Origin of the sequence: Mesorhizobium sp. B2-5-7, assembly GCF_006440875.1 — a bacterium.
GTDB classification, from domain to species: Bacteria; Pseudomonadota; Alphaproteobacteria; order Rhizobiales; family Rhizobiaceae; genus Mesorhizobium; species Mesorhizobium australicum.
On the sequence record NZ_VFUO01000001.1, the window covers coordinates 170,340 to 396,260 of the forward strand.

217 protein-coding genes, 2 tRNA genes, 1 other RNA gene, 3 pseudogenes and 2 riboswitches (2 of these 225 running past the window's edge) are annotated in these 225,921 nt (G+C 63.7%); of the genes and pseudogenes, 124 read left to right on the forward strand and 99 right to left on the reverse strand.

Features of this window, described 5'->3' with window-relative positions:
* The 4 genes from FJ543_RS31360 to FJ543_RS00785 all read right to left on the reverse strand — a co-directional run.
* Positions 1–78, reverse strand: the 5' portion of a protein-coding gene (locus FJ543_RS31360) for a hypothetical protein (RefSeq protein ID WP_181173890.1). The gene continues 69 nt to the left of window position 1, outside the view; 78 of the gene's 147 nt are visible here — the first part of the coding sequence; it begins with the start codon at positions 76–78; the stop codon falls past the left edge of the window.
* Between the two features lie 81 nt (positions 79–159).
* Positions 160–339, reverse strand: a complete 180-nt coding sequence (locus FJ543_RS00775) for a hypothetical protein (protein ID WP_140873366.1) — start codon at positions 337–339, stop codon at positions 160–162.
* Entirely contained in the window at positions 336–539 is a 204-nt protein-coding gene (locus tag FJ543_RS00780) for a hypothetical protein (RefSeq protein WP_140873368.1), read from the reverse strand. Before FJ543_RS00780 ends, FJ543_RS00775 begins: the two co-directional genes overlap by 4 nt.
* Before the next feature lie 122 nt (positions 540–661).
* Positions 662–1,408, reverse strand: a complete 747-nt coding sequence (locus FJ543_RS00785; RefSeq protein ID WP_181173891.1) for a helix-turn-helix transcriptional regulator — start codon at positions 1,406–1,408, stop codon at positions 662–664.
* 292 nt (positions 1,409–1,700) lie between these two features.
* Between FJ543_RS00785 and FJ543_RS00790 the strand changes: the two genes are divergently transcribed.
* Complete coding sequence (locus FJ543_RS00790) at positions 1,701–2,441, forward strand: hypothetical protein (RefSeq protein ID WP_140873372.1); 741 nt, start codon at positions 1,701–1,703, stop codon at positions 2,439–2,441.
* Between the two features lie 92 nt (positions 2,442–2,533).
* On the opposite strand, the gene FJ543_RS00795 is transcribed toward FJ543_RS00790, so the two are convergent.
* Entirely contained in the window at positions 2,534–4,003 is a 1,470-nt protein-coding gene (locus tag FJ543_RS00795) for an esterase-like activity of phytase family protein (protein WP_140873374.1), read from the reverse strand.
* Between the two features lie 333 nt (positions 4,004–4,336).
* Here FJ543_RS00795 and FJ543_RS31365 point away from each other — a divergent pair.
* The 3 genes and pseudogenes from FJ543_RS31365 to FJ543_RS00805 form a co-directional block, all read left to right on the forward strand.
* A pseudogene (locus tag FJ543_RS31365) lies at positions 4,337–4,508 on the forward strand (glycine cleavage T C-terminal barrel domain-containing protein); the annotation flags it as partial.
* A gap of 13 nt (positions 4,509–4,521) precedes the next feature.
* Positions 4,522–6,075 carry a trimethylamine methyltransferase family protein gene (locus tag FJ543_RS00800; protein WP_140873376.1) on the forward strand — a complete coding sequence of 518 codons (1,554 nt, stop codon included), beginning with the start codon at positions 4,522–4,524 and terminating at the stop codon, positions 6,073–6,075.
* A 123-nt stretch (positions 6,076–6,198) separates the two neighbouring features.
* Positions 6,199–6,513, forward strand: coding sequence for a hypothetical protein (locus FJ543_RS00805; protein WP_015317239.1), 315 nt, complete (start codon positions 6,199–6,201; stop codon positions 6,511–6,513).
* Positions 6,514–6,544: 31 nt separating this feature from the next.
* On the opposite strand, the gene FJ543_RS00810 is transcribed toward FJ543_RS00805, so the two are convergent.
* Positions 6,545–9,316: a UvrD-helicase domain-containing protein gene (locus FJ543_RS00810; RefSeq protein ID WP_140873378.1), complete on the reverse strand. Its 2,772-nt coding sequence runs from the start codon at positions 9,314–9,316 to the stop codon at positions 6,545–6,547.
* 257 nt (positions 9,317–9,573) lie between these two features.
* On the opposite strand from FJ543_RS00810, the gene FJ543_RS00815 reads away from it, so the two are divergent.
* A complete protein-coding gene (locus FJ543_RS00815) occupies positions 9,574–11,889 on the forward strand; it encodes a glucose/quinate/shikimate family membrane-bound PQQ-dependent dehydrogenase (protein ID WP_140822228.1) in 2,316 nt (771 codons plus the stop codon).
* Between the two features lie 34 nt (positions 11,890–11,923).
* Here the strand turns inward: FJ543_RS00815 and FJ543_RS00820 are convergent, their stop codons facing one another.
* A complete protein-coding gene (locus tag FJ543_RS00820) occupies positions 11,924–12,358 on the reverse strand; it encodes a hypothetical protein (RefSeq protein WP_015317242.1) in 435 nt (144 codons plus the stop codon).
* A 9-nt stretch (positions 12,359–12,367) separates the two neighbouring features.
* The gene (locus tag FJ543_RS31370) at positions 12,368–12,523 is read right to left on the reverse strand and encodes a hypothetical protein (RefSeq protein WP_181173892.1); all 156 of its coding nucleotides are present in this window, start codon (positions 12,521–12,523) and stop codon (positions 12,368–12,370) included.
* Between the two features lie 238 nt (positions 12,524–12,761).
* Here FJ543_RS31370 and FJ543_RS00825 point away from each other — a divergent pair, with 238 nt between their 5' ends.
* The gene (locus FJ543_RS00825) at positions 12,762–13,649 is read left to right on the forward strand and encodes a dienelactone hydrolase family protein (protein ID WP_140873380.1); all 888 of its coding nucleotides are present in this window, start codon (positions 12,762–12,764) and stop codon (positions 13,647–13,649) included.
* Positions 13,650–13,658: 9 nt separating this feature from the next.
* On the opposite strand, the gene FJ543_RS00830 is transcribed toward FJ543_RS00825, so the two are convergent.
* The 3 genes from FJ543_RS00830 to FJ543_RS00840 all read right to left on the reverse strand — a co-directional run bounded on the left by FJ543_RS00830 (position 13,659) and on the right by FJ543_RS00840 (position 16,316).
* Positions 13,659–14,105, reverse strand: a complete 447-nt coding sequence (locus FJ543_RS00830; RefSeq protein ID WP_015317245.1) for a response regulator — start codon at positions 14,103–14,105, stop codon at positions 13,659–13,661.
* The gene (locus tag FJ543_RS00835) at positions 14,102–15,208 is read right to left on the reverse strand and encodes a histidine kinase dimerization/phosphoacceptor domain -containing protein (protein ID WP_167331122.1); all 1,107 of its coding nucleotides are present in this window, start codon (positions 15,206–15,208) and stop codon (positions 14,102–14,104) included. The genes FJ543_RS00830 and FJ543_RS00835 overlap by 4 nt, the downstream gene beginning before the upstream one ends.
* 184 nt (positions 15,209–15,392) lie before the next feature.
* Positions 15,393–16,316, reverse strand: coding sequence for an EamA family transporter (locus FJ543_RS00840; protein ID WP_140873382.1), 924 nt, complete (start codon positions 16,314–16,316; stop codon positions 15,393–15,395).
* Positions 16,317–16,405: 89 nt separating this feature from the next.
* On the opposite strand from FJ543_RS00840, the gene FJ543_RS00845 reads away from it, so the two are divergent.
* Entirely contained in the window at positions 16,406–16,885 is a 480-nt protein-coding gene (locus FJ543_RS00845) for an Lrp/AsnC family transcriptional regulator (RefSeq protein WP_140615683.1), read from the forward strand.
* Here FJ543_RS00845 and FJ543_RS00850 read toward each other — a convergent pair.
* Both FJ543_RS00850 and FJ543_RS00855 read right to left on the reverse strand, forming a co-directional pair.
* Entirely contained in the window at positions 16,882–17,079 is a 198-nt protein-coding gene (locus FJ543_RS00850) for a hypothetical protein (RefSeq protein ID WP_015317249.1), read from the reverse strand. The genes FJ543_RS00845 and FJ543_RS00850 overlap by 4 nt on opposite strands.
* Positions 17,080–17,316: 237 nt before the next feature.
* A complete protein-coding gene (locus tag FJ543_RS00855) occupies positions 17,317–17,796 on the reverse strand; it encodes a thioesterase family protein (RefSeq protein ID WP_140873384.1) in 480 nt (159 codons plus the stop codon).
* A 163-nt stretch (positions 17,797–17,959) separates the two neighbouring features.
* Between FJ543_RS00855 and FJ543_RS00860 the strand changes: the two genes are divergently transcribed.
* Together FJ543_RS00860 and FJ543_RS00865 are read left to right on the forward strand one after the other, a co-directional pair.
* Complete coding sequence (locus tag FJ543_RS00860; protein ID WP_140873386.1) at positions 17,960–19,375, forward strand: FAD-linked oxidase C-terminal domain-containing protein; 1,416 nt, start codon at positions 17,960–17,962, stop codon at positions 19,373–19,375.
* A 47-nt stretch (positions 19,376–19,422) separates the two neighbouring features.
* Positions 19,423–19,692 (forward strand): annotated as a pseudogene (locus FJ543_RS00865) (hypothetical protein); the annotation flags it as partial.
* Between the two features lie 19 nt (positions 19,693–19,711).
* Here the strand turns inward: FJ543_RS00865 and FJ543_RS00870 are convergent.
* A complete protein-coding gene (locus FJ543_RS00870; protein ID WP_140873388.1) occupies positions 19,712–20,698 on the reverse strand; it encodes a Dyp-type peroxidase in 987 nt (328 codons plus the stop codon).
* A 132-nt stretch (positions 20,699–20,830) separates the two neighbouring features.
* Between FJ543_RS00870 and FJ543_RS00875 the strand changes: the two genes are divergently transcribed.
* Positions 20,831–24,823 carry an AsmA family protein gene (locus tag FJ543_RS00875; protein ID WP_140873390.1) on the forward strand — a complete coding sequence of 1,331 codons (3,993 nt, stop codon included), beginning with the start codon at positions 20,831–20,833 and terminating at the stop codon, positions 24,821–24,823.
* 9 nt (positions 24,824–24,832) lie between these two features.
* Here the strand turns inward: FJ543_RS00875 and FJ543_RS00880 are convergent, their stop codons facing one another.
* From FJ543_RS00880 to FJ543_RS00890, 3 genes are all read right to left on the reverse strand, one after another.
* Complete coding sequence (locus FJ543_RS00880; RefSeq protein ID WP_140873392.1) at positions 24,833–25,750, reverse strand: sigma-70 family RNA polymerase sigma factor; 918 nt, start codon at positions 25,748–25,750, stop codon at positions 24,833–24,835.
* Positions 25,751–25,783: 33 nt separating this feature from the next.
* Entirely contained in the window at positions 25,784–26,089 is a 306-nt protein-coding gene (locus FJ543_RS00885; protein WP_140660943.1) for a hypothetical protein, read from the reverse strand.
* Between the two features lie 117 nt (positions 26,090–26,206).
* A complete protein-coding gene (locus FJ543_RS00890) occupies positions 26,207–26,635 on the reverse strand; it encodes a helix-turn-helix domain-containing protein (protein ID WP_181166287.1) in 429 nt (142 codons plus the stop codon).
* A gap of 166 nt (positions 26,636–26,801) precedes the next feature.
* Between FJ543_RS00890 and FJ543_RS00895 the strand changes: the two genes are divergently transcribed.
* Positions 26,802–28,598: a chloride channel protein gene (locus FJ543_RS00895; protein WP_140873394.1), complete on the forward strand. Its 1,797-nt coding sequence runs from the start codon at positions 26,802–26,804 to the stop codon at positions 28,596–28,598.
* Positions 28,599–28,600: 2 nt separating this feature from the next.
* Here FJ543_RS00895 and FJ543_RS00900 read toward each other — a convergent pair whose 3' ends face one another.
* From FJ543_RS00900 to FJ543_RS00915, 4 genes are all read right to left on the reverse strand, one after another.
* On the reverse strand, positions 28,601–28,825 hold the full coding sequence (locus FJ543_RS00900; RefSeq protein WP_015317259.1) for a ribbon-helix-helix domain-containing protein: 225 nt from the start codon (positions 28,823–28,825) through the stop codon (positions 28,601–28,603).
* A complete protein-coding gene (locus FJ543_RS00905; RefSeq protein ID WP_140873396.1) occupies positions 28,822–29,019 on the reverse strand; it encodes a DUF4169 family protein in 198 nt (65 codons plus the stop codon). Before FJ543_RS00905 ends, FJ543_RS00900 begins: the two co-directional genes overlap by 4 nt.
* An 11-nt stretch (positions 29,020–29,030) precedes the next feature.
* Positions 29,031–29,567 carry an SspB family protein gene (locus FJ543_RS00910; protein ID WP_023782673.1) on the reverse strand — a complete coding sequence of 179 codons (537 nt, stop codon included), beginning with the start codon at positions 29,565–29,567 and terminating at the stop codon, positions 29,031–29,033.
* A gap of 146 nt (positions 29,568–29,713) precedes the next feature.
* The gene (locus tag FJ543_RS00915) at positions 29,714–30,403 is read right to left on the reverse strand and encodes a TetR/AcrR family transcriptional regulator (protein WP_140726194.1); all 690 of its coding nucleotides are present in this window, start codon (positions 30,401–30,403) and stop codon (positions 29,714–29,716) included.
* Between the two features lie 184 nt (positions 30,404–30,587).
* On the opposite strand from FJ543_RS00915, the gene FJ543_RS00920 reads away from it, so the two are divergent.
* The gene (locus FJ543_RS00920) at positions 30,588–31,793 is read left to right on the forward strand and encodes a multidrug effflux MFS transporter (protein WP_140660946.1); all 1,206 of its coding nucleotides are present in this window, start codon (positions 30,588–30,590) and stop codon (positions 31,791–31,793) included.
* Between the two features lie 105 nt (positions 31,794–31,898).
* Here FJ543_RS00920 and FJ543_RS00925 read toward each other — a convergent pair whose 3' ends face one another.
* The 3 genes from FJ543_RS00925 to ssrA all read right to left on the reverse strand — a co-directional run bounded on the left by FJ543_RS00925 (position 31,899) and on the right by ssrA (position 33,459).
* Complete coding sequence (locus FJ543_RS00925) at positions 31,899–32,336, reverse strand: VOC family protein (RefSeq protein ID WP_140726196.1); 438 nt, start codon at positions 32,334–32,336, stop codon at positions 31,899–31,901.
* Between the two features lie 89 nt (positions 32,337–32,425).
* Positions 32,426–32,992: an AAA family ATPase gene (locus FJ543_RS00930; protein ID WP_140726199.1), complete on the reverse strand. Its 567-nt coding sequence runs from the start codon at positions 32,990–32,992 to the stop codon at positions 32,426–32,428.
* Positions 32,993–33,098: 106 nt separating this feature from the next.
* Positions 33,099–33,459: a transfer-messenger RNA gene (ssrA, locus tag FJ543_RS00935) on the reverse strand.
* Positions 33,460–33,627: 168 nt separating this feature from the next.
* Here ssrA and FJ543_RS00940 point away from each other — a divergent pair.
* Together FJ543_RS00940 and FJ543_RS00945 are read left to right on the forward strand one after the other, a co-directional pair.
* Positions 33,628–33,939 (forward strand): DUF2853 family protein, encoded by a 312-nt coding sequence (locus FJ543_RS00940; protein WP_015317265.1) that lies wholly within the window; start codon positions 33,628–33,630, stop codon positions 33,937–33,939.
* 173 nt (positions 33,940–34,112) lie between these two features.
* A complete protein-coding gene (locus FJ543_RS00945; protein ID WP_015317266.1) occupies positions 34,113–34,907 on the forward strand; it encodes a thymidylate synthase in 795 nt (264 codons plus the stop codon).
* An 11-nt stretch (positions 34,908–34,918) separates the two neighbouring features.
* Here FJ543_RS00945 and FJ543_RS00950 read toward each other — a convergent pair whose 3' ends face one another.
* Entirely contained in the window at positions 34,919–35,128 is a 210-nt protein-coding gene (locus tag FJ543_RS00950) for a molybdopterin-binding protein (RefSeq protein WP_015317267.1), read from the reverse strand.
* Between the two features lie 153 nt (positions 35,129–35,281).
* On the opposite strand from FJ543_RS00950, the gene modA reads away from it, so the two are divergent.
* The 4 genes from modA to FJ543_RS00970 all read left to right on the forward strand — a co-directional run bounded on the left by modA (position 35,282) and on the right by FJ543_RS00970 (position 38,347).
* Positions 35,282–36,076, forward strand: a complete 795-nt coding sequence (gene modA, locus FJ543_RS00955; protein ID WP_015317268.1) for a molybdate ABC transporter substrate-binding protein — start codon at positions 35,282–35,284, stop codon at positions 36,074–36,076.
* A 41-nt stretch (positions 36,077–36,117) separates the two neighbouring features.
* On the forward strand, positions 36,118–36,822 hold the full coding sequence (gene modB / locus FJ543_RS00960) for a molybdate ABC transporter permease subunit (protein ID WP_023782669.1): 705 nt from the start codon (positions 36,118–36,120) through the stop codon (positions 36,820–36,822).
* Complete coding sequence (gene modC / locus FJ543_RS00965) at positions 36,819–37,931, forward strand: molybdenum ABC transporter ATP-binding protein (protein WP_140615711.1); 1,113 nt, start codon at positions 36,819–36,821, stop codon at positions 37,929–37,931. Before modB ends, modC begins: the two co-directional genes overlap by 4 nt.
* Positions 37,932–38,005: 74 nt before the next feature.
* On the forward strand, positions 38,006–38,347 hold the full coding sequence (locus FJ543_RS00970; RefSeq protein ID WP_015317271.1) for a winged helix-turn-helix domain-containing protein: 342 nt from the start codon (positions 38,006–38,008) through the stop codon (positions 38,345–38,347).
* A gap of 129 nt (positions 38,348–38,476) precedes the next feature.
* On the opposite strand, the gene cobF is transcribed toward FJ543_RS00970, so the two are convergent.
* Positions 38,477–39,238: a precorrin-6A synthase (deacetylating) gene (gene cobF / locus FJ543_RS00975; RefSeq protein ID WP_140873398.1), complete on the reverse strand. Its 762-nt coding sequence runs from the start codon at positions 39,236–39,238 to the stop codon at positions 38,477–38,479.
* 147 nt (positions 39,239–39,385) lie between these two features.
* Here cobF and FJ543_RS00980 point away from each other — a divergent pair, with 147 nt between their 5' ends.
* The 6 genes from FJ543_RS00980 to FJ543_RS01005 all read left to right on the forward strand — a co-directional run bounded on the left by FJ543_RS00980 (position 39,386) and on the right by FJ543_RS01005 (position 44,998).
* Positions 39,386–40,399, forward strand: a complete 1,014-nt coding sequence (locus tag FJ543_RS00980; protein WP_140873400.1) for a DUF4424 domain-containing protein — start codon at positions 39,386–39,388, stop codon at positions 40,397–40,399.
* Positions 40,399–40,917: a dihydrofolate reductase gene (locus tag FJ543_RS00985; protein ID WP_140873402.1), complete on the forward strand. Its 519-nt coding sequence runs from the start codon at positions 40,399–40,401 to the stop codon at positions 40,915–40,917. Before FJ543_RS00980 ends, FJ543_RS00985 begins: the two co-directional genes overlap by 1 nt.
* Before the next feature lie 155 nt (positions 40,918–41,072).
* Positions 41,073–42,188 carry an FtsH protease activity modulator HflK gene (gene hflK / locus FJ543_RS00990; RefSeq protein WP_140660953.1) on the forward strand — a complete coding sequence of 372 codons (1,116 nt, stop codon included), beginning with the start codon at positions 41,073–41,075 and terminating at the stop codon, positions 42,186–42,188.
* Entirely contained in the window at positions 42,188–43,141 is a 954-nt protein-coding gene (locus FJ543_RS00995; protein ID WP_140615721.1) for a protease modulator HflC, read from the forward strand. Before hflK ends, FJ543_RS00995 begins: the two co-directional genes overlap by 1 nt.
* Positions 43,142–43,147: 6 nt before the next feature.
* The gene (locus FJ543_RS01000) at positions 43,148–43,336 is read left to right on the forward strand and encodes a DUF2065 domain-containing protein (RefSeq protein ID WP_015317277.1); all 189 of its coding nucleotides are present in this window, start codon (positions 43,148–43,150) and stop codon (positions 43,334–43,336) included.
* A gap of 144 nt (positions 43,337–43,480) precedes the next feature.
* A complete protein-coding gene (locus FJ543_RS01005; RefSeq protein WP_140724138.1) occupies positions 43,481–44,998 on the forward strand; it encodes a DegQ family serine endoprotease in 1,518 nt (505 codons plus the stop codon).
* Between the two features lie 30 nt (positions 44,999–45,028).
* Here the strand turns inward: FJ543_RS01005 and FJ543_RS01010 are convergent, their stop codons facing one another.
* A complete protein-coding gene (locus FJ543_RS01010) occupies positions 45,029–45,601 on the reverse strand; it encodes a GNAT family N-acetyltransferase (protein ID WP_140660955.1) in 573 nt (190 codons plus the stop codon).
* A complete protein-coding gene (gene serB, locus FJ543_RS01015) occupies positions 45,598–46,485 on the reverse strand; it encodes a phosphoserine phosphatase SerB (protein WP_015317280.1) in 888 nt (295 codons plus the stop codon). The genes FJ543_RS01010 and serB overlap by 4 nt, the downstream gene beginning before the upstream one ends.
* On the opposite strand from serB, the gene miaA reads away from it, so the two are divergent.
* Entirely contained in the window at positions 46,475–47,440 is a 966-nt protein-coding gene (miaA, locus tag FJ543_RS01020) for a tRNA (adenosine(37)-N6)-dimethylallyltransferase MiaA (protein ID WP_140873403.1), read from the forward strand. The two genes, serB and miaA, sit on opposite strands and share 11 nt — an antisense overlap.
* A gap of 105 nt (positions 47,441–47,545) precedes the next feature.
* Entirely contained in the window at positions 47,546–48,340 is a 795-nt protein-coding gene (locus tag FJ543_RS01025) for a GGDEF domain-containing protein (RefSeq protein WP_140660958.1), read from the forward strand.
* Positions 48,341–48,593: 253 nt separating this feature from the next.
* Here FJ543_RS01025 and FJ543_RS01030 read toward each other — a convergent pair whose 3' ends face one another.
* A complete protein-coding gene (locus FJ543_RS01030; protein WP_140873404.1) occupies positions 48,594–50,426 on the reverse strand; it encodes an ATP-binding protein in 1,833 nt (610 codons plus the stop codon).
* Positions 50,427–50,580: 154 nt separating this feature from the next.
* On the opposite strand from FJ543_RS01030, the gene FJ543_RS01035 reads away from it, so the two are divergent.
* From FJ543_RS01035 to FJ543_RS01045, 3 genes are read left to right on the forward strand one after another with little or no spacing between them, the layout of a single operon-like run.
* On the forward strand, positions 50,581–51,144 hold the full coding sequence (locus FJ543_RS01035) for an XRE family transcriptional regulator (protein WP_140615732.1): 564 nt from the start codon (positions 50,581–50,583) through the stop codon (positions 51,142–51,144).
* A gap of 4 nt (positions 51,145–51,148) precedes the next feature.
* Positions 51,149–51,457 carry a hypothetical protein gene (locus FJ543_RS01040; RefSeq protein ID WP_140615734.1) on the forward strand — a complete coding sequence of 103 codons (309 nt, stop codon included), beginning with the start codon at positions 51,149–51,151 and terminating at the stop codon, positions 51,455–51,457.
* Between the two features lie 42 nt (positions 51,458–51,499).
* Positions 51,500–52,030: a GNAT family N-acetyltransferase gene (locus FJ543_RS01045; protein ID WP_140873405.1), complete on the forward strand. Its 531-nt coding sequence runs from the start codon at positions 51,500–51,502 to the stop codon at positions 52,028–52,030.
* Positions 52,031–52,040: 10 nt separating this feature from the next.
* Here the strand turns inward: FJ543_RS01045 and FJ543_RS01050 are convergent, their stop codons facing one another.
* Positions 52,041–52,925: a LysR family transcriptional regulator gene (locus tag FJ543_RS01050; protein ID WP_140873406.1), complete on the reverse strand. Its 885-nt coding sequence runs from the start codon at positions 52,923–52,925 to the stop codon at positions 52,041–52,043.
* Between the two features lie 118 nt (positions 52,926–53,043).
* Between FJ543_RS01050 and FJ543_RS01055 the strand changes: the two genes are divergently transcribed.
* From FJ543_RS01055 to FJ543_RS01065, 3 genes are read left to right on the forward strand one after another with little or no spacing between them, the layout of a single operon-like run.
* Positions 53,044–54,195, forward strand: a complete 1,152-nt coding sequence (locus FJ543_RS01055) for a gamma-butyrobetaine dioxygenase (protein ID WP_140873407.1) — start codon at positions 53,044–53,046, stop codon at positions 54,193–54,195.
* A complete protein-coding gene (locus FJ543_RS01060) occupies positions 54,192–54,776 on the forward strand; it encodes an HD domain-containing protein (RefSeq protein ID WP_140660964.1) in 585 nt (194 codons plus the stop codon). Before FJ543_RS01055 ends, FJ543_RS01060 begins: the two co-directional genes overlap by 4 nt.
* Positions 54,777–54,804: 28 nt before the next feature.
* On the forward strand, positions 54,805–54,999 hold the full coding sequence (locus FJ543_RS01065) for a hypothetical protein (RefSeq protein ID WP_140660965.1): 195 nt from the start codon (positions 54,805–54,807) through the stop codon (positions 54,997–54,999).
* Here FJ543_RS01065 and FJ543_RS01070 read toward each other — a convergent pair.
* Complete coding sequence (locus tag FJ543_RS01070) at positions 54,987–56,795, reverse strand: NAD(P)/FAD-dependent oxidoreductase (protein ID WP_140873408.1); 1,809 nt, start codon at positions 56,793–56,795, stop codon at positions 54,987–54,989. The two genes, FJ543_RS01065 and FJ543_RS01070, sit on opposite strands and share 13 nt — an antisense overlap.
* Before the next feature lie 445 nt (positions 56,796–57,240).
* Here FJ543_RS01070 and FJ543_RS01080 point away from each other — a divergent pair, with 445 nt between their 5' ends.
* From FJ543_RS01080 to FJ543_RS01120, 9 genes are all read left to right on the forward strand, one after another.
* Positions 57,241–59,037 (forward strand): acetolactate synthase 3 large subunit, encoded by a 1,797-nt coding sequence (locus FJ543_RS01080; protein WP_140822173.1) that lies wholly within the window; start codon positions 57,241–57,243, stop codon positions 59,035–59,037.
* A 77-nt stretch (positions 59,038–59,114) separates the two neighbouring features.
* Positions 59,115–59,690, forward strand: coding sequence for an acetolactate synthase small subunit (gene ilvN, locus FJ543_RS01085; RefSeq protein ID WP_013894763.1), 576 nt, complete (start codon positions 59,115–59,117; stop codon positions 59,688–59,690).
* A gap of 374 nt (positions 59,691–60,064) precedes the next feature.
* Entirely contained in the window at positions 60,065–60,661 is a 597-nt protein-coding gene (locus FJ543_RS01090; RefSeq protein ID WP_015317294.1) for a LysE family transporter, read from the forward strand.
* A 235-nt stretch (positions 60,662–60,896) separates the two neighbouring features.
* Positions 60,897–62,174, forward strand: coding sequence for an efflux RND transporter periplasmic adaptor subunit (locus FJ543_RS01095; RefSeq protein WP_140822166.1), 1,278 nt, complete (start codon positions 60,897–60,899; stop codon positions 62,172–62,174).
* Complete coding sequence (locus FJ543_RS01100) at positions 62,171–65,332, forward strand: efflux RND transporter permease subunit (protein ID WP_140660968.1); 3,162 nt, start codon at positions 62,171–62,173, stop codon at positions 65,330–65,332. Before FJ543_RS01095 ends, FJ543_RS01100 begins: the two co-directional genes overlap by 4 nt.
* A gap of 78 nt (positions 65,333–65,410) precedes the next feature.
* On the forward strand, positions 65,411–66,016 hold the full coding sequence (nthA, locus tag FJ543_RS01105) for a nitrile hydratase subunit alpha (protein ID WP_015317297.1): 606 nt from the start codon (positions 65,411–65,413) through the stop codon (positions 66,014–66,016).
* A complete protein-coding gene (gene nthB, locus FJ543_RS01110; RefSeq protein ID WP_140873409.1) occupies positions 66,013–66,672 on the forward strand; it encodes a nitrile hydratase subunit beta in 660 nt (219 codons plus the stop codon). Before nthA ends, nthB begins: the two co-directional genes overlap by 4 nt.
* On the forward strand, positions 66,659–67,024 hold the full coding sequence (locus FJ543_RS01115) for a nitrile hydratase accessory protein (RefSeq protein WP_181173893.1): 366 nt from the start codon (positions 66,659–66,661) through the stop codon (positions 67,022–67,024). Before nthB ends, FJ543_RS01115 begins: the two co-directional genes overlap by 14 nt.
* 126 nt (positions 67,025–67,150) lie before the next feature.
* On the forward strand, positions 67,151–68,278 hold the full coding sequence (locus tag FJ543_RS01120) for an ATP-dependent RecD-like DNA helicase (RefSeq protein WP_140714693.1): 1,128 nt from the start codon (positions 67,151–67,153) through the stop codon (positions 68,276–68,278).
* A 24-nt stretch (positions 68,279–68,302) separates the two neighbouring features.
* Here the strand turns inward: FJ543_RS01120 and FJ543_RS01125 are convergent, their stop codons facing one another.
* On the reverse strand, positions 68,303–68,731 hold the full coding sequence (locus FJ543_RS01125; protein WP_015317301.1) for an STAS/SEC14 domain-containing protein: 429 nt from the start codon (positions 68,729–68,731) through the stop codon (positions 68,303–68,305).
* Between the two features lie 160 nt (positions 68,732–68,891).
* Between FJ543_RS01125 and FJ543_RS01130 the strand changes: the two genes are divergently transcribed.
* The 4 genes from FJ543_RS01130 to FJ543_RS01145 all read left to right on the forward strand — a co-directional run bounded on the left by FJ543_RS01130 (position 68,892) and on the right by FJ543_RS01145 (position 74,832).
* Positions 68,892–69,632: a pyridoxine 5'-phosphate synthase gene (locus tag FJ543_RS01130; protein ID WP_140874422.1), complete on the forward strand. Its 741-nt coding sequence runs from the start codon at positions 68,892–68,894 to the stop codon at positions 69,630–69,632.
* A 96-nt stretch (positions 69,633–69,728) separates the two neighbouring features.
* The gene (locus tag FJ543_RS01135) at positions 69,729–71,642 is read left to right on the forward strand and encodes a potassium transporter Kup (RefSeq protein ID WP_140873410.1); all 1,914 of its coding nucleotides are present in this window, start codon (positions 69,729–69,731) and stop codon (positions 71,640–71,642) included.
* 192 nt (positions 71,643–71,834) lie between these two features.
* Positions 71,835–73,754 (forward strand): potassium transporter Kup, encoded by a 1,920-nt coding sequence (locus tag FJ543_RS01140; protein ID WP_140714697.1) that lies wholly within the window; start codon positions 71,835–71,837, stop codon positions 73,752–73,754.
* A 37-nt stretch (positions 73,755–73,791) separates the two neighbouring features.
* Positions 73,792–74,832: an aldehyde reductase gene (locus FJ543_RS01145; RefSeq protein ID WP_140873411.1), complete on the forward strand. Its 1,041-nt coding sequence runs from the start codon at positions 73,792–73,794 to the stop codon at positions 74,830–74,832.
* Between the two features lie 34 nt (positions 74,833–74,866).
* On the opposite strand, the gene FJ543_RS01150 is transcribed toward FJ543_RS01145, so the two are convergent.
* Positions 74,867–75,757 carry an SDR family oxidoreductase gene (locus FJ543_RS01150; RefSeq protein ID WP_140873412.1) on the reverse strand — a complete coding sequence of 297 codons (891 nt, stop codon included), beginning with the start codon at positions 75,755–75,757 and terminating at the stop codon, positions 74,867–74,869.
* Between the two features lie 135 nt (positions 75,758–75,892).
* Here FJ543_RS01150 and FJ543_RS01155 point away from each other — a divergent pair, with 135 nt between their 5' ends.
* Both FJ543_RS01155 and FJ543_RS01160 read left to right on the forward strand, forming a co-directional pair.
* Positions 75,893–76,303, forward strand: a complete 411-nt coding sequence (locus FJ543_RS01155) for a helix-turn-helix domain-containing protein (protein ID WP_015317307.1) — start codon at positions 75,893–75,895, stop codon at positions 76,301–76,303.
* A gap of 53 nt (positions 76,304–76,356) precedes the next feature.
* Entirely contained in the window at positions 76,357–77,622 is a 1,266-nt protein-coding gene (locus FJ543_RS01160; protein WP_140873413.1) for an NAD(P)/FAD-dependent oxidoreductase, read from the forward strand.
* Here FJ543_RS01160 and FJ543_RS01165 read toward each other — a convergent pair.
* On the reverse strand, positions 77,570–78,307 hold the full coding sequence (locus FJ543_RS01165) for a glutathione S-transferase family protein (protein ID WP_140788748.1): 738 nt from the start codon (positions 78,305–78,307) through the stop codon (positions 77,570–77,572). The genes FJ543_RS01160 and FJ543_RS01165 overlap by 53 nt on opposite strands.
* Positions 78,308–78,407: 100 nt before the next feature.
* On the opposite strand from FJ543_RS01165, the gene FJ543_RS01170 reads away from it, so the two are divergent.
* The 3 genes from FJ543_RS01170 to ilvC all read left to right on the forward strand — a co-directional run bounded on the left by FJ543_RS01170 (position 78,408) and on the right by ilvC (position 80,714).
* Positions 78,408–78,866: a MarR family winged helix-turn-helix transcriptional regulator gene (locus FJ543_RS01170; RefSeq protein WP_140788746.1), complete on the forward strand. Its 459-nt coding sequence runs from the start codon at positions 78,408–78,410 to the stop codon at positions 78,864–78,866.
* A 148-nt stretch (positions 78,867–79,014) separates the two neighbouring features.
* Complete coding sequence (locus FJ543_RS01175) at positions 79,015–79,668, forward strand: TetR/AcrR family transcriptional regulator (RefSeq protein ID WP_015317311.1); 654 nt, start codon at positions 79,015–79,017, stop codon at positions 79,666–79,668.
* A 26-nt stretch (positions 79,669–79,694) separates the two neighbouring features.
* Positions 79,695–80,714, forward strand: a complete 1,020-nt coding sequence (ilvC, locus tag FJ543_RS01180; protein WP_013531065.1) for a ketol-acid reductoisomerase — start codon at positions 79,695–79,697, stop codon at positions 80,712–80,714.
* An 80-nt stretch (positions 80,715–80,794) separates the two neighbouring features.
* Here the strand turns inward: ilvC and FJ543_RS01185 are convergent, their stop codons facing one another.
* The gene (locus tag FJ543_RS01185) at positions 80,795–81,373 is read right to left on the reverse strand and encodes a BA14K family protein (protein WP_140873414.1); all 579 of its coding nucleotides are present in this window, start codon (positions 81,371–81,373) and stop codon (positions 80,795–80,797) included.
* A 189-nt stretch (positions 81,374–81,562) separates the two neighbouring features.
* Between FJ543_RS01185 and FJ543_RS01190 the strand changes: the two genes are divergently transcribed.
* The 4 genes from FJ543_RS01190 (at position 81,563) to FJ543_RS01205 (ending at position 84,155) form a co-directional block, all read left to right on the forward strand.
* On the forward strand, positions 81,563–82,675 hold the full coding sequence (locus FJ543_RS01190; protein ID WP_015317313.1) for an endonuclease/exonuclease/phosphatase family protein: 1,113 nt from the start codon (positions 81,563–81,565) through the stop codon (positions 82,673–82,675).
* 6 nt (positions 82,676–82,681) lie between these two features.
* The gene (locus FJ543_RS01195; protein ID WP_140873415.1) at positions 82,682–83,398 is read left to right on the forward strand and encodes a hypothetical protein; all 717 of its coding nucleotides are present in this window, start codon (positions 82,682–82,684) and stop codon (positions 83,396–83,398) included.
* Positions 83,399–83,478: 80 nt separating this feature from the next.
* Positions 83,479–83,733 carry a plasmid stabilization protein gene (locus tag FJ543_RS01200; RefSeq protein ID WP_140615778.1) on the forward strand — a complete coding sequence of 85 codons (255 nt, stop codon included), beginning with the start codon at positions 83,479–83,481 and terminating at the stop codon, positions 83,731–83,733.
* Positions 83,730–84,155 (forward strand): type II toxin-antitoxin system VapC family toxin, encoded by a 426-nt coding sequence (locus FJ543_RS01205; RefSeq protein WP_140873416.1) that lies wholly within the window; start codon positions 83,730–83,732, stop codon positions 84,153–84,155. Before FJ543_RS01200 ends, FJ543_RS01205 begins: the two co-directional genes overlap by 4 nt.
* A 60-nt stretch (positions 84,156–84,215) precedes the next feature.
* Here FJ543_RS01205 and FJ543_RS01210 read toward each other — a convergent pair whose 3' ends face one another.
* The 4 genes from FJ543_RS01210 to FJ543_RS01225 all read right to left on the reverse strand — a co-directional run bounded on the left by FJ543_RS01210 (position 84,216) and on the right by FJ543_RS01225 (position 87,799).
* Positions 84,216–84,455, reverse strand: a complete 240-nt coding sequence (locus FJ543_RS01210) for a hypothetical protein (protein ID WP_140714717.1) — start codon at positions 84,453–84,455, stop codon at positions 84,216–84,218.
* A 131-nt stretch (positions 84,456–84,586) separates the two neighbouring features.
* Positions 84,587–85,804: an ABC transporter permease gene (locus tag FJ543_RS01215; protein WP_140873417.1), complete on the reverse strand. Its 1,218-nt coding sequence runs from the start codon at positions 85,802–85,804 to the stop codon at positions 84,587–84,589.
* Positions 85,801–86,508 (reverse strand): ABC transporter ATP-binding protein, encoded by a 708-nt coding sequence (locus FJ543_RS01220; RefSeq protein WP_140714721.1) that lies wholly within the window; start codon positions 86,506–86,508, stop codon positions 85,801–85,803. Before FJ543_RS01220 ends, FJ543_RS01215 begins: the two co-directional genes overlap by 4 nt.
* Before the next feature lie 4 nt (positions 86,509–86,512).
* A complete protein-coding gene (locus tag FJ543_RS01225) occupies positions 86,513–87,799 on the reverse strand; it encodes an efflux RND transporter periplasmic adaptor subunit (RefSeq protein ID WP_140873418.1) in 1,287 nt (428 codons plus the stop codon).
* A gap of 101 nt (positions 87,800–87,900) precedes the next feature.
* On the opposite strand from FJ543_RS01225, the gene FJ543_RS01230 reads away from it, so the two are divergent.
* Both FJ543_RS01230 and FJ543_RS01235 read left to right on the forward strand, forming a co-directional pair.
* The gene (locus FJ543_RS01230; protein ID WP_140873420.1) at positions 87,901–88,809 is read left to right on the forward strand and encodes a PhzF family phenazine biosynthesis protein; all 909 of its coding nucleotides are present in this window, start codon (positions 87,901–87,903) and stop codon (positions 88,807–88,809) included.
* Between the two features lie 106 nt (positions 88,810–88,915).
* A tRNA-Lys gene (locus FJ543_RS01235) sits at positions 88,916–88,991 on the forward strand.
* A 73-nt stretch (positions 88,992–89,064) separates the two neighbouring features.
* Here FJ543_RS01235 and FJ543_RS01240 read toward each other — a convergent pair.
* From FJ543_RS01240 to cbiE, 8 genes are all read right to left on the reverse strand, one after another.
* Entirely contained in the window at positions 89,065–89,463 is a 399-nt protein-coding gene (locus tag FJ543_RS01240; protein WP_140724070.1) for a hypothetical protein, read from the reverse strand.
* Positions 89,464–89,553: 90 nt separating this feature from the next.
* Positions 89,554–90,564: a nicotinate-nucleotide--dimethylbenzimidazole phosphoribosyltransferase gene (gene cobT, locus FJ543_RS01245; RefSeq protein ID WP_140873422.1), complete on the reverse strand. Its 1,011-nt coding sequence runs from the start codon at positions 90,562–90,564 to the stop codon at positions 89,554–89,556.
* Between the two features lie 38 nt (positions 90,565–90,602).
* Entirely contained in the window at positions 90,603–91,379 is a 777-nt protein-coding gene (gene cobS, locus FJ543_RS01250) for an adenosylcobinamide-GDP ribazoletransferase (RefSeq protein WP_140873424.1), read from the reverse strand.
* A 4-nt stretch (positions 91,380–91,383) separates the two neighbouring features.
* Positions 91,384–92,697, reverse strand: coding sequence for a cobyrinate a,c-diamide synthase (locus FJ543_RS01255; protein WP_140873426.1), 1,314 nt, complete (start codon positions 92,695–92,697; stop codon positions 91,384–91,386).
* A complete protein-coding gene (cobA, locus tag FJ543_RS01260) occupies positions 92,694–93,512 on the reverse strand; it encodes a uroporphyrinogen-III C-methyltransferase (RefSeq protein ID WP_140873428.1) in 819 nt (272 codons plus the stop codon). Before cobA ends, FJ543_RS01255 begins: the two co-directional genes overlap by 4 nt.
* Positions 93,509–94,273 (reverse strand): precorrin-4 C(11)-methyltransferase, encoded by a 765-nt coding sequence (cobM, locus tag FJ543_RS01265; protein WP_140873430.1) that lies wholly within the window; start codon positions 94,271–94,273, stop codon positions 93,509–93,511. The genes cobA and cobM overlap by 4 nt, the downstream gene beginning before the upstream one ends.
* Entirely contained in the window at positions 94,270–94,656 is a 387-nt protein-coding gene (locus tag FJ543_RS01270) for a cobalamin biosynthesis protein (RefSeq protein WP_140873432.1), read from the reverse strand. The genes cobM and FJ543_RS01270 overlap by 4 nt, the downstream gene beginning before the upstream one ends.
* Positions 94,653–95,894 (reverse strand): precorrin-6y C5,15-methyltransferase (decarboxylating) subunit CbiE, encoded by a 1,242-nt coding sequence (gene cbiE, locus FJ543_RS01275; RefSeq protein WP_140873433.1) that lies wholly within the window; start codon positions 95,892–95,894, stop codon positions 94,653–94,655. The genes FJ543_RS01270 and cbiE overlap by 4 nt, the downstream gene beginning before the upstream one ends.
* A 1-nt stretch (position 95,895) precedes the next feature.
* Here cbiE and FJ543_RS01280 point away from each other — a divergent pair, with 1 nt between their 5' ends.
* Positions 95,896–96,663: a cobalt-precorrin-6A reductase gene (locus FJ543_RS01280; RefSeq protein ID WP_140873435.1), complete on the forward strand. Its 768-nt coding sequence runs from the start codon at positions 95,896–95,898 to the stop codon at positions 96,661–96,663.
* On the opposite strand, the gene FJ543_RS01285 is transcribed toward FJ543_RS01280, so the two are convergent.
* The 8 genes from FJ543_RS01285 to FJ543_RS01320 form a co-directional block, all read right to left on the reverse strand.
* Complete coding sequence (locus FJ543_RS01285) at positions 96,627–97,391, reverse strand: precorrin-3B C(17)-methyltransferase (RefSeq protein WP_140873437.1); 765 nt, start codon at positions 97,389–97,391, stop codon at positions 96,627–96,629. The two genes, FJ543_RS01280 and FJ543_RS01285, sit on opposite strands and share 37 nt — an antisense overlap.
* Positions 97,388–98,146, reverse strand: a complete 759-nt coding sequence (locus FJ543_RS01290) for a precorrin-2 C(20)-methyltransferase (protein WP_015317331.1) — start codon at positions 98,144–98,146, stop codon at positions 97,388–97,390. The genes FJ543_RS01285 and FJ543_RS01290 overlap by 4 nt, the downstream gene beginning before the upstream one ends.
* Complete coding sequence (locus FJ543_RS01295) at positions 98,143–98,775, reverse strand: precorrin-8X methylmutase (RefSeq protein ID WP_140873439.1); 633 nt, start codon at positions 98,773–98,775, stop codon at positions 98,143–98,145. Before FJ543_RS01295 ends, FJ543_RS01290 begins: the two co-directional genes overlap by 4 nt.
* A 2-nt stretch (positions 98,776–98,777) precedes the next feature.
* Positions 98,778–100,115, reverse strand: coding sequence for a precorrin-3B synthase (cobG, locus tag FJ543_RS01300; RefSeq protein ID WP_140873441.1), 1,338 nt, complete (start codon positions 100,113–100,115; stop codon positions 98,778–98,780).
* On the reverse strand, positions 100,112–103,636 hold the full coding sequence (locus FJ543_RS01305) for a cobaltochelatase subunit CobN (protein WP_140873442.1): 3,525 nt from the start codon (positions 103,634–103,636) through the stop codon (positions 100,112–100,114). The genes cobG and FJ543_RS01305 overlap by 4 nt, the downstream gene beginning before the upstream one ends.
* 19 nt (positions 103,637–103,655) lie before the next feature.
* Positions 103,656–104,693 (reverse strand): cobalamin biosynthesis protein CobW, encoded by a 1,038-nt coding sequence (cobW, locus tag FJ543_RS01310; protein WP_015317335.1) that lies wholly within the window; start codon positions 104,691–104,693, stop codon positions 103,656–103,658.
* Between the two features lie 2 nt (positions 104,694–104,695).
* Positions 104,696–105,124, reverse strand: a complete 429-nt coding sequence (locus FJ543_RS01315) for a DUF1636 family protein (RefSeq protein WP_083883227.1) — start codon at positions 105,122–105,124, stop codon at positions 104,696–104,698.
* A gap of 37 nt (positions 105,125–105,161) precedes the next feature.
* Positions 105,162–105,369: riboswitch (cobalamin riboswitch) on the reverse strand.
* 29 nt (positions 105,370–105,398) lie between these two features.
* Positions 105,399–106,598 (reverse strand): winged helix-turn-helix domain-containing protein, encoded by a 1,200-nt coding sequence (locus FJ543_RS01320; protein ID WP_015317337.1) that lies wholly within the window; start codon positions 106,596–106,598, stop codon positions 105,399–105,401.
* A 334-nt stretch (positions 106,599–106,932) separates the two neighbouring features.
* On the opposite strand from FJ543_RS01320, the gene FJ543_RS01325 reads away from it, so the two are divergent.
* The 17 genes and pseudogenes from FJ543_RS01325 (at position 106,933) to FJ543_RS01405 (ending at position 125,149) form a co-directional block, all read left to right on the forward strand.
* Positions 106,933–107,298, forward strand: coding sequence for an NADH-quinone oxidoreductase subunit A (locus tag FJ543_RS01325; RefSeq protein WP_010910112.1), 366 nt, complete (start codon positions 106,933–106,935; stop codon positions 107,296–107,298).
* The gene (locus FJ543_RS01330; RefSeq protein ID WP_015317338.1) at positions 107,289–107,870 is read left to right on the forward strand and encodes an NADH-quinone oxidoreductase subunit B; all 582 of its coding nucleotides are present in this window, start codon (positions 107,289–107,291) and stop codon (positions 107,868–107,870) included. The genes FJ543_RS01325 and FJ543_RS01330 overlap by 10 nt, the downstream gene beginning before the upstream one ends.
* A 4-nt stretch (positions 107,871–107,874) precedes the next feature.
* Positions 107,875–108,477, forward strand: a complete 603-nt coding sequence (locus FJ543_RS01335) for an NADH-quinone oxidoreductase subunit C (RefSeq protein ID WP_015317339.1) — start codon at positions 107,875–107,877, stop codon at positions 108,475–108,477.
* Complete coding sequence (locus FJ543_RS01340) at positions 108,477–109,667, forward strand: NADH-quinone oxidoreductase subunit D (RefSeq protein WP_015317340.1); 1,191 nt, start codon at positions 108,477–108,479, stop codon at positions 109,665–109,667. Before FJ543_RS01335 ends, FJ543_RS01340 begins: the two co-directional genes overlap by 1 nt.
* Positions 109,668–110,669: pseudogene (gene nuoE / locus FJ543_RS01345) on the forward strand (NADH-quinone oxidoreductase subunit NuoE); the annotation flags it as partial.
* A 22-nt stretch (positions 110,670–110,691) separates the two neighbouring features.
* Complete coding sequence (gene nuoF, locus FJ543_RS01350; protein ID WP_015317342.1) at positions 110,692–111,996, forward strand: NADH-quinone oxidoreductase subunit NuoF; 1,305 nt, start codon at positions 110,692–110,694, stop codon at positions 111,994–111,996.
* 65 nt (positions 111,997–112,061) lie between these two features.
* On the forward strand, positions 112,062–112,757 hold the full coding sequence (locus FJ543_RS01355) for a hypothetical protein (RefSeq protein ID WP_015317343.1): 696 nt from the start codon (positions 112,062–112,064) through the stop codon (positions 112,755–112,757).
* Positions 112,758–112,830: 73 nt separating this feature from the next.
* Entirely contained in the window at positions 112,831–114,912 is a 2,082-nt protein-coding gene (gene nuoG / locus FJ543_RS01360) for an NADH-quinone oxidoreductase subunit NuoG (RefSeq protein WP_015317344.1), read from the forward strand.
* 2 nt (positions 114,913–114,914) lie between these two features.
* Positions 114,915–115,958, forward strand: coding sequence for an NADH-quinone oxidoreductase subunit NuoH (gene nuoH, locus FJ543_RS01365; RefSeq protein ID WP_015317345.1), 1,044 nt, complete (start codon positions 114,915–114,917; stop codon positions 115,956–115,958).
* On the forward strand, positions 115,958–116,449 hold the full coding sequence (gene nuoI / locus FJ543_RS01370) for an NADH-quinone oxidoreductase subunit NuoI (protein WP_015317346.1): 492 nt from the start codon (positions 115,958–115,960) through the stop codon (positions 116,447–116,449). Before nuoH ends, nuoI begins: the two co-directional genes overlap by 1 nt.
* A gap of 236 nt (positions 116,450–116,685) precedes the next feature.
* Positions 116,686–117,306 (forward strand): NADH-quinone oxidoreductase subunit J, encoded by a 621-nt coding sequence (locus FJ543_RS01375; RefSeq protein ID WP_015317347.1) that lies wholly within the window; start codon positions 116,686–116,688, stop codon positions 117,304–117,306.
* Position 117,307: 1 nt separating this feature from the next.
* Complete coding sequence (gene nuoK / locus FJ543_RS01380; protein WP_023798863.1) at positions 117,308–117,616, forward strand: NADH-quinone oxidoreductase subunit NuoK; 309 nt, start codon at positions 117,308–117,310, stop codon at positions 117,614–117,616.
* 10 nt (positions 117,617–117,626) lie between these two features.
* Positions 117,627–119,600 (forward strand): NADH-quinone oxidoreductase subunit L, encoded by a 1,974-nt coding sequence (nuoL, locus tag FJ543_RS01385; protein ID WP_140873444.1) that lies wholly within the window; start codon positions 117,627–117,629, stop codon positions 119,598–119,600.
* A complete protein-coding gene (locus FJ543_RS01390; protein ID WP_015317350.1) occupies positions 119,600–121,105 on the forward strand; it encodes an NADH-quinone oxidoreductase subunit M in 1,506 nt (501 codons plus the stop codon). Before nuoL ends, FJ543_RS01390 begins: the two co-directional genes overlap by 1 nt.
* Positions 121,106–121,124: 19 nt before the next feature.
* On the forward strand, positions 121,125–122,561 hold the full coding sequence (nuoN, locus tag FJ543_RS01395; RefSeq protein WP_140873446.1) for an NADH-quinone oxidoreductase subunit NuoN: 1,437 nt from the start codon (positions 121,125–121,127) through the stop codon (positions 122,559–122,561).
* A 4-nt stretch (positions 122,562–122,565) separates the two neighbouring features.
* Complete coding sequence (locus FJ543_RS01400) at positions 122,566–123,387, forward strand: biotin--[acetyl-CoA-carboxylase] ligase (RefSeq protein WP_140615830.1); 822 nt, start codon at positions 122,566–122,568, stop codon at positions 123,385–123,387.
* 91 nt (positions 123,388–123,478) lie between these two features.
* Positions 123,479–125,149 carry a ribonuclease J gene (locus FJ543_RS01405; RefSeq protein WP_140873447.1) on the forward strand — a complete coding sequence of 557 codons (1,671 nt, stop codon included), beginning with the start codon at positions 123,479–123,481 and terminating at the stop codon, positions 125,147–125,149.
* Here the strand turns inward: FJ543_RS01405 and FJ543_RS01410 are convergent.
* Positions 125,139–126,029, reverse strand: coding sequence for an MBL fold metallo-hydrolase (locus FJ543_RS01410; RefSeq protein WP_140873449.1), 891 nt, complete (start codon positions 126,027–126,029; stop codon positions 125,139–125,141). The two genes, FJ543_RS01405 and FJ543_RS01410, sit on opposite strands and share 11 nt — an antisense overlap.
* A 126-nt stretch (positions 126,030–126,155) precedes the next feature.
* Between FJ543_RS01410 and mce the strand changes: the two genes are divergently transcribed.
* The 6 genes from mce (at position 126,156) to FJ543_RS01440 (ending at position 132,463) form a co-directional block, all read left to right on the forward strand.
* A complete protein-coding gene (gene mce / locus FJ543_RS01415; protein ID WP_140873451.1) occupies positions 126,156–126,560 on the forward strand; it encodes a methylmalonyl-CoA epimerase in 405 nt (134 codons plus the stop codon).
* Positions 126,557–126,841 (forward strand): DUF1467 family protein, encoded by a 285-nt coding sequence (locus tag FJ543_RS01420; protein ID WP_023769792.1) that lies wholly within the window; start codon positions 126,557–126,559, stop codon positions 126,839–126,841. Before mce ends, FJ543_RS01420 begins: the two co-directional genes overlap by 4 nt.
* Positions 126,842–127,493: 652 nt before the next feature.
* A complete protein-coding gene (proS, locus tag FJ543_RS01425) occupies positions 127,494–128,822 on the forward strand; it encodes a proline--tRNA ligase (RefSeq protein ID WP_140873453.1) in 1,329 nt (442 codons plus the stop codon).
* Positions 128,819–130,105 (forward strand): lipoprotein-releasing ABC transporter permease subunit, encoded by a 1,287-nt coding sequence (locus FJ543_RS01430; protein WP_140724011.1) that lies wholly within the window; start codon positions 128,819–128,821, stop codon positions 130,103–130,105. The genes proS and FJ543_RS01430 overlap by 4 nt, the downstream gene beginning before the upstream one ends.
* Positions 130,057–130,785: an ABC transporter ATP-binding protein gene (locus tag FJ543_RS01435; RefSeq protein ID WP_174361970.1), complete on the forward strand. Its 729-nt coding sequence runs from the start codon at positions 130,057–130,059 to the stop codon at positions 130,783–130,785. Before FJ543_RS01430 ends, FJ543_RS01435 begins: the two co-directional genes overlap by 49 nt.
* A 427-nt stretch (positions 130,786–131,212) precedes the next feature.
* Positions 131,213–132,463, forward strand: a complete 1,251-nt coding sequence (locus FJ543_RS01440; RefSeq protein ID WP_140873454.1) for a site-2 protease family protein — start codon at positions 131,213–131,215, stop codon at positions 132,461–132,463.
* Positions 132,464–132,483: 20 nt separating this feature from the next.
* Here the strand turns inward: FJ543_RS01440 and lipB are convergent, their stop codons facing one another.
* The 7 genes from lipB to FJ543_RS01475 all read right to left on the reverse strand — a co-directional run bounded on the left by lipB (position 132,484) and on the right by FJ543_RS01475 (position 138,720).
* The gene (gene lipB, locus FJ543_RS01445) at positions 132,484–133,227 is read right to left on the reverse strand and encodes a lipoyl(octanoyl) transferase LipB (protein ID WP_140873456.1); all 744 of its coding nucleotides are present in this window, start codon (positions 133,225–133,227) and stop codon (positions 132,484–132,486) included.
* Positions 133,228–133,370: 143 nt separating this feature from the next.
* A tRNA-Leu gene (locus FJ543_RS01450) sits at positions 133,371–133,455 on the reverse strand.
* A gap of 188 nt (positions 133,456–133,643) precedes the next feature.
* Positions 133,644–134,543 carry a succinate--CoA ligase subunit alpha gene (sucD, locus tag FJ543_RS01455; RefSeq protein WP_015317363.1) on the reverse strand — a complete coding sequence of 300 codons (900 nt, stop codon included), beginning with the start codon at positions 134,541–134,543 and terminating at the stop codon, positions 133,644–133,646.
* Positions 134,544–134,557: 14 nt separating this feature from the next.
* The gene (locus FJ543_RS01460) at positions 134,558–135,742 is read right to left on the reverse strand and encodes a malate--CoA ligase subunit beta (protein ID WP_015317364.1); all 1,185 of its coding nucleotides are present in this window, start codon (positions 135,740–135,742) and stop codon (positions 134,558–134,560) included.
* A 21-nt stretch (positions 135,743–135,763) separates the two neighbouring features.
* Positions 135,764–136,726, reverse strand: coding sequence for a CoA ester lyase (locus tag FJ543_RS01465; protein WP_140873459.1), 963 nt, complete (start codon positions 136,724–136,726; stop codon positions 135,764–135,766).
* 11 nt (positions 136,727–136,737) lie between these two features.
* Positions 136,738–137,928, reverse strand: a complete 1,191-nt coding sequence (locus FJ543_RS01470; protein WP_140873461.1) for an aminotransferase class V-fold PLP-dependent enzyme — start codon at positions 137,926–137,928, stop codon at positions 136,738–136,740.
* 123 nt (positions 137,929–138,051) lie between these two features.
* Positions 138,052–138,720: a response regulator transcription factor gene (locus tag FJ543_RS01475; protein ID WP_140661014.1), complete on the reverse strand. Its 669-nt coding sequence runs from the start codon at positions 138,718–138,720 to the stop codon at positions 138,052–138,054.
* 387 nt (positions 138,721–139,107) lie between these two features.
* Here FJ543_RS01475 and mgtE point away from each other — a divergent pair, with 387 nt between their 5' ends.
* Both mgtE and FJ543_RS01485 read left to right on the forward strand, forming a co-directional pair.
* A complete protein-coding gene (mgtE, locus tag FJ543_RS01480; protein ID WP_015317368.1) occupies positions 139,108–140,526 on the forward strand; it encodes a magnesium transporter in 1,419 nt (472 codons plus the stop codon).
* Positions 140,527–140,665: 139 nt separating this feature from the next.
* Positions 140,666–141,052 carry a MerR family DNA-binding transcriptional regulator gene (locus tag FJ543_RS01485; RefSeq protein WP_006203215.1) on the forward strand — a complete coding sequence of 129 codons (387 nt, stop codon included), beginning with the start codon at positions 140,666–140,668 and terminating at the stop codon, positions 141,050–141,052.
* Between the two features lie 6 nt (positions 141,053–141,058).
* Here the strand turns inward: FJ543_RS01485 and FJ543_RS01490 are convergent, their stop codons facing one another.
* Both FJ543_RS01490 and FJ543_RS01495 read right to left on the reverse strand, forming a co-directional pair.
* Complete coding sequence (locus FJ543_RS01490; RefSeq protein WP_140723996.1) at positions 141,059–141,565, reverse strand: isoprenylcysteine carboxylmethyltransferase family protein; 507 nt, start codon at positions 141,563–141,565, stop codon at positions 141,059–141,061.
* Positions 141,562–142,560 carry a DUF1624 domain-containing protein gene (locus tag FJ543_RS01495; RefSeq protein ID WP_140873463.1) on the reverse strand — a complete coding sequence of 333 codons (999 nt, stop codon included), beginning with the start codon at positions 142,558–142,560 and terminating at the stop codon, positions 141,562–141,564. Before FJ543_RS01495 ends, FJ543_RS01490 begins: the two co-directional genes overlap by 4 nt.
* Before the next feature lie 236 nt (positions 142,561–142,796).
* Between FJ543_RS01495 and FJ543_RS01500 the strand changes: the two genes are divergently transcribed.
* Positions 142,797–143,996: an MFS transporter gene (locus FJ543_RS01500; protein ID WP_140873465.1), complete on the forward strand. Its 1,200-nt coding sequence runs from the start codon at positions 142,797–142,799 to the stop codon at positions 143,994–143,996.
* Positions 143,997–143,999: 3 nt separating this feature from the next.
* Here the strand turns inward: FJ543_RS01500 and FJ543_RS01505 are convergent, their stop codons facing one another.
* A complete protein-coding gene (locus tag FJ543_RS01505) occupies positions 144,000–145,175 on the reverse strand; it encodes an aromatic ring-hydroxylating dioxygenase subunit alpha (protein ID WP_140873467.1) in 1,176 nt (391 codons plus the stop codon).
* Positions 145,176–145,318: 143 nt separating this feature from the next.
* Positions 145,319–145,518: riboswitch (cobalamin riboswitch) on the forward strand.
* 35 nt (positions 145,519–145,553) lie between these two features.
* On the opposite strand from FJ543_RS01505, the gene FJ543_RS01510 reads away from it, so the two are divergent.
* Genes FJ543_RS01510 through cobO form a run of 4 tightly spaced genes read left to right on the forward strand, consistent with a single transcriptional unit; the run spans position 145,554 to position 147,676 of the window.
* Complete coding sequence (locus FJ543_RS01510; RefSeq protein ID WP_015317373.1) at positions 145,554–145,733, forward strand: CbtB domain-containing protein; 180 nt, start codon at positions 145,554–145,556, stop codon at positions 145,731–145,733.
* A 15-nt stretch (positions 145,734–145,748) separates the two neighbouring features.
* A complete protein-coding gene (locus FJ543_RS01515; protein WP_140873469.1) occupies positions 145,749–146,552 on the forward strand; it encodes a CbtA family protein in 804 nt (267 codons plus the stop codon).
* Entirely contained in the window at positions 146,545–147,060 is a 516-nt protein-coding gene (gene cobU / locus FJ543_RS01520; protein ID WP_140873471.1) for a bifunctional adenosylcobinamide kinase/adenosylcobinamide-phosphate guanylyltransferase, read from the forward strand. Before FJ543_RS01515 ends, cobU begins: the two co-directional genes overlap by 8 nt.
* A gap of 1 nt (position 147,061) precedes the next feature.
* Entirely contained in the window at positions 147,062–147,676 is a 615-nt protein-coding gene (gene cobO / locus FJ543_RS01525; RefSeq protein WP_140873473.1) for a cob(I)yrinic acid a,c-diamide adenosyltransferase, read from the forward strand.
* Here cobO and cbiB read toward each other — a convergent pair.
* Positions 147,673–148,647 carry an adenosylcobinamide-phosphate synthase CbiB gene (gene cbiB / locus FJ543_RS01530; RefSeq protein ID WP_140873475.1) on the reverse strand — a complete coding sequence of 325 codons (975 nt, stop codon included), beginning with the start codon at positions 148,645–148,647 and terminating at the stop codon, positions 147,673–147,675. The two genes, cobO and cbiB, sit on opposite strands and share 4 nt — an antisense overlap.
* Here cbiB and cobD point away from each other — a divergent pair.
* Positions 148,646–149,692 (forward strand): threonine-phosphate decarboxylase CobD, encoded by a 1,047-nt coding sequence (gene cobD / locus FJ543_RS01535; RefSeq protein WP_140873477.1) that lies wholly within the window; start codon positions 148,646–148,648, stop codon positions 149,690–149,692. The genes cbiB and cobD overlap by 2 nt on opposite strands.
* A complete protein-coding gene (locus tag FJ543_RS01540; protein ID WP_140822082.1) occupies positions 149,689–150,198 on the forward strand; it encodes a tyrosine phosphatase family protein in 510 nt (169 codons plus the stop codon). Before cobD ends, FJ543_RS01540 begins: the two co-directional genes overlap by 4 nt.
* Here the strand turns inward: FJ543_RS01540 and FJ543_RS01545 are convergent, their stop codons facing one another.
* Together FJ543_RS01545 and FJ543_RS01550 are read right to left on the reverse strand one after the other, a co-directional pair.
* The gene (locus FJ543_RS01545; RefSeq protein WP_140615863.1) at positions 150,199–151,002 is read right to left on the reverse strand and encodes a creatininase family protein; all 804 of its coding nucleotides are present in this window, start codon (positions 151,000–151,002) and stop codon (positions 150,199–150,201) included. It abuts the gene before it with no gap.
* 56 nt (positions 151,003–151,058) lie between these two features.
* Complete coding sequence (locus FJ543_RS01550; RefSeq protein ID WP_140615865.1) at positions 151,059–151,442, reverse strand: RidA family protein; 384 nt, start codon at positions 151,440–151,442, stop codon at positions 151,059–151,061.
* 267 nt (positions 151,443–151,709) lie between these two features.
* On the opposite strand from FJ543_RS01550, the gene FJ543_RS01555 reads away from it, so the two are divergent.
* The 7 genes from FJ543_RS01555 to FJ543_RS01590 all read left to right on the forward strand — a co-directional run bounded on the left by FJ543_RS01555 (position 151,710) and on the right by FJ543_RS01590 (position 158,467).
* The gene (locus tag FJ543_RS01555; protein WP_015317382.1) at positions 151,710–152,714 is read left to right on the forward strand and encodes an ABC transporter substrate-binding protein; all 1,005 of its coding nucleotides are present in this window, start codon (positions 151,710–151,712) and stop codon (positions 152,712–152,714) included.
* A gap of 11 nt (positions 152,715–152,725) precedes the next feature.
* Positions 152,726–153,550: an ABC transporter ATP-binding protein gene (locus FJ543_RS01560; RefSeq protein WP_140873492.1), complete on the forward strand. Its 825-nt coding sequence runs from the start codon at positions 152,726–152,728 to the stop codon at positions 153,548–153,550.
* The gene (locus FJ543_RS01565; RefSeq protein ID WP_015317384.1) at positions 153,537–154,385 is read left to right on the forward strand and encodes an ABC transporter permease; all 849 of its coding nucleotides are present in this window, start codon (positions 153,537–153,539) and stop codon (positions 154,383–154,385) included. Before FJ543_RS01560 ends, FJ543_RS01565 begins: the two co-directional genes overlap by 14 nt.
* Positions 154,386–154,388: 3 nt before the next feature.
* A complete protein-coding gene (locus FJ543_RS01570; protein ID WP_140873494.1) occupies positions 154,389–155,690 on the forward strand; it encodes a cytosine deaminase in 1,302 nt (433 codons plus the stop codon).
* Positions 155,690–157,093, forward strand: a complete 1,404-nt coding sequence (locus tag FJ543_RS01575) for an FAD-binding oxidoreductase (protein WP_140874424.1) — start codon at positions 155,690–155,692, stop codon at positions 157,091–157,093. Before FJ543_RS01570 ends, FJ543_RS01575 begins: the two co-directional genes overlap by 1 nt.
* A 205-nt stretch (positions 157,094–157,298) precedes the next feature.
* Entirely contained in the window at positions 157,299–157,880 is a 582-nt protein-coding gene (locus FJ543_RS01585) for an NAD(P)H-dependent oxidoreductase (protein ID WP_181173894.1), read from the forward strand.
* Positions 157,880–158,467 (forward strand): NAD(P)H-dependent oxidoreductase, encoded by a 588-nt coding sequence (locus FJ543_RS01590; RefSeq protein ID WP_140714794.1) that lies wholly within the window; start codon positions 157,880–157,882, stop codon positions 158,465–158,467. Before FJ543_RS01585 ends, FJ543_RS01590 begins: the two co-directional genes overlap by 1 nt.
* Before the next feature lie 48 nt (positions 158,468–158,515).
* Here the strand turns inward: FJ543_RS01590 and FJ543_RS01595 are convergent, their stop codons facing one another.
* From FJ543_RS01595 to FJ543_RS01615, 5 genes are all read right to left on the reverse strand, one after another.
* Positions 158,516–160,981 (reverse strand): FAD-dependent oxidoreductase, encoded by a 2,466-nt coding sequence (locus tag FJ543_RS01595; RefSeq protein WP_140873498.1) that lies wholly within the window; start codon positions 160,979–160,981, stop codon positions 158,516–158,518.
* On the reverse strand, positions 160,978–162,159 hold the full coding sequence (locus FJ543_RS01600; RefSeq protein ID WP_140873500.1) for a pyridoxal phosphate-dependent aminotransferase: 1,182 nt from the start codon (positions 162,157–162,159) through the stop codon (positions 160,978–160,980). The genes FJ543_RS01595 and FJ543_RS01600 overlap by 4 nt, the downstream gene beginning before the upstream one ends.
* Positions 162,152–163,057: a homocysteine S-methyltransferase family protein gene (locus FJ543_RS01605; protein ID WP_015317391.1), complete on the reverse strand. Its 906-nt coding sequence runs from the start codon at positions 163,055–163,057 to the stop codon at positions 162,152–162,154. Before FJ543_RS01605 ends, FJ543_RS01600 begins: the two co-directional genes overlap by 8 nt.
* Entirely contained in the window at positions 163,054–165,507 is a 2,454-nt protein-coding gene (locus FJ543_RS01610; protein ID WP_140873501.1) for an FAD-dependent oxidoreductase, read from the reverse strand. The genes FJ543_RS01605 and FJ543_RS01610 overlap by 4 nt, the downstream gene beginning before the upstream one ends.
* Before the next feature lie 70 nt (positions 165,508–165,577).
* On the reverse strand, positions 165,578–166,120 hold the full coding sequence (locus FJ543_RS01615; protein ID WP_023769828.1) for an XRE family transcriptional regulator: 543 nt from the start codon (positions 166,118–166,120) through the stop codon (positions 165,578–165,580).
* A 225-nt stretch (positions 166,121–166,345) separates the two neighbouring features.
* On the opposite strand from FJ543_RS01615, the gene FJ543_RS01620 reads away from it, so the two are divergent.
* Positions 166,346–167,050, forward strand: coding sequence for a nitroreductase (locus FJ543_RS01620; protein WP_181173895.1), 705 nt, complete (start codon positions 166,346–166,348; stop codon positions 167,048–167,050).
* Between the two features lie 20 nt (positions 167,051–167,070).
* On the opposite strand, the gene FJ543_RS01625 is transcribed toward FJ543_RS01620, so the two are convergent.
* The 5 genes from FJ543_RS01625 to FJ543_RS01645 all read right to left on the reverse strand — a co-directional run bounded on the left by FJ543_RS01625 (position 167,071) and on the right by FJ543_RS01645 (position 173,823).
* Positions 167,071–168,513, reverse strand: a complete 1,443-nt coding sequence (locus FJ543_RS01625; protein ID WP_140615885.1) for an MFS transporter — start codon at positions 168,511–168,513, stop codon at positions 167,071–167,073.
* A 159-nt stretch (positions 168,514–168,672) separates the two neighbouring features.
* Positions 168,673–169,260 (reverse strand): sarcosine oxidase subunit gamma, encoded by a 588-nt coding sequence (locus FJ543_RS01630; protein ID WP_140873505.1) that lies wholly within the window; start codon positions 169,258–169,260, stop codon positions 168,673–168,675.
* A complete protein-coding gene (locus FJ543_RS01635; protein WP_140873507.1) occupies positions 169,253–172,246 on the reverse strand; it encodes a sarcosine oxidase subunit alpha in 2,994 nt (997 codons plus the stop codon). Before FJ543_RS01635 ends, FJ543_RS01630 begins: the two co-directional genes overlap by 8 nt.
* Positions 172,243–172,539, reverse strand: a complete 297-nt coding sequence (locus tag FJ543_RS01640) for a sarcosine oxidase subunit delta (protein WP_015317398.1) — start codon at positions 172,537–172,539, stop codon at positions 172,243–172,245. Before FJ543_RS01640 ends, FJ543_RS01635 begins: the two co-directional genes overlap by 4 nt.
* A 24-nt stretch (positions 172,540–172,563) precedes the next feature.
* On the reverse strand, positions 172,564–173,823 hold the full coding sequence (locus FJ543_RS01645; protein WP_140793634.1) for a sarcosine oxidase subunit beta: 1,260 nt from the start codon (positions 173,821–173,823) through the stop codon (positions 172,564–172,566).
* A 198-nt stretch (positions 173,824–174,021) separates the two neighbouring features.
* On the opposite strand from FJ543_RS01645, the gene FJ543_RS01650 reads away from it, so the two are divergent.
* The 14 genes from FJ543_RS01650 to FJ543_RS01715 all read left to right on the forward strand — a co-directional run bounded on the left by FJ543_RS01650 (position 174,022) and on the right by FJ543_RS01715 (position 191,390).
* Complete coding sequence (locus FJ543_RS01650) at positions 174,022–176,511, forward strand: mechanosensitive ion channel family protein (protein ID WP_140873509.1); 2,490 nt, start codon at positions 174,022–174,024, stop codon at positions 176,509–176,511.
* A 146-nt stretch (positions 176,512–176,657) separates the two neighbouring features.
* Positions 176,658–176,921, forward strand: a complete 264-nt coding sequence (locus FJ543_RS01655; RefSeq protein ID WP_015317401.1) for a hypothetical protein — start codon at positions 176,658–176,660, stop codon at positions 176,919–176,921.
* A 224-nt stretch (positions 176,922–177,145) separates the two neighbouring features.
* Positions 177,146–178,579, forward strand: coding sequence for a UbiA family prenyltransferase (locus tag FJ543_RS01660; RefSeq protein ID WP_140873511.1), 1,434 nt, complete (start codon positions 177,146–177,148; stop codon positions 178,577–178,579).
* 2 nt (positions 178,580–178,581) lie between these two features.
* Positions 178,582–179,931 carry an FAD-binding oxidoreductase gene (locus FJ543_RS01665; protein ID WP_140873513.1) on the forward strand — a complete coding sequence of 450 codons (1,350 nt, stop codon included), beginning with the start codon at positions 178,582–178,584 and terminating at the stop codon, positions 179,929–179,931.
* A 122-nt stretch (positions 179,932–180,053) separates the two neighbouring features.
* The gene (locus FJ543_RS01670; RefSeq protein ID WP_015317404.1) at positions 180,054–180,488 is read left to right on the forward strand and encodes an EamA family transporter; all 435 of its coding nucleotides are present in this window, start codon (positions 180,054–180,056) and stop codon (positions 180,486–180,488) included.
* On the forward strand, positions 180,485–181,492 hold the full coding sequence (locus FJ543_RS01675) for an NAD(P)-dependent oxidoreductase (RefSeq protein ID WP_140873515.1): 1,008 nt from the start codon (positions 180,485–180,487) through the stop codon (positions 181,490–181,492). The genes FJ543_RS01670 and FJ543_RS01675 overlap by 4 nt, the downstream gene beginning before the upstream one ends.
* A 69-nt stretch (positions 181,493–181,561) precedes the next feature.
* A complete protein-coding gene (locus tag FJ543_RS01680; RefSeq protein ID WP_181173926.1) occupies positions 181,562–183,025 on the forward strand; it encodes an aspartate aminotransferase family protein in 1,464 nt (487 codons plus the stop codon).
* A 22-nt stretch (positions 183,026–183,047) separates the two neighbouring features.
* Positions 183,048–184,277, forward strand: coding sequence for a hypothetical protein (locus FJ543_RS01685; protein WP_140873519.1), 1,230 nt, complete (start codon positions 183,048–183,050; stop codon positions 184,275–184,277).
* Complete coding sequence (locus FJ543_RS01690; protein WP_140615907.1) at positions 184,274–185,032, forward strand: FkbM family methyltransferase; 759 nt, start codon at positions 184,274–184,276, stop codon at positions 185,030–185,032. The genes FJ543_RS01685 and FJ543_RS01690 overlap by 4 nt, the downstream gene beginning before the upstream one ends.
* A 152-nt stretch (positions 185,033–185,184) precedes the next feature.
* Positions 185,185–187,746, forward strand: coding sequence for an FAD-dependent oxidoreductase (locus FJ543_RS01695; RefSeq protein WP_140873521.1), 2,562 nt, complete (start codon positions 185,185–185,187; stop codon positions 187,744–187,746).
* A gap of 94 nt (positions 187,747–187,840) precedes the next feature.
* The gene (locus tag FJ543_RS01700) at positions 187,841–188,689 is read left to right on the forward strand and encodes a DUF1194 domain-containing protein (RefSeq protein ID WP_140615911.1); all 849 of its coding nucleotides are present in this window, start codon (positions 187,841–187,843) and stop codon (positions 188,687–188,689) included.
* Positions 188,690–188,803: 114 nt separating this feature from the next.
* A complete protein-coding gene (locus FJ543_RS01705; RefSeq protein ID WP_140873523.1) occupies positions 188,804–189,754 on the forward strand; it encodes an ABC transporter substrate-binding protein in 951 nt (316 codons plus the stop codon).
* Between the two features lie 68 nt (positions 189,755–189,822).
* Positions 189,823–190,596, forward strand: a complete 774-nt coding sequence (locus FJ543_RS01710) for an ABC transporter permease (protein WP_015317412.1) — start codon at positions 189,823–189,825, stop codon at positions 190,594–190,596.
* Positions 190,593–191,390 (forward strand): ABC transporter ATP-binding protein, encoded by a 798-nt coding sequence (locus FJ543_RS01715; protein ID WP_140873525.1) that lies wholly within the window; start codon positions 190,593–190,595, stop codon positions 191,388–191,390. Before FJ543_RS01710 ends, FJ543_RS01715 begins: the two co-directional genes overlap by 4 nt.
* 6 nt (positions 191,391–191,396) lie before the next feature.
* On the opposite strand, the gene FJ543_RS01720 is transcribed toward FJ543_RS01715, so the two are convergent.
* The 3 genes from FJ543_RS01720 to FJ543_RS01735 all read right to left on the reverse strand — a co-directional run bounded on the left by FJ543_RS01720 (position 191,397) and on the right by FJ543_RS01735 (position 193,510).
* Positions 191,397–192,335 (reverse strand): GlxA family transcriptional regulator, encoded by a 939-nt coding sequence (locus FJ543_RS01720; protein WP_263485819.1) that lies wholly within the window; start codon positions 192,333–192,335, stop codon positions 191,397–191,399.
* A 403-nt stretch (positions 192,336–192,738) separates the two neighbouring features.
* Positions 192,739–192,873: a hypothetical protein gene (locus tag FJ543_RS32175; protein ID WP_013894968.1), complete on the reverse strand. Its 135-nt coding sequence runs from the start codon at positions 192,871–192,873 to the stop codon at positions 192,739–192,741.
* A 451-nt stretch (positions 192,874–193,324) separates the two neighbouring features.
* Positions 193,325–193,510: a hypothetical protein gene (locus FJ543_RS01735; protein ID WP_140723913.1), complete on the reverse strand. Its 186-nt coding sequence runs from the start codon at positions 193,508–193,510 to the stop codon at positions 193,325–193,327.
* A 218-nt stretch (positions 193,511–193,728) separates the two neighbouring features.
* On the opposite strand from FJ543_RS01735, the gene FJ543_RS01740 reads away from it, so the two are divergent.
* The gene (locus tag FJ543_RS01740) at positions 193,729–194,628 is read left to right on the forward strand and encodes a LysR substrate-binding domain-containing protein (protein ID WP_015317416.1); all 900 of its coding nucleotides are present in this window, start codon (positions 193,729–193,731) and stop codon (positions 194,626–194,628) included.
* Between the two features lie 21 nt (positions 194,629–194,649).
* On the opposite strand, the gene FJ543_RS01745 is transcribed toward FJ543_RS01740, so the two are convergent.
* The 9 genes from FJ543_RS01745 to FJ543_RS01785 form a co-directional block, all read right to left on the reverse strand.
* Complete coding sequence (locus FJ543_RS01745) at positions 194,650–195,660, reverse strand: alpha/beta hydrolase (RefSeq protein WP_140874426.1); 1,011 nt, start codon at positions 195,658–195,660, stop codon at positions 194,650–194,652.
* A gap of 229 nt (positions 195,661–195,889) precedes the next feature.
* Positions 195,890–196,075 carry a hypothetical protein gene (locus tag FJ543_RS01750; RefSeq protein WP_140873527.1) on the reverse strand — a complete coding sequence of 62 codons (186 nt, stop codon included), beginning with the start codon at positions 196,073–196,075 and terminating at the stop codon, positions 195,890–195,892.
* A 177-nt stretch (positions 196,076–196,252) separates the two neighbouring features.
* The gene (locus tag FJ543_RS01755; protein ID WP_140873529.1) at positions 196,253–198,382 is read right to left on the reverse strand and encodes an ASKHA domain-containing protein; all 2,130 of its coding nucleotides are present in this window, start codon (positions 198,380–198,382) and stop codon (positions 196,253–196,255) included.
* Positions 198,333–199,307, reverse strand: coding sequence for a methyltetrahydrofolate cobalamin methyltransferase (locus FJ543_RS01760; protein ID WP_140873531.1), 975 nt, complete (start codon positions 199,305–199,307; stop codon positions 198,333–198,335). Before FJ543_RS01760 ends, FJ543_RS01755 begins: the two co-directional genes overlap by 50 nt.
* Before the next feature lie 81 nt (positions 199,308–199,388).
* Complete coding sequence (locus tag FJ543_RS01765; protein ID WP_015317421.1) at positions 199,389–200,480, reverse strand: methylenetetrahydrofolate reductase; 1,092 nt, start codon at positions 200,478–200,480, stop codon at positions 199,389–199,391.
* On the reverse strand, positions 200,477–201,091 hold the full coding sequence (locus FJ543_RS01770; RefSeq protein ID WP_015317422.1) for a methylenetetrahydrofolate reductase C-terminal domain-containing protein: 615 nt from the start codon (positions 201,089–201,091) through the stop codon (positions 200,477–200,479). The genes FJ543_RS01765 and FJ543_RS01770 overlap by 4 nt, the downstream gene beginning before the upstream one ends.
* Positions 201,084–201,386, reverse strand: a complete 303-nt coding sequence (locus tag FJ543_RS01775; RefSeq protein WP_015317423.1) for a virulence factor — start codon at positions 201,384–201,386, stop codon at positions 201,084–201,086. Before FJ543_RS01775 ends, FJ543_RS01770 begins: the two co-directional genes overlap by 8 nt.
* Before the next feature lie 202 nt (positions 201,387–201,588).
* Positions 201,589–202,371 carry a formyl transferase gene (locus tag FJ543_RS01780; protein WP_140873533.1) on the reverse strand — a complete coding sequence of 261 codons (783 nt, stop codon included), beginning with the start codon at positions 202,369–202,371 and terminating at the stop codon, positions 201,589–201,591.
* A 122-nt stretch (positions 202,372–202,493) separates the two neighbouring features.
* Entirely contained in the window at positions 202,494–203,069 is a 576-nt protein-coding gene (locus FJ543_RS01785; protein WP_015317425.1) for a DUF4893 domain-containing protein, read from the reverse strand.
* Positions 203,070–203,189: 120 nt separating this feature from the next.
* Here FJ543_RS01785 and FJ543_RS01790 point away from each other — a divergent pair, with 120 nt between their 5' ends.
* Positions 203,190–204,110: an NAD(P)-dependent oxidoreductase gene (locus FJ543_RS01790; RefSeq protein ID WP_140873535.1), complete on the forward strand. Its 921-nt coding sequence runs from the start codon at positions 203,190–203,192 to the stop codon at positions 204,108–204,110.
* 5 nt (positions 204,111–204,115) lie between these two features.
* Here the strand turns inward: FJ543_RS01790 and FJ543_RS01795 are convergent, their stop codons facing one another.
* A complete protein-coding gene (locus FJ543_RS01795; protein ID WP_140873537.1) occupies positions 204,116–204,745 on the reverse strand; it encodes a DUF1638 domain-containing protein in 630 nt (209 codons plus the stop codon).
* Between the two features lie 55 nt (positions 204,746–204,800).
* Between FJ543_RS01795 and FJ543_RS01800 the strand changes: the two genes are divergently transcribed.
* Positions 204,801–204,938, forward strand: a complete 138-nt coding sequence (locus FJ543_RS01800) for an entericidin A/B family lipoprotein (RefSeq protein ID WP_015317428.1) — start codon at positions 204,801–204,803, stop codon at positions 204,936–204,938.
* A 79-nt stretch (positions 204,939–205,017) separates the two neighbouring features.
* Here the strand turns inward: FJ543_RS01800 and FJ543_RS01805 are convergent, their stop codons facing one another.
* Complete coding sequence (locus FJ543_RS01805) at positions 205,018–205,716, reverse strand: B12-binding domain-containing protein (protein WP_015317429.1); 699 nt, start codon at positions 205,714–205,716, stop codon at positions 205,018–205,020.
* Positions 205,717–206,004: 288 nt separating this feature from the next.
* Here FJ543_RS01805 and FJ543_RS01810 point away from each other — a divergent pair, with 288 nt between their 5' ends.
* From FJ543_RS01810 to FJ543_RS31375, 7 genes are all read left to right on the forward strand, one after another.
* Positions 206,005–207,579: a trimethylamine methyltransferase family protein gene (locus FJ543_RS01810; protein WP_140873539.1), complete on the forward strand. Its 1,575-nt coding sequence runs from the start codon at positions 206,005–206,007 to the stop codon at positions 207,577–207,579.
* A 97-nt stretch (positions 207,580–207,676) separates the two neighbouring features.
* On the forward strand, positions 207,677–208,357 hold the full coding sequence (locus FJ543_RS01815) for a 4Fe-4S dicluster domain-containing protein (RefSeq protein ID WP_181173896.1): 681 nt from the start codon (positions 207,677–207,679) through the stop codon (positions 208,355–208,357).
* Positions 208,358–208,463: 106 nt separating this feature from the next.
* Positions 208,464–209,201 carry a dienelactone hydrolase family protein gene (locus FJ543_RS01820; protein ID WP_140873541.1) on the forward strand — a complete coding sequence of 246 codons (738 nt, stop codon included), beginning with the start codon at positions 208,464–208,466 and terminating at the stop codon, positions 209,199–209,201.
* 100 nt (positions 209,202–209,301) lie between these two features.
* A complete protein-coding gene (locus FJ543_RS01825; protein WP_140874430.1) occupies positions 209,302–210,480 on the forward strand; it encodes an NAD(P)/FAD-dependent oxidoreductase in 1,179 nt (392 codons plus the stop codon).
* A gap of 120 nt (positions 210,481–210,600) precedes the next feature.
* Positions 210,601–211,161, forward strand: coding sequence for an RNA polymerase sigma factor (locus FJ543_RS01830; RefSeq protein ID WP_140873543.1), 561 nt, complete (start codon positions 210,601–210,603; stop codon positions 211,159–211,161).
* 2 nt (positions 211,162–211,163) lie between these two features.
* Positions 211,164–213,350 carry a VWA domain-containing protein gene (locus FJ543_RS01835; protein ID WP_140873545.1) on the forward strand — a complete coding sequence of 729 codons (2,187 nt, stop codon included), beginning with the start codon at positions 211,164–211,166 and terminating at the stop codon, positions 213,348–213,350.
* 362 nt (positions 213,351–213,712) lie between these two features.
* On the forward strand, positions 213,713–213,895 hold the full coding sequence (locus FJ543_RS31375) for a hypothetical protein (RefSeq protein WP_224623363.1): 183 nt from the start codon (positions 213,713–213,715) through the stop codon (positions 213,893–213,895).
* Between the two features lie 14 nt (positions 213,896–213,909).
* On the opposite strand, the gene bmt is transcribed toward FJ543_RS31375, so the two are convergent.
* Together bmt and FJ543_RS01850 are read right to left on the reverse strand one after the other, a co-directional pair.
* The gene (gene bmt, locus FJ543_RS01845) at positions 213,910–214,932 is read right to left on the reverse strand and encodes a betaine--homocysteine S-methyltransferase (RefSeq protein WP_015317437.1); all 1,023 of its coding nucleotides are present in this window, start codon (positions 214,930–214,932) and stop codon (positions 213,910–213,912) included.
* Positions 214,933–215,071: 139 nt separating this feature from the next.
* Positions 215,072–215,929: a helix-turn-helix transcriptional regulator gene (locus FJ543_RS01850; RefSeq protein ID WP_140661059.1), complete on the reverse strand. Its 858-nt coding sequence runs from the start codon at positions 215,927–215,929 to the stop codon at positions 215,072–215,074.
* Between the two features lie 229 nt (positions 215,930–216,158).
* Between FJ543_RS01850 and FJ543_RS01855 the strand changes: the two genes are divergently transcribed.
* On the forward strand, positions 216,159–217,169 hold the full coding sequence (locus FJ543_RS01855; RefSeq protein ID WP_181166283.1) for a fatty acid desaturase: 1,011 nt from the start codon (positions 216,159–216,161) through the stop codon (positions 217,167–217,169).
* Positions 217,170–217,263: 94 nt separating this feature from the next.
* Positions 217,264–218,091, forward strand: coding sequence for a PhnD/SsuA/transferrin family substrate-binding protein (locus FJ543_RS01860; RefSeq protein ID WP_140873547.1), 828 nt, complete (start codon positions 217,264–217,266; stop codon positions 218,089–218,091).
* On the opposite strand, the gene FJ543_RS01865 is transcribed toward FJ543_RS01860, so the two are convergent.
* The 4 genes from FJ543_RS01865 to FJ543_RS01880 all read right to left on the reverse strand — a co-directional run bounded on the left by FJ543_RS01865 (position 218,056) and on the right by FJ543_RS01880 (position 224,216).
* Positions 218,056–219,411, reverse strand: a complete 1,356-nt coding sequence (locus FJ543_RS01865; protein ID WP_140873549.1) for a Xaa-Pro peptidase family protein — start codon at positions 219,409–219,411, stop codon at positions 218,056–218,058. The two genes, FJ543_RS01860 and FJ543_RS01865, sit on opposite strands and share 36 nt — an antisense overlap.
* Positions 219,412–219,418: 7 nt before the next feature.
* Positions 219,419–221,989, reverse strand: a complete 2,571-nt coding sequence (locus FJ543_RS01870) for an FAD-dependent oxidoreductase (protein ID WP_140873551.1) — start codon at positions 221,987–221,989, stop codon at positions 219,419–219,421.
* Positions 221,986–222,471 carry a DUF559 domain-containing protein gene (locus FJ543_RS01875; RefSeq protein WP_015317443.1) on the reverse strand — a complete coding sequence of 162 codons (486 nt, stop codon included), beginning with the start codon at positions 222,469–222,471 and terminating at the stop codon, positions 221,986–221,988. The genes FJ543_RS01870 and FJ543_RS01875 overlap by 4 nt, the downstream gene beginning before the upstream one ends.
* Before the next feature lie 167 nt (positions 222,472–222,638).
* Positions 222,639–224,216, reverse strand: coding sequence for a trimethylamine methyltransferase family protein (locus tag FJ543_RS01880; protein ID WP_140873553.1), 1,578 nt, complete (start codon positions 224,214–224,216; stop codon positions 222,639–222,641).
* Between the two features lie 258 nt (positions 224,217–224,474).
* On the opposite strand from FJ543_RS01880, the gene FJ543_RS01885 reads away from it, so the two are divergent.
* Positions 224,475–225,921, forward strand: partial view of a phospholipase D-like domain-containing protein gene (locus tag FJ543_RS01885; RefSeq protein WP_140873555.1) — the 5' portion only. The gene runs 461 nt beyond the window's last position; the window shows 1,447 of its 1,908 coding nt (coding positions 1–1,447); its start codon is at positions 224,475–224,477; the stop codon falls past the right edge of the window.

The window sequence follows — 225,921 nt, forward strand, 5'->3', positions numbered from 1 at the left end:
GCCGATCGATGCCGATGTGCCGAAGGACGCGGAATTCTTGAAGTAGGCCTTTGTGGACTGCGCGGCGAAGCGGCTCACGTTCAACAAGCACCGGCCGACGGTCAGTACACTACCCGGCCGGAGGAATAAGCTTCCTGGCTCCAAAGTCGACTGCATTCGTCAATGGGACGGCACCGTGGCGATCACCTTCGAGTTTGCAGCAGCATCGGCAGCTCCGCTGTGCTCAAATGTCAGTCCGCTCGGGCCGATCTGCAGCCGGTATCCCGACATCGCGGCAATAACCACGAGCGTGATCACTGCGAGAACCATTACAAGCTTATTTGGATCCAGCTTGCTCATCTTGTGTCACCATCGAGGGATTCGAACCACCAGGGAGTGCGCTGAACAAACGTTTCGTCTTCGGCCATATAGTTCTGGTCGAACGCTCGAATGGCCGCGCTGAGAGCCTGTGAACGGCTCACTTTGAATCTTCGGGCGCTTTTCTCGATGAGCTCGATCTCATGTGCCGAGAGCCGAAAGGATACGATTTTCTTCGTCATGCCAGAGACCATAAACCGTGTTTCTTAATCATTTCCTAACTTCGTATTACGCATAACGCTTCAGAGAGTCCGTGGATGTCCCCATTTGATGTCTCCTTTATCCAGCTCAACCCACGTTGGAACTAAAAGGGTATCTCGTCGTCCAAAGGCTTCTTGTCGTTTTCGGCCGATGCCTCGGAGGGAGGCTTTGTCGGGACGAAAATGTCATTGGCCTTAGTCGTGATCCGGTCGCTCTGGTCGGAATGGGCGATAATCACGCGACACATAGTGACTAGCTCGTAAGGGGACCGGTTGGAGATGAACATCTCGCTTAGGTCACTATCCCACATCGGAACTTGAGTTCGGGCGGTGTAGGTGCCGGCATAAAAAGCGATTCCCCACCCTTCAAGTTGCCTGAGCTGCTCGCCCACCTCCACTGCCGCCTTCAACCTTTGGGATAGAGGAAATAACAGTCGCTGATGCGGCCGCTCCCAAGGCTGAGGCATAAGTGACTCAAGCTTCACTATGACCGCTGACAGCGCCTCGATGTTCTCGGGTGTCGGCTCAGCCTCGCATGAGATTGTCCCTTCATAGCTGTCACGCACAATATTCAGCAACATCATGCCGGACCTGATCCGGTTGAGCACTATAAGGCTCTTTGCGCTGAGATCGTCGATGTCCTCTTGGCGGACGCCGCTGACGATAATGTTGGCGACAAGCACACCCAGTGCAGCGGCTAGGCTCGACAACGTCTCCATCTGCAGCCGAGTCCCTTGCTCGGCACGCTGGACGGTGCGCCTGTCGACTCGGCTCATGGCGGCCAGCTTGTCTTGAGTCATGCCGGCTGCTTCCCGCAGTTCCCTGATTTTAGCGCCGTTCGACAGGGTCATTTGCTTTTCCATCCGCGTCACTATCTCATTCATCCAGCGACAATGCGACGTCATAGCAGTGACAGCTACGCCATTTCAGAAAGTCGCTTTGCGACAATGGCGCAGCGGAACAGGATCGTGGTGCGACTTATGGGTGACTCAATCATAGCCGCTTTGCCCGCGAAGCGATTTCCGGCCGCGTTCTGCTGAATGTGCAATGGGTGCCTGCGGTTGGCTGGCTACCGCAACTCAAGCTATGAGTGGGTAAAGCAGGACAGGCTACGCTGGCGGCATGGGACGGGAGGGAGCAGCTATGCCTATACGCGAGGTTTGGCGCGACTGGTTCGGCGAATTTCTGAGAAGCGTCAATTCGTTGGAGCTCGACAAAGTTGACTTGTATGACACTGAGCGCGCTGAGAAAAAGTCTGCAGCACTAGCGCTCTTGGCTCGGCTGCTTTCCGAAACGCAGTCTGCATTGGTTCTGGTCGATGCCGGCAGAGATCTTGCATTTCGATCGACCTGCCGCTCGGCGATCGAATGCTCATTGCATCTGTTTCTGGCTGAGACGGAGGACGGATATATCGACCTCTTGCGATCCGACGACGAGGTCAGTCGGCGATCACGTGCCAAAAAATTCATGGCGAATGGCGCCGGAAAGCTTGCAAAAGAAGCGGAAAAGCATTTGCAAGAGTTCTTGAGGAGAAGTGCCGGGGCAAAAGGGAAGTTCCAAATTTCCGACATACAGACGCCTTTTCCCAGGCAGACCCATGTCTACCGGGAAATATCCGCTGACTCGGCGCATGTGACCTGGACCTCGCTCGTTCGGCATCTCCAGGAAATTCGGCCTGGTTGGATCGAGCTGAAGATCGAACCGTCGGTCACCGAAAGCGAACTTGAGGAGGCGGCCTCGATCCTAGCGTTCTCTTTGCTATCGGGAATGAGATCTCTTCTGAATCTTGTTCCAGTACTGGAGGATAAATGCAACCTAGAGGCAATTTTCGAGGCATACAAGACAATATATCTGAGTGGAAAACCGAAAGTCGTGCAAAAGTAGTAGGCCCATTCTACCGTTTCCGGGAGCGGGGCTTTTAATTGATGGTGCCATCCAGGCGGACGCGCCAGGCGCGCCCGCTTGTGCAGTGATCGCTACTTCTTGCCGAGACCTGGCAGCGTGACCTGATAGACCAGGAACATGGTGTCGACATCGGCGCCGTCGTCGGCCTTGTAAGGCGCGCCGACCTGGAAGCCGTCCTGGGCGAGGAAGTCATTGTCGTTGCCGACGAACAGGAAATAGTCGTCGGGCAGCTTGGGATCGAGGACGCTGGCCAACGACATCGCTTCCCACTTCTCCGAAAGCTCGTTGTGGTCCTTCGCGCCGCCATTGTGCAGGCCGAAGTGGCCAAGCGCGGTGGCGTCGTTGATGTCTATGAACGGCGTCAGCTTGGCCGGCGTCACCGAGGGATCAAGCACGCCCTTGGGCGCGACCGGCTTGTCGGCCGCATCGAAGGCGCCGCCCGCGATGTCGGTCGCGCCGGAGACGTCGACGATGTTGATCTGGCGGTAGAGCGAAGCGTCACCCTTCTTCAGGCCCTGGCCGTTGCCGCTGTCGCGCGCCAGCATCAGGAAGGACGTGGCCGAAAGCGCCACGATCTCGCTCTGCGCGGCGATTTTGGTCTTGCCCTTGGCATCCTTGAACACCGGCAGCGGCACGACATATTCATGCGCGAGCTTCAGATGGGCGAGGTCGGAGGCATCATAGACCAGCGCCCGCGTGTTCTGCCGTGTCGAGGGTGAATCGCCGCCATCCTGCCGGGGCGCCGACTGCAGCACGGCGATCAGGAACTTGCCGTCCGGCGTCATCGCCATGCCTTCGAGGCCCTGGTTGTTCTGGCGCCCGGTTTCGGGATCCTTCGGATCAGGGTCGGCGGCGCCCGGGCCGGGATTGTCGGAGGAGAAGTTCGGCGCTCCCTTGCGCATCGGCACGAGAGCCGCAGGCGGCTGGGTCGCCGACATCAGGCGGCCTTGCGCGGAGAACCTGTAGATGTTGGGGCCGTACTCGTCGGAGATGAACATCGAGCCGTCCGGCAGCCGCACGATGGCTTCATTGTCGAGCGCGAGCTTGCCATTGGTGGCGACGGGCAGCATGGGCATGTCGCCGGCCGCGGCGCGTACGTCCGACAGCGGATCGAGGCCGGTGGCATCGGCGCCCGTGTCGTCTGTGAGAAGCATGGTGTCGGCAAGCGTCGCCTTGACGCCCGTCTGCTCCTGGCCGGCGGCGGGAGCAGCGCCCGGCGCGACAGGCGTGAACTCGATGGCGATGGTGTTGAGGCGCGGCCGGTAGTCGGTGGTGCCGGCGACATTGTAGCCACGGTCGGGCAGTAGCCAGAGCGATCCCTTGTAGGTGCCGGCATCATGCGTCCAGCCCGAAATGTCGATCGCCATGCCCGAGCCCGAGCCGAAGGTCTCGCCGAACTTGTCGCGCTGGTCGGCCGGGATGCGGCCGACGCCGACGAGGCCCTTGTTGATGTAGGCCACGCCATCGGCAAGCGCCGGGGTGAGGGCGGTGAACAAGGCCAGCGCGACGCCGAGCGAGGCGGTTCGGTACAGGTGTTTCATGGACAATCCTCTTTATGACGAAGCACGCCGGAGCGGCCGAAGGAAAAATGAAAAAGAGGTGCCGCATCGATGATGCCGCGCGTGCCTCCCCGAAAGCGATCTAAGGCGTCAACATGATGCTTGCGTGACAGTGCGCCATACGGGTTCGCCGGTCTCTCCATGTGCAGATAAAAACCAGGAGAGCGGGAATTAGTGACCGCCCATAGAGCGTGTTTGGCGTAATAGACACTTATGTCTAGTACGGATATGATGCCGGCTTCGAACTGACCGCGAGCGGAAGCCTTGAAGCCGCACTATCGCGCAGTGGTTATCGGGGGTGGCTTTGTCGGCGCCTCGGGCGGATTTGGCTACCACGATCGGCAAGAGCGTCGCGCTGGCGTTGGTGGACGACGATTTCGCCGGGGAGGAGATGGCGCTTTGCGTGCACATTGTCGGCGTCGAACGGACGGCGCGGGTCATCGCGGCTTCGCCCTACGGTCCCCAGGGCAGGGCGATGCGGCAATGAGGAGGAGTTTCTGATGGTCGATGACGCTGCACGGGATACGAGGCGCGAACGCCGGCGCGGACGCATGGGCGAGGCAGGCAGCGAATCAAGCCGTAAGCCCAATTACCGGTCGCTGAAGAACCCATTCCTGCCGCAGCCGATCTTTTCCGACGACCAGGTGGCGTCGATCCACGGCACGGCGCTGCGCGTGCTGGAAGAACTGGGCATCAAGGTGCTGCTGCCCGAGGCGCGCGAGGTGCTCGCCCGCGCCGGCGCCCTGGTCGACCCCGACACCGACATGGTGCGTATAGGCCGCGACATGGTGGCGGCAGCCTTAGCCTCGGCGCCGCGATCGATCCACGCTTATGCCGGAGCGCGCAATCGCGACCTGTCGCTTGAACTGGGCTCGATGACGTTCCTGGCGGGCTCCGGCGCGCCCAACGTCACTGATCTCGAGCGCGGCCGGCGGCCCGGAACGCTGGTCGCCTTCGAGGAGTTGATCAAGCTGGTGCAGCATTTCGACGTCTTGCACATGCTGGGGCCATGCATCGAACCGCAGGACATCGACAATCGTTTCCGCCACTATGCCGTCAACCGGGCGCAGCTGACCCTGTCGGACAAATTTCCGTTCGTGTTCGCGCGTGGCACGCCGCAGGTCGATGACAGTTTCGAGATGATCAGGCTGGCGCGCGGGCTGTCCGAGGACGAGTTCCGCTCGGGCGCGCATTGCTACACCGTCATCAACACCAACTCGCCGCGCCAGCTCGACATTCCGATGGCGCAAGGCATCATCGATTTCGCCAAGGCGGGCCAGGTCCTGATCATCACGCCGTTCTGCCTGGCCGGTGCGATGGCGCCGATCACCGTGGCCGGCGCGCTGACCTTGCAGCATGCCGAAGCGCTGGCCGGGCTGACGCTGGCGCAGATCGTGCGGCCGGGCGCGCCGGTGGTCTACGGTTCCTTCTCCTCCAATGTCGACATGAAATCGGGCGCACCGGCCTTCGGCACGCCGGAGCACGTCAAAGCCACGCTGGGCGCAGGCCAATTGGCGCGCTTCACCGGTCTGCCCTGGCGCTCGGGGGGCGGCAGCGCGGCCAACATTTCGGACGCGCAGGCCGCGCACGAGACGCAGTTCGCGCTATGGGGCTCGGTGCTGTCGGGCGCCACCGTCTGCATCCACGCGGCCGGCTGGCTGGAAGGGGGCTTGAGCGTTTCCCTGGAAAAGCTGGTCACCGACATCGAGGCGCTGCAGACGGTCGCGGAACTTTGTGCGGCGACCCCCGGCGACGACGACGCAATAGGCTTCGAGGCGATCGCCGAAGTGCAGCCGGGCGGCCACTTCTTCTCGGCCGGCCACACCATGGCGCGCTACCGCACCGCCTTCTACGAGCCGCTGGTGGCCGACTGGTCGAATTTTGGCAACTGGACGCAAAGCGGCTCGAAGACCGCCACCGAACGCGCCACCGGCATCTGGAAGCGCACCCTTGCCGATTTTGAGCCGCCGGCCGCGGCGGCCGCCACGTCAGGCGTGCTCGACGCGTTCATCGCGCGGCGCACGGAAGAGGGCGGCGCTGCGCCAGTGTCGTGAGATAGTTCGCGGATCCATCATCCCGAATTGTGGCCGTGATCCCGGAACCCGCGGCGCGTCCCGCGCATTCATGGATGCGGGCCAATGCCTGGCTCCATCCGTGAGCCGTTGAGGGAGGACGACATGGGTTTCGACCAGTACCACGAACCGCCGGAAGAATTGTCGCAGGAAGTGCGGACCTTTGCCCGCATGATCACCTCGCTGATCGAGGAGGCGGAAGCGATCAGCTGGTACGAACAGCGCATGTCGGTCGAGAAGAACCCGCAGGCCAAGGCGATCATGAAGAACGCGCAGAGCGAGGAGTTCAAGCATTTCGGCATGGACCTCGAATTCCTGCTGCGCCAGAAGACGGACTGGCGCGTGGAACTGAAGGAAATCCTGTTTACGACGGGCGATATCGTGAAGGCCGGGGAGCGGGGCGAGAAGAAGGTGGATTGAGGCGGGACGTCAGCCTTCGAGGCTGGCAGCCTCACACTGGCAGCACAAACCCGTCCAGCACGCGCTTCTGGCCGGCCTTGTCGAAGTCGATGGTCAGCTTGTTGCCCTCGATGGCTGAAATGTTGCCGTTGCCGAATTTCTGGTGGAAGACGCGGTCGCCGACGCTGAAGGCGGACGGCGTGTCGGACACGGATTTGGCGACCAGTTCACCGTCTATGGTGCGGCCTTTGACGCTGGTGCGGCCGGCGCCGTAGCCGGAGTCTGTTTCACCATAGCCGATGCGTTCGACCTGATGGCCCGAACGCGTGCCCCAGTTGCGGTCGGTCGCCTCGGTGCGGTTGGCCTGCGCACGCTGCCAACCCGGCGTCGAATAGGTGTTAGAGAAGGCGCCGGATTTTTCCCCGCCGCCCGAAGTGCCGCCGATATTGTCGAAGCGCGAAGCGCCATAGGGGTTCTGTCTTCCTGCCCCCTGGCCGCCGCCGCGGCCGGATGCGAACGAGCCGCCGCCATAGGGATTGCCGTAGCCGCCATAGGAGTTGCCGGCTTCGGCGACCTCGACATGGGCTTCCGGCAGTTCCTCGAGAAAGCGCGACGGGATGGTCGATTGCCAGAGCCCGTGGATGAGGCGGTTGGAGACGAACCAGATATGCAGGTTCTTCTTGGCCCGCGTCAGCCCGACATAGGCGAGCCGCCGCTCTTCCTCGAGCCCGGAGCGGCCGCCTTCGTCGAGTGCGCGCTGATGGGGAAAGAGGCCTTCTTCCCAGCCGGGCAGGAAGACGGTCTCGAATTCGAGGCCCTTGGCCGAATGCAGCGTCATGATGGAGACGGCATCGAGCCCGGCATTCTGCTCGGCATCCATGACCAGCGCGACATGTTCGAGGAAGGAGCGCAGCGATTCGTACTCCTCCATCGAACGGATCAGTTCCTTCAGGTTCTCAAGCCGCCCGGGGGCTTCCGCCGAGCGGTCGTTCTTCCACATGTCGGTGTAGCCGCTCTCCTCGAGAATGGTCTCGGCAAGTTCGGTGTGCGGCGTGGTTTCCAGCGCCTTTTGCCAGCGTTCGAAATTGGCAGCGACCTCGCGCAGCGCGGCGCGCGGTTTCGGCTTCAGCTCGTCGCTTTCCGCCAGTGTACCCGCCGCCTCCAGCATCGGGATGCGCAAGGCGCGCGCCGTGTCGTGGATCTGGCGGATGGTCGCTTCGCCCAAGCCGCGCTTGGGCACATTGACGATGCGCTCGAAGGCGAGGTCGTCGGTGCTGTTGGCGACGACGCGGAAGAAGGCCAGCGCGTCGCGGATTTCCATGCGCTCGTAAAAACGCGGACCGCCGATGACGCGGTAGTTAAGGCCGAGCGTGATGAAGCGGTCCTCGAAGGCGCGCATCTGGAAGGACGCGCGGACCAGGATCGCCATGTCGTTCAAATTGTGCTTCTGGCGCTGGTAGGCCTCGATGGTCTCGCCGATGGCGCGGGCTTCCTCCTCCGAATCCCAGGCGGCGTGGACGTTGACCTTGCCGTCCTCCGGATCGTTGCGGTCGGTGAACAGCGTTTTGCCGAAACGGCCCTCATTGTAGGCGATGAGATGGGAGGCGGCGCCCAGTATGTGCGCGGTCGAGCGGTAGTTGCGCTCCAGCCGGATGATGGTGGCGCCCGGAAAATCCTTGTCGAAGCGCAGGATGTTGTCGACCTCGGCACCGCGCCAGCCATAGATCGACTGGTCGTCATCGCCGACGCAGCAGATATTGACTTTGTTTTCGCTCACGGGCTGTTCCGCGCCTGCCGGCGCGGGCCCTCCGCGGGGGCCTCGCAACGGCTCGGACGCCCGGTCGGGCTTGCGGCCTTCGGCCGAAACTGTTGATTCGTCCTCTGGAGTTGCGGGTCTATAGCTAGCCGCTTCCGTTCTATCTGAAACACCGGAAAAACTTGGAACGCGCCCACCCGGAGAACCACTTCGCGCTGGTTGTGGTCCGCTCGGCCTCTGCGCCAGAAGCCGCAGCCACATGTATTGGGCGGTGTTGGTGTCCTGGTACTCGTCGACGAGGATGTATTTGAACCGCCGGTGATAGTCCTTCAGCACATCGGGATTGGCGCGGAGGATGCGGATCGGGTGGCAGAGCAGATCGCCGAAATCGCAGGCGTTCAGCGTCTGCAGCCGCTCCTGATAGGCCTTGTAGAGCTCGCGGCCCTTGCCGTTGGCGAAGCTGCGCGCATCGCCCTCGGCGATATCGGCCGGACCCTGGCCCTTGTTCTTCCAGCCGTCGATCATCTGGGCGAACTGTTTCGCGGGCCAGCGCTTGTCGTCCAGGCCCTCGGCCTGGATCAGCTGCTTGATCAAGCGCACGACGTCGTCGGTGTCGAGGATGGTGAAATCGGACCTCAGGCCGGCAAGCTCGGCGTGGCGGCGCAGCAGCTTCACCCCGATCGAGTGGAAAGTGCCGAGCCACGGCATGCCCTCGACATTGCCTTCGCCGATCAGGATGCCGATGCGCTGCTTCATCTCGCGCGCGGCCTTGTTGGTGAAAGTGACGGCCAGGATCTGCGAGGGGAAGGCCCTGCCGGTGGCAAGGATGTGGGCGATGCGGGTGGTCAGCACGCGGGTCTTGCCGGTGCCGGCGCCGGCCAGCACCAGAACAGGGCCTTCGGTGGTCTCCACCGCCAGCCGCTGCTCGGGATTCAAGCCCCTGAGATAGTCGGGCGCATTGTTTTGGCCGCCGCGGGCAGCCATGGCGCGCGCGGCAATGCCCGACGGGGCCGTGGGCCGCGCATCGGGTTCGTCGAAAAAGGGCATGTCTTCGGAAAAGCCGGACATCTCCCCCGAATGTAGTGATTCGGGAGGGAAAGACCAGAACTGTCTACGTTTTGTTCCGGCAAAGTGCCCGATACGGCGGCTTCACCGATATGGGAACCGCCGTTGTGGAACAATCCCCGGCGGAACGAGGTTGCTGCCCGCGGGTCCGCGACCTACGCTTGACAGGCGCCGCCGTCGGGAGAAAGTTGCACGGGCAACACGCAATGCCGGGTTGCCCTAGCCCGCCCCATGCGCGCAACAGTCGAAGGAGTATCATCTTGGCTGTCACCATCACCTCCCTCATTCTCTTCCTCATAGGCCTGGCGCTTGGCGCCGGCGGCATCTGGTTGGCTTCGCTGGGAGGCAGTTGGTACTACATCATCGTCGGTCTCGCCTTCCTGGTCGCCGCCTGGCTGCTCTACCGGCGCCGTTCCACGGCGCTCTGGCTCTACGCGGCGATCGTGCTCGGCACGCTGGCCTGGGCGGTCTGGGAAACCGGCTTCGACTGGTGGGAACTCGGTCCCCGCGGCGGCATCATCGTGCTGGTGGCGTTGTGGCTGCTGACGCCGTGGGCGCGGCGCGGCCTTGCCGGTCCGGACGGGCGAGCCCCTTTGATCCTTGCCGTGCTGGCATCGCTGGCGGTGGCCGGCTATTCGATGACCACGGACCCGAAGGACATCGGCGGCGCGCTGGACACCGACAAGGTGATCCCCAACGCCAATCTCGGCGGCGATGTGCCGGCGGGCGAATGGCACTATTACGGGCGCACGCAGTTCGGCCAGCGCTATTCGCCGCTCGACCAGATCACGCCGGAAAACGTCGCCAACCTGAAGCCGGCCTGGACCTATCGCACCGGCGACGTCAAGGGCCCCGACGATGTCGGCGAGACCACCTATCAGGTGACACCGCTCAAGGTGGGCGACACGCTCTATATCTGCACGCCGCACAACTTCGCCATCGCCGTCAATGCGGCGACCGGCAAGGAGAAGTGGCGCTACGATCCCAAGATCAAGCTCGACAAGGACCGCCAGCACCAGACCTGCCGGGGCGTTTCCTATTATGCCGATGCGGCGGGCGCCGCCGGCCAGCCCTGCGCGGCGCGCGTCTACCTGCCGACCTCGGATGCGCGGCTGATCGCGCTCGACGCCGCCAACGGGCAGGTTTGCCCGGCCTTCGCCGAGGGCGGCACGCTCAATCTGTTGACGGGCATGCCGTATCCGAAGTCGGGCTATTACTACTCGACCTCGGCGCCGCTGATTGCCGGCGGCAAGATCATCGTCGGCGGGGCGGTCAATGACAATTATTCGACGCAGGAGCCGTCCGGCGTCATCCGCGCCTATGATGCGAGCAGCGGCAAATTGCTGTGGAACTGGGATTCCGGCAATCCGGACCAGACGACGCCGCTGCCGGCCGGCCAGACCTACACCGCCAACTCGCCCAACATGTGGTCGACGCCGAGCGCCGACGAGAAGCTCGGCCTGCTCTACGTGCCGCTCGGCAACCAGACGCCGGACCAGCTCGGCATGGGCCGCAGTGCCAATGTGGAGAAATTCTCCTCCTCGATCACCGCGCTGGACCTCAACACCGGGCAGTTGAAATGGGTGCGCCAGACCGTGCACCATGACCTCTGGGACATGGACGTGCCGGCGCAGCCGAGCCTGATCGACATCACCAAGGCCGACGGCTCCGTGGTGCCCGCGCTGGTCGGGCCGACCAAGCAAGGGGACCTCTATGTGCTCGACCGGCGCACCGGCGAGCCGGTGATTGCGGTCAAGGAAGTGCCGGCGCCCGGCGGCGCCATCGAGGGCGACCACACATCGCCGACGCAGCCCGCGTCCGATCTTTCCTTCAACCCGCCGCCGCTGACCGAGCACGATATGTGGGGCATCACCATGTTCGACCAGCTGGCGTGCCGCATCGCGCTTCACAAATTGCGCTATGAAGGCCGCTACACGCCGCCTTCGCTGCAGGGATCGCTGGTTTATCCCGGCAATTTCGGCACGTTCAACTGGGGTGGCGTGGCGGTCGATCCGGTGCGGCAAGTGATGTTCGGGATGCCAACCTATCTTGCCTTCACGTCGCGGCTGGTGCCGCGCGCCGACGTGCCGCCCCCAGGCGACACCAAGGGCAGCGAGCAGGGGCTGAACCGCAATGACGGAGCGCCCTATGCGGTGGTGATGGGACCGTTCCTGTCGCCACTCGGCATTCCGTGCCAGGCGCCGCCCTGGGGCTATGTCGCGGGCGTCGATCTTCGCACCGGCACGATTGCCTACAAGCACCGCAACGGCACCGTCTACGACATGACGCCGCTGCCGTTGCCGTTCAAAGTCGGGGTGCCCGGCATTGGCGGGCCGATGATCACCGCCGGCGGTGTCGCCTTCCTGGGTGCCGCGGTCGACGACTATCTGCGCGCCTACGAGCTGACGTCAGGCAAGCAGCTCTGGCAGGCGCGGCTGCCGGCCGGAGGGCAATCGACGCCGATGACCTACACCGTCGCGGACGGACGCCAGTTCGTGGTCATCGTCGCCGGCGGCCACGGCTCGGTGGGCACCAAGCCGGGCGATTATGTGATGGCCTACGCGCTGCCGAAGTAGGCAGGCGGGGTTACCGGGTCGGGCGAGCCGACGATCAGCCGAGCCCCAGATGGCTCTTTAGGCTCGGCACCGAGCCAAGCACTTGGTTGGTCAGATCGGGGCCTGCGGCCGCCTCGGCCTGCTGGACAAGCGTCTCGCCAGCCTTCTGGATCTGCGCCAAGTCGAGGCCGGAGGCCTTGAGCGCCGCGAGGCCGTTGACCAGCGCGCCGGCCTTTTCGCCGAGAACGCCGCCAAGCGCGCCCTGCAGCGACGACAGGAAGCCGCCACCGCCGCCGGCCGGGGCGGCCATGACGTCATATTTCTGCGCCAGCGCATCGGCGCCCGGAATCTTGGCGAAGAAGGAGGAGGCGCTGGTGCCTTCGGCCTCGTGCTCGAGCACCGAGAAAATGGTGCCGACGACCTTTTCGGTCGTGGCCTGGTCGAGACCGGCCTTCTGCGAGACGGTGTTCACGATGTCCTGAACGTCCATGACTTCACCTCAACTTTGGGTTTTCGTGTTCGCGCGCTGGCGCTTGCGGCTGCGGACCCTGACCATGGACTTGCGGCTTGCCGCGACAACGGCCGCGCGCATCGCCAGAACGGCCGCCACTGCTGCCACGAAGGCGGTTGCCAGGATCGGCGAGGGCATGGTCATCGGCATTGTTCCTTTCAGATCGGGCCTATAGGACCGAGGGCGGCCGGCCAGCCAGTTTCCCCACTATTGTGGCAGCGCCATCAAGATTTGTCACCGATGACAAAAACGTGATGATCCTCGGCCGACCGACGGCCGCGAGGCAGCGAGATGTCACGCTCCGGTGACTGGACGATGAGAGGCTCGCCCCTATCTTGCGACCGGCAAGGACACCGCAGTCGCGGCGAGATCGGGGAAGCCCATGGCCGACGTCACCACCAAACCCGTCATCACCCAGGCGATGATCGATGCCTATGACGAATACACGCATCTGACGCTGGATCGCCGCCGCTTCATGGAGCAGCTGACAAGGCTTGCCGGATCGGGCGCGGCGGCGGCCGCGATCGCGCCGATGCTGGCGGCGAACTCGGCCCAGGCGGCGATCGTCGCCGACAACGATGCCCGCGTAAAGGGCGAGGACATCACCTATCCCGGCAGCGGCGGCGAGATGAAGGGCTATCTGGTCAAACCCGCAAACCAGGCCGGCAAGCTCGGCACGGTCGTCGTCATCCATGAAAACAGGGGGCTCAACCCGCATATCCGCGACGTCGCCCGGCGCGTGGCGCTGGAAGGGTTCGTGGCGCTCGCGCCGGATTTCCTGTCGCGGCTGGGCGGCACGCCCACTGACGAGGACAAGGCGCGCGACATGTTCGGGAAACTCGACCCGGCGCAGACCGTGGCCAATGGCGTGGCGACGGTCGCCTTCCTCAAGGGCGACAGGGACGGCAACGGCAAGGTCGGCGCCATCGGCTTCTGCTGGGGCGGCGGCGCGGCCAACATGCTGGCCGTCAATGCGCCCGACCTTGCCGCGAGCGTCGCCTATTACGGCATGCAGCCGAAGGCCGCCGACGTGTCGAAGATCAAGGCCGCGTTGCTGCTGCACTATGCCGGCCTCGACGAGCGCACCAATGCCGGCATCGATGCGTTCAAGAAGGAACTCGATGCCGCGCATGTCGAATACACGGTCTATGTCTATGAAGGCGCCAACCATGCCTTCAACAACGACACCTCGGCGGCGCGCTACGACAAGAAGGCGGCCGACCTCGCCTGGGGCAGGACGATCGCCTTCCTCAGGCAGAAGCTGGCATGACCATCGCCTTCAGGCCGCCGGCGCCCAGATCGTCTTGAAGGCCGGCGACAGGGTGAAGCCCGCCGGGCGCTCCGATTTCGGCGGCGGGCGCCGCACGCCTTCCTGCAAATAGCGCAGGGCAGAGGTCAGCCCGTTCATCGTGTAGGGCTTGGCGATGACGCCGATCGCACCGGCGAAGTGGTCGGGGATGCGCTTCGGGTTGGCGGTCATGAAAATGACCATCGAGTTCTTCCTGTCGCCAATATATTCGGCGACGTCGATGCCGGTCGGGCCGTCGGTGAGATGGATGTCGACAAAGGCGATATCGGCCTGCGTGGTATCGACCATATCCTTTGCTTCGGCGAGCGATGTTGCCCAACCGACGACGCTGTGCCCGGCGTCCTCGACCAGGCTCTCCAACTCCATGGCCAGCAGCGCCTCGTCCTCGACGATCAGGACCTTGAGCGGTTCAATCATGACAGGTTCCCTTTGTGCTGTGGTCCATTGGGCATCGAGATGACAACGCGAGTGCCGGGACCGGCATCGCGCCACTCGATGTCGGCACGCAATTGGCGGGCAAGCGACTTGATCAGCCGCATGCCGAAGGAGGCGTCGCCATTGGCACCCGCCATGCCGACGCCGTCATCCGAGACCTCGATGTTCAAATGGCCGTCCGGCTGGCTCATCTTGATGCCGATGCTGCCCGATCTCGTGCCGTCGGGCCTTTCCTTGAAGGCATGCTTGAGCGCGTTGGTGACGAGTTCGTTGACCATCAGCGCCACCGGCGTCGCCTTCTCGGCCGGGACGACGACGGGCTCGAGATCGAGTGTCGGGTTGATTTCCGAACGTCCCGAAGCCGTCAGCAGGTCGGAGATGAGATCCTTGGCGAAGTCGGAAACATCGAACTTGCTGACATCCTTGGACTGGTAGAGCCGGCGGTGCACGGTGCTGAGCGCCTCTATGCGCTCCAACATCGTGCCAAGCGAGCGCTTGAGGTTCGCGTCGGAGACGGTGCGGCTCTGCATGAGGATAAGCGAGGAGATCATCTGCAGATTGTTCTTCACCCGATGATCGACCTCATGCAGCAGCGTGGTCTGCGCCTCAAGCGCCGCTTCGAGCTCAGCCGTGCGTTCCTTGACGGCCTTTTCGAAACGCTCCTTGTCCGCGGTGATGCGATTTTCCCAGAGCTTCCGGTCGGAAACATCGAGTTGCGAGGCGAAGAAGAACTGCATTTCGCCTTTGTCGTTGGAGACGGGGCTTATGTAGAGCGCGTTCCAGAAGGTCGACCCGTCCTTGCGGTAATTCAGGATATCGACGCTGATGTCGGTTTCATCGGCGATCGCGGCGCGTATCTGAGCGATCGCTTCCTTGTCGCTCTCCGGCCCTTGCAGGAAGCGGCAGTTCCTGCCGAGAACCTCGTCGCGCTCATAACCCGTCAGGCGCAGGAAGGCGTCGTTTGCAAAGACGATCGGATTGTCCTGCCGGCGCGGATCGGTAATGATCATCGACATGCGCGTGGCGCGGATGGCCGCCGCGAAGGGGTCGCCCTTGCCGTGCTCGACATGAAGGTCGTCGGTCATGTGCCATGCGTCCGCCGGCTCCCTGGTCCGTTTCCGTTCCATAGCGTCGCTCCAAGCCATTTTTCGCGGGAGACAACGGCTCAAAGTAGAATTTGGTTTCAATCTCGGCTGGCCTGTCGCAGTTCGTCGCAGGCGGGACCGATGGAGGCTTTCCGCAACCGACCGCGAGGAAGGGGTTTCCCGGCTAGCCAGCCGAGGCCGGCCTGTGAAGCGCAACGCCGGCCACGACCAGCGCGATGCCGAGGCAATCGGACGGACCGGGTACCTGGCGCAGCACGACGACGCCGATCAGCGTTGCGGTGACCGGCAGCAGCGACAGCATCAGCGCGAAACTCGCGCGCGGGAACCGCGCCATGGCGAGCTGGTCGCATACGTATGGAATGACCGACGAGCAGATGCCGACGCCGATGGCGGCGACGAGCAGCGGCGGCGACAAAAAGGCGGGCAGGGCGTCGGCGAAGCCAACGGGCAGCACGACGACGAAAGCGACCGCCATGGCCGCACCCAGGCCGGCGATGCCGTCGCCGGCGCCCGCGCGGGCGACACGGTGGCCAAGCACGATGTAGCCGACAAAGAGCGCGCCGTTGAGGAAAGCCCAGACCAGCCCGACCGGGTCGGTTGACCATTTGACGTGGATCAGCAGCAAGGTGCCGGTGACGGCGACGGCAAGAGCGGCCAGATTGCGGGCGCTTCTGAGGCCGGCGAGCGCGACGCCGATGGTGCCGGCGAATTCGATCGCCGCCACCAGCGAGATCGGCAGGCGGTCGAGCGCCAGGTAGAACGAACAGTTCATCACCGCCAGGCAAGCACCGAAGGCAACGAGCAGGAGCCGCGTCGGAGGATCGGCGCTGGCGAAGGTTCGCCATGGGCGGGTCAATGGCGCGAAGACCAGCGCCGCGGTGGCTATGCGCAGCCAGGCCATGCCGAGCACGCCGACTTGCGCAAAAAGCAGCACGGCGAAGGCCGGGCCGAGATAATGAAAGACAGCGCTGACAGCGAACCAGATATGAGGCGGCAATCTTGTCGCAAGCCCGGCGAGCGCAGGGCCGGCAAAGGCCGGGGTGGCAGCGGCAGGGCTGGAATGCGGGGCTTGCCTGTGGTCATCCATGGGATCAGTATCGTAGCCGATCCTCCCTATTCATATGGATGATGACCAGATTGACCAATCATTCCTTTCCCGGAAGCAAGGACTTTTCCATGAAACGCCTTCGAAACGAAAATGCCGACATCGACGCGGCCGACATGAAGATCCTGCGCCTGCTGGAAGAGGACGCGCGCATCAGCACCGCGGAGCTGGCCCGTTCCGTCGGCCTGTCTGCGCCGAGCGTGGCGGAGCGCATCAAGCGGCTGCAGGAGAACGGCGTGATTGAGGCCTATTGCGTCAGGATCAACCCGGCGGCGCTTGGCCTGAAACTGTCGGCGTGGCTGCGCATCCGGCCGGTGCCTGGGCAATTGTCAGTCGTGGCCGAGATCATCCGTGAGTTGCCGGAGATCGCACAATGCGACCGGGTGACCGGAGAGGACTGTTTCATCGCGCTGGCGCATGTCGGCTCGGTCGCCGAACTCGAACGGGTGATCGACCGCATCATCCCCTATGCGATGACCAACACGGCGATCATCCAGTCGTCGCCGGTGATCGCGCGCTCGCCGCTGGCGGCGATCAGGCAACGGCGCTAAGCGTGGCCGCGCTTCAGGCGGGCGCGCTTCAGGATGCTGCGCCAGCGGATCATGTCGAACGGGATCGGTTCGTTGTTGTTGGCGATGTGAAAGATCTCGTTGTCGACATTCTTGAGCGAACGCCAGAAATCGTAGTCCGATATGCGCGGATCGGCCGCCAGCCTGTCCACCTCGACCTTGATGTCGGTTTTCATGCACGTTCCTCGAACCGGCTTCGCCGCGCCGCCCGCTAAAACAACCCTGTGCGGACGTTTTCGACCGCTCCGCTGAGTCGTTCAACGGCTCAGATGGCTTGTTCCCGTTAAATCCTCAGTAAGGTTAATGCTGGTGCGAGGTGGCTTCAAGCACGCGTGCCAGCCGATTTAAGGAACCCGGCGATTTTGGATCGCGGGTGTGGCTTTGAGGCCAGACCCGGTCGCCTGGGCTTCGCCCTATTTGCGCTTGATGCCGATCGAACGGCCGGCGCGCTCGGGCATCGGGAGCACGGAGTGGGCGGCGCGCATGGCTTCGATCCTGGCCAGTACATCGGCCGGGAAAGGCGCCACCTTCGGCCCCGACATGTCGACATGCAGCGACAGGGTCTCGGACGTGGCGGCGAGCCAGCCGTCGACATGGCGGATTTCCTGATAGGCCCGCAGCCGCTTCTCGTCATGGTCGATGAGCTGGAAGGAGACCGCGACCTTGTGGTCGAGATGCAGTTCCCTGATGTAGCAGACATGGGCTTCGGCGGTGTAGATGGTGAGCCGCCGCTCTTTCACATAGTCCAGACCCATGCCCATCGCCTCGAAGGCCTCGTCCGAGCAGCGGTCGAACAGCACGTTGTAATAGGCCATGTTGAGATGGCCGTTATAGTCGATCCAGTCCTTCTCGATGCCCATGGGCCTGGAGACGAAGGGGGCGGGAATGGACATCGAGACTTCCTTGTTCTGGTGCTGGACAGATCGTAGCCGGTGAGTGTCATTACATTCTGACGCAATTTCGGATGGAAAACCGCTTCACACTTTTCCTGGAATTGCTTTAGGCATCCATACTCGCATAACAAGCGTGGACGCTGGTCCATTCGCGGAGGAATTCATGGCTCTGAGCGACCTCAATCCGGTCGAACGCAACGAGGAAGGCATCGCGGCGGTGCTCGGCATCCTCAAGCAGCGGCTGGGCGAGCGCTTCCAGACCGGACAGGCCATCCGCTCGCAGCACGCGCATACGACCACCTATATTCCGACGCAGGCGCCCGACGGCGTCGCTTTCCCGGAGACGACGGCCGAGGTGCAGGAAATCGTGCGTGCCTGTGCAGCGCATCGCGTGCCGGTGATCGCGTTCGGCGTCGGCTCGTCGCTCGAAGGCCACACCAATGCGCCGGGTGGAGGCATTTCGGTCGATACGTCGCGGATGAACCGCATTCTTTCGGTCAATCCGCAGGATCTCGACTGCACGGTGGAGCCCGGCGTCACGCGCGAGGATTTGAACCGGCACCTGCGCGACACCGGCCTGTTCTTTCCGATCGATCCGGGCGCCAATGCCTCGCTCGGCGGCATGGCGGCGACGCGGGCGTCGGGCACCAACGCGGTCCGCTACGGGACGATGCGCGAGAACGTGCTGTCGCTGACCGCCGTCATGGCCGACGGCGAGACGGTGACGACCGGCAAGCGGGCGAAGAAGAGTTCGGCCGGCTACGACCTGACCCGGCTGCTGGTCGGCTCCGAGGGCACGCTTGGCATCATCACAGCACTGACCTTGAAGCTGCAAGGCATTCCGCAGGCGATCTCGGGCGGCGTCTGTCCCTTCCCGAGCGTCGAAGCTGCCTGCAACGCCGTCATCGCGACGATCCAGATGGGCATTCCGGTGGCGCGCATCGAACTGGTCAACGCGCTGCAGATGCGGGCGATGAAGAACTATTCCAAGCTCGATTATCCCGAGAGCCCGTGCCTGTTCGTCGAGTTTCATGGCAGCGACGCCGGCGTTGCCGAACAGGCCGAGACCTTTGGGGCGATCGCGGAAGAAAATGGCGGCGGGCCGTTCCTGTGGACCAGCGTTGCCGAGGAACGCACCAAATTGTGGAAGGCCAGGCACGACGCCTACTGGGCGTCGCTGACCTTGCGGCCGGGCGCCAAGGGGCTGTCGACCGATGTCTGCGTACCGATCTCGCGCTTTGCCGAATGCGTCATGGAAACCGAGGCCGACATTGCCGAGATGGGACTTATCGCGCCCATCGTCGGCCATGCCGGAGACGGCAATTTCCACGTGCTGGTGCTGATGGATGTCAACGATCCCAAGGAAATCGCGCTGTCGGAAAAATTCGTGGCACGGCTCAACATGCGGGCGATCGCCATGGAGGGTACCTGCACCGGCGAGCACGGCATCGGGCAAGGCAAGATCGGGTTCCTGCGCCACGAACTCGGCCATGGCGTCGACATCATGCGCACGATCAAGCAGGCGCTCGATCCGCAAAATATCATGAATCCGGGCAAGATCCTGCCTGACGCGGGCTAAGCGCATCGCGAACAGCGCGTCTTGACCGCGCCGCCATTCGGGTCGAGGCGGTGCTGGCCATGGCGATGCGGCGGCTGAACGGCGAGGCCGAACGGCGCCGCCAACTGGCGGCTCGCACTTCGCTGGTCGACAATGCGCGCAAGGCGCTGGCCTTGAAGCAGAAAGCTCCGGACGGTCCCACGCACAATTCGCGCACCGCCCACGAGGGCATGCGGGCCGTGGCCAACCAGAAGGTTCCAAATCTTGTTCGGCCGGCCGAACTCGGCCGCCAGCGCAAGGCGGCCAATGTGGCGCAGGCGAAACGCGACGCACGCTAAGGGGCCGTCAACCGCCGCTCTACCCTGCAGCGGAAAGCTGCTCCCGGGCGTCCTGCGCAAGCGTCTGCAGCATGGGGCGGGTCGGGGCGAAGAAGGTCGTGCCGGTGTGCGGCGTGGAGACATCGAGCAGCCGGTCGTAGGCGCCGGGCGGGTCGCCGACATACATGCGCTGCAGCATTTTCTCGGTGACCCAGAGATATCTGCTGTAGCCGATGAAGTAGGTGCCGAATTCGTTCTGCCCGGGCCTGCCGAACGGCATGTTGTCGCGCAATATGTCGTGTTCGTTGCCGTCGGCATCGACCACGGTGGCCAGCGCCTTGTGCGATTTGCGCAGCGCGTCGTCATCATCGATTTCGATGTTGTCGATCTTGGTGCGGCCGATGATCGCCTCCTGCTCGGGCGTGGGAATGCGCGCCCAGGCCTGCATGTTGTGCAGGTATTTCTGGACCACGACATAGCTGCCACCGGCGAAATCGGCATCCTCGTCACCGACCAGCGCCGAGGCGGGCAAATCGAGGCCGGCCGGGTTGGCGGTGCCGTCGACGAAGCCGAGCAGGTCGCGGGCGTCGAAATAGCGAAAGCCGATCACTTCGTCGACGACGCTGAGGCCGGGACCAAGCCTGTCGAGCAGGATACGCTCGAATTCGAAGCACATGTCGGGCCGCTCGGCGCGGATGTGGAAGAGCAGGTCGCCCGGTGTCGTTGGCGCCGAATGGACCGCGCCCTTGATCGGCGCGAACGGCTTCAGTTCCAGCGGCCGCCGGCCGGGGCTGAGCCGGTCCCAGAGATCTCGGCCGATGCCGGCGATGCAGGACAGGCGCCCGCCGAGATCGCGGAATCCGACAGTCTTGACCAGATCGTCGAGTTCGCCGAGCACGGAACAAACCCTGGCCAGAGCCGGCTGATCGCCGGCGACGATGCCGACAAGGAAAATCGCCGACTGCGATAGCGGGGCATCGACACTCTGCGCATCGATCGGCACGCGATCCCAGTTCTTGCCCGACATCCGAGAATCTCCGCTTTTCCCGGATTTGTTTCAGATCGTCCGACATGACGCAACACGGGATGAATTGCCTCTTTATCGACACGCGGATGCGGGTAGAGTGCGGCGGAATTGCAATCAACCTGTTCGGAGCTGATGCTCGCACGCCTGTTCGTGATCTTCGGTGGCCTGTTCGTGCTGGTGCTGCTTGCGGCGCTGGTGGTGCCGCATTTTATCGACTGGACTGGCTACCGCGCCGAGTTCGAGCGCGAGGCAAGCGCCATCCTCGGCCGCAAGGTAACCGTGCAGGGCGACGCCACGGCAAGGCTGCTGCCGTTTCCCTCGGTGACCTTTTCCAAAGTCGCCGTCGCCGGTGGCCCCGACGGTCAGCCGGCCATGACCGTCGAGACGTTTTCGATGGACGCGGAACTGGCACCCTTTCTGCGCGGCGAGGTGCTGATCTTCGACATGCGGCTGGTGCGGCCGAAGGCGACCATCGACATCGCCGCCGACGGAACCATCGATTGGGCCATGCGCCCGTCCTCGCCCTTCGACCCCGGCCAGGTCTCGATCGAGAAACTGACGGTGACGGAAGGGCAGATTGAACTGCGCCATGCCGCCGGCGGCCGCAGCCACATCTTTTCGGAGATCAACTCGACCATTTCGGCCAAGTCGCTGGCCGGTCCGTGGCGCATGGACGGCACGTTGCGGCTGGACGGGTTGCGGACCACGGTCACAGCGTCGACCGGCAAGGCCGAACCCTCCGGGCAGATGCGGTTACGGGTGAAGGCGGATCCCGACGCGTATCCGCTGGTCATCGAGACCGACGGCAATGCCGGCATCGTCAACGGTGCCGCCGTCTATTCCGGCCAGTTCAAGATTTCGGGCGCGGACAAGGACAGCGCGGGCAAGAATTCAGCCGAGTTGCGCGGCACGGACGGCGAGACGGTGAAAGTCAGCACCGGCAAGTCCGATCCGGGCTTCCGGCTGAACGGCAAGTTCTCGCTCGACCACCAGAAGCTTGGCGTCGACGAATTCCGTTTCGAGACCGGTCCGCTCGACAATCCCTACACCGCCGATGGCAAGGCCTCGGTCGATCTTGGCCAGAAACCGAGCTTCGCCATCGAGGCCAATGGCGCGCAGGTTCAGTTCGACGAGGCGGTGGGTGCCCAGGCGGGTACGGGCCTGACGCTGGATCAGCGCATCGCCGGGCTGGAGCAGGCGCTGCTCGATCTGCCGAAGCCGACCATTCCCGGCACGGTCGAGGTCAAGTTGCCGGCGGTGGTGGCCGGCGACACGACGGTGCGCGATGTTCATCTTTCGGCCGAGCCGGTCGGTGACGGGTGGTCGGTGAAATCGCTGGCCGCGACCTTGCCCGGCCGCACCAAGCTGGAAGCCGATGGCAAGGTCATGCTCAACGTGCAGGGCCATTTCGGCTTCACCGGCTCGTTGCTGCTGGCCGTGGCGCAACCCTCGGGTTTTGCCGCCTGGCTGTCGAAGGATGTCGACGAGGCGATCCGCCGTCTGCCTGCCGCCGGTTTCAAGGCCAAGGTCGATCTCTCGCAAAATCATCAATCCTTCAGTGATCTCGAACTGATCCTCGGCAAGGCGAAGTTTTCCGGCCGCATTGATTCCAGCCAGCCCGAAGACGCAAAGCCATCGGTGCTGATGCGGCTCGAGGGCGGCGATCTCGATGTCGATGGGCTGGCGGCCTTCGCCTCGATCTTCGTCAGCGACAAGGGAGCCAACCGTTTTGCCGACAGCGACCTCGATTTCCAGATCAAGGCCGGCCCTGTCAGCGCCGGCGGCTTGACCGCCGACACGGTCGATACCGCGCTCAGGCTGCGCGACGGGCTGCTCGAAATCGACCGGCTGTCTGTCGGTGGACTGGCCGGTTCCTCGATCAGCGCCACCGGCCGCATCAAGGATTTTCCGGCGAGCCCGACCGGCAAGCTGGACGCCTCGGTGGTCGCGGTCGACCTCAAACCGCTGATCGATGTCGCCGCACGGCACTATCCGGACAATGCCGTGCTGAAGGGGCTCGCAGACCGCGCCGCAGCCTATCCCGACTTGTTCCAGGACGCGCGCGTCGACCTCGTGGCCAGTGCCGCCGACAATGGCGACGGCACCACGGGCCTGGCGGTGAGCGGGCAAGGCAAGGCCGGTGGCTCGTCCTTTTCGGCGTCGCTGTCGGGGAAGGGCGCGGTGGACAGGCTTGCCGACGCGCCGGTGACACTGACTTTCAATGCCAGGAACCCGGACGCAACCGCCTTGCTCGCGCTCTACGGCCTGCCGGCGCTGCCGCTCGGCATGTTGGGTGAAGCAAGCACCGACATCCAGGCCAAGGGCACGCTTTCTGGCGGTCTGGCGACGAGCTTCAGCCTTGCCGGCAATGACTTCAAGGCCGGCTTCGAGGGGGTGGTCGCCGACACGCCGCAAGGCCCGACGGCCAAGGGCAAGATCAACCTCGACGCCTCCGACATCGAGCCGTGGCTGATGACGACGGGCATCGGCCTGCCCGGCACGGGCGCCGGCATGTCGACATCGCTGGCCGCGCAGGCCGATTACGGCAATGGCCTGCTGGTGCTCTCCGGGCTCAGCGGCGCCATCAACGAGGCGGCTGTGTCCGGCGACATCAACCTCGATGTCAAGCAGGGGGTCGACGGCAAGGACGGCGTGCCGCATCTGGCTGGGGCGCTGGCGCTCGACGAACTCGACCTCGATCCGATGGCGGTGGCGCTGTTTGGCGATTCCGCTTTTCTCGTGGACAAGAACGGGTCCGACAAGAGTGACAATGCCGACAAGAATGACAGGGCCGACAAGAATGACAAATCCGGCGCGTGGCCGTCGGCGCCGTTCAGCCAGAAGTCCAGCCTGCCGTTCACGGCCGATCTCGACCTGACCACGGCGTCGCTCACCGTCGGCCCGCTCGCCACCGCCTATGACGCGGCCCTCTCGCTCAAGCTCGACCCGGAAGGCATTCGGGTCACCGATCTCAAGGCCAAATTCCTCGGCGGGGCGCTCTCCGGCCTGTTCGAGCTGAAGAACAATGACGGTACCGGGCTTTTCACCGGACAGATGAAACTGGCGGGTGCCGATCTGGCTGATGTCTTGCCGGATGCGGGCATCGGCGGCAGCGGCGATTTCTCGACAACGCTGTCGACCAGCGGCAAATCCGTCGACGCGATGATTGCCGCTCTATCGGGATCCGGCACGGCGACGCTGAAGGGCTTGCGGATCGCCGGCGTCAATCCTGACGCGTTCGGCGCTTTCCTGGCCAAGGCGGATGCAATCGGACGCGATATCGACGCCGCCAAGACGGCTGGTTTCGCGCCTGACATAGCCGCCGACGGCAGCTTCGCCGCCGGGAATGCCGAGGTCGCCTTCACGATTGCCGGCGGCACGCTCAGGGCGCCGCCGATCAGCCTTGAAAACCCGGCGGCGACGTTGTCGGCCGACATCATGGCGGATCTCAACGCCAGCACGGTTTCCGCCAAGGGCGCGGTCACCTATCGGCCTGGCGACGAAGCGCTGGTCGGCTCCGAGCCGGCCGTGAATTTCACCGCCGAGGGGCCGTTCGGTGCCGTGAAACGGCAGTTCGACAGCGAGCCCCTGGCGCAATTCCTGACCCAGCGTGCGCTGGAAAAAGAACAGCAGCGCGTCGAGGCGATGCAGGCCGCGTTGCTGGAGAAACAGCGGCTGCGACGCGAAGTGCGCTATTACGCGGCGCTTCAGGATGCCCGCGACAAGGCCGCGGAGGAGCTGCGCCAACAAGAGGAAGCGGCGCGCCTGAAGGCAGAGGCCGACGCCAGGGCGAAAGCGGAGGCCGACGCTCAGGCCCAGGCCGACGCGGATGCCAAGGCGAAGGCCGACGCGGAAGCAAAAGCCAAGGCGGATGCCGAGGCCAAGGCGGCGGCGGAACAGCAGGCAGCGGACGAGGCGGCCAAGGCGCAGGCCGAGCAGGAGCGCCAGAAGGCGGAGGAGGCGATGCGCATTGCCTCCCAGGAAAAGGCCAGGCTCGAAGCCGAGCGCAAGGCGGCGCAACAGGCACCCAAGGCCGAGCAGGTGCCCGCCAACGACAATCCGCCTCCAGCCAAGCCGAAAGCCAATCCGTTCACGGTCGACAATCTGTTGAAGTCACTGCAGTAGGCAGCAGGGCTAGGCTTTCCGGTTGCTCACCCGCCAGGCAATCGTCTCAAGGACGAACGTTTCGGCGCCGTCAGCGACGTATCTGGCGTGGCGGAAATCGCGGATGGCGGCAAGCTTGCCGCCCTGCCAACCCAGCAGGATGAAGTATGCCGGCGCTGCCGTCGGGTCGTTGGGATCGCGCACGAGGATTGCCGGACGGTCCTCGACGAAACCAGGCTGGAAATGCCAGTCCCGCACCCGGGAGTAATTGCCGAAATAGGTGGCCACCTCCTTGCGGCCGTTGAGCCTTGCCCTGGCCACCAGTTCCAGCCGCACTTCGTCGGCCAGCATGTCTCGCACGGCGTCGAAGTCGCGGGCGTTGAAGCGATCGACATAGGCGTTGAGCAACAGGCGCTCCGATGCACTCAGCCTGGGAACAGGACGATCGTCCTGTTCGTCGGCGAGCTCACGCAGCCGGCCACGGCCACGATGCAGCGCTGCCTTGATCGCGGGGATGCTGGTGTCGAGCATGGTGCTGATTTCCCGCAGCGAATAACCCAGCACATCCATCATGATGACGCTGCTTCGCTGCGCGACGGGAAGGCGCATGAAACTGTGCAATCCGGCTGCCGCGGCCTGCCGGTCGGCGATGGAATTTGCCGGGTCGGCGATCATGTCCGGCTCCTCCTCGGAGAAGGTCTTCTCACGGGCGCGGCGGCGCAAAAAGTCGAGCGCCGCATTGTGCGCGATGCGAAGCAGCCAGCCTTCGGGATTGGCGACCGAGGCGGTGCCGGCCAAGGCCTCGAATGCCTTGGCCAGCGCCTCCTGCACGACGTCCTCGCCATCGACGACCGAGCCGGTCATCCGGGCGCAGTAGCGATGCAGTTTGGGGCGCAATTCGCCGAACAAGCGGTCGAAAGGCTCTGGGATCTCGCCTGGACTGTTCATGCGCCGGCCGTTCTCGACATGGTTCTATTCAGGCTACTCGTCCAGCATCCGATAATGGCCCACCACTGTCATCACGTCACGATGCGGAGGGTCGACGCAGCGATCCCTGATGCCACTCTGAAAAGCCTGGAAGGCGGCAAGCCCTGTGATGAGGTCGGCATGCCCGTCGGTTTCGGTCTCGACGAGATGGACGAAAGTGCCATTGCCGGAGCGCCAGGTCATGTAGCGAACGCCTTCCGGCGATTTGCCGCGCAGTTCCTCGAACACTGCCTTGACGAGGCGCTCGTTCTCGTCGGCCCGGTCCGGCTTCGTCTTGTAGCGTATCAAATGGCGTTTCATCGCATTGGCTCCCTTGGCTGTCGCCTGTCCAAGACGCCGCGGCCAGGCCAAAGGATTCGGATTCCGGAAAAATAGTCCGGTGAAAAAAATAGTTCGGTATCGGCCCGATGCTGGACGTCAGTCCTGGCTCCGGTCGAGCAGGCGCCGCAGCATGGGTTCGATGCGCGAGAGCTCGTCGAGATGCGCGGCCGACAGTTCGGCCAGGCAATCGTCGGCGCGTTCGGTCAGCCGCAGCAGCACGCGGCGGTGGTCGTCCTTGTCCTGGTCGCGTGCGACCAGTCCTGCCTCGCCGAGACGGTTGACCAGTTCGACGGCGCTGTGGTGACGGATGCGCAGGCGTTCCGCCAGGTCGCCGACCGTCACCGGCCCGCCGCCGGGATATCCCTTGATCGCCAGCAGCGCCTGGTGCTGGCGCGGGGTCAGGCCGGCGTCCTCGGCCTGCACCTGGCTGAATTCGAGGAAGCGGCGGATGAGGTAGCGGAACTCGGATAGCCGCTGGTAGTCGGATTGCCTGATGGCGGGGCGTGGTGTCTTGGGCTGCGTCATGTCGGAGATGTCTTCGTTTTCCGGTGAAAGCTCAAACGAAATTTCGAGCGAAAGCCGCTTGAACAGATATATCGTGTTACGATACATACCCGGCCGACAACCGGCTGGCCACTTCGACCGTGCCGCAGAACTCCAGACACGGCCGCCGCCAGGAAGCAAAGCCACCATGAAGACCCATAACTCCAATCCCGATCATCTCCGGGATTTCACCACGGATGCCCGAGTGCTGCTCGTCGCCGCGATAGCGGTGGTGGTGGCGACCGCCGGGCTGTTTGCCGGCATCGCGCTTCTGAAGCTGATCCGGCTCGCCACCAACATCGCCTATTTCGGCCAGTTCTCGCTTGCCGAGCTGAAGCTGCAGGATACGCCGCTCGGGCTTGCCGCCGTCATCGTTCCGGTCATCGGCGCGCTGATCATCGGCCTGATGGCGCGCTACGGCAGCGAGAAGATCCGCGGCCACGGCATTCCCGAGGCCATCGAGGCGATCCTGCTTGGGCGCTCCAGGCTCGACGCCAAGGTGGCGATCCTGAAGCCGCTGTCGTCGGCGATCTCGATCGGCTCGGGCGGGCCGTTCGGCGCCGAGGGTCCGATCATCATGACCGGCGGCGCCATCGGCTCGTTGATTGCGCAGATGCTGCCGGTCTCGGACAACGAGCGCAAGACATTGCTGGTGGCGGGAGCGGCGGCCGGCATGACCACCGTGTTCGGCACGCCGATCGCAGCCATCATGCTGGCGGTCGAATTGCTGCTGTTCGAATGGACGCCACGCAGCTTCATCCCCGTCGCGGTGGCGGCCATCGTGGCCGAGGTGGAGCGCACCATGCTGCACATGCCAGGGCCGATCTTTCCGTTCGCGGGCAACATGGCTATCTCCTTCGTCGGCCTTGGCGGCTGGGTGCTGGTCGGCATCTGCGCCGGCCTGTTGTCCGGGCTGCTGACGCAGATGGTCTATGCCTGCGAGGACGGCTTCCAGAAGCTGCCGATCCACTGGATGTGGTGGCCGATGCTCGGCGGCCTGGTGGTCGGCATAGGCGGCTTGATCGACCCACGGGCGCTCGGCGTCGGCTATGACAACATCGCCGACATGCTGGGCGGCCGCACGATCGCCACCGCGGCGTTGCTGCTGCTGGTGGTCAAGGCCATCATTTGGTCGGTCGCGCTCGGCTCGGGGACTTCGGGCGGCGTGCTGGCGCCGCTGTTGATCATGGGGGGCGCGATGGGGGCGGTGCTTGCCGGCATCCTGCCGGCGGCGGACCCGGGCTTCTGGGCACTGCTGGCGATGGCCGCCACCATGGGCGGCACGATGCGCGCGCCGCTGACAGCCACTTTCTTCGCCGTCGAGCTGACCGGCAACACGCATGTGCTGGTGCCGCTGATCGCGGCTTGTGCCGCGGCGCACGCGGTCACCGTGCTGTTGATGAAGCGTTCGATACTGACCGAGAAGATCGCCAGGCGAGGGCACCATCTGGTTCGCGAATATCGCGTCGACCCCTTCGCGCTGACCAGGGTGCGCGAGGTGATGACGTCAGAGGTCGAGAGCGTGCCGGCGACGATGACGCTGCATGGTGCGGCCGCCTTCCTGACCGCGCCGGAAACCCGGCATCCGAGTTTTCCCGTGGTCGATGAAAACAGGCAGGTGCTCGGCCTCATCGATCCGCCGGCGATCCTGCGCTGGCGCCGTGCCGGCAAGCACCGGACGACGACGCTCGGCGAGCTGCTGGCGGGAAGCAAGGTGACACTGGCCCATCCCGACGAATATCTGGAAGGCCTGTCGGACAAGCTGCTGACCGCCAATGTCTCGCATCTGCCGGTCGTGGCGCGTGAGGATGGAAGGTTGGTCGGCTATGTCGGCTGGAAGGATCTGATGCGCGTGCGCTCGCGCAAGCAGGCCGAGGAACGTGAGCGCTCCACCTTGCTCGGCTTCGGACGCGGGAAAAAGGCGGACCCGGTTGAGGGTGCGTAAGTTCAGGCGCTCGTCGCGCGCTTCGCCCACTCCAGGACATGCAGCCTGAGCGCCGAGGACAGGTTGGTGTCACGGGGCCGGGTCTCGTCGATTTCGGCGACAAGGGCGGCGAGCGTCAGCTTCCTGGTCGCCGCGATGGCGACGAGATCGTCATAGAAGGGCTTTTCGAGGGAATAGCTGGTGCGATGGCCGCGAATGGTCACCGAGCGTTTTTCGACGGCGCTCATCGATCGTCAGGCTGGGCGGGCTTTTCGCGATGATGGCCCGCGACAAACCTTTCGCTCTTGTCGGCGATCAGGCGGTCGCGTTCCTTTTCGGCCTTGGTGCGACCGTGCAAGGCGCGATTCCGGCTAGCGGTTTGTGCCTTGTCGTCCCGCGCCCTCTGCTTGCGAGCCTGGCGGAGATTGACGATGTCGGCCACGGACCGCGAGCCTATTTCTTGCGGAAGGCGTCGAGCGAGACCACTTCGGCGCCCTTGGTGCCGGCATCCGCGGCAGTTGCCTTCTTCTCCGCCTCGGCGGCGGCCTTCTTCTCGGCCTTCGGCTTCTTCTCTGAGACGATGGTCAGCGGCTCAGGCGCCGGTGCTGCCGGTTCCTCGTCGGGCTGCGCATCGGTCTTGACGTCGAATTCGAGCTCGAAATTGACGGAGGGGTCGTAGAAGCCGCGCACGGCCGAGAACGGGATTTCCAGTTTTTCCGGCACGTCGGAGAAGGAGAGACCGACCTCGAAACCGGTGTCGGTCACCTTCAGGTCCCAATACTGGAACTGGATGACGATGGTCATCTGCTCGGGATAGCGCTCGCGCAGCCGCGACGAGACGCGCACGCCCGGCGCGCCGGTCAGGAAGGTGATGAAGAAATGATGGTTGCCGGGGAGGCCGGTGCGCGCGACCTCTGCCAGGACCTTGCGCATGACGCCGCGCAACGCCTCCTGGGCCAGAATGTCGTAGCGGATGTGGTCGTCGGCCATGAGGTGGTCGGGTTCCGTTGAATCGTCCGCATAGCTGTAATCAAGCTTGGGCGCGGCGTAAACCTGATATAGACCGCCGCCGGGCCGAAGCGAGGACTATTGCAAACGATTTGATCGGCAAGGCGGTTTGGCGGCAACGCCAAATGTTATGCGTTAGCCAGCGCAGCGTGTCTTTTGAGGCTGGTCGGGGAAGGGCGCTTGCCGAAAGCGCGCAGGAAGGTGCGCACGCCGTTTTTCGCCGATTGCACCACCTCGTCCTCGCCCGGCGTGCCGCCGAGCATGAAGGTGGTCTGCAATTCGGCATTGACGAGGCCGAGGAACTGGCGCGCCGCGACGTCGGGATCGTCGATCGCGAGATAGCCGCCATAGGCGAGGCGGGCGAAGCGGGCGGCGATCGCCGGCCATGTCCTGCCGGGTCCCTGTTCGCGCCATTCGGCAAAGAGCTCGGGATAGCGCTCGCCCTCGGTCTGGATCAGCTTGCGCAGGAATTTTCCGTCGCGGTTGCAGATGCAGTTCTGATTCAGGCGCACGGCAAAACCGATCAGGTCGGCCTCAAGATCCCCAGGCTGATCGGGAAAGGTGGCGATGGTGGCGAAAATGCCGGCGTTGCAGCGCTCGGTCAGGTCGCGCACGACCGCGATGAACAGCTTTTCCTTGTCGCCATGGTGATTGTAGACCGTCTGGCGCGACACGCCGGCCTCAACCGCGATCAAGTCTATATTGGCGCCGGCGAAACCTTCGCGGCAGAACACGCCGGCAGCGGCGTCGACGATCGACAGGCGCTTGGCCTCGTGGCCGCGTGGCGGGAAAGTGTCAGGAGAAACGCCCGGTCTCATGAAAATCTATATAGAGGTGATTGACGATTTAGACAAGACTGTCTAAATTTGTGGACACGATATAAGGGGATTTCGCTCCGGAGACGAATAAATTTACTCCAGGAGTAGGAAACCCTCGGGATGGAACGTCCTAGGGTCAGACGTCGCCTGGCGGCGGCAACCAGATTCGAAAGAAGCCAATATCATGAGCCCCAAATTCCTCCGCATCGCGGTCGTGCTCGGCCTGTTGTCCGCCATCGGCCCGTTCGCCATCGACATGTATCTGCCCGCTTTGCCGTCGATCGGCACCGATCTGCATGCCGGCACCGCCGCCGTGCAGATGAGCCTTTTGATCTTCTTCCTGTCGATGGGCTTCGGCCAGATCGTCGTCGGGCCGATCTCCGACATGGTCGGCCGCAAGCTGCCGCTCTATGGCGGCCTGGCGCTGTTCATGGCCGGCGGCATCGGCTCGGCAATGGCGCCGACCATCGAGTGGCTGATCGCCTTCCGCTTCCTGCAGGGGCTTGGCGCCAGCGCCGGAATGGCCATTCCGCGCGCCATCGTGCGCGACCTGCACACCGGCAATGAGGCCGCCAAGCTGATGTCGCTGCTGATGCTGGTGTTTTCGGTGTCGCCGATCCTGGCGCCGCTGACCGGCAGCCAGATCATTGAGAATTTCGGCTGGCGCGCCGTGTTCTGGACCGTGACCGGCGCGGCGGTGCTTGCCACCATCCTGCTCGCGACCTCGCTCAAGGAGACACGGCCGGCGGAAGAACGCGTCGGGTCCTCCTTCGGTACCGCCCTTGCCGGCTACCGCTTCCTGATGGGCGACCGTAATTTCCTCGGCCTGGTGGCGATCGCCGGCTTCGGCATTGCGAGCTTCTTCGTCTATCTGTCGAGTTCGTCCTTCATCCTGATCGACCATTACGGGCTGTCGCCTTCGGTCTACAGCGTCTTCTTCTCGATCAACGCGGTTGCCTTCATCGGCATGTCGCAGTTGACGGGCCTGCTTTCCGAACGGTTCGGACTGAAGCGCGTGGTGTGGGTGGCGGTGACCGGCTACGCGACGACGATGGTTGTGCTGTTCGCGATCATGGTGACGGGCGTCGATCGGCTTGACGTGATGGCGGCCCTGCTGTTCGTCGGCTACGGCTTCCTCGGCTTGGTCATCCCGACCACATCGGTGCTGGCCATGGAAGAGCATGGCGAGATCGCCGGCACGGCGTCGGCGCTGATGGGCACGCTGCACTTCGCCATCGGCGCGCTCGCCATGGGCGTCGCCGGTGTGTTCTTCGACGGCACGCCGCTGCCGATGGTCGCCGGCATCACGCTCTGCGCGGTGATCTCGTTCGCACTGGCGAAAGTCACGCTTGGCCGTTCGCGCGAAGCGGTCGAAGCGCCGGCGGAGTAAGCACCTTTTCCAATAAACCAGGGGAGGCCGGGTCGATCCCGGCCTTTTTTGTGTTGAAGCCGGCGTTTGCCCCCGGGTTGAAGACCGCGCTCTGGCGGCTGACGCTCAGCTGAGTTCCTGGGCGAGGCCGATGAGAAGCCCTTCAGGCCCACGGATGTAGCAGAGCCGATACACGTCCTTGTACTCGACCACTTCGCCTACGAGTTGCGCGCCGCGCGTGCGGAGCCTTTCAAGCGTGTCGTCGATGTCGTCCACGGTGAACATGACGCGGAGATAGCCCAGGGCGTTGACGGGGGCGGTCCGGTGATCCGCGACGACAGGCGGCGCGAGGAAGCGTGACAGCTCCAGCCGGCTGTGGCCGTCCGGCGTGCGCATCATGGCAATCTCGACATGCTGGTGGCCCAGTCCGGTGACGCGTCCGGCCCATTCTCCTTCTACCGTGGCCCGCCCTTCGAGCTCGAGGCCGAGTTCGCGAAAGAAATCGATCGTCACTCCAAGGTCTTCGACGACGATTCCTACATTGTCCATCCGCTTGAGCGCCATGTTTCCGATCTCCATGGGGTGTGGTTTCAGTTTACAAGGTATCGCCTGGTCCACCAACGCACAGGAAAGGCCGGACCCGTCCGACCTCTTTATGTCCGCGATGTCAGCGGCAATCCAGCAGCGTCGAGGAGGAAGCGTACACGCTCTTCGACTGGGGCCAGCGGCAAGGTCACCAGTTCGTAGCCGAGTGCGGCATAGACGCCGGCCACGGACTGGCAAGTGCGCTCGGCCTCGTCGAGGGTTTGCTTGCGTTCTTCGTCCTGGGTGAAGATCTCCGGCCATGGCGGGGCGACGAAGACGCGACGCGCATAGCGGAATTCCGTGGCGGCACTGGTGAGGTGATCCGGCACCGGCAGGCCGCAGAGCCTGAGATAGCCGATCGTGTCCGGCACGCCGCGATCAAAGAAGACCGGACCGGCCAGCTCGCGGACCGCACGGTACGAGCGCATTTCCCACGACAGCATCAGTTCGGCGAACAATGCGCGATCGCTCCAGGGCAGGGCGGTTCCACCAATGGCGGATTGGTCGCGGATGATGCCGCGCCCGGCCTCGGCGGATGTCGCAAAGCCCGCCTGCCGCAAGGCTTCGATCAAGGTGGTCTTGCCGGAACCGGGGCCGCCGGTTAGCACGAAGAATCGATCGGAATTGTTTTGCATTTTGTCCATGGAGAAAGGGCACGCAACGCAGCGGCTTCGCAGCCGTGGACGTGCGAAGTCTTGACGGCAGGAACCGTTGTGCGTCACGCAAAATGAAAGGGGGAGAAGTGGAGGTTTCTGTTGCCAGGTACCTCCGAACCCCGCCTAGAAGTGCGAACCCCTAGGGCTTGATTTGAAGCTATCGCACTGCATTAAGCAGCGAGACGTGCTTCCGCATAGTTGTCGTTGGCAACTATAAGTTTAGCCCGATGACGGTGGTACAATGCCGGGCAAAAGTACGATCTTTACACCTTCGTCGATCCTATTTCGCCCCCAGCAAAAACCGCTCTGTCCTCAACAGCGGCTTTTGGTGGAGGCGCCGGGTACCGCCCCCGGGTCCGAACGGCTTATTTCATCGCCCATTTATCGCCATAGTCGGTCAAGCCGACAAAACGAATATAGGGGGGCTTGCGCGGAAATGAAAGGCCGCAATGGTGCTTTGTCCCTGTGTCAAATCGCGACGCCAAGGGTTGACTTGGGCGCGGTCTCAACCGAAGCTTTGCGGGCGGTGAGGAGTTACCGACCTAGCGCACAAGTTGCGAAGCGCGCCACAGCCCTCATCGATCGGATCCGTGGCGCCGACGAGGGGAATTCTGATGGCCGACTATCTTGCGGATGTGAAGAAATATGACGCCGCGGCAAGCGCCGATGCGGTCGAAAAAATCGTCAAGCACCTGGGCATTGCGCTGAGGAACCGCGATTCCTCGCTGGTGTCCTGCACGGATCCGAAGGAATTGGCGCGGGTCAAGGAGAGCTGGGTGGCCAAGAAGCTCGGCGTCAGCGACGGGGCGAAAGCCGACGCCGCGATCGAGAAGACCTGCAAGGCGATGCACGCCGACAACACCAAGAACCGCGTGACCTTCTACTATCTGGTGGCCAAGGACCTGGGCAAGCTCGGCTCTCTCTGAGACCTTTGGTTACTTCATCCTGGCGGCCGGTTGGCGATTTCCGCGCTTCCGGTTCGCCGGTGAGGATTCTGGGCGGGCTTCGTCCCTGCTAAGTGGGGACGATCTCAGACAAGCGTGGCGTCAGCGCCTATATGCGCTATGATCGGAGAGATCCCGAATCGAGCCCGGAACCGATGCGCCAATATCTCGATCTCCTGCAGCATGTGCTGGACAACGGCGCCGATCGTGGCGACCGCACCGGCACCGGCACGCGCTCCGTCTTCGGCTACCAGATGCGCTTCGATCTGGCGCGCGGATTTCCGGTCACCACCACCAAGAAGCTTCATCTGAAGTCGATCATCCATGAACTCCTCTGGTTCCTGGCCGGCGACACCAACATCAAGTACCTGACCGACCACGGCGTTTCAATCTGGGATGAATGGGCCGACGAGAATGGCGATCTCGGCCCGGTCTACGGCAGGCAGTGGCGATCCTGGCCAGACGGCCATGGCGGCTCGATCGACCAGATCGCCAATCTTCTCAAGGAGATCCGCCGCAATCCTCAATCGCGGCGGCTGATCGTCTCGGCCTGGAATCCCGCCGAGGTGGAAGCCATGGCGCTGCCGCCTTGCCACTGCCTTTTCCAGTTCTACGTGTCCGAGGGCCGGCTTTCCTGCCAGCTCTACCAGCGCTCCGCCGACATCTTCCTCGGCGTGCCGTTCAACATCGCGTCTTACGCGCTGCTGACGCTGATGGTGGCGCAGGTGACAGGGCTGAAGCCGGGCGATTTCGTGCACACGCTTGGCGACGCGCATCTCTACTCGAACCATTTCGAGCAGGCGCGCGAACAGTTGCGGCGCACGCCAAAGACCCTGCCGACGATGTGGATCAATCCTGAGGTGAAGGACCTTTTCGCCTTCCGCTTCGAGGATTTCCGGCTGGAAAACTACGTCGCCGACGCGTCGATCAAGGCGCCCATCGCGGTCTGAGCCGCGGCTTTTCAGTCGATGCCGACCATCACTTCCGAGGCCTTGACCACGTCGTAGGCCTGCTTGCCCTTTTCGAGCTTGAGGTCGGCGACAGCTTCATTGGTGATCGAGGCGGTGACGATGATGCCGCCGCCGATGTCGATGCGGACATGCGAGGTGGTGGCTCCCTTGACGATTTCGGTGATCGTTCCCTCGAGCACGTTGCGGGCGCTGATCTTCATTGCAGTTCCTTTCGCGGCGGCGGTTTTATCAGAACAATCATGCAGCGCCGGATCGAGTTTCAGCCGGCCGGGCCTTCCCTTGTTATATCCATGCGGATATATCGGTCTACAGGCTTCGAGCCAACCGGAGTTTGAACCCAGGGAGAGTTTTCGATGACACGCAAAGGTTTCGGGTTGAGGATGATCGCCATTGGCGGCTTTGCGGCGACATTGATGGCGGCAATGCCGGCAGCGCACGCGGAAGACAAGGTCGTGGTGTTCGCGGCGGCCAGTCTCAAGGACGCGCTCGATGCGGTGAACAAGGCCTGCGAAGCCGATGTCGGCGAGGCCGCGACCGTTTCCTATGCCGCGAGTTCGGCATTGGCCAAGCAGATCGAGGGTGGGGCGCCGGCCGACGTCTTCATCTCCGCCGATCTCGACTGGATGAAATATCTCTCCGACAAGAAGCTGACCAAGCCCGACACGGAAGTGAAGCTGCTGGGCAACGAGATCGTGCTGGTGGCGCCGAAGGATTCGACGGTCGAAACCAAGATCGAGAAAGGCTTTGACCTCGCCAAGCTCGTCGGCGATGGCAAGCTTGCCATGGGCGACTTCAAGGCCGTGCCGGCCGGCAAGTACGGCAAGGCGGCATTGGAATCGCTCGGCGTCTGGTCCTCGGTCGAGGGCAAGGTGGCACAGGCCGAGAATGTCCGTGCGGCGCTGAAGCTGGTTTCAACTGGTGAGGCCGCCCTCGGCATCGTCTATGCCACCGACGCGCACGCCGAAAAGGGCGTCAAGGTGGTCGGCACCTTCCCCGAGGATTCACATCCGCCGATCATCTATCCGGTTGCCCAGACCGCCGATTCGAAGGACAAGGATACGCTGGCCTTCCTGAAATGCCTGCAGTCCGCCAAGGCTGGCGCGCTCTTTAGGGAACAGGGTTTTACCGTGCTCACGCCCAGCAACTGAGTCGGCGAGCAACTGAGTTCGAAAAGGCCCGATACCGCACTATGAGCTGGCTGCTGGACCTCACTCCCGACGAATGGAATGCGGTCCGGCTGTCCATCAAGGTGGCGACGGTGGCGATGCTCGCCAGCCTGCCGCCGGGCATAGCGATCGCGCTGCTGCTTGCCCGGGGGCAATTCTGGGGCAAGACGCTGCTCAACGGGGTGGTGCACCTGCCGCTGATCCTGCCGCCCGTGGTGACCGGTTATCTCCTGCTTTTGACGTTCGGCAAGCGCGGCCCGGCCGGTGCCTTCTTGGCCGAGCATTTCGGCATCGTCTTCTCGTTTCGCTGGACGGGTGCCGCCCTTGCTTGCGGTGTCATGGGCTTTCCCCTGATGGTGCGGGCGATCCGGCTGTCGATCGAGGCGGTGGATCGCAAGATGGAGGCGGCGGCGGGAACGCTCGGCGCCAACCCGCTGTGGGTGTTCGGCACCATCACGCTGCCGCTGATCCTGCCCGGGCTGATCGCCGGCGCCATCCTGTCCTTCGCCAAGGCGATGGGCGAGTTCGGCGCGACGATCACTTTCGTCTCCAACATTCCTGGCGAGACGCAGACGCTGCCGTCGGCGATCTACACTTTTACCCAGGTGCCGGGCGGCGACGAAGGGGCGCTGCGACTGACGCTGATTTCGATCGTCATCTCGATGGCGGCATTGGTCGCATCGGAAGTGCTGGCGCGGCGGGTCGGGCGGCGGATGGACATCGAATGAGCGTCCTTGTCGACATCGGCCACCGGCTTGGCGATTTCGCCATCGATGCCCGCTTCGAGAGCGCCGGACGGCTGACGGCGCTGTTCGGGCCGTCCGGTTCCGGCAAGACGACGCTGATCAACATGATTGCCGGGCTGATCCGGCCGGACAAGGGGCGCATCGAGGTCGATGGCCGCGTGCTGGTCGACGCGGGTGCCGGCATTTTCGTGCCAAGGCACAAACGCCGCATCGGCATGGTGTTCCAGGATGCGCGCCTGTTTCCGCATATGAGCGTGATGAGCAATCTGTGCTACGGTCGCTGGTTCACGCCGGCGGCGGAACGCTATGCGGACATGGACGCCGTTGTAGAATTGCTGGGCATCGGCCCGCTGCTTGGGCGACGACCGGCAAAACTCTCGGGCGGCGAGAAGCAGCGCGTGGCGATCGGCAGGGCGCTGCTGGCCAGCCCCAGACTGCTGCTCATGGACGAGCCGCTGGCCTCGCTCGACGAAGCGCGCAAGGCCGAGATCCTGCCCTATATCGAGCGGCTGCGCGACGAAACGAAGATCCCGATCGTCTATGTCAGCCATTCGGTCGCCGAGGTGGCGCGGCTGGCGAGCGACGTGGTGATGCTGGCGCGGGGCAAGGTCACGGCTAGCGGCCCGACCGACGCTGTCATGCAAAGGCTCGACCTGTTGCCGGTGGAAGAGCGCGGCGAGGGCGGCGCCGTGCTGGACACGAAGGTGCTGCGTCACGAGGAGGCTTTTGGGATGACCGTGCTCGGCTCGGCCGCCGGCGAGATCCGCGTGCCGCGTCTTGGGATGAAGGCCGGGGCTCCCGTGCGTATCCGCATTCGCGCTCGCGACGTGATGATCGCCGCGGAGAAACCGACGGGCCTCAGTGCCCTCAACATCCTGCCCGGCACGATCGTCGCGATCAGTCCCGGCGAGGGGCCGACGGTCGAAATCGGCATCGACTGCAATGGGGCAACGGTGCTCGCCCGCATCACGGAACAGTCGCGGCAGGCGCTGAAGCTGCGGCTCGGCGGCAAGGTTTTCGCGGTGGTCAAGACCGTGAGCTTCGATCGGGGAAATACCGGCGCCGGTCTGCCGCTCGACGTCGATGGCTGACAGCGGCGGTGATCGGCGCTATATTGTTTTGGAATAACGGTCGCCGAAGCTGAAGCGGTCGCGGAGGAGCAACAATGCCGTCGCTGAGCTTGCGGATAAATCTCGATCCGGACGGACGGATCGGTCCTGGCAAGATTGAGCTTCTGGAGCACATCGCCACCTTCGGTTCGATCTCGGCCGCCGCGCGCGGCATGGAGATGTCCTACAAGCACGCATGGGACCTGGTCGAGGACATGAACCGGGTGTTCGGCAAGCCGCTGGTGGCGGCGCAGACCGGCGGCCGCAAGGGCGGCGGCGCGCAACTGACGACCGTCGGCCTGGCCGTGGTCAGCCGTTTTCGCGCCATCGAGCGCGCGGCGAGTGCGGCCGCGGCAACGCATATGGACGCGTTGCAGTCGGAGATTGAGGCGGGATAGGGGAGTAGTGAGTAGGGAGTAGTGAGTAGGGAGTAGGGAGTAGGGAGTAGTGAGTAGGGAGTAGTGAGTAGTGAGTAGTGTAGTGAGTACAGCCTAGTCCCTACTGACTACTGACTACTCACTATTCCACTACTCCGGCTTTCGCAGCAAATACGTATCCATGATCCAGCCTTTCTTCCGGCGGGCTTCGTCGCGGCGCCTTTCGATCTCGGCGCCGACATCGCCAAGGCGGCCGGAGATGATGATCTCGTCGGGCGTGCCGAGATAGGCGCCCCATTGGATGAAAAGGTCCTGGTCTGCCAGCGTGTTGAAGGCGCATTTGCCGTCGAGCATGACGACGGCGCTGCCGGCATTGTCCGGCATGCCTTCCTCGGTCAGGCGGCGGCCGGTGGTGATCAGCACGGGATCGCCGATGCGGTTCAGCGCCGTTTTGTGGCTGGCTGCCAGCGCCTGGACGGCCGTTATGCCGGGGATGACTTCCAGGTCGAACGCAACATTGCCCCTCAGGCGCACGCGCTCGAGGATGCGCAGAGCGCTGTCGTAGAGCGAGGGGTCACCCCAGATCAGGAAGGCGCCGCAGCCACCCCCGGAGATCTCGTCGCGGATCAGTCCCTCGTAGATGGCGGCGATGGCTTCATGCCAGTCGTCGACGGTCGAGCGATAGGAAGAGGTTGGTTCGGCGCGCACCGGCACGTCGAACTCGACCCGGCGTGAGGCCGGGTTGGTGACGAAGCGGTCGCAGATGCCGCGCCGCAGGTTGGCAAGATCGGTCTTGTCGGTGCCCTTGTCGGGAATAAACAGGACGTCCGCCCTGTTCAGCCCTGCTATGGCCTGGATAGTCATGTGGTCGGGATTGCCGGCGCCGATGCCGATGACGAGAAGCTTGCGCATGGCGCGAACTCCTGCCCCATCGGAACCTGTTAGTCCAGACCGCCTGCGTGTCCAGACCGGTCACGCACGCCCAGCAAGCGGAAGGGCTTTGAAACGCCGCATTGAAACGGCTAGGGTCATTCAGGCATTCCAGCCGAGGGGGCTTCGATGTTGCGATCTGTTCTGGCTTTAGCGTTGGCGCTTTCGGTCGCGCCTGCAATGGCCAATGATTCGGTTGCCGAGCTTGGCACTGGCGGCCTGATCCTGTCGCGCAGCGATGCCGTGGCGATGCAAAGCGAGGATCTTTTCATCTCGCCCGAAAAGGTGACGGTGGACTACATCTTCCACAACAACACCGACAGGGATGTCGACGCGATAGTCGCCTTCCCGATGCCCGACATTTCCGGCGATCCCGAAGAGATGCCGGCGATCCCGGAAAACCAGAGCGATAATTTCCTCGGCTTCGAGGTGACGATCGACGGCGTCGCGGCCAAGCCCCAACTCGAGCAGAAGGTGCTCGCGCTCGGCATCGACATCGGCGCCGACCTCAAGGCGCAAAACGTGCCCTTCAACCCGTTCGGCGACGCGGCCAAGGCGGCGCTGGCGAAGCTGCCGCAAGGGGTTGCTGACGACTGGGTCAACCGCGGCATCATCATCGGGGATTCCACAGCCGACAGTGGCCAAAAACCGGTCTATTCGCCGTTCTGGCAATTGCGCTCGACCTATTGGTGGCGCGCGGCCTTTCCGGCCAACAAGGACGTTCACGTCTCGCACCGCTACAAGCCCAGCGTGGGCGGCACATCCTCGGTCAGTTTCTTCAATGAAGGCCAGTTCCAGAACTCATACGCGGCCTACAAGAGCCGCTACTGCATGGACGACACATTCGAGAATGCGGTGCGCAAGGCGGCCAAGGACAATCCGGACGGCTATCCCAAATTCTACGAAAGCCGCATCGCCTATATCCTGACCACCGGCGGCAACTGGGCGGCGGGCACCATCGGCAAGTTCAAGCTGACCGTCGACAAGGGCAACCCGAAAGCCCTGGTCTCGTTCTGCGGTGACAACGTCAAAAAGGTCGGGCCGACGCGTTTCGAGATGAAGGCGAACGATTTCTATCCCGAGCACGACATCGACATCCTCCTGCTCGTCCCGTCGGACAGCAATGGCGGGGACGCAAACTGATGCATGTCGCCATCTATGTCGCCATTGCCGAGAACGGCGTGATCGGGCGGGACGGCGGGTTGCCCTGGCGGCTCTCCACCGACCTCAAGCGGTTCAAGGCCGACACGATGGGCAAGCCCATCATCATGGGCCGCAAGACCTATGAAGGCATCGGCCGGCCGCTGCCGGGCAGGCTGAACATCGTCGTCACCCGCGACAAGGCCTGGCGCGCCGAGGGCGTCGAGGTGGCGCATACGCTGGAAGCCGCGATCCAGCTGGCGACCGTGCGCGGACACCGCATGACAGGCGTCGACGAGGTCTGCATCATCGGCGGCGGCGAAATCTATGCCCAGGCGCTGCCGCTGGCCGACCGTCTGCACGTGACCCATGTGCTGGCCGACGTCGACGGCGACGCGCATTTCCCGCCGATCGACCCTGATGCATGGCAAGTGGTCAGTTCGCGGGAGATTGCGTCAGGAGAAAAGGACAGCCATGCGACGCGCTATACGGTTTATGAGCGCCGCCGCGAGACAGTTTGAAGATAAAGGACGACAAAGGGTCGCTACCGGCCCAAAACGGATGAAGTCGGCGGCGCATCGCGTTGAAAGCGCGCCGTGGCGTCCCTATAGAAGAACGACACTGGATTTGCGCCGTAACCGCGGTGCTTGAGGGAATTCCAAGCGAAAGGACATTCATGCCCTGGAACGACAAAGGTGGCGGAGGCGGCGGCCCGTGGGGTGGCGGCGGTAACAATCAGGGACCCTGGGGGCAGGGACCGAAGGGGCCAAGCGGCCCGCAGGGGTCGCCTCCCGACCTCGAAGACATCATTCGCCGTGGCCAGGATCGGCTGCGGCGCGCGCTGCCCGGCGGCGGTGGCGCCAGTCCGGCGGTGTTCGGCCTGATCGCCGCGGTGCTGGTTGTTCTGTGGGCCTTCCAGGCGGTCTATACCGTGCAGCCCGACGAGGTCGCGGTCGAACTGCGCTTCGGCAAGCCGAAGGCCGAGCTTTCCCAGCCAGGCCTGCATTTCCACTGGTGGCCTCTCGAGACCGTCGAGACGGCGAAGATTTCAGAGCAGCTTGTCGACATTGGCGGCGGCAATACCAGCGGCAACGGGCTGATGCTCTCGGGCGACCAGAATATCGTCAATGTGCAGTTTTCGGTGGCCTACCAGGTCTCCGATCCCCGCGCTTACCTGTTCGACGTCTCCGACCCGGACGGCATGCTGCGGCAGGTTGCCGAGAGCGCCATGCGCGAAGCCGTCGGCCGCCGGCCGGCGCAGGACATTTTCCGCGACGATCGCCAGGGCATCGCGGCCTCGGTGCGCGAGATCATCCAGACGACGCTGGACGGCTACAAGGCCGGTCTCAACGTTAACGCCGTCTCCATCGAGGATGCGGCACCGCCACGCGAGGTGGCAGATGCGTTCGACGAGGTGCAGCGCGCCGAGCAGGACGAGGACAAGTTCGTCGAGCAGGCCAATCAGTATTCCAACCAGAAACTCGGCCAGGCACGCGGCGAGGCAGCCCAGGTCCGCGAAGACGCGGCCGCCTACAAAAACCGTGTGGTGCAGGAAGCCGAAGGTGAGGCGCAGCGCTTCATCTCGGTCTACGACGAATATGCCAAAGCCCCCGATGTCACGCGCAAGCGCCTTTATCTGGAAACCATGGAGAGGGTTCTGAAGGACTCGAGCAAGGTCATCGTCGAGCAGGGCAACGGACAGGGTGTCGTGCCTTATCTGCCGCTGCCCGCATTGCAGCCGAAACCGCCAGCACCGGCCGCGCCCGCCGCGAACACGGGAGGTACCAAGTGATGGCCAACCGTCTTCCCATCGTCGTCGCCGTGGCGGCGGTCGTCCTGTTCCTGATCTATTCCTCGGTCTTCGTGGTCAATGCGCGCCAGCAGGCGCTGGTGCTCCGCTTCGGTGAGATCGTCGACGTCAAGAGCGAGCCCGGCATCTACTTCAAGGCGCCGTTCTCGTTCTTCGACGCCGATACGGTGCAACTGATCGAAAACAGGGTGCTGCGCTTCGACCTCGACAACATCCGCGTCCAGGTCTCCGGCGGCAAGTTCTATGAGGTCGATGCCTTCATCGCCTATCGCATCTCGGATCCGCGCGTCTTCCGGGCCGCCGTGTCCGGTCAGATCGAACTGGCCGAAGCGCGGCTCAGGACGCGTCTCGACGCTGCCCTGCGCCGCGTCTACGGTCTGCGCGATTTCGAGGCCGCGCTTTCCGAAGAGCGTGCCGTGATGATGCGCGAAGTGCGCGATCAGCTCAGGCCCGACGCCACGTCGCTCGGCTTGCAGATCGAGGATGTTCGCATCCGCCGCACCGACCTGACGGCCGAAGTTTCACAGCAGACCTACGACCGCATGAAGGCGGAACGCCTGGCGGAGGCTGCGCGGCTGCGGGCACGCGGCAACGAAGCGGCACAGCGCATCACGGCGCGCGCCGATCGTGAAGTGGTCGAGATCGTTGCCGAAGCGCAGAAGGAGTCCGAGATCCTGCGCGGTGAGGGCGAGGCGCAGCGCAGCGCCACCTTCGCCGATGCCTACAAGCGCGATCCCGCCTTCTTCGACTTCTACCGGTCGATGAATGCCTATGGCACCGCGCTGGACAACACCGGGACGACCATGGTGCTGTCGCCGAGTTCGGAGTTCTTCCGCTACTTCCGCGATCCCGACGGCAAGGAAGGACCGGCGAAACCGACGGCGCCGGCTGCGGCACCTGCCGCGCCGACGACACAACCCAGCACCGGCCAGTAACGGCCGGTGCAGGATTTCTTCGCGGCGATAGGCCTGGTCCTCGTCATAGAGGGCCTGGTCTATGGCGGCTTTCCCCGCCTTGCGAAGAAGCTCGCGGGCGAAGTGCTGTCGATGCCGGAGAATGCGTTGCGGATCGGCGGGCTGGCGGCGATCGCCATTGGTGTTGGCGTCGTCTGGCTGGTGCGGGGCGTGTAGAGGCGGCGGTTTGCGGAATAACGCTCGATTTACACTCCACCGATGGTCATAGCCGCAAACGTGCCGTATTTCTTGCCATCATGGCGCGACACGGCGTTTTCGTCGAAGCGCTTTTCTCTTTTAGAAATGCCGGGAGGCTTCTCGATGACATCCAACACCCTTTTGGACGCCGCTCGACGGACATTGGTCGCCGGCGCGGCAGCGCTGGTCCTGGGCGCCGTCGCCGTTCCGTCCTTCGTGGCCCCGACATTCGCCGCCGACGGACCGGCCTCGGTCGCCGACCTGGCGCAAGGCGTGCTTGGCGCGGTGGTCAATATCTCGACATCACAAACGGTGAAGGGCACGGAAGGGCCGGGCGCGGTGCCGATGCCGCAACTGCCCGAAGGCTCGCCGTTCCAGGATTTCTTCGACGATTTCTTCAAGAACCGCGGTGGCGAAAAGGATGGCGGCTCGCAGAAGGTGCAGTCGCTCGGTTCGGGTTTCGTCATCGACGCCGAACAAGGCATCGTCGTCACCAACAACCACGTGATCGCCGATGCCGACGACATCGAGGTCAATTTCTCCGATGGCGTGACCTTGAAAGCGACGCTGGTCGGCACCGACACCAAGACCGACGTCGCGGTGCTGAAGGTCGATCCGAAAGGTCACAAGCTGACAGCGGTGAAATTCGGCGATTCCACCAAGATGCGCGTCGGCGACTGGGTGATGGCGGTCGGCAATCCGTTCGGCCTCGGCGGCACGGTCACGGTCGGCATCGTCTCGGCGCGCAACCGCGATATCAATTCAGGCCCCTATGACGACTTCATCCAGACCGACGCCGCGATCAACCGCGGCAATTCGGGCGGACCGCTGTTCAACAGCGCCGGTGAGGTCATCGGCATGAACACGGCGATCATTTCGCCGTCCGGCGGTTCGATCGGCATCGGCTTCTCCATTCCCTCGCAGCTCGCCTCTGGCGTCGTCGAGCAGTTGCGCCAATATGGCGAGACGCGGCGCGGCTGGCTCGGCGTGCGCATCCAGCCGGTGACGGACGACATCGCGGAAAGCCTCGGCATGGCGACCGCCAAGGGCGCGCTGGTGGCCGGCGTCATCAAGGGCGGACCAGTCGACAACGGCACCATCCAGGCCGGCGACGTCATCATCAAGTTCGACGGCAAGGACATCCATGAAATGCGCGACCTGCCGCGCGTCGTCGCCGAAAGCCCGGTGGGCAAGGCCGTCGACGTGTTGATCGTGCGCAAGGGTGTCGAGCAGACGGTGAAGGTGACGCTCGGCCGGCTCGAGGATGGCGAGAAGCTGGCGAGCGGCGAGAATGGCAATACCGACCAGAACAAGGGCGCTGACAAGGCTCCGGCCGTCTCGACCGCCTCGGTGCTTGGCATGACGGTCGGCGAACTCAACGACGAGACGCGCAAGAAGTTCAGCATCGCCGGCGATGTCTCCGGCGTCGTCATCACCGACGTGGCCAAGGACTCCGCCGCCGCGGAACGCGGTATCCAGCCGGGCGAGGTGATCACCGAGATCGCGCAGGAGTCGGTCGCCACGCCCAAGGACGTCATGGACCGGATTGGCGCGCTGAAGGAGCAGGGCCGCAAGAACGCGCTCTTGATGCTGGCGTCGAAGACCGGTGAATTGCGCTTCGTTACGATCCGGATGGATTGAAATTTCAATCCGGCGATTTGGAAAGGGCGGCTAACCCGCCGCCCTTTTTCTTGCCTGCCAGTCCTCGCGCGACAGCCGGTAGAGCACATGCCGCTTGAGCGCGGGATGGCTGTCCGGAATGCTGGGGTGGTCGAAATCGCTCGATGGGTCGGCGGTCATGCCGAGGCGTTTCATAACGGCGGTCGAGCGGTGGTTTTCCGCCACGGCGAAGGAAACGATCTCGTCGACGGCCAGTGTCTCGAAGCCGTAGGCCAGCCATGCCTCCGAGGCCTCGGTGACATAGCCCTTGCCCCAGAATTCGGGAGCCAACCGCCAGCCGATCTCGATTGTGTCGGCCGGCAGCGATGGCACATCATCGGTCGCGAGGAGGCCGACGAAACCGATGCATTCGCCGGTCGCGGCAATCTCGGCCGCGGCGAAGCCGTAGCCGTCCTCATCGACCCAGGCGCGGAACTCATCCATCTTGGCGTCGGCGGCGGCACGGTCGCGGCGAAACGGGAAGAACTCCATCACGCGATCATCGGAATTGATGCGATGGAACAATTCGCGGTCGCGATCCTCCCAATTGCGCAGGATCAGGCGTTCGGTACGGATTGGCTTCATTGGACGAATTCTTCCTGCCGGTAGCCCTGCAGATAGAGCAGCGCAGTGAGGTCGGCATGGTCGATCCGGACTTTTGCCTGCGCCGCGACGGAAGGCTTGGCATGCAGCGCGACACCGGTTCCGGCCAGGCGGATCATGTCGAGATCGTTGGCGCCGTCGCCGACGGCGATGGCATCGGCCGGCGTCAGGCCAAGACGGGCACAGATTTCGAGCAGCGCCTCGGCCTTGGCGGCGCGGCCGAGGATCGGCTCGCCGACCAGCCCGGTGAAGCGTCCGTCTTGGTCGAGAAGGCGGTTGGCGCGGTCTTCCTGAAAGCCAAGCATCGCAGCGATGCGCGTGGTGAAAACCTCGAACCCACCCGAGACGAGCGCCGTCCAGGCGCCGTTGGCGCGCATGGTCTGGACCAGCGCGCGGCCGCCCGAGGCCAAGGTCAGCCGATTGGCGACGATATGGTCGACGACGGCGGCATCGAGCCCCTTGAGGAGCGCCACGCGCTCGCGCAGCGCCGGCTCGAAGGCGATCTCGCCGTTCATCGACCGTGCGGTGATCGCCGCGACATGATCCTTGACGCCGATCTCGTCGGCCAGCTCGTCGATGCACTCCTGGTCGATCATGGTCGAGTCCATGTCGGCGAGAAGGATTTTCTTGCGGCGTGTTTCAGCCTGCTGGACGATCACGTCGACGGGCTCAGCGGCCAGTGCGGTACGAAGGCTCGCGGTCGTTTCATCAGCCTGCGCCGCTGGCGGCAGGGCAATGTCACAGGCAATGCCTTCGGCCAGCCATACGACAGCGCTTGCGCCCACCGACCGTGAGGCCATATTCGCAAGCGATGGCGACAGAGCGCGATCGGCGGGACGGGAAACAAGCGTGGCAATGAGCGGCATCGAGAATTCCGGCAGGGATGCGGACGAAGGCCGCGTGAAGAACGCGATCCTGATAGCCGGGCCGACCGCCAGCGGCAAGTCGGCGCTGGCGCTTGAACTGGCCGAACGCACAGGCGGCGTCATCGTCAACACCGATTCCATGCAGGGCTATGCGGTTCTCGACGTGCTGACGGCCCGGCCGCAGGCGGCCGAACTCGCACGAGCGCCGCATTTTCTCTATGGGCATGTCCATCCCGGCACCGCCTACTCGACCGGCGCCTGGCTGCGCGACGTCATGAAACTCATTGATGACGGGACGCTCTCGCGGCGGCCAATCTTCGTCGGTGGCACCGGCCTGTACTTTCGTGCGCTGGCGGAAGGGATTTCGGAAATGCCTGATATTCCGCAACGGATACGCGACCGCTGGCGCTACGAATTGAAGGAGCAAGGCGCGGTCAAGCTGCATGCCTTGCTGCTGCGCGAGGATTCGAGCGTCGCCATGCAGTTGAAGCCAACCGACAGCCAGCGCATCGTGCGGGCACTCGAGGTGCTCGACGCCTCCGGCCGGTCGATCCTGGACTGGCAGGCAGAGCGCGGCCTGCCGCTCATCGACAGGCCGAGCGCGCATTTCCTGGTCGTCGAGCCGGATCGGGCAGCATTGGTTGATCGCATCGAAAGGCGTTTCGACCAGATGCTGGACAAGGGCGCGCTGGAGGAAGTCAAGCAGCTTGCGGCCCTTCGTCTGGATCCAGACCTGCCGGCGATGAAGGCGATCGGGGTTCGCGAGCTCCAGGCCGCGATCTCAGGGCAGTCGAGCTTTCCCGAGGCGATCGAGCGCGCCAAGATCGCGACAAGGCAATATGCCAAGCGGCAGGCCACCTGGTTTCGCCATCAGCTGGGGCCGGAATGGCAGAGACTTCGCCCCGGTGACGCTCTCGAAACCACGATCCAAACACTTGTTGCTAATACAACTTAAAAAGTTGCCCATGAGGGAAGGGTTCTCGCCGAAGTTGTCGGAATTAACGCTCCGTAAGTCGGTCCCTGCCATAAGGTCATGGGGTATTTTTCCATCGGGGAGCAGATGCGTTTCCACAAAGCGGAATCCGCTTTTTTCGTCTTTATCTTCGTGATCCTGGCTGCTGGCCTGGTGACCCTGCACGCCTATGGGCAACTGCAATCCTTCGCCACGGAACTCCATACGGCCTCCGGCCTGGACAAGGTCATCTACCTCAACAAGCTCCTGTTCGCGACCGGCGTACTGCTCGCCACCGCGCTGTTTTTCGGCATCTTCTTCATCTACCCGCTGATCCGCAAGCAGGCGACCGAAGAGGGCAAGCTGCGCGCCATGACGGTGTCGCTCAGCGCCCGCTCCGAAACGCTCGAGCATGCCGCCCTGACCGACGGCCTGACCGGCATGCAGAACCGGCGCTATTTCGACGACGCGCTGAAGGAATATCTCGAGGAGTTCCGGCGCATCGAAAAGCCGGTCGGGCTGATGATCCTCGATCTCGACCATTTCAAGCAGGTCAACGACACGCACGGCCACGATGTCGGCGACGAGGTGCTCAAGGCTGTCGCCAGATGCCTCAGGGACATGACACGTTTCCACGATGTGGTGGCGCGCCTGGGTGGTGAGGAGTTCGCCGTGGTCACGCCCAACATGGAGGCGGACCTTCTGGCCAAATTCGCCGAGCGCATCCGCAAGGCGATCGCCAACATGTCGATCCTCTCCGGCAACAATGTCCGGCTCAAGATCACCACCAGCGTCGGGCTTGCCGTCTGGGATCGCAAGGAAACGGCGGAGGAATTCTATCGCCGCGCCGATCGCCAGCTCTACGAAGCCAAAAGGCAAGGCCGCAACCGCGTCTGCGCCTAAAATCCCATCCCTGAATTCGTGATGCCGGCCGTTTGCTGCCGACTTCTGCGCTTCCGGCCTTCGCCGGCCAAAGCACTTATGAGACGTTGCGCTTTAAGGCTGCGGCCGGCGAAGGCCGATGCTCGCGGACCAAAACACCAATCGGCTCAGCCTGACCACCTCCCTGACGGGATTTACCCAAGCTTTCCGACGAAGACGGGATAGGCCGCTTGCACGGATTCTCAGGACTATTCATGGAGGCGTGACGCTCAGCTCAATCGTTCTGCGGGCGCAGGCCGAAGGTCGCGGGTTTGAGGCCGTAGCGTGTGTCGAAATCTTCGTCCGACTGCACGCGCGCCGCCGCCGGCGCTTTGCGGTAGTCGGGGTCGCCGGCCTGCCGGCCGGAATCGACCACCTCGGCGAAAGCCATCGCCTGGCTCTGCGGTTTCGGCACGTTGCGCAGCCGCTCCACGATCGCCACAAGGTCGACCTCGCCGGCCTTGGACGTCACGTCTTCCTCGCGCTTGGCCGTGCCTGGAAGCAGGTGAGCGGGCAATCTTTCGAATTTCAGCCGCATGGTCGTCGCCACGCCTTCGCCGAAGGCGATCGCTTCGCGCTGGCCCATGGAGGACAGGAAAGCGAGCGTGGAGGCGGAAGAGTCTGCGATTGCCGAGCGGATGATCGCCTGGTCCTGCTCGTTGGCGAGCCGCATGGCGAAGAAGGTCGAGCACTGCGAGAGAATGGTCGGGTCGAGCTCGCCGGGGCGCTGGGTGACGACGCCGAGATAGCAGCCATATTTGCGGCCTTCCTTGGCGATGCGCGACAGCGCGTGCCGGGTCGGCGCGAAGCCGAGACGCGCATCGGCGGGCATGTAGCGGTGCGCTTCCTCGCATAGGAACAGCAGCTGCAGCTTGCCTTCGCTCCACAGAGCGAGGTCGAAGGCCAGACGCGCCAGCACCGAGCAGACGGAATTGACCACTTCCGACGGCATGCCGGCCATCTCGAAGCAGGTCACCGGACGGCCATGATGCGGCACGCGGAAGATGTTGCCGATCGTCTCGTGGATGGTGTCCTCGATCAGGCGCGAATTGAACATGAAGCGGTAGCGCGGATCGGCCGCCGCCGATTCGATGCGTGTCTTCAGCGATTTGAGGGTTGGACGATCGGTCTTGCTTTCGAGCATGCCCATGCGCTCGTCGATCTGCTTGAGCAGGTCGGCGATGCGGTAGGGCACCGGCGTATCGGCGGTCAGCGCATCGCTGCCGCGCCTCAGGTAGGCGCCTGAACCGGGGTTGCGATAGAGATTCTTGGCGAGCGGAATGAGGTCGCGAAGGGCATCGATCTCTTCCGGCACCGTTTCGCGTCCGCGAAACAGCACTTCGGCGAATTCCTCCAGCGTGAACATCCAGAACGGCAGGTCGAGCGTCTTGGAATCGACCCTGACGCAATATTCGGGCAGCGAGGCCGCGAACTCGTTGTGCGGATCGAGGATCAGGATGCGCAGGTCCGGCCGCGCCGCGATCGACTTGCGCAGCAGCAGCGACACCGCTGTCGATTTGCCGACGCCGGTCGTGCCGACAATGGCGAAGTGGCGCGCCAGCGTGTCATCGATGGCGATGTTGGCGGCGATCGCCTCGTCCTGCGCCAGCGAGCCGATGGTGATGGAATGGCGGCCGGCCAGGTCATAGACCGCCTGCAGGTCGCGGGTGCGGATGCGGTGCGCGACGGCGCCGATATGCGGATAGATGGTGATGCCGCGGTCGAAGATCGGCCTGGCCCCGGGTTCGGCGCCGTCACGGACTTCGCCGATCAGCTCGATGCTGACCTCGATGGCGTTCTGGCCGTCATTGTTCCAGGCCAGATCCGACTTGCCGATCGCGTAGACCAGGCCGACGGTTCGTGTCGTGCCAAGGTTGATCGAGATCATCTTGCCGACCGTCCACAGGCCGGTGATCGCGCCGTCGGCGTCGTCGGCATAGGCGCTGATGGTGGCGCGCGCACCGTCGCATTGCACGACATTGCCCAGGATGCGCTTGTCGTTTTGGTCGGCTGTGCGGCGCTCCTGCGATGTCGGTTCTCCGACGGAAGCTTCGCGTTCGACATACATGGACAGGCCAATCCCCATTTCCCTTGAGGCCGTACCCTACAGGAACGGGGTTAAGGTCGGATGAGGTCGGATGGTGTAGAGAGGATTAAGGTCTTGGTGAAAATTGCTTTGAAATGGCTCTTCACGCACTTATTGGTTTCGTTATAATGTACGAATGGATGATATAGCGAACGACATTTCCTCGACCATCGGCAGGCGTATCCATACCGAAAGGACCATGCGGGACTGGTCGCTGGCCGAGCTCGCCGAACAGTCCGGTGTTTCCAAGGCAATGCTGAGCACGATCGAGCGCGGCATGACCAGCCCGACGGCGGCACTTCTGGTACGCATAGCAGCTGCCTTCGGCATGACGCTCTCGACCCTCATCGCACGGGCGGAATTGCAGGGTGGCGGGCTGCTGCGCGCAGCCGGCCAGGCAGTGTGGCGCGACCCCGACACAGGCTATGTCAGGCAGCATTTGTCGCCGGCCTGCGACATGCCGCTCGAACTGATCAAGGTCCATCTGCCGGCGGGCGCGAAGGTCAGTTTGCCAGCGGCTTCCTACGCCTTCATCAAGCAGCAGATCTGGCTGATCTCGGGAAAACTCGAATTCACCGAGGGTGACCAGGTGCACAGGCTCGAACCGGGCGACTGCCTGGCGCTCGGAGCGCCGTCGGATTGCACCTTTCATGCGCTGGAGCCGGGCGCCGATTATCTCGTCGCCCTGGTCAGGAGCTGACGTCATGGCACGACGGCCAAAGCGCTCCCACAATGGGGGGCCGCCTCTTGACGACTACAAGGGGCCGCCATGGGGCAAGGGCGATCCATACATCTTCCTGGCCTGGCAGGCCGCGCACGCCAAGGCATGGAAGGCGCCGAGCCGCGAAGTCATGCTGATGCGCATGGACAAGGCTGAACGGCTGGGCCTGACCTATGAGGAATACACGCTCGAAATCCTGGAGCGCGGTCGCCATCTCAAGGAAGAAGACACCGAACGCATCGGCGCCATCAAGGCCGCGCGCAAGCGGCGGCGTGTGCGCCATCTCGACTGAAGCGGCGCTGTCGACCCATCAATCGTTTCCAGAGGACCAGGTATGAACGTCATAGAAATCGGGCCGTTGACCGTAAGCCGGGAAACACTCGCACAGCTGACCGATCTGCTGGTCGAAACGGTTGCCGCCGGCGGATCGGTCAGCTTCATGCATCCGCTGGCGTTGGATGTTGCCTGCGCGTTCTGGGAGACGTCGCTGGCCGCGGCGGCACGAGGGCAAAGAATGGTGCTTGGGGCATGGGACGGTGGCGCTCTGGTCGGCACCGTCACCCTGCCGCTCGACTGTCCGCCCAATCAGCCGCATCGGGCCGAGATCGCCAAGCTGATGACATCGGTCGGGCAGCGGGGCAGGGGTGTCGGGACGCGCCTGATGCGAGCCGCCGAACGCCTCGCGGCGGAGAAGGGGCGCACGCTGCTGGTTCTGGATACGGCGAGCGAAGAGGGTGCTTCGGGACTTTATGAGAAGCTCGGCTTCACCTTGGCCGGCGAAGTGCCGGACTATGCGCTGAAGCCGCATGGCGGGCTGACGGCCACGCTGATCTACTGGAAGCGCATCGGCACAGCGTCGCGGTAACGCCAGTCACTCATGCCTTCCCGGCGAGGCGCTTCAGCAGCCAATGGCGGAAATCCTGCTCCGCGCTGGTCAGGTGCGCGGTCGACGGCCTGGTGGTCAGGAAATGCCCTGACGTGCTAGGCAGCTCAAAATCGGAAAGCCGGACCAGCGCTCCGCCGTCGAGCGCCGCGTCGATTAGGGGCCGCGACCCAAGGAGGACGCCGGCACCGGCGCTCGCCGCATGCATGGCGGCAACGAAACTGTCAAAGCGATGCGAGCGCCGGGGATGGCCCGCCAATCCGGCCGCCGCGAACCATTCGGCCCACATCTCGCGCGCGCCGGCCACCAGAAGCAGCGGCAGCGATGTCCAGTCGGCGGCACTGGCCAAGGCCGGGCTTGCCACCGGCACAAGCCGCTCGGCGGTCAGCCTCTCGGCCTCGCGGCCGGGAAAGGATCCGTTGCCGAAACGGATGTCGAGCGCCGAGCCTGGCAAATCGTAGTCGGTCGGGCGATGGATCGTCACCAGATCGAGCTGGATGCGCGGCAGCGCCTCGGCGAGGTCGGGCAGCGCCGGAACCAGCGCCAGCAGCGCAAACGAGATCGGCACCCGGAGCGAGACGGTCTGAACTGCGCGCGGTTCGAACAGTTCCGTGGTGCTGCTGCCAATGGTGGCGAAGGCCGACTGGATGTGGGGCAGGTAGGCGGCACCCTCCGGCGACAGCGCGACCCCACGCGCCAGCCGCGAGAACAGACGCGTCTTCAGCCTTTCCTCGAGCAGCCGGATGTGCTGGCTGACGGCCGCCTGGGTCAGGCCGAGTTCGGCTGCCGCCGCGGTGAAGTTCGACAGCCGTGCCGCAGCCTCGAAACTGCGCAGCCAGTCGAGTGGAGGGAGGGTAGGAGCGGTTCGCCGAGCCATTACCAAATCGCTGCCATTGGCCAAAAAATGATAATTGGAATTATGCCTTTTGGGAGGTCAACATGCAATCCAAACCACGGCACGAACCGTGGGTAACAAGGCGGATAGGACGGACTCCATGCTCACCGACGTGCTGGTTGGCGATGAAGGCAGAACAATCGAACTTGGTTGGACAGACGGCAAGCGTACCCGCTTCCACGCCGTCTGGCTGCGCGACAACGCGCTTGACGACAAGACGCGCAGCGCCGGCAACGGCCAACGCCTGATCACCATCCTCGACATTCCGGCGAAGACGAGAATTGGCGCTGCCGCCATCAAGGCCGGAGCGCTGGAGATCAGCTTCGAGCCGGAGGGAAAAACGGTCAGCTTTCCCGCCCAATGGCTGCGTGCGAACGCCTATGATCGCGACGAGACACGCCAGCCTGGTTGGACAGGCGATGTCATCCAGCGCTGGACCAGGGCGACGATGCAGAACGCGGTGCCGCGCGCCAGCTATCCGGCGGCCCTGCATGGCCGCGGTGTGCTGCGCGAATGGCTTTCGGCGGTGAGGACTTATGGCTTTGCGGTGATGGACGGGCTGCCGGCCGAATCCGGGGCGCTGTGCAAGGTGTCCGACCTGTTCGGCTATGTCAGGGAGACCAATTACGGGCGCTGGTTCGAAGTGCGCGCCGAGGTCAACCCGAACAATCTCGCCTACACCAATCTCGGCCTGCAGGCGCATACCGACAATCCCTATCGCGATCCGGTGCCGACGCTGCAGATCCTGTCCTGCATCGAGAACACGGTGGAGGGCGGTGAATCCAGCGTCGTCGACGGCTTTGCCGTCGCGGCCGCCCTTCAAGCGGAAAATCCCGAGGGTTTTCGGCTGTTGAGCTCCCATGCGGCGCGGTTCGACTATGCAGGGTCGTCCGGCGTGCGGCTGCAGGCGAAGCGCCCGATGATCGAGCTTGGACCCGACGGCGAACTGATCTGCATCCGCTTCAACAACCGTTCGCTGGCGCCGACCGTCGACGTGCCGTTCGCCGAGATGGGCGCCTATTACGCCGCCTACCGCCGCTTCGCCGAGCTGATCGAGGATCCATCATTCGAAGTCACCTTCAAGCTTGAGCCCGGCCAGGCCTTCATCGTCGACAACACCCGCGTCATGCATGCCCGCAAGGCGTTTTCCGGCACCGGCAAGCGCTGGCTGCAGGGATGCTACGCCGACAAGGACGGCCTGTTGTCGACGCTCGCGGCGATCGAACACGGCTTCAAGGAGGCCGCGGAATGATCGGCCAGGATCTGAACGCGGACACCATCGTCGAATTCATCGCCGACATTTTTGAGCGCCGGGGCGCCGAATCCTATCTCGGCGAGCCGGTGACGATGTCCGAGCATATGCTGCAAGGGGCTTGGCTGGCGGAACAGGATGGAGCCCCCGACGTGCTGGTGGCCGCCGCGCTGCTGCACGACATCGGCCATTACACCAGCGAGTTCGGCACCTATTCGCCCGACGATGTCGAGGACAAGCACCATGACGAGGCCGGCGGCGAAGTGCTGGCACCGTTCTTCCCGCCTGTCATCGTCGAGTGCGTCCGGCTGCACGTTGCCGCCAAGCGCTATCTCTGCGCCACCGACCCGACCTATTTCTCCAGGCTGTCGCCGGCTTCGGTTCATACCTTGTCGCTGCAGGGCGGACCGATGAGTGCCGACGAGGTGGCTGCGTTCCGCGAGAACCCGTTCCACGAGGAAGCGGTGCGGGTTCGCATCTGGGACGAGGGCGGCAAGGTCGCCAATATGCGGACGCGGGCGTTTCGCGACTATGTGCCGTTGCTGCAGCGCGTCGTGCACGACTTCGCCAATCGGCCCTGACGAGACCAATCATCAGGAGGAGACAGCCATGTGCTTCTGCTTCGACCGCGAAAGCGCGGTGGCGGCATACCGGCCCTGCCGCGAGCGTTTGGCTGACGAGGGCGTTTTCACGCCATCGCCGACCAGCCCCAGCGGCGAACTCGCCGTTGCCGCCTTGTTCGACGTCGCCGACGCGGGACAGGTTCACCGTGTCGATGCAGGAGAAGCTGACTATCCCTTGTGATGGACCTGCTGCAGCCCGTAGACTGGTGTCGGCAAGCCAACCTGCCGGGCTTTGAGCTGCAGCGCCAGATATTGCGAATAGTGGCGTGACTGATGGAGGTTGCCGCCATGGAACCACAGCGCCTCCTGCTGGGTCGGCTTCCACATGTTGCGCTGCTCGCCTTCCCAGGGGCCGGGATCCTTGGCGGTGTTGGAGCCAAGGCCCCAGACCTTGCCGACCTTGTCGGCCACCTCCTGCGAGATGAGGTCCGCCGCCCATCCGTTCATCGAGCCGTAGCCTGTGGCGTAGATCACGAGATCGGCCGGCAATTCGGTGCCATCGGCGAATTTGACGCCGGTTTGCGTCAATTCCCGCACCGCCGCACCTGGTCCGCTCTTGAGCTTGATCGAGCCGTCTATGACCAGGTCGCAGGCGCCGACATCGATGTAGTAACCCGAACCCCGGCGCAGATATTTCATGAACAGGCCTGAGCCGTCATCGCCCCAGTCGAGCAGGAAGCCGGCCTTTTCCAGGTCCGCGTAGAACTTCGCGTCGCGTTCCTTCATCTGCTGGTAAAGCGGGATCTGGAACTCGTGCAGGATGCGATAGGGCAGGGAGGCGAAGATCAGGTCGGCCTTGCGCGTCGTCATGCCGTTCTCCACCGCCTGCTCGGAATACAGTGCGCTGAGCCCGATATCCATCAACGTGTCGGACTTGACGATATGGGTGGAGGAGCGCTGCACCATGGTGACGTCCGCGCCACCCTCCCAGAGAGCCGCGCAGATGTCGTGGGCGGAGTTGTTGGAGCCGATGACCACGACCTTCTTGCCGCGATATTTGTCGGGGCCGGGATGGGTCGAGGAATGCTGCTGCTCGCCCTTGAAGATGTCCTGGCCCTTGTATTTCGGCCAGTTCGCCTTGCCGGACATGCCGGTGGCCAGCACCAACTGCTTGGGCTTGAGGACGATCTCTTCGCCGTCGCGTTCGACCACGACGGTCCATTCCTTGGTCTTGTCGTCGTATTTCGCGGATTTAGCCGAGGTGGAGGACCAGTAGTTCAGCTCCATCACCTTCGTGTACATCTCCAGCCAGTCGCCGATCTTGTCCTTCGGGGCGAAGACCGGCCAGTTCTTGGGGAAGTCGATATAGGGCAGATGGTCGTACCAGACCGGATCGTGCAGGCAGAGCGACTTGTAGCGCTTGCGCCAGGAATCGCCGGGACGCTCGTTCTTCTCAATGATGATGGCCGATACGCCGAGCTGGCGCAGGCGCGCGCCGAGCGCAATGCCGCCCTGGCCACCGCCGATGATCACGACATAAGGCTGTTTGCCGCGGCCGAGTTCGGCGATCTCGTCATCACGCTCCTCGCGCCAGGATTTCCTGTCCTTGCCGTGACCGTGCTTGGCGCCGAGCGGCCGATTGAAACCGGCCTTCTCCTCATGGCCCTTGAGTTCGGCCATGGTGGTGAGCAAGGTCCAGATCAGGTCGCCCTTGAACCGCACCAGGCCGAAGCCGCGCGCCACCTCGGTCTCGAAGGTGATCCAGGCGGTGGTGACGCCGTCCGCCTCGGTCGCCTCCTCGCCTTCGGCCACCCTCCAGTCGCTCGGCCGGGTTCCAGCCAGGGTTGCTTTCAGCATGTCGCGGACCTGCTCCTGGCCCTCCATCGTCCTGAGATTCCAGGTGAAGGTGACGAGGTCGCGCCAGTAGCAATCCGCCTGGAAACAGTTGACCGCCGCGTCGATGTCGCCGGTCTCCAGCGCCTTGCCAAGCTTGTCGAGCAGGGCCTGCGCCTTCGTGGTGGGTGTTCTCTCGAGCATGGTTTCTCCTCCGGTTGTCGGTTTCCAAGAACGCCTGTTCAGGCTTCCACTGGAACAGCAAGCGGCCGGCCAGGACCTCCCTGCCTGGGGATGGGACTCCCATTCGCCGGCAACGCGTCTCCTCCCAGGCACGTCGTCAGCCCGGCATAGTGGTGCGTCGATGGGATGGGCTCAACTGTACTATGGTAGCGCGCGGCGGAGCCGATCTCACGGCTGAGTGAATTCGTGCGGTACCCCATTGACGACCCCGCGACTTCGCCTTTATGGTCCGCCACCATGAAAACGGCACTCATTCTCGTAGGAAGGCGCGTGGGCAAGGCGGTGTAACCGCCGGGCGAAATCCCCCCATGCGCAGACACAGGCTCCCTCGGGGGCCTTTTTTATTGCCTGAAACACGACTAAACGACCAGCAACGCCCAATGGCGGACAGTACGGGACCAGACCGATGAGCAATGGACAGAACGAGCGGCGCGAGATGGCAGGTAGGGAAATGACCGGCGCCGAAATGGTGGTGCAGGCGCTGAAGGACAATGGCGTCAAGCATGTCTTCGGTTATCCCGGCGGCGCCGTTCTCCCGATCTATGATGAGATCTTCCAGCAGGACGAGGTCGAGCACATCCTCGTGCGGCACGAGCAGGGCGCCGGCCATGCGGCAGAGGGGTATGCGCGGTCGACCGGCAAGGCCGGCGTCATGCTGGTGACATCGGGTCCCGGCGCCACCAATGCGGTGACGCCGCTGCAGGATGCGCTGATGGATTCGATCCCGCTGGTCTGCCTGACCGGTCAGGTGCCGACCTCGCTCATCGGCTCCGATGCGTTCCAGGAATGCGACACGGTCGGCATTACGCGGCCCTGCACCAAGCACAACTGGCTGGTGAAGGACGTCAACGAACTCGCCGCGACCATCCACGAGGCGTTCCATGTCGCGACGACTGGCCGTCCCGGTCCGGTCGTGGTCGACATCCCGAAGGACGTGCAGTTCGCCAAGGGCTTTTATGTGCCGCCGCAGATCGCGCCGCGCACCAGCTACCAGCCCAAGGTCCAAGGCGACCTGGAGAAGATCAAGGCGGCGGTCGAACTGATGGCCGGCGCCAGGAAACCGGTGATCTATTCGGGCGGCGGTGTCATCAATTCCGGCCCTGAAGCGAGCCATCTCTTGCGCGAACTGGTCGACCTCACCGGGTTCCCGATCACCTCCACGCTGATGGGGCTCGGCGCCTACCCGGCGTCTGGCAAGAACTGGCTCGGCATGCTCGGCATGCACGGCACCTACGAAGCCAACATGGCCATGCATGACTGCGACGTCATGCTCTGCATCGGCGCGCGCTTCGACGACCGTATCACCGGCAGGCTGAATGCGTTCTCGCCGAACTCGCGCAAGATCCACATCGATATCGATCCGTCCTCCATCAACAAGAACGTCCACACCGAAGTGCCCATCATTGGCGATGTCGGGCGCGTGCTGGAAGACATGGTGCGGCTGTGGCGGGCAACCGCCAGGGCCGACAAGAAGGCGCTCTACCCCTGGTGGGAGCAGATCGCCAAATGGCGCGGGCGCGATTCCCTCGCCTTCAAGATGAACAACGACGTGATCATGCCGCAATACGCCATCCAGCGGCTGTACGAGCTGACCAAGGACATGGACACCTACATCACCACCGAGGTCGGCCAGCACCAGATGTGGGCGGCGCAGCATTATCATTTCGAGAAGCCGAACCGCTGGATGACCTCGGGCGGGCTGGGCACGATGGGCTACGGCCTGCCTGCCGCGCTCGGCGTGCAGATCGCGCATCCCGACGCGCTGGTCGTCGACATTGCCGGCGATGCTTCGGTGCAGATGACCATGCAGGAGATGAGCGCCGCCGTGCAGCACGACGCGCCGATCAAGATCTTCATCCTCAACAACCAGTATATGGGCATGGTGCGCCAGTGGCAGCAGCTGCTGCACGGCAACCGGTTGTCGCATTCCTACACCGAAGCGATGCCCGACTTCGTCAAGCTGGCCGAGGCCTATGGCGGCCACGGCATTCGCTGCGACAAGCCAGACGAACTGGACGACGCGATCAAGGAGATGATCTCGGTCAGGAAACCGGTGCTGTTCGACTGCCGCGTGGCGACGCTCGCCAACTGCTTCCCGATGATCCCGTCTGGCAAGGCGCATAACGAGATGCTGTTGCCGGACGAGGCCACCGACGAGGTCGTGGCCAATGCAATCGACGCCAAGGGCAGGGAACTGGTGTAGAGACGAACCGAGGCAGGGCTTGTCAAAATAAGCCGTGCGGAAACAGATAGTTAGATCAAGAATTTGAGATTCATGTCATGAACGCACAGCACCTTCAACCCACCGGTTCCGCCTACTTCATCGCAAAGGAGACGGAACGGCCGGAAAACCACACGCTTTCCGTGCTGGTCGATAACGAACCGGGCGTGCTTGCCCGGGTCATCGGCCTGTTTTCCGGGCGTGGCTACAACATCGAGAGCCTGACCGTCTCGGAAACCGAGCATGAAAAACACCTGTCGCGCATCACCATCGTGACGCGCGGCACGCCGCATGTGCTGGAGCAGATCAAGCATCAGCTCGAGCGCATCGTGCCGGTGCATCGCGTGGTCGATCTCACCGTGCGTTCGCACGAGTTCGGACAGGAGCGGCCGCTGGAACGGGAACTGGCGCTGGTCAAGGTTGCCGGCACCGGCGAGGCCCGGGTCGAGGCGCTCAGGCTCGCCGACGCGTTCCGCGCCAGCGTCATCGACGCCAACACCGAGCATTTTATCTTCGAGATCACCGGCAAGGGCTCCAAGCTCGACCAGTTCATCGCCATCATGAAGCCGCTCGGCCTGGTCGAGATCTGCCGCACCGGCGTGGCAGCCATGAACCGCGGCCCGCAGGGGATGTAGCAGTCATACGAAATTAAAGTTCAGCAATCACGGTCGGGCGAGGCGATCCGAAAAGCGAACTGAGACTTGGTGGCGCATGACCCCACGACAAGATCTGGTGATACATGTGATGATGTACGCACTGATCGCATACTCGATCTGGGTGCTTGCCCACGGCTGGGTGACGATGACAGTCCCAGCCTTACGAGGCAATGAATGGGTTGTCTATGCGGATAATCCAACCAGATTCTGGGACCTGATCTTCTTCCACGCGGAGTCCAGACGCGCCGCTGGCCGTACAGGCGGATCACTGCGGCGCGCATTGGACCACTCGAATGACGTTGCGTCCGGCGCCCGGTCGATTTAAGTCAGTATTGCTGACCTTTGGAGCCGTCATGACCCTCGACGCCTTCCTTGCCCTGCTGCTCTACGCCCTGGTGACCTCGGTCACGCCGGGCCCGAACAACTTTATGCTGCTGGCGTCGGGCGTGAATTTCGGCATCGTGCGGACTATCCCGCATATGCTCGGCATCAGCATCGGATTTCTCGTCCTTTTGCTTGCCGTCGGCTTCGGGCTTGGGGCGGTGCTGACCGCGTTCCCCGCGCTGCACACCGGGCTTAAGATCGCCGGCGCCGTCTATCTGCTCTATCTCGCCTGGAAGATTGCCATGTCGCGCTCGCTCAGCGGCAAGGGCGAGACGGATGCGCGGCCGATGCGATTCATCGATGCCGCGGCCTTCCAGTGGGTCAACCCCAAGGCTTGGGTGATGGCAATCACCGCGATGGCCGTCTATACCAATCCCGAACGGCCATTCTTGTCCGTCATTCTGATCGGCGTGGCTTTCACTGTGGTCAATCTTCCCAGCGTCTCGGTCTGGGCCGGATTCGGCACGGCACTACGCGGCTTCCTGTCCGACCCGGTGCGGTTGAAATGGTTCAACATCGCCATGGGCGTGCTGCTGGCGGCGACGCTTTGGCCGATGCTGCGCTAGATAAGGCTGCCCTCTCGGAGGCCATTTTTCGGAGCCCATCCGGCTTCCGGCTTTGAGGATAGCCGGCTGCACAGCTATTGTGCAGTGCACATTAAATCTTCGTAATGCCGTGTTTTGGCCCTTTTCCGACAAACCCGCGTCCTATCTATTCGGCGAAATCGCGGCAGTGAGCCGGGAATTGCGCTAGAATACGACCACCTGGCTATGGCGTGTCGGACGGAGAGGTCTTTTGTCGATGCGTGGAAAAGTCATGCTTTCATTGCTGGCGGTCGCCTGTGTCGGCGCGGCCTGGCTCTATCTGTCGCCGGACGCGCTGAACAAGGCTCAGCAGTTCCTCGGCGCAAAGCAGGTCGCCGCGACAGACAAGCCAGCGACCGACAAGCCAGCCACCGAAAAGCCAGCGACGGGGGACAAGGCGGCGGGTGGCGGCAACGGTGCCCGTTCGGCGTCAATCGTTTCGGCGACGGCTACGACCGCGGATTTCCCGATCCGCCGCTATGCCATCGGCTTCGTCTCCTCTCCGGCCGTGGTCAACATCAATGCGCGCGTCTCCAGCCAGATCGTGTCGATCGACGTCAAGGACGGGCAGATGGTGAAGGCGGGCGACCTCCTGTTCTCGCTCGACGACCGGGCGCTGAAGGCGCAACTCGCCAAGGACCAGGCAGCGCTTGCCAAGGACCAGGCGCTGCTCGCCAGCTCGAACTCCGACCTTCAGCGCGCCAAGGACCTTGTCGCCAAGCAGGCCGGTACGCAGCAGACCTACGACCAGGCCGTTGCCGCGCAGAAGGCGGCGGCGGCGACCGTCGATGCCGACAAGGCGACGATCGACGCCGACAATGTCCAGCTTGGCTTTGCCACCATCACCGCCCCGATCGCCGGCAGGCTGGGTGCCGTGAATGTCGCCGTCGGCGACCTCGTCACCGTCAGCAACGGCAACAGCAGCACGGCGACGCCACTGGTGACCATCACCCAAATGGACCCGCTGCAGGTCAACTTCAATCTGCCGGAAAGCAACCTTGCGCTGCTTCACAAGGCGCTTGCCAATCCGCAGCAGAACGCGGTGACGTTGATCCAGAACGGCGACCCGACGCCGATCGGCAAGGGCACGCTCGATTTCGTCGATTCCAGCGTCGACACCGCATCGGGCACGATCGCGACGCGGGCAAGTATTCCGAATGCCGATCTTTCCCTTTGGCCGGGCCAGTATGTGAATGTCGTGCTCGACGCCGGCATCATGCCGCGGATGACCTCGGTTCCGACCGTGGCGGTGCAGCCCAGCCAGAAGGGGCCGTTCGTCTACGTGGTCAAGCCGGACAGCACTGTCGAGATGCGGCCGGTGCAGGTGGCGCTGACCGAAGGCGCAAACAGCGCCATCAGCCAGGGGCTGAAAAGCGGCGAGAAGGTCGTCACCGAGGGCCAGACAAGGCTGAAGAACGGCGCCGCGGTGCATGAAGGCAAGGCGGCCGCGCCGAAGGTTGCCGAGGCGACCAACGCCGGCGAGGCGGCCCAATGATCTCCGAATTCTGTATCCGCAGGCCGGTCGCCACCCTTCTGATGTCGTTCGCCCTCGTGCTGGGCGGACTGTTCGCCTACAAATTCCTGCCGGTGGCGGCACTGCCGAGCGCCGAATTCCCGGTCGTCAATGTCTCGGCCTCGCTGCCCGGCGCTTCGCCGGAAACCATGGCCACGTCGGTGGCGACGCCGCTGATCAAGCAGTTCGCGACCATCGCCGGCATCGATTCCATTTCGACCACCAACTCGCTCGGCCAGACCTCGATCGCCATCCAGTTCGTGCTCAACCGCAACATCGACGCGGCCGCCGCCGACGTCCAGGCGGCGATCGCGCGCACGCAGAAATCGCTACCGCCGCAAATGACGGCGCCGCCAAGCTACCGCAAGGTCAATCCGGCCGATGCGCCGATCCTCTTGATGTCGCTGGTCAGCGACACGGTGCCACTGACCGACCTCGATGCCTTCGCCGAAAACGTCATCTCGCCGTCGCTGTCGACCATCGACGGCGTCGCGCAGGTCTCGATCTTCGGCCAGCAGAAATACGCGGTGCGCATCCAGATCGATCCGACCGCGCTTGCCGCGCGCGGCATCTCGATCGATCAGCTGCAGGCGGCGGTCGCGTCCGCCAACAGCAACACGCCGCTCGGCGTGCTGCAGAACAACAAGCAGCAGCTCACCATCACCGCCAACACGCAGCTTACCGACGCGGCCGGTTTCTCAAACCTCATCATCGCTACCAAGAACGGCCACCCGGTGCGGCTGGGCGAGGTGACCCGTGTCGTCGATTCAGTGCAGACCACCACGACCGCAAGCTGGTATGACGGTACCCGCGCGATCATCATGGCGGTGCAGCGCCAGCCGGACGCCAACACGGTCGACGTCGTCGACAAGGTCAAGGCGATGCTGCCGTCCTTCCAGGACCAGATGCCGGCCGCAGCCCAGATCAAGCTGCTCAACGACCGCTCGAGCTCGATCCGCCAGGCGGTCGACGACGTGCAGTTCACGCTGCTTTTGACCATCGCGCTGGTGGTGATGGTGATCTTCGTGTTCCTGCGTCGCGTCACGGCGACCATCATCCCGGCCGTGGCGGTGCCGATCTCGCTGATCGCCACGCTCGGCGCGATGTTCCTGTTCGGCTTTTCCATCGACAACATATCGCTGATGGGCCTGACGCTCGCCGTCGGCCTTGTCGTCGACGATGCCATCGTGATGCTCGAAAACATCTTCCGCCATATGGAAGAGGATGGGCTGTCGGCCTTCGACGCGTCGCTGAAGGGCGCGCGCGAAATCGGTTTCACCATCATCTCGATCTCGATCTCGCTGGTGGCGGTGTTCATCCCGGTGCTTCTGATGGGTGGCGTGATCGGGCGCATCTTCAACGAGTTCGCCGTCGTGGTGACCGTCGCCATCCTGGCCTCCATGTTCGTGTCGCTGACGCTGACGCCGATGTTGTGCTCGCGGCTGCTGTCGGTGACCAAGGCCGACCGCGAGGCACATGGTGCTGGCCACAAGCGCGATTTCCTCACGCGCGGCTACGATCGGATTCTGAGCTTCTGCCTGCGGCACACCTTCCTGGTGTTCCTCGTCTTCGTCGGCACCGCGGCAGCCTCGGTGTGGCTGATCGAGGTTTCGCCGAAGGGTTTCTTCCCGCAAGAAGATATCGGCCAGATTTCGGTGACCACCATCGCGCGCCAGGACATTTCGTTCGACGCCATGGCCAAGCTGCAAGGGCAGGTGGCCAGCGTGTTCTCGAAGTCACCCTATGTCGACCATGTGGCGTGGTCGGCGGGCAGCGGTAACAATGCGCTGAACCAGGGACAGCTCTTCGTCCAGCTCAAGGGCAAGGACCAGCGTCCCGATATCGAGAAGGTGCTTGCGGATCTGCGCAAGCAACTGGCCGGCGTGGCGGGCATCGAGACTTACATGCAGCCGGTGCAGAATCTGCGGCTCGGCTCGCGCTCGTCGGCCAGTGCCTACCAGCTTGTGGTTCAGGGCCTCGATACCGGCCTGACGGATCAGTGGGCGCAGAAACTGAATGACGCGATGGCGGCCGACCACACGACCTTCACCGACGTCACCAGCGACCTGCAGAACAACGCCTTGCAGGCGACGCTGGTGGTGGACCGCGACAAGGCCGCCCAACTCGGTATCGACACCGACACGCTGCGCTCGGCGCTTTATGGCGGGTTCGGCACCGACCAGGTTTCAACGATCTTCGGCTCGGCCGACAGTTACGAAGTCATCGCCGAACTCGATCCCAAGATCGAATGGTCGCCGGAGCGGATGCTTGCGATCCAGATGCGGACGGCGAGCGGCAGCCTGGTGCCGCTCGGCGCCTTCGCCAGGGTCGACCGCACGGCCGGAGCCTTGACGGTTAACCAGCTCGGCCAGCTTCCGGCGGTGACGATCTCCTACAACCTGCCGCAGGGCGTGGCGCTGGGCGACAGTGTGAAACGCATCGACGCGCTGAAAGAGCAGATCGGCATGCCGACGGCGATCTCGACGACCTTCGCCGGCACCGCCAAGACCTTCCAGGATTCGCTTGCCAACCAGGGCCTGCTGGTCGGCGGCGCCATCCTGACCATCTATATCGTGCTCGGCATTCTGTATGAGAGCTTCATCCACCCGCTCACCATTCTGACCGGCCTGCCGTCGGCTGTGCTCGGGGCGGTTGTCGCCTTGCGCTTCGCCGGCATGGATCTGTCCGTCATCGCGGTGATCGGCATCCTGATGCTGATCGGCATCGTCAAGAAGAACGGCATCATGATGGTCGACGTCGCGCTTGAACTGCGACGAGAGGGCATGTCGGCCACCGATTCCATCCACAAAGCCTGCCTGATGCGGTTCAGGCCGATCATGATGACGACGCTGGCGGCACTGATGGGCACGTTCCCGATCGCGCTCGGCACCGGCGCCAGCGCGGAACTGCGCCAGCCGCTGGGCGTTGCCGTCGTCGGCGGCCTGCTCGCCTCGCAGGCGCTGACCCTGTTCGTGACACCGGTGATCTACGTCTACATGGAGAATTTCTCGGGCTGGCTGGTCGGACTCATGCCGAAGCGCAAGGCCGAGTTGCACCTGGTCGAGGAGGGCGACCAGCCCTCGCTGTTCGGCACCAATGACGACATCCCCGGTGAGCCGCAGAAGACCGCCGCCGAGTAGCAGGTCGCCACGCACCGAGTTCCGCTGGCCCAAGCCGTGATACTTGCGGCCGGCGGATCGGAACTTTAGTTTGCCGTCATGTCCCACGATCATGACCACGACAACGAACTCGATCCGTTTGCCGCGCGTGTGCGCGCGCTGGAAACCATCCTGACCCGCAAGGGGCTGATCGATCCGGCTGCGATCGACGTCATCGTAGATACCTACGAGACGAAGATCGGTCCGCGCAACGGCGCCCGGGTGGTGGCCAAGGCCTGGAGCGATCCCGCTTTTGCCGCGTGGCTGAGGCGCGACGCGACGGCGGCGATCGAATCGCTGAGCTATACCGGTCGGCAAGGCGAGCATATGCAGGCGGTGTTCAACACCGGGAATACCCACAACCTCGTCGTCTGCACATTGTGCTCCTGTTATCCGTGGTCGGTGCTTGGCCTGCCGCCGGTGTGGTACAAGGCGCCGCCCTACAGGTCGCGCGCGGTGATCGATCCGCGCGGCGTGCTCGAGGAGTTCGGGCTGGTGCTGCCGGCCGGGACGAAGATACGCGTCTGGGATTCGACAGCGGAACTGCGCTATCTCGTCGTGCCGATGCGACCGGAGGGAACCGAAGGCTGGAGCGAGGAGCGGCTGGCCGAGCTGGTGAGCCGCGATGCCATGATCGGCACGGCTCTGGCGAGTCACCCGGCATGAACGGGCCGCAGGATCTCGGCGGACAGATGGGTTTCGGGCCGGTCGCGCCCGAACGAGACGAGCCGTATTTCCATGCCGACTGGGAGAGGCGGGCGCTCGGCTTGACGCTCTGCGCCGGCGGCATGGGCGCCTGGAACATCGACGAGAGCCGGCACGCACGGGAATCGCTGCATCCGTCCGAATATTATGGCTCCAGCTACTATCAGATATGGATCAAGGCGCTTGAGATCTTGCTCAAGCGGCATGGTTTCGTCAGCGAGCGCGACCTCGGGGCGGGCGAGGCGATCGATCCGGCGGCGACACCCAAAAGAGTGCTGAAGGCGGAAAACGTTCCCGCTGTGCTGGCCAAGGGCGGTCCTTGCGATCGGCCGGTGGAGACAGCGCCACGCTTCAAGGCCGGGGATTCTGTGCGGACGAAAAACTTCAACCCCACCGGCCATACCAGGCTGCCGCGCTATGCGCGCGACAAGCAGGGCACCATCGAGGCGGTGCGCGACGGCTTCGTCTTTCCCGACAGCAACGCGCATGGGCAGGGCGAGAATCCGCAATGGGTCTATACCGTGGTTTTCGATGGCACGGAAATCTGGGGCGAGGGCGCCGACCCGACACTGACCGTCTCGATCGACGCCTGGGAGAGCTATCTTGAGCCGGCCTGAAGCGAAGGGATCCGCCGCCAGTTTGCCCGCCGGCTTCGACGCACCGGTGTTCGCCGAGCCATGGCAGGCCGAAGCCTTCGCCATGACTGTGGCACTGCACGACAAGGGCCTGTTTTCGTGGAACGAATGGGCGGATGCCCTGTCAGCCGAGGTGAAGAAGCCGCATGCCGCGGCGGACGGCCATGACTATTACGAGCATTGGCTGGCGGCGCTGGAAGGGCTGCTCGCCTCCAAGGGGCTGGCTGCCAAGCCGGACGTCGATGCGATGGCGCGGGCCTGGGAGCGCGCCGCGCACGCCACGCCACACGGCAAGCCGATCCTGCTGGAGAACGATCCGCACGCTGCCAACTGAATTTTCGTTCCCTTTACGTTCTTGCTTGCGGCTGATAGCCTGAACAGCAGGGAAGTTCGCCACCGGCGTGTCGATGGTGGTGGCGGCGATCTTGTGTTTGCCTCGCGAATCCGGTCACACGATCAGATGGAATTTTCACCCCAACAAGATGAGGCGCTGCAAGCGGTCGCCCGCTGGCTGAAGACCGGCACGCCGCAGCTGTTCCGGCTGTTTGGCTATGCCGGCACCGGCAAGACGACGCTGGCGCGCTATTTCGCCGAACATGTCGACGGCCAGGTGCAGTTCGCAGCCTTCACCGGCAAGGCCGCCCAGGTGCTGCGCTCCAAGGGCGCGGTCAACGCCCGCACCATCCATTCGCTGATCTACCGGCCCAAGGGCGAGGAATCGGTGGCCGACGAGGTCACCGGCAAGACCTCGATGTCGCCAACCTTCTCACTCAACCGGCAGAGCCCGATCTCGCGCGCCAAACTGGTCGTCATCGACGAGTGCTCGATGGTCGACGAGCAGCTTGGCCGTGACCTGATGAGTTTCGGCACGCCGATCCTGGTGCTGGGCGACCCCGGCCAGTTGCCGCCGATCTCGGGTGGCGGCTTCTTCACCGACCATGAGCCAGACTTCCTGCTGACCGAGATCCACCGGCAGGCGCGCGACAATCCGATCCTGCGGCTGGCGCTCGATGTGCGCGAGGGCCGCGAATTCATGCGCGGCGACTACGGCACTGCGAAAGTGATCGGCAAGGAAGACGTCAACCAGGAACTGGTGCTGAGAGCGGACCAGGTGCTGGTCGGCACCAACCGCACGCGGCGGCGCTACAACCAGCGCCTGCGCGAGCTCAAGGGCTTCAATGCCGATTATCCGCAAGCCGGCGACAAGCTGGTGTGCCTGCGCAACGATCCCGCCAAGGGCCTGCTCAACGGCTCGCTGTGGAAGGTGATGACCTCGTCGCGCGAGACGGTCAAGCCCGGGATCAATCTTCTGGTTTCGCCCGAGGAGGACGATCCGGATCGCGGCGTCGCGAAAATCAAGTTGCTGAAGGCGGCGTTCGAGGATCCTGACGCCGAAATCCCTTGGCAGCAGAAGAAGCGCTTCGACGATTTCGACTATGGCTATGCGCTGACGGTGCACAAGGCGCAGGGCTCGCAGTGGAACGAGATCGTGCTATTCGACGAGAGCTGGGCCTTCAAGGAAACGCGCCAGCGCTGGCTTTACACAGCTATCACCCGGGCCGCCGAACGCCTGACCATCGTCAGGTAGAAGGGGGTAGCCGGGAGAACCGTTTCATCCTCTTTCTGGAGCGGCGGTCGCCTCCTCACTCGTCGGCCGCGCGCCGAGCCATTCCCAGGCAGCGGCTTCGTCCTCGATCTTGAAATGCCTGAATTCGACGGGCGAGGAAGCCGGCAAGGCGTGTCGTGCATTCGGCGTCCAGTCAGGGGCGCCGATCGCCGCGCAACGGCCAATATGTTCCAATGCATGGACGGCACCCTTCTTGATGGTCTCGTCCGAGATGTCGGCCCAGTCGACGCCCTCATGATCGACTATGCGCACGGCCACGTCGATTTTCTGATGGAGCAAATAGGCCGCCTCCAGCAGGCCGAACAGGTTTTCGGCATCGGCGGCCGAGACATGGCCGACCACATCGATGGCAAAGAGGTCGTCGCGGCTGGTCTCGATGCGGCGGATCGCCGGCACGGATTGGAGGAAATTCAAGGTGGTGCCTCCCTTTCGTGGAGTATGTTGGTCTTCTGGAACACCGGAAAGGCCCTATCTGTTCCCGTCAAAGACGCTATAGATGCGCCGTCTCAAATGCGCCGTGCCGGAACGAATGAGCGTGGCGCGCCTCGATCGCCTGTTTCACGGACGCCAAACCATGCCAGCCAAGCTTTCCGTCAACCTCAACGCCATCGCCATGCTGCGCAACCGGCGCGACCTGCCGTGGCCCAATGTGATCGCTGTCGGACGCCTCGCCCTTGCCGCCGGAGCGCATGGGCTGACGGTGCATCCGCGCCCCGACGAACGTCACACAAGGCATTCCGACCTGCCCGAGATCAGGGCGCTGATCGACGACGAGTTCCCGCGGGCGGAATTCAACATCGAGGGCTACCCAAGCGAGGATTTCCTGGCGCTGGTGGAGAAGCATCAGCCCGAACAGGTGACGCTTGTGCCCGACGATCCCTCCCAGGCAACCTCCGACCATGGCTGGAACTTCGTCACCGATGCGGCGTTGCTGACGCCGATCGTCAGACGCCTGAAGAAGGGTGGTTTCAGGGTCTCGCTGTTTTCCGATGCCGACCCCGCCGGCATGGCGGCCGCGCGCGACACGGGCGCCGATCGTATCGAACTCTATACCGGTCCTTATGGCAGCTACCATTCCGATTCAGGTAAGGCGGCCAAAGAACTGGAAAGATTGGGAAAAACCGCTGACGCGGCATTTGCCGCCGGTCTCCAGGTCAATGCCGGGCACGATCTGACGGTGGCCAATCTGCCCGCGCTGGCCAGGCGCATTCCGGCATTGGCCGAAGTGTCGATCGGACATGGGTTGACAGCCGACGCGTTGGAGTATGGCATGGCCGGCACAGTGGGCCGGTTCCTCAGGGCCTGCGGTTGGTAGGGGGCAATGCTTCGTATTGGTATGGCAGCCATCGCGTGCATTTGATATCGTATCGCAGCATGCATAAAGCACCGCGCGCTTATCGGAGAGTGGTCGATGGCCCTTGCCAATAGCGGGAGCGAAGCTGAAACCGTCGAGCAATCGAGCCATGCCGGGGTCGAGCAGCACAGCACCAAGGTTCTCATGCTGGGCGCACTCGGCGTTGTCTATGGCGACATAGGCACAAGTCCGATCTACGCCTTTCGCGAGGCGCTTCACGCTTCGCCCGGCATCGATACGCGCGTTCACGTGCTTGGCGTGCTGTCGCTGATCGTCTGGGCGCTGACGATCATCGTGACCGTCAAATATGTTGCCTTCGTGCTTCGTGCCGACAACAAGGGCGAAGGCGGCACGCTGTCGCTGATGTCGTTGGCACGCAGCGCCTATCCCAAAGGCGCCCGACTGATTCTGGTGATCGGTCTTTGCGGCGCGGCGCTGTTTTTCGGCGATTCGATCATTACGCCGGCCATTTCGGTGCTGTCGGCGGTCGAAGGCCTCACCGTGGTGACCCCGACGCTGGACGCCTATGTCGTGCCGATCACGCTGGTCATCCTTGCCATCCTGTTCTCCGTGCAACGCTTCGGCACGGGAAAGGTGGCGGCAGTGTTCGGGCCGGTGACGGCGCTGTGGTTCCTGGCCATCGGCGTTGCCGGCGTCTATCACTTGATGGACGATCCATCGATCCTGCTTGCCATCAATCCCTATTACGCGGTCATTTATCTGGCCAGCACACCGACCGCCGCCTTTGTCACCGTCGGCGCCGTGTTCCTGGCGGTAACCGGGGCCGAGGCGCTTTATGTCGATCTCGGCCATTTCGGACGCAAGCCGATCGTGCTGGCATGGTTTTCCGTGGTTTTCCCCTGCCTGCTGCTCAACTATTTCGGGCAGGGCGCCTTTGTGCTCGCCAATGACGGAAAACCGACCAATCCGTTCTTCCAGATGCTGCCTGACTGGGCACTGATGCCGATGGTGGGACTTGCAACGGCCGCGACGGTCATTGCCAGCCAGGCGGTCATTTCAGGAGCTTTTTCGCTGACCCGCCAGGCGGTGCAGCTCAATCTTCTGCCGCGCATCGAGGTGCAGCATACCTCGGAAATGCAGTCCGGGCAGATCTACATGCCGCGCGTCAACCTGCTCATAGCAATGGGTGTGATGCTGCTGGTGGTCGGTTTCGGCAGTTCGAGTTCGCTGGCGTCCGCCTACGGCATCTCGGTGACCGGCGAAATGCTGATGACGACGATCCTGCTGTTCGTGGTGATGCGCAAGATGTGGAAATGGAAGCTGGCGCTCGCCCTGGCGCTGACCTTGCTGTTCGGCGTCATCGACAGCGGCTTCTTCCTGGCCAATGTCGTGAAGATCGTGGAAGGCGGCTGGGTCTCGATCACCGTTGCCTGCCTGATGGGACTGATCATGTGGACGTGGATACGCGGCACCCGCTATCTCTTCGACAAGACCCGCCGCAACGAAATCCCGCTCGATTTCCTCGCCGGCAATCTGCTGAAGAAGAAGCCGCAGCTGGTGTCCGGCACCGCGGTGTTCCTGACCAGCGATCCCTTGAGCGCGCCGACCGCCCTGATGCACAGCCTCAAGCACTACAAGGTGCTGCACGAGCAGAACGTCATCCTTTCGGTGGTGACCGCGCCGCAGCCCGTCGTGCCCGACAGCGAACGCGTCAAGATGGAGACGGTCAACGAGTTGTTCATGCGGGTGACGCTGACCTTCGGCTACATGGAACAGCCCAACATTCCGCGCGCGCTGGCGATCTGCCGCAAGCAGGGCTGGAAATTCGACATCATGACGACGTCGTTCTTCCTGTCGCGGCGGTCGCTGAAAGCCTCGCCCAATTCAGGTATGCCGGTGTGGCAGGACCGGCTGTTCATCGGACTGGCGCGCTCGGCGGCCGACGCGACGGAGTATTTCCAGATCCCGACCGGCCGCGTCGTTGAAATCGGCACGCAGGTCGCCATTTAACAGACGTGCTCGCCGGCCCGCAGGTTTTGCCATGGGTCCGGACATGAGCCCGCGAATGTCGCATTGACCGGCATTCGCTCGAAGTCGCCCACAAGAAGCCGCGCGCTGCCAACATGAGTGCCATAACGTTACGGCACTTGATATTGCAGTGCAGCAAGCGTAGAGCACCGCGCGTTTATCGGAGTGTCGTACATGGCCCTTGCCAGTGCTGGTAGTGAGGCAGAACCCGTCGACCAATCGAGCCATCCCGAAATCGAACAGCACAGCACCAAGGTGTTGATGCTGGGCGCGCTCGGCGTGGTCTATGGCGATATCGGCACCAGCCCGATCTATGCGTTCCGCGAGGCGCTGGTCGCGTCGTCGGGCGGGCAAGTTGCCGATCGTGGCGACATTCTTGGCGTTTTGTCGCTGATCATCTGGTCGCTGACGATCATCGTCACCATCAAATACATCATGTTCGTGCTGCGTGCCGACAATCGCGGCGAGGGCGGCGTGCTGTCGCTGATGGCGCTGGCGCGCGGCAGTTTTCCAAAGCGTTCGGCGCTGATGCTCGGCATCGGCATCGTCGGCGCCTCGCTGTTTTTCGGCGACGCCGTCATCACGCCGGCGATTTCGGTGCTGTCGGCGGTCGAGGGCATGAATGTCGTCACCCCCACCTTCCAACCTTACGTCGTGCCACTGACGCTGGTCATCCTCGCCATGGTGTTCGCGGTTCAGCGTTTCGGCACCGGTGGCGTCGGGCTGGTCTTCGGCCCGGTCACCGCGATCTGGTTCCTGGCCATCGGCCTTTCCGGTCTCAAGCACATCATCGCCGATCCGGAGATCCTGTGGGCGGTCAGCCCGCACTATATTGTCGCCTTCCTGATCCATTCGCCCGATGTGGCTTTCGTCACCATCGGCGCCATCTTCCTTGCCGTCACCGGCGCGGAGGCGCTTTACGCCGATCTCGGCCATTTCGGCCGCAAACCCATCGTGCTCGCCTGGCTCTCGATCGTGTTCCCCTGCCTGCTGTTGAATTATGCCGGGCAGGGCGCCTTCGTGCTGGCGAAGAACGGCGTGGTCGGCCATCCGTTCTTCGAAATGAACGAGGGTTGGGCACTGATCCCGATGGTGGTGCTGGCGACGGCGGCGACCGTCATCGCCAGCCAGGCGGTCATTTCAGGGGCTTTTTCGCTGACCCGCCAGGCGGTGCAGCTCAACATGCTGCCCAGGCTCCAAATCCTGCACACGTCGGAAAAGCAGTCCGGCCAGATCTACATGCCGCGCGTCAACCTGCTGCTGGCGCTGGTGGTGATGATGCTGGTGGTCGGCTTCGGCGAGTCCAGCAAGCTGGCCTCCGCCTACGGCATCTCGGTGACCGGCAACATGCTGGTGACGACGGTGCTGCTTTATGTGGTCATGACCCGTATCTGGAAGTGGAAGCTGTCGGTGGCGGTCCCGCTGACCGTGCTGTTCGCTTTCATCGATATCGGCTTCTTCGCCTCCAACATCGTCAAGGTGTTCGAAGGCGGCTGGGCGTCGCTGGTGGTGGCCTTCACCATCGTGCTGGGCATGTGGACCTGGGTGCGTGGCAGCCGCTATCTCTTCGACAAGACCCGCCGCAACGAAATCCCGCTCGATTTCCTGGCTGGCAATCTGTTGAAGAAGAAACCGCAGCTGGTGTCCGGCACCGCGGTGTTCCTGACCAGCGACCCGCTCAGCGCGCCAACCGCGCTGATGCACAGCCTCAAACACTACAAGGTGCTGCACGAGCAGAACGTCATCCTTTCGGTGGTGACCGCGCCGCAGCCCGTCGTGCCCGACAGCGAGCGTGTCAAGATGGAGACGGTCAACGAGTTGTTCATGCGGGTGACGCTGACCTTCGGCTACATGGAACAGCCCAACATTCCGCGCGCGCTGGCGATCTGCCGCAAGCAGGGCTGGAAGTTCGACATCATGACGACGTCCTTCTTCCTGTCGCGGCGGTCGCTGAAAGCCTCGCCCAATTCAGGCATGCCGGTGTGGCAGGACAGGCTGTTCATCGGCCTGGCGCGCACGGCGGCCGACGCGACCGAATATTTCCAGATCCCGACCGGACGTGTGGTAGAAATCGGCACGCAGGTGGCGATCTGACGAGGTCGATCGCCTCGGCCTGAACGGGGAGGCGGCCATGGGCGGCGAATTGGTGCTTGTCACCGGCGGATCGGGTTTCCTCGGAGCGCACTGTATTCTTGCCCTGTTGAAGGCGGGTTATCGCGTGCGCACGACGGTGCGCGCCGCCAAGCGCGAAGCCGACGTTATCGCCATGCTCAAGGCCGGCGGCGGCGAGCCGGGCGACAGGCTTTCCTTTGCTATCGCCGACCTCATGAGCGATGCCGGCTGGCCCGACGCTGTCGCCGGCTGCGACTATGTCCTGCATGTCGCGTCACCATTTCCGCCCGGCGTGCCGAAGCATGAGGACGACCTGATCATCCCGGCTCGCGAAGGCGCGTTGCGCGTGCTCAGGGCGGCGCGAGACGCTGACGTCAAACGCGTCGTGCTGACCTCGTCCTTCGCCGCCATCGGCTATGGCAAGATGCCACCCGGCGGTCGGTCTTTCACCGAGGAGAGCTGGACCGATCCGACAGCCAAGGTCAGCGCCTATGTGAAATCGAAGACGCTCGCCGAGCGCGCGGCCTGGGATTTCATCGCCGCCGAGGGTGGCAAGCTGGAGTTGGCCGTCGTCAATCCGGTCGGCATTTTCGGACCAGTGCTCGGGTCCGACCATTCGACCTCCACCGAATTTGTTCAGCGCATGATGAACGGTGCGATGCCTGGGTTGCCGCACCTGTCGTTCGGCGTGGTCGACGCGCGCGACGTGGCGGACCTGCATGTGCGCGCAATGACCAATCCCGCCGCCAGTGGCGAGCGCTTCCTGGCCGTTGCCGGCGATTTCATGACCGTGCGGGAGATCGCCCAGACGGTGAAAACGCGGCTCGGCGCGGCCGCCTCGCGGGTCACGACGCGGGAGCTTCCCGATTGGTTGGTGCGGATGGTGGGGCTGTTCAACGCGGAAGCCGCGCAACTCGTGACGGAACTCGGTAAGGTCAAGAATGCCACCAACGCCAAGGCGGTGCGCATGCTAGGCTGGAGGCCGCGCTCGCGCGAGGACGCGCTGGCCGCCACCGCCGAAAGCCTGGTCCGGCTCGGGCTGGTCAAGACCCCGAAATAGCGCGGCGGGAGAAAGACTTCCCGCCGCGCTGACATCAACCCGCCAAGGCGGCCTTGTTGGCCTCGAGGAACTGCTTCAGCGGTACCGATTTCCGACCGGAAAGTGTCTCAACCGAATCCGTTACCATGCCAAGGTCGCCGGCGCGCGTGGCGGCGTCGAAGGACACCAGGAGCCTGGCGATCGGCTCGGGAAGCCCGGCTGCCTTCATGCCTTCGGTCAGCGCTTCATCGGAGAGCTGGACGACCTGGATCGGCTTGCCTGTGACTTCGGTGACGAGCACCGCGACTTCGGCTGATGTATAGGCCTTGGGGCCAGTCAGCGTGTAAGTCGTGCTTTCGGTGTTATCCGAAGCCAGCCCCGCGGCTATGGCCGCGGCGAGGTCGTCACGCGCGCCATAGGAAATCGCGCCGTCGGCCGCCGACGTATACCATTGCCCCAATGCGAGGATTTGCGGCATCGCCATGAACAGGTTCTCGTCGTACCAGCCGTTGCGGAAGATCGTGTAGGGAATGCCGCTGGCCTTGATCGCCTGCTCGGTGTCGTAATGATCGGGGGCAAAGAGCACGGCGGAACCGGGTTCGGTGTTGGGCAACGAGGTGTAGAGCAGGTGGCCGACGCCAGCCTGCCTGGCCGCCGCGACGGCGGCAAGCTGCTGCTCGCGCCGCTTTCCCTGGATCGCCAGCTCGTTGGTCGAAATGATGAGCGCCCGGTCGGCGCCCGCGAAGGCTTGGGCAAGCGAGGCCCGATCGTCGAAATCGGCCCCGCGAACGGTGACGCCGCGCGCCGACAGGTCGGCAAGATTGGCGGGCGTGCGGGTCGTGGCGATGATCCGGGCCGCCGGCACCTCGAACGTGTCCAGCAGATGGTTGATGACGCTGCGGCCTAGCTGGCCGGACGCGCCGGTGACGAGAAGAGTTGCGGTCATGGGGGATCCTGACGTTGCGCCGGAAGGGCGGTTCGGGTGGTGGTCTCAAAAAGAGACCAGCACTAAAATAGGAATTGACCCGGTGCCGTAAAGAAGGCAGTTTTTGGGGAGGTAGGCACACGCAGGGAACCAGCCATGGACAGCCGGACCGTCAATCTGAAATCCAAACTCGAAGTCTACAAAGCGATGACCGACGGCGGAAACATTGCCGATTGCCCGGTCCGCGACGTCATCCAGGGCCTCAATGGCAAATGGAGTTCGCTGCTGACGGCGGCGCTGGCCGAGCAGCCTTATCGCTTCGGCGAGCTGCGGCGGCTGGTTCCCGATATCTCGCAGCGCATGTTGACCCAGACGCTCTACGATCTGCAGCGCGACGGCTATGTGCGCCGCGAGGTGTTTCCGACCAAGCCGCCCAGTGTCGAATACAGCCTGACCGACCTTGGGCGATCGATGTTCGACGCTTTGCAGTATCTGCTGCAGTGGGCCGAAAACAACCATGACGCAGTGCGCGGCGCGCGGACTGCCTTCGATTCGACGCAGGCTTGACCAGCAGGCTAGCGCTCGGCGTCGCGACTTGATTTCGTCCGGCGGCTGAAGGATTGTCCCGGCCAGTTCGGCTTGGGGGCAGCGGCATTTCCTACGGTATCGCAATCGCCGGCGCTGGTCCGGCCGGGCTCGCCGCGGCGCTCTATCTCAAGCGCGCCGGCCACCGCGTAACCATCTTCGAGCGCTTCGAGGAACCGAGGCCGGTCGGCTCCGGGCTGATCCTGCAGCCGACTGGGCTGACGGTGCTCGCCGATCTCGGCCTGCTCGACGACATCATGGCGCTGGGCAGCAGGATCGACCGGCTGCATGGCGTCGATGCGTCGAGCGGCCGCACCGTGCTCGATGTCCGCTACGATGCCCAGCGCGGCAACCGTTTCGGCCTGGCGGTACACAGGGCCGCCCTGTTCGGCGTACTCTTTCGCGCTGCCCGGCGCGAGGCGATCCCCATCGAGACCGGCGTCGAAATCGAGGCCCTGGAGACCGGCGAGCGGGCGACGCTGATCCGGGGCAACGGCCGAAGGGAAGGGCCGTTCGATCTAATTGTCGACGCCAGCGGCGCGCGCTCGAAGCTGCGGCGGTGCGCCGGTAGTGCCGAAGCGCCACGGCCACTCACCTATGGCGCGTTCTGGGCATCGCTCGGCTGGCGCGGCGAGGGCTTTGACGAGCACGCGCTTCTGCAGCGCTACGACAAGGCCAGCGTGATGATCGGCGTGCTGCCGATCGGGCGGCCCGAGCCGGGCGCCGAAAGGATGGCGGCCTTCTTCTGGAGCCTGAAGCCGGCCGATGCCGACGCGGTGCGTGCCAGCGGTCTCGACACCTGGAAGGAGCGGGTGGTGCGGCTGTGGCCACGGGCCGAGGCGTTCACCAGCCAGATCGACAGTTTCGACCAGCTTTCGCTGGCCCGCTACGGCCATCACACAATGAAGTTTCCGGTTGGCCGGCGGCTGGCCGTGATCGGCGATGCCGCCCATTCGACCAGCCCGCAGCTTGGCCAGGGCGCCAACATGGCGCTGCTCGACGCCGCGGCACTTAGCTATGCGCTGGCGCGAGCGGACGGCGTGGAGACAGCGCTGGAAGTCTATGCGCGAGCGCGGCGCCGGCATGTCAGGGTCTTTCAGGCACTGTCGCTGGCGTTCACGCCCTTCTATCAGTCGGATTCGGTGGCGCTGCCCTTCATCCGCGACAGGCTGGTGGCGACGATCGCCAAGATCCCGCCGGCGCCGCGGTTGCTGGCCTCCATGGTCGCCGGCACGGTGATCGATCCGTTCAGGCGGGCTGGGCTTGCCGAAGCGCTATGGCCGGATCGCCTTGCCGAATGAGGCTCGATAGAAATGATCCCTTCGCCCGCAGGAAGGCATGCAGGCGCTGCGGATAGTCCGGCGCCACGGCCTGCCTGATCGACGGACGGTCACTCAACGCGCTGCGCCAAGCCTGGACAAGCGGCTTGCCGTCAAGAATACCGAAATCGCCGATCCGATCGAAGGCGTCGAGGTAGCGGAAGACCGGACCGTAAACGGCATCGACGAGGGAAAAGCGGCTGCCAGCGAACCATGGCCCGCTCCGCCCGGCGCCGCCCGGCAGTTCAGCCTCAACACGGTCGAACATTGCCGACAGCGCGCTGGCTTCGGCGAGGAAGCCGGCCTCGCTCGGCGCTGAATAGAACCGGCCGATGGTGTTGAGGATGGCTGAGCCATACTCGATCCAGGCGCGGTGCCGGGCGCGTGCATAGGGGTCGGCGGGGTGGAGGGGATTGGCCTGCGTTTCCTCGAGGAATTCGAGGATGACCGCGGATTCGAAGATTATCGTCTCGTCGCCATTTTGCCGTACGCGCAGCAATGGCACCTTGCCGAGCGGCGAGATCGCCTTGAACCAGTCCGGTTTGTCGGCAAGGTCGATGTCGATCCGCTCGAACGGCACGCCTTTCTCGGCCAGCGAAATCGCGGCGCGCTGGACATAGGGGCAGAGCGGATGGCTGACGAGAACAAGGGTGTCGGCGGGTCTCATAGGAATGTGCCTTTCGATATCGATGCAATTGCATTTATGTAGATGCATGTGCATTGAACGTCAAGCTTGATGCATCTGCATCTATCGCCTAGGGTGGGCCATGACCGAAAAAGCCAAGCCTTCGCCTGAAGCCATCAAGGCCTGGGCCCGCCTGATGCGGGTTTCGCGCCAACTGATGGAACGGGCCGAAGACGCGCTGAAGGAGGGCGGCCTGCCGCCGCTCGCCTGGTACGATGTGCTGCACGAGCTTGCCGAGGCGGGCGAGGGCGGCTTGCGGCCGTTTCAACTGATCGAACGCACCCTGTTCGCGCAGTACAACATCTCGCGGCTATTGGCTCGGCTCGAGGCCGACGGGCTGGTCGAGAAACTGCCGGTGGCCGACGACGGCCGTGGCCATCACATCCGCATCACGCCCAAGGGACGGGAGACGCGCCGCCGCATGTGGACGATCTATGGCAGGTCGATCGAGGAGTTGGTTGGCGCGAAGCTGTCGTCGGATGAGCTGAGCACGGTCTCGGCACTGCTGGGCCGCCTGCGTCATCCGCCTACCGCGGACTGAGCTTGCGGACTGCGCGGCTGCGCGGACATCAGCGGATTTTTTCTTCTTTGCCCTTGCGCCGCTCACCGGATTGCGCAATATGCCGAACCGTAACGTACGGTACGGTAGGTCGAATTCACGCCCTGCCTTGTCCTTCCGAGGGAAGAGCGTGTTGCACAGCGTACCCGACATCGACAACAGCGAGGCGCTGACGGAGCGGCAGCAGGCCGTCCTGGACGCGGCTTTGCGGCTGCTGGTCGAGGAGGGCGATCACCTGACCATGACCGCCGTGGCGCGTCGCGCGAGCTGCTCGAAGGAAACACTCTACAAATGGTTCGGCGATCGCGACGGGCTCTTGACGGCGACCGTGCAGTGGCAGGCCTCGAAAGTGCGGGTGGCTTCGGTCGGCGGCAAGGGGCTTGATCTTGCCTCGCTCACGGCGAGCCTGGAGCGCTTTGGCTCCGACTGGTTGAAGGTGATCTCCAGCGATACGTCGATCGCCCTCAATAGGGTGGCGGTCGGCCATGCCGGTTCGGGGAAGGACAATCTCGGCGCCGTCGTGCTGGAGAATGGGCGCTTTGCGCTGGCCAAGCGGCTGAAGCCCGTGCTGGAAGCCGGCCGGCAGGCCGGGCTCCTTGAATTCGGGGATGCCGAGATGGCCTTCCGTACCTTTTTCGGGCTGGTTGGCCGGGACGTGCAGATCCGCCTGCTGCTCGGCGACCGGCTGGAATTGACTGAAGCGACGATCGGCGGCGATGCCGTCCGCGCGACGCAGCAGTTTCTCGCTCTTTTCGGAGCAAAAACCGGGCCGCAAGGCCTCTGATCTTCAAAAACGGGAAGGAAGACAAAATGCGTGTCTATTACGATCGTGATGCCGATCTCAACCTGATCAAGGGCAAGAAGGTCGCCATCATCGGCTATGGCAGCCAGGGCAGGGCGCATGCGCTCAACCTCAAGGATTCCGGCGCCAAGGAGATCGCCATCGGTCTCAAGGCCGGCTCGGCGACCGCCAAGAAGGTCGAGGCCGACGGGCTCAAGGTGATGAGCGTCGCCGACGCCGCCAAATGGGCCGATCTGATGATGATGGCGACGCCCGACGAATTGCAGGCCGACATCTACAAGAACGAAATCGCGCCGAACATCCGCGACGGCGCCGCGATCGCTTTCGCGCACGGCCTCAACGTGCATTTCGGCCTCATCGAGCCGAAGTCGACCGTCGACGTCGTCATGATCGCGCCGAAGGGCCCGGGCCACACGGTGCGCGGCGAATACCAGAAGGGCGGCGGCGTGCCGTGCCTGGTCGCCGTCAACCAGGACGCCTCGGGCAACGCGCTCGATCTCGCGCTATCCTACGCCTGCGGCGTCGGCGGCGGCCGTTCGGGCATCATCGAGACCAATTTCCGCGAGGAATGCGAGACCGACCTGTTCGGCGAGCAGGTCGTGCTGTGCGGCGGTCTGGTCGAACTGATCCGCGCCGGCTTCGAGACGCTGGTGGAAGCCGGTTATGCACCGGAAATGGCCTATTTCGAGTGCCTTCACGAGGTCAAGCTGATCGTCGACCTGATCTATGAAGGCGGCATCGCCAACATGAACTACTCGATCTCGAACACCGCCGAGTGGGGCGAATATGTCTCGGGTCCGCGCATCATCACCGCCGAGACCAAGGCCGAGATGAAGCGCGTGCTGAAGGACATCCAGACGGGAAAGTTCACCTCGGAATGGATGCAGGAATACCGCGCCGGCATGTCGCGTTTCAAGGGCATCCGCCGCAACAACGACAGCCACCAGATCGAGGAAGTCGGCGCCAAGCTGCGCGCCATGATGCCATGGATTTCCAAGAACAAGCTGGTCGACAAGGCCAAGAACTGAGCGAACCACGCTCCGCTATCAATAACGAAAAACGGCGCCACGTGGCGCCGTTTTCATTTCTGGTATCAGCCGCAGGCAGCTCAGCTATAGGGCGACCAGCACTGCTGGCGCGGGCCATTATAGGGTTGGAACGTGTTGTCGTAGGCGCGATATGAACGGTAGCGGTTGTAGCACCACCGGACATGGGCGCTCGAAAGCCGGCCGGCGCGGTAGTAGCGGCGCGGCGCCGGCGTATAGTAATCGTAGTTGTTGTAGTTGTTGTACATGCTGCCAAGGCCGAGCCCCAGACCAAGACCGAGGATTGCGGCGGCGCCATCATCGTAGTAGCCGCCGTGATAATGGCGGCGGCCATGGCGCCAGCGCCAGTCATCGCCGCGACTCCAGTTACCGCCACCATTCCAGTGGCGGCCGCTCCAGTTGCCACCACCATTCCAGTGGCGGCCGTTCCAATTGCCTGACCGGCGCCATCTCCAATCGCCGCCGTTGTTGCCGCCAGCCCAGCCCTCGCGGACCGGGATGACTGTCGGCGCGGCGGTGCTGGCCGGGATCGACACATCCGGCTGCAGAATCGGCGCGGCAGCGGATGGCGCCGTGATGCCGGAGACAATACCGAGCGCTATCAGCCCGGATTTGACAGTGGAAGAAAAGAGCGCGTTCATTGCACTTCTCCAAGAGAACAGGCCCCACGCCTACCCTGGGAATGGGCTTACCGTGGACCTTTGCGTCTGAACGGCGGATGAACGGAAAGGTTCCGTCAACCATGGCGCGAAAGCCACCGGGACCAAGGGATCCCTGCTTGTGGTCCTGCGATCTTGTTTTCCGCCGCTCTTGCAGGCAAAGGTCAGCGCATGTCGCTGCGCCTTGCCACCTTCAATGTCGAGAACCTGATGAACAGGTTCGATTTTTCCGGCTTTCGCAACCAGCTCAACGAGGATCGCACGCTGGCGCTCTTCGATATCCAGAGCGAGGCCGAATACAAGATGCTGGAACAGGCGCGCGCCATCGCGCAATCCGACGACACGCGCCAGCTGACGGCGTTGGCGATTGCAGCCGCCCGTGCCGACATCATCTGCATGCAGGAGGTCGACAACATCGAGGCCTTGAAGGCCTTCGAGTACGGCTATCTGTTCAAGATGGTGGGGCAGGGCTACCGCCAGAAATACACCACGTCGGGCAATGATTCGCGCGGCATCGATGTCGCGGTGATGATGCGCAACGAGACCGCGCAGGGACAGCCGATCGAATTCGTGCGCATGACCAGCCACGCCTATGTCACCTACGAGCAGTTCGGGTTGCATACGCCCGAGCTGGCGGCCCTCGGCAACCAGCCCAATGAACGCATCTTCCGGCGCGACTGCCTGGAGGTCGACATCAAGGTGGGCGGCGCGCCGATGACGCTTTATCTCGTGCACTTCAAGTCCATGGGCTCGCCCCGCAACGGGCTCGACGGACGCGAGGCGACAATGCCGGTGCGCATCGCGGAGGCGCAGGCCGTGCGGCGCATCATCGAGGAGCGTTTCGGGGCGGAGCACGCGGCCGACAAGCGCTGGGCGATCTGCGGCGACATGAACGATTACCGCCAGCGGGTGAAGATCGCCGGCGACGAGGTCGACGGTTACCGTTTCGAGGTGGTCGACGAGAACCTGTCCTGCATCAATGTGCTGACGGCGGGCGGCTTCTGCGAAAATGTGGTCGAGCGACGGCCGGAAATGAACCGCTGGACCTTCTATCACACACGCGGGCCGCAAGAGCGGCATCTGTGCCAGCTCGACTATATCCTGCTGTCGAAGGGGCTGGCGGCGAAGAACGCCACCGCAGTTCCCGACATCATCCGCAATGGCCAGCCCTGGCGCACGATCTTTCCCGCGGGCCAGGAAGTCGAGCGCTTCCCGCGCGCCGGCTGGGACCGGCCAAAGGCCTCGGACCATTGCCCGGTGGCGATCACGCTGGACATGGCCTGAGCCGACATGAGTTTTGATCTTCCGCGCAATGTCATCCTGCCGGTCGATGCCATCGATGTCCGTCTCGATCCCGGCCCGCATCCCTTCGCGGTGGAGAATGCCGCGGTGATTGCCGAGAACTGGCGGGGCGAGATCGAGGCCAATCCGGCGCTGTTCGACGGCATTGTGGTGCTGCTTTCCGAGCTTGCCTATCGCGACCGCAGCCTTATCGGCCGCTGCCATGCGGTCAATTACTCGACCTTCATGCTGTGGCGGAAGCGGCGCGAGAATTCCGGCGCCGAACACGCCTATGCCCATGCCGTGCTGGTGGCCGGGGACAACGCTCTGGTGGCGATCCGCATGGGACCGCGAACCGTCAGTGCCGGCTGGGTCTATTTCGCCGCCGGTTCGTTCGAGCCGATCGATTTCCGCGACGGTCTCGTCGATGTCGATTTCAACATGATGCGCGAGGTGCGCGAGGAGACCGGTATCGACCTGTCGGATGCCAGGCGTGGTGTGCGCTGGCACGCTCTGTCGACGGCAAGCGGCACCGTCATCTTCCGCCGCTATCACGTCGACGCGCCCGCCGATGAGATCGCGCGCCAAATCTTGGCCTTCGTCGCCACCGAAGCCGACCCGGAGATCGAGGGGCCGGTGATCATCCGCCATGCCGGCGACCTGCCGGACGGCCTGTCGCCGCACATGAAGCCGCTGATCGAGTGGCATTTCGCGCGCGCAGACTAATATCGGTGCGTACCAGTTGTATCGATAGCAGATTTTCTATATTGATAGCAGTGACATCATTGTAGATTGGAATGATATCGATGAGCGCCGTCACGATCCGCAATTTGCCAGAGGAGACGCTCCGCGCCTTGAAGGTGCGGGCTGCGCATCATGGCCGCAGCACTGAGGCCGAAATGCGTGAGATCCTGGAAACGGCCGTGCGGCCGGCCAATCGGGTCAAGCTCGGTTCGCTGCTCGCCGCCATCGGCCGCGAGGCCGGATTGTCGCAAGAGGATGTCGATACCTTGCAGCAGCTCCGCGACAAAACACCGGGCGAGCCGGTGCGGTTCGAATGATCCTCATCGACACCAGCGTCATGTTTGAGCCATGGAGACCTGCACCCGATCCTCGCGTCATCGCGTGGATCGACGCCCAGGCCGTCGAAACCCTATATCTTTCGGCCGTCACCGTGGCTGAGTTGCGTTTCGGGATCGCGGCCATGCCTTCCGGCAAGCGCCGCACGATCCTGCATGATCGTCTTGAGCAGGACGCGTTGCCGTTGTTTGCGGGCCGCATTCTGCCGTTCGATCTCGACGCGTCGCGCGCCTATGCCGACCTCATGGTACAGGCGAGAGCCGCAGGCAAGGCGATCGGCAACGCCGACGGTTATATCGCGGCGACGGCCGTAGCGCACGGTCTCACTGTCGCCACATGTGACACCGGTCCATTCGCGGCCGCCGGTTTGAACACCGTCAATCCGTGGGAAAGCGCGTCGTAGTCTTGCCTGCCACTGAAACCGTACGTCAGTGCCGCGATCATGTCGTGGAGCGGCCAGGCCCTATGATTTCTTGCTTTTGAGTGCCTTGCGGTCGTTGCGCGCGGCGGCGAAGAACAGGATGAAGCCGATACCCAGCAACCCACCCATGGCCATTCCCATCGTCTGGCCAACGACCGCCTGGAAATCGGCGGTGACGCGATCGGGATTGGTCATGCCGTAGCGGGCGAGATACCACCAGATGCCTGCAAGGGCGGCCTCGATGATGATCATCACCAGGATCACGCGCGCCTTCTTGCTCATCAGCTGCTCCTCGACCAGATATGCCTTGGCATAATATCGCCAACACAGTGACGATAGGTTGGGCAAGGCGGAAACGTCGAAGGTTGTGTAAAACCGGCCCGGAGTGCCGGACGCCCTCGCAGCTTGCCCTTTTACTCGTGACGCAAGGCGTCGATCGGATCGAGCCTGGCGCCGCGCAGCGCCGGGAAGAAGCCGAACACCATGCCGATCAGCGCGGAGAAGCCGACGGCAAGCAGAATGACGGCCGGGCTAGGCGCGAAAGGTATGGTCAGCGTCACCGAGGCAAGGCCGGCCAGCGCCAGCCCAATCAGGATGCCGATGATGCCGCCAAGCAGCGACAGCACGGTCGCCTCGACCAGGAACTGGATGAGGATGTGCTTTTCATGCGCGCCGATGGCGAGCCTGATGCCGATCTCGCGCGTGCGTTCGGTGACCGACACCAGCATGATGTTCATGATGCCGATGCCGCCGACCAGCAGGCTGACACCGGCGACCGCGCCCAGCATGCCGGTCATCGTCGTGGTGGCGCTGGCCATGGCGTCGGCGATCTGGGTCATGTCGCGGATGCCGAAATCGCTCTCGCGATCGGGCGTGATGCGGCGCGCATCGCGCAAGATGTCCTCGACGCGCGGCTGCAATTCGGTGGTCGGCGTGCGGTCGTCGGCGGCGATGTAGATGTTGTCGATGTCGCGATTGCCGGCGATGCGGCGCTGATAGGCGGCGAGGGGCATCAGCACGACATTGTCCTGGTCCTGGCCGAAGCCGGTGTAGCCTTTCGGCTCGAGCAGCCCGACGATCCTGCAGGAGGTGCGGTTGACGCGGATGATCTCGCCCTCGGGATCGCCGGCGCCGAAGAATTGCTGGCGCACCGTCTCGCCGATCAGGCACACACCGGTGCCGGAGCGGGTTTCGGAATCGCTGAACGGGCGGCCGGACACCAGCTTCCAGTCGCGTGCGTCGAGATAGGCGCTGTCGGTGCCGGTGACGCCAGAGGTCAGGCTCTCGGTGCCGAAGATGACGCGCACCTGCTTCTGCGCGGCCGGCGAGATGGCGCGGGCGTCGGTGAGATGCGCAACCAGCGCCGCCAGATCCTTTTCCGCCAGCGGCCGCACCGTCTGATCGAGCCCGCCCGGACCGCCGGGGCCGGCCGGGCGCCCGGCTCGGACGACCAGCAGATTGCTGCCGAGCTTGGAAATGTCGGACTTGACCTTTTGCGTGGTGCCGGAGCCGATGGTCAGCATGGCAATGACGGCGGCAACGCCGATGACGATGCCGAGCAAGGTCAGGAACGAGCGCAGCACGTTGCGGCGGATCGAGCGCAGCGAGAGGCGGACGGTTTCCCAGATCATGCCACCTCCATATTCATGGTGTCGGAGGCGACATGGCCGTCGAGGAAGCGGATGGTACGCTCGGCATATTCGGCGACATCGGCTTCGTGGGTGACCATGGTGACGGTCAGGCCAAGCTCTTTGTTCAGACGCGTCAGCAGCTCCATGATCTCATGCGTGCGTGCGGTGTCGAGATTGCCGGTCGGCTCGTCGGCGACGAGCAGCGTCGGCCTGGTGACGATGGCGCGTGCGATCGCCACGCGCTGCTGCTGGCCGCCGGAGAGTTCGGCCGGCGTGTGATGCTCGCGGCCGACAAGGCCGACCTCGGCCAGCGCCTGCATGGCAAGGTCGCGGCGCTCGCGGGCGGCGACACCGCGATAGATCAGCGGCAATTCCACATTTTCGGCCGCGGTGGTGCGGGCCAAGAGATTGTAGCCCTGGAAGACGAAGCCGACATAGAGGTTGCGCAGCATGGCGCGGCGGTTGCGGTCGAGCCGGCCGGCATCGACGCCCATGAAGGAATAGGTTCCGGCCGTCGGCGTGTCGAGGCAACCGATGATGTTCATCGCCGTCGACTTGCCGGAGCCCGATGGGCCCATGATGGCGACGAATTCACCGCGCCGGATGGCAAGATCGACTCCGGCCAGCGCATGCACCTTGGCTTCGCCCTGGCCGTAGCTCTTCCAGACCTTGTCAAAGGTGATGAGGGGGGCGCCCGCGGCCACTGCCTCAGCTCCGCGACTGCGAAGCGGTGATGATCTGCGCGCCTTCCTCCAGGCCGGAGGTGATCTCGGTCAGCTCGCCATCGGTCGAACCGATCTTGACGTTGACCGGATGCGGGCGGCCGTTCTCCAGCACATAGAGCGTGCGGGAACCATCGGTCGGGGCCTTTGCCACCGGGCGCTGGCGATTGCCGCGGCCCATGCGGCCGGTGAACAGGTCGCTCAGGCTCCAGCCGCGCGCCGCTTGCTGCGCCGGGCGATAGCGGAAAGCGGACGAGGGCACGGTGAGCACGCCCTTGGCTTCCCTCGTGACCACAGAAACGGTGGCGGTCATGCCGGGCCGCAGCAGCAACTCGTTGTTGTCGACTTCGAGCCGCGCATTGTAGGTGACGACGCCGTCCGTCGTGACCGAGGCATAGGAGATGTCGCGGATTTTGGCATCGAACGGCCGCTCCGGGAAAGCGTCGACGGTGAAACGGGCATGCTGGCCCGACTTGACCGCGCCGATATCGGCTTCGTCGACCGCCGCCACCAGTTCCATGTTCCTCAAATCGGCGGCGATGATGAACAGCACCGGCGCCTGCAGCGAGGAAGCGACCGTCTGGCCGGGGTCGACCGAACGCGTCAGCACGATGCCGTCGATCGGCGCGTAGATGGTGCTGTTGGCAAGGTCGGTCTGCTGCGACTTGAGATCGGCATTGGCGATGGCGAGATTGGCCTCGGCGCTATCGAGTGCCGCCTTGGAACGGTCGCGCGTCGCCGTCGCCGCCTCGAGCGACTGGTCGGTTGCCATGCCACGCTTGGTCAGGGCCGCGGCGCGGACAAGCGCACTCTCGTTCTCGGCGAGCGTCACCCTGGCGTCCTCCACATTGGCGGCCGCTCCCTTAGCGGACGCTTCGGCGCGTTCGATCTGGACCTGCAGCTTGGCGGTGTCGAGGGCCGCCAGCACGTCACCCTTCTTCACCTGCTGGTTCTCGTTGACCGCGACCGAGCGTATGATGCCTGAGAGCTGGCTTGATATGTCGACCTGGGTGAGCGGCTGCAGCGTGCCTGTCGCCGACACCTGGACGGTGAGGTCGGCCTTGGCGGCCGGCACCGTGGTGTAGTCAATCCTGGTCGGCGTGCCCGCATACCAGTGATAGAGGCCAAGGCCGGCGGCAAGCACGATGAGGGTCAGCAACGCATAGAGCCAGCCACGCCGGCGCGTCCTGCGCCGACCGGTCTGGTCGAGCCCAAGCGCCGTCTCGATGGCGGAATCCGATTCCGTCTTTGGCAGATTGACAATCTGGTCCACGTCGGACCCCTATGATGCGTAATGTCCCTGTCTGTGCACAGATCAGGCTTACCGGTTCGAATATCAAATTAAATTTCGCCCATGTTGGGATTGAGGCAGGGATGCAAACCCGGAATTACTTGCTTTACGATGTGTTTACGACCGAGCGACTGGCCGGCAACCCGCTGGCCGTGGTGTTGGATTGCAAAGGTCTGGACACGGCAGCGATGCAGGCCATCGCGCGCGAGTTCAACCTGTCCGAATCGGTTTTCGTGTTGCCGCCGGACAATCCCAAGCACCGCAACCGCATCCGCATCTTCACGCCCGATTATGAAATGCCATTCGCCGGCCATCCGACGGTGGGCTCGGCCATCGCGTTGGCCGAACTGGCGGGCGAGGGCGGCGCCGGCATCTTCGTGCTTGAAGAGAACATCGGCCCGGTGCGTTGCGCGGTCAGCACGCATGATGGCGCCACCTTCGCCGAGTTCGACCTGGCAAAATTGCCGGAGCCGCTGAAGCTGGAGACCGATCCGGAGGCGATCGGCGCCGCCCTTGGCCTGGCGCCGCACGAGATCGGCTTCGAGAATCACCGCATCGCCTTCTGGTCGGCCGGCGTGCCCTATGTGACCATTCCTGTCGCCAATCTCGAAGCGGCGGGCCGCATCCGGCTGGACAACCAGGCATGGTCGGAACTGGCGCCGCGCAAGAGCGAATGGGCCTTCGCCAGCCCGTACGTCTATTGCCGCGAGACGGTGAATCACGAAAGCGCTTTCCATGTCCGCATGATCGTTCCCGGCACGCCTTCCTATGAGGACCCGGCGACCGGTTCGGCAGCGGCGGCCTTCGCCGGCGCCATCATGCATTTCGACGGTCCGACGGACGGGGTTTCGCAGCTATGGATCGAACAGGGACTGGAGATGGGCCGGCCGTCGCGCATCCGCCTCGAACTGACCGTGCAAGGCGGAAAACTGGCGTCCGCGCGCATTGGCGGGCATGCGATCAAGGTGGCGGAAGGCAAGCTTTTCGCCTGATTGGAGAGAGCCCCGGTCGATTTGTCGGGAAATGATTCCAGCAGGGCTGGACAGGACCGGTATCGGCGGCTATATGCCCGCCAACGCCGGTTTTTGCCGGCCGAGTGGGTGCGTAGCTCAGTTGGTAGAGCAGCTGACTCTTAATCAGCGGGTCCACAGTTCAATCCTGTGCGCACCCACCAAATTCCTAGAAGACTTGGTGGAAAGACCCTGAAGGCAAGAGGCGTTTGGCGCGTCTCGCACCGCAATGGCCGTTCACTGCGCCGCTTTGCCAATACTGGCCTTGAACTTGACCTTCATGGCGATCTGCCCGGTCACCGTCATCTGCGATCCCGCAGCGCCTCCCATGCTGCGATCCCTGGCGTTGACGTTCGTGGTCACGCTGGTTACCTCGCACGTGTCGGCGACGGTATCGAGCACCATGGCGCAACTGGCGGCAGCGACCTTGTAGAACGAACGCAGCGCGGTTTGCTGCTGTGTGGCGACATCCTCTTCGTCCTTGACCGGAAGGGTCATGGTCAGGCTGGACTGGACCTTGGCCAGCCCATCGTCGCCCGCGTGCCGGAAGCGGCCGTTCTCATCGACATACTGCGAAAAAGCTGGCGCAGCAGTGCCGAAAAGCAGTGCAATGACAGGTATCGCCTTCAAATACATCGCCTGATCTCCACATGAGATCTACTGATCTCACGTAACAATCAAAACGACGTTATTATTTTGGCTCAATCACGTTAAAAGTTTGACGGATTATTTCTCCGAAACCCCAGCCTCGGCAAAGCTTGCCATCGTCGCATGGCACTCCAGCGCCGAGCGGACGATGTTGACGGCCAGACACGCGCCGGAGCCTTCGCCGAGCCGCATGCCGAGATCGAGCAGCGGCGGCAGGGCGAGCGCTTCGAGGAGGCCGCGATGACCCGATTCGGCTGAGACGTGGGCGGCGATCGTATGGGCAAGGCCGGTCGGGTGCAGCTTCGCCAGCGGCGCGGCGGCGGCGGTGCAGACGAAGCCGTCGAGCAGCACGGGTATGCCGAGATGACGGGCGGCTACCGTGGCGCCGAAGATGGCGGCGAGTTCGCGCCCCCCGAGCGTGGCTGCGACCCCCAACGGGTCTGCAAGGGCCGCGGCGTGGCGCTTCAGGCCGGCTTCGATGGCGACCACCTTGCGCTTCAGGCCGGCATCCTCGACGCCAGTGCCGCGCCCGGTCCACTTTTCGGCGCCGCCGCCGAACAAGGCAGCCGAAATGGCAGCGGCGGGCGTCGTGTTGCCGATGCCCATTTCGCCAAAGCAGACCAAGTCGAGGTCTTTCGTCACGGCGTCATAGCCCGCCGAGACAGCGGCGAGGAAGGCCTTCTCATCCATTGCCGGCACTTGCGTGAAGTCACCGGTGGGATGGTCGAGATCAAGCGGGATGACGTCGAGTTCCGCGCCGGCGATGCGGGCGAGCTGGTTGATGGCGGCACCGCCGCCGGCAAAATTCGCCACCATCTGCACGGTGACTTCGGAGGGGTAGGCCGACACGCCCTGCGCGGTGACGCCGTGGTTGCCGGCGAAGACGAAGACTTTCACGCGGTCGAGCCTTGGCATGTCGCGGCCTTGCCAGCGCGCCAGCCAGGCGGCGATCGCTTCGAGTTTGCCGAGGCTGCCTTGCGGCTTGGTCAGCGTGTCCTGGCGGCGAGCGACGGCACTGGCGGCCACTTCGCTGCCGGCAGGCAGGTCGAGGCAGGCGGCGCGCAGTTCATCGAGGGATTTGAAGGGCATGGGGGCAATGTCTCCGGAAGGGAATCAGGTCAAGGGGGTCAGGAAAGGGCGACGGAAGCGACGAGAAGCACCGCGATTTCGCTCAACTGCTGCAAGGCGCCAACCGTGTCGCCGGTCTGGCCCTCGATCTGGTTGAGGCAAAGGGCGTGGAAGGCGGCAAAGAACAGGCCGAGCAGGATGAGCGCGGCAATGGCGCCGCCAAGCCCGAGCAGGAGCAGTGGAATCGCGCCGAGCACGGCTCCGGCTATTGCCGTTTCGAGCGAAACGGTGCCGGCGCCAGCCGACAGGCCGTCGGACCGCGCCGGTGGCAAGAGATGCATGAAGGCGCCGAGCACGCCACGCGAGGCTGCGTGCGCCGCCACGAGCGCAAACAGAGCCTGTGTGGGTTCCACCACTTGCGACAGCGCGCTCCAGCGGATCAGCAGCGCCAGCGCCAGCGCCATGGCGCCATAAGCGCCGATGCGGCTGTCGCGCATGATCTCGAGCTTGCGGCCGCGCGACTTGCCGCCACCGAAGCCGTCGGCAACGTCCGACAATCCATCCTCGTGCAGGCAGCCCGTGGTAGCCACGGTTGCAACAAGGGCAAGGGCAGCCGCCGGCCCAATGGCAAGGCCAAAGCGTTCCGCCGTGGCAAAAACGATGGCGCCGATCAGGCCGACGACAAGGCCGGCAATGGGGGCGGCCCAGATCGCGGCGGCGAGGTTGCGGCCGCGAAAATCAAACACGGGCAGCGGCAGGCGGGTGAAGAAGACCAGGCAAAGCGCGATGTCGTCGACGACTTGCCGGGGCGACAGGGTGATTTTCGGGAGCTTCATGGCCCTAGCTCCTCGCAATCGCATGAAAGAAGGTGCCGCTGACGTGGCCGCGCCGGTAGCCTGAGGCGCCGAGCGGATTGCCCTGGCCATCGGCAAGGTCAGCCAGCGGCTCGTCATTGCCGGTGGCCGTCATCTGCGCATAGTGGAATTCGTGACCCCGGATCAGCGCGCCCTGCGAACCCAGCGGGCAATCGGCATGCAGCCGAGCCTCGCGGTAGCCAAGATTCATCTTGCGCCTGGCGAAGCTGGTGGAATGGCCGAGCAGGCCGAGCATGCGATGCGTTTCGCCTGATGCATCCTCCATCGCTTCACCAAGCACCATGAAGCCACCGCATTCGCCATGGATCGGCTTTGTCGTGGCGAAACGTGCCATCCCCGCATGGAAATTCGCGGCGGCCGTGAGTTTGCCGGCATGAAGCTCGGGATAGCCGCCGGGCAGCCAGCAGACGTCGCAATCCTCATCGGGCGCTTCGTCGGCGAGCGGCGAGAACGGGACGATTTCCGCGCCGGCCTTGCGCCAATAGGCGGCGACGTGCGGGTAGAGGAAGGTGAAGGCGGCGTCCTCGGCCAGCGCGATGCGTTGACCGGGCGGCCGCAGCGCGTCGGCGAAGGAACCTGCTGCCGGGGCGAAGGGCGTTGCCAGCGCCATGACCGCGTCAAGGTCGAGCGACTTCTCCGCCGTGTCGGCGAGCCGGTCGAGATGCGCCATCAGGTCGTCATATTCGCCGGCCTGGACGAGGCCGAGATGGCGCTCGGGCAAATTGAGCGAGGGGTCGCGCAAAATAGCGCCGACGACGGGCAGGCCGATCGCCTCGATGGCGTCGCCGGACAGCTTCCGATGGCGCTCGCTGCCCAGCCGGTTGAGCACGACGCCGGCCATGCGCACATCCGGGTCGTACGTGGCAAAACCCTTGGCGACGGCCGCCGCCGTCGTCGACTGGCCTGACACGTCGAGCACCAGCAGCACCGGCAGACCGTAGAGCCGGGCGAGATCGGCAGCCGAACCGGTGCGGCCAGGCGAGGCCGGGATGCCGTCGAACAGGCCCATGGCGCTTTCGAGGATGACGAAATCGGTGTCGTCGGCCGCTTGTGCGGCCAGCGCATTGAGCAGCGGCGGCGACATCGCCCAGCTGTCGAGATTGACGCCGGACAGGCCGGTGGCGGCGGTGTGGAAGCCGGGATCGATATAATCGGGGCCGGATTTGGCGCCGCGCACTTTCAGGCCACGCCGGGTGAGTGCGCGCAGGATGCCGATGGTGACGCTGGTCTTGCCCGAACCGGAGCGCGGCGCGCCGACGATGATCGCCCGGGCCGTCATGCCCCGCCCGCCAGTGCCGCGCGCATGGCGACGATGCCGCCGACGACGATCAATGCCGGCGAGGCGAGCCCGGCCGCCGCCGCTGCCTCGGCAATGGTGGCGAGCGTGGCGACGACGGTCCTTTCCTGAGGCGTCGTCGCGGCGACGATCACGGCCGCCGGTGTCGATGGCGCCAGTCCGCCGTCGAGCAGGGCGGCTGCTATAAGAGGCAGATTTGCCATGCCCATATAGACGACGACCGGCTGGCCGGTGCGGGCGATCGCCGCCCAGTCGAGATCGTCATCGGTGCCGGCGGCGTGGCCGGTCGCCAGAATGACAGCCTTGTTGATGCCGCGCATGGTGGCGGGAATGCCGGTGGCGGCGAGCGCGCTGAGACCCGAGGTGAGGCCTGGCAGGACGCGGAACGGGATGTTCTCACGCGCCAGCGCCAGCGCCTCTTCGCCGCCACGGCCGAAAATATAGGGGTCGCCGCCCTTCAGCCTGATGACGCGGCGGCCTTCGCGCGCCAGTCGAACCAGCAGGGCGGTGATGTCATCCTGCTTCATCGAGGGCTTGCCGCCGCGTTTTCCCGCAAAGAAAAGCTCGGCACTTCCGGCAACAGCAACCACATCGGGCGATACCAGCGCGTCGTAGACCAGCGCATCCGCCTCGGCCAATGCCGCCAGCACCTCCAGCGTCAGGCAGCCGGGATCGCCGGGACCGGCGCCGGCCAGCCAGACATGCCCCGGCTCAAGCGAACGCGGCTTGAAGTTCAGCCGCGCGAGCGCCTGTTCGAGTGTGGCGTTTTCGCGGTTATTTCCAGTGCTGGCGCTCACAATCCGTCCCGTCCGCGAAAACGCCGCTGGTAGTGGGCGTCGTACAATGAACTCTCGCCGAAATCTTGTGCCGCCAGCGAGCGGCCGACGAAGATGATGGCTGTGCGCTCCATCGGATCGGCCGCCAGTTGTGCCTCGATGGATTCCAGCGTGCCGGTCAGCACGCGCTCGTCCGGCCACGAGGCGCGGAAGACGATCGCCACCGGGCAATCGCCGCCATAGTGCGGCGTCAGCTCGGCGACGATGCGGTCGATGGCGTGAATGGCAAGGTGGATGGCCAGCGTGGCGCCGGTGCGGCCGAAGCCGGCCAGCGTTTCGCCGGGCGGCATTTTCGACGCACGTCCGGAAACGCGGGTCAGCACCAGGCTTTGCCCGACTTCGGGGATGGTCAGCTCGCGGCGAAGTGCGGCGGCTGCGGCCGCGAAGGAAGGGACGCCCGGCGTCAGCGTGTAGGGGATGCCATGCTTTTCCAGCCGGCGGATCTGCTCGGCCACGGCACTCCACACCGACAGGTCGCCGGAATGCAGGCGGGCAACATCATGGCCGGCCATGTGGGCTGCCACATATTCAGCCTCGATCTCGTCGAGCGACATCGGCGCGGTGTCGATCAGCTTCGTTCCCGGCGCGCAATGCTGCAGCAGTTCCGGCGCGACGATGGAGCCGGCGTGGAGGCAGACCGGGCAACTCGCCAGGAGCCTTGCGCCACGCAGCGTGATGAGGTCCGCCGCACCTGGGCCGGCGCCGATGAAATGGACGGTCATGGCGCGTCTCCGCTGATGGCGATGGCGCAGGTGACCGGACCGAGCACGGTGCGGGACCCAAGCAGCGTCGCGCCTTTGCCGGCGACGGCAAGGGCGGAGGCTTCCGAGACCGATGACGTGCCCGCCAGCTGCCGCGAGAGGCTGGAGCTGCTGAGCGTCCCCGGCGAGGTGGCCTGAAGGGCTGCGTCGTCGACGATAATGACGGGAAGGTTCAGCTTGCGACCGGCGGCGGCGATAGCGTCTTCATCCTTCTTGAGCGCCGCGGTCGCCAGTGCCGAAAGAGCTGTCATCGCCAGGCCATGCGTTTCGAGTGCGGTTTCTATGGCCGCGAGCACGTCCTCGACGGTGACGCCCCTTCGGCTGCCGATGCCCGCGACCATCATGGCTTCACCCAGCTCCATTGCGTGACGGGCATGGCCGGCCGCCATGCCTGCATGGAGCCGACCGGCGAAGCGCGGGAGATGCCGATGCGGGTGAGGTCGCCGCCGCGCTTTGTGTGCTGGGCGAGGAGCAGGGCTTCCATTTCCAACGTCACCGCGTTGGCGACAAGACGGCCGCCGGCGCGCAAGGCTCTGATGGCGGCGTTCATGACGCCGGCGTCGCTGCCGCCGCCGCCGATGAAGATGGCATCAGGTGTCTCCAGTCTGGCCAGGGCCTTGGGCGCGCTGCCTTCCACAATGACAAGGCCGGGAACGCCGCAGGCGACGGCGTTGTGGGCGATGCGAGCGGCGCGGGACGGGTCGACCTCGATGGCGATGGCGCGCAGCGAAGGGTGGGCGAGCATCCATTCGATGCCGATCGAGCCCGAGCCGGCGCCGACATCCCACAGCAATTCGCCCCGCCTCGGCGCCAGCGCCGACAGGGTGATAGCGCGGATTTCGCGCTTGGTGATCTGGCCGTCATGCTCGAACAGATGGTCGGCGAGGCCTGCCGTGAGCGACAGCACGCGCGCCTGCGGGGCCGAATCAATTTCGATGGCCAGGACGTTGAGCGGATTGATGTTTTTGAGGTCGAAGGCATCGGCGCGAGCCGAGCGCAATGTCTCCTTCGGCCCGCCCAACGCTTCCAGCACCGTCAGCCGCGAAGTGCCGAAGTCGAGTTCGGCGAGCAGGCGGGCAATCGCCGCCGGAGCGAAGCCATCGGATGTCAGCGCCAGGATGCGGGCGTTGGGCTGCAGCAGCGGGCGGATCAGGTCGATCGGGTGGCCGTGCAGGGAGACGGTCTCGATATCCTGTAGCGCCCAGCCAAGCCGCGCCGCGGCCAGCGACAACGCCGACGGCGCTGGTATGACGTGCATCTCGCGCGGCTTGACCTTGCGGGCGAGGGTGGCGCCGACCCCGTGGAAGAACGGGTCGCCGGAGGCGAGCACGCAGACATTCCTGCCGGCAAGCGCCAGGACGTCGGCCATCCCGGCATCGAAAGGAACCGGCCAGGGACGCGGCTTGCCCTTGGCGAAGGAAGCGACGAGCGCCAGGTGCCGCTTGCCGCCGAAGATGAACTCCGCCTCGGCGATCCGCCGCTTGGCCTCGTCGCCGAGACCCGCTAAACCGTCCTCACCGATGCCGATGATTGTGAGCCATCTCGGGTTGGGCTTGGCGGCGCGCGGACCCTCAGCAGGCATGATGACCCACCGCATTCTGATCCTTGGCGGCACCACCGAAGCCCGGCAACTGGCCGGAAAACTGGCGGCGCGCGCCCATTGCTCGGTCACGCTGTCGCTGGCCGGCCGTACGGAAAACCCCGTCGCGCAGGGCGTGCCCGTGCGAAGTGGAGGGTTCGGCGGTGCCGACGGTTTGGCCGCTTATCTCAGGGAGACAGGCACTGGTCTGCTGATCGACGCCACGCATCCCTACGCGGCGCGTATCTCCGCCAATGCCGCGCAAGCGGCACGCGCCACTGGCGTACCGATCCTTGCCCTGCGGCGTCCGGGCTGGGATGTCGTCCAGGGCGACCGTTGGCTTGAGGTCGACAGCGTTGCCGGCGCGGCACGGGCGCTTGGCGATGTGCCGCGCCGCGTGGTTCTGGCGCTGGGCCGGCAGGAGGTCGCCGCCTTCGAGGCCGCACCCCAACACCACTACCTCATCCGCAGCGTCGATCCGGTCGAGCCGAAGCTCGTTGTGCCCGATGCCGACTATCTGCTCGCGCGCGGGCCGTTTGGCGAGACCGACGAGCGCGTGCTGCTCGAAAAGCATCGCATCGATGTCGTGGTGTCGAAGAACAGCGGCGGCACGGCGACATACGGGAAGATTGCCGCGGCGCGAACGCTCGGCATCGAGGTGATCATGGTGCGCAGGCCCGTCCTGCCGGATGTGCCCTCGGCTGAAACAGTCGAAGCGCTGGCCGCGATGGTCTGTCATTTCGTCGAGCCCGATGCCGAGCGCGGCGTGTAGACCAGCGCCGGCTTTTCGCCGCGCTTGATGATCCGGGTCTCCGGCGAACCGATGATGATGCAGGTCGCCATGTCGGCCTTTTCGGCGTCGACATCGGCCAGCAGATAGACCTCGATGCGTTCGTCCGGCCGGCCGGCGGCGCGGCCGAAGATCACCGGCGTCGTGCCGGGCAGGATGGCGGCCAGGCATTCGAAGGCGCGGCCAAGCTGCCAGGGACGCGCCTTGCTGATCGGATTGTAGAGCGCGATGACGAAGCCGGCGCCGGCCGCCGCCAAAAGACGCAGCTCGATCAGATCCCAAGGCTTTAGATTGTCGGACAGCGAGATAGCGCAGAAGTCGTGGCCAAGCGGCGCGCCGATGCGGGCGGCGACCGCGAGCATGGCGGTGACGCCGGGCACGACAGCGACATCGACCGCGCGCCATTCGGCCGGCCCAGCCTCGATGGCCTCGCAGACCGCTGCGGCCATGGCGAAGACGCCGGGATCGCCGCCCGACACCACGGCGACGTCGTGACCCTCGGCGGCCTTGGTCAAGGCATCCTTGGAGCGGGCGAGTTCCTCGCGGTTGTCGGAAGCGACACGGGTCTGGTCCGGGCGCAGGTCGAGCCGGTCGAGATAGGGCTTGTAGCCGTAGAAGAATTTTGCCTCGGCGATAGCGCGGCTGGCTTGCGGCGTGACCTGGTCGGCATTGCCGGGCCCAAGGCCGATGACGGTGAGACGGCCGCTCATATCTGGGCTCCAGCCGCGCCCGGTCGACCGGACCAGCCGGCAACCAGCACGATGGCGAAGTAGGGCGCCTTGTCGTCCGGCTTGTCGGCTAGTTTCATCGAGACGCTGCCGGCCATCGTGCCGCGCTCGACATAGACGGCGCGCGTCAGCTTGCCGGTCGCCTCAAGCGCGCGCCTGATCTTGGGCAGGTTGCGGCCGACCTTCATGATGACGGCGGCGTCGGTGTCGGCGAGGCGGCGCGTCAGCTCGAACTCGCTCATCGTGCCGGGCAGCACGGTCAGCACGTCGTCGCCCTGGACGATCGGCACACCGGTCTGCGACCAGCAGCCGGACATTGCGGTGATGCCGGGAATGACTTCGGTGGGGAAACGATGGGCAAGGCGGACATGCAGATGCATGTAGGAGCCGTAGAACAGGGGATCGCCTTCGGACAGCACGGCAACCACCCTGCCGGCGTCGAGGTGCTCGGCGACCTGTTCCGCCGACTCCTCGTAGAAACCCGTGATCTGCGACCGGTAGTCGTCGTGATCCTTGTCGATCTCGGTGGTCACGGGATAGAGCAGCGGCAGTTCCAGCATGTCGGGCCGGAAGCGCGCCTCGACGATGGCGCGCGCATTGCTGTTGTTGCCGCGCTTGGCGAAATACGCCACGACATCGGCCTCGGCCAGCACCCGCGCGGCCTTCAGCGTCAACAATTCTGGGTCGCCGGGACCCGTGCCGACACCGACGAGACGGCCTTTGGGGAGCGCGTTCACAGGCCCGGCCTCGCCAGTGAATTAAGTGCGGCGGCGGTCATGGCGCTGCCGCCAAGCCTGCCGCGCACGATGGCATAGGGCACGCCATAGGAATTCTCGGCCAGTGCGTCCTTGGATTCGGCAGCGCCGACGAAGCCGACCGGCATGCCGATGATGGCTGCCGGCCTGGGTGCGCCGTCGCGCAACTTCTCCAGGAGATAAAAGAGCGCGGTCGGTGCGTTGCCGATGGCGACCACCGAACCGGCGATGCGCTCGCCCCAGAGGTCGATGGCGGCCGCCGAGCGGGTATTGCCGATCTGCCCCGCGATGTCGTGCGTGCGCGGGTCGCGCAAGGTGCAGATCACCTCATTGCCGGCCGGCAGCCGGGCGCGGGTGACGCCATGCGAGACCATTTCGGCGTCGCAGAAGATCGGCGCGCCGGCGGCCAGGGCTTTGCGCGCGGCGCTGACGAAATCGGGGGAGAAAACGAAATGACTTGCCGCCTCGACCTGGCCGCAGGCATGGATCATGCGGATAGCGACATCGGCCTCGGCCTCGGAAAAGCGCGAGAGATCGGCCTCGGCGCGGATGATGGCGAAGGAGCGCTCGTAGATCGCCGTGCCGTCGTGGATATAGTCGTAGGCGGCCATGCTCATTCCTGTTGGTACATTTCGGCGATTGCTGCCGTGCCAAGCCTTGTCAGGCAAGCGGCGGCGGTTTCGCCCTGATGTCGTGCGCCGCGGATCATCGCCGCGACGCGGCTGAAGCCGCGCGCGGCGTCATAACCCGGCCTGTAGCCGTCAGGAAGGGCCTTTGCCGTCGCGTTCACGACAAGTCCGGCTCCATTTTCGCCGCCGACAATTGTGAGCGCTGCCGGGGCGGGATTGGCGCAGCCCTTGGCGCAGCCCGACACGTGCAGCGTGAAATCCAGGATGTCCGCGTTTTCGGTGGCGATCGCCTCGGCGATGTCGCGGGTCGCGATCCGGCCGGAGGCGCAGGCCGGGGCGCCGGGGCAAGCCGCGATGCGCGTGCGCGGGTCGGTGGGAGAGGTGACGAAGCCGAGGGTGGCGGCGGTATCTTGAAGGGATTGATTGGCTTCCGTCGGCTGGCCGAGGAAAAGCAAGGCGCGGCCGGGGGCGAGGCGGATTTCTGACGTGCCGAAGGCAAGAGCTTTTTGCGCGAGGCCGATGATCTTGTCCGCCGGCATGCTGCCGTAGGGGAGGCCGATGCCGAAGGTGAAAATGTCGCCGGCTAAGGAGAAAAGGCCGATAGGCTTGCGCGAGGCGCCTCCCTCAGAGGGGGGCGCCGTAGAGTGCCAACCTCCGAGAGAGGCCAACTGCCGCTCCGACAAATCCCGTGTGTGTGCGTCCCGACCCTTCTCAGCGACCATCCGAAGCGCCGCGACAGCAATGTCGCGCGCCGCATCTTCGCCAGCCGTCGCAAGTCGCTTCTCACTTTGGCGGTCACCGGCAACTGATATGGTCCAAAGGGTGCCAGCGCTGACCCCAACCGCCTTCAGCCTGACATCGGCCGTCACCGCATCCAGAGTCAGCTGCCCGCCGCCGTCGACGACCACCGAAACCTTCGGCCCCAGCCTTGGTGCCAGTCCGGCATCTTCGATCGCCGCCATGATCCGCTCAGCCATCGCCCGGGGATCCGCAATCTCGTGTGGGTCGATACCGGCCAGCGGGCCGGTCTCGACCGGTACGCCGGTGCGCACCGCGATGCCCAGCGCATCGACCTCCGCCGCCAGCAACGCGGCACTTTCCGTTGTCAGGCCGCGGATCTGCAGGCTGCCGCGGGCCGTCACTTCCATGATGCCGTTGCCGTGCCGCGAGGCTGACTCAGCCAGGGCGATCAACAGCTTCGGGGACAACCCTCCGGAAGATGGGCCTCCGGCGACCGGGTTGAGCCGCACCAGCAGCCCATCGCCTGTCTGCATCGGCGCCGACAAAGCAGGGCAGGCGCCACGGCGCGAGAAGGCGTTCATGCCGCGACCCCGAGCGCGTTGGCCTCGGCGATCAGCGCGGCGAGATCGTCGTCGATGGAATTGCGCAAGGGATGCCAGAGGCCGCGCCGGCGCGCCGACAGGAAGCGCTCGGCAATGACTTTGGCGGCTGCGGGATTTTCGCGCAGGATGAAGGCGCGGACGTCCGCGTCGCCAAGATACGCATCGTGCACAGCCTCGATCAGCGCGCCTGAAATGGCATGGGTGGTCTCGGCGAAGCCGACCAGCCGGTCGACGGTTTCGGCGAATTCGGAGGCGCCGCGCGGGCCGTGGCGCATCTGGCCCGATATGAAACGTGAATTGACCGCACGGGCGCGCACCACGCGCGAGACCGCCTCGGCGACCGATCGCGGTTTCGGCCTCTGCGGATCCGTGGTGTCGAGCACGATGACGTCGGCGTTCCTGCCAAGTGTGGCCAAGGCGGCCGAGAAGCCGCCGATGAAAGCGACGTCGGCGGAGCCTTCGAGAATGTCGCGGCCGGGGTCGTCGCCGGTGTGGACGAGAAGATCGGCCTCAGCGATGCGGCCTTCAAACGCTCCAGGTGCCGAGACGCCTTCGCCGCCGGCACCGCCATAGGCATGCGAGGTCGCGTCGAGATAGGCGCGGCCGATCTCTTCGCGCGCCGTCCAGTCGCCGCTCGACAGCATGTCCTCGACGCCGGCGCCGTACGTGCCGGGCGAAGTGCCGAAGATCCGTGGGCTGACCTTGCCGTCGGCGCGGGTTTTGGCGGCGAGCGGGTTTTCCGAATCGTCCTCGTCGCGCGCGGCGACGGCCTTGGCGGCGGCGTCGATCAGCGCGATCTGGGTCGGGAACATGTCGCGGAACAGACCTGATATACGCCAGGTGACGTCGACACGCGGGCGGCCGAGCGCGGCCGGGGGCAGCACCTCGATGCTGGTGATGCGGCCGGTGGCAGTGTCCCATTGCGGCCGGCAGCCCATCAAGGCCAGCCCCTGCGCGATCTCCTCGCCGCCGGTGCGCAGCGAAGCCGAGCCCCAGAGATCGATCACCAGCGAACGCGGCCAGTCGCCATGCGACTGCGTGTAGCCGCGCACCACTTCTTCCGCCGCGGCTTTGCCAAGATCATATGCGGTGGGCGTCGGCATGGTGCGCGGATCCGAGGTGAACAGGTTGCGGCCGGTGGGCAAAACATCGGAACGACCGCGCGCGGGTGCGCCGGCCGGGCCCGCCTTGACGTGACGGCCATCGAGCGCCGCGAGCAGGGAGGCTTTCTCGGTGTCCGCGCTTTGCCGGCGCCTGGAGTCTGGTTCGTCGTTTGGAACGCGGCCGTAGATGTGCAGCCCGTCCTTGATGGCGAAATCCTTGAGGTCGCAGAGCCAGGCGTCGATGCGGCGCAGCGCTTCGTCGGGCGCGTCGGTCTTGGCGACGCCGGCTTCCGAGGCAAGGCCGGTCTTTTGCGCGGTTTCGACAATCAGCCTGGCGAGCCGGTCGCGGCGACGGCGGTCGAGCCCGTCGGCCTGGGCGTATTCGTCGACCAGCCGCTCGAGCTCGTGCTGGTCCTCGTCCAGCCCGGCGCCTGCCAGCGGCGGCGGCAAATGGCCAAGCGTGACGGCGGCAATGCGCCGTTTGGCCTGCGCTGCTTCGCCTGGGTTGGAGACGATGAAGGGATAGATGACGGGTAATGCGCCGGTGACGATCTCGGGAAAGCAGGTTTGCGACAGCGCGACGGTCTTGCCGGGCAGCCATTCCAGCGTGCCATGGGCGCCGACATGGACGAGAGCGTGGACGCCGAGCGATTTGCGCAGCCACAGGCCAAAGGCGATCAGGGCATGGCGCGGGGGGAGGGTCGGATCGTGGTAGTCGGCGCGACGGTCGGCCGAGCGGCCCCGGTCGGGGGCGAGTGCCACGGTGACATTGCCGAAATGCGCGGCGCGGAAGGGGAAGCTGGCGGCTGGCGCTTGAGCGCCCCCCTCTGTCCTGCCGGACATCTCCCCCTCAAGGGGGGAGATTGGCAGTTCGGAGGCCGTCGTTCCCTCTGCAATGTTGGTGGTTGGCGAAAGCCGCGACGAAAGTTCAATCTCCCCCCTAGAGGGGGAGATGTCCGGCAGGACAGAGGGGGGCGCCTCGCGAAGACCTGTCTCGCTTTCCGCTCTGCCCCAAGCAGCCTCTACAGCGGCAGTTGCAGACGTCGGTAACTCCGTCGAAAAGGAGTTATAGTCTGCCAGCCTCAGCCCATCACTGCCCCGCTCCAGCAAATCCAGCAATTCACGCGGAGTTTGCGGAATCCCCTCAACGGCATAGCCCTGTTCGCTCAAGTCGTGCAGCATGGCCAGCACGCTGGACGGCACGTCCAGCCCGACCGCATAGCCGGTGCGGCCAGGGGCGCTGGGATAATCGGGAATGAGGATCGCGAGCTTGCGCTCCTCCCGTCTTGTCTCCCGCAGCCGGATGAAAGCCGCGACTCGACCCGCCACTTGCTCCACCCGATCCAGTTCCGGGCGGTTCGCCAACGCACGATGGCCAAGCGCCGGATCGATATCGCTCTCGGCCTTGAAGGAAATGGCGCCGGCGAGGATGCGGCCGTCGAGTTCGGGCAGCACGACATGCATGGCAAGGTCGGCGGGCGCCAGGCCGCGCTGGTTGTTTTCCCAAATGTCGCGGCGCGTGGTGGCAACGATGACCTGGAAGACGGGCACGCCGGCGCGGTCGAACAAGGTTTCGACGCCGGGCTCGGCGCCGGAAGCGAACGCGGTCGCGGTGACGATCGCGGCGGGTTTCAGCGATGCGACGGCATTTTCGACGAACGCAAGCGACACCGGATCCTTCAGACTGGAAACGAAGATCGGGACCGGTGCCAATCCCCTGGAGCGCAAAGCCTCGGCCAGCGCATCGATCGGGGCGACATCGGCGGCGAGCAGCATCGATCGGTAGAAGAGAATCGGGATGATGGGTGTGCCGGCATTTGAACCGGCCGGCTCCTCCGCGACCCCCAATCCAGCCTGATAGTAACCGGCCTTCGGCACGCTGACCGGGTTGGCGACGGGCGTGTCCTGTCCGGCCAATCTCGCCAGCATCCGCACCAGCGTGCTCATATTGGCCGGGCCGCCCTCGCGGAAATAGCCGAGCAGGCCGTCCAGTTCGGCGCGCGGCAGCGTCGAGGCTTCGATCAGCCTGAGATCCTCGTCATGGCTTTCACCGGGAAGCAGCGCCAGTTTGATGCCGCGTTCGCGGGCAATCACCGCCAGTTGGTCGCAGCCATAGCGCCACCAGTCGTAGCCGCCGAGGATGCGCACCAGGATGATTTTGGCGTGGCGGGCGACGCAGTCTATCCAGAGGTCGACGGACATGGGATGGCGCAGGTCGCGCAGTGCGGCCAGCCGCATCGAGGGCAGGCGACCGGCATCGGCCTTCCACGCCGCAGCCAGTCCGGCGAGATCGCTGTCGGTGAAGGACAGGGCCACGATATCCGCCGGCGCCTGCCTGAGGTCGACGGGCTCGGCGAGATCGTCGAGCGAGGCGGAGGTCGTGGTGAGGATGTGCATCGCGGCCCGGGCCTGAAAATCAGCCGGCGAGGATACGTTCGATCGCCGGGCGGTTCAGCCCCTTGAGGCCAATGACGACGAGGCGCGAGCGGCGGTCGTCCCCGGCGGTCCAGGCGCGGTCGTAGTAATGATTGACGCGCGGGCCGACGGCCTGCAGCAGGAGCCGCATCGGTTTGCCGCCGACCTCGACGAAGCCTTTCACGCGCAGCACGTTTTCCTGTTCGGCGGCCGCGGCGACGCGCTTTGCCAGCTCATCGGGATTGGCGATCGAGGGAATGTCGACGATGAACGTGTCGAAGTCGTCATGCTCGTGATCGAATGCGCCGTCATGGTGGGACTTGCGGTTCTCGATGTCGTCCTCGACGGCGAGACCGAGCCCGAGCAGCACCGAGGGATCGACCTTGCCATGAGACGTCGGCACGATCTTCACGGCGCGGGCGGAGTGTTCGTTGATAATGGCGTTGGCGCGGGCTGAACCGGCGGCATCCATCAGGTCGCTCTTCGACAGGATGATCAGGTCGGCGCAGGCAATCTGGTCCTCGAACACTTCCTCGACCGGGTCGTCATGGTCGAGGCTCTCGTCCTGCGCGCGCTGCGCCTGCAGGGCGTCCATGTCGTTGGCGACGCGGCCTTCCGCCAGTGCGGGACCGTCGACCACGGCGATGACGCCATCGACCGTTACGCGGCTCTTCACCGTCGGCCACTGGAAAGCCTGGACCAGCGGTTTGGGCAGAGCGAGGCCCGAGGTTTCGATCAGGATATGGTCGACCTTAGGCGTCAGCGACAGGATCTGGTCGAGCGCCGGCACGAAATCATCGGCCACGGTGCAGCAGATACAGCCATTGGCCAGTTCGACGATGTTTTCCTCTGGGCAGGTGTCGATGCCGCATCCCTTGAGGATCTCGCCGTCGATGCCGATGTCGCCGAACTCGTTGACGATGATGGCAATCCGCTTGCCGCCGGCATTTTCCAGGAGATGGCGGACCAGTGTCGTCTTGCCGGCGCCGAGGAAGCCGGTGACGACGGTGCAGGGAACGCGGGACAGAGATGTTGTCATGATCAGTCTTTCAGCATGTCGAGGGGAGGGATGCGGGCAACGAGGCCGCGCTTGAGGCTATCGGGCCTGCCCCGCCAGGGAATGAGGCCGTCGCTCGAGGTGGCGAAGAGTTTCGCGCCGGTGACCAGATCGGCGCCGCTGCTCGCGGTCAGATCGCCGAACACATAGCTCCAGCAGCCGTCGCGCAGGATCGCGGCGCTCAGGCGGCGCTTGCAATTGCCGAGGCATTCGACCGTGCGGATGCGAATCTTCTCGCCCGAGGCGGCTTGGCGCGTATCTTCGGCCAAAAGTTCGCCGGCCCGGGGATGGGCGTCGGAGCCGGTCTCGTCGCGACAGGAAGCGCAGACAATGACCGTGATGCCGGCCAGGGGATGATTCCCGCCGGACGAAATGTCGGTTGTTTCAGCCGAAAAACTGCTGTCGCGATCCACATCAGGCTCCTTGCCCGGAAAACCCGCCAGGCGATCGGACTCTTGCATTCCAGACGGCAGGTCTCCTGGCTCGCGGGTCATCGCCTTGGGTAGCCGCCTTCCCGGGACAATCCCAGTGGCTTTCGGCCTTGGCTCTTCGCTCACAGTTGCGGGGACAGCCGCGGATTTGGGATCTTCAATCCCGCACCGCATTCCCTCTTGGCTCCTCCCTTTGCCGAGAGGAGACCGTCTGGATGGGATTTAGGCTCTTGCGGGCAGCGGTGTCAACGCGAGCTTACGACACCGCGATGTCGGACAGCGCCGGGCCGAGGTCGCCGGCAGGCGTTATTTCCATGCGCTCGAGGCCAAGCCAGCCCTGCATCTGCTTCAATTCCTCGAAGAGCTGGGCTGCGGTTTCGGGCGGTGTGCCGGGCTCGGCGTAGGCGGCATGGACGCGCAGGACACTGGCCGGCCGGTCAGCCTTGAGGTCGACGCGCGCCACGATCCTGTCGCCGAGCAGGAAAGGCAGGACATAGTAGCCGTATTGGCGCTTGTCGGCCGGCGTGTAGATTTCGATGCGGTAATGGAAGTCGAACAGCCGCTCCGAGCGCGAACGCTCGAAGACGACCGGATCGAACGGCGCCAGCAGAGCGCGGGCCTCGATCTTGCGCGGGATACGGGCGTCCTTGTGAAGGTAAGCCGGCTTGTCCCAGCCCTCGACACGGACCGGCAGCAAGTCGCCGAGCTCGACCAGTTCCTCCAGCCGGCCTTTCATGTCGGCCGGCGAGAGTCGAAAATAATCGCGCAGGTCGCCTGATGTCGCCACGCCATGGGCACGGGCGGAAATGCGCAGCAATTCGCGATGCGCGTCCTCAGGCGTCGGTACCGGCAGATCGAGGATCGCCTGCGGCAGCACGCGCTCCGGCAGGTCGTAAAAGCGCTCGAAGCCGCGCCGGTGCGCGGTGGTGATGCGCCCGGCCCAGAACAGCCATTCGAAGGCGTGCTTGGCATGGCTCCAACCCCACCAGCCACCGGAGCCTTTCTGGCCTTCGAGCGCCGAAGCGGCGATCGGCCCGCGCGCGACGACCTCGCGGTAGATCTCTTCTATATAGGCTGCGTGCTCGCGGCCCCATTTGGCCAGCCCCAGATACATTTCATCGCCTTGCTCGGCGCGCTGCATGCGCCAGCGCATCAGTGGGTAGGTCTCGACCGGCAGGAACGAGGCTTCATGCGCCCAATATTCGAAGACGGTGCGCTTGCGCGTCACGGCGGCGTTGTCGAGCAAAGCGAGGGGATAGGGGCCGAGACGCGAATAGAGCGGCATGTAATGAGCGCGCACCACCGCACTGACGGAATCGATCTGCAACAGGCCGGTGCGAGACAGAACGCGGGCGAAATGGCGGCGGTCCGGCGTGCCGGCGGGGCGGGGATCGAGAAATCCCTGGGCGGCGAGCGCGATGCGCCGCGCGGCGGCAAGCGAGATCTTTTCCTTCATGCGTATGCGTCCCTGATGGACCTGTCTGGCGTCATTGCCGGCGTGATTCCCGTCCATGCTAGCAGGGTTTTGGCGGCAACCCTGTCAGGAGAGAAAAGTGGAGTTAAAAGCGAAGGAAATCAAACAGGAGCGGATGGGACCAGTTTCTCCCGGAATGCCGTCCAGCTCGGTGTTTTGAACAAGGTTTGACTTGCTTCGCTGGAAGTGCTGCGCTAACCCTCGCCGCGTTGCAGCATAGGCCCCTTAAAACGGTTCAGCGGTTAATCTGTCACGCTTCCGCATTAAGGTTCGGTGCTGTAGTCAAAGTGGATTGGCGCCAACGGAAAGCCGCTGCATGAACGCACTTCTCAGTTCGTACCTGCCCATCGTCCTGTTTATCGGCGTGGCACTGGTCGTCGGCCTGGCGCTGCTGGCGGCTCCGTTCCTGGTGGCGTATCGCAACCCCGATCCCGAAAAGCTTTCCGCCTACGAGTGCGGTTTCAACTCGTTCGACGATGCCCGCATGAAATTCGACATCCGCTTCTACCTGGTGTCGATCCTGTTCATTATATTCGACCTGGAAGTTGCCTTCCTCTTCCCCTGGGCAGTGTCCTTCTCGAAGATCGGCATGCTCGGTTTCTGGTCAATGATGGTGTTTTTGGCAGTGCTGACCATCGGCTTTGCCTATGAATGGAAAAAAGGAGCGCTGGAATGGGATTGAACGACAGTTCAGGCACCCTCGTCGCGCCGAAGCCCAAAGGTATTATCGATCCCAACACCGGCAGGCCGGTGGGGGAGGACGATCCCTTCTTCCTCGAAATCAACAATGAGCTTGCCGACAAGGGTTTTCTGGTCACCTCGACCGAGGCGCTGATCACCTGGGCGCGCAGCGGCTCGCTGATGTTCATGACCTTCGGTCTGGCTTGCTGCGCGGTCGAGATGATCCACACCTCGATGCCGCGCTACGATTCGGAGCGGTTCGGTGTCGCGCCGCGGGCGTCTCCGCGCCAGTCCGACATCATGATCGTCGCCGGCACGCTGACCAACAAGATGGCGCCGGCGCTGCGCAAGGTCTACGACCAGATGCCGGAGCCGCGCTACGTCATCTCGATGGGCTCCTGCGCCAATGGCGGCGGCTACTATCACTATTCCTATTCGGTGGTACGCGGCTGCGACCGCGTCGTGCCGGTCGACATCTATGTGCCCGGCTGCCCGCCGAGCGCCGAAGCCCTGCTCTATGGCATTCTTCTGCTGCAGAAGAAGATCCGCCGCACCGGCACGATCGAACGGTAAATCCATGGCCGCCTCCTTAAGCGAACTGTCGACCTATCTCGGCGAGAAGCTGCCTGGCCGCTTCGGCGATGCGGTATTCGCCTATGGCGAGCTCACCGTTCACGTCGAGCCTCAAAACCTGATCGAGGTGATGACCTTCCTGCGCGACGATGCGCGCTGCCAGTTCATCTCGATCATCGATGTCTGCGGTGCCGACTATCCGTCGCGGGCCAAGCGCTTCGACGTCGTCTATCACCTGCTTTCGCCGAAGCAGAATGTGCGCATTCGCATCAAGGTGCAGGCCGACGAGGAGACGATGGTGCCTTCGATCACCGGCGTCTATCCCGGCGCCGACTGGTTCGAGCGCGAAACCTACGATCTCTATGGCGTGCTGTTTTCGGGCCACCCGGACCTGCGCCGCCTGCTGACCGACTACGGTTTCGAAGGCCATCCGCTGCGCAAGGATTTCCCGCTCACCGGTTTCGTCGAAGTGCGTTACGACGACGAAGCCAAGCGCGTCATCTACGAGCCGGTGGAACTGAAGCAGGAATTCCGCAATTTCGATTTTCTGTCCCCATGGGAAGGCACGGATTACGTGCTGCCAGGGGATGAGAAGGCAAAGCAGTAATGGCTGAAACCTCCGTCCGCAACTTTAACATCAACTTCGGACCTCAACACCCTGCCGCGCACGGCGTTTTGCGCCTCGTGCTGGAGTTGGACGGCGAAGTCGTCGACCGCGTCGATCCGCATATCGGGCTCTTGCATCGCGGTACGGAGAAGCTGATCGAGGCAAAAACCTATCTGCAGGCGCTGCCTTATCTCGACCGGCTCGATTATTGCGCGCCGATGAACCAGGAGCACGCCTTCGCGCTGGCCGCCGAGCGCCTGCTCGGCATCGAGGTGCCGAGGCGCGGCCAGCTGATCCGCGTGCTCTATTGCGAAATCGGCCGTATCATGTCGCACATCCTCAATGTGACGACGCAAGCCATGGACGTCGGCGCGCTGACGCCGCCGCTGTGGGGCTTCGTCGAGCGCGAAAAGCTGATGGTGTTCTATGAGCGCGCCTCGGGCTCGCGCATGCATGCGGCCTATTTCCGTCCGGGCGGCGTCCACCAGGACCTGCCGCGCCAGCTGGTCGAGGACATCGGCAAGTGGATCGACCCTTTCCTGAAATCGCTCGACGATCTCGACAGGCTGCTCACCGGCAACCGCATTTTCAAGCAGCGCAATGTCGACATCGGCATCGTCTCGCTGGCCGACGCCTGGGCCTGGGGCTTTTCGGGCGTCATGGTCCGTGGTTCGGGCTCGCCGTGGGACCTGCGCAAGTCGCAGCCCTATGAATGCTATTCGGAAATGGATTTCGACATTCCTGTCGGCAAGAATGGTGACTGTTTCGACCGCTACCTCGTGCGCATGGAAGAAATGCGCCAGTCGGCACGGATCATGCGCCAGTGCATCGATCTCTTGCTCGGCAAGGAAAGCACCGGCCCGGTGTCGAACCTCGACGGCAAGGTGGTGCCGCCCAAGCGCCAGGCGATGAAGCGTTCGATGGAAGCGCTCATCCATCACTTCAAGCTCTATACCGAGGGCTACCGCGTGCCGGCCGGCGAAGTCTATGCGGCGGTCGAGGCGCCAAAGGGCGAGTTCGGCGTCTACCTAGTCTCCGACGGCACCAACAAGCCCTACCGCTGCAAGCTGCGCGCACCCGGTTTCGCGCATCTGCAAGCCATGGATTTCCTCTGCCGCGGCCACATGCTGGCCGACGTCACCGCCGTCCTCGGCTCCCTCGACATCGTGTTTGGTGAGGTCGATCGCTAAATGTCAGTCCGCCGTCTCGCAGAAGCCAGCGTCCAGCCAGCCTCCTTCGCCTTCAACCGGGCGAATGCGGCAGCGGCGAAGCAATGGATCAAGAAGTATCCCAAGGGCCGCGAGCAGTCGGCGATCATTCCCCTGCTGATGATAGCGCAGGAGCAGGAGGGCTGGGTCACCAAGGCGGCGATCGAGACCATCTCCGACATGCTCGGCATGCCGCGTATCCGCGGCCTCGAGGTCGCGACCTTCTATACGCAGTACCAGTTGAACCCCGTTGGCACCCGTGCGCACATCCAGGTTTGCGGCACCACGCCCTGCATGCTGCGCGGCTCGGAAGCGCTGATGGATGTGTGCCGCTCGAAGATCCATCACGACCAATTCCACACCAACGACAAGGGCACCTTGTCGTGGGAAGAGGTCGAGTGCCTCGGCGCCTGCGTCAACGCGCCGATGGTCATGGTGTTCAAGGATACGTTCGAGGATCTGACACCGGAACGGCTGGCTGAAATCATCGATCTCTACGATGCGGGCAAGGGCGCCTCGGTGACGCCGGGACCGCAGAACGGCCGCACCGGCTCGGAGCCGGCCTCCGGCCTGACCACGTTGAAGAGCGAAAAGGCGATCCTCAAGTCGACCCGCGACCGTGAAGCCCGGGAAGCAGCCAGGGCCGCGAAGGCAGCGCCCGACGCGATCATCGCTGCGCCGGTGCCGGCACCGGCCGCCCCAGCTGCGCCTGGTCCGGTTGCTCCGTCGAAATCCAGCAGGCCGAAGACCGCCGCGCCAGAGACTAACCCGACGTTGAAGACGCCGTCGCCGGCCAAGGTCGCGCCGGTCACCGAGAACGCGGCTAGCGTTGCGCCACCCCTTCACTCGGCCGCCAACGCCAACAAGGCCGCTCCTGAAGTCGAGGCGACTCCAAAACAACGCAATGGGCCGAAGAACCGGGCCGAACCGGGCAGCGCCTTCAAGGCGCCGGAGACCAAGCAGCCTGCCGCCAAGCCGACCAAGAAGCCGGTCTGAGGGACGAAAAATGCTTCAGGACAAAGACCGCATCTTTACCAACATATACGGCCTCTTCGACAAGTCGCTGGCCGGCGCCATGGCGCGCGGCGCCTGGGACAACACGCCCGGCATCGTCGCCAAGGGGCGTGAGTGGATCGTCAACGAGATGAAGGCGTCGGGACTGCGCGGACGCGGCGGCGCCGGCTTCCCGACCGGGCTGAAATGGTCGTTCATGCCCAAGCAGAGCGACGGCCGGCCGAGCTATCTCGTCATCAACGCCGACGAATCCGAGCCCGGCACCTGCAAGGACCGCGACATCCTGCGCAACGATCCGCACACGCTGGTCGAGGGCGCGTTCCTGGCCGGCTTCGCCATGGGCGCGATTGCCGCCTACATCTATGTGCGCGGCGAGTTCATCCGCGAGCGCGAGGCGCTGCAGCGGGCGATCGAGGAGGCCTACGAGGCCAAGCTGATCGGCAAGAACAACACGTCGGGCTACGATTTTGAAATCTACATGCATCACGGCGCCGGCGCTTATATCTGCGGCGAGGAAACGGCGCTGCTGGAAAGCCTCGAAGGCAAGAAGGGCCAGCCCCGGCTGAAACCGCCATTCCCGGCCAATGTCGGCCTCTATGGCTGCCCGACCACTGTCAACAATGTCGAATCGATCGCGGTGGCGCCGACCATCCTGCGCCGGGGGGCTGCCTGGTTCTCGTCCTTCGGCCGGCCCAACAATGTCGGCACCAAGCTGTTCTGCGTTTCCGGCCACGTCAACAATCCGTGCACCGTCGAAGAGGCGATGTCGATCCCGTTCCGCGAGCTTATCGAGACCCATTGCGGCGGCATCCGCGGCGGCTGGGACAATCTGCTCGCCGTCATTCCGGGCGGCGCCTCGGTGCCACTGGTGCCGGCGGAGCAGATCATCGATACACCGATGGATTTCGACGCGCTGCGCGATCTCAAGTCCGGTCTCGGCACGGCCGCCGTCATCGTCATGGACAAGTCGACCGATGTCGTGAAGGCGATCGCGCGGCTTTCCTACTTCTACAAGCATGAAAGCTGCGGCCAGTGCACGCCGTGCCGCGAGGGCACCGGCTGGATGTGGCGGGTGATGGAGCGGCTGGTGCGCGGCGAGGCTCAGAAGCGCGAGATCGACATGCTGCTCGACGTCACCAAGCAGGTCGAAGGCCACACGATCTGCGCGCTGGGCGATGCGGCGGCATGGCCGATCCAGGGCCTGATGCGGCATTTCCGCGGCGAGGTGGAGCGGCGCATCGACGAGTTTTCGCGCAACGCGCACCGGGCCGAACCGGTGATGGTGGCGGCGGAATAACAAGAAACTTTTGAACGCGGGAAGAAACGGGGCGGGGCGAACGAAGAAACGACCAGGAGAACTCTATGGCGCCGTATTCGACACCCTACCCATTGATGCCCAATTTGGACCAGATCGAGAAGATGAACCAGGACCTGACCAGGATGATGCCGAAGGAGATGGCCAGCGCCGTCAACCTTTTCGCGCACCCTGTCGCGGGTGCGGCGGCGATGTCGGCGCTTGGCATGGGGCTCGCCAATCATGCGTTCGGCGTCTGGATGGGCGCGCTTTCGGGGGCCGCCGAGGCATCACACCGCCTCATGCAGCCGCTGATCGAGGATTTCGAGGCACGCGTCGAGCAATTCGAGGATGCGAACTCGTCGTCCATCAGGGCGCGGGCGACCGCGAAGACGATGATTGCCGAGGCGCAGTCCTTCGCCCAGGAAGTCACCGATATCGCAGCCAGGGAAGCCGCCACCACCGCGCCGGCCGCCAATGCCGCTCCGGCAACAAGCGAGGCAGCGGATGTGCTGCTGCCGGAAGATTTCAGGCAGCCCAAGGCCATGGAGAAGCCGACGAGGCCGTCCGACCTCAAGGCGATATCGGGCATCGGCCCGAAGCTGGAAAGAGTGCTGAACGGCCTCGGTATCTGGACGTTTGCCCAGATCGCCGCATGGTCGCCGCAAGAGATTGCCTGGGTCGACGATTATCTGTCGTTCAAGGGCCGCATCGGCCGTGACGACTGGACTGCCCAGGCGGCGGCGCTGGCCGCGAAGAAGTGAATGAAATCTCGGGCGCTGCGTCTGTCGCGCCCGGAAAATGAGATTGCGGGAAATCCGCAGGGGTTTGAGGCGAATGGCAAAGCTCAAGGTCGACGGGAAAGAAATCACTGTACCCGACCATTACACGCTGCTGCAGGCGGCCGAGGACGCGGGCGCGGAAGTGCCGCGCTTCTGCTTCCATGAGCGGCTGTCGATCGCCGGCAATTGCCGCATGTGCCTGATCGAGGTGAAGGGCGGACCGCCCAAGCCGCAGGCCTCCTGCGCCATGGGCGTGCGCGACCTGCGCCCCGGCCCGAACGGCGAGCCGCCGGAAATCTTCACCAACACGCCGATGGTCAAGAAGGCCCGGGAAGGCGTGATGGAATTCCTGCTGATCAACCATCCGCTGGACTGCCCGATCTGCGATCAGGGCGGCGAGTGCGACCTGCAGGACCAGGCGATGGCCTTCGGCGTCGATTCCTCGCGCTACCACGAGAACAAGCGCGCGGTGGAAGACAAGTATATCGGCCCGCTGGTCAAGACAGTGATGAACCGCTGCATCCACTGCACGCGCTGCGTCCGCTTCACCACCGAAGTTGCCGGCATTTCCGAACTCGGCCTGATCGGCCGCGGCGAGGATGCCGAGATCACCACCTATCTCGAACAGGCAATGACCTCGGAGTTGCAGGGCAACGTGATCGATCTCTGCCCGGTCGGCGCGCTGACCTCCAAGCCCTTCGCCTTCCAGGCCCGGCCGTGGGAGCTGACCAAGACCGAATCCATCGACGTGATGGATGCCGTCGGCTCGGCGATCCGCGTCGACAGCCGTGGACGCGAAGTGATGCGCATCCTGCCGCGCGTCAACGAAGCCGTGAACGAGGAATGGATTTCCGACAAGACCCGCTTCATCTGGGACGGCCTGCGCACGCAGCGCCTCGACCGCCCCTATGTGCGCAAGGACGGCAGGCTGGTTCCGGCGAGCTGGGCCGAAGCGTTCGCGGCGATCAAGGGCGCGGTTTCGGCGGCGGCCCCCGACAAGATCGGCGCCATCGCGGGCGATCTCGCGGCGGTTGAGGAAATCTACGCGCTGAAGCTCCTGATGGCCTCGCTCGGTTCGAAGAACACCGACTGCCGCCAGGATGGCGCGACGCTCGATCCGGCACTCGGACGCGCCAGCTATATCTTCAACCCGACCATCGAAGGCATCGAGCAGGCCGACGCGGTGCTGATCATCGGGGCCAATCCGCGCTTCGAGGCCTCGGTGCTCAACGCCCGCATCCGCAAGCGCTGGCGCCTCGGCAATCTGCCGGTCGGTGTCATCGGCGATGTCGGCGACACGCGCTATGACTACGAACAGCTGGGCGCCGGGCCGGATTCGCTGAAGGATCTGGCGGACGGCAACGGCAAGTTCTTCCAGACGCTGAAGAAGGCGACGCATCCCCTTATTATCGTCGGTCAGGGCGCTCTGGCGCGCGCCGATGGCGCGGCCGTGCTCGGCCAAGCGGCCAGGCTCGCCGCCGCCGTGAATGCCGCACGCGCCGACTGGAATGGCTTTGCCGTGCTGCACACCGCAGCGGCGCGCGTCGGCGGCCTGGACCTCGGCTTCGTGCCGGGCGAGGGCGGCAAGAACGTCGCCGGCATGCTGGGCGAGACGGATGTCCTGTTCCTGCTCGGCGCCGACGAGATCGACATGAGCAAGACCGGCGGCGCCTTCGTCGTCTATGTCGGCACGCACGGCGACGCCGGCGCGCATCGCGCCAATGTCATCCTGCCGGCGGCTGCCTATACCGAAAAGTCCGGCACCTACGTCAACACCGAAGGGCGCGTGCAGCAGACCAACCGCGCTGGCTTCGCGCCGGGCGACGCGCGCGAGGATTGGGCGATCTTGCGGGCGCTGTCCGACGTACTGGGCAAGAAACTGCCGTTCGATTCGCTGCCGCAGCTGCGCGCAAAGCTCTATGGCGAATACCCGCATCTGGCTCGCATCGACCAGGTCGCGGCCGGCAATGCCGAGGATATCGCCGGCGTGGCGAAGCTCGGCGGGCGGTTGAACAAGGGAACCTTCACCTCGCCGGTCAAGGATTTCTACCTGACCAACCCGATCGCGCGCGCATCGGCCGTGATGGCGGAATGCTCGGCACTGGCCAAGAGCGGCTTCAAGCAGGCGGCGGAATAAGCATGGACACCTTCTTCTCCTTCTACGTGCTGCCGGCGCTGCTGATCCTCTTGAAGTCGGTCGTGCTGATCGTGGTGCTGCTGATCTTCGTCGCCTACATCCTTTATGCCGACCGCAAGATCTGGGCGGCGGTGCAGCTTCGCCGTGGCCCGAATGTCGTCGGCCCCTGGGGCACGCTGCAGGCCTTCGCCGACCTGCTGAAATTCGTCTTCAAGGAACCGGTCATCCCGTCGGGCGCCAACAAGGGCGTCTTCCTGCTGGCGCCACTTGTCTCCGCCGTGCTGGCGATCTCGGCTTGGGCGGTCATACCGGTCAGCCAGGGTTGGGCGATCGCCAACGTCAATGTCGGCATCCTCTATGTCTTCGCCATCTCCTCGCTCGAGGTCTATGGCGTGATCATGGGCGGCTGGGCGTCCAACTCGAAATATCCGTTCCTCGGCGCGTTGCGTTCGGCGGCGCAGATGGTGTCCTACGAAGTTTCGATCGGCTTCGTCATCGTCACCGTGCTGCTCACCGCCGGCTCGCTCAACCTCAGCGATATCGTGCTGTCGCAGCAGGGTGGGCTTGGTACGCGGCTCGGCCTGCCCAACACGTTCCTCGACTGGAACTGGCTGGCGCTGTTCCCGATGTTCGTCATCTTCTTTATCTCGGCGTTGGCGGAGACGAACCGTCCACCCTTCGATCTGGTCGAAGCCGAATCGGAGCTGGTCGCCGGCCACATGGTCGAATATTCGTCGACGCCGTTCCTTTTGTTCTTCCTCGGCGAGTATGTCGCGATCGTGCTGATGTGCGCGCTGGCCACCATCCTGTTCCTCGGCGGCTGGCTGCCTCCCTTCGACTTCGCGCCCTTCACCTGGGTGCCCGGCGTGATCTGGTTCGTGCTGAAGGTCTGTTTCGTGTTCTTCGGCATCTCGATGGTGAAGGCCTTCGTGCCGCGCTACCGCTACGACCAGCTGATGCGGCTGGGCTGGAAAGTGTTCCTGCCGATCTCGCTGTTCATGGTGGTCGCCACCGCCGCCTTCCTCAAGATCACGGGGTTTGCGTGATGTCCGCTTTGTCCCAGGCCGCAAAATCGCTGCTGCTGCAGGATTTCGTCAGCGCCTTCTTCCTGTCGATGCGCCAGTTCTTCGCGCCGAAGGAGACGATCAACTATCCGCACGAGAAGGGCCCGATCAGCCCGCGCTTTCGCGGCGAGCATGCGTTGCGCCGCTATCCCAATGGCGAGGAACGCTGCATCGCCTGCAAATTGTGCGAGGCGATCTGCCCGGCGCAGGCGATCACCATCGAGGCCGGCCCGCGCCGCAATGACGGCACGCGCCGCACGGTGCGTTACGATATCGACATGGTGAAGTGCATCTATTGCGGCTTCTGCCAGGAAGCCTGCCCGGTCGACGCCATCGTCGAGGGGCCGAATTTCGAATTCGCGACGGAAACGCGCGAGGAACTCTACTACGACAAGGACAGGCTGCTGGCGAATGGCGACCGGTGGGAGCGCGAACTGGCGCGCAACATCTCACTGGACTCGCCCTATCGCTGACATCTGACGCATGGACGGGGCGAGGGGCCTCGTCCAGAGGATGATCCCGAAAAGTTGCGGACTTTTCGGACAAGATCATCCTCCGGAAGACAAAAGTGTCGCATGTTTCTTTTGATCGGGTATTTCAACCCGATCGGAACATGCGATAGGACACAACGAAACTTGCCGACCGGAGGCGGTCGCAAACATCAAACAGGACGAGCGTCCTGTTTGGACAGGAACCCGGGGGATCCCCAATGCTGAGTGGACTAGAGGCGGCCTTCTTCTACCTCTTCGCCTTTGTCGCCGTGGCGTCGGCGTTCATGGTCATTTCGTCGCGCAACCCCGTGCATTCGGTGCTGTTCCTGATCCTGACCTTCTTCAACGCCGCCGGCCTGTTCATGCTGACCGGCGCCGAGTTCCTGGCGATGATCCTGCTCGTCGTCTATGTCGGCGCGGTCCTGGTGCTGTTCCTGTTCGTCGTCATGATGCTCGACGTCGATTTCGCCGAACTGAAGAGCGGCGCCCTGCAATACGCGCCGATCGGCGCGCTGGTCGGGCTGATCCTGGCGGCGGAGCTGATCGTGGTGCTGGGCGGCTACACCTTCGCGCCGAAGCTCGCCTCGACGGTCGCAAAGCCCATCCCGGATCTCGCCGCGCGATCGAACACGGCGGCGCTCGGCGACATCCTCTATACCGACTACCTCTACTACTTCCAGATTTCGGGCCTCATCCTGCTGGTCGCCATGATCGGCGCCATCGTCTTGACGCTGCGCCACAAGGAAGGGGTCAAGCGGCAGTCGATCGCAGCCCAGGTCGGCCGCACCGCGGCGACCGGCATGGAAATCCGCAAGGTCAAGTCGGGCGAAGGAGTCTGAGATGGTCGTCGGCATCGCACATTATCTGACCGTATCGGCGATCCTGTTCACGCTCGGCGTGTTCGGCATCTTCCTCAACCGCCGCAACATCATCGTCATCCTGATGTCGATCGAGCTGATCCTGCTGGCGGTCAACATCAATTTCGTCGCCTTTTCGGCGGCGCTCGGCGATCTGGTCGGCCAGGTGTTCGCGCTGTTCGTGCTGACGGTCGCGGCGGCTGAAGCCGCCATCGGGCTTGCCATTCTCGTCGTCTTCTTCCGTAACCGCGGCTCGATCGCGGTCGAAGACGTGAACATGATGAAGGGTTGACGGGGCGACTATGTATCAAGCGATCGTCTTCCTTCCGCTGCTCGGCTTCCTGATCGTCGGCCTGTTCGGCAATGCGCTCGGTGCCAAGGCATCCGAATACATCACCTCCGGCTTGCTGGTGATTGCGGCCGTGCTGTCGTGGGTCGCCTTCTTTTCCGTCGGCTTCGGCCATGGCGAGGTGTTCACAGTGCCGGTGCTGCACTGGATCCAGTCCGGCGGGCTGGACGTCTCCTGGGCGCTCAGGATCGACACGCTGACGGTGGTGATGCTGGTGGTGGTCAACACCGTGTCGGCGCTGGTTCACATCTATTCGATCGGCTACATGCACCACGATCCGAACCGGCCGCGCTTCTTCGCCTATCTGTCGCTGTTCACCTTCGCCATGCTGATGCTGGTCACGGCTGACAACCTCGTGCAGATGTTCTTCGGCTGGGAAGGGGTGGGCCTCGCGTCCTACCTGCTGATCGGCTTCTGGTACAAGAAGCCGTCGGCCAATGCCGCGGCAATAAAGGCCTTCGTCGTCAACCGCGTCGGCGATTTCGGTTTTGCGCTCGGCATTTTCGGCGTCTTCGTGCTGTTCGGCTCGGTCAATCTCGGCACGATCTTTGCCAATGCGGCGACGTTCATCCCGGCCGAAGGCGCGCCGCAAGGTGCCGCCGTGCTCACCTTCCTCGGCCATGCGCTCGACAAGCAGGCGGCAATGACCGTCGTCTGCCTGCTGCTGTTCATGGGTGCCATGGGCAAGTCGGCGCAGGTGCCGCTGCACACCTGGCTGCCGGACGCCATGGAGGGCCCGACCCCGGTGTCGGCGCTGATCCATGCCGCCACCATGGTGACGGCCGGCGTGTTCATGCTGGCGCGACTTTCGCCGCTGTTCGAATTGTCGCACTCGGCGCTGACGGTGGTCACCTTCATCGGCGCCTTCACCGCCTTCTTCGCGGCGACTGTCGGCCTGGTCCAGAACGACATCAAGCGTGTCATCGCCTATTCGACCTGCTCGCAGCTCGGCTACATGTTCGTGGCGCTCGGCGTCGGCGCCTATGGCGCGGCGATCTTCCATTTGTTCACGCACGCCTTCTTCAAGGCGCTGCTGTTCCTCGGTTCCGGCTCGGTCATCCACGCCGTCTCCGACGAGCAGGACATGCGCAAGATGGGCGGCCTGAGGACGCTGATCCCGACCACCTACTGGATGATGGTGATCGGCACGCTGGCGCTGACCGGCGTCGGCATTCCGGTGACCGTCATCGGCACCGCCGGCTTCTTCTCCAAGGACGCCATCATCGAGGCCTCCTTCGCCGGCCACAATTCGGTCGCCGGCCTGGCCTTCATCCTGCTGGTCATCGCCGCCGGCTTCACCTCCTTCTATTCCTGGCGGCTGATCTTCATGACTTTCCATGGCAAGCCGCGGGCGAGCCATGAGGTGATGCATCACGTCCATGAATCGCCGCCGGTGATGCTGGTGCCGCTGTTCGTGCTGGCGGCCGGCGCGCTGTTTGCCGGTATCATCTTCCACAATTCCTTTATCGGCGAAGGCTATGCCGAGTTCTGGAAGGCGTCGCTGTTCACGCTGCCGGACAACCATATCCTGCACGAGATCCACGAATTGCCGCTGTGGGTAGAGCTCTCGCCCTTCATCGCCATGCTGATCGGTTTCGCTCTGGCCTGGAAGTTCTACATCCGCTCGCCGGAGATGCCGGTCAATCTGGCCGCCCAGCATCGCGGGCTTTACGCCTTCCTGCTCAACAAGTGGTATTTCGACGAGCTTTACGACTTCCTGTTCGTTCGCCCGGCCAAGCGTCTCGGTCACTTCCTGTGGAAGACCGGTGATGGGACCATCATCGATGGGCTCGGGCCTGACGGCATTTCGGCGCGCGTCGTCGACGTCACCAACCGCGTCGTCAAGCTGCAGACCGGCTATCTCTACCACTACGCCTTCGCCATGCTGATCGGCGTTGCCGCACTCGTCACCTGGATGATGCTCTGATGACCGCCTGGCCAATCCTCTCGCTGGTCACCTTCCTGCCTCTGGTTGGTGTGCTGCTGATCCTGTTCATCAACGATGACAGCGAAAACGCGCGCCGCAACATCCGCGCCATTGCGTTCATCACCACGGCGTTCACCTTCCTGGTGTCGCTGTTCATCTGGGCCGGCTTCGACAATTCGCAGGCCGGATTCCAGTTCGTCGAAAAGGTCGCCTGGCTCGATTCCGGCATTTCCTACCATATGGGCGTCGACGGCATTTCCATGCTGTTCGTCATCCTGACGACCTTCCTGATGCCGCTTTGCATCCTGGCGTCGTGGGAAGCGATCGAGAAGCGCGTCAAGGCCTACATGATCGCCTTCCTGCTTCTGGAAACGCTGATGATCGGCGTGTTCTGCGCGCTGGACATCGTGCTGTTCTACGTCTTCTTCGAAGCCGGCCTGATCCCGATGTTCATCATCATCGGCGTATGGGGCGGCAAGCGGCGCGTCTACGCCTCGTTCAAGTTCTTCCTCTATACGCTGGCCGGCTCGGTGCTGATGCTGCTCGCCATCATGGCGATGTTCTTCCAGTCCGGCACCACCGACATCCCGACGCTTCTGACGCACAGCTTCCCGGCCAACATGCAGACCTGGCTGTGGCTTGCCTTCTTCGCCTCCTTCGCGGTGAAGATGCCGATGTGGCCGGTGCACACCTGGCTGCCCGACGCCCACGTCGAGGCACCGACGGCGGGCTCGGTCATCCTGGCCGGCATCCTGCTGAAAATGGGCGGATACGGCTTCCTGCGCTTCTCCTTGCCGATGTTCCCGCTGGCCTCCGAAATGTTCGCGCCGCTGGTGTTCACGCTGTCGGTCGTCGCCATCATCTACACCTCGCTGGTGGCGCTGATGCAGGAGGACATGAAGAAGCTGATCGCCTATTCGTCGGTCGCCCATATGGGCTTCGTCACCATGGGCATCTTTGCCATGAACCAGGAAGGCGTGCAGGGCGCTATCTTCCAGATGCTCAGCCACGGTCTGGTGTCGGGCGCGCTGTTCCTGTGCGTCGGAGTCATCTATGACCGCATGCACACCCGCGAGATCGCCGCCTATGGCGGTCTCGTCAACAACATGCCGAAATACGCGACCGTGTTCCTGATCTTCACCATGGCCAATGTCGGCCTGCCGGGCACGTCAGGTTTCGTCGGCGAGTTCCTGACCATGCTTGGTGTGTTCCGGGTCAACACCTGGGTGGCGTTCTTCGCCGCCACCGGCGTCATTCTGTCGGCGGCCTATGCGCTTTGGCTCTACCGCCGGGTGATCTTCGGCGCGCTGACCAAGGACAGCCTGAAGGGGCTGCTCGACCTGTCGACCCGTGAGAAGGCGATCATCTATCCGCTGGTCGTGCTGGTCATCTTCTTCGGCGTCTATCCCGCACCCGTCTTCGACGCGACGGCCCAGTCGGTCAAGTCGCTCGTCACCAATGTCACCGCATCCATCGGCGCCGCGCAGACCGCGGCGGCGAACTGACCCAGGGGTTTTGCGAACCATGACGCCGGACCTTCTCTCCAGCCTGTCGCTCTCGACGCCCGAGCTGATCCTTGCCATCGGCGCGCTCGCGCTGCTGATGGTCGGGGCCTATTCGCGTTCCAACACCGCCGTTACGGTGACCGGCCTTGCCGTCGCCGTGCTGGTGATCGCAGGCGCCTGGCTGATCTTCCACGCAGGGCAGGGCAGCGCCTATGGCAATGCCTTCATCCAGGATTCCTTCGCCCGCTTCATGAAGGTGCTGGCGCTGATCGGCTCGGCGGTGACGCTGATCATGTCGATGCGCTTTGCCAAGGCGGAGCGTTTCGACAAGTTCGAATATCCGGTGCTGATCCTGCTTTGCACGCTCGGCATGATGCTGATGATCTCGGCCAACGGCATGATCGGGCTCTATCTCGGCCTCGAACTGCAGTCGCTTGCGATCTATGTGCTGGCGGCGATCAATCGCGACAATTTGCGTTCGACAGAAGCCGGCCTGAAATATTTCGTCCTCGGCGCGCTGTCCTCGGGCATGCTGCTCTACGGCATCAGCCTGGTCTACGGCTATACCGGCAACACCGGCTTCCAGGAGATCGCCACGGCGCTGGGCGGCGGCGAGCGCCAGCTTGGCCTTGTCGTCGGCCTCGTCTTCGTGCTGGCCGGGCTTGCCTTCAAGATCTCGGCGGTGCCGTTCCACATGTGGACGCCAGACGTCTATGAGGGCGCACCGACACCGGTGACAGCCTTCCTGGCGGCAGCGCCGAAAATGGCGGCGATGGCGCTGATCGTGCGCGTCACCATGGGTGCGTTCAAGCCGATCGCCTCCGACTGGCAGCAGATCATCGTCTTCATCTCGATCGCCTCGATGGCGCTTGGCTCCTTCGCCGCGATCGGCCAGACCAACATCAAGCGGCTGATGGCCTATTCCTCGATCGGCCATATGGGCTACGCGCTGGTCGGCCTTGCCGCCAACAGCCAGGCCGGCGTGCGCGGCGTCGCCATCTACATGCTGATCTACCTGGTGATGACGCTCGGCACCTTCGCCTTCATCCTTGCCATGCGGCGCAAGGAAGGCAATGTCGAGCAGATCAGCGATCTCGCCGGCCTCTCGTCGACCAACCCCATCATGGCGACGATCCTGACCATCCTGATGTTCTCGCTGGCCGGCATTCCGCCGCTCGCCGGCTTCTGGGGGAAGTGGTACGTCTTCCTCGCCGCCATCAACGCCAACCTCTATGCCCTGGCAATCATCGGCGTGCTCGCTTCCGTGGTGGGCGCTTACTACTACCTGCGCATCATCAAGATCATGTGGTTCGATGAGCCGGTCGGCGGCTTTGTGCCGATGGCCAGCGAGTTACGTGTCGTGCTCGGCGTCAGTGGCGCCTTCGTGCTGTTCTACGTGCTGATCGGCGGGCCGATCGGGACCTATGCCGAAGCCGCCGCCAAGACATTTTTCTGACGGGATGGCATTTCGGCTGGCTCCAACCTCGGCGTCGGAAGGGTTCCGGCTCGAGGCGCATGACAGTGTCGGCTCCACCAACGCGCTGGCGCTGGACCATGCCCGGGCGGGCGACCCGGGCAAGCTCTGGGTCGTTTCCAAGAAGCAGGAAAGCGGGCGCGGCCGGCGTGGCCGTGCCTGGGCAACGCCGGAAGGCAATCTGGCGGCGACGCTGCTCCTCATCACCGGCGGCGAATTGCGCCTTGCCGCGACGCTCGGCTTCGTCGCGGGGCTGGCGCTGGCCGACGCGCTCGACGCGGTGGTGCCGAAGGGCCGCATCGCGATAGGCCTCGACGGAGCGAGCCAGGGACAGAACCGTTTCGAGCTGAAATGGCCAAACGATGTGCTCGCCTCCGGCGCCAAGCTGGCCGGCATCCTGCTGGAGTCGGCGATGCTTGACGGTAGCCGCTTCGCGGTGGCGGTGGGCATCGGCGTCAATGTGGTGGCGCATCCGCGGGATTTGCCTTATCCCGCGACATCGCTTCACGCGTTGGGCGCGGCTTGCGATGCCGAAACGCTGTTTCTGGCGCTGTCGGATGCCTGGAGCGAGAATGCCCGCCTGTGGGACGAAGGACGTGGCCTTGCCGCCATCAGGAAGCGTTGGCTGGCCCGCGCGGCGGGCCTTGGCGGCGAGGTTGCTGTCAGAATTGACGGTAATGTGGTGCGTGGCGTGTTCGAGACCATTGACGAGGACTGCCGTTTCGTGATCCGCGACGATGACGGGTCTGTTCTGACGGTCGCCGCCGGCGATGTGCATTTCGGCGCGGTGGCGTCCGCGCGGATATAATTTGTTTTTGAGCAATTCCGGACGGAAAACCGGTAGGCACTTGCTGGAATTGCTTTAACGGCTTGGCCCGAGGGTCAGGAAGGAAAAAATCATGGCGAAAGCGGACAACGCCGAACTCGTCTTCGTGCCGCTCGGCGGCGTCGGCGAGATCGGCATGAACTTCGCCCTCTACGGCTATGGCCCGCCGAGCGCGCGCGAATGGATCGTCATCGATGTCGGCGTCACCTTTCCCGACGCGGCGCATCCGGGCGTCGACCTGATCCTGCCCGATACGCGCTTCATCGAGGAGAACCTCGCCAATCTGCGCGGCATCATCATCACCCACGCGCATGAGGACCACTACGGCGCGCTGCTCGACATCTGGCCGAAGCTGAAGGCGCCGGTCTGGATGACGCCGTTCAGCGCCGGGCTGCTGGAAGCCAAGCGTCAGGGCGAGCAGGGCGCGCCGAAGATCCCGCTGACGATCTACCGGGCGGGCGAAAAGTTCACGGTGGGCCCCTTCGAGATCGAAGCCATTCCGGTGGCACACTCCATTCCCGAACCCATGTCGCTGGCGATCACCTCGCCGGCCGGCACCGTCATCCACACCGGCGACTGGAAGATCGATCCGGAGCCGACGATCGGTCCCAAGACCGACGAGGCGCGGTTCCGCGCCTATGGCGACAAGGGCGTGCTGGCGCTGATCTGCGATTCGACCAATGCGCTGCGCGAAGGCGAGTCGCCTTCGGAAGTGGCCGTGGGCGAGGGCCTGAAAGGCGTCATCCAGGCGGCCAAGGGCCGCGTCGCCGTCACCACCTTCTCCTCCAATGTCGGACGCATCGTTTCCATCGCCAGGGCAGCGCGCGATGCCGGCCGCCAGTGCCTTGTGCTCGGCCGCTCGTTGAAGCGCGTCATCGATGTGGCCGGCGAACTTGGCTACATGGACGGCCTGCCGGAGTTCATCGCCGAGGAGGATTTCGGCTTCATCCCGCGCGAGAACCTGGTCATCATCTGCACCGGCAGCCAGGGCGAGCCGTTGGCGGCACTTGCCAAGCTGTCGCGCGACGAGATGAAATCGGTGTCGCTGACGGCGGGCGACACGGTGGTGTTTTCCTCGCGCACCATTCCCGGCAACGAGAAGGCGATCCTCGAGATCAAGAACCGCCTCATCGATCTCGGCATCAAGATCATCGAGGACGGCGATGCGCTGGTGCATGTCTCTGGCCACCCCCGCCGCAGCGAACTGCGCAAGATGTATGAATGGGTGCGTCCGCAAATCGGCGTTCCCGTGCATGGCGAGGCGGCGCATCTGGTGGCGCAGGGCTCGCTGATGTCCACCTCCGGCATCGGCCAGGTGGCGCAGGTGCGCGACGGCGACATGCTGCGGCTCGCTCCCGGTCCCGCCACGATCATCGACCAGGTGCCGTTCGGCCGCGTCTACAAGGACGGCAATCTGATCGGCACCGATCAGGCGATGGGTATTCGCGACAGGCGCAAGCTGTCCTTTGCCGGTCACGTCGCGGTCAATGTCGTGCTTGATGACAAGTACGAGCTGGCCGGCGATCCCGACCTGGTCGCCATTGGCGTCGCCGAAACCGACGCCCGTGGCGAGATGCTCGAGGACCTGATGATCGATGCGGCCGTCGGTGCGGTCGATTCGATCCCCCGCCAGCGCCGCAAGGACCTCGACCTGGTGCAGGAGGCGGTGCGACGCGCGGTGCGCGGCGCGGCCAACGAAGCCTGGGGCAAGAAACCGCTGGTGACGGTTTTCGTCACCCGGTGACGGAGGCGTCGGGTGCTCGGATGTTCAGCTGATAGCTGACCGGAATCCAGCGAAAGGAATGGTCTGTCCGCTCGACATAGCCCAGACCCGGAAACGGCATGTGGTGGCCGGCGACGAGCAGGCCCCGCTCGGCAGCCATGCCGAGCAGCCGCTTGCGGGTCTCGATCGCCTTTTCCTTGTCGTCGTCGAAATCGGCATGCCATTGCGGACGCTGGATCGCCACGACATAGTGCAGGAAAGCGTCCGACCAGATCAGCAATTGCTGTCCGTCGCTTTCGACAAGGAAGGCCAAAAGCCCGGCGGAGTGACCGGCCGCGTCGATGGCAGTGATGCCCGGCACCACTTCGTCTCCAGGCGCTATGAACGTCGCGCGGTCGGCCAAGCCGGTGCAAATGCGCCTAAAGAGATCACGATTGGCCAACCTGGCCGGACGCACCGCATTTCCTTCGGTCCAGAACGCGAATTCCGCTGCGCCGAATACCAGGCGTGCGCGGCTGAAAACGGATGCGCCATTCCGGACAAGCCCGCCAATGTGGTCCGGGTGCCCGTGGGTGATGACCACCACATCGATGTCATCAGGGCCGAGCCCAAGGGCTTGCAAACACTCCAGGAGTGAACTGTCTTCATCTCCGCAGCCAGTGTCGAACAGGATCTTTTCGGAACCGGTATCGATCAGCGTCGGGATGAAGCAATGCTCGTAGCGATCCTGGTCGATGAAGTTCGAAACCGCGAGTTCGAGCACGGCCGCCGGCGGCTGTCCGGCCGCGAAGGCCGATGCAAGCCCGTCTCTGACATCGACGGCATCGAGCAGAGCGGCAATTTTGAACGACCCGAGATCGAAGGTGAAAACGCGGGGGCGGGCAGGGCTGATTCCGGACATTGGCCTTTGTACTTTGTGGCTGCCGGTTGCAACAGGTGCGACAGTGCGCTCCTCGCGAAAGGCTGTTGATCTCGGCTGATTTGACGTATGACGCCAGTCGTTGGACCTGGGAGAAAAAGCTCGGACATGCTCGGACGGCTGAACCATGTCGCGCTTGCGGTGCCGGATTTGACCGCCGCCGTTGCAGCTTACCGCAACACGCTCGGCGCCGAAGTGACCGAGCCGCAGGCGTTGCCGGAGCATGGCGTCACCGTGGTGTTCGTCGATGTCGGCAACACCAAGGTCGAGTTGCTGGAGCCGCTTGGCGATGACTCGCCAATCGCGGCATTCCTCGAGAAGAACCCGTCGGGCGGCATGCATCATCTCTGCTACGAGGTCGACGACATCCTGGCCGCGCGCGACCAGCTCAAGGCCGCCGGCGCCCGGGTGCTTGGTGACGGCAATCCCAAACCAGGCGCGCACGGCAAGCCGGTGTTGTTCCTGCATCCGAAGGATTTCTTCGGCACGCTGATCGAACTGGAGCAATCATGAGCTGGGTCTCGTTCACCGCGCTGTTTTTCGCGACCTGGTGGGTGGTGCTGTTTGCCGTCCTGCCGTTCAGCGTCAGAACGCAGGACGACGATCACGACGTGACGCTGGGCACGGTGCCGAGCGCGCCGCGCGGGCCGCATATGCTGCGTGCCGTGATCCGCACCACCATCGCAACGGCGGTCCTGATGGGCATTTTCTACGGCCTGACGCACGGGCTGGGATACAGCCTCAACGACATCCCGCACATCGTGCCGGATTTCAGTCCGACCCCAGGGAAATAGACGTGGCGGCAAGGGTGCTCCGATAAGGTCGGAGCGCTGCGGATGGGATTGAGATGCCGCCCTGTACGGCGGCTACTGGCTGCTGACGCAAGGTCATGTAGCCTGCCAATTCGCGGCGCTAACCAGATGATTGCACAAAAAAAATGCAAGGCACAAGGCCTTGCAATTAAACGCGTCCGATCTGTTTCCGGTATCCGGCGGCAGCGAGTAACCGCGCCTAGATCGCATCCTCCCAAGACTTTGACCGCGTAGGAGAGCAGATTTTTTTCTGCCCTCTCGGTTATCGGGGCACATTAGCCCAACGGAAATGAAAATGTCACGAAGAATTTTGCCTTGAAACGGGCAATCTCGTGCTGCACTGCACAATAGTGCGGCAGGCTTTGCTTTTGAAACGTCCAGTCAGGGTCGACAGAGCCTTTGCGGCATGTTCGCAATTGACGCGCGCAAAGAATTGACGGCCAAACCCGAAGAGGTTCGGTGCGTTCCATTGTCGGCGCGGGTCGATCCGGAAGCGAGGGATTCGGGCTCGGAAGGGACCTACGTGGTGGGATGGCCGGGTTTCCATTCGGTCATGAAATCGCTATGAAGCCGGGGCAAGCAAGCCTGCGCCGCGCCGATTCTGGCGTGGCCATTCTCATTCACGGACCTGTCCATGCGTTTGTCGCGCTATTTCCTGCCTATCCTCAAAGAAAACCCGCGCGAGGCCGAAATCGTCTCGCATCGGCTGATGCTGCGCGCCGGCATGATCCGCCAGCAGGGGCAAGGCAGTTTTTCCTGGCTGCCGCTGGGCAAACGGGTGCTGGACAAGGTCTGCAAGATCATCCGCGAGGAGCAGAACCGCGCCGGTGCGCTGGAGATCCTGATGCCGACCATCCAGTCGGCCGATCTGTGGCGCGAGAGCGGCCGTTACAACGACTACGGCAAGGAGATGCTGCGCATCAAGGACCGGCAAGACCGCGACATGCTCTACGGTCCGACCAACGAGGAAATGGTCACCGAGATTTTTCGCGCTTACGTCAAATCCTACAAGGACTTGCCGCTCAACCTATACCACATACAGTGGAAGTTCCGTGACGAGGTGCGGCCGCGCTTCGGCGTCATGCGCTCGCGCGAATTCCTGATGAAGGACGCCTATTCCTTCGATCTCGACTTCGAAGGCGCGAGAGCCGCCTACAACCGGATGTTCGTGTCCTATCTCAGGACCTTCACGCGCATGGGCCTGCAGGCCATTCCGATGCGGGCCGACACCGGTCCGATCGGCGGCGATCTCAGCCACGAGTTCATCATCCTGGCCGACACTGGTGAAAGCCAGGTCTTCTGCCATCGCGATTACTTGTCGCTTGCCGTGCCCGGCGCGAACACCGACTTCGCCAATGACGGCGAGATAGCAGATATCGTCAAGACGTGGACGACGCCTTACGCCGCCACCGACGAGATGCATGACGAGGCGGCCTGGGAGAAGGTTCCGACTGGCGACCGGGTCTCGGCGCGCGGCATCGAGGTAGGCCATATCTTCCACTTCGGCGAGAAATATTCCAAGCCGATGGGGGCCAAGGTGACGGGGCCCGACGGCAAGGATCATTTCGCCTCGGGCGGCTCCTACGGTATCGGCCCGTCGCGGCTGGTCGCGGCGATCATCGAGGCCAGCCATGACGAGAACGGCATCATCTGGCCGGAAGCGGTGGCGCCGTTCGATATCGGCCTGATCAACATGAAGGCGGGCGATGCCGACTGCGATCGCGTCTGCGACGAACTCAACGCCGCCTTCACCGCCGCCGGCAAGGATGTGCTCTACGACGATACCGACCAGCGGCCGGGCGGCAAATTCGCCACCGCCGACCTGATCGGCCTGCCCTGGCAAGTGATCGTCGGGCCGCGCGGTGTCGCCGCCGGCGAGGTCGAGATCAAGAATCGCAAGACCGGCGAGCGCGTGACGCTGCCGATCGCCGACGCGGTCAAACACTTCGGTGCCGCCGCATGAGCGAGGTGGCGGCAGCGCGATCGGCGGGCGCCGGCCCTTTTTCCATCTTCGAGCGCACGGTCGCCTGGCGCTATTTGCGTTCGCGGCGCAAGGAGACGGTGATCTCGGTGATCGCCTCGATCTCTTTTCTCGGCATCATGCTGGGCGTCGCCACGCTGATCGTGGTCATGGCGGTGATGAACGGGTTCCGCGCCGAGCTTTTGACGCGCATCCTCGGCGTCAACGGCCATCTGATCGTGCAGCCGCTCGATTCGCCGCTTGAGGACTATGCCCAGGTCGCCAGGCGCATCAACGGCGTACCCGGGGTCAAATACGCCATCCCGCTGATCGACGGCCAGGTGCTCGCGCAAGGCAATGTCGGCGGCGGCACCGGCGCGCTGGTGCGCGGCATCCGGGGTGAGGATCTCGGCAAGATCGCCATCGTGGCCAGCAACATCAAGCAAGGCACGCTCGCCGATTTCGATACCGGCGAGGGTGTCGCCATCGGCAAGCGCATGGCAGAGAATCTCGGCCTGACGCTCGGCGATACGATTACCTTGATCTCGCCGGACGGGGATGTGACGCCGCTCGGCACCACGCCGCGCATGAAGGGCTACAAGATCGCGGCGATCTTCGAGGTCGGCATGTCCGAATATGACACGTCGATCGTCTATATGCCGTTCTCCGAAGCGCAGCTCTACTTCAACATGGACGGCCGGGCGCAGACGATCGAGATCTATGTCGACAATCCCGACGATGTCGACGCGCTGAAACCCAAGGTGGAAGCGGCGGCGCAGCGACCGATCGACATGGTCGACTGGCGCCAGCGCAACGAGACCTTCTTTTCGGCTCTGCAGGTCGAACGCAACGTCATGTTCATGATCCTGACGCTGATCGTGCTGGTGGCGGCGCTCAACATCATTTCCGGACTGATCATGCTGGTGAAGGACAAGGGGCATGACATCGCCATCCTGCGCACCATGGGCGCCTCGCGCGGCGCCATCCTGCGCATCTTCCTGATGACTGGGGCGGCGATCGGCGTGACGGGCACGCTCGCCGGCGTGCTGCTCGGCGTCGTGATCTGCACCAATATCGAATCGATCCGCCAGTTCTTCTCCTGGATGACCGGCAAGGTGCTGTTCAACCCCGAGCTCTATTTCCTCAGCCAGTTGCCGGCCAAGATGGATCCGCGCGAGACGACCTATGTCATCATCATGGCGCTTGCGCTGTCCTTCCTGGCTACGGTGTTTCCGGCATGGCGGGCGGCCCGCCTCGATCCGGTCGAAGCCTTGAGGTACGAGTAGTGGCCGAAGTCATTATCGAGCTGAAGAGCGTCGAACGGCACTACGTCCAGGGGCCGCGCAAGCTCACCATCCTGAACGGCGCCGATTTCGCGCTGCGGCGCGGTGAAATGGTGGCGCTGGTGGCCCCGTCGGGCACCGGCAAATCGACGCTGCTGCATACGGCCGGGCTGTTGGAGCGGCCGGATGCCGGCGACGTGATCCTGTCCGGACGCGCCTGTGGCCGGCTGTCCGACGACGAGCGCACCTCGATCCGCCGCAACGATGTCGGCTTCGTCTATCAGTTCCATCATTTGCTGCCGGAGTTCTCCGCGCTGGAAAACATCATGATGCCGCAGCTCATCAAGGGCCTGCCGCGCAAGGAGGCGTCCGAGCGCGCGGCGCAACTGCTCGACTACATGCAGATCGGCAAGCGGGCGTCGCACCGGCCATCCGAGCTGTCCGGCGGCGAGCAGCAGCGCGTCGCCATCGCGCGTGCGGTCGCCAATGCGCCGCTGGTGCTTTTGGCCGACGAGCCCACCGGCAACCTCGACCCGGTCACAGCCTCCTACGTGTTCGAGGCGCTGGAGGCACTGGTGCGGCAATCGGGCCTCGCGGCGCTGATCGCCACCCACAATCACGAGCTTGCATCGCGCATGGACCGGCGCGTCACGTTGGCCGACGGCAAGGTGGTGCCGCTTTAGGCTGTGCGTCAGGCATTGCGGTCCTGACCTGAAGCTCAACACATGCGGTGTTTCGCGAGTGCCCGAAGCCTGCAATCTTCCCTACCTGTTGATAGGCGTAGGCCAGTCAACCTTTTCTTAACCCTGCTAATCTGATCGCTCCGAGATTCTGGATGCGGTCGGATTCTGTTCGTTGACAATGGAACAAAATTAGAACAAATTAGAAACATATCAACAACAGGAGAGAGTTATGACCGATCTGGTTCAGGATGTCATCTCACTGGTTTGCATGAGCGCGTTTCTTGTCTCCATGGCGATCTGGATCGGAGCCATGTGATCTGGCGGCGTCGGCCGTCGCTGTTTCTCGATGCCAATGCCGCCCCGCCGTTAAGCTTTTCTTGCCGCAGCAAAGTTAGGGTGCGGCTCCAAGGCAGGGAGCAACGTCCAGGTGTCGCCCATCGTCACGGCCATTCTCGTGGCCAGCAATCTCGGGCTGATCTTTCTCCTGATGACCGTGCCGCTTGGTTTGCGCACGGTCAGGTCGAGCCGCATCGTGGCGATGGACCGGCAGCGCCTGTGGCAGGCGCTGTGGCCGCTCGGCAGCGATGCCGGCTGGTCCGGCGAGATCCTGTCGGCGCAGCCGCTGGACGAAGAGGGCGTCGCCCGCATCACGCTCTCTTGGGAAGGCCGCGATGGCAAGCCGATAGAGCGCAGGGCGCGGTTTGAAGATGTCGTCGAGGGCAACCGCTTCTCGATGCGGGTGATCGAGGACACCGCGCTCGATGGCTCGTTCTGGAAGGACTATGGCGAGACCGCCGAACTGGTTTCGGAGGGCAGCGGCACGCGCGTGACGCTCAGCCGGACCGACCGGTACCGCGGCGTGGCTTTCCTGGTGTTTCGCTATTTCGCCATGCGCCGCGAGCTCTCCAAGCTGCAGCGTTGGGCAAGGACCGGGCAGTATCGCAAGGGTGGCTGGTTCGAGCATCCGCTGAGCCAGGTCGGCTTTGCCGTGCTGTCGGCATTGATGCTGTGGCCGTTCTTCGGGCTTCACCTCGGCGGGCTGGCGCTGGCCGCGATCCTGACGTCGGTGGTGGCGCTGCACGAACTCGGCCACATGGCGGCGTTCCGGCTGACGGGCCATCGCAGGGCGCGGATGATCTTCATCCCGCTGCTTGGCGGCATCGCCATTGGCGGCCGGCCCTATAACAGCCGTTTCGAAGTGGCCTTCGTGGCGTTGATGGGGGCGGGGTTTTCCGCCTTCCTGGTGCCGATCGTCATCGCTGCCAGCGTGCTTGCCGGCGGCGAGGGTCACAAGGCGGCTGCCGCGCTGCTCGCCGCACTCGCAGGCTGCGCTGCCCTGTTCAACATCGCCAATCTGGTGCCGGTGTGGAAGTTCGACGGCGGCCAGGTACTGCGACAGATCTGCCCCGGGCCGGTCGTCCTGGCGCTGGCGTCCTTCTCGCTGCTTTCGGCCTTTCTGGCGCTTGGCTGGCGGGCCGGTTTTTCCCTGGGCTTCCTGCTCGCGGCCGGTGCGGTATTTTCGATTCTCAGCCTGCTCACCGTCGGCAGCGGGGTGAAGCCACGCCACGAACTGGAGCCGATCGGCACTGTCGACCGTTTGGTCATCGCCGGGGCCTTGCTGGCGGTGTTCGCCATCCACGGCTGCGGTGTGCTGTGGGCGTCAGGGCAGTTGCTCTGAGCTGGTTGGGCCCGAAAGGATCAACCCGTCTTGCGGGCAGCCTCGGCCGGCAAAGCCGCCACGGGACCAAAAACATCCTCGAAGGCTGATTTCAGCGCCAGATCCAGATCGGCCATGCCGAGGGGCAGGCCGAGGTCGACAAGGCTGGTGACGCCGTGATCCTGGACGCCGCAGGGCACGATGCCGCCGAAATGGGAAAGGTCCGGCTCGACATTGATGGCAATGCCGTGGAAGCTCACCCACCGCCGCAGCCTTATGCCGATTGCCGCGATCTTGTCCTCGGCAGGTGAGCCGTCGGGCAAAGCTGGGCGATCAGGCCGTACCACCCAGACGCCGACCCGGTCCTCGCGGCGTTCGCCGCGCACGTTGAAGGCGGCGAGCGTGCCGATGATCCACTGTTCGAGCGCCGCGACGAAGGCGCGTACGTCCTCGCGCCGGCGCTTCAGGTCGAGCATGACATAGGCGACCCGCTGGCCAGGCCCATGATAAGTATATTCGCCGCCGCGTCCGGCGGCAAAGACCGGAAAGCGGTCAGGTTCGATCAGGTCCTCGATGTGGGCGCTGGTGCCGGCGGTGTAGAGCGGCGGATGTTCGACAAGCCAGACCATTTCGCCGGCAGCCCCGCCGCGGATCGCCTCGGCGCGCGCCTCCATGAACGCAAGCGCATCGGGATAGGCGGTAAGGCCGGGCTCGACCAGCCATTCCACCGGGGCCGAACCGGGCAAGGGCAGGAACGACGTGGCAATCTGGCTGCGTTCTGGCATGGGGTCTCTCTTGTCGCCTCCCATATGGCGATATCAAGCAGAAACGTCCAGTTCGCCGTGCGCTTGGGCGCCGGGCATCCGACGCGCCGGCAAGACAATGAGCGCTTGCTGGTTCAGTTCGCAGCTGTGTCGTCAAGATGATTTGGTGCGGTCGAGAAGACTCGAACTTCCACGGGTTGCCCCACAGCGACCTCAACGCTGCGCGTCTACCAATTCCGCCACGACCGCACGTGGTAGAGCCGGAACCGACCGGCTCGCGGCGTGTAGCAAATCGTTTCCAGCGAAACAAGTGCGCCACGAGTATTTAATCGCTGGGAATGGCTATAACGGATCAATCGCTTTGCGCGCCCGAAAACGAAGGCGGCGGCGCGTCTTGGAGACTGCGTCGCCGCGTCGGCTTTCGCCCGACCCTGCGGCTACGCCGCCTGCTTCCTCCGCGCCAGCGTATCTGCCACAACCTCGCCAAACGATGACGGCGTCGGCACGATGATGACGCCGGCCTCTTTCAGGATCTCGACCTTTTCCTGCGCGGACTCGCCGAAGGCCGAGATGATGGCGCCGGCATGACCCATGCGGCGGCCTTTGGGGGCGGACAGGCCGGCGATGTAGGCGATCAGCGGCTTCCTCATATTGTCGCGCGCCCAGATCGCGGCTTCGGCTTCCTGCGGTCCGCCGATCTCGCCGATCATGACCACGGCGTCGGTCTCGTCGTCCTGCTCGAACAGCTTCAGAACGTCCTTGAAGGAGGAGCCGTTGATCGGATCGCCGCCGATGCCGACGCTGGTCGACACACCGATGCCGAGCGCCTTCATCTGCGAGGCGGCTTCATAGCCCAGCGTTCCCGAACGGCCGACGATGCCGATGCGGCCGGGCAGGTAGATCGAGCCGGGCATGATGCCCATCAGCGCCTGTCCCGGCGTGATGATGCCGGCGCAATTCGGCCCGACCAGCCGCATGCGGTCCTCGAAGCGGTAGCGGCGCATATAGCGCTTGACCTGCATCATGTCCTGCGAGGGGATGCCGTCGGTGATGCAGACGCAGAGCTTTATTCCCGCATCCGCCGCTTCCATGATCGAATCGGCTGCAAAGGGCGGCGGCACGAAGACGATGCTGGCTTCGGCACGGGTCTCGCGCACCGCGCCCTTGACCGTGTTGAAGACGGGCAGGCCGAGATGCGTCTGGCCGCCCTTGCCGGGGGTGACACCACCGACGAGCTTGGTGCCGTAGCGCTTCATGTCCTCGGCATGGAAGCTGCCGATCTTGCCGGTGAAACCTTGCACGATGACGCGTGTGCTGCGGTTGAGCAGGATTGCCATTTTTCCGTCCTCCCTCAGGCTGCTTTTTTGTTGGTGGCCACGCGCCAGGCGGCGACGGCTTTTTCGGCGGCTTCGGCGAGCGTGTCGGCGACGATCACCGCCTCGCCGGAATCGGCCAGGATCTTGCGCCCTTCCTCGGCCCTGGTGCCGGACAGCCGCACCACCAGCGGCACGTTGACGCCGACCTCGCGGATCGCCTTGATGACGCCCTCGGCGACCCAGTCGCAACGGTTGATGCCGGCAAAGATGTTGACCAGGATGGTCTCGACATTCTTGTCGCCGAGCACGGCGCGGAAGGATTTCGCGACCCGCTCGGGCGAAGCGCCGCCGCCGATGTCGAGGAAGTTGGCCGGCTCGCCGCCAGCGATCTTGATCATGTCCATCGTCGCCATGGCGAGCCCGGCGCCATTGATGATGCAGCCAATATTGCCGTCGAGGCCGACATAGGAGAGGCCGCGATCGCTGGCGAAGGTTTCGCGCGGGTCTTCCTGGCTCTTGTCGCGCAATTCGGAGATTTCGGGCCGCCGGAACAGCGCGTTCTCATCGAACGACATCTTGGCGTCGAGTGCCACCAGGCTGCCGTCGCGGGTCACCACCAGCGGATTGATCTCCAGCATCGAGGCGTCGTAGTCGCGGAACACCTGGTAGCAGCTGAAGATGGTCTCGGTCGCCTTGCCGATCAGACTGTCCTCCAGGCCGAGCCCGAAGGCGATCTCGCGCGCCTGGAAGCGCTGCATGCCGACGCCAGGATCGACGGTGGCGCGGATGATCGAATCGGGTGCCTTCTCGGCTATCTCCTCGATCTCCATGCCGCCGGCGGCCGAGGCCACGATCATGACGCGCTCTTCCTTGCGGTCGAGCACGAAGCCGAGATAGAGCTCCTGCGCGATGTCGACGGCTTCCTCCAGATAGAGGCGCGAGATCAGCTTGCCACGCGGGCCGGTCTGGTGCGTCACCAGCTTGCGCCCGAGCATGGCTTCGGCGGCGCTGGAAATTTCCTCATCATTGGCGCAGAGCTTGATGCCGCCGGCCTTGCCGCGCGCGCCGGAATGAACCTGCGCCTTCAGCACCCATTTGCCGCCGCCGATCTCGCGCGCCCGGTAGGTCGCCTGTTCGGGGCTGTAGGCCAGGCCGCCACGCGGCACATGGATCCCATGCCGGGCGAGCAGTTCCTTGGCTTGGTATTCGTGGATGTCCATTCTTTTCTCCTCCCCAAATCGTCAAAGTGCCGCGATGTGCTGCTGGCCGGCGCGTTCGATGGCGTCGTTGACCACCAGAACGTTGCGCGCCATGCGTTCCGACGCGGCGTCGATCATCTTGCCGTCGAGCGCGGCGGCACCCTTGCCCTGCGCCTCCGCCTCCTTCAGCACTTCGAGAATGCGGCGGGCGCGCGTGACTTCCTTCTCCGGCGGCGAGAAGACATCGTTGGCCAAGGCAATCTGCGAGGGATGGATCGCCCATTTGCCTTCGATGCCGAGCGCGGCGGCGCGTCTGGCGGCCGCCTTGTAGCCTTCAGGATCTGAGAAATCGCCGAACGGTCCGTCGATGGCCCGCAGGCCGTAGGCGCGGCAGGCGACGGTCATCCGCGACAGGGCGAAATGCCACTGGTCGCCGGGATAGTCGGGATTGAGGCCGCCAATATTGACGGTCCGCGCCTTGCAGCTTGCCGCATAGTCGGCAACGCCGAAATGCATGGCTTCCAGCCGTCCAGGGGTGGCGGCGATAGCCTCGACATTGGCCATGCCGAGCGCGGTCTCGATCAGGGCTTCCAGGCCGACACGGGTCTTGAAGCCCTTGGCCATCTCGATCTGGTTGACCATGGCCTCGACCATGTAGAGGTCGGCCGGAACGCCGACCTTGGGCACCAGTATGGTGTCCAGCCGGTCGCCGGCCTGCTCCATGACGTCGACAACGTCGCGGTACATGTAGTGCGTGTCCAGCCCGTTGATGCGCACCGAGACGGTCTTGCCCTTGGCGCGCCAGTCGATGTCGTTCAGGGCCTGGATGATGTTCTTGCGTGCGCGTTCCTTGTCGGGCGGCGCGACGGCGTCCTCAATGTCGAGGAAGACGAAGTCGGCGGCGCTGTTGCCCGCCTTGTCGATCATCTCCGGGCTGGAGCCTGGAACCGCCAGCTCGCTGCGCTGCAGCCTGAGTTTCTTGAGGTGGTTAATGGTGTGGCTCATCGTCAACTCCCTCAGGCGGCTTCGGCGACCGGCACCGCGGCCGAGGCGCGGAAATGCTGGATGGCGGCGCCGACGCCGGAGCCCGGTGCCAGCCGGACCCCACAATCGAGCAGCGCCATTTCCGCCGCCGAAAGCGAGGCCAGCACCATCACCTCGTTCAGCCAGCCGAGATGGCCAATGCGGAAAACCTTGCCGAACACCTTGTTGAGGCCGCCGCCCAGCGATGTCTGGTAAGCCTGGTAGGCGCGCTTGACGACGTCGCCGCTATCGATGCCATCCGGCACGAGAATGGCGCTGACCGTGTCCGAATGCCATTTTGGCGCCCTGGCGCAGAGTTTCAGGCCCCACGCGTCGACCGCCTTGCGCACGCCTTCGGCGAGGCGATGGTGCCGGGAGAAGATGGTCTCCAGCCCTTCCTCGGCGATCAGGTCGAGCGAGGCGCGCAGGCCGCGCAGCAATTGTGTCGCCGGCGTGTAGGGGAAATAGCCGGCATCGTTGGCGCGGATCATGTCCTCGAAGGAGAAGAAGCAGCGCCGGTGGGTGGCGGTTCTCGAAGCGACGAGCGCCTTCCTGCTCACCGACAGGAAGCCAAGGCCGGCCGGCAGCATGAAGCCTTTCTGCGAGCCGCTGACGGCGCAGTCGACGCCCCATTCTTCCTGGCGAAAGTCGATCGAGCCGATTGACGAGACGCCGTCGACGAAAAGAAGGGCAGGGTGGTTCGCATCGTCGAGCGCGGCGCGGCAGCCGGCGACGTCGCTGGTGACGCCTGTCGCCGTCTCGTTCTGTGTGCAGAAAATCGCCTTGATGCGGTGCGTCTTGTCCGCCTTCAGCCGCTCCGCATAGAGTTCCAGCGGAACGCCGGTTCCCCATTCGCAGTCGATGACGTCGACCTCGAAACCGAGCCGTTCGGCCATGTCGACCCACAGATGCGAGAACTGGCCGAAACGCGACATCAAAACGCGGTCGCCTGGGCTGAGCACATTGGTCATCGCCGCTTCCCAGGCTCCGGTGCCCGAGGACGGGTAGATGAAGACGCGGCCGGTCTCGTTCTTGAAGACCCGTTTGATGTCCTCGAACAGCGGCAGGGTGAGGTCGGGGAAGGTGGCCGCGCGCATGTCCTCCATCGGCAGGTTCATCGCTTGGCGTACCTGCTCGGGGATGTTGGTCGGCCCGGGAATGAAAAGATGGGTGAAACCGGCCATGATGCGAACTCCTCCTGATCCAGCAAAGCGGTGGTGGGAGTTTCGTTTCGACGGCCGATGCCGACAACACCTTGGCGGGTAAGATCTCACCGCATGCGGGTGGGTATGGCCTACCCGGTCGCCCTACCCGAAAGGCTGCCTTTGGCTACGCCTCTCTCGTGAATAGAGCGCGACCGCCATGGCGCGGTTGCGGACGTCCAGCTTGTCGTACAGATTCTTGAGATGGTACTTCACGGTGTTTTCGGAGATGCCGGTCCGGGTGGCGATCTGCAAATTGGTCCAGCCGTCGGACAATACCGCCAGCAGTTCACGCTCGCGCACGGTAAGCCGGGATAGAGGCGTATCGTTGACCTTGTTGATGTCAATATAGGGGATGCAGATGCGGCCGTGCGCGACAGCCAGGATCGTGTCGAAGATGATGGCGGGATCGTCGAACTGGAAGCAGTAGCCCTGGGCCCCCAGGCGCACGCACTGTTTCAGGATGCCGATGTCATGGTCGTTTGAAAAGACCGCGATGCGAACGTCGAGCTTGCGGGTCTGGACCTCGGCCAGGACATCAGCGCCATCCATGTCGGAGAGCTTCCAGCCGATCACGGCGACATCGAACTCCTGGACCGCTGCCAGCTCCAGGAAATGCCTGCCGCTTTGTACGGAAGCCAAAAGCTCGAAGCGCCCGTCGCAGTCCAGCATTTCGCGCAGAGCCGATATGACGAGCGGATTGCGTTCGGCCACGACCACGCGAACGCGCCGCTCGTCGATTGCCTTGTTTTCTGTCCGCGACCTGATCTTCAAGGGCTTCCGGCTTTTTTGTTGCGGCTTGGAGGTCCAGCCGATGCCTGGACCTGCATCATGACAATTCTGCCCCAATCGCGCACGGGTGCTCTTTCCCCAGCGACATGCGCTGTCGCGTGGCCGGGCCACAAGCACACCCGCTTTGACGGAATCGACCAGGTTGCGCACGCCGGACAATGTCGCGTCGGTGGAAAACGACGCCTTTGCGCAAGCGGGATTTTTCGGCTGGAATTCCCGTGCGTTGGAGCGACGGGCTGCGAAATCGAATCATGCCGCCGCTCCAAATTTCTTGTTTGTGGTCGGACCCAAAACCGATTTCCACTTTTCGGAATCATGGTCTAGACCTGATTGGCAACCTTTCCGGGATTCTGATGGCTGGAGACGCTGGTGGAAGGCCAGGACAAGCAGACGACCTCCGCCAAGGCGGCTGACGACGCCCACGCCGACATCTATGGCGAGGACGGCGCGGTTCTTTCGTCCTTCCTTGCCCAGATCGGTGCGGCGATCGCCGACCGCGATACGCTGACCCTCAAGCGCGAAGTCGACGACCTGCATCAGTCGGAACTTGGCGACCTCATCGAGGCGCTGCATCCCGAGCAGCGGCGCGCGTTGGTCGAACTGCTGGGCGCCGACTTCGATTTTTCCGCGCTGACCGAAGTCGACGAGGCGATCCGCATGGATATCGTCGACAATCTGCCCAATGCGCAGATCGCGCAGGCCGTGCAGGCACTCGATTCCGACGACGCGGTCTACATTCTCGAAGACCTCGAGCCGGAAGACCAGGACGAGATCCTGTCGCAGCTGCCGTTCACCGAGCGGATCAGGCTGCGGCGCTCGCTCGACTACCCGGAAGAGACCGCCGGGCGGCGCATGCAGACCGAGTTCGTCGCTGTGCCGCCTTTCTGGACCATCGGCCAGACCATCGACTACATGCGCGAGGACAAGAACCTTCCGGACCGCTTCAGCCAGATCTTCGTCATCGATCCGACCTTCAAGTTGTTGGGGGCCATCGATCTCGACCAGATCCTGCGCGCCAAGCGCGCGGTCAAGGTGGGGGAGGTCATGCATGAGACGCGGCACGCCATTCCCGCCACCATGGACCAGGAAGAGGCGGCGCGGGAATTCGAACAATACGACCTTCTGTCGGCCGCGGTCGTCGACGAGAACGAGCGGCTGGTCGGCGTGCTGACCATCGACGACGTCGTCGACGTCATCCAGCAGGAGGCGGAGGAAGACCTGCTGCGCATGGGCGGCGTCGGTGACGAAGAGCTCTCCGACAGCATTCTGGCGACCTCGCGCTCGCGCGTTCCCTGGCTGCTCGTCAATCTGCTGACGGCATTCCTGGCGGCATCGGTGATCGGCCTGTTCGACCACACGATCGAGCGGATCGTGGCACTCGCCGTGCTGATGCCGATCGTGGCCGGCATGGGCGGCAATGCCGGTTCGCAGACCATGACCGTCACCGTGCGGGCGCTGGCGACCAGGGATCTCGACATCTACAACGCCGGCCGCATCATCCGCCGCGAGATGGGCGTCGGGTTCATCAACGGCATCGTCTTCGCCGTGCTGATCGGCATCGTCGCCGCAAGTTGGTTCCACGACCCTAATCTCGGCGGCATCATCGCGGCGGCTATGATCATCAACATGTTCGTGGCGGCCCTTGCCGGCATTCTGATCCCGCTGCTGCTCGACAGGTTCAAGGTGGATCCCGCGGTCGCTTCGGCGGTTTTCGTCACCACGGTCACCGACGTCGTTGGTTTCTTTGCCTTCCTCGGCCTCGCGAGCTGGTGGTTCGGCGTCCGGTAACGGTCTCAATTGACTTTTACGTAAATGCCGTGCGAGGCTTGTGCGGGGTGTCGCGTCGATTCCGGCGGACAAGGGTTTGGTTCGGGACAGAAGGGAGACGCCGCATGGCGATCGCCTGGAATCCCGGCAGGGAGTGACAATGCGGGAATATTATTCGATCACCGAGCTGACCCGCGAATTCGACGTGTCGACGCGGACGCTGCGTTTCTATGAAGACGAGGGATTGGTGCAGCCGGTGCGGCGCGGCCGCACCCGCCTGTTTCGCCCTTCCGACCGCCACCTCATCCGGCAGATCATGCGCGGAAAACGCCTCGGCTTCTCGATCAACGAGATCCGCGAAATCATCCAGATGTACAAGGAGCCGCCGGGCGAGGTCGGGCAGCTCAAGCTGATGATCAAACGCATCGAGGAAAAGCGCGAAGACCTCAGGCAGAAACGTCGCGACCTGGAGGAGACACTGGCCGAACTCGACCAGGCCGAGGAGTCTTGCGTCGAGCGGCTGGTCGAGCTCGGCGTCAACACGTAGCCCTGCTCAAATCCAGCGCCGGACTCTTTTTGCATAGTCGCGGTATTTCTTGCCGAATTTCGCCGCCAATATCTTTTCCTCGCCCTCGATCGCGACCTTCTGGGTGACGAAGGCGGCCACGAAGGCAAGCAGGAAGAACCAGGCGATGCCCGAGACGAAGGCGACGCCGATCAACAGCAGCGTGTTGGCCAGGTACATCGGATTGCGGCTGACGCCGAAGGGGCCGGTCGTGACGAGATGATCGGGCACGGCGTTGGGATTGAGCGTGGTCCTGGCCCGTATCATGGTGCGGATCGCTGTGAACCAGAGTACGGCCACGGCGAACAATGCCACCCAGCCGGCGGCGAACAGGATGTCGCCAAGGAGATCGCCGATCCAGGGCAGCGGGATGTAGAGGCCGAGCACGACACTGATGAGGATGGCGGCGGCGTAGATCACCGGCGGCCACGGTACCAGCCCAGGCTTCGGCCCGGTCCCAGGCTTCGGTTCGATCCCAGGTTTTGGCCCGATCATTGTGTCTCTCCCTCCGTCATCTTGTCCTCGGTCTTGGCGGTGCACGTTGCGGCAAGATCGGACAGATGCGCCCTGAAGTCCGCAGTCTGGTCGTTGTTGAAGAGCCGATCAAGAGAGGCTTCGCCTTCGAGCGTTTCGAGCATGCAGCCGCAATAGCTCGAACAGAAGGTTGCGTTGCGCATCTGCTCGCACGATCGCTGGCAGGTTTTCAGGAAATTGACCTGCGGGGTTTCGACTTGCGCCGGCATCACTTGCGAGAACAGCCAGACGCAGCCGATCAGCAGCGGCTGGTGGATCAGGTAGAAAGCCAGGCTGTGGCGGCCGATGAAGACCAGCGGGTTGGACCAGCGTCCGGGCGCCAGGTTCGCCAGGCGTGCCCTTATGCCGGAAGTGGAGGCGAATTTGGCCACCGCAATGCCCGTAAGCACGGCGCCGAACCAGGGGAACAGCGGAACGTAGTCGTTGGAGCGCGGGTTGATCGCCGACAGGCCGATCCACCAGAGCCAGGGATGATCGAGGGCCTCGAAGCGCAGGTAGACTGGTGCCGCGATGACGAGCGCGGCGACGGCAAGCGTCAGCAGCGCCGGCAGGCGCAGGAACGCGAGGCCGAGCAGGCTGGCGAGCGCGATCTCGTGCAGGATGCCGAAAAAGATGAATCCGTCGGGCGTGGCGATGCGGGTGACGACCGAAATGGCGACCGCCGCGCCGGCGATCATGGCGAACCGCTTCCAGAAGCCGTTCCAGCGGATCTGTCGGCCATGGGCGAGATAGAGGCTGACCCCGACCAGGAACAGGAAGGTCGATGCGATGCAGCGGGCGTAGAACTTCCACCAGCCGAAGGCGGTGAGGCCGGGATCGGTGTAGCCGAAGAATTCCAGGTCCCAGGTGAAGTGGTAGCTCGCCATCGCGATCAGCGCGATGCCACGCAAGATATCGATGGCGACGATGCGCTTCGATGGCTGCGGGACGGGTACGGTCGGCGTGTGGATGCTCATGGTCTCGCGATCTGATTCAGCCCCTCCACGACGACTATCACGGTTGCACCGGATAGAAGAAGACCGGGCGCCTTGGCCTGGACCGCGCGGCGGGGTCCGCGCCAGCCGCCGGGTTGGGCCAGCGCGGAAAAGCCTTTGACCGGCTTCGCTTTTTGCCGGATGTGCGTCGGTTTCCTCTTAATGGGCCTGAAATGTCCACGGCAGATTCGACGCCGCGATTCTGCTTTGGGGAAGCAATGTCCACCCATGTTCGCCATCCGATCTGGCTTCCGGCCCTCAAGGCCGCGGATGCGCGCACCTTCGCCTCGCTTTATGCGGTCGAATCCTTCGCCCGCGCCATGGTGTCGAGCGTCATACCGATCCAGGCCTACGAGATTCTCCACAACGAGCAGATCGTCTCGATACTTTACACCGCCGTGTCCCTGTTCGGCCTGTCGGTGACCTTGTTCATGCCGATGCTGATCCGCCGCTTCGCGCGGCGCTGGGTCTACACGGCGGGCGCCTGCCTGCTCGCCATCGGCTCGCTGTTCTTCGTCACCCATACGCTCGCCGGGCAACTGGCCGGGATGCTGTGCCGGGTGATGGGCGCCAGCGCGCTGTCGATCACGCTCAACCTCTACATCATGGATCACATCCGCAAGACCGATTTCATGCAGGCCGAATCGCTGCGCATGGCGTGGTCGATGGTTGCCTGGACCTGCGGGCCAACGCTCGGCATTTTTCTCTATACGCGCTTCGGCATTTATGCCGCGCATGGCGCGGTGGCGGTGTTCGCCATGGCTTTGCTGGCGCTGTTCTGGACCTATCGGCTGAGCGACAACCAGTCGATCCGCCCGGGCAAGACACGACCGGCCAATCCGCTCGCCAACATCGGCCGCTTCGTCGCCCAGCCGAGGCTGAGATTGGCCTGGCTGATAGCCTTCGGCCGTTCCTGCTTCTGGACGACCTTCTTCGTCTATGGACCGCTGTTCATGGTCATCACCGGCGAGGGCGAATTGGCCGGCGGCCTGCTGGTCTCGGCCGGCAACGCGCTGCTGTTCATGGCGATCTTCTGGGGCAAGGCGGGGAAACGCTTCGGCGGCCGCAGGACCATGACATTTGCCTATTTCGCCATGTCGGCGACGCTGCTGGCGGCCGGTGCCGTGGGCGAAACCGTGCCGTTGCTCACCGGTGCCTTCCTGCTGTGCGGCGCCTTCTTCACCATCGCGCTCGACGCGCTGGGTTCGACCGCCTTCATGCGCTCGGTGCGCTCCTATGAGCGCGCGCAGATGGCGGCGGTCTACCGCACCTATCTCGATTTTTCCGAACTGACGCCGCCGCTGGTCTATTCGGTGGTGCTGGCCTTCTTCGGTCTGGGCTCGGTGTTCGTCACGCTCGGACTGCTTGCCGCGTTTTGCGGCTTCATGACCTGGCGATATCTGCCGAAGTCGCTGTGATCTTCAGGCCTCGGGTGAGCGCGCAGCGTGCCGTTCGCGCACCCAATCGTGGAAGCGGTGAAGGTCGTACTCCTCGGGCATCAGCACGCCAGCTGTATGACGCATCGAGCGCAGGCCCTTCTGGTTGACCTCGCAGATTGCCGCGTCCTCCTCCAGCACCTGTGTGCCGAAGGCAACGATGTTGTCGATGTCGGTCTCAGCGAGCGCCTCGGGCGCGAACAGCCATTCCGCAGTCAATTCGGTCTGTTCGGAACCGAGCGGCGTCAGCCGCACGGTCCTGACATAGTCGACATGGCCGACGATGAACATCGACGGCAGGCTGGTGGAGTAAGTCTGACCGGCGGTTCGTTCCGCCGGCGTCAAGCCCGGGAAGACCGGCCCGTGCGCCTGCCCATCACGCGACCATGTCTCAGCCCCGGTGCGCAGGCCGCCGGAAAATTCCGGCGCGTCATTGTCGGCGTGACGGAGCCATTCGGGATCGTCATGCCGGCTCATCAGGCCGCGGCCATAGATCGGCACCAGCCGCGACAGGTCCTTGTGGACGCCCGGGCAGTGCAGGCACTCGTTGAAATTTTCCCAAAAAATCTTCCAGTTGCAGTTCATCACCTTGCGCAGCACGTGGCCCGATACCAGCGTTTCCAGCGGCCAGTTGCCGAGGTCGCCGGAGGCCGGATCGAAGGATAATTGCGCCGAGCCGGCGACATCTTCCGCAAGATTGACGAAGACGAAGCCCCGCCACACCGAGAGCGCGACGCGATAAAGCGGGTGATCGGCCTTGTCGAAGCCGTCAGGCAGCGATTTCGACGGCACGCGCACCAGATCGCCACGCAGCGAATAGGACCAGGCATGATACGGGCAGGTGATCAGCCGCGCCTTCAGCCGGCCCTGGCTTTCCTGGCAAAGCTGCGAGCCGCGATGCCGGCAGGCGTTGTGGAAGGCATGCAACTCGCCGGTGTCGTCGCGCAGCAGGAGGATTTCCTGCGTACCGACGCGGAAGGTGCGGAACGCCAAAGGCTGGGCAAGGTCGGCCTCGCGGCAGACGAGCAGCCAGTTCCTGTACCAGATGGCGTCGAGATCGCGCTGATAGTTGTCCTGGTCCCAATAGGCCGACGAGGGCAGCGTCGGCTCGGTTCGAGTCAGGCCGTTATAGGGCACGCGCTCGCTGGCATTGGGCTGCATGGCTGGCTTCCCGTGAGGGGTGCCAGCCGACACCCGGCCATGAAGTTTGTCAATCGGGACGGGATGAGGGCAGCTTCGCCGATACGGCGCTCCTGCGTTGGCGGCTGTCGGAATTTGGTTTGCCGGGCGCGGCGAATTTCCCTATAGTCACCGATGTCGTCGGTTCCTTTTTGGAGCCAAGAGGGAATGCGGTGCGGGCAGGAATTCCTGCCCAATGCCGTGGCTGCCCCCGCAACTGTGTGCGGTAGTCCTCTCCATATGCCACTGAAGATTTTTCTTCGGGAAGGTGGGGAAGGGCGCTTATCCGCGAGCCAGGAGACCTGCCGGCGACAGGAAACTGACTTCGATGCCCTCGGGTGGAGGGCGAAAGGACAAGACATGACTACCGCTTCCGTCTCCCTCGGCGCCTCCGTCTCCTCGCAGTCGCGCTTCATGCAGCTTGCGCTCGCGGCGCTGCTCGGCATCTTCGTCGTCGGCTTTGTCGGCTTCTCGCATATCGATGCGGTCCACAATGCTGCCCACGACTATCGCCATTCGATGGCGTTTCCCTGCCACTAACGAGGATCCGACATCATGAATCTGTTTCGCAACGTCGTGTTCGTCGCGGCGATCGCGGGGCTCGTGGCCGGTGTCGTTCTCGCCTGCATGCAGGCCTATGCCACCGTGCCGCTGATCCTCAAGGCGGAAGTCTACGAAAAGGCCGGCGGCGGCCACCACCATGATCACGCGGCCGCACCAGCGGCGACCAATGATGCCATGAGCACGGTGGCGCCCGCTGGGAATGCCATGAGCTCTGCCGCGCCCGCGGGCACCGATGCCGTGACACCGGCGGAGGAAGACGAAGGCTGGGCGCCGGCCGACGGTTTCGAGCGTTTCGCCTTTAGCGTGGTTGCCAATATCGTCACCGGCATCGGCTTCGCACTGGTCCTGGTCGCGGTTTCCGAGTTCTTCGGCGGCGTCGGCAACTGGCGCCAGGGTGTGTTCTGGGGTTTGGCCGGCTTTGCCGTGTTCACACTGGCACCGGGTCTCGGACTGCAGCCGGAACTGCCGGCAATGCCGGCGGCCGATCTTCTGCCGCGCCAGATCTGGTGGACGGCGACGGCGGCCGCGACCGCGACCGGCCTGGGCCTGATCGTGTTTCGCAGATCGTTGCCATTGACCATCCTCGCCGTCTTGCTGATCGTCGCGCCGCATGTCGTCGGCGCGCCGCAGCCCGACAGTTTCGAAACACCGATCCCGGAAGGCCTACACCATCAGTTCGTGGTGGCGGTGACGGTGACCAATCTGGTGTTCTGGCTGGTGCTCGGCGCGATCGTGGGCGTGGTGCGCAGGCGCTTCACCGGCATGGCGACCAGCCTGCGCGACAGCTTTGCCTGATCGCGGCAGGCTGACCTTCATCATCGGTGGTGCGCGCTCCGGCAAGAGCGCGCACGCCGAAACCCTGATGACGGCATTGCCCTCGCCATGGGCCTATATCGCCACGGCGCAAGCCTATGACGACGAGATGCGCGAGCGCATCGCGCTGCACCGCTCGCGGCGCGGTGAGGGCTGGTCGACCATCGATGCGCCACTCGACCTCGCCGAAGCGCTGGAGGCGTTCCCAGACGGTCAGCCGGTGCTTGTCGACTGCCTGACGCTGTGGCTGACCAATCACATGCTGGCCGATCACGACGTCGAGGCCGCGTGCCGGCGGCTGGCGGACGTGCTGTCGCGGCCGCGCGGACCGTGGTTCGTGGTAACGAACGAGGTCGGGCAAGGCATCGTGCCCGACAACGCGCTGGCGCGTCGGTTTCGTGACGATGCCGGCCGGCTCAACCAGCGGGTCGCCGCGATTGCCGACACGGTGCTGCTCATGGTGGCGGGGCTACCGCTCAAGGTGAAGTGAAATGACCGATATCGACGACAAGGATGAAGAACGCCATCGCGCCAAGATGGCCAAGCGCAAGGCGGTGCAGGACGCCGAGGTTGCGGGCAAGACGATCGAGAAGGGGTTGCTGATCGTCAACACCGGTCCCGGCAAGGGCAAGACCACGGCCGCCTTCGGTCTCGCGCTACGCGTGCTCGGCTACGGCAAGCGCGTCGGCGTCGTTCAGTTCATCAAGGGCAAATGGCACACCGGCGAGAAGGACGCCTTTGCCGCCTTTGGCGATCGCGTCGTCTGGCATGCAATGGGCGAGGGTTTCACCTGGGAGACGCAGGACCTGAAGCGCGACATCGCGGCCGCCGAGGCCGCCTGGGCCAAGGCGCTGGAATTGATCGCCGACCCCTCGATCAACCTTGTCGTGCTCGACGAGCTCAACATTGCCTTGCGCTACGACTATCTCGCTCTCGACAAGGTGGTTGCGGCGCTCAAGGCTCGCCGCGAAGGCCTGCATGTCGTCGTCACCGGCCGCAACGCCAAGCCGGCACTGATCGAGGCGGCGGACCTGGTCACCGAGATGGGGGCGACAAAGCACCATTTCTCGGCGGGCGTGAAAGCGCAGCAAGGCATCGAGTTCTAGAAAACCAGAACGGCGATCAGCGCGACCAGGCCGAACAAGCCGATCAGCAGGTAGTCCGCGACCCGGTAAAGCTTGAGCGCCCGCCTGATATCGCCGCTGTCGACATCTCGGCGCCCGCCTTCGCCCATGAAGATGTCGTCGACCATGACACCGCCATAGCTGCGTGGTCCGGCGAGCGCCAGCCCGAGTGCGCCGGCCATGGCCGCTTCCGGCCAGCCGGCATTGGGCGAGCGGTGTTTTTTCGCGTCGCGCCGTACCGCCTGCCAGGCGCCGCGGGGGTCGGCGCCCTCGACCAGGAGGGAAGCGAGCACGATCAGCAGCGCCGTCAGCCGTGATGCCGGCAGGTTGATCCAGTCGTCGAAGCGCGCCGCCGCCCAGCCGAAGGCCTCATGGCGCGGAGTCCGGTGGCCGATCATCGAATCGGCGGTGTTGGCCGCCTTGTAGGCGGCGCCGCCGGCGAGCCCTCCGACCCCGGTCCAGAAGACGGGGGCGACGATGCCGTCGGAAAAATTTTCTGCCAAGCTCTCGATCGCCGCGCGGCAGACGCCGGCGCGGTCGAGCGTCTCGGGATCACGGCCGACGATCCGCGAAACGGCGGCCCGGCCCATGTCGAGGCCTCCGCTGTCGAGCGCATCGGCGACGGCTTCGACATGCTCGTAAAGGCTTTTCTGCGACAGAAGCGATGTCGCCAGAAAGACGGCAATGATCCATCCCAGGGGGACGAACCAGAGCAGAACAAGCTGCACGCAAAGGCCTGCTATCGCAGGCACCAGCACAATGACCAGAAGCGCCTGGACACCACGTTGGCGACGCAGCGCGTCGGGATCAGTGGCGCGGTTGAGCCGCAAGTCGAGAAAGGATATCAGCCTGCCGAACCATGTCACCGGATGGCCGATGGCGCGAAACAGCCAGTCGGGATAACCAAGGGCGAATTCGACAATTAATGACAGGAAAGCGATCAGGACTGACATGAAGCTTCTTGAAGGAGCGGTGGACCATGGTGGAAGTCTTGGCCGGGCAAGGGCGCTTTTCCCCAATGCCGTGCTGCCTTTCGTCGACCTCTCGACCGGTATCAATCCGCACTCCTACCCGCTTTTCGACCTGCCCGCCACCTCGCTGTGGCGATTGCCAGAGGCCGCGCGTGGACGCGAACTGATAGAGATCGCGGCCAACACCTATGGCGCGCCTTCCCCAGCAAGCGTGCTGGCGGCCCCTGGCACACAGATCCTGTTGCCGCGCGTCGCCTCGCTGGTGAGGCCCGGCAAGGCAATGGTGCTGGGGCCGACCTATGCCGAACACGCCCGGGCGGCGGCGATTGCCGGGCACGACGTGGTCGAGGTCAGCGATTTCGCGGCGCTGGCGAAAGCCGACCTCGCCATCATCGTCAATCCGAACAATCCCGATGGGCGCGTCGTCGAGCGCGACCGGTTGCTGGTGCTGGCCGCCGGACTTCGCGCCAAGGGCGGGGTGCTGGTCGTCGACGAGGCGTTCATGGATGTCGGCCCACGCGAGCACAGCCTCGCCGGCGATGTCGGCCAGGGCGGGATCGTCGTGCTGCGTTCCTTCGGCAAGTTCTTTGGTTTGGCCGGCCTGCGGCTCGGGTTCGCGCTTGCCGACGCGCCGACGGCTGAACGGCTGGACATGCAGTTCGGGCCGTGGGCTGTCGCAGGACCGGCCCTGGAATACGGCATCCGCGCGCTCGCCGATCTCGACTGGCAGGATGCGATGCGGGCCTCGCTGGCGGAAGCGACGGTGCGGCTCGACGCGCTGTTTAGCCGTTTCGGCGTTCCCGTCGCGGGCGGCACCACGCTGTTCCGCTATCTCAGCCTGCCCGATGCCGGCGGCCTGTTTTCCGGGCTTGGCCAGAGCGGTATCCTGCTGCGGCATTTCTCCGAACGGCCGCATGCCCTGCGCGCCGGACTGCCGGGGAGCGAGGAGGAGTGGCGCAGGCTCGAATCCGCCCTTGCCGATTGGGCGTCGCGGCGCGAGGATCGGTCGAAAGGTTTCAAACAATGATCCATGTCTGCTCACTGGCGAAAATCGAGGAAGTGGTGGCCAGGACCGGCGCCGACCGCATGCTGTCGCTGCTCGCCGCCGGAACGGACGTAGTCCGACCGGCCTCGATCCCAAGGGAAAACCATCTGCACCTGGTCATGCACGACATCGCCGTGGCGCAGGACGGCATGACCATGCCGGGCGAGGAGCATGTCCGTAACCTGCTCGATTTCGCACGCCGCTGGGACCGGGCGAAACCAATGCTGGTGCACTGCTATGCCGGCATCAGCCGTTCGACCGCCTCGGCCTATATCATCGCCGCGGCTTTGGCGCCGAAACGCAACGAGGTGGAACTGGCGCGGACGCTGCGAGCGCTGTCACCTTCGGCGACGCCCAATCCGCGGCTGATCGCGGTGGCCGACGCGCTGCTCGAGCGCAACGGCCGCATGATCGAGGCGATCGAGTCGATCGGGCGCGGCGCCGACGCCTTTGAAGGCACGCCGTTCGCCCTCCAGATCGACGGTTAGCTATTTCAGCCACTCCGCGAGCTTGGCCTTGCGCACATCCCGCACCAGGTTGATGAACCCGTCAGCCTGATATTCCGCCGTCAGCCGGCCTTTCTCGGCTGTCGCGATGCTGGCGTCGCCGACCACGCCGTTCGGGTTGAGATCCCCGGCGATCCAGGCGAAGGCGTGGGTGCCTGTGTGGCGCAGCAGCGAGAATTCCTGCTCGGCCTTGGCGACGTTGGAAACGAAATTGTCGGCCTTGCCCATGTCGACGAGATCGGGCCGGAAATGCAGCATCAGTGACGTCTCGACATCGCCGCCATGAATGCCGTGACGATCCTCGAGTTCGGTGTACATGCCGGCCGGGCGGCCAAAGCGCTGCCAACTGGTCTTCACCGCCAGCATCTTTTCGCGCACGCGCAATTCCCGCGTGACGATGCCCATGATCTCCTCATTGCCGCCATGCGAATTGACGACGATGAGCTTGCGCACGCCGGCGCGCGCGATCGACAGGCCGAGCTCGGTCCAGGCGTCGACCAGCGTCGTTGCCGGCAAGGTGAGAGTGCCCGGCGCGTGCAGATGCTCGTTCGACTTGCCCACCGCCTGGACCGGCAGGATGCGGATGTCGAGATCGTCGGGCAAGCGTGAAATCACCGTGTCGAGCATGCCGTTCATGATCGAAGTGTCGGTCGACACAGGCAGATGCGGTCCATGCTGCTCGATCGCCGCCAGCGGCAGCACCGCGATTGTCGCCTCGGGATCGATCGAGGCGTATTCGGTGGTCCGGTAGTCGCCCCACCATACGCGTTTCTTGCCAGCAGTCATGTCACGCCTCTTCAAATGATCAGGTCAGACCTAGCGCGGTGCGGCCGGCCTGTCGATCACCCGGCCGCGATGGCCTCGACCTCGACCTTGAATTCGGGCCGGGCAAAGCCGGAAACGATCATCAGCGTCGAGGCTGGCGCCGGGCTCGAAAACAGCCGGTCGCGAACCTCCATATAGGGCCGCAGATGCGCGCGGTCGGTGACATAGGCGTTGATGCGAACGATGTCGCCAAGTCCCAGCCCGGCTTCGCCCAGAACCGCCGCGATGTTCCTGAAGCAGAGTTCGGCCTGCGCGCCGGCATCTTCCGGTATCTGGTCGTCCGCCGTGATGGCGACCTGACCCGAGCACAGCACCAGACGCTTGCCGGCCGGCACCTCGACGCCGTGGCTGTAGCGGGCAAAGGGTGGCTTGATCGACTTAGGGGTAAGGAATTTGAACATGGCAATCTCCTGGATATCGCCAGCCTAAGGCCGGATGCATTGCACCATCAAGATGGTGGTGCATGTCGCCGGTGCGATTGTGGACAGGCGTTCAAAAAATAGGCACGATGCCCTTCGGTGCAGCACGACCTTTCCGGCTTTCGCAGATGGCTGTGGTGCAGGCGGGCGGGTCCCGGCGCGCGACGCCGGTGGCATGTGTCTTGCTTCTTGAATCTTTGGTGTCAAGCACGGCGCGCAACGCGCCGGTGCAAATAAAGGGCGGTGTCAATGTACGTGAAACAGAAGATTTCGGCCGCGGTGGTGGCCCTGCTTGCGGCCAGCACGCTGGGCGCGGCGGCGAATGAAAAAGTCACTTTCGGCACCAACTGGCTCGCCGAGCCGGAACATGGCGGCTATTACCAGGCCGTGGCCGATGGCACCTACGCCGCCTGCGGTCTCGACGTCACCATCATGCAGGGCGGCCCGCAGGTCAGCGGCCGGCCGATGTTGCTCGCCGGCAAGATCGATTTTTACATGGGCGGCAATCTGCTGTCGGCCTTCGACGCCGTCCAGCAAGGCATTCCGATGCGTGTGGTGGCAGCCGACTTCCAGAAGGACCCGCAGGTCATCATGTCCCACCCCGGCGAGGGGCTCGACAAATGGGAAGACCTGAAGAACGCCGAGCAGTACATTCTGGGTGACGAAGGCGTGCAGACCTTCTTCCAGTGGATGGTCATCGAGCTCGGTTTCGACGCTTCAAAGCGCGTGCCCTACACCTACAACACCGCCCCTTTCCTCGCCAACAAGAAGTCGATCCAGCAGGGCTACGTCACCTCGGAGCCGTTCGCGGTCAAGAAGGAAGGCGGCTTCGTGCCGAACCAGTTCCTGCTCGCCGACTACGGCTGGGACACCTATTCGACCACGATCGAGGTGATGCAGGAGACGATCGACAAGAAGCCTGAGGTGGTCCAGTGCTTCGTCGATGGCTCGGCCAAGGGCTGGTACAAGTACCTCTACGGCGACAACAAGGCCGCCAACGACATGATCAAGAAAGACAATCCTGACATGAGCGACGAGCAGATCGCCTTCTCGATCGAGCAGATGAAGAAGTTCGGCCTGGCCGATTCCGGCGACACCGAGAAGCTCGGCATCGGCGCCATGAAGGAAGAACGGATCAAGAGCTTCTACGACAAGATGGTCAAGGCCAAGGTCACGCCTGAAGGCATCGACATCACGAAAGCCTACACGCTGGCCTTCATCAACAAGGGGGTCGGGCTCGAGCTGAAGAAATAGGCCGGCCCGGCATGATGCGGGAACAGGTGGCGCAAACGCCCGCCTCGGACATGGCTCCGACCTTGCTGGCGCTGCGTGGCGTCGGCAAGGTCTTTTCCAACGGCGTGACGGCGCTCAGCGATGTCGACCTGACGATCCGGGAAGGCGATTTCCTCAGCCTGCTCGGACCGTCGGGCTGCGGCAAGTCGACGGCGCTGCGGCTGATTGCCGGCCTGTCGACGCCGACATCCGGCGTGCTCGACTGGCGCGGCGGCGGCTCGCTCGACCGTGCCAATATCGGCTTCGTCTTCCAGGAGCCGACGCTGCTGCCCTGGGCCAGCGTCTTCGACAATGTCTGGCTGCCGCTCAGGCTGAAAGGCATTTCCCGCGCCAAGGCCGCCCCGGCGATAACGGAGATGCTGGCGCGGGTGCACCTCACCGGCTTCGAGGACGCCGTGCCGCGCGAACTCTCCGGCGGCATGAAGATGCGCGTCTCGATCGCGCGCGCCATGGTGACCAAGCCACGCGTGCTGTTGATGGACGAGCCGTTCGCGGCACTCGACGAGATCACCCGCTTCAAGCTCAACAACGACCTGCTGGAACTGTGGCAAGACGAGCGCTTCACCGTCGTCTTCGTCACCCACAGTGTGTTCGAAAGCGTGTTTCTCTCCAACCGCGTCGTCGTCATGGCGGCTCGGCCGGGGCGGGTGTTCGACGAACTCGCGATCGAGGCGTCCTATCCGCGCGATGAGGCGTTTCGCACCTCGCCTGACTATGCGGCCCTTTGCCGGCAAGCCTCGGATGTGCTGGTCAATGCCATCGATTCAACAGCGGGCTCGCATCATGACAGCCATTGACGGCACGTTGAAACTCGACCCCGAGGAAGCGCGCCGCGTGCGCCAGGAGCGGTTTGAGCGGATCGGCCGCTGGGTTCTGCCGCTGGCGATCATGATCCTGGCGATCTGGCTGTGGGACCGCATCTGCGTGTGGAACGAGATCCCGCAATACATCCTGCCGCGCCCCGGCGTCGTGCTGACAACGCTCTACAACGATGCCGGCCTGCTGTTTTCCGCACTGCTGGTCACCTTGCGCATCACCTTCCTCAGCCTGCTGCTGGCGGTGGTCGGTGGCGTCGGCCTGGCGGTCTTGTTCGCGCAGTCGAAATGGGTGGAGATGTCGTTCTTCCCCTTCGCCATCGTGCTGCAGGTGACACCGATCGTGGCGATCTTTCCGCTGATCAACATCTATGTCGACAATCAGACGACCAAGCTCCTGCTCTGCGCCTGGATCGTCGCCTTCTTCCCGATCCTGTCGAACACCACGCTCGGCCTCAACTCGGTCGACCGCAACCTGCGCGACCTGTTCAAGCTCAACGGCGCGACGCGCTGGCAGCAACTGCGCTATCTCAGGCTGCCGGCGGCCATGCCGTATTTCCTTGGCGGGCTGAAGATCGCCGGCGGCCTGTCGCTGATCGGCGCCGTGGTGGCCGAGTTCGTCGCCGGCGCCACCGGCCAGTCGTCCGGGCTTGCCTCGCGCATCATCGAAGCGGGTTACCGGCTCAACGCGCCAAGGCTGTTCGCGGCGCTGTTCCTGATATCGCTGACAGGCATCCTGATCTTTCTCGTGCTGTCGCTGATTTCGCATCTCATTTTGCGGCGCTGGCACGAGAGCGCGCTGAAGCAGGAGCGGTAGACCTTGATACCAGCCTCTGGCTCCTACCGCCTTGCCAACGCGCGTGTTCATCAATCTGTCACGCTTGGTCTGGCTGCGACCTTCGACAGCGACGGTTTCGCCCTTGCCGACATTACCGTCGCGGACGGCAAGATTTCCAGCATCGCCGTGCAGGCCGCATCGAAGCTACCGGCGGGCGCCATCGACCTTGCCGGCCGTATCGTGCTGCCGTGTTTCGTCGACTGCCACACGCATATCGACAAGGGCCATATCTGGCCACGAAAGCCCAATCCAGACGGCAGCTTCACGGGCGCTCTGAACGCCACGGGCGCCGACCGCGTGGCGCGCTGGACCGCCGAGGATGTGGCGCGCCGCATGGATTTCTCGCTGCGCTCGGCCTACGCGCATGGCACCAGGGCGCTCAGAACTCATATCGACAGCGTCGCGCCGCAGGAGGAAATCTCCTGGCCCGTGTTCGAGACGATGCGCGAGGCATGGCGTGGCCGCATCGAATTGCAAGGTGCCTGCCTGCTCGGCATCGAGGGCGTGCGCGACAAGAAATGGTTCGACAGGCTGGCCAAACGCGTGGCCGCCGCCAAGGGCGTGCTGGGCGTCGTCACCTATATGGTGCCGGACCTGGAAGAGCTGCTCGACCACGTTTTCGCGCAGGCAATCAAGCACGGGCTCGACCTTGATTTCCATGCCGACGAGACCGACGACATCGCCGCGATCTCGCTGAAGAAGATCGCCGAGGCGGCGCTGTGGAACGGCTTCGAGGGCAACATCCTCGTCGGCCATTGCTGCTCGCTGGCGCGCCAGCCCGATCTCGAGGTGCTGGACACGCTGGACAAGGTGGCGAAGGCCGGGCTGGCAATCGTGTCGCTGCCGATGTGCAATCTCTATTTGCAGGACCGTCGCACTGACCAAACCACACCGCGCTGGCGTGGCGTGACGCTGCTGCATGAGATGAAGGCGAGGGGCATTGCGGTGGCCGTCGCTTCGGACAACACGCGCGATCCCTTCCATGCCTATGGCGATCTCGATATGCTGGAGGTCTACCGCATGGCGACGCGCGTCCTGCATTTCGATCATCCGGTCGGCGACTGGCCGCAGGCGGTCACCGCGACGCCGGCCCATGTGATGCGGCTCGATGGCTTCGGCACGCTCACCGCCGGAGGCGATGCCGACTTCGTGCTGTTCAAAGGTCGAAGCTGGACGGAATTGCTGTCGCGCCCCGAATCGGATCGCATCGTCGTGCGTGCGGGGCGAGCGATAGACCGGCAATTGCCCGACTATGCCGAACTCGACGAGCTGATGGTGGAATGATGGATGTTTCGGCGCTCAAACGCGATCTCGACGGGATAAAACTCGACGACAATCCGGCCATCGTCCAGCAGAAGAGCCGGGACTTCTACTGGTACAGTCCGGTCCTGAAACAACAGCTCGACCATGTCACCGGCGACCTCATCGTGACGCCCAGGAACGAAGCCGAACTGATCCGCGTGCTTGCCGCCTGTCATCGCCATGGCGCGGCGGTGACGCCGCGCGGCAGCGGCACCGGAAATTATGGCCAGGCAATGCCGCTTTCGGGCGGCGTGGTGCTCAATCTCGCCGAGATGAACGAGATCAAGTCGATCGCGCCGGGGCGCGTGGTGACCGGACCGGGCGCGGTCCTGGCCGACATCGACAAGGCGACGCGCGCGCATTCCGGGCAGGAGCTGCGGCTGTCGCCCTCCACCTACAACACCGCCTCGATCGGCGGTTTCATCGCCGGCGGCTCCGGCGGCGTCGGCTCGATCAATTTCGGCGGATTGCGTGATTTCGGCAATGTGCTGCGCCTGCGCGTGGTGACGATGGAGGCCGAGCCGAGGGTGCTCGAACTCACCGGCGAAGACCTGCACAAGGTGACCCACGCCTATGGCACCAATGGCATCATCTCGGAAGTCGAGATGCCGCTGACGGCGGCCTATGACTGGATCGACGTCATCGTCGGCTTCGACCAATTCATGGATGCGGCGCGCTATGGCAATGCGCTGGCCTGCCAGGACGGCATCCTGACCAAGCTGATCACGCCGATTGCGGCACCCGTGCCGCAGCTTTATTTCAAGCGGCACCAGAAATTCTTCAGGGAAGGTCAAAGCATCTGCGTCGTCATGGTGGCGCAACATGGGCTGGATGCTTTTCTGGCCTTTACGCGCCGCGCCGGGGGTGAGGTGATCTACAACGCCACCACGGCGACGCCGGAGGAGAAAAAGGGCCTGCCGCCGGCCTATGAGCTGGCCTGGAACCACACGACGCTCCGGGCGCTGCGCGTCGACCCCGCCGTCACCTACCTGCAGTCGCTCTATCCCTTTCCCAACCAGCTGGCGCTGGTAGAGAAAATGGATGCGATGTTTCCCGGCGAAGTGTTCTCGCATCTCGAATTCGTGCGGCTGGATGGCAACATCACCTGCTTCGGCCTGCCGCTGGTCAAGTTCACCACCGAGGCGCGGCTTAACGAGATCATCCGCCTGCATGAGGAAAATGGCTGCCCGATCTTCAACCCGCACCGCTACACGCTGGAAGAGGGCGGCATGAAGCAGACCGACGCGGTGCAACTCGCCTTCAAGCGCGAGACCGACCCGCAAGGCCTGCTCAATCCCGGCAAGATGATCGCCTGGGAAAACCCGGACTATGACTACCGTTCGGGCCGGACGTTCCTGTTCAAGGGGCTGCAGAGGACGGGATGAGGAGAAGTTCGCGCTTGAACACCCCCCTCTGGCCTGCCGGCCATCTCCCCCGCAAGGGGGGAGATCGGACTGCCTCATTGCTTTCGCCAATTGTCAGCGTGGCAGGTTGGCGGCAGCGTTTAAGCTGCCAATCTCCCCCCTTGCGGGGGAGATGGCTGGCAGGCCAGAGGGGGGTGCCTCGCGCCGACCTGCGGAATATCCTCCCGTGAAAATCCTCGTCCTCTACGCTCATCCGGTCGAGACCAGCTTCAATGCCGGGCTGCACGGGACGATCGTCGAGCGGCTGACGGCGGCGGGTCACGTGGTCGACGATTGCGATCTCTATGCCGAAGAATTCGATCCGCGGCTGACGCGCAGGGAAAGGCTGGACTATCACAATCAGCGCGGCTCCGCCGACCCTGCGGCGCCATACGTCGAGCGCCTGTTGCGGGCCGATGCGCTGGTGCTTTCCTATCCGGTCTGGAATTACGGTTTCCCGGCGATCCTGAAAGGGTTTTTCGATCGCGTCTTCCTGCCGGGCGTGTCGTTCAAGCTGGTCGACGGCAAGGTGGAGCCGTCGCTGCACAACATAAGAAAGGTCGCGGCGGTCACCTCCTATGGCGGCAGCCGGTTCCGCGCCTTTCTGATGGGCGACCCGCCGCGAAAACTGATCAAGCGCATGCTGCGCGCCACGGTAAAGCCGGGTGCTCCGGTGACCTACCTCGCGCATTATTCGATGAACCTGTCGACCGATGAAACCCGGAAGTCCTTCACGGCGAAGGTCGCGGCCAGCATGGATGCATTCTGATGCGTGCGCTTGTCGTCTATTGCCATCCGGTGCCGGAGAGCTTCTGCGCCGCCATTCGCGACATCGCCGTGGATGTGCTGACGCGTCGAGGCTGGGACGTGCGGCTGCTCGACCTCTACGCCGAAAAGTTCGATCCGGTGATGAGCTGCGAGGAGCGGCGTACCTACAATAGTCAGGCGCCGCAGGATCCGGCGCTGAAACCGCATTTCGAACTGCTCAACTGGGCCGAGGCGATCCTGTTCGTCTACCCGACCTGGTGGTACGGGCTGCCGGCGATGCTGAAGGGCTGGCTCGACCGGGTGTGGGCGACCGATGTCGCCTTCAAGCTGCCGGCGGGCAGGGGAGGGATCAAGTCGCTGATGACGCATGTCACCAGGGTCGGCGTCATCACCACTTGCGGCGCGCCGACCTGGTGGAGCGTCGTCGTCGGCCAGCCCGGGCGCAAGACCTTGCTGCGCGGCATGCGGGCGCTGTGCGCCAGGCGCTGCAAGACGTTCTTCCTGGCGCATTATTTGATGGACGCCTCGACGCCGAAGACGCGAGCGGCGTTTCTGGTCAAGGTGCGGGCGAAGTTGGAGCGGTTTTGAAAGATTAGCACCTTCTCCCCGTGAACGAGGGAGAAGGAAAAAGCGCCGCTACATCTTCGTCCGTTCCGATTTCGGATCGTACATCGGTTTCAGCGATGCCTCAGCCGCAAACCGTTCGCCGGCGATCTCGATTTCATAAGTCGAGGCGAGCACATCCGCCTCGCTCTGCCCTTGGCACGGCACATAGCCCAGCCCGATCGCTCCGCCGAGATGGTGGCCGTAATTGCCCGAAGTGATCGGACCGATGATCTTGCCATCGCGCAGGATCGCTTCGTTGTGGAAGAGCAGGGGCTGCGGGTCCTTGAGGCGGAACTGGACCAGGCGGCGGTCCAATCCGGCCTCCTTCTTCTTCAGCACGGCATCGCGGCCGATGAAATCGCCCTTGGTCGTCTTCACCGCGAAGCCGAGGCCCGCCTCCAGCACATTGTCCTCATCGGTGATGTCGTGTCCGAAATGGCGGAAAGCCTTTTCTATGCGGCAGGAATCGAGCGTGTGCAGTCCACAGAGCTTTAGCCCGACATCGGCACCGGCCTCATCGATGGCCTCGAAGACATGGGCGGCCTGTTCGGTCGAGATGTAAAGCTCCCAGCCGAGCTCTCCGACATAGGTGACGCGGTGCGCCCGGGCGAGGCCCATGCCGATTTCGATCTCCTGGAACGTGCCGAACGGATTGTTCTCGTTGGAGAAGTCGTTGGGGCTGACCTTCTGGATCAGTTTTCGCGCATCCGGGCCCATCACGCAGAGCACGCTTTCAGCGGCGGTTACGTCCGTGATGATGACGAACTGGTCGCCGACATGCCGGTGCAGCCAGGCGAGGTCGCGCTGCAGCGTGGCGCCCGGCACGACGAGGAAATAGGCCGTATCCGAAAGCCGCGACACGGTGAGGTCGCTCTCTATGCCGCCGCGCTGGTTGAGCATTTGCGTGTAGACGATCTTGCCCGGCGCCACATCCATGTCGTTGGCGCAGAGTCTTTGCAGGAAGGCGCAGGCGTCGCGGCCCTCGACGCGGATCTTGCCGAACGACGTCATGTCGAACAGACTGACCTTGTCGCGGACCGCCAGATGCTCCTCGCGCTGGTTGTCGAACCAGTTCTGCCGCTTCCAGGAATAGCGATATTCGCGCTCCTGGCCTTCGCGGGCGAACCAGTTGGCGCGCTCCCAGCCGGCGACTTCGCCGAACACGGCGCCGCGCGCCTTCAGGTGCTCGTGCAGGGGAGAGCGGCGCACACCACGCGAGGTTGCCATCTGGCGATAGGGGAAATGGTCGGCATAGAGCAGGCCGAGCGTTTCGGAGACGCGTTCCTTGAGATAGCGGCGGTTCTTCTGGAAGGGTTGAGTGCGGCGGATGTCGACTTCCCACAGGTCGAACGGGGCTTCGCCATCGTTGATCCACTGCGCCAGCGCCATGCCGGCGCCGCCCGACGAGACGATGCCGATCGAATTGTAGCCGGTCGCCATCCAGTAGCCGCGCAACTCCGGCGCCTCGCCGAGATAATAGCGGTCATCAGGGGTGAAACTTTCAGGCCCGTTGAAGAAAGTGTGGATGCCGGCGGTCGCCAGCATCGGCATGCGGCTAACGCCCATTTCGAGGATCGGTTCGAAATGGTCCATGTCCTCCGGCAACTGGTCGAAGCAGAAATCCTCGCGGATGCCCTCCATGCCCCATGGCTTGGCCACCGGCTCGAAGGCGCCGAGCATCATCTTGCCGGCGTCTTCCTTATAGTAGGCGCACTCGTCCGGCACGCGCAGCACCGGCAGGCGGCCAAGGCCGGGGATCGGCTCGGTGACCAGATAAAAGTGCTCGCAGGCGTGCAGCGGGATGTTCACGCCGTTCTGGGCGCCGAGGTCGCGCGCCCACATGCCGGCGCAGTTGATGACGATGTCGGTCTCGATCGTGCCCTGGCCTTCGCCTTGCGCCCAGGACACGCCGGAGACGCGGCCATTTTTCGTATGGACCTTGGTGACCTTCACATTCTCCGCGATTGTGGCGCCGCGTTGGCGCGCACCCTTGGCAAGCGCCATGGCGATGTTGGCCGGGTCGCACTGGCCGTCGAGCGGCAGATGCACGGCGCCGACCACGTCCGAGACATTGAGATGCGGGTACATCTCCTTGACCTCATTGGGAGAAATCTCGCGCACGTCGACGTCGAAGGCGCGGGCGAGCGACGCCTGCCGGTAGATCTCGTGCTTGCGCTCTTCGGTCAGCGCCACGGTGATCGAGCCGACCTGGCGCATGCCGGTGCCGACCTCGGTCTCTGCTTCCAGCTTGACGTAGAGATCGGCCGAATATTTCGCCAGCCGGGTCATGTTCTGCGAGCCGCGCAACTGTCCGATCAGTCCGGCGGCGTGCCATGTCGTGCCCGAGGTCAGTTGCTTGCGCTCCAGAAGCACGATGTCGGTCCAGCCAAGCTTGGCCAGGTGGTAGGCGACCGAGCAGCCGGAGACGCCGCCGCCGATGATGACGGCCCTTGCCTTGGTGGGAATGGCTTTCGTGGGAAGGCTCCTGGTAGTCATGCGGCCTCACAACGGTAGCTGGAAACGAAACGGCGCAGCCGGGCGGCTGCTTCCCTGAGCACGGGTTCGGGCTGGCACAGGCTGATTCTGATATGGCCGGCCGCGGCTTCGCCGAAACTCGAGCCCGGCATGACGCCGACCTTCTCCTTGTCGAGGAAGGCGAAGGCGAATTTCTCGTCGTCGGGTTCGACATCGGATATGTCGAGCATGACATACATGCCGCCTTCGGAACCGCGCACGGTGACATCGTTCATGCCGCGCACGGCATCGAGCAGAACGGTGCGGCGCACCGCGTAGCGTTCGGCGATGTCCTTGACGCCATGGTGCTGCTCCAGCGCCTCGGTGCAAGCGATGGAGATGAAGGCCGGCAGGCCGTAGGTCGTCACCAAATTGAGATTGATCAGCAGTGTGATCATTTTTTCCGGACCGGTCAGCCAGCCCATGCGCCAACCAGTCATGCCGTGGCTCTTGGACATCGAATTGATCACCAGCGTGCGCTCGGCCATGCCGGGCAGCGAGCGCGGCGAGACATGCTCGCCGCCGCCCAGCGTCCAGTAGACCTCGTCGGATAGCAGCCAGAGATCGTGCTCGCGGCAGATTTCGGCCAGCTGTTCCAGCCGCTCACGCGAATAGACGGCACCGGTCGGGTTGTTCGGCGTGTTGATCAGTATGGCGCGCGTGTTGGGCTTGAGTGCCGCACGGATCATGTCCGCGCGCGGTTGGAACCCATCCTCGGCCGGTGTCTCGACGACGGTGAAGCTGGCACCGGCGGCACTGAAGGTGTTGGGATAGGTGGCATAGTAGGGGGCAACCACGATGGCGTGGTCGCCCGGGTCGAGAACGGCCTGCACGGCCGCGTAAAGTGCTGCTTGGCCGCCCGGCGTGGCGATGACCTCTTCCGGCGTCGTCTCGACACCGGTGCAGGCGCTGGAGGCCGCCGCCATCGCCTTGCGCAGGCGCGGCAGGCCGGGCAGCGGCGTGTAGTGATGGTTGCTGCCGCGAACCGCCGCAACGCAGGCTTCGATCGTCTCCGACGGCGTGTCGAAATCGTGGTCGCCGACCGACAGCATGATAATGTCCTCGCCGGCTTCCTTGCGGGCCCAGGCGGCGAAATGAACTTCCCAGCCGTCCTTGCCCGATGGAACAATGCCGGTGATGCGCGATGATGGTTTAGGCATGTGAGACTCCCGTGATCGCGTAGCCGTCCTGTTGCAGCCGGTCGCGCAAGGCGGCGATATGGGCAGGACCGACCTCGCAGCAACCGCCGACGATGTCCGCACCCGCTTCCACCCAGCCGACAGCCTGGTCGGCGTAGGCATCCGGACCGAGGTCGTGGCGGGCATGCAGTACATCCACCGTGCCGCCATGCTTGAGCGCTTCGGTGGAAGTGAAGCCATTGGCATAGGCACCGACCAGGCCGCCAAGCTCGATCAGTTCAGGCAAGGCCGCCGCAATCGCCTCGGGGCGGCAGCAGTTGAGCAGCCGCGCCGCCACCGGCAGATTTCCGAGCGCATCGGCCGCCGACGCAATAGTCTCGCCGCTGCGCAAGCGCGGCGTGCCGTGATCGGCCAGCGTCCATGACACCCAGACAGGCTTGCCGCTTTCCGATGCGGCGGTGACCGCCGCGCGCGCTTCCTCCGACGACGCCATGGTCTCGCAAAGGAACAGGTCGACACCGTCCACCTGCTCGGCGACGATGCGGCGGTAGATGTCGAGCGTCTCCTGGTAGGAGATCGTCAGCGCCGGCGCGTAGCTGCCGAAGAGCGGCGACAGGCAGCCGGCGATCGCCGCATCGCCGGCCTCGTCGCGCGCTTGCCTGGCGAGCTCGATGCCACGCTTCTGCAATGGCTTGAACAGGTCTTCCGCACCTTCGCGCGCCAGGCGTTCGGGCGTCGCCGAATAGGTGTTAATGGTGATGACGCGGGCGCCGGCGTTGATGAATTCGGCATGCAGGCCGCGCACAAGGTCCGGTTCGTCGATCAGCACCCTGGCCGACCACAGCGGCGTCGGCTCGGACTGGCTGCGCCGCACCAGCTCCTGGCCCATGCCGCCATCGGTGAGGATAACGTTCTTCATGCGCGCAGTCTTTCGTTCCTGGGATCCCACAAGGGCTCGTCCTGTTGCACGATCGCCTTGAAGCGGTCGCCGAAGATCTCGACCTCAACCGATGTGCCGGGTTCGGTCAGGTCGGCGCGCAGCATGCCGAGCGCGATCGACTTGTCGACGCGATGGCCCCAGCCCCCCGACGTCGTCTCGCCGACGATCTGGCCGTCATGCCAAAGGGTCGACATGTAAGGCGCGTCGCAATCGCCGGGATCTTCGACCACCAGCGTGACGAAGCGTTTCTTCACGCCTTGCTGTTTTTCGTTCTGGAGGGCCGCCTTGCCGCGGAAATCGGGCTTTTCCCATTTGACGAAGCGCTCCAGACCGCCCTGCAGGATCGAATAGTCGGTCGACAGATCGCCCTTCCAGGTGCGGTAGCCTTTTTCGAGCCGCAGCGAATCCAGTGCGTACATGCCAAACGGCTTCAGCCCATGATTCTGCCCGGCAGCGCAGATCGTATCGAAGATCGCGGCAGTGTCGTCGACCCTGGTGTGGATCTCCCAGCCGAGCTCGCCGGCGAAGGAGACGCGGACCAGCCTGGCCCAGCGCCCGGCAATCCTGGTTTCCTGATGCGTCAGCCAAGGCAAGGTCAGGTCGGCGTCACAGACGTCGGCAAGGATTTTTCGCGAGTTGGGACCGGCCAGGATCTGCGTGGAGAATTCTTCCGTCCGGTCGATCAGCTTGAACGCCGCATCCCCGGGCATGTGCGATTTCAGCCATTCGAAGTCATGCCACTGTGCCACCGCCGCGGTGATCAGCGTCATGGACTCCTCGCCATGGCGCACCACCGACATTTCGGTGACGATGCGGCCCTTGTCATCGGAGAAATAGACCAGGCCGATGCGGCCGGGCTTCGGCACCAGGCCGGTCACCTGTCGGCTCAGCCATTCGGCGGCACCAGGGCCTTCGAGATTGAAGCGCGAGAAGCCGGGCAGGTCGAGGATGCCGGCGGCGTCGCGGACAGCCAGGCACTCTTCGCGCACGCGCTGCTGCCAAGGCCCGTCGCGACGGAAGGTCAGCGTGGCTTCCTCGGAGACGTCGTCGCCGTCCCGCGCGTACCAGGTAGCGCGTTCCCAGCCATTATAGGCGTCGAAACGGGCACCCAGCGCCTTGATGCGATCGTGGATCGGCGACAGTTTCCTGTCACGTCCTTCCGGCCAGGCATGGCGCGGGAACTGGATGGCGTATTCGTTGCCGTAGATCTCCATGCCCTTGGCCACGCAATAGTCCGGCGCGGAAGCAAAGGAGGTGAAGCGGCGCGGATCGCACGACCACATGTCCCATTCGGTCTGGCCTTGCGTAACCCATTCGGCCAGCACCTTGCCGGCACCGCCGCCCTGGGCGATGCCGAAAGTGAAGACGCAAGCCTCGAAGGCGTTGGGAACGCCGGGCATCGGCCCGATCAGCGGATTGCCATCCGGCGCATAAGGGATCGGGCCGTTGATGACCTTGGAGAGGCCGGCGGTGCCGAGGATCGGCACACGGGCGACGGCATCGGCCAGATAATGTTCCAGCCGGTCGAGGTCGTCGGGGAAGAGCTGGAAGGAAAAGTCGTCCGGCATGGGATCGTTGTGGGTGGTCCAGTGCGCGCGGCAATTGCGCTCATAGGGGCCGAGATTCATGCCCGCCTTTTCCTGGCGCAGATAATAGGAGGTATCGACGTCGCGCAGCAGCGGCAGCTTCTTGCCCTGTTCCTTCGACCAGGCGGCGAGTTCGGGGATTTCCTCGAACAAAATGTACTGGTGGCTCATCACCATCATCGGCACTTCGCGGCCGAACATCCTGCCGACTTCGGCGGCACGGTAGCCGGCTGCATTGACGACGATCTCGCAGCGGATCTCGCCTTGCGGTGTCTCGACCACCCACTCGTCCTTTTCGCGGCGCACGCCTGTCACGGGGCAGAACCGGATGATTTTCGCACCCATGTCGCGCGCGCCCTTGGCCAGCGCCTGCGTCAGCTGTGCCGGGTCTATGTCGCCGTCGCTCGGATCGTACAGCGCGCCCTTCAACTCATGCGTTTCGAGGAAGGGGTAGCGGCGCTTGATCTCGTCGAGCCCGATCACGTCTATGTCCATGCCTTGGTAACGGCCCATGCCCTTGGCGCGCTGGAATTCCTGGATGCGTTCCTTTGTGTGGGCGAGCCTGAGCGAGCCGGTGACATGGTAGTTCATGGGATAGTCGACGGCGTCGGCCAAGCCGCGATAGAGCTCGGTCGAATAGCGCTGCATGTTCATCAGCGACCAGGAGGAGGAGAAGGTGGGCACATTGCCGGCCGCATGCCAGGTCGAGCCGGAGGTCAGCTCGTTCTTTTCCAGGAGCACGCAGTCGGTCCAGCCGGCCTTGGCCAGGTGATAGAGCGACGAGGTGCCGACAACGCCACCTCCGATGATCACCACGCGCGCCGTGCTCGGCAAACCCGCCATGTTCTTCTCCCAATCTTCAAGCGCGCCGCGCTTCTTTTGCTTTATGGATGCATGTCGTCGGCGACATGCATCAATAGACCGGTGGCGAAACCACCCAGATGACAACCGCCGGTTCGCTGCCTGGATTGCGCCAGCGGTAAGGCTTGCCTTCGAAGCGGAAGGAGTCGCCTTCGCCAAGCCGGTGCCAGACGCCCGCAATCTCTATGTCGAACTGCCCAGACGCGATGTATCCGGCCTCCTCGGTCGGCCGGCGGGCCTCGTTCTTCAACTCCGCGCCCGGCGCGAAGACAGACCGCACCATCTCGAAAGTACCACCGAGGTCCGGTGACAGAAGCTCCTCCACGAGGCCGGATTCGCTGGTGCCAAGCGTGCGGCGCTTGCCGGCGCGCACCACGACGCCGCGCTCGCTTTCCACGGGCACGTCATGGCTGAAGAAGAGGCTGATCGGCACGCCGAACAACTCGGCGAAGGCCCTGAGATCGCTGAGCGACGGCGTCGACAGACCGCGCTCGACCTGGCTGACCCAGCCGACCGAACGGCCCAGCTTCAGCGCGATCTCGGCCAGCGTAAGCCCGCGCACCCGGCGCAACGCCCTGATGTCGCCGGCCAGCACTCGTTCGCCAGGTCCCTGCAATGTTCGTGCGGTAGGGGAGGCCAAATCGCTCACTTCATGAAAATTTTCAGTCGAATTTCATGAGAAATGAAGCTCATGAAAAAATCAAGTAGATTTTCACCAATGCTCAAGATTTGCTTGCAGGATTTTGACGGTTCATGCAAAGCCTCCGCCGCGAGCGGCGAGTGGGGACGTCCGATCGAGAACACGGCTAAGGGACGGCCCATGCTGGAAAAGAAGGCTCGAATCGCGGTTGACGCCGAAATCGTCGACGATGCGATCATGTCGCGCCGTTCGGTGCGCGCATTTCTGCCCGACATGATCGACGACGAGACGATCCGTGACATACTGACTGTTGCGGCGCGCGCTCCTTCCGGCACCAACATGCAGCCGTGGCGCGTCTACGTTACCAAGGGCGGGAGCAAGCAGCGGATCACGGATGCCATCATGAATTCCGGAATCCGCGCGGAAAAAGCCGAATGGGACGAATATCGCTATTATCCCACCCAGTTCTTCGAGCCTTATCTCACCCGCCGCCGGGCCAACGGGTTCGGCCTCTATGGCGCGCTCGGCATAGGCCGTAGGGAAGTCGACAAGATGCGCGCCCAGCACGACCGCAACTTCGTTTTTTTCGACGCTCCGGTCGGCATGATCTTCACCATCGACCGTCGGCTTAACCAGGGTTCGTGGATCGATTACGGCATGTTCCTGCAAAACATCATGGTCGCGGCGCGGGGCAGGGGTCTGCATACCTGTCCGCAAGCGGCCTTCGCGCCCTATCACCGGCAGATCCGGCCGGTGCTCGGCATCCCCGACGAGGAGATCGTCGTCTGCGGCATGGCGCTCGGCTATGAAGACACATCCAAGCCCGAGAACGCCTTCCGCACCGAGCGTGAGCCGCTCGTTGAATGGGTGACGTTCAGCGAATAGGCTGCATCCGGCGCAAGCCGCTATTCCGTGTTCATGTGGGCGCCGTGGCCACTGACATGGGCGCCGTCCTGCGGCGTCAGCTTGAGATAGGCGGATAGTGCGCAGAGCGTGATGACGCCTTCGATCACGAACAGGATCCGGAAGTCGCTGGCGACGGCCGGCCCGCCGCCGGCGAGAAACGACAGCATCGCAGCCGCCAGCCCGACGCTGATGGCGACCGCCAGTTGCCACAGGATATAATAGAGCGCGCTGAAGCGGGCGAGCTGTTCGGGCGCGATGTCGGAATAGGCAAGGTTGCCGGTTGAGGCCCATTGCACCGAGCGGAAGACGCCGAAGACGAAGATGTAGGTGAGCGTGATCCACACCGGGGTCGTTGCCTGCACCAAGGCGAAGCCCGCGACCATGGCGGCAACCACGGGCGTGTTCAAGACCAGCACGCGGCGAAAACCGAAACGGTTGAGGAGGCGTGGCATGAAGATGCGCATACCCACCGAACCGACCGCCGCCACGAAGGTCAGCGATCCCGCCTGCACCGCGCTCATGCCGAAGCCGAGCTGGAACATCAGCGGCAGCAGGAAGACGACGGAGCTGAGGCCGATCGTGTCCAGGCCGCCGCCGGTAAGAAACGAGATGCGGAAGGTGCGGATGCGCAGGAGCTTGAGATCGAGCAGCGGATTGCGCACGCGCAGGCAGTAGAGGGAGGCGGCCGTCAGGATGATGAGCGCCAGCGCAAGCTCGGCCGCGATGATGCCGCCGGCGGCGTCTTTCGCCGCCAGCGAGTCCATACCGAAGACCAGCAGCACCATGCCGCTGCCGACCAGCAAAAAGCCTGGAAAATCGAACCGCGTGCGCACCGGCTTGGTCATTGTCGGGAACAGCGAGGCGGCAAGAATTGCGGCCGCGAGCGCGAACGGCACGTTGATGAAGAAGATCCAGCGCCAGGAGATGTAGGTGGTCAGCGCGCCGCCGACGAGCGGACCGACCAGCGGTCCGGACTGGCCGGCCAGCGAGATGTACATGTTGATCTTCAAGGTCCGGCTGCGCGGGAAGGTCGACAGGATGACGACCTGGCCGAGCGTTCCCATCAGCGCGCCCCCGAAGCCCTGCAGCGCGCGGGCGCTAACCAGCATCCAGAGGTCGTTCGAGAGCCCGCACATGGCCGAAGAAGCGGCAAACACCAGCAAGGCAAAGCAATAGACGTTGCGCAGGCCGAAACGGTCGGCCGCCCAACCGCCGAGCGGCATCGAGATGATCAGGCTGGCGACGTAGACGGTGATCAGCAGGCCGAGCTGGCTGGGCGGACGGCCAAGGCTTTCGCTGATGCCCGGCAGCGCCGTCACCACGACATTCTGGTCGAGGCTGGTCATGAACACGCCGCAGGCGACTGTCAGCGGCAGCAGGAGCAGGGCTCTGGCCGGCACATCGGCGCGATCGGTGGCGCCGGTGGATAGTTCAGCGGTCATGGGGATGTTCGAACCAAATATGCCGACTCTAAACCGGGATTTTCACCCCTCGGGCCGGTTGGACGACCACGTTTCCACCTTGGGCGCCTTCGGCAGGATTCTCTAGCGGCAGAACCAGCCGGCATTGAGGCCAGAGGCCGCGGCTCTAAGCTCGCATGCCTACTGCACCTCGTAGCCGACTTCCTCGCTGGCGTGGCAGAGCGCCTTCCAGAACGAGCGCGCGAAGGAGCGAAAGACATAGATGTCGAACTGGTCGGTGCCGGTGCGCTGAATCTGGGCGAAGACATCGTGATGGGTTGTCGAGCGACCGGCGCCGACCGGAAAGGCAGGCAAGGCGAAGTCGATGGCGAAGAATTTCGACAGCACCCATTCGGCTTTCGGCCCGGCAATGCGGATCGCGGTGCGGCCATGCGACAGGTCCGTCACCGTGCCGATGGCCGGCGTCACCGCCTTGGTCAACGCCAGGGCCAGTCCTTCGGCTTCATCGGTCACCGTGAGTTTTCCCGGCGCGAAGCCGAATGCCGCTTTCGCGCCGTCGCTCGAGCCGCCGCCGGCGCCATCGGGCAGAGCAAGCCCGGTGACGGTGCGGATGGCCTCCATCAGTTTCTTCTCCTCGCCTGGCCATGCCGCGAGTTGCACGATCGAGCCCGGCCTGGTTTCGGTGAGCAGGATCTCGACGCCATGTTCGAAATTGCCGTGCGAGCCGACATGGAACTCCGGCTCGAGGGGCGATTGACGCTCAGCCATGCATGCGGGTCCCTTCCGGATCGTAGAAGTGGTTGGAGACGATCTCCACGGGCCCGAAGCGGTTGCGCAAGGGATCGGAGACATGCGCACGCGTGCCGTGCCTGGCCTTGCCGCCCTTGACCAGCGCCAGCGCGATATGCTTGCCGAGCGCCGGCGAATAGCAGCAGGCGGTGATGTGCCCGATCGAGCCGTGCGGATTGGCTTCATCGACGTCCTCGACAATGTGCGCGCCGCCATTGAGCGGCCGGTTGTCGAGCGCGATCAGGCCGACCAGTTCCAGCCGCTCGGACGCGGCGAGACCTTCCCGATCCATCATCGCGGAGCCGATGAACGGCTTCTTCTTCGACAGCATCCAGTCGAGATGCAGGTCGCGCGCCGTGGTGCGGCCATCAATCTCGGCGCCGGTGACATGGCCTTTCTCGATGCGCATCGTGCCCAGCGCCTCGAGGCCGTAGGTAACCAGCCCGAACGGCTTACCGGCCTCGACCAGTGCTTCCCAGACGTGGGTGCCATGGCCGGCGCCGGAATAGACTTCGAAGGCCATTTCGCCGGAGAAGGAAAGCCGGCAAATCATCACCGGAACGCCTGCGATCTCGCCGTGCACGATGCCCATGAAGGGCAAGGTGGCGTTGTCCACGGCAGTGCCGGTGACGCAGGCTGCCAAAATCTGCCGCGCTTTCGGGCCGCCGATGGCGGCTCCCGCCCATTCGTCGGTCACCGAGGTGACGTGGACCTTGAGTTCCGGCCAGATCACATCGAGGAAATATTCCAGATGCTGCATCACCTTGCCGGCATTGGCCGTGGTGGTGGTCATCAGGAAATCCTGTTCGCCCAGCCGCCATGTGGTGCCGTCGTCGAAGGCAAAGCCGTCCTCGCGCAGCATCAGCCCGTAGCGCGCCTTGCCGACGGCGAGCGTCGAGAACATGTTGGTGTAGACACGGTCGAGGAATGCGGCGGCGTCGGGACCCTGCACGGCGATCTTGCCCAGCGTCGAGACATCGACGATGCCCGCGCTTTCGCGCGTCGCCTTGGCTTCGCGCACATAGGCCTGTTCGACGGTTTCGCCCGAAAGCCCGTAGATCATCGGCCGGTACCAGAGGCCGGCGGAGTACATGGTCGCGCCATTGTCGACATGCCAGTCATGCATCGGGGTCAGCCGCTCGGGCTTGAGATCGCCGAAGCGCTCCGCTGCCAGCGAGCCGATCGACACCGGCGCGAAAGGTGGCCGGAAGCGGGTCGTGCCGACCTCCGGGATCGGCTTGCCCAGCGCTTCCGCCATGATGGCGAGGCCGGGAACGTTGGAGCTCTTGCCCTGGTCGGTGGCCATGCCGAGTGTGGTGTAGCGCTTCAGGTGCTCGACCGAGACGAAGCCTTCGCGATGCGCCAGGCGGACATCCTCCGCCGTGACGTCGTGCTGGAAGTCGACGAAGCTCTTGCCGCTGCCCTTGATTTCGAACACAGGCGCGGGATCTGGATCTCCGGGAGCTGCCTCGACAGTGGGCAGCGCCGTCGGCGTGGCGGTGCCGCCACTCGCGGCAAGGCCTGCGGCGCGCCCTTCAGCTATTGCCTCTCCCGTCGAAAAGCTGCCGGTGAACGCGCCGGCGCCGATCCAGCTTTGCGTCGGCTTGGGCGGCAGGAAGGCCTGCCGGGCCGCGTTCCATTCAGCCTTGGCGCCGGCCTGGCTGGCCAGATGGATGGTCGGCGACCAGCCGCCGGACATCAGCAGGCAATCGGCATGGATGCTGCGCGCATCACCGCTCAGCGTACCCGCGACCATGTCGAAGCGCTGAACCTTGAGGCCGGACAAGGCTTTGCCGCCTTCCGTGGCGACCACCGCATGGCCGGAAAGCAGTTCCGCCTCGGCTTCGCCGGCCAGGGCGCCCATCTCGGCGGATGGTTGCGGGCGCACGTCGACGATGGCAACGACCGCCGCACCGGCCTGCTTCAGCGCCAGCGCCGAGCGGTAGGCGCTGTCATTGTTGGTGAACAGCACGATCCGCTGCCCCGGCAGCACGCCGAATTCGTTGGCGTAGCGCTCCGCCGCATGCGCCAGCATCACGCCGGGCCGGTCATTGCCGGGAAACACCAGCGGCCTTTCGAAGGCGCCGGTGGCCAGCACGACGGATCCGGTGCGGATCGCCCAGTAGCGATGGCGCGGCTCCCCCTTGGCGGGCTGCGCCTTGTGGTCGCTGACCCGCTCGAGCGCGGCAAGCGTATTGTTGTCGTAGTAGCCCCAGACGGTGGTGCGCGGCAGAAGCCGGACATTGTCTCGCGCCTCAAGCTGGGCCACGGTGCGCCGCACCCAATCAGCGGCGGGTGCGCCATCGATGGTTTCGCCGGACCAGTTGGCCGAACCGCCGAAGCGCGGCTCGAGATCGGCCAGGATGACGCGGGCGCCCTGATCGGCGGCTGCCTTGGCGGCCATCAGGCCGGCCGGTCCTGAGCCGACCACAAGCACGTCGCAAAAGGCGTTCATGCGCTCGTAGCGGGCCGGGTCCTTCGCCGATCCGGCGCTGCCGAGGCCGGCGGCGCGGCGGATGAAATGCTCGCAGAACATCCAGAAGCGCGTGCCTTTCAGCGGGCCGACAACCGGTCCCATGAAGGTCTTGTAGTAAAACCCGGCCGACAGCAGTTTTCCGCCGAACTGGTTGACGGCATGGATGTCGAAGGCAAGCGAGGGGAAACGGTTCTGGCTGACGGCGACCAGCCCGTCATGGATCTCGACCATGGTCGCCGGGATGTTGGGTTCGCGCACCTCGCCCTTCAGCACCGTGACCAGCGCGTTGGGCTCCTCGACGCCGGCGCTCAGCAGGCCGCGCGGCCGATGGTATTTGAAAGAACGCCCGAACAGGGTGACGCCATTGGCCAGCAGCGCGGACGCCAGCGTGTCGCCGCCATGCCCGGCATAGGCAACGCCGTCGAAGGTGAAGCGGATCGTCTTCAGCCGGTCTATGCGGCCGCCGGTGTCGGTGCGGCGCGGGCTCATGGCTTGTCCTCCGCCTTGCGGCGCGCGGCCGAGCTGTGATCGCCGCGCGCGAAGGCGACACTGGAAATCTCATGCGTCAGCGTGTTGCGCACCACCCTCAGGTGAGCCCGGCAGCCGCCGGAATGCTGCCAGATCTCGTTGTGGTCGCCGGCCGGGTTCAGCCGGTCGTAGACATAGGCATTCCAGGCCTCGAAATTCTGCGAGGCGGGGTCGGGACGTTCGCGGTTGCCGTCACCCTGATAGGTGAACTCAATGACATCGCGCGGGCCGCAATAGGGGCAAGTGATCAGCACGGAATGTTCCTAATGAAGCCTTGTCTAGTGGAGCCTCGGGTTTGCACCCTGGCCCTTGTCGTCGATCACCAGCCCGCGATGAAAGCGGTCCAGCGTGAAGGGGGCGTTGAAATCGTGAGGCTGATCCTTGGCGATGGTCCAGGCAAAGCACCAGCCGGAAGCGGGCGTCGCCTTGAAGCCGCCATAGCACCAGCCGCAATTGAGATACATGCCGGGCAGGGGGCCCATGGTGATGATCGGCGAGCCGTCCATCGACATGTCGCAGACGCCGCCCCAGGAGCGCAGCATGCGCACACGCGCAAGGCCCGGGAAAAGGGCCAGCATCTCGCTCATCACCTCGTCGACGATGGGCAGATTTCCGCGCTGGGCGTAGCTGTTGTAACCGTCGATGTCGCCGCCATAGACAAGGCCGCCCTTGTCGGACTGCGACATGTAGAAATGGCCCATGCCGAAGGTCACGACCGTGTCGATGAAGGGTTTCAGCGATTCGGTGACGAAGGCCTGCAGCACATGGCTTTCGATCGGCATCGTCTCGACGCCGGCCAGTTGCATGACCCGTCCGGTGCTGCCAGCCACCGCGACCGCGATCTTCTTGGCCCTAATATCGCCGCGCGAGGTGGCAACGCCGGTAACCCGGTCGCCCTCGCGCAGGAAGCCGGTGACCTCGCAATTCTCGATAATGTCGACGCCGCGCCGGTCGGCGCCGCGGGCATAGCCCCACGCGACAGCGTCGTGCCGGGCGGTGCCGGCCCGCCGCTGCATCAGGCCGCCGACCACGGGAAAGCGTGCACCGTCGGAGATGTCGAGCGCCGGGATCAAGCGCTTGATCTCGGCTGGTGTCATCAATTCCGCATCGACGCCGAGATGGCGCATCGCGTTGCCGCGTCTTGCGTAGTCGTCGAACTGAGCCGGCGTGTGCGCCAGGTTGAGGCAGCCGCGCTGCGAGAACATGACGTTGTAATTGAGCTCGTGCGACAGGTTTTCCCACAGCTTCATCGAATGTTCGTAGAAGCGGGTGTTGGCGGGCAGCAGATAATTCGAACGAACGGCCGTTGTGTTGCGGCCGACATTGCCGGAGCCCAGCCAGCCTTTCTCCAGCACCGCGACATTGGTGATGCCGTGTTCCTTGGCTAGATAGTATGCGGTCGCCAGTCCATGCCCGCCGCCGCCGATGATGATGACGTCGTAGGATGCCTTCGGATCCGGCTTGCGCCAGGCCGGCTTCCAGTCCTTGTTTCCCTTGAGCGCGTTCGCGAGCAGCGAAAGGGCCGAGTACTCTGCCATGTGTATGATGTCCGTTGCGGGCGATGGGGCAGACTATAGAGCAGGGGGCTGATACAAAGCCAATATTGCGCCATCGCCTTTCGACTGGCCGACGCTCGATGAGCGCGATCGTCGCGGTGACTTGCCCCATGATATGGCCGTCTTTATCAAGGACAGGCTTTTTGAATGCCTTTGCCGCCCGCGAGTCGCCAATCCATCATGTTTTTTCGATTGCTTCGCCTCATCCTGGTCCTGGCGCTTGTCGTTTCGGCGCCGCTGTCGTTCGAGGCGGCGGCGCAAGGCGTTGGCCAGGCGCCCGCCGGACTGGTCGCCGATCAGCAAAAGATCATTCAAGGCCTGACGATCAAGACCGATAATTTCGAGAAGCAGATACAGCAGGATGGCGAGGACGACAGCAACCTTGTCGACATCCGCCTGCAACTCGAGGAATTGTCACGGCAATCGCTGACCAGCGCGCTGGCGTTCCGCACACGCCTGGGCGAAATCAACAGCAGGCTCGAACAGCTCGGGCCGCCACCCGCCGCCGGCCAACCGGCTGAGCCCGACATCGTCAGCGCCGAACGCGAGGGGCTGACGTCCGAAAAGGCCGAGATCAACGCGGTCATCGCGCAAGCTCAATCCTTGTCGATCCGCATCAGCGGGCTGATCGACAAGATCGGCAACATGCGCAGCGCGCTGTTCCGCAATCTCCTCACCAAGCGCTACGTGCTCTCGGACGCGTTGAGCCCGCAGGTGTTTTCCGATGCGCGCGACGAGTTCGGCAATTTCTACAAGGCGGTGTCGTCCTGGCTGAGCTTCGCCATCAAGTTCAAGTTCCAGGCTATCCTGGCGGCGACCTTCGTGGCGCTCGGCCTGGCGCTGGTGCTGCTGGTCGGCGGGAGGCGCCTGTTCGGACGGGTGTTCGAGGCCGATCCAACCAATGAGGACCCATCCTATCTCAGCCGCCTGTCGGTGGCCTTCTGGTCGACCTTGCTGCCGACGCTGGCGGTCGCCGCCTTTCTCGGCTCGACGATCTTCTTTTTCAATTATTACAACGTGTTGCGCGGCGATATCGGCCTCTTCCTCAATGCGTTGGCCACCGTCATCGGCGTGGTGTTCTGTGTCAATCGGCTGACCAACGCGGCACTCGAGCCGCGTTTGCCCAACTGGCGACTCATCCCCGTCGAAACCGTGCCGGCGCGCTGGCTGGTCCGCCTGACCACCGCCATGGCCGTGGTCATCAGCTTCAACACCTTCCTGTCGGTCGTCAACGACAAGATGGGGTCGCCGCTGTCGCTGACCATCGCGCGCAGTTTCGTCGCCACCATCATCGTCGGCGTCATCCTGATCCTGATGGCGATGCTGAGGCCGTTCAGGGCGCGTGACGGAAGCTGGCGCCCGTGGCCGGCCTGGCTGCGCTACACCTCGCTCGGGCTGGGGCTTTTCACCATCATCGCGGCGCTGCTCGGTTATATCGGCCTTGCCCTGTTCGTCTCGCTGCAGGTCGTGGTCACCGGCACCGCGCTGATAACGGCCTATATCGGTTTCCTGTCGGCGCAGGCGATCGGCGAGGAGGGCGCTTTCGCCAACACCTCGGTCGGGCGTTGGCTATCGGCCAATTCCAGCTATGAAGATACCGCACTCGACCAGCTCGGTCTTGTCGTCAGCATCGCCATCAACGTGATGATCGTGCTGGTGTTTCTGCCGTTGATCCTTTTGATGTGGGGCTTCCAGCTCGGCGATATCGAGGCGTGGGCGTACAAGCTCGCAACCGGAATCAATATCGGTTCGGTGACCATTTCGGTCACTGGCATCCTGTCGGGCATCGTCGTCTTCGTTATCGGCTATTTCCTGACGCGCTGGTTCCAGGGCTGGCTCGACGGCTCGGTCATGGCGCGCGGCAAGGTCGACACCGGAGTGCGCAACTCGATCCGGCTGGCGGTCGGCTATGCCGGCGTTGCGCTCGCCGCGCTGGTCGGCATCTCTGCGGCCGGCATCGACCTCTCCAGCCTGGCGCTGGTCGCGGGTGCGCTTTCCCTCGGTATCGGCTTTGGCCTGCAGAATGTGGTGTCGAATTTCGTCTCCGGCCTGATCCTTCTGGCCGAGCGGCCGTTCAAGGTCGGCGACTGGATTGTGGCCGGCGACGTCAGCGGCACGGTCAAGAAGATCAGCGTGCGTGCCACGGAGATCGAGACTTTTCAGCGGCAGTCGGTGATCCTGCCCAATTCGAACCTGATCAACAACGCCGTCGGCAACTGGACGCACCGCAACAAGCTCGGCCGCATCGACATCAAGGTGGGCGTCGCCTATGGCAGCGACGTCAAGCAGGTCCACGCGGTGCTGCTGGATATCGCGCGCAACCATCCGCTGGTGCTGAAGAACCCCGAGCCTTTCGTCTTGTTTTCCAATTTTGGACCCGCCGCGCTCGAATTCGAGATCCGCGTGTTCCTGGCCGATGTGATGAACGGCAACATCGTGCAGAACGACGTCCGCTTCACCGTGCTGGAAAGATTCGACGACCAGCACATCGAAATCCCGTCCACGCCGCGCGCGGTCGTCGAGGCCAAGAAGCACGTGGCATGGCCGACCGACGACGACAAGATCGAGGTCGATTTCGCCGAACGGGAAGAGGCCAAGGCACAAGCCGAGGCGGACGCAAAGCGTCAGGCCAAATCAAGCCGCAAGACACGCAAGCCAGATCCGGATTAGATTGGAGATTGCATGTCGGCATGCCAATTGCGGCATGAATGCGGCATTCAGTTGCGGTTCAGCTTCCATCTCATATAAGCTCCCATGCAAAGGCGAGAATGCCTTGTGGAAATGCAACAGAGGCGGTGGGAACACCGATATTGCAAATGTGGAAGTCTCTCGTCGCTGCCGTGGCCTTGCTCGCCGTGAGCGGCTCGGCCCATGCCGCCAGCGCGGTCAACAAGGACGCCGAGACGCGCACGCTGGTCGTGACCGAGGGCGGCAGCAAGACCGAGCTTGCGCTGGCCGGCGGTGAAACCGTCGAGTTCTGCCAGAGCGGCTGTTTTGTCACCTTGCCCAATGGCGACCTTGAAGCCCTGACCGGTTCGGAAACCGTCGAGATTTCAGGCGGCGTCGCCCGCATCAAGTAATCTCGGTGTGATGATTGGAAAGGCCGGGCGTTTGCTCGGCCTTTTATTGTTTCCGGTAGCTGTTGTTTAACAATGACGATCGAAATGCCGCGGCGGCAGCCCTTTGCAACCGTACGTTTTAATGTTCGCTAGGCGATCCCCCGCTATACCAGCATCAAGACGCCGAAACACGGCGCTCAACGGGTTCGGGTTTCCGGATCAGACGCTGGCAGGGCAGGACGGGCATGGACGCGCGGTCGGACAGGAACGCAATACCGCTTGCGGTCGATCTCGACGGCACGCTGATCGCGACGGACCTTTTGTGGGAAGGATTGTTCATCCTCCTCAAGAAGAACCCGCTCTATTTCTTCCTGGTGCCTTTCTGGGCGGCCGGCGGACCGGCGCGGCTGAAGCAGGCGATCGCCCAACGCATCGACATCGACCCCGCCACGCTGCCCTATCGGGCGCCCCTGCTCGACCGGCTCCGCACCGAGCACGCCGAAGGCCGCAAGCTCGTGCTGGCCACCGGCACGCCGCGCAAGTTCGCCGACGCCATTGCTGTCCATCTCGGCATTTTCGACCGGGTACTGGCCACCGAGGGTCTCGACAATCTCACTTCGGGAAAGAAGCGAGCCTCGCTCCTTGCGGCCTATGGCGATGCCGGTTTCGACTATGCCGGCAACAGCCGCCACGACCTCCAGGTCTTCGACGCGGCACGCAGCGCGATCGTAGTGGCCCCGGACCGTCATGCCGCGCGCTGGCAGGCGGCGCATGGCGCCGAAACGATGCCGGCGCCCAAGCCGACGTTGCGGACCATCGTCAAGATGCTGCGCGTCCACCAGTGGCTGAAGAATTCGCTGATCGCCGTGCCGATGATGCTGTCGCACGAATATTTCAATTCCAACATGATCTGGGAATGCCTGCTGGCGTTCATCGCGTTCAGCGCGGTGGCGTCGGCGATCTATATCCTCAATGATTTCTTCGACCTTGCGCTCGACCGCAAGCATCTGACCAAGCGCAACAGGCCGTTCGCCAGCGGTGCGCTGTCTATTCCGTTCGGCCTTGGCGCAATCGCGGTGCTGCTGGCGATCGGCGTCGGCACCGGGCTGTTCCTGTCGCCTGAATTCCTGGCTGTGCTCGGCGGCTACATGGTCGTTACCACGGCCTATTCGCTGTCGTTCAAGCGCATGCTTCTGGTCGACGTGCTGACGCTTGCCGGCCTCTACACCATTCGTGTGCTGGCCGGCGCGGCCGCCACGGGCGTCGACGTCTCGTTCTGGCTGCTCGCCTTCTCGATCTTCTTCTTCCTGTCGCTGGCACTGGTGAAGCGCTTTGTCGAATTGCGCACCACGGCCATTCCGCCCGGCGAACGCATTGCCGGCCGCGGCTATCGCACCGAAGACCAGGAGATTGTCGCCCAGGCCGGCATGGCTTCGGCGTTCTCCTCGGCGCTGGTGCTGGCGCTCTACATGGACAGCGTCGCGGTGCGCGAACTCTATCCGCATCCCTGGCTGATCTGGCCGCTGGCGCCGATCGTGCTTTATCTCACCATGCGTGTCTGGATCCTGGCGCGCCGCGACGAAATGCACGACGACCCGGTCGTCTTCATCATTCGCGACTGGCGCAGCCAGATCGTGGTGGCGATCGGCGCGGTGCTGCTGGTCATCGGAGGCTGGTAGGCATGGCGGAACGCTTCCAGAGCTTTGGCCTTGCCACGCCGCCAGCGGCAAGGGCGATCCACGCCGATGACGCCATTGCGCTGCTGAAGGGCGGCCAGGCCAGGCAAGCGTCGCTGCTTGCCTATGGCAACGGCCGATCCTACGGCGATTCCTGCCAGAACCAGCTCGGCACCGTCATCGACATGCGGCCCCTGAACCGCATTCGCGGCTTCAACGCCGAGAGCGGTCTGCTCGAAGCGGATGCCGGGGTGCTGCTCGCGGATGTCATTGCATATGCCGCGCCTCACGGCTTCTTCCCGGCGGTGGTGCCCGGCACACAATTCGTCACGCTCGGCGGCGCCATTGCCAACGATGTCCATGGCAAGAACCATCACCGGCGCGGTACGTTCGGTTGCCATGTGGAAAGTTTCACGCTGCTTCGGTCGGATGGACACAGCTATCGCTGCTCTGCGACCGACAATCCGCGCCTGTTTCGAGCGACCATCGGCGGCATGGGGCTCACCGGCCTGATCCTCTCGGCTTCGATCCGGCTGATGCGGGTTCCGTCGCTCGATATCGTGGAAAAGACGACGCGGTTTCGCGACCTCCGCGAATATTTCGACCTTGCCGAAGCGGCGGACCAGGCCAATGAATATGCCGTCGCCTGGATCGACCAGCTCGCCGGTGGCCGCAACAGCGGACGGGGGCTACTGTTTACCGGCAACCACGCCGAGCACGGCTCGCACGCGGCCGCGCGTGCGAGCGCGAAATTCTCCGTTCCGCTCCAGCCGCCTTTCAACGTGCTCAGCCGGCCGTTCCTGACCGCTTTCAACGCCGCCTACAGGTGGAAAAAGGGGCAGGCCAAGGTGCCGCGCCAGGTCGAATACCAGGGCTTCTTCTTCCCTCTCGACGGTGTGCGCGACTGGAACAGGCTCTATGGACCGAAGGGGCTGTTCCAGCATCAGAGCGTGGTCCCGGAAGGGGCCGCGCGCGCAATCGTGCCGGCACTGCTCGCGGCGGCCAGGCAGGCCGGGCAGGGGTCGTTCCTCACCGTCTTGAAGCGCTTCGGTGGGGTCCGCTCGCCGGCGCTGCTGTCGTTCCCTCGTCCGGGTTACACGCTGACGCTGGACTTCCCCAACAGGGGAGCGGCGACACTTGCCCTGCTCGACGAACTCGACCGCATGACGATCGCGGCTGGTGGGGCGGTCAACCCTTACAAGGATGCGCGCATGAGTGCTGCAACCTTCGTTGCTTCGTTCCCGGAGTGGCCGAGGCTGGAAGCGCTGCGCGATCCCGCCTTCATGTCCGACTTCTGGGCGCGCACGGCCGGGATTGTCGACCTGCCGCGGCGCGATGCAGAGGCAGCCGAATAGGTAAACTTAGAATGAATCGTGGTTTACGAAGGTTTAACATCCAGGTTTACCCAAAAATGTCTTGTGGGTTCACGAAATCTTTTCAGATTTGTATTAGCTGATATCACAGGGTGGCGGGCTACATGAAATATATCGTCTTCATTTTGTTTACGGTTATGACAAATGCTGCTGCGCAGCTGATGCTGAAGCAAGGCATGATGTCGCTCGGACCGATTTCATTCGAGGGCACCAATCCGCTGATCAAGCTGTTGCAGATCGTCTTCAGCCCCTGGGTCTTCCTTGGCCTGTGCACCTTCGTCATTTCGATGGCCTCGCACCTCTACGTGCTTTCCAAGGTCGAGCTTTCCTTCGCCTATCCGTTTCTGAGCCTGGCTTACGTCGCGGTCGCGATCTTTGCCTATTTCGTCTTCCGAGAAGACCTGAATGGCTGGCGCATCGCCGGCATTGCCTGCATCTGCGTCGGCACGGTGCTGATCGCGCAAAGTGGGCGAGGGCATGAAGACCAGAGCGCTTCCATCACGCCCGACAAGATACAAGCAAACGAGATCGTTCGATGAGACATGTGATTTTCGGGGGTGACGGCTTTGTTGGCCGTCACCTGGCGCCGAAGCTTGTGGCCGACGGTGAAGAGGTTGTCGTCGCCGACATCGTCAGGAGCGACCTTGCGCATTACCGCACTGTCCGCTTCATCAAGTGCGACGTCACCGACCAAGGCTCGGTTGCCGCGGTCGGGCTGAAGGCCGACGACATGGTCTACAATTTGTCGGCCAAGATGCTGTCGCCGATCCAGGTGCGGGCGAAGCGGCACGACTTCTTCTTTCCGGTCAATTTCCACGGCACCGAGCACATCCTGGAGGCCATGGACAAGGCTGGTGCCCCCAGGCTCGTCCATTATACGACCGACATGATCTATGGTCACACCGTCACCCAGCCGATGACCGAGGAGCACCCGGTCGCGCCGCTCGGCGAATATGGCTGGTCGAAGCAGAAGACCGAGGAACTGGCCGGCGAATGGCGCAAGCGCGGCATGTCGATCTCGCTGTTTCGCCCGCGCCTGATCATCGGGCCCGGCCGCCTCGGCATCCTCGAAAAGCTGTTCAAGCTGATCGAATGGAACTTTCCAGTGCCGATGATCGGTTCGGGCCGCAACCCTTATCAGTTCATCTCGGTGTTCGACTGCGCGGAGGCGGCGCGCGCCGCGTGGAAGGCCGGTGTGCCCAACGAGGCTTATAATCTCGGGTCGCTCAATCCGCCGCCGGTGAAGAAATTGCTTGGCGACCTGATCCGGCATGCCGGCTCGAAGTCGATCCTGCTGCCTACCCCCGGCTGGGCGGTCAAGCGCACGCTCGACCTGCTCGACCTCTTCAACATGCCGATCATGGATCCGGAGCAATATCTGATCGCCGACGAGGACTGCGTGCTCGACGTGTCCAAGGCCGGGCGGCAGCTCGGCTGGGTGCCGCAATACCGCGACGAGGACATGCTGATCGCCGCCTACAGCGAATACCGCGCCAAGAAGGCCGGGCAAGCCGTCGCCACCAAACATGTGCCCGCCGAATAGGGGCGCGCCGAACAGTTTATTGCGCACGACGCCAGTCGCGGGCGCGAACAGGAGATTGAAATGACCGTCATGGCCAAGCCGGAACAGACGAATACGCGCACCCTGGTCAGCGCGCCGACACTGTCGCCCGCCACCATCGCCAAGCCCGACCTGATCGCCGTCGAGCAGGCCAAGGCGATGGATATCGCGGGGATGACCGAGCTGTTCAAGGCGCATCTCAACCCCGGCCAGCTGCATTTCATGAAGCTGCTCGGCTTCCACAAGATCAAGATCGAACGTGCAGAGGGCATGTTCTACATCGACCAGAACGGCCGCAAGATCCTCGATTTCTTCGGCGGCTTCGGGTCGCTGGCCTTCGGCCACAACCATCCGCGCATTCTGGAAGTGCGCAAGAAATTCCAGGAGGAGAAGCGGCAGGAAATCGCCATCGCGTTCATGTCGCAATATGCCGCCGCGTTGGCGCACAACATCGCCAAATGTTCGCCTGGCGATCTCGACATGGTGTTTTTGGGCTCGTCGGGCTCGGAAGCGATGGAGGCGGCGGTGAAGCTTGCCGAGCGTGCCGCCGGCCCGAAGCGGTCGAAAATCGTCTATGCCGAGAATTCATTCCACGGCAAGACCAAGGGTGTGCTGGGCATCACCGACGGCCAGCTCTACCGCGCCGACTTCAGGATGGCCGACAATACCGTCCGCATTCCCTTTGCCGATATCGAGGCCGTCGAGCGCCTGTTCCGCTCCGATCCGGAGATCGGCGTCATCGTGCTGGAAACCATCCAGGGCGGCGGTGGCATCATCCAGGCGCCGACTGAATACTGGCGGAAGCTGCGGGCGCTGTGCGACCAGTATGGCGTGCTGTGGGTCGCCGACGAAGTGCAGTGCGGCTATGGCCGCTCGGGCCGCTTCTATGCCTTCGAGCATCACGGCGTCGTGCCCGACGTGACGGCACTGGCCAAATCGCTGGGCGCCGGCAAGGCCGCTGTCGGCGCGATGATTGCGCGCCGCGAAATCTACATGAAGGCCTACGGCACGCCGAAGACGGCGATGATCCACGCCATGGCCACTTTCGGTGGCATGGGCGAGGCGTGTGCCACGGCGATCGAAGGCATCAACGTGCTTTACGACGAGGGGCTGATCGACAACGCCGCCGTCACCGGCGAGTACCTGCTGCAGCGGCTGCAGGCACTCAGGGAAAAATACCCGAAGATCATCAAGGACGTGCGCGGCAAGGGTTTCATGGTGGGGCTGGAGTTCCACGACTTCTCGCAGACCTTGCCGATGGTGCTGCGCCCCATCGTCAGCGTGCTCGACGACAAGCTGAAGGGCTCGCTGTCCGGTTTCGTCGGCGCGCTGCTGCTGCGCGACTACGACGTGCTCGTCGCCTTCACCGAATACAACCGCAATGTCATCCGGCTCGAGCCGCCGCTGATCTGCCAGCGCGAGCATGTCGACCGCTTCGTCGATGCCTTCGACAGTCTCTTGTCGCGCGGCATCGTGGCGATCGTGAAGGATTTCGTCAAAAGCCAAGTCCGTTGAAACGAACGTTCGCCGAGAAGACATGCTGACCAAGTCGCCCGCTCCGCAAAGTCCACTCGACCGGCTCGCCGAGGCTGGTCTGGATTGGGGCGAGGGGACCTATGCGCGGCTGGCGGCTCCGATCGGTGCGGCTGCCTTCGCCCTCTATATGCTTTTGACGGCGTTCACGGCCTGGGTGATGCCCGACGCCAACTGGGACATGCTGCCCTATCTCGCCATGTCGGAGGAGGGCACCTACCCCGATGCGCAGGCACTGCATGACTATGCCTACAACACCGTCAAATCGAGTGTCTCGGCGGGCGACTACAAGGCGCTGACCGACGATGGCGGTGCCTTCCGCAGCCACATGGCGCAGAACGCCGCCGACTTCCATTCGTTGCTCGGCATGTACCGGATCAAGTTCCTCTATGCCGAAATCCTGTCGACGCTGAGTTCCGTCATGTCGCCGGTCGAGGCGATGCGGCTGGTGCAGGTGTTTTCGGTCCTGCTGTTCGGCGCGATCACGCTGCTCTGGCTGCGCGCGGAAAAGGCACTGGCGTTGGCACCGGTGGTCGGCGCGGTGCTGATCATGGCCGATTTCGGCGACGCCGCGCGCGCTTCGACACCGGACCTGCTTACCTCGGCGCTGCTGCTAGGCGGTCTCTTCGCTTATGTCCGAGGCCGCGAGGTGGCGACGGCGATCCTGCTCTTCCTCGCCTTCATGGTGCGGCCGGACAACATAGTTTTCCTTGCCGTTTTCGCTGTGCTGCTGGTCCTGTTCCGGCAAAAGGCCTGGGGCGTGCTGGTCGGGTTTGCCGCTTCGCTCGCCGCGTATTTTGCCATTTCGCACTGGGCCCATCATCCCGGGTGGTGGCCGCATCTGTGGTTTTCCAGCATCGGGCAGCACTACAATATGGACGGGTTCGAGCCGGCTTTTTCCGTCATCGCCTATCTCCGGGCGTTTGCCGCCTCGCTGCTGCGCGCCATCAACCTGAACAGCTGGGTCGGGGTCTCGGTTCTGGCGCTGGCCGGGTGGTTTGCGGCCGACTGCGCCGGCTTCAGGCTCGGCCGCCGCGCGGGCATTCTGTTTGCTGCGCTGGTGCTCGGTGCGCTGGCCAAATTCAGCGTCTTCCCGATCCACGACACGCGCATCTATTTCCCGCATCTGATCCCGCCATTCCTGCTGCTGGCACCGCCCTTCATGGCGTTGTGGGCGGCGGTCACCGGCCAGCACCGCGCCGCCCTGCACGTCATACCAGGAGACAAATCATGAGTTCAGTTTCCAACCTGGCGCGCATTGCCCTGTCGCTCGGCCTTCCCGCCGGCCTGCTCGATCGCGGGCCGTCGCTGCGCGGCACCAAGTTCCTCGCCAAGGCGGCGCTGAAGGCACGCTTCGGTGATAGCGGCCGGCCATTCCAGATGGTCAATGTCGGCGCCTGCGATGGCGCGCTGTTCGATGACGTGACGCCTTGGCTGCACCGCATTCCAAAGGCCCGCGCCATGCTGGTCGAGCCGATCCCGTACAACCAGAAACGGCTGCGCGCCAATTACCCTGACACGGACCGCTTCGTCATCGAACCCGTCGCGGTGACGAGAACTAAAGGCACGATCACGGTCCACACCTTTGACGCTGCCGCACTCGAAGCCGGCACCCTGCCGATCGAGTTCATCGGCTGCTCGTCGGTGACCGACACCAACCTGATGTCGGGCAAGAATGCCTGGGGCGAGGCCGACGCCAATTTCAACAAGTTCGCGCCGCATCTGAAAGACATCGAGGTGCCGTCGGAGACCTTGCAGACATTGCTCGACCGCAACGGCATCACCCATATCGACGCCTTCCTCGTCGATTGTGAAGGCGCCGACTGGATCGTGTTCGAGCAGATCGACCTCAAGCGCTATCGTCCCGGCATGATCAAGGTCGAGGTTGGTGCGCTGCCCGCGCCGGAGATCGGACAGGTGGTGGTCAAGCTGAAGACGGCGGGCTATCAGGTCGGCTTCCAGGCCGAGGACGTCTGGGCTTTCGCCTGACGGGTAGATGTTTTTCCTGATTTGGGGAGGGGTCGCGCGGCATCCGAGGCGTGTCGCAAACAGGCGGTAGCGCCGTCCCCGTCGCCTGCATATTGTGCGCCGATCAGACGGGCGCCGACGCCGCCCGCAACAGCATTCTGGAGTCGCGGGCAATGGCAGAGTTTCCGAAAAAGGCGAAGGTCGTCATCATTGGCCTCGGCGGCATTGTCGGCGCATCGATCGCCCATCATCTGATCGAGCGCGGCTGGGACGACATTGTCGGCATCGACAAGTCGGGCATCCCGACCGATATCGGCTCGACCGCGCACGCTTCCGACTTTTGCTACACCACCAGCCACGATTTCCTGTCGTGCTGGACGACGCTCTATTCCATCGATTTCTACGAGAAGATGGGTCATTACGCGCGTGTCGGCGGCCTCGAGGTCGCCCGTGTCGGCGACGACGGCCGCATGGATGAGATCAAGCGAAAGATCGCCTCGGCCAAGGCTTTCGGCACGCGCGCCCGTTTGATCGATCCCGCCGAGATCAAGGAAAAATTCCCGCTCATCGAACAGGATCTGGTGCAGGGCGGCCTATGGGATCCGGATGCCGGCCTCGTTATTCCGCGCTCGCAGACCGTTGCCGGCAAGCTGGTCGACCAGGCGGAAGCGTCAGGCAAGCTCAAATCCTTCGCCAACACGCCGGCGAAGTCGCTCGTCGTCAAGGACGGCCGCATCAGTGCCGTGGTGACCGACCGCGGCACGATCGAGGCCGACTATGTCATCGTCTGCGCCGGCATCTGGGGCCGGCTGATCGCCGAGATGGTCGGCGAGGACCTGCCGGTCATGCCGATCGACCATCCGCTGACCTTCTTCGGCCCCTATACCGAGTTCGCCGGCACCGGCAAGGAGATCGGTTGGCCACTGCTGCGCGACCAGGGCAACTCGGCCTATATGCGCGACACCGGCGACCCCAAGACCGCCGAAGGCGGGCAGATCGAATGGGGTTACTACGAAGAGACCAATCCGCGCCTCTGCCATCCGCGCGACCTGCTGGAGAAGGAGCAGGCACGACTGTCGCCGTCGCAGCGCGATCTCGACATGGAGCAGATCCTGGCGCCGCTCGAGCGCGCCATGGAACTGACGCCGATCCTGGGCGAACTCGGCTATAACGAGAGCCATTCCTTCAACGGGCTGCTGCAGGTGACGGCCGATGGCGGCCCGTCCATGGGCGAGAGCCAGAAGGTGAGGGGCCTGTGGTACGCCGTCGCCATCTGGGTCAAGGACGGCCCTGGCATGGGCAAGCTGATCGCCGACTGGATGACGGATGGCCGCACCGCGATCGACCACCACGCCATCGACTATGCGCGCTTCTATCCGCACCAGACCAAGGAACAATTCATCTGGGATCGCTGCACCGAGACGGCCATGAAGGTCTACAACCCGGCGGTGCATCCGCGCGAACCCTTCTCCAAGGCCCGCAACATCAGGCGCTCGCCGTTCTGGGAGCGTGAAAAGGAACTCGGCGGCTATTTCATGGAGCTGGGCGGCTGGGAGCGTGCGCATGGCTATGCCGCCAACGAGCATCTGCTTGAAAAGTATGGAAACCGCGTGCCGGTGCGCGAGAACGAATGGGACAACCGCCATTTCTGGCGCGTCTCCAACGCCGAGCATCTGGCGATGAGCGAGGATTGCGGCATCGTCAACCTCTCGCATTTCTCGATGTATGACATCGAAGGGCCCGACCATGTCGCGCTGCTGGAATGGCTGTGCGCGGCCAAGATCGGCGGCGACAACAACATCGGCAAGGGCATCTACACCCACTTCCTCGATGAGCAAGGCATGGTGCGCGCCGACTTCACGGTGATCCGCATGGCCGACCGCTGTCGGCTGATCGACGGCGCCGACGCTGGGCCGCGCGACTACCAGTACATGCGCCGCACGGCCCAGGACAAAGGGTTCGACGTCACCATCACCGACGTGACCGAGAAGTACGTCACCATCGGCATCTGGGGGCCGAATGCCCGCACGACGTTGCAAAAGGTGGTCGAGAACCCGGATGGGCTTTCGCCGGAGAATTTTCCGTTCGCGGCGATCAAGCCGGTCCGGATCGGCGGCAAGGACGTTACGGCGTTCCGTATTTCCTATGTCGGCGAGCAGGGCTGGGAACTGCATATGCGCTACGAGGATGGTCTCGCCGTCTGGGACGCGCTGCGCTCGACCGGTGTCATGCCATTCGGCGTCGAGACCTACGCCAATACGCGCCGCATGGAGAAGAGCCTGCGGCTGCAGAACGCCGACCTCTTGACCGAGTACAATCTGCTGGAAGCCGATCTCGCCCGCCCGAAGGTCAAGGAGAACGATTTCTGCGGCAAGGCCAAGCACTTGGAGTATCGTGAGCGCGCGCACCAGCCGGCGATGCTATGCACGCTGGTGATGACCGAGAACAAGGATTCCAGAGGTGTCGCCCGTTATCCGGTCGGCACCATGCCGGTCATGGACCCGGCAACCGGCGAGACGCTGGTCGACGAACTCGGCCGCCGGTCGTTCACCACCTCGGTGGCCTATGGTCCGACCATCGGCAAGAACATCGCGCTCGCCTATCTGCCCTGGGCCTATGCCCAGGAGGGTCGCAGGCTCAAGGTCGAGTATTTCGGCGAGACCTATCCGGTCGAGGTCGCCAGCGTCGGCTACAAGCCGCTTTACGACGCGGAGAATCTCAAGCCGCGGAGCTGAGCCTTCGCCAAGAATTTCGCGCGTGTTCGGATGAGCCCGGCCCAGGTCGGGCTTTTCTCTTTTTCAGCTGTCGATTCTGGCTTACCCTCGCGGCATGTCTGGTTTTGGCACTGCAAGACATCTGCTTTCGAGCGTCGTCGCGCTGGCGCTGACGCTCTGGCCGACGACAATGTCTCGCGCAGACGAGCCGGTGGATGTCGAACTGGTGCTGGCGGTGGACGTGTCGCTGTCGATGTCGGCCGACGAGCTCGAGATCCAGCGTCATGGCTACGGGGCGGCGCTGACGCACGACAATGTGCTGCAGGCGATTACCGATGGCGCCTATGGCAAGATCGCCGTCACCTATGTCGAATGGGCCGGCACCAACTGGCAACGCGTCATCGTGCCGTGGACAGCGATCGCGACCCGGGCCGATGCGGAGCGGGTGGTGGCGCAATTGTCGGCTCAGCCGCCCAACAGCGCGCGGCGCACCTCGATCTCCGGCGCGCTGGAGTTCGGCAGCGACCTTTTCGCCGAAAGCGGCTACCAGGGAACCAAGCGCGTCATCGACATTTCGGGCGACGGGCCAAACAACCAGGGCGCGCCGGTCAATCTCGCCCGCGACGGGGTGGTCAGGCAAGGCATAGTCATCAACGGCCTGCCGCTGATGACCCGAGGCGGCTTTTCCGGCGTCTATGACGTCAACGATCTCGATCGCTACTACAGCGACTGCGTCATCGGCGGTCCCGGCGCCTTCATGATCCCGGTCAACGACTGGACGCAATTTCCCGAAGCCATCCGCCGCAAGCTGGTGCTGGAGCTCGCCGGCCCGGCGTCACGGCAATGGGCGGCGGAGGAGGCGGATCACCCGCCAGTGGTGCTGGCCCAGGACAAACCCGCCGCCGACTGCCAGGTCGGCGAGAAAATGTGGCGCAACCGCAACTGGATGCCCGACGCCAGGTAGCGCTATCCCAAACCGGATTGCCGGCTGCTTTGCGCGCAAACACGGTCCTGTTGATTGACAAGCCCATCGGCCTCTGTGAACAATTTCCCGCAGAAAAACAAAAGGGGAACCGATATGAACAGAATAACCGTCCTTGCCGCGACATTGACACTTGCCACAGGCTTGTCCGCGCCGGCGATGGCCGCCACATCGCTCACCATCGGCATCAGCGGATGGACCGGATTCGCGCCGCTGACACTCGCCAAGCAGGCAGGGCTGTTCGAGAAGCATGGGCTCGATGTGACCTTGAAGAAGGTGCCGCAGGCCAGCCGTCCGCTCGCCATCGCCAGCGGCGACCTACAATGCGCCGCCACCACGGTCGAGACGTGGCTGGTCTGGAACGCCAGCGGGGTGACCACCAAGCAGATTTTCCAGCTCGACAAATCCTATGGCGCCGACGGCATTGTGGTGCGCAACGACATCAAGACAGTCGCCGATCTCAAGGGCAAGACCGTCGCTTCCTCGGCGCCTGGAACGTCGCCCTACTTCCTGCTGGCTTGGGTGCTGAACAAGAACGGCATGTCGACCAAGGATGTCACGGTCGTCAATCTCGAACCCGACGCGGCGGCGCAAGCCTTCCTCGCCGGCCAGAACGATGCGGCCGTCACCTACGAGCCCTTCATCTCGGCCGTGCGCGACAAGGCCGACCAGGGCCATATCCTGGCGACCACGCTCGACTATCCAATGGTTCTCGACACGGTCGGCTGCACGCCCGAATTCCTCAAGGCCAATCCCGACGCCGCCAAGGCGCTTGCCGACAGCTATTTCGACGCCCTCGACATGATCAAGAAGGAGCCGCAGAAATCCTATGAGATCATGGGCGCCGACGTGAAACAGTCGGCCAAGGAATTCGAGGATTCGGCAAAGTACCTGAAATGGGCCGACAAGGCCGAGAACAAGCAGTTCTTCACCAAGGAATTCCAGGACTTTTCCAAGACCGCCGGCGATCTGCTGCTGCAGATGGGGCTGATCAAGGAGGCACCCGACGTCGCCACTCTGGCCGACACCAGCGCCGTGGCGAATTGACGGTTCAACCCTTGGGCACCGTGCGGTGGCGCAGAGCGCCGCCGCCTTGCCGCTGACAAAGGACGAAGATGCGCCCCTTGCATCCTGTCTCTCCGAGCCTGCGAACAGTGCTCGGTATCTCCTTCTTCGTGCTGTTCGTGGCCTTCTGGGCCTGGATCACGCTTGGCGGCCACGTCAACCGCATCTTCCTCGCCGATCCGCTGTCGATGCTGCGGGATGGCTGGCGGCTGCTGGTCGAGGATCGTTTCTGGCTCGACATACTGATCACCATCTGGCGGGTCTTCGGCGGCTTTGTACTGGCCTCGGTCGTCGCGGTGCCGCTCGGCATCGCCATGGGCGCCTGGAAGCCGGTGGAAGCGTTTCTGGAGCCCTTCGTCTCCTTCGCCCGCTATCTGCCGGCGTCGGCCTTCATTCCGCTGCTCATCCTTTGGGCCGGCATTGGCGAGCTGGAAAAACTGCTCGTCATCTTCGTCGGCTCGGTGTTCCAGATCATCCTGATCATTGCCGTCAAGGTTGGGGCCACGCGGCGCGACCTGGTCGAGGCCGCTTATACGCTGGGCTCGACCAACAATGGCATCGTCAGGCGGGTCATCATGCCGGCCAATGCGCCCGAGATCGCCGAGACGCTACGGCTGGTGCTCGGCTGGGCATGGACCTATGTCATCGTGGCCGAATTGATCGGCTCATCGTCGGGCATCGGTTACATGATCATCAACAGCCAGTCGCGGCTGGCGACCGGGCAGATCATCTTCGGCATCATCGTCATCGGCCTGATCGGGCTGTTGTCCGATTTTGCGTTCAAGGCGTTCAACCGCTGGCTCTTTCCATGGAGCCTGGCGTGAGCAAGCTTCTTATCGAGGGTGTCTCGCGAACCTTTGCCGGCGTGCGGGGTGGAGAACCCGTCAAGGCGCTGATGCCAATCGACCTGGCGGTGGCGGCCAACGACTTCATCACCGTTTTGGGACCGTCAGGTTGCGGAAAGTCGACACTGTTGAGGATCGTCGCCGGCTTGGAGGCGCCAAGCGAAGGCCGCGTTCTGCTGGACGGCAAGACGGTGACGCGGCCCGGGCCGGACCGCGGTATGGTCTTCCAGTCCTACACGCTGTTTCCATGGCTGACGGTCGCCGAAAACATCGGCTTCGGCCTGCGCGAACGGGGGATGGCCGAAAAGGAGCGGGACGACATTGTCGCTTCCTATGTCGATCTCGTCGGGCTGAAGGGGTTCGAGAACCATTGGCCGAAACAGCTTTCAGGGGGCATGCAGCAGCGCACGGCGATTGCCCGGGCGCTAGCCAACGATCCCGAAATCCTGTTGCTGGACGAGCCGTTCGGGGCGCTGGACAACCAGACACGCGGGCTGATGCAGGAATTGCTGCTCGGCATATGGGAACGGCGCAAGAAAACGGTGCTGTTCGTCACCCACGACATTGAGGAGGCGATCTTCATGGCCTCGCGCGTGATCGTGATGACGGCGCGGCCCGGCCGCATCAAGTCGGATGTCTCCATCGACCTGCCGCATCCCAGGCACTACACGCTGAAGACCAGTCCCGAATTCTCGGCGTTGAAGGCGCGGCTGACCGAGGACATCCGCGTCGAGGCGATGCGGACGGCGCAAGTGCGGTCGGCCGAGACCTGATCGGGATCAGGCTGCCAGCAATTGCTTGCGGTCGACGCGTTCCTGCTGCGGCGAGCGGGCGTAGAGCTCGCGGTAACATTTCGAGAAATGCGAGGCCGAGACGAAGCCGCAGGCGACCGCCACCTCGACCACCGGCAGCGACGATTGGATCAAGAGATGCCGGGCGCGGTCGAGGCGGATTTCGAGGTAGTAACGGGCAGGCGACCGTCCCATCTCGGTGCGGAACAGGCGCTCGATCTGGCGGCGCGACAGGTCGACATGGTCGGCGATCTCGATCAGCGACAGCGGCTCGGACAGATTGGCCTCCATCAGCTCGATGATGGTCAGCACTTTCGAGTTCTGCACGCCGAGGCGGGCGCGCAGCGGCAGGCGCTGGCGGTCGGTCGGACTGCGCACACGATCGGTCAGCACCTGCTCGCACACGCGGTTGACGAGGTTCTCGTCGAAATCGTCGCCGATCAGCTTCAGCATCATGTCGAGCGCGGCGGTGCCGCCGGCGCAGGTGTAGATGTTCTGGTCGATCTCGAACAGGTCGGCAAAGACATTGGCCTTCGGGAACGCTTCGGAAAAACCGGGCAGGTTTTCCCAATGGATGGCACAGCGCTTGTTGGACAGGAGCCCGGCGGCGGCGAGGATATGTGCACCGGTGCACAGGCCGCCGACGGCGACGCCGCGATTGTATTCCTCGCGCAGCCAGGCAAAGGCGGACTTGTTCTGGTAGCGCTCGACATTGGTGCCGCTGCAGACGATGGCCATATTGGGGCGATCCGGCCCCGCCATCTTCTTGCGTTCCTCCTCCAGCGAGGTGTTGACCGCACACTCGACGCCGTTCGAGGCGCGCACCGGCTTGCCGTCGATGCTGGCGAGGCGCCAGCGATAGGCCTCGTAGCCGAGCATCCGATTGGCCGAGCGCAGCGGGTCGAGCGCTGTCGCAAAAGCGATCATGGTGAAATCGGGGATAAGGAAGAACACAAACGATCGCTTGATCGGATGCTTGACGGCGTTCACGGGGAACCTCATCTGGCCATGACGCGAACAGGATGTCGCGAATAGCATAGCGTCATCAGGAAAAACCATTCCTGTCAATCGTCTAGACGGCTTTGGGAAGATTAAATTTGCGACATGGGTCGCAAATGGGCAATCGCCGCGCGGTGCTGCTCGAACCAGGCCACCGTCAGGTTGTGAAAGGCGATGGAAGCGCAACAAAATAAACGCCGCCTCGGCGGACCGAGGCGGCGGCAGTCAACCCTGAAGCCGCGGCAGGGGCGCGGCTGTGGAGGTGTCTTGTATTTTCGATTTCTACGCAGTTCCGGCCGGGAAAATACGGTTTTCCTGGAACCGCGCTCGTTCAGGCGACGAAGCCGAGACGTGCCGCGGCCATGGCGCCGGTCTGGCCGGGCATGGTGTTGGCAAGACGCTGACGCTCGAGAGCGGTGGTCAGGTTCATTTCGCGGCGGGCGAAGAGGCGGGCAAAAAGCTTCATGATCATCTCCAATCGGTTGCTCGCGCATTGGCCCGAAAATCGAATTGATTTTCGGAAAGCACGATGCGCAGACTCAAAGTGTTAGAGCGTACTTTGTGCGTCCAATAGGACGCACGTCGCTCTAAACGGGTCGCCTTCGCTTGATGGAGTGGGGCAGCTCGTTTGCTGACGGTGATATAGGCTTGTGTGAGCAGGAACTAAATCGCAAAAGCGAAGCGCTTGATATGAAAAGCGACACCGGATGCGACATATTTTGGCAAGCTACGAGCAATATGCCTAGGATTTATGAATATTTACAGGAAGTTAATCAAAAAATCGAGCTGCTATGCGGCTTGCTCATATGCGCCATGCAGCGGCGGCATGGCTCATGAATTCGTTTGAATACAAATAAAATAGAGAAGGCCTGCCGGGCGGGCTGCGCGGCAGGCCTTCAGCACGGGGTACACACGATTTACTTTGCTCCAGCCCAGGATCCGACGCCGCTGCGAATGCCGGTCTTGGCGTCGGAAGCTTCCGGCCAGCCGATATCCTTCTGCAGCTCGATCGGCAGTGAACGGATGGCGCGTTCGGTCTGGTAGCGGGCGCGGGCCGCGTTGAATTCGGTCGCGATGCGGCCGAGGGACGATAGGATAAACATTTCGATCTCCTTTGCTACGGCACGGCAGGCGCCGGCAATGCGTTACGTCAGGTCTGTTTCAGCTTCATTTCACGTCGATGCAGGTCTGCGCCGTGGTCGTTTCGTGGCCGCTTTTGGCAGCATGCTGCTTCGATGGAGTTGACTATGCTCCCGGTCTGATGTTCAATCAAACGAAATGGAATGATGTTTTGTATCAGAAAAATTGAAGGTCGATCGTCATGAACGCCCCACTCAATCACCCGCTGCCGCTGCTCGACCTCGACGTTTTGCGCACCTTCGTGGCGATTGCCGAGACCGGCAGCTTCACCACCGCGGCCAATGCGGTGTTTCGGACGCCGTCGGCCGTCTCCATGCAGATCAAGAAGCTGGAGGATATTCTCGGCCGCTCGGTGTTCGCGCGCGACGCGCGTTCGGTGACGCTGACCACGGACGGCGAAATGCTGCTCGGCTATGCCCGGCGGCTTTTGTCGATCAACCGCGAGGTGGTGTCGAAGTTCATCATCCCCGATATTGTCGGGGTGGTGCGGCTCGGCTCACCTGACGACTATGGCGAGCGCGTGCTGCCGCATGTGTTGAAGCGTTTCGCGCAGTCGCATCCCTCGATCGCCGTCGACGTCACCATCGACCAGAGCAGCAATCTGCGCCGGCGCATGGATGACCGGGCGCTCGACATCACGCTGTTGACCAATTCGTACAAGACCAGCGCGCTCGGCGCCGAGGTGCTGTTGACCGAGCCGATCGTGTGGGCCGGCGCCAAGGGCGGCTGCGCGCATCTGCGCGAACCGCTGCCGGTTTCGCTTTGGGAAGAGGGCTGTGCCTGGCGGGCCGGCGCGCTCGAGGCATTGGGCCGCGAGGGCCGCAACTATCGCGTCGCTTATATGAGTGCCCATACCGCAGGCCAGCGCGCCGCGATCATGGCCGACCTCGCGGTCGCGCCGCTGCCGAGATCGTTCCTGGGCAACGACATGGTCGAACTCTGCCCTAAGGACGGAATGCCCGATATCGGCACTTACAATCTTGCCATGGTGGTGGCGCCGGACGCCAGCGCGCCGGTCAAGGCCGTCGCCGACCACATCCGCGCGACCTTCGAAGTGTTCAGGGAAACCGGCAAGTTCTGATCGATGTCGTGAGGCCGAGTTTCAGTGCTCGGCGATCTCGTCACGTTCGCCGAGCCGATTGATCGTCTGGCCGAAATGGTTGGTGTGCTGGGATGAAGCTTTGGTCGACGACTTGACCGTTTCCCTTTCAGCCCGGGTGTAGGTGTCGTCCGTGAGAAACGCGACGATGTGCTGACGCGCGCGCCGCGCTTCCGGCATGTCAATCAGCGGCCAGACGTGGAACATGCCTTCCTCGTAGATCAGCTCCACCTCGACACCGGCGGCGCTGGCTTTTTGTGCAAAGATGAGATTGTCGGGCGTGAGAAGATCGCGGGAGCCCGTCAGGAGCAGTGTCTTCGGCAATATCGACAGATCGCCATAGACCGGGCTGATACGCCAGTCTGTCGGATCCAACCCGGCACTATAGAGCCGGATTGCCTCACGCCCGCCGGCGATGCCCAACCATGGATCATTCCGCTCCGCCTCAAACACTTCGGGGTTCGCGAGCGAGACGTCGAGGCCGGGTGAAATCAGCACATGGCGCGACGGCACCGGCAAACCCTCGTCCGCCGCCATCATGGTCAGCACCACGGCCATGTTGCCGCCGGCGGAATCGCCCATGAAGACGATATCTTCCGCCTCTGTCTCATCGAGCATCTGGCGGTAGACAGCGCCGACCATGCCGAACATGGCGTGGAAATCGTGTTCCGGGGCGATGGGGTAGATCGGCACGGTGATGCCGTAGCCCAGCCGGTCGGCCATGTCGGCGATCAGATACCAGTGATAGGGCGTGATCTCAAAGACATAAGCGCCGCCATGCAGGTAGAGTATCCGCTTGTGCTCTCCGGCCTTGGGGGCGATTTCGTAGACCGGAAAACCGTCCACGCTGCGCGTCTGGATTTCGAAACGCTGATGCAGCGCGGCCGGCGGATGGTGATCCTCCGTCTTGCGCGCGGCGACGATCCAGCGCTGCAGGTTTTCCGGGCTGGAAAAGGCTTGCTTGCGGCTGTGCCTGAGCACGAAGGACACAACGTGGCTTTTCAAACTTGGCATGCGAATACACGAACTTCGGCTGCAGCCGACTAAGAGAACTCCCCCTTGTAACGAAGATCGTGCCTTGGCCGAGAATGTCAAGATTTACGGCGTGCCCACACGCTGGTGTGATCCGCGCGTCGTCGGCGCCGCGGCAAAAGTGCCGTGCGCAATCGGTTGCTGGTGGCCATCGGGGATGTGTGGGATCCCCGGTGGACGCCGAGCAATTTGCATTTGTCGGCGAACGTCGTCACCGCGTGGAGCCTAGCAGCAGCGAGGCGAGTGTGGCCTGCGGATCGTTCGGCGGCGATGCCGGCCAGCCGATGTCCTTCTGGACATGCGCCGGCAAGCTGTTCAGCGCGCGGATCGATTTGTTCCTGGCGTGGGCTTGCCTGATGGCCACACCCAAGCGGCCGAAATTTTCGAACATCGACATTTTCATCTCCCCTGAAGAACGGCGATGGCCAAGGACTGTCCTCAGCCGCCGTTCGATGTGCGGGTAAATGCGCTGTGCATGTATCTGCTGGATTTCGCGAAAACAGCGTTTCGGTTTCCGGATCTGACGATCCGGAAACATTTGCATACAAATAAATCGAGGGAGTGGCCGGCGCGTCTATTCGCGGCTGCGCCGAGCAGCATGACCTTCGCGGGAGCGTCGGCGCGGTGCTGCATCTCCGGCGATGCCATCCTCGCTCACCGTCTTGCGCGGCGGCAGCTTCACCGCCGCCGCCAGTTTCGGGAACGGGTCGACCTTGTTGGGCAGCGCCATGGCGTAGACGAAGTGCTCCTGGAATTTCGGCTCGAGCGCCGTCTCGATCTTTTCGATCTGGCTCACCGTCTCCTCGATCTCGCGGCGATAGCCGCGATTGAGCAGCGCCATGCGAGCACCCGCGCCGGCGGCGTTGCCCACGGCCGAGACCTTGTCGAGGTCGCAATCGGGGATGAGACCTAGCACCATGGCGTATTTCGGATCGATGAAGGAGCCGAAGGCACCGGCGAAGTGGATGCGGTCGACATGCTCGGTGTTCTGTTTTTCCATCAACAGCTTGGTGCCGGCATAGAGCGCCGCCTTGGCCAACTGAATGGCACGCACGTCTGTCTGGGTGATGGTGATCTTGGGTTCGCCTTCCTTCAGCACGTAGGAGAAGGTGCGGCCGTTGGCAACGACGCGCGGCGAGCGCGCGGCAAGCGATCCGTCGACGACGCCATCCTCGGAGATGACGCCGGCGAGATACATTTCGGCGACGATCTCGATGATGCCGGAGCCGCAAATGCCGGTGACGCCGGTCGCCTGCACGCTGTCGAGGAAGCCGGGCTCGTCGGACCACAGTTCCGAGCCGATGACGCGGTATTTCGGCTCCAGCGTGTCTGGATCGATGCGCACGCGCTCGATGGCGCCGGGCGCGGCCCGCTGGCCACCGGAGATTTCGGCGCCTTCGAAAGCCGGACCGGTAGGCGAGGAAGCAGCGACGACCCGTGTACGGTTTCCGAGTACGATCTCGGCATTGGTGCCGACGTCCACGATCAGCATCATCTCGTCCTGGCGATGCGGCCCTTCCGAGAGCGTCACGGCCGCCGCGTCGGCGCCGACATGACCGGCGATGCAAGGCAACATGTAGAGCCGTGCGCCCTGGTTGAGCTTCAGCCCGATGTCGGAGGCCTTGATGCGAACGGCGCCCGACACGGCAAGCGCGAAGGGCGCGCCACCGAGTTCGGTCGGATCGATGCCGAGGAACAGGTGATGCATGATCGGATTGCCGACGAAGACGGAATCCAGGATGTCGTTGCGCTGGACATTGCCTTCCGCGCAAACCTTGTCGACGAGGCCGGAGATTGCCTCGCGGACAGCAACCGTCATGCCTTCGCGGCCATCCGGGTTCATCATCACATAGGAGACGCGGCTCATCAGATCCTCGCCGAAGCGGATCTGCGGGTTCGACGTTCCGGACGAGGCGGCGACGCGGCCCGACAGCAGCGACACAAGATGCATGGCGATGGTGGTCGAGCCGATGTCGCAGGCCAGGCCATAGGCCTCGTTCTTGAGGCCCGGCCACAGCGCGGTGACGCGCGCAGTCTCGGTGTCCGTATCCTTGTAGATGGCGGCGGTCGCCGTCCAGTTGCCCTTGCGCAAAATACCTTGCACCTGCGGCAGCAGATAAAAATCGAAGTCCAGGCTTTTGAGGTTCCAGTCCTTCATCAGGGCGATCTTCAGGCGGTCGAGATCGCCAAGCGGCTTGTGCATGTCTGGTTCTTCGATCTCGACGTAGCACATGCGGATCGCGGAATCGCGGGCGATGACCCTGGTGTCGGCATCCTTGCGGATGGTCTGGGCGTTGATGACAGTGTCCTGCGGCACGTCGATGACGAGATCGCCGAGTATCTGGGCGGAGCAGGAGAGGCGGCGCCGTTCGGGCAGGCCGCGCACACGTTCATAGCGCTCTTCCTTGGGGCCTTTGGGCGATATGTGGTCGTTTGAGGAGGTGATCTTGTGCTTGGCGAAATTGCCTTCCTGCACCTCGATCTGGCAGCGCCCGCAAGTGGCGCGTCCGCCGCACACGCTCTCGACATAGACGCCGAGCTGGCGCGCGGCGTCGAGCACGGGCGTGCCGACAGGGAACCGCCCGCGCTTGCCTGACGGCATGAACAGCACGAGCGGATCGGTTATGTTTGCAGGCGAATTCACGATTGCGCGCTTATCCCCGGCCCATGCGGGCTTCACGGCCACCGCGTCGGCGGCCGCCATTGCCGCCGCCTTCGCCCGGCGCATTGACCGCTGTCGGCGCCGCCACCGCGTGGCCGCCTTCGGCCGGCTTGTAATCCTTGTAGGTCTTGATCCATTTGGTGCAGTTCTCGTCGGTGCCGTTCAGCACGTTGGCGCCGCGCACCGCTTCCATTTCCTGCGGGCGCACCGGGTTCATGATCGCCGAGGTCATGCCGGCGCCGATCACCATCGGGATGAAGGCGGCGTTGATGCCATGGCGGTGCGGCAGGCCGAAGGAGATGTTGGACAGGCCGCAGGTGGTGTTGACCTTGAGCTCTTCGCGGAGCCGACGCAGCAGGGCGAACACCTGGCGGCCGGCATCGCCCAGCGCGCCGATCGGCATCACCAGCGGATCGACGACGACGTCATGCGCCGGGATGCCGAAATCGGCGCAGCGCTGCACGATCTTCTTGGCGACGGCAAAGCGCACGTCCGGATCCATCGAAATGCCGGTCTCGTCGTTGGAGATGGCGACGACCGGCACATTGTATTTCTTGATCAGCGGCAGGATGGCCTCGAGCTTTTCCTCCTCGCCGGTGACGGAATTGACCAACGGGCGGCCCTTGGCGACTTTCAGCGCGGCTTCGATCGCGGCGGTGACGGAACTGTCGATCGACAGCGGCAGATCGACCAGGCTCTGGACGATCTCCAGCGTCTGCACCAGAAGGCCAGGTTCGGTTTCGTTCGGGTTGACCGAGGTGACGCCGGCATTGACGTCGAGCATGGTGGCGCCGCAGGCGGCCTGCTCCAGCGCGTCCTTGATGACGGTCTCGAAATTGCCAACCACCATTTCGGCGGCGAGCTTCTTGCGGCCGGTCGGGTTGATGCGTTCGCCAATCACGCAGAAAGGCTGGTCGAAGCCGATGATGATTTCTCGTGTCGCCGAGGCGACGATGGTCCGGGTCATGAAATCTCTCCGTCGTGATATAAAGAGTTCTTTATATCGTTATCTCTTGTCGATCAAGCGAATGGTCGCTCTCCGCGCAAGTCAATGCGCGGTCTTCACCATGTCCACCTGGGTTTCGGTAATGTCGTCGTGCAGGATGCGGTCCAGCCGGTCGGCGACCATCTGGTCGTCGCGGCGGATCTCGCGTTTCCACGGCTGGCGGCCCTTCAGCACGCCCGATTCATCGACGATCTCGGCGACATATTCCTCCTGGCGATAGGCCATCACATGGATGCCGGAGACACCGGGAATTTCCTTCACCTCGTTGATGATGTCGGTGCAGAGTTGCTTGCCCTCCTTCTTCTGGTCCTGGGCACCCTCCAGCCGCTTGATGATAGCGTCAGGGATATGGATGCCCGGCACGTTGGAGCGGATCCATTTTGCCGTCTTGGCGGAAGCGAGAGGGCCGACGCCACACAGGATGAACACTTTCTCGGTGTGGCCGAGATCACGTGCCTTCTGCATGAAGGTCTTGAACATCGGCACGTCGAAGCAATACTGCGTCTGCACGAATTGCGCGCCGGCGGCGATCTTCTTGCCGAGATGGATCGGGCGAAAGTCGAAAGGCGGCGCGAACGGATTGACGGCAGCGCCCAGGAACAGCTGCGGTGGCGTCGTCAGCTTGCGGCCGGACAGAAACTTGCCGTTGTCTCGCATGATGCGGCAGGTCTCCAACAGCGACATGGAATCGAGGTCGAACACCGGCTTGGCGCCCGGCTGGTCGCCGGCCTGCACGCCGTCGCCGGTCAGGCACAGCATGTTGGCGACGCCCATCGCGGCGCCGCCCAGCACGTCGCCCTGGATGGCGATGCGGTTCTTGTCGCGGCAGGCGATCTGCATGATCGGGGCGTAGCCCATGCGGGTCAGAAGCGCACAGATGCCGACCGACGACATATGGCAATTGGCGCCGGACGCATCGACGGCGTTGATGGCGTCGACCCAGCCGTCGAAGATCTTCGCACGGTTGTAGACATCCTCCGGATCGGCGCTGTCGGGCGGGTTCAGTTCGGTCGTCACCGCAAACTCGCCGCGCCTGAGCACGCGCTCCAGCCGGCCGCGCGAGGTGTGGCCGGGCAGGGGATCGAGCGGCAAATGGATGCCGGCCGGATTTTCGTCGAGCTGGCGGCCGGTCACGCGGAGGCTCCGGTCTTCGCGGCAGCGGCGGCTTCACGGGCTGCCGCGGCCTGCGCGGTCACCCGCAGCCAGGCAGAGGTTTCGCGCAACGACTGGTCGACCGGCTTCTGCACGGTGAGGATCCTGTCGGAGTTGACCATGTTCTGCGAACCTTCCCAGGCCTTGACCCAGACGCAGGGCATGTCGGGTTCGACCTCGCAATTGCCGTTGGCGCGCACGCCGCCGCAAGGGCCGTTGCGCAACTGCTTGGGGCAGTTCATCGGGCAAGACATGCCGGTCGAGGACAGGATGCACTGACCGCACATGCGGCAGTCGAACATGAAGCCTTTTACGCGCTTTTCGACGAACTTGATTGGAGCCTCGACGCGGCCATAGCCGATACCCTTCCACAACGGGTGCAGCAGCAAGAAGGTGTCGGCGAAGCGGGCGTAGAACCATTCGAGCAAGCGCGAATGCCTGATGGACCACAGCCGTATCGCGAAGGAGCGCTGTACGCGCCGCTGCGGCGAGACATCGGCCGGCTTGTAGTCGGACTTCGGCGCCGCCTTCTTGACCTGAGTGGCCTGCGTAATGGCCACGCCTTCCTTGCTGACGGGAGTGGTTTCAGACATTTTCTTTGCCGCCGGCCTTGACCAGAGCGACCAGCCGCTCGCGGTCATATTTCGCGTCGATCTCGTTGAAGGCCTTTTCGACCTCGGCTTCGAGATCGTCACCGACCGGAACTGGATCAGCCTTGCGCCATTCGGCCAGATAGTCGTCCGTGCCGCCGGCGCCGGTGCGCATGGCGCACATATCGATCGCCTCGGTGAAGCGCAACGGCAGTTCGCGCTTGGCGTTCTGCCGGCCCTTCTTGACGATGACCTGGGCAGGAATGTCGCGCCAGTAGACGACGATAAGATCGGCCATGAATTCTCGCTCCTCGATCCCCGAGCATTGCCGCAAGCGCAGTTGGCCCGCTTGTTATGGGACGACGCGCGCGCATTCAAAAGCGACGCATTTGGATGTCGTAAAATGAAAGGTGCGTTTATTCGTTTGCGACCCATGCCGCGACGGGGTCACTGCAGCGGTAATGGCGGCGGAATTTGCGCTGTTCCGGACACTGGATGCGTTACCAAATGCCGGTTCTCAGCCCTGTCCAGACGTAGAACCAGATCGTCGGGTGGTACCACTGCTTCGATGGCAGCCCTGGATCGAACGTTGCAAGTTTTCCGGCCAGCGCGTCGCTGACCGCCTCGACGCAGATGTCGCGCGAAAACGCCGCCTGGCGCAGCGCATAGCTTGAGATGGTGTCACCTTGTTTCGGCTTGCCGCGCACCTGCTTCAGCACGCCACCAGTGTCGACGCCCGCATCGACCAGATGGACGGTGGTGCCGAAATTCTGCGGATCGCCTGAGGTCAACGCCCAATAGCCGCCATTCATGCCGCGATATTTCGGGGTGATGCCGGCATGATAGTTGAGCACCGGACACGGCATTTTGGCCAGCATCTCCCTGGAAATCAGCCGGCAGCCGTTCAGCAGCACGACGCCGGGCTTGATCGTCTCGATTGCCTGCAGACATTCCGGCCCGTTGGCGGATGCCACATGGATGATGACCTGGCCTTGCCGCGGTTCCGTTTCAAGCTTCTCCTCGGCAATCAACCGGGCGGCGTGTTTGACATTAAGCCGTTTGCCGAGCCTGCTCAGCACCATCGTGCCGAGCTGGCCGATGGCAGAGATCCAGCCCTGGCGTCGGGCGCGGCCGCGCAGCAATTGCTTTTTAGATTCAGGGATTTCGAGGACGACGCTGACAGGGCCGACGCGGTCGGCGAGGTCGTTGATCATGGCCCAGACATGCGCGCCGCCACCGGTGACGACCACAATAGGTCGCGGATTTGGTTGCGACGCTGCCATTGATCTTTCCGTGCTCCAAGGACCGGCTGATGTGGCCGGACCTTAGGGCGGGCGGGTTAATCCTTGGTATGCCGGAAGCCTTACCAACCCATGAAGACCCCGGTCAGCGCATGAAGACTTGGTCAGCGCTTGAACTCCATGATGTCGAGCTTCGATTCATAGTAGGGCGCGGGGAACTCGATGCGCCATTCCTTGGCGCTGTTTCGGAAGGCGTAACCAACCTGGTCGGTCTGCGGGCCGCTGCCATAGGGCTTTGCCCGATCGTCGTTGACGGAGCCGGAGCCAAGATAGATCGAGCGCTTGTCGCCGTCGTCGAAGAAGCGGCCCTGGGTGCGCTGAGAACCGCTGATCTTTTCCAGCCGCCAGCCGGAGCCATCATCGGTGACCCTGCATTTGAACCAGCCATAGACAACGAGCGGGCTCAGTCCGCCGACCTTGATCGTGCGGCACCGCCAGTTGCCGGTGAGATCCTTGTCGGAGAAGGCGACCAGCGGCTTGGCCAACAGCGTGTCGAGCTGCTTGAGCTCGGCGGGGTTGGCCGCCTTTGCTTCGGCGAGCGCCGCCTTGCGGGTGTCGCCATATTTGTCGAGCCGCGCCTTATCGGCAGGCGTGATCAGTTTTTGCACTTGTCCGTCGGCAAGGGCGGGCAAAGTACAGCAGAGGAGACCAAGGGCGGCGATCAATGAGCGAAGGATCATCAAAGAATTCCCTGTTTTGTCTGGAACGGCGCTGCCGCCGCCTGGCGCATAACTTACCGGGTCGCTGGCGCCTGTCATCCGTGCTTAACAGCGTCTCGGTCAAAACTCATGGTGTGACGCATGCGAATCTTGCTTACGGGATCGTCGGGTTGGCTGGGCAGCGCGCTGGCGCCACTCCTGCGTGAGCTTGGACATGACGTGACCGGCCTCGATCCCGTTCCATCGGCCGAAACGCGGATCGTCGGTTCGATTGCCGACCGTGACCTCGTCATGAGTGCCGTCGGAGAAAACCGGATAGAGGCCATTATTCACAGCGGCGCGCTGCACAAGCCCAACATAGACAGCCACGCCAACAGCGATTTCATCGCGGCCAACGTGCAAGGCACGCTAAACCTGCTCGACGCGGCGGTGGCGGCCAATGTGCAACGCTTCGTCTTCACGTCAACGACCTCGCTGATGATCTCGCAGGCGATACGCGACGGCTTCAAGGGCGGTGCGCGCAAGGCGGCGTGGCTGACGGAAGCGATGTCGCCCGAGCCGCGCAACATCTATGGCGTCACCAAGCTATCCGCCGAGCATCTCTGCCGTCTCTACCACCTCCAGCACGGGCTGCCGGTGGTGGTGCTGCGCACGGCACGTTTCTTCCCCGAGGCCGACGACATGGCGCATGCCATCGAGCAGTCGGACGCCAACACCAAGGCGAACGAACTGCTGTTTCGGCGGCTGACGGTGGAGGACGCCGCGCAGGCGCATGTCGCGGCCTTGGAGAAGGCACCGGAGCTCGGCTTCGACATCTTCATCGTCTGTGCGCCGACGCCGTTCCAACCCGAAGATTGCGAGGCGTTGATCAAGGACGCACCGTCCGTGGTGGCGCGGTATTTTCCTGAATTTCCCGCTCTCTACGCGAGGAAGGGCTGGACGATGTTTTCCTCGATCGACCGAATCTATGACGCGTCGCGGGCGAGGGACAGGCTGGGTTTTGCTTGCAGGACGAGCTTTGCCGACGTGCTGGCGGCGCTGGCAGCCGAAGACCCGGCCTGAAGCCGTCAGGCGTTCGCGGCCGCCCGCTCCAGGCCTGGCGTCAGGTCGCCAAAACCGGTGGAGCGGCGCTCATAGGCGAGGCCGAGCAGGGCGGCGGCCTTTTCCGCGACCTTGTCGAGCTCCGGATCATCGGTCTGCGCCAGATAGATCAGCTTCTCGTAATTGCCGAAATAGTCGTTGATCAGCTCCGGGTGCTTGTCCAGCCCGAGCGGCTTCATGAAGAAGGCATCGAACTGGCGGCACAGGAAGTCCGTCATGTAGAAGGACATCATGTCGTCGTCGGCGACCTTCGCATAGGCTTCCATGCCTTGATAGAACGCGAAGCAATGCGGGCCGGCCATGCGTTCGACGCCATGCTTCTCCAACACGCGGTCAAGCAGGCCGCCAGTGCCGCAATCGGCATAGCCGACGAAGATATGTTCATAGCCTTCCGCCCTGGCCTTTTCGATCGCCTTCTCCATGGCCGGCGCGATGCGGTCGGGATGGAAATGAAACTCCGCCGGCAAACACGTCAATTCGAGGTGATCCAGCCCGAGCTGTTCCTTGACGGCCAACACCTCGCGCGCAATCATCCCGCAGGCGATGATGAGCAGCCTGTCTGTCTGATTCGGTTTTGTTTTTTTCGTCTTGACCAAGTCGAGCCGGCTTTTCGCTGCGGGGCTAATTTATCTGTCGAGGGAGACACCGTCCATGAAACTGCTACGCATAGCGCCGATGGCTATCCTTGCCTGCGCTCTGGCACTTACGGCCTGCGCCAACACCGTTCGGGGTGTCGGCAAGGATGTCAAATCGACGGCGAGGGCGGTCAAAGACACCGTCGCCAATTGATCGGCGGCCGTCCCTCATCTGGGGACAAAAAAGCCGCGCTGCAAGGCGCGGCTTTTTTTCGTCGCCCTGATGCCTTGGATCAGGCCGAAGCACGCACGTTGTGCTTGCGCTTCATGAAATCCTTGGCGGTCTCGACCGCCACCGCCGCGTCGCGGCAATAAGCGTCGGCGCCGACGGCCTTGCCGAATTCCTCGTTGAGCGGCGCGCCGCCGACCAGCACGACGTAGTCGTCGCGAATGCCCTTTTCCTTCATCGTGTCGATGACGACCTTCATGTAGGGCATGGTGGTGGTGAGCAGTGCCGACATGCCGATGATGTCGGGCTGGTGCTTTTCAATCGCGTCGAGATACTTTTCGACCGCGTTGTTGATGCCGAGATCGATGACGTCGAAGCCAGCACCCTCCATCATCATGCCGACGAGGTTCTTGCCGATGTCGTGGATGTCGCCCTTGACGGTGCCAATCACCATCTTGCCCTGTTTCGGCGCGCCGGTGGCGGCGAGCAGCGGACGCAGGATGAACATGCCGGCCTTCATGGCGTTGGCGGACAAAAGCACTTCCGGCACGAACAGGATGCCGTCGCGAAAATCCTCGCCGACGATACGCATGCCTTCGACCAGCGCTTCGGTAAGCACCTTGTAGGGCGCCCAGCCGCGCTCGAGGAGGATGTTGGTGCCTTCCTCGATCTCTTCCTTCAGCCCGTCATAGAGATCGTCGTGCATCTGCTGCACCAGCTCGTCGTCGGAAAGCTCGGAAAGGATGATCTCGTCGTCGGACATTTTTATCCAGCTCCTCACGGCATCGCGACTGTGTCGCAAGGCACAAAATAATGGTGTTCATACCTAACCCGCAACGGGCGGGTATCCATAGCTGATTTGCGACTTCCCGCAAAAGGAAAGCGACTGGAAAATCTATCGGTTTTCTTGTCGATTTTGCGACAGGCGTTGGCGCGGACGGGCCGTTTCGAATAGGGTGCATGGCTACGATCCGGGCAAAGCCGCGTCATGCGGCCGCAACGGTTACGGACCAGCCATAGTCAGGCGGGCCATATTCAGGGAAGAGCGATCATGAGCGAACACGCGGCAGTCGACCAGGAAGCGTCAAACGTGCGGCGTGGGCGCGGCGCCAGTGGCGGAGCGGCGGCCAGGCGTGCGGCGCGCTCAGGCGGCGGCCCCGGCACCCAGCTCACCTATATCAAGCGCAAGATCAACGTCTACGAGGTGCTGAACGAGGAAGGCCTGGCGCTGATCGAGAAGAACACCGATACGGTGCTGGAAGAGATCGGCATCATTTTTCGCGATGACGCCGAAGCACTGCAGCTCTGGAAAGAGGCCGGCGCCGACGTCAAGGGCGAGCGCGTGCATTTTCCCAAGGGGCTCTGCCGTTCGCTCTTGAAGACCGCGCCGCCCATCTACACCCAGCATGCCCGCAATTCAGAACGCTCGGTGCAGATCGGCGGCAATGCGACGGTGTTCGCGCCGGTCTATGGTCCGCCCTTCGTGCGCGATCTCGACGGCGTCAGGCGCTACGCGACGATCGAGGATTTCCAGAATTTCGTGAAGCTTGCCTATATGGCGCCGTCGATCCACCATTCGGGCGGCACGGTGTGCGAGCCGGTCGACGTGCCGGTCAACAAGCGTCATCTCGACATGGTCTACGCGCACATCAAATATTCCGACAAGCCGTTCATGGGTTCGGTGACCGCACCGGAGCGCGCCGAGGACACGGTGGCGATGGCCAAGCTCGTCTTCGGCGACGACTTCGTCGAGAACAACACGGTGCTGACCAGCCTGATCAACGCCAACTCGCCGATGGTGTTCGACGAGACCATGCTTGGCGCCCTGAAGGTCTATTCGCGTCATAACCAGGCCTGCATCGTCACGCCGTTCATCCTGGCCGGCGCGATGAGCCCGGTGACGGTCGCCGGCACGCTGACGCAGGTCCTGGCCGAAGTGCTGGCCGGCGCCTCGTTCACGCAGCTGATCCGTCCGGGCGCGCCGGTGCTGTTCGGCACCTTCGCCTCGTCGATCTCGATGCAGTCGGGCGCGCCGACCTTCGGCACACCGGAGCCGTCGCTGGTCTCCTATGGCGCTGCCCAACTCGCCCGCCGGCTCGGCTTGCCGTTCCGTACCGGGGGCTCGCTCTGTGCTTCGAAAGTTCCGGACGCACAGGCAGCCTATGAGAGCGCCAACACGCTGAACTCGACCATTCTCGCCGGCACCAATTTCGTCCTGCATTCGGCAGGCTGGCTCGAAGGCGGGCTGGCCTCCTGCTACGAAAAATTCATGATGGATATCGACCAGCTCGGTATGACCCAGAAATTCTCCGAGGGCGTCGACCTGTCGGAAAACGGCCAGGCGATGGACGCTATCCGCCAGGTCGGCCCGGGCAGCCACTATCTCGGCTGCGACCATACCCAGGCCAATTTCCAGACCGCCTTCTACCGCTCGTCGATCGCCGACAACAACTCCTACGAGCAGTGGCTGGCCGAGGGCCAGAAGACCGCACCGCAGCGCGCCAACGATCTGGCGCGGCGCTGGCTGGAGGCTTATGAAGCGCCGCACCTTGATGAAGGCATCGATGAAGCCTTGAAGGATTTCATCGCCAAGAAGAAGGGGTCGATGCCCGACGCCTTCACCTGAAAGGAGCCCGAGTCAGGCGGGGCTAAAGTCGCCAACATCATCCACAAGGAAGTCTGGCGGAGCGCCTTCTCCGATCCGGACAAGAAGGGATGATTGCGTGCGCGGTATGATCGAGGAGATCACGGCCGCGCTTGGCGCCAACGGCCTCATCCTGCGTGGCGGTCTTCTTTTTCCCGATGACGAGGGTGCTCCTGATGGCGCCTCGGGCGCGCCGGCAAAGTCTGTCCTGCTGGTAGGGCAGGCGGGCGCTGCGCCTTGGCCGCATTTCCTGCGCTGGCGGGACCAGCAGCCACAGGCGATCGCCGATCCGCTCGACACCTGGTCGCGGCAGGTCATCGGCGAGGTGGCGCAAGAGTTTGGTGCCCGCGTCGTTTCGCCGTCGGACAAACCTTACCTGCCGTTTCAGCAATGGGCTGTTCGGGCGGAAGGGCTGAGGCCGTCGCCGCTCGGCATCCTCATGCATCCGCAATACGGGCTTTGGCATGCTTATCGCGGCGCGCTGCTGTTCGAGGACGAGATAACGCTTCCGGAATTTCGGGAGACGATCCATCTTTGCGACACCTGCGTCGACAAACCTTGTCTGAAATCCTGTCCGGTCGCCGCTTATTCGACGGATGGTTTCGCCTACCAGGCCTGCCTCGCGCATGTGAGGGGGGCGAATGGCGAGCCGTGCCGGGCCGGTGGTTGTCTTGACCGCAATGCCTGCCCCTATGGCGCGCAGTATCGCTATCCGCCGGAGGTCCAGGCCTTCCACATGGCTGCGTTGGCTGGTCCTTAGCGCATCACGCGATCCCGCACGAAATGTTGACCGCCGGGCTCAGGGAACGCCTTGCCGTGGCGGTTTGCGCGGATATGTATCGCGCATCTGGCAAACGGAGCACGCAATGATGAAGCAGGACCTTCACATCAAGACCCGTGACGGTGTGGCGAAGGCAGGCCTGTTCCGATCGGCCAAGGGTTCTTCAGCCAAGGCTGGCGTCATTCTCTACCAGGACGCCTTCGGTCCGCGCCCGGCGCTTGACCTGATGGCGGAACGGCTGGCGGGCGAGGGCTATGCGGTGCTGGTGCCCGATCTCTTCTACCGCAATGCTCCTTATGGCCCGTTCGACGCCAAGACCGCTTTTGTCGAAGAAAGGACCAGGGCGCCGCTGATGGCGCTGGTCACCGGCACGACGCAGGAAATGACCCTAAGCGACAGCGCCGCCTTTGTCGACGCGCTCGCCGGCGAAGGCGTCACGGGACCGATCGGCACTGTCGGCTATTGCATGGGCGGGGCGCGGGCGCTCAACGCCGCTGCAACCTACCCCGACAGGGTCAAGGCCGCCGCCAGTTTCCATGGCGGCAACCTCGCCAGCGATGCCGCCGACAGCCCGCATCGCAAGGCGGCCTCCATCAAGGCGCGTGTGTATGTCGGCATGGCGGGCGTCGACCGGAGTTTCCCACCGGAGCAGTCGACCAAGCTGGCCGAGGCGCTGAGGACGGCGGGAGTCGACTATCTGCTGGAGAATTATGTCGGCATGGCGCATGGCTGGTGCGTGCCCGACCACAGTGTCTACGACGAAGGGGGAGCCGAGCGTCACTGGAAACGGCTGACGGCGCTGTTTGCCGAGACACTGACCTGAGTCTCGCGCGGCTATTCCCGCCTGTTGGCTGCCCGATCCGTTCGCGGTATCAGGGCGGTCTCGCTGAATGAGCGGGAGCCGCGCGGGAACGATCAACCTGATGCAATCCTATGATGTCGTGATCATCGGCGCCGGCGCCGCCGGAATGATGTGCGCCGTGGAAGCCGCCAAGCGCGGCCGTTCGGTGCTGATCCTCGATCACGCGGCGGCACCCGGCGAAAAGATCCGCATCTCCGGCGGCGGCCGGTGCAATTTCACCAACATCCATGCGAGCCCGAAGAATTTCATATCGAGGAATCCGCATTTCTGCATCTCGGCGCTCAGCCGCTATACGCAGCGCGACTTCATTGCGCTGGTCGAACGCCACGGCATTGCCTATCACGAGAAGACATTGGGGCAGCTGTTCTGCGACGGCTCGGCGCGCCAGATCATCGGTATGCTGGTCTCGGAAATGCGGGGCAGGGGCGCCGAGCTGGTATTGTCGACCCGCGTCGAGGCTATCGGCAGAACCGAGGAAGGGTTTGAACTCGCTCTCTCCACGGGCTCGGTTTCCTGCCAGTCCCTGGTCGTGGCCTGTGGCGGCAAGTCGATCCCCAAGATGGGCGCGACGGGCTTCGGCTACGAGCTTGCCGAACGGTATGGCCTTGCCGTCGTCGAAACACGGCCTGCCCTGGTGCCGTTGACCTTCGACGCAAAAACGCTTGAGCGGCTTTCGCCCCTGGCCGGAAACGCGGTCGACGCCGAGATTGCCTGCGGCAAGACGCGGTTTTCCGAGGCGATGCTGTTCACGCATCGCGGCGTCAGCGGGCCATCCATCCTGCAGATCTCCTCCTATTGGCGCGAGGGCGATGAAATCCGCATCGCCATGCTGCCGGGCACGGATGTGGCTGAGCTCGTCCGCACCGCCAGGCGTGGCAATGGCCGGCAAGCCGTGCAGACCGTGCTGGCAAATCATTTGCCGAAACGGCTGGCACAGGCGATAGCCGAGCGGACCGGGATCGACGGCAACCTCGCCGATCTTTCCGAGACCCAGATCAAAACCGTCGAGGCCGCGGTCAACGACTGGCGCATCAAGCCAGCCGGTTCGGAGGGCTACCGGACGGCCGAAGTGACGCTCGGCGGGGTAGACACCAACGGCCTCGACCAGAAGACGATGCAGGCGAAGCTGGTGCCGGGCCTGTTCTTCATCGGCGAGGTCGTCGACGTCACCGGCTGGCTCGGCGGCTATAATTTCCAATGGGCGTGGTCGTCAGGCTGGGCGGCGGGCCAGGCGTGTTGACATTCAGGTGAGGCCGGCCTGACCTCACTCGGTAAGCCCTGGACGCAAACGCCCAAATCGAGAAAAAATCTTTCGATCACCCCAAGGATTAGCCATTAGCCTTCGTCCAACAGGCAAATGATGGCGATGATGCTGGATGAGAGTGAAGCCTCCGACGTCGAACTGATCGGGCGGGCGAAGGGCGGAGACAGGGGGGCCTTCGGCAAATTGCTGGAGCGTCACTATGACTTCGTCTATCGCGCCGCCTATCGCTGGTGCGGCAGGAAGGCCGATGCCGAAGACATCGCCCAGGAAGTCTGTGTCAGGCTGGGCAAGGCGATCCGGGATTATCGCGGCAGCGGCGCGTTCACGACATGGCTCTACACCATGACGATGAACGCCGCGCGCGACACGATGCGCAAGACCCAGCGCGAGACGGTCAAGACCGAGGCCTATGGCGTCCATGCGCTGATTTCGGGCGAAGGCCCGGCCGAGGGTGAAGACCCCACCGAGGCGTTGTGGGCGGCGGTGCGGCAATTGCCGGACAAGCAGCGCGATGCCGTGATGCTTGTCCATGGCGAAGGCTTGAGCCACGCGGCCGCCGCCGAGGCGATGGCGATCTCGGAGACGACGGTTTCCTGGCACATCCATGAAGCGAAGAAACGGCTGAAGACGTTGATGCGTTCAGCCGGGGAAGTGTGACCATGGTCGACGACAACGAACTCAGAAAGCTGCGCAACGCAGCGGTACCGGCGCCGGACGAGAGCGCGAAGGCACGCGCCTTCGAAGCCGCCCTGCGCGCCTATGATCAGGAAAATATTTCCGCCGTCACCCAAGGATCGGTTGGCGGCCTTCGTCTCACGGAGCGAGCACAAAAGCTCTGGAGCGAGATCATGCAAAAGAAACTCATTGCCACGCCGGCCCTTGCCGGGCTCGTCGCCCTGCCGATCGCTGGATACGCCACCTTCCATTTGCTGAGGGAACAGCCGTCGCCGTTCGGCGGCGACGAGAAGATCACCGAGACGCTGGCCGACAAGCCGGCGACGCAGAAGCCAACCGTCGCCGAGCCGAAACAGGCTCCCACGGCGCTAGAGAAGGACAAGAAGGCAGACTTGGATGTGGAAAGCCGCGACGCCAGCGATGCACTTGCGCCGGCCGCACCGCCGAACTCCGAATCGGATGCCGCCGGTGGCGCAGCACAACCGGGCGCGCCGGTGAGCCCGACTGTATCGTCGAGGTTTGACCTAAAGACCTACAGCGGCAAGGAGGTGGAGTATGGGACTTTGCCAACCTCCAGGCCGGCCCCCGCACCCAGCGGCGAGGTTTCACGGGAGAGTGCCGGCCTCATGCCAAACGCGCCTAATGCCGCGCGGGCCAATCGCGTCCAGGGAGCCGAGCCCAAGCTTATGGCCCCGCAGCAGCCGGCGGCCATCCCGGCCGACCAGATCGCGCCGCAGGAGGAAAACCGCGATCGCGTCCAGGATTTCAAGACCAATCCCGTGCATGCGGCACTGCAAGACCCGGTCTCGACCTTCTCGATCGATGTTGACACCGCGTCCTATTCCTTCGTGCGCGGCTCGCTGAAGCAGGGCTACCTGCCGCAAGCCGACGCGGTCCGCGTCGAGGAGATGATCAATTACTTCCCTTATGACTGGAAGGGGCCGGAATCGGCCTCAACGCCGTTCAACTCGACCGTCAGCGTCATGCCGACGCCGTGGAACGCGCACACCAAGCTGATGCACGTCGCCATCAAGGGTTTCGACATCAAGCCGACCGAGCAGCCGAAGGCCAATCTGGTCTTCCTGATCGACGTGTCGGGCTCGATGGACGAACCGGACAAGCTGCCGCTGCTCAAGTCGGCGTTCCGGCTGCTGGTCAGCAAGCTGAAGGCCGACGACACCATCTCGATCGTCACCTATGCGGGCGATGCCGGCACCGTGCTGATGCCGACAAAGGTTGCCGAGAAGGACAAGATCCTCAATGCCATCGACAATCTGCAGCCCGGTGGCTCGACGGCAGGCGAGGCCGGCATCAGGGAAGCCTACAAGCTTGCCCAGCAGTCCTTCATCAAGGATGGCGTCAACCGAGTGATGCTTGCCACTGACGGCGACTTCAATGTCGGCCAGACCGATGATGACGACCTGAAGCGGCTGATCGAGAGCGAACGCAAGACCGGCGTGTTCCTGTCGGTGTTCGGCTTCGGCCGCGGCAATCTGAACGATGAAATGATGCAGACCATTGCCCAGAACGGCAACGGCACCGCCGCCTATATCGACACGCTGGCCGAGGCCGAGAAGGTGCTGGTCGAAGATGCCTCCTCGACGCTGTTCACCATCGCCAAGGACGTCAAGATCCAGGTCGAGTTCAACCCGGACAAGGTGTCGGAATACCGGCTGATCGGCTACGAGACCCGGGCGCTCAACCGCGAGGATTTCAACAATGACCGCGTCGATGCCGGCGATATCGGCTCGGGCCATTCGGTCACCGCGATCTACGAGGTCACGCCCAAAGGCGGTGGCGGCGAGCAGATCGATCCGCTGCGCTACGGCCAGGCGACAGTCAACAATGGCGGCGTCGCCAATGCGGACGAATATGCCTTCGTCAAGATCCGCTACAAGCTGCCCAACGAGGACGTCTCGAAGCTGATCACCACGCCGGTGACCTCGGCCAACGAGATCGGGTCCTTCGATCAGGCGAGTACCGACCAGCGTTTCTCCGTCGCCGTCGCGGCCTTCGGCCAGAAGCTGCGCGACGAGGATGCGACCGCGAAGTTCGGCTACGACAAGATCGTGGAGATTGCCACTGCCGCCCGAGGAGCCGACCCGTTTGGGTACAGGTCCGAGTTCCTTTCGCTTGTGCGCCTTGCCTCGGCGCTGGGCGGCAACCGGTAGTGGCGATGACGGCCGGTTTCTTTCAGATGATGGGATCGTTCTGATAACCGGCCGACGGGCGGGTGAGGCAGGCCGGCGAGGGATCTTTGCCCTTGCCGGCCTTTTTTCGGATCGGTCGATAATCAGGTGAGACCGGCCTGCAAACAGTGGCTTCCTGCGCTTCCGGTGCTCACGTACTTAGCGCGCAGGATCGTTAAATTGCTCGGCATTTCCGGTACCGGATCGCAATTTCCTCTCGCTACACCGGTCATGTCTAAGGCTTGAGGGAGCCGGAATTGAAAATCACAACCATCGCCAACCCGACTCCGTCGGCACGGGACGCTTCGGCGAGTTTATCAGCCCCGTCAGCCGAATCCAGACGCATGAGCGACGATGTCGCGCAGGCGCGCCACACCGCCATGTCGGCGCTGACCAATGACCGCTTCCGCGTCATGCTGGAGCAGATTTCCGATCCGAGCGCATCCGGTGCGCTGGCAACAATGCGCGGCGACAACGTGGTCGATTTCCAGTCGGCGCAGTCAAGCTACGCCGACAACAGCGAATAACAAAAGAAATCGCCTCAGGCGCGGCTGCGCCGCCGCTCGCGGCGGGCTTCGCTGGTCTCGGCGGTGTTTGCCGTCGCCACTTTGTTGCGCATCGGGCCAATGCGCTCAACGATTTTTTCGACGGTCGGGCGATCCGCCCTGGTGTGGGCGTCGAGCGCCTTGCGCATCGCGGCCAGATGCTGGAACGAGGTGCCGCAGCAGCCACCGATGATCTTGGCTCCGCCATCCACGGCGAGCCGGACATAATCGGCCATCAGTTCCGGCGTGCCGGAATAGTGGATCTCGGTGCCACGGAATTCGGGAATGCCGCAATTGCCCTTGACGATGACAGTCGCCTCCGGCTTGGCCTCGGTCATGTCGAGCAGCGAGGCCAGGATGTCGGAAGCGCCGACGCCACAATTGGCGCCAACCCCGAGCGGCGCTTGCGACAGGCCGTCGGCGACGCCGTGGATGTCTTTCGGCAGCAGGCCCATCATGGTGCGGCCGGCGGTGTCGAACGAGCCGGTATAGGTGTAGGGCAGGCCAACGCGGATGGCGGCTTCGGCCGCCGCGCGGATCTCGTCGGGAGCCGACATCGTCTCGATCCAGGCGACTTCGGCGCCACCTTCCTTGAGACCCTCGATCTGCTCGGCAAAGGCGTCGACCGCTTCGTCATAGGTCATGGCGCCAAGCGGCACCAGCAATTCCCCTGTCGGACCGACCGAGCCGGCGACGATCACCTTGCGGCCGGCCTTGTCGGCGACAGCGCGGGCGATCTCGGCCGCGCGCTTGTTCAGCGCGTGCACGCGGTCCTGCGCATGGTGCAGTTTCAGCCGGTGGCGGGTGCCGCCGAACGAGTTGGTCAGGATGATATCGGCGCCGGCGTCGACGAAATTCTGGTGCAGGCTGGTGATGGTGTCGGGCGCGGTTTCGTTCAGCAGTTCCGGCGCCTCGCCGGCCTCCAGACCCATGGCGAACAAATTGGTGCCCGTGGCGCCATCGGCCAGCAGCACACCCTTTTCAGCCAGCAGCGCGTCGATCGGATTGCTCGTCGTCATCGGATTGGCTTTCGTGTCCTGGAATTCGAACCGTGTCTTGGAATTCGAACATGTCTGGGAATTCGAACATGTCTGGGAATTCGAATAAGGATATAAAGAAGTCTTTATGTCCAGTCAATGAAAATGCGGTGCTGAGCGCTCAGGCAGAGCCTGATGCGAACGACATGCCGGCCAGGTTGCGCGCGAAGGCGGCCGCTTCGTGCGGATTGATGTCGGCGGCGCGGATCAGATTGTCGAAATGTTGGGTCAGGGCCTGGACCGGCTGGGTGGCGTTCAGCACCACATACATGTCGCCGACATAGATCGCCGCGCGATAGGGGCCGAATATGGTCAGCGGGATCGAATAGCGCATGCGGCCATCATAAAGGAACAGGCGGAAGGTTGGGTAGAGGTCGTCGAGCAGCGTCGCCATATGGGCAAGCTGCTGCTGGCGGTCGGCCGCCGGGAAACGGTCCCACACACCGAGGCCGCGGGCGAAAATCTCCAGCGTGTGGCGCGGCATGCAGACTTCCATGTCGGTTTCCGGCCGCCGGTTGTACTCGATGCGGTATTGCGTTTCGCTGGCCTGCGCCAGTCGGCTCCTGTTGGTGATGTTGGCTTCGTAGTCGACGAGCGCGTGGGTGCGCAGGAGATCGGGAATGCCAGCCGGCACATAGCGGATCTTGGTGCCCGCCGCTTCCGCGAACCATTTGGCGAGCAGCGTGCGGTCGAAACCGTCGGGCGCTTCCTCGATCTCCAGGCTCTCGCGGATTTCGCCGGTCACGCCCTCGTCCTGGCTAAGACCAAGCAGCCAGTCTAGCGACACTTTGAATTCGGCGGCGATGTTGAGCAAGGTTTCGGCGCGCGGCAGGCGGGTCGAGGCACCTGACATCAGTTGCGACAGCGCCGACCTGTCGATGCCGACTGCTGACGCGAAAGCCGATTGGTTGAGGTCGGAGCGTGTCAGGAGGAGCTTCAGACGCTCCCGGAAGATTGCCGACAGGTCGCGCTTGTCCATCATCTCACTCCTTGGACCGGGAGGAAAATTTTTCGCCGAAGCGGTCGAAGAAGCGCTTCAGGCGTAAACGAATCCCTAAGACTGTTTACAATGTATAACATATGCAGCCAAGAATGCGCAGACGCAACATTTTGTGCACTTTGTCGCGTTGAGTGGAATCATATCTCCTGACACAATGCTGTCAGGAACCAGTTGGGGTTCCGGCGACTGAGGGACAGTGGTCGATAGCATGACTGGCAAGAGCATCCGTCGAAGCAGCAGATCGGCCATCGAATGGCCGACCGTGGTTCTCGCTTTCTTCTGCTACGGCACATGGTTGGCCGCCGGCTTCTTCCTCTGGCCGTCATATCCCATAGCTGCACTGATCGTCATGGCCGTCACGCTGGCTTTGCAATCCTCTATCATGCACGAGGTGCTGCACGGTCACCCGACCCGCAACGGCCTCGTCAATGAAGCTTTCGTCTTCCTGCCGATCGGCCTTGCCTGGCCGTTCCGCCGTTTCAAGACCATTCACCTGCGCCACCATGCGGACGAGCGGCTGACCGATCCGCTCGACGATCCCGAGAGCTATTACCAGGCGCTCTGGATGCACGAAGAAATGCCGCCGCTGATGAAATTCGTGCTGAAGGTCAACAACACCATGGCCGGTCGCCTCGTCCTGGGGCCATGGCTGTCCTGCATCGGCTTCTTCATCGATGACGCCAAGCACGTGATTGCCGGAGACAAGGCGATCCGCAAGGCCTGGCTGCTGCATGCGATAGGCCTTGCCGTGGTGCTGCCGGTCGTGCAGTTCGGCTTCGGCATGCCGGTTTGGCTCTATGTGCTGGTGCCGGTCTGGCTCGGCCAGTCGCTGATCTCGATCCGCACCTATGCCGAGCACCAGTGGTCGGAGCATCCGGAAGGCCGCACGGTGATTGTCGAGCGCTCACCGCTGTCGTTCCTGTTCCTCAACAACAATCTGCACTTCGTCCATCACAAGAGCCCGACCATCGCCTGGTACCGGCTGCCGAAGCTGTTTCGTGACCGGCGTGAGGAATGGCTGCGGATGAACAATGGCTATGCCTATCCGAACTATTTCGCGCTGCTCAGATCCTATGCCTTCAAGGCCAAGGAGCCGATCGTGCATCCGGTTCTGCGGCGCGCGCCCGAGCCGGGCAGGGCGTTCAAGCCGCGCGTCAGGGCGCGCAGCATCAGTGGGCTTGGCAGCGCGCCGGTTCCCGCCGAACCGCCCAAGGAATAGTATCCGCGTGTAGCGTGGATAGCGTGTCGGCCAATTCTGATTGGGCGCCGCGTTTTTGCGATCCTTTGTCCCGGCATGGTGGTTTGATATCGGCATGAGCGAATTGATTGCGGCGTTGCCGATGTATGACTGGCCGGAGGCGCGCGACGAGGTCGACGCGCAATGGGCGTCGTTGCGCGATTCATTCCGGCGAAGGGGCATCGATGCGCCGCAATCCATCGTGCGCCGCAATGGCGACCTGCCGCCGGTGCCGGGCGGCATTCGGGACGGTGAAGGTAAACTCGTCGCGCCCGATCCGGTGACGCTGCCGCCGGACGAACTCGATTTCCACAAGCTCTGGATGCATCCGGCGCTGCTGTTCGCGCAGACCTGCTGGGGGCCGATGGAACTCGGTCTGTCCCGGCATGTGCAGGTGGTCGGTCAGCCAAGCTATGACGCTTATGAAGGCGGGCAGGGCGAACTTTATTCGAGCGCGCTGGTGATGCGGTCGGGCGAGGGGCCGGAGGTTCGGTCGCCCACTGATGGCAAGGCCTTGCTGCCGCTCGATCTCATCCGGGGCAGGCGCTTCACCTTCAACAGCCTCGATTCCATGTCGGGCATCATCGCGCTGACACGCGACCTGAAAGCGGCCGGCGAAAAGCTGGACATATTTTCATCGTACAGCGAAAGCGGCGGCCATCGCGACTCGATCGTGGCGGTTGCGGAAGGCAAAGCGGATGTCGCCGCGATCGATTGCGAAAGCTGGGCGCTGGCACGGCGTTTCGAGCCGGCGGCGCGCAAGATCGTGATCGTCGGCTGGACGGCGCGACGCAAAGGCTTGCCCTACATCACCGCCAGGACGACGCCGGAAAAGACCGTGCGCGCGATGCGCGAAGCGCTTGCCGGGCTAGCCGAGCAGCCTCGAATCCAACGGGTAGGTTGAAAGCTTTTCGTTGCCGGTGTCGGTGATCAGGATCTGTTCCTCGATCTTGACACCCTCACGCCCGCCAAGCCGGCCGATATAGCTTTCGACGCACAGCACCATGCCCGGTTCGAGCATGCCGTCGGGCGTGTCCGGCGTCCAGTCGCTGGCATGCGGCAAGGTCGGATATTCGTCGGCCAGGCCGACGCCGTGGTAGAGTACGCCGTAGCGAGTTGGGAAGCAGTCTCCGGGCGGTACAGCCGAGCGTTCGACCAGTTCGTGAAACGAGACGCCGGGCTGCATCAAAGCGGCGTTGTACTGGATCTGGTCGGCGGCGATGCGGAACAGGTCGCGCTGTTCGTTGGTCGGCTTTGTATCGCCACAGAGCCAGGTGCGCGAGAGATCGGCGCAGAAGCCGTAGGGGCCGATCAAATCGGTATCGAAGGCGACGAGATCGCCCGCCTCCATGATCCGCGACGAGCATTCCTGGAACCACGGATTGGTGCGCGGTCCCGACGTCAGCAGCCGCGTCTCGATCCATTCGCCGCCGCGCGCGATGTTGCCGCGATGGAGTTGCGCCCACAATTCGTTTTCGGAGATACCAGGCTTGAGCGCCTGTTCCATCTCGCCCATCGCCGCCTCGCAAGCGACGATGGCGCGGCGCATGGCAAGGATTTCATCCGGCGATTTGATCAGCCGCGCGTTTTCCATAACCGCCTCGCCATTGCCGATGGAAATGCCGAGGCGGTGGAGTTCTTCAACGCCTTCCGGGTTGATGTGATCGACGGCGATGCGGTTGTTGCCGCCGCCATGCTCCCTGATCAAATCGGCGATACCGGCGGCCCAACGGCGGACTTTCTGCTTGGTCAGCTCGCCGCCATAAAGATACATCCACGACACGGCCGGCCGAACTTCGTCGACGATGCCGGAATGATCGGACAGGTGCTCGCAGGAAAAGTAGTCGAACAGCACCACCGGACCCTCGGTGGCGACGAAGCAATGCCGCGTCGGATTGTGCGCGACCCAGAGCTGCATGTTGGTCGAGTCGGTCGCATAGCGGATGTTGACAGGATCATAGAGCAAGGCGCCGGCGTAGCCGCGGCGCTTCAGCTCGGCGCGGATGCGCTCGAGCCGGTATTTTCGCATTGTCGGCAGGTCGGGCGCGCTAACACCCGCCGCCGCCCATTCCGCTTCGGCTTGCGCGCCATAGCCCAGCACATGCTGGTTGAGCGAAGCCGCCTTCTCGCGGGAGGCGTCGCGCAGCGCCTCGATCGAGCCTGATACAAACGGCATGATCTTGCGGTGTCGGCCGAAGCTTCCCTTTGGCGCCCCGCTGTCCATCCCGTCCTCAGGTCCGCATCTTCTCGCCGCTTGGGTCGAAGGGTGCCTCGACATTGATGCGGGCCGGACGCCGAGACCCAAGAATCTCGATCTCGAACAGCCCCGCGCTTTCATCCTCGGCAAGGGCGGCCGGCACATAGCCTTGCGCCATCGACTTTTGCACGTAGTGCGCATAGCCGCCCGACGTCACCCAGCCGACCACGCGCCAGTCGCCGTCGACGATGCCGCGCACGGCCGACGCACCTTCGGCGGCCTTCGAGCCACGTATTTCCTTGCCTGACGTGTCGAAGCGCGGCGCGCCGTAGCCATGCGGCTTTTCAACCGTGCCATAATCCTTGTCGACCTTGGCCCAGATCGGCTCGTCGCCCATCACGTCGGCATCGGCGGCGTCGACGATGAAGGAGACGCGGCGCAGTTTCGGCCCTTGCGCCTGTTCCTTGGCGGCCGCTTCACGGCCGATGAAGTCGTTCTTCTCGAGCTTGATGAAGCGGTCCATGGAGCCTTCGAACGGCCCGTAGATCGGCCGCAACTCGCGGAACCAGGTCGGGAAATTCTTTTCCAGGCGCATCGACAGCAAGGCGCGCATGCCGAAATCGACGATCCCGAATTCCTCGCCAGCGTCCTTGATCGCCTTGTAGACTAGGCGCTCATAGGCTGGCGCCATCCAGATCTCGTAGCCGAGGTCACCGGTATAGGTGATGCGGTTGACCAGGCAGGGCGCGCCGCCGACCGCCATCTCGCGGAAATCCATAAAGCGGAAAGCCTTGGTCGAGATGTCGACGTCGACCAGCTTCTGCAGCAAATCACGCGAACTCGGTCCGGCGATCGACAGGCCGACAAGTGTCTGGTCGAAACGGTGGATGCGCACCGAACCATCCTTGGGCAGGTGCTTTTCGAACCAGCGCATGTGGTATTTCTGCGCTGCCGACGAGCCCCAGATCATGAAGCGGTCTTCACCGGCCTTGGCGATGGTAAAGTCGCCGATCAGCTTGCCGAACTCGTTGATCATCGGTGTCAGCACGATGCGGCCGGTCTTCGGCATGCGGTTGGTCATCAGCCGGTTGAGGAACTCTTCCGCGCCCGGCCCCGACACTTCGTATTTGGCGAAGTTGGCGATCTCGGTGACGCCGACGCGCTCGCGCGTGGCGCGCACTTCCTCACCGATCGGTCCAAAGTCGTTGGAGCGGTGGAAGGAGACGACGTCTTTCGGCTCGCTGCCCTTAGGCGCGAACCAGAGCGGGGTTTCGAGACCCCAAGAGTCGCCCATCACGGCATTGTTGGCGAGCATGGTGTCGTAGAGCGGCGTCGTCTGCGCCGGGCGGGCAGCCGGCAATTCCTCGTTGGGGAAGCGGATCGAGAAGCGGCGCGAATAGTTTTCGCGCACCTTGGCGTTGGTGTAGCGCAGCCCAGCCCATTCGCCGAAGCGGGCGACATCCATGCCCCAGACGTCGAAGCCCGGATCGCCATGCACCATCCAGTTGGACAACGCCAGGCCGACGCCGCCGCCCTGGCTGAAGCCGGCCATGACGGCGCAGGCGCACCAGAAATTGGTCAGGCCCTGGACCGGGCCGACCAGCGGATTGCCGTCGAGCGCGAAGGTGAAGGGGCCGTTGATGATCTGCTTGATGCCGGCCTTTTCGATGCCGGGGAAATGCTTGAAGCCGATTTCCAGCGACGGCGCGATGCGGTCGAGATCGGGCGGCAGCAGTTCATGGCCGAAGTCCCACGGCGTGTTGACCGGCGACCACGGCTTGCAGGCCTTTTCATAGGTGCCGAGCAGGATGCCGTTGCGCTCCTGGCGGGTGTAGATCTCGCCCTTGAAGTCGAGCACACCGATCATTTCGCGGCCGGTCGACTTGTTGAACTCCTCGACCTCCGGCATCGGCTCGGTCAAGAGATACATGTGCTCCATGGCCAGCACCGGCAGCTCGACGCCGACCATGCGGCCGATCTCGCGCGCCCACAGGCCGCCGCAGTTGACGACATGTTCGGCGTGAACCGTGCCTTGTTCGGTGACGACGTTCCAGGTGCCGTCCGGCTGCTGTGTCAGGTCGACGACGCGGTTGCGCAGCACGATTTCGGCGCCGAGTTTTTTGGCCGCCTTGGAATAGGCAATGGTGGTCCCGGAGGGGTCGAGATGGCCTTCGACCGGATCCCACATGGCGCCGACGAAATTGGTCTCGTCCATCAGCGGGAACATCGCCTTGGCCTCGGACGGCGTGATCAGTTCGGTGTCCATGCCGAGATAGCGGCCCTTGGCGTGGGCAAGGCGCAGGAAGTCCATGCGCTCGGGCGTATCGGCCAACATCACGCCGCCGGTCAGGTGCAGCGAGCAGGACTGGCCCGAAATCTCCTCGATCTCCTTGTAAAGCTGGACCGTATAGGCCTGCAGCTTGGCGACGTTCGGATCGCCGTTCAGCGTGTGGAAGCCGCCGGCCGCATGCCAGGACGAGCCGGAGGTGAGCTCCGAGCGCTCGATCAGCATGATGTCGGTCCAGCCGGCCTTGGCCAGGTGGTAGAGCACCGAGCAGCCGACGACACCGCCGCCAATGACAACCGCTTTTGCATGGGATTTCATGAGGATAGTTCCGTTTTTGAAGAGATTGAATCGGAGGAATGGGACACGAAGACAAAGCGGAGGTCGGATACAGCGATGTTTTCGATCAGCTTGCCGTCAAGCGCGGCAAGGATGGTTTCACAGACGGAAGTGCGATGTTTCACGACGTCATGGCTCCAAAGGCGCAGGATCGAATAGCCCTGAGCGCGCATGAAGTCGTCGCGGCGGCGGTCATAGGGACTGTCCGCATGCTGGTGTCCGTCGACTTCGACAACAAGCCATTTTTCGCGGCAGGCGAAGTCAGCGTAGTAGGGTTCGATAGAGAACTGTCGCGTGAACTTGTAGCCGCCAAGCTTGCGGGCTTTTAGTTCGAGCCAAAGCAGTGCTTCCGCTTGATTGTCGCCTTGCCTGAGTTTTCTGGCTCTTTGGGTTGTGCCTGTTTTTCGGCGACTGCGCGTTTGAGGAGCGCCTTCCCCCACTCCGTCGCTGCTTCGCAGCGCCACCTCTCCCCCCTCCGGAGGGAGAGGAAGGGAGCCAACTGGGCTAGGCTCGCGCTTTTCCTCTCCCCCGTCGATCGGGGGAGAGGTGTCGAGCGAAGCTCGACGGAGTGGGGGTCGACTATTCATCGAATCCATACGAATGATCGGCTCATCAAAACGAACACTGCCGCTCAAAAATCGGTCGGCGCGCCGCCTTCGGCTGTGCGCTTCGCAACAAAGGCGTTGAGCTCCTCACGGATGGCGGGATCCATGTAAGGTTCGTCATAGGACGCCAGCCGCTCCTTCCACACCTTGTTGGCCTTTTCCATTGCCGTTGGCGAGCCGGCTTCCGCCCAGGTCTCGAAATTGCGCCAGTCCGAAAGGATGGGCGAATAAAACGCGGTCTTGTAGCGGTCCTGCGTGTGCTGGGTGCCGAAGAAGTGGCCGCCGGGGCCGACCGACTGGATGGCGTCGAAGCCGAGCGCTTCATCGGAAAGGTCAAGCGGGGTCAGGAATTCGGCCACCATCTGCAACAGGTCGATATCCAGAATGGTCTTCTCGTAGGAGCAGCGCAGGCCGCCTTCCAGCCAGCCGGCCGCATGCATCATCAGGTTGCCGCCGCCCTGCACCGCGCCCCACAGAGAGAACACGCTTTCATAGGCTGCCTGCGCGTCGACGGTGTTGGCGGCGCAGGTGTTGGAGGTGCGGTAGGGGATATTGTAGCGGCGGGCGAGCTGGCCCCCGACGAGCTGTGCCTTCATGTATTCGGGCGTGCCGAAGGCCGGCGAACCGGACTTCATGTCGACGTTAGAGGTGAAGCCGCCATAGCCGACCGGCGCGCCCTTCCTGACCATCTGGGCGAAGGCAATGCCGGACAGCGCCTCGGCATTCTGCTGCACCAGCGCGCCGGCGATGGTGACGGGCGCCATGGCGCCCGAGAGGGTGAAGGGCGTGACGATGACGACCTGGCCCTTGCTCGACATCTGGATGATGCCTTCCATCATCGGCACGTCGAGCTTGAGCGGCGAATTGGTGTTGATGATGGTGAAGACGGACGGTTCCGCGAGCAATTGCTCATGGCTGATGCCGCGCGCCATGCGGGTGATCTCGATGCCGTCGACATTGCGCTCCTTGCCGAGCGAATAGATGTGGAACACCTTGTCCGTCAGCGTGGCGAGGTCGCGGATGCATTCGAGATGGCGCACCGACGGGTGGATGTCAGTCGGCTCGACCGGATAGCCGCCCGTGCAATTCAGGATGTTGTGCATCTGCGCCAGCCGCAGGAAATTGCGATAATCCTGCTGGTTGCCGGGCCGGCGGCCACGATCGATGTCGGAGCAATTGGGCGCCGAGGCCATCATCGAGATGATCAGATTGTCACCGCCAAAGCGCACATTGTGCTCGGGGTTGCGGGCATGGATGGTGAATTCGGACGGGCAGTTCGACACCAGCTCCAGGATCATGTCGCTGTCGAAGCGCACGCGCTCCGAGCCCTCGCGTACGTCGGCGCCATGAGCCTTCATGATGCTGCGGGCTTCGTCGTGCAGGACGTCTACGCCAATCTCGCGCAACACCCGCAAGGAGGCGAGGTGGATCGATTCCAGCTCGTCCTCGGACACCAGCTTGGTCGGCGTCAGCGGATTTTTCAGTTGGCGGAAAGCCGGCTGCTCGAACGCGGCCGAGCCACCGGCGCGCTTGCCGGCGCGACCGCCGCGGCGGGCACGGTCGGGCGCCAATGCCGGTTCTGAGGGTTGTAGGACGGCGGTCATGATGGTCCTCGTAGGATGCGATAACGGGCGGCATAATGGACCGGCGCCCCTCCGGCCATTGCGGAGGCGGCGACCACTAGAGCGAGGGAAGCGACATGCCGGAACGGCAGCCAGGTGGCCGCGACTCCGCCCTGGCCACACCGGCGCGCCGGCAGGGTCTGCGTGAGGCTGTCGGATGGTGCAGATTTAAAGAGGCGTTACAGTACCGTCTTTTACTTCTGACATACTTGCGCGTTGAACTGCTTTTGGAGGGACGCCATGCCTGACGTCGTCAAAGTGCGTGCCGCGACAAACAACGAAGTCGCGTTCCTTTCCTGGGATGTTGACGGGATGATCCCAGGCTGCCTCGGTTTCGAGATCGTGCGCCTCTATCCCGATACAGGCGAGGAGCGTTGCCTTGCGTCCTGGGTGCCCTTCAAGGGTCAGCGCAATCCCCGATGGATTCCTCAGGATACCGGTGTCTGGCCGGTGCAGAAGACATTCTGGCGCGATCTGACTGTCAGGCGCCGCCGCGACAGCATAGACGTCAGGCCGGACGGCGAAATGATCGCCTACCGCGTGCGTCCCGTTGGCGACATGAAGGCGGGCCTCGATCCCGTGCCGGTGCGCCCCGATCAGGTCGTCGACGGCAAACCCGCCTATACCGGACCGGCGCGACCCCTTGGCTATCTTGGGCAGGGCGCGGTCAGTCCGCCAATCTTCCTGGGCCAAATGTTCGGCAAGGCACGCGTTGCCTTCACTAACGGCGTGCTTTCGACGCAATGGATGTCGCATGCGCTGGCGGAAGCCGGCATCAAGGTCGGCCAGCGCGACAAGATCAGGGCGCTGCTGCAAGACCCGACCAGCAAGATCCGCGCCTATCTGCATGGCGACGTGCCTGACGTGCTGACCAGCCTGTTGAAACGGGCCAAGGCCGAAGGCGGCACGGTCAGGCTTGCGCTCTATGAGCTCGGCGACGACGAATTGTGCGACGCCATCATCGCAGCCAGGGATGTAGTCGAAGTCATCCTCTCCAATTCCGGCAGGGATGACCAGACCAAGGCCTGGGATGCCGGCAACGCACCCTACAGGAAGCGTTTGCACGATGCGGGCGTCGTGGTGACGGACCGCCTGTTCAACAACAACCATATCGGCCACAACAAGTTCGTCGTCTACCGCGACACCCAGGGCAATCCGCAAGCGGTCATGACCGGCAGTACCAACTGGACGTCGACTGGCATATGCGGCCAGTCCAACAACGCTTTTGTTCGCGACGATCCGGCGATGGCGGAGGTGTTCGACGCCTATTGGGAACGCATGAAAGCCGATGTGTTTCCGCCACCGGCTTCCGAAAGTGCTGCCGGCCACGTCGCGCAGACGCAGGGCGTGCCGTTCCGCAAGGAGAACCACATGCCAAACCCCCTCAACGGCGCCTCGGTGGGGTTGGACGGCATGACGGTGTGGTTTTCGCCCAACGACCCGAACCGCAACAAGAAGGACATTTCGGTGCGTCCGGTCGACCTCCAGGACGTCTTTGCCCGCATCAAAGCGGCGAAGCGGGCCGTGCTGTTCCTGGTGTTCAACCCTTCGCTGCTCGGCGAAAATTCGATCGTGGACCAGGCGGTTGCGGCGGCGAAAGCCGATCCGAACCTCATCGTGCAGGGCGCGATCAGCGACGAGACGGCCATGCCCAACTATGTCGCTCCCACCAAGGATCCGGTCACCC

Coding starts and splice junctions, on each gene's coding strand:
- FJ543_RS00775 (WP_140873366.1), bottom strand. CDS start 339: ATGAGCAAGCTGGATCCAAATAAGCTTGTAATGGTTCTCGCAGTGATC.
- FJ543_RS00780 (WP_140873368.1), bottom strand. CDS start 539: ATGACGAAGAAAATCGTATCCTTTCGGCTCTCGGCACATGAGATCGAG.
- FJ543_RS00785 (WP_181173891.1), bottom strand. CDS start 1,408: ATGACCCTGTCGAACGGCGCTAAAATCAGGGAACTGCGGGAAGCAGCC.
- FJ543_RS00790 (WP_140873372.1), top strand. CDS start 1,701: ATGCCTATACGCGAGGTTTGGCGCGACTGGTTCGGCGAATTTCTGAGA.
- FJ543_RS00795 (WP_140873374.1), bottom strand. CDS start 4,003: ATGAAACACCTGTACCGAACCGCCTCGCTCGGCGTCGCGCTGGCCTTG.
- FJ543_RS00800 (WP_140873376.1), top strand. CDS start 4,522: ATGGTCGATGACGCTGCACGGGATACGAGGCGCGAACGCCGGCGCGGA.
- FJ543_RS00805 (WP_015317239.1), top strand. CDS start 6,199: ATGGGTTTCGACCAGTACCACGAACCGCCGGAAGAATTGTCGCAGGAA.
- FJ543_RS00810 (WP_140873378.1), bottom strand. CDS start 9,316: ATGTCCGGCTTTTCCGAAGACATGCCCTTTTTCGACGAACCCGATGCG.
- FJ543_RS00820 (WP_015317242.1), bottom strand. CDS start 12,358: ATGGACGTTCAGGACATCGTGAACACCGTCTCGCAGAAGGCCGGTCTC.
- FJ543_RS31370 (WP_181173892.1), bottom strand. CDS start 12,523: ATGACCATGCCCTCGCCGATCCTGGCAACCGCCTTCGTGGCAGCAGTG.
- FJ543_RS00825 (WP_140873380.1), top strand. CDS start 12,762: ATGGCCGACGTCACCACCAAACCCGTCATCACCCAGGCGATGATCGAT.
- FJ543_RS00830 (WP_015317245.1), bottom strand. CDS start 14,105: ATGATTGAACCGCTCAAGGTCCTGATCGTCGAGGACGAGGCGCTGCTG.
- FJ543_RS00835 (WP_167331122.1), bottom strand. CDS start 15,208: ATGACCGACGACCTTCATGTCGAGCACGGCAAGGGCGACCCCTTCGCG.
- FJ543_RS00840 (WP_140873382.1), bottom strand. CDS start 16,316: ATGGATGACCACAGGCAAGCCCCGCATTCCAGCCCTGCCGCTGCCACC.
- FJ543_RS00845 (WP_140615683.1), top strand. CDS start 16,406: ATGAAACGCCTTCGAAACGAAAATGCCGACATCGACGCGGCCGACATG.
- FJ543_RS00850 (WP_015317249.1), bottom strand. CDS start 17,079: ATGAAAACCGACATCAAGGTCGAGGTGGACAGGCTGGCGGCCGATCCG.
- FJ543_RS00855 (WP_140873384.1), bottom strand. CDS start 17,796: ATGTCCATTCCCGCCCCCTTCGTCTCCAGGCCCATGGGCATCGAGAAG.
- FJ543_RS00860 (WP_140873386.1), top strand. CDS start 17,960: ATGGCTCTGAGCGACCTCAATCCGGTCGAACGCAACGAGGAAGGCATC.
- FJ543_RS00870 (WP_140873388.1), bottom strand. CDS start 20,698: ATGTCGGGCAAGAACTGGGATCGCGTGCCGATCGATGCGCAGAGTGTC.
- FJ543_RS00875 (WP_140873390.1), top strand. CDS start 20,831: ATGCTCGCACGCCTGTTCGTGATCTTCGGTGGCCTGTTCGTGCTGGTG.
- FJ543_RS00880 (WP_140873392.1), bottom strand. CDS start 25,750: ATGAACAGTCCAGGCGAGATCCCAGAGCCTTTCGACCGCTTGTTCGGC.
- FJ543_RS00885 (WP_140660943.1), bottom strand. CDS start 26,089: ATGAAACGCCATTTGATACGCTACAAGACGAAGCCGGACCGGGCCGAC.
- FJ543_RS00890 (WP_181166287.1), bottom strand. CDS start 26,635: ATGACGCAGCCCAAGACACCACGCCCCGCCATCAGGCAATCCGACTAC.
- FJ543_RS00895 (WP_140873394.1), top strand. CDS start 26,802: ATGAAGACCCATAACTCCAATCCCGATCATCTCCGGGATTTCACCACG.
- FJ543_RS00900 (WP_015317259.1), bottom strand. CDS start 28,825: ATGAGCGCCGTCGAAAAACGCTCGGTGACCATTCGCGGCCATCGCACC.
- FJ543_RS00910 (WP_023782673.1), bottom strand. CDS start 29,567: ATGGCCGACGACCACATCCGCTACGACATTCTGGCCCAGGAGGCGTTG.
- FJ543_RS00915 (WP_140726194.1), bottom strand. CDS start 30,403: ATGAGACCGGGCGTTTCTCCTGACACTTTCCCGCCACGCGGCCACGAG.
- FJ543_RS00920 (WP_140660946.1), top strand. CDS start 30,588: ATGAGCCCCAAATTCCTCCGCATCGCGGTCGTGCTCGGCCTGTTGTCC.
- FJ543_RS00925 (WP_140726196.1), bottom strand. CDS start 32,336: ATGGCGCTCAAGCGGATGGACAATGTAGGAATCGTCGTCGAAGACCTT.
- FJ543_RS00930 (WP_140726199.1), bottom strand. CDS start 32,992: ATGCAAAACAATTCCGATCGATTCTTCGTGCTAACCGGCGGCCCCGGT.
- FJ543_RS00940 (WP_015317265.1), top strand. CDS start 33,628: ATGGCCGACTATCTTGCGGATGTGAAGAAATATGACGCCGCGGCAAGC.
- FJ543_RS00945 (WP_015317266.1), top strand. CDS start 34,113: ATGCGCCAATATCTCGATCTCCTGCAGCATGTGCTGGACAACGGCGCC.
- FJ543_RS00950 (WP_015317267.1), bottom strand. CDS start 35,128: ATGAAGATCAGCGCCCGCAACGTGCTCGAGGGAACGATCACCGAAATC.
- modA (WP_015317268.1), top strand. CDS start 35,282: ATGACACGCAAAGGTTTCGGGTTGAGGATGATCGCCATTGGCGGCTTT.
- modB (WP_023782669.1), top strand. CDS start 36,118: ATGAGCTGGCTGCTGGACCTCACTCCCGACGAATGGAATGCGGTCCGG.
- modC (WP_140615711.1), top strand. CDS start 36,819: ATGAGCGTCCTTGTCGACATCGGCCACCGGCTTGGCGATTTCGCCATC.
- FJ543_RS00970 (WP_015317271.1), top strand. CDS start 38,006: ATGCCGTCGCTGAGCTTGCGGATAAATCTCGATCCGGACGGACGGATC.
- cobF (WP_140873398.1), bottom strand. CDS start 39,238: ATGCGCAAGCTTCTCGTCATCGGCATCGGCGCCGGCAATCCCGACCAC.
- FJ543_RS00980 (WP_140873400.1), top strand. CDS start 39,386: ATGTTGCGATCTGTTCTGGCTTTAGCGTTGGCGCTTTCGGTCGCGCCT.
- FJ543_RS00985 (WP_140873402.1), top strand. CDS start 40,399: ATGCATGTCGCCATCTATGTCGCCATTGCCGAGAACGGCGTGATCGGG.
- hflK (WP_140660953.1), top strand. CDS start 41,073: ATGCCCTGGAACGACAAAGGTGGCGGAGGCGGCGGCCCGTGGGGTGGC.
- FJ543_RS00995 (WP_140615721.1), top strand. CDS start 42,188: ATGGCCAACCGTCTTCCCATCGTCGTCGCCGTGGCGGCGGTCGTCCTG.
- FJ543_RS01005 (WP_140724138.1), top strand. CDS start 43,481: ATGACATCCAACACCCTTTTGGACGCCGCTCGACGGACATTGGTCGCC.
- FJ543_RS01010 (WP_140660955.1), bottom strand. CDS start 45,601: ATGAAGCCAATCCGTACCGAACGCCTGATCCTGCGCAATTGGGAGGAT.
- miaA (WP_140873403.1), top strand. CDS start 46,475: ATGAGCGGCATCGAGAATTCCGGCAGGGATGCGGACGAAGGCCGCGTG.
- serB (WP_015317280.1), bottom strand. CDS start 46,485: ATGCCGCTCATTGCCACGCTTGTTTCCCGTCCCGCCGATCGCGCTCTG.
- FJ543_RS01025 (WP_140660958.1), top strand. CDS start 47,546: ATGCGTTTCCACAAAGCGGAATCCGCTTTTTTCGTCTTTATCTTCGTG.
- FJ543_RS01030 (WP_140873404.1), bottom strand. CDS start 50,426: ATGTATGTCGAACGCGAAGCTTCCGTCGGAGAACCGACATCGCAGGAG.
- FJ543_RS01035 (WP_140615732.1), top strand. CDS start 50,581: ATGGATGATATAGCGAACGACATTTCCTCGACCATCGGCAGGCGTATC.
- FJ543_RS01040 (WP_140615734.1), top strand. CDS start 51,149: ATGGCACGACGGCCAAAGCGCTCCCACAATGGGGGGCCGCCTCTTGAC.
- FJ543_RS01045 (WP_140873405.1), top strand. CDS start 51,500: ATGAACGTCATAGAAATCGGGCCGTTGACCGTAAGCCGGGAAACACTC.
- FJ543_RS01050 (WP_140873406.1), bottom strand. CDS start 52,925: ATGGCTCGGCGAACCGCTCCTACCCTCCCTCCACTCGACTGGCTGCGC.
- FJ543_RS01055 (WP_140873407.1), top strand. CDS start 53,044: ATGCTCACCGACGTGCTGGTTGGCGATGAAGGCAGAACAATCGAACTT.
- FJ543_RS01060 (WP_140660964.1), top strand. CDS start 54,192: ATGATCGGCCAGGATCTGAACGCGGACACCATCGTCGAATTCATCGCC.
- FJ543_RS01065 (WP_140660965.1), top strand. CDS start 54,805: ATGTGCTTCTGCTTCGACCGCGAAAGCGCGGTGGCGGCATACCGGCCC.
- FJ543_RS01070 (WP_140873408.1), bottom strand. CDS start 56,795: ATGCTCGAGAGAACACCCACCACGAAGGCGCAGGCCCTGCTCGACAAG.
- FJ543_RS01080 (WP_140822173.1), top strand. CDS start 57,241: ATGAGCAATGGACAGAACGAGCGGCGCGAGATGGCAGGTAGGGAAATG.
- ilvN (WP_013894763.1), top strand. CDS start 59,115: ATGAACGCACAGCACCTTCAACCCACCGGTTCCGCCTACTTCATCGCA.
- FJ543_RS01090 (WP_015317294.1), top strand. CDS start 60,065: ATGACCCTCGACGCCTTCCTTGCCCTGCTGCTCTACGCCCTGGTGACC.
- FJ543_RS01095 (WP_140822166.1), top strand. CDS start 60,897: ATGCGTGGAAAAGTCATGCTTTCATTGCTGGCGGTCGCCTGTGTCGGC.
- FJ543_RS01100 (WP_140660968.1), top strand. CDS start 62,171: ATGATCTCCGAATTCTGTATCCGCAGGCCGGTCGCCACCCTTCTGATG.
- nthA (WP_015317297.1), top strand. CDS start 65,411: ATGTCCCACGATCATGACCACGACAACGAACTCGATCCGTTTGCCGCG.
- nthB (WP_140873409.1), top strand. CDS start 66,013: ATGAACGGGCCGCAGGATCTCGGCGGACAGATGGGTTTCGGGCCGGTC.
- FJ543_RS01120 (WP_140714693.1), top strand. CDS start 67,151: ATGGAATTTTCACCCCAACAAGATGAGGCGCTGCAAGCGGTCGCCCGC.
- FJ543_RS01130 (WP_140874422.1), top strand. CDS start 68,892: ATGCCAGCCAAGCTTTCCGTCAACCTCAACGCCATCGCCATGCTGCGC.
- FJ543_RS01135 (WP_140873410.1), top strand. CDS start 69,729: ATGGCCCTTGCCAATAGCGGGAGCGAAGCTGAAACCGTCGAGCAATCG.
- FJ543_RS01140 (WP_140714697.1), top strand. CDS start 71,835: ATGGCCCTTGCCAGTGCTGGTAGTGAGGCAGAACCCGTCGACCAATCG.
- FJ543_RS01145 (WP_140873411.1), top strand. CDS start 73,792: ATGGGCGGCGAATTGGTGCTTGTCACCGGCGGATCGGGTTTCCTCGGA.
- FJ543_RS01150 (WP_140873412.1), bottom strand. CDS start 75,757: ATGACCGCAACTCTTCTCGTCACCGGCGCGTCCGGCCAGCTAGGCCGC.
- FJ543_RS01155 (WP_015317307.1), top strand. CDS start 75,893: ATGGACAGCCGGACCGTCAATCTGAAATCCAAACTCGAAGTCTACAAA.
- FJ543_RS01165 (WP_140788748.1), bottom strand. CDS start 78,307: ATGAGACCCGCCGACACCCTTGTTCTCGTCAGCCATCCGCTCTGCCCC.
- FJ543_RS01170 (WP_140788746.1), top strand. CDS start 78,408: ATGACCGAAAAAGCCAAGCCTTCGCCTGAAGCCATCAAGGCCTGGGCC.
- ilvC (WP_013531065.1), top strand. CDS start 79,695: ATGCGTGTCTATTACGATCGTGATGCCGATCTCAACCTGATCAAGGGC.
- FJ543_RS01185 (WP_140873414.1), bottom strand. CDS start 81,373: ATGAACGCGCTCTTTTCTTCCACTGTCAAATCCGGGCTGATAGCGCTC.
- FJ543_RS01190 (WP_015317313.1), top strand. CDS start 81,563: ATGTCGCTGCGCCTTGCCACCTTCAATGTCGAGAACCTGATGAACAGG.
- FJ543_RS01195 (WP_140873415.1), top strand. CDS start 82,682: ATGAGTTTTGATCTTCCGCGCAATGTCATCCTGCCGGTCGATGCCATC.
- FJ543_RS01200 (WP_140615778.1), top strand. CDS start 83,479: ATGAGCGCCGTCACGATCCGCAATTTGCCAGAGGAGACGCTCCGCGCC.
- FJ543_RS01205 (WP_140873416.1), top strand. CDS start 83,730: ATGATCCTCATCGACACCAGCGTCATGTTTGAGCCATGGAGACCTGCA.
- FJ543_RS01210 (WP_140714717.1), bottom strand. CDS start 84,455: ATGAGCAAGAAGGCGCGCGTGATCCTGGTGATGATCATCATCGAGGCC.
- FJ543_RS01215 (WP_140873417.1), bottom strand. CDS start 85,804: ATGATCTGGGAAACCGTCCGCCTCTCGCTGCGCTCGATCCGCCGCAAC.
- FJ543_RS01230 (WP_140873420.1), top strand. CDS start 87,901: ATGCAAACCCGGAATTACTTGCTTTACGATGTGTTTACGACCGAGCGA.
- FJ543_RS01240 (WP_140724070.1), bottom strand. CDS start 89,463: ATGTATTTGAAGGCGATACCTGTCATTGCACTGCTTTTCGGCACTGCT.
- cobT (WP_140873422.1), bottom strand. CDS start 90,564: ATGCCCTTCAAATCCCTCGATGAACTGCGCGCCGCCTGCCTCGACCTG.
- cobS (WP_140873424.1), bottom strand. CDS start 91,379: ATGAAGCTCCCGAAAATCACCCTGTCGCCCCGGCAAGTCGTCGACGAC.
- FJ543_RS01255 (WP_140873426.1), bottom strand. CDS start 92,697: ATGACGGCCCGGGCGATCATCGTCGGCGCGCCGCGCTCCGGTTCGGGC.
- cobM (WP_140873430.1), bottom strand. CDS start 94,273: ATGACCGTCCATTTCATCGGCGCCGGCCCAGGTGCGGCGGACCTCATC.
- FJ543_RS01270 (WP_140873432.1), bottom strand. CDS start 94,656: ATGATGGTCGCGGGCATCGGCAGCCGAAGGGGCGTCACCGTCGAGGAC.
- cbiE (WP_140873433.1), bottom strand. CDS start 95,894: ATGCCTGCTGAGGGTCCGCGCGCCGCCAAGCCCAACCCGAGATGGCTC.
- FJ543_RS01280 (WP_140873435.1), top strand. CDS start 95,896: ATGACCCACCGCATTCTGATCCTTGGCGGCACCACCGAAGCCCGGCAA.
- FJ543_RS01285 (WP_140873437.1), bottom strand. CDS start 97,391: ATGAGCGGCCGTCTCACCGTCATCGGCCTTGGGCCCGGCAATGCCGAC.
- FJ543_RS01295 (WP_140873439.1), bottom strand. CDS start 98,775: ATGGCCGCCTACGACTATATCCACGACGGCACGGCGATCTACGAGCGC.
- cobG (WP_140873441.1), bottom strand. CDS start 100,115: ATGAACGCCTTCTCGCGCCGTGGCGCCTGCCCTGCTTTGTCGGCGCCG.
- FJ543_RS01305 (WP_140873442.1), bottom strand. CDS start 103,636: ATGCACATCCTCACCACGACCTCCGCCTCGCTCGACGATCTCGCCGAG.
- cobW (WP_015317335.1), bottom strand. CDS start 104,693: ATGACAACATCTCTGTCCCGCGTTCCCTGCACCGTCGTCACCGGCTTC.
- FJ543_RS01320 (WP_015317337.1), bottom strand. CDS start 106,598: ATGAAGGAAAAGATCTCGCTTGCCGCCGCGCGGCGCATCGCGCTCGCC.
- FJ543_RS01325 (WP_010910112.1), top strand. CDS start 106,933: ATGAACGCACTTCTCAGTTCGTACCTGCCCATCGTCCTGTTTATCGGC.
- FJ543_RS01330 (WP_015317338.1), top strand. CDS start 107,289: ATGGGATTGAACGACAGTTCAGGCACCCTCGTCGCGCCGAAGCCCAAA.
- FJ543_RS01335 (WP_015317339.1), top strand. CDS start 107,875: ATGGCCGCCTCCTTAAGCGAACTGTCGACCTATCTCGGCGAGAAGCTG.
- FJ543_RS01340 (WP_015317340.1), top strand. CDS start 108,477: ATGGCTGAAACCTCCGTCCGCAACTTTAACATCAACTTCGGACCTCAA.
- nuoF (WP_015317342.1), top strand. CDS start 110,692: ATGCTTCAGGACAAAGACCGCATCTTTACCAACATATACGGCCTCTTC.
- FJ543_RS01355 (WP_015317343.1), top strand. CDS start 112,062: ATGGCGCCGTATTCGACACCCTACCCATTGATGCCCAATTTGGACCAG.
- nuoG (WP_015317344.1), top strand. CDS start 112,831: ATGGCAAAGCTCAAGGTCGACGGGAAAGAAATCACTGTACCCGACCAT.
- nuoH (WP_015317345.1), top strand. CDS start 114,915: ATGGACACCTTCTTCTCCTTCTACGTGCTGCCGGCGCTGCTGATCCTC.
- nuoI (WP_015317346.1), top strand. CDS start 115,958: ATGTCCGCTTTGTCCCAGGCCGCAAAATCGCTGCTGCTGCAGGATTTC.
- FJ543_RS01375 (WP_015317347.1), top strand. CDS start 116,686: ATGCTGAGTGGACTAGAGGCGGCCTTCTTCTACCTCTTCGCCTTTGTC.
- nuoK (WP_023798863.1), top strand. CDS start 117,308: ATGGTCGTCGGCATCGCACATTATCTGACCGTATCGGCGATCCTGTTC.
- nuoL (WP_140873444.1), top strand. CDS start 117,627: ATGTATCAAGCGATCGTCTTCCTTCCGCTGCTCGGCTTCCTGATCGTC.
- FJ543_RS01390 (WP_015317350.1), top strand. CDS start 119,600: ATGACCGCCTGGCCAATCCTCTCGCTGGTCACCTTCCTGCCTCTGGTT.
- nuoN (WP_140873446.1), top strand. CDS start 121,125: ATGACGCCGGACCTTCTCTCCAGCCTGTCGCTCTCGACGCCCGAGCTG.
- FJ543_RS01400 (WP_140615830.1), top strand. CDS start 122,566: ATGGCATTTCGGCTGGCTCCAACCTCGGCGTCGGAAGGGTTCCGGCTC.
- FJ543_RS01405 (WP_140873447.1), top strand. CDS start 123,479: ATGGCGAAAGCGGACAACGCCGAACTCGTCTTCGTGCCGCTCGGCGGC.
- FJ543_RS01410 (WP_140873449.1), bottom strand. CDS start 126,029: ATGTCCGGAATCAGCCCTGCCCGCCCCCGCGTTTTCACCTTCGATCTC.
- mce (WP_140873451.1), top strand. CDS start 126,156: ATGCTCGGACGGCTGAACCATGTCGCGCTTGCGGTGCCGGATTTGACC.
- FJ543_RS01420 (WP_023769792.1), top strand. CDS start 126,557: ATGAGCTGGGTCTCGTTCACCGCGCTGTTTTTCGCGACCTGGTGGGTG.
- proS (WP_140873453.1), top strand. CDS start 127,494: ATGCGTTTGTCGCGCTATTTCCTGCCTATCCTCAAAGAAAACCCGCGC.
- FJ543_RS01430 (WP_140724011.1), top strand. CDS start 128,819: ATGAGCGAGGTGGCGGCAGCGCGATCGGCGGGCGCCGGCCCTTTTTCC.
- FJ543_RS01435 (WP_174361970.1), top strand. CDS start 130,057: ATGGCGGGCGGCCCGCCTCGATCCGGTCGAAGCCTTGAGGTACGAGTA.
- lipB (WP_140873456.1), bottom strand. CDS start 133,227: ATGCCAGAACGCAGCCAGATTGCCACGTCGTTCCTGCCCTTGCCCGGT.
- sucD (WP_015317363.1), bottom strand. CDS start 134,543: ATGGCAATCCTGCTCAACCGCAGCACACGCGTCATCGTGCAAGGTTTC.
- FJ543_RS01460 (WP_015317364.1), bottom strand. CDS start 135,742: ATGGACATCCACGAATACCAAGCCAAGGAACTGCTCGCCCGGCATGGG.
- FJ543_RS01465 (WP_140873459.1), bottom strand. CDS start 136,726: ATGAGCCACACCATTAACCACCTCAAGAAACTCAGGCTGCAGCGCAGC.
- FJ543_RS01470 (WP_140873461.1), bottom strand. CDS start 137,928: ATGGCCGGTTTCACCCATCTTTTCATTCCCGGGCCGACCAACATCCCC.
- FJ543_RS01485 (WP_006203215.1), top strand. CDS start 140,666: ATGCGGGAATATTATTCGATCACCGAGCTGACCCGCGAATTCGACGTG.
- FJ543_RS01490 (WP_140723996.1), bottom strand. CDS start 141,565: ATGATCGGGCCAAAACCTGGGATCGAACCGAAGCCTGGGACCGGGCCG.
- FJ543_RS01495 (WP_140873463.1), bottom strand. CDS start 142,560: ATGAGCATCCACACGCCGACCGTACCCGTCCCGCAGCCATCGAAGCGC.
- FJ543_RS01500 (WP_140873465.1), top strand. CDS start 142,797: ATGTCCACCCATGTTCGCCATCCGATCTGGCTTCCGGCCCTCAAGGCC.
- FJ543_RS01505 (WP_140873467.1), bottom strand. CDS start 145,175: ATGCAGCCCAATGCCAGCGAGCGCGTGCCCTATAACGGCCTGACTCGA.
- FJ543_RS01510 (WP_015317373.1), top strand. CDS start 145,554: ATGACTACCGCTTCCGTCTCCCTCGGCGCCTCCGTCTCCTCGCAGTCG.
- FJ543_RS01515 (WP_140873469.1), top strand. CDS start 145,749: ATGAATCTGTTTCGCAACGTCGTGTTCGTCGCGGCGATCGCGGGGCTC.
- cobO (WP_140873473.1), top strand. CDS start 147,062: ATGACCGATATCGACGACAAGGATGAAGAACGCCATCGCGCCAAGATG.
- cobD (WP_140873477.1), top strand. CDS start 148,646: ATGAAGCTTCTTGAAGGAGCGGTGGACCATGGTGGAAGTCTTGGCCGG.
- cbiB (WP_140873475.1), bottom strand. CDS start 148,647: ATGTCAGTCCTGATCGCTTTCCTGTCATTAATTGTCGAATTCGCCCTT.
- FJ543_RS01540 (WP_140822082.1), top strand. CDS start 149,689: ATGATCCATGTCTGCTCACTGGCGAAAATCGAGGAAGTGGTGGCCAGG.
- FJ543_RS01545 (WP_140615863.1), bottom strand. CDS start 151,002: ATGACTGCTGGCAAGAAACGCGTATGGTGGGGCGACTACCGGACCACC.
- FJ543_RS01550 (WP_140615865.1), bottom strand. CDS start 151,442: ATGTTCAAATTCCTTACCCCTAAGTCGATCAAGCCACCCTTTGCCCGC.
- FJ543_RS01555 (WP_015317382.1), top strand. CDS start 151,710: ATGTACGTGAAACAGAAGATTTCGGCCGCGGTGGTGGCCCTGCTTGCG.
- FJ543_RS01560 (WP_140873492.1), top strand. CDS start 152,726: ATGATGCGGGAACAGGTGGCGCAAACGCCCGCCTCGGACATGGCTCCG.
- FJ543_RS01565 (WP_015317384.1), top strand. CDS start 153,537: ATGACAGCCATTGACGGCACGTTGAAACTCGACCCCGAGGAAGCGCGC.
- FJ543_RS01575 (WP_140874424.1), top strand. CDS start 155,690: ATGGATGTTTCGGCGCTCAAACGCGATCTCGACGGGATAAAACTCGAC.
- FJ543_RS01590 (WP_140714794.1), top strand. CDS start 157,880: ATGCGTGCGCTTGTCGTCTATTGCCATCCGGTGCCGGAGAGCTTCTGC.
- FJ543_RS01595 (WP_140873498.1), bottom strand. CDS start 160,981: ATGACTACCAGGAGCCTTCCCACGAAAGCCATTCCCACCAAGGCAAGG.
- FJ543_RS01600 (WP_140873500.1), bottom strand. CDS start 162,159: ATGCCTAAACCATCATCGCGCATCACCGGCATTGTTCCATCGGGCAAG.
- FJ543_RS01605 (WP_015317391.1), bottom strand. CDS start 163,057: ATGAAGAACGTTATCCTCACCGATGGCGGCATGGGCCAGGAGCTGGTG.
- FJ543_RS01610 (WP_140873501.1), bottom strand. CDS start 165,507: ATGGCGGGTTTGCCGAGCACGGCGCGCGTGGTGATCATCGGAGGTGGC.
- FJ543_RS01620 (WP_181173895.1), top strand. CDS start 166,346: ATGCTGGAAAAGAAGGCTCGAATCGCGGTTGACGCCGAAATCGTCGAC.
- FJ543_RS01625 (WP_140615885.1), bottom strand. CDS start 168,513: ATGACCGCTGAACTATCCACCGGCGCCACCGATCGCGCCGATGTGCCG.
- FJ543_RS01630 (WP_140873505.1), bottom strand. CDS start 169,260: ATGGCTGAGCGTCAATCGCCCCTCGAGCCGGAGTTCCATGTCGGCTCG.
- FJ543_RS01635 (WP_140873507.1), bottom strand. CDS start 172,246: ATGAGCCCGCGCCGCACCGACACCGGCGGCCGCATAGACCGGCTGAAG.
- FJ543_RS01645 (WP_140793634.1), bottom strand. CDS start 173,823: ATGGCAGAGTACTCGGCCCTTTCGCTGCTCGCGAACGCGCTCAAGGGA.
- FJ543_RS01650 (WP_140873509.1), top strand. CDS start 174,022: ATGTTTTTTCGATTGCTTCGCCTCATCCTGGTCCTGGCGCTTGTCGTT.
- FJ543_RS01655 (WP_015317401.1), top strand. CDS start 176,658: ATGTGGAAGTCTCTCGTCGCTGCCGTGGCCTTGCTCGCCGTGAGCGGC.
- FJ543_RS01660 (WP_140873511.1), top strand. CDS start 177,146: ATGGACGCGCGGTCGGACAGGAACGCAATACCGCTTGCGGTCGATCTC.
- FJ543_RS01665 (WP_140873513.1), top strand. CDS start 178,582: ATGGCGGAACGCTTCCAGAGCTTTGGCCTTGCCACGCCGCCAGCGGCA.
- FJ543_RS01670 (WP_015317404.1), top strand. CDS start 180,054: ATGAAATATATCGTCTTCATTTTGTTTACGGTTATGACAAATGCTGCT.
- FJ543_RS01675 (WP_140873515.1), top strand. CDS start 180,485: ATGAGACATGTGATTTTCGGGGGTGACGGCTTTGTTGGCCGTCACCTG.
- FJ543_RS01680 (WP_181173926.1), top strand. CDS start 181,562: ATGGCCAAGCCGGAACAGACGAATACGCGCACCCTGGTCAGCGCGCCG.
- FJ543_RS01685 (WP_140873519.1), top strand. CDS start 183,048: ATGCTGACCAAGTCGCCCGCTCCGCAAAGTCCACTCGACCGGCTCGCC.
- FJ543_RS01690 (WP_140615907.1), top strand. CDS start 184,274: ATGAGTTCAGTTTCCAACCTGGCGCGCATTGCCCTGTCGCTCGGCCTT.
- FJ543_RS01695 (WP_140873521.1), top strand. CDS start 185,185: ATGGCAGAGTTTCCGAAAAAGGCGAAGGTCGTCATCATTGGCCTCGGC.
- FJ543_RS01700 (WP_140615911.1), top strand. CDS start 187,841: ATGTCTGGTTTTGGCACTGCAAGACATCTGCTTTCGAGCGTCGTCGCG.
- FJ543_RS01705 (WP_140873523.1), top strand. CDS start 188,804: ATGAACAGAATAACCGTCCTTGCCGCGACATTGACACTTGCCACAGGC.
- FJ543_RS01710 (WP_015317412.1), top strand. CDS start 189,823: ATGCGCCCCTTGCATCCTGTCTCTCCGAGCCTGCGAACAGTGCTCGGT.
- FJ543_RS01720 (WP_263485819.1), bottom strand. CDS start 192,335: ATGATCGCTTTTGCGACAGCGCTCGACCCGCTGCGCTCGGCCAATCGG.
- FJ543_RS32175 (WP_013894968.1), bottom strand. CDS start 192,873: ATGAAGCTTTTTGCCCGCCTCTTCGCCCGCCGCGAAATGAACCTGACC.
- FJ543_RS01735 (WP_140723913.1), bottom strand. CDS start 193,510: ATGTTTATCCTATCGTCCCTCGGCCGCATCGCGACCGAATTCAACGCG.
- FJ543_RS01740 (WP_015317416.1), top strand. CDS start 193,729: ATGAACGCCCCACTCAATCACCCGCTGCCGCTGCTCGACCTCGACGTT.
- FJ543_RS01745 (WP_140874426.1), bottom strand. CDS start 195,660: ATGCCAAGTTTGAAAAGCCACGTTGTGTCCTTCGTGCTCAGGCACAGC.
- FJ543_RS01750 (WP_140873527.1), bottom strand. CDS start 196,075: ATGTCGATGTTCGAAAATTTCGGCCGCTTGGGTGTGGCCATCAGGCAA.
- FJ543_RS01755 (WP_140873529.1), bottom strand. CDS start 198,382: ATGGCGGCCGCCGACGCGGTGGCCGTGAAGCCCGCATGGGCCGGGGAT.
- FJ543_RS01760 (WP_140873531.1), bottom strand. CDS start 199,307: ATGACCCGGACCATCGTCGCCTCGGCGACACGAGAAATCATCATCGGC.
- FJ543_RS01770 (WP_015317422.1), bottom strand. CDS start 201,091: ATGTCTGAAACCACTCCCGTCAGCAAGGAAGGCGTGGCCATTACGCAG.
- FJ543_RS01775 (WP_015317423.1), bottom strand. CDS start 201,386: ATGGCCGATCTTATCGTCGTCTACTGGCGCGACATTCCTGCCCAGGTC.
- FJ543_RS01780 (WP_140873533.1), bottom strand. CDS start 202,371: ATGGCAGCGTCGCAACCAAATCCGCGACCTATTGTGGTCGTCACCGGT.
- FJ543_RS01785 (WP_015317425.1), bottom strand. CDS start 203,069: ATGATCCTTCGCTCATTGATCGCCGCCCTTGGTCTCCTCTGCTGTACT.
- FJ543_RS01790 (WP_140873535.1), top strand. CDS start 203,190: ATGCGAATCTTGCTTACGGGATCGTCGGGTTGGCTGGGCAGCGCGCTG.
- FJ543_RS01800 (WP_015317428.1), top strand. CDS start 204,801: ATGAAACTGCTACGCATAGCGCCGATGGCTATCCTTGCCTGCGCTCTG.
- FJ543_RS01805 (WP_015317429.1), bottom strand. CDS start 205,716: ATGTCCGACGACGAGATCATCCTTTCCGAGCTTTCCGACGACGAGCTG.
- FJ543_RS01810 (WP_140873539.1), top strand. CDS start 206,005: ATGAGCGAACACGCGGCAGTCGACCAGGAAGCGTCAAACGTGCGGCGT.
- FJ543_RS01820 (WP_140873541.1), top strand. CDS start 208,464: ATGATGAAGCAGGACCTTCACATCAAGACCCGTGACGGTGTGGCGAAG.
- FJ543_RS01825 (WP_140874430.1), top strand. CDS start 209,302: ATGCAATCCTATGATGTCGTGATCATCGGCGCCGGCGCCGCCGGAATG.
- FJ543_RS01830 (WP_140873543.1), top strand. CDS start 210,601: ATGGCGATGATGCTGGATGAGAGTGAAGCCTCCGACGTCGAACTGATC.
- FJ543_RS01835 (WP_140873545.1), top strand. CDS start 211,164: ATGGTCGACGACAACGAACTCAGAAAGCTGCGCAACGCAGCGGTACCG.
- FJ543_RS31375 (WP_224623363.1), top strand. CDS start 213,713: ATGAGCGACGATGTCGCGCAGGCGCGCCACACCGCCATGTCGGCGCTG.
- bmt (WP_015317437.1), bottom strand. CDS start 214,932: ATGACGACGAGCAATCCGATCGACGCGCTGCTGGCTGAAAAGGGTGTG.
- FJ543_RS01850 (WP_140661059.1), bottom strand. CDS start 215,929: ATGGACAAGCGCGACCTGTCGGCAATCTTCCGGGAGCGTCTGAAGCTC.
- FJ543_RS01855 (WP_181166283.1), top strand. CDS start 216,159: ATGACTGGCAAGAGCATCCGTCGAAGCAGCAGATCGGCCATCGAATGG.
- FJ543_RS01860 (WP_140873547.1), top strand. CDS start 217,264: ATGAGCGAATTGATTGCGGCGTTGCCGATGTATGACTGGCCGGAGGCG.
- FJ543_RS01865 (WP_140873549.1), bottom strand. CDS start 219,411: ATGGACAGCGGGGCGCCAAAGGGAAGCTTCGGCCGACACCGCAAGATC.
- FJ543_RS01870 (WP_140873551.1), bottom strand. CDS start 221,989: ATGAAATCCCATGCAAAAGCGGTTGTCATTGGCGGCGGTGTCGTCGGC.
- FJ543_RS01880 (WP_140873553.1), bottom strand. CDS start 224,216: ATGACCGCCGTCCTACAACCCTCAGAACCGGCATTGGCGCCCGACCGT.